This is a genomic window from Blautia luti (assembly GCF_033096465.1).
Taxonomy (GTDB): domain Bacteria; phylum Bacillota; class Clostridia; order Lachnospirales; family Lachnospiraceae; genus Blautia_A; species Blautia_A luti.
Genome location: NZ_AP028156.1, coordinates 482,844 through 682,500 on the forward strand (window position 1 = coordinate 482,844; position 199,657 = coordinate 682,500).

The window sequence follows — 199,657 nt, forward strand, 5'->3', positions numbered from 1 at the left end:
TACACCATTAAGAGGCGCCAAGAACTTCGATCCTACAGACCCGGAAGTATAAAAATAAATAACAACCATTACAAAAGAGGCATTTCGGAAATAAAAGTCCGAAGTGCCTTTTTGCGCCCGGCGGGACAGCGATATGTGAACAGAAACGGAGGAAGAAATGCCCGGATTAAAAGGTTCGGGTTGCATAAGCAATTGCCAGCATGTATAATACTTTTAATAAAATCGTAAAAATTCGCAAAAAAAGAAATCATGTTAACGATTACATGCTCTAAGAAAGGACAGGAAGATGAAGAAAAAGTTTCAGGGGTGGAGAAAGAAAGTCGCAGTTGGTCTTCTGGCTGCAGCTCTGTGTGGATCTCTGTCTGCACAGACGGCAATGGCAACCATGCATTATGACAGAAGACAGACAGTTGCGCAGGAACAGTTCGAATCGTCAGCAGATACTTACAGTGCATCTGCGTCAGCTGTAAGCAAAAAGGCCTGGCGGAAGATCAACGGCAAATGCTACAATGGAAGCGGAAAAGTCATTCCAGGGGCCATCACCAGAGGAATCGATGTGTCCGAATGGCAGGAAACCATCAACTGGGCGAAAGTAAAAAAATCTGATGTGGATTTTGCATTCGTGCGCATTGCTCACGGGATCAAATATCAGGATAAGAATTTCGACTACAATATGAAACAGGCAGAGCTGGCAGGAGTTCCTGTAGGAACTTACGTATACAGTACAGCTACAAATACAGCCGGAGCATTAAAAGAAGCACAGCTTGCCATAAAGAAGATGAAGGGTTATAAAGTATCCTATCCGGTAGCCTATGATCTGGAAGATGAGAAACTGGAGAAACTCTCCCCAAGGACGATATCAAGAATGGCACTGGCGTTCTGTAATGAGATACGTCAGGCGGGATATTATCCGATCATTTACTGTAATACATACTGGTATGATTATCATATAGACTGGAGCATTCTTTCCGGTCTGGATGTGTGGATCGCCAGATATGGAGATACGATCCAGGCACCGGATTCTTCGAAATATTCCTATACAGTCTGGCAGTCCACTTCAGGAGAAGCTGACAGCGGCCTGAATCCTACCAGAAAACTGATCTCAGGAATTCCTGTATGGAATGACGTGGATATGGATTTCGGCTTCGTGGATTATACGAAGGTAATAACCCCAAGGTGGCAGCCACTGGCATCTTACAGTCCTGCAGTAACTGCTGACACAGGGAAATATGGACATCTTCCCATTGGCGTGAAGAACGGCCTGAAAGAAGAAAACGGAGATACCTTCTATTATGTAAACGGTAAAAAGGTTACAGGCTGGACAGAACTGAACAATAAAAAATATTACTTTGCGCCCGAGACAGGTGCTCTTTATAAAGACCGTCTGTTTAAAGTAAACAATCAGCTCTATTATGCAGATAAAAATGGAGTGATAGCTACAGGAAAATGGGTGGAATATAAAGGGAAAACCTATTATTTTAAGGCAAGTGGAGCTGCCTTTAAAGGTATGAAGCGTGTAAACGGCAAATATTACTGGTTCCATACCTCATCTGGCTATATGTTTAAAAACAGAAAAGTGATCAGAAGCACAGGCGATATTTATTATTTCGGCAGCAATGGAGTACGGTATGAAAACGGTATGAAAAAAATAACCGAAAACGGCACAGTTCATACGTACTATTTTCACAAAGATGGAAAAGTACATAAAGGCTGGTTGACATACAAGGGTAAAAAGTATTATTTTTATAAGGGCAAAACAGAGAAGTCAGGACGAAGAGCAGAGAATGTAAGGCTGACAAGTTCCAACGGCATCATTTCGGTGTTTGATAAGTCCGGCGTTTGCATCGATCAGTATAAGAAGGAGTGAGCCGAAAATAAGCAGGATCCTGATGAGGGACTGCATTTGGGCCGCATATTCTTAAAAGAAGGGAAAAGTTATGAAAAAAATATGTAGTTTAGTTTTAGCAGCAACTGTAGCAATTTCAAGTATCGGATCAGGAGTAACTGCCATGGCTGCGACAACAACAGCAACAACATCCAAGTATGTGGTAGTACTGGATCCAGGCCATGGAGGAAACGAAAGCGGAGCCGGCGCTGTACATAATGGCAAAGTTTATAAAGAAGAAGAGATCAACTGGAAAATTGCAAACTATACCATGCAGGCACTGAGCCAGGCATCAGATATCGAAGTTCATCTGACCAAGACCAAGAAGCAGACCGTAAGCCTGATGAAACGGGTTACGACAGCCAAAAATTATGGAGCAGACCTTCTGGTAAGCCAGCATATTAATGACTCCGACAGCAGTTATTCAAGAGGCGCGTGTGTTCTGGTCTCATCAGGAACCTACAGACCATCACTGGCTGCCAAAGAAAAGAAATTCGCCAGCTATGTACTGCAGGAACTTGGAAAACTGGGAATTTCCAAAAGTGGTACAGGTCTGTTATATCGTACAAGTGAAAACGGAAGCACTTATCCCAACGGAAAGATCCGTGATTATTATGGTATTGTAGCCCAGAGTGTGGAGCAGAATATTCCAGGTGTCATCATAGAGCATGCATTTATCAGCAGCCCTTATGACGCAGTTAATTTCCTCAGCACCAATGCGAAACTGAAGAAGATCGGTGAGGCAGATGCCAGAGCCATCATCCGTTACTGTAAGCAGCTTCCGGCGAAGAAACCAACACCTGCACCGACTGTGGCTCCGGATGCATTCACAGGATGGAAAGAGAAGAATGGATATTTCTATTATTATATTAATTCCAAGAGACAGAGAAACCAGATCCTGAATCTGAATGACGGAATCTATTATGTAAATCAGGAAGGCCAGCGCCAGTATGGATGGCACACGGTAAATGGAAAAAAATATTACTTCCAGAAAGACGGCAAGGCACAGCTGGGATGGATGGAAAAGAATGGAAGTTATTATTACTTTGACCAGACGACAGGAACTATGTATAAAGATATCATGATGGTTTCCGCTGACGGAAAGCTGTACATTTTCGGTAAAAATGGAAAGAGATGCAGCAGATGGACAGAATATCAGGGAAAGAAATATTTCATTAATAAATCCGGCTATGCACAGACAGGCTGGCTGAAAGTAAGTGGAAAGTGGTATTACTTCCATAAGAAAAATGCATATATGTACAAAAACCGCACAGCAGTTACTTCCACAGGAAAGAAATATATCTTTAACTCCAAAGGTGTATGTACAAACAGAAAATAATATAATCACACAGAAATTGTAAATAGTAATCAAAAGGTCCTGAGATATATCCAGGACCTTTTGTAGATAAAGCGTACAAAGAGACAGATTAAAGAGGTAAGTATGGATAAAAAAATAGTCATCATCGGAGCCAACGATTTCCAGAAACCGTTGATCCAAAAAGCCGGTGAAATGGGATATGAGACACATGTGTTTGCATGGAGAGACGGAGCGACAGGAGCCAGGTATGCGGATCATTTTTATGATATAAGTATTACAGAACATAAGAAGATTCTGAAGGAATGTGAGAGAATAAAGCCCCAGGCTGTGGCAACCATAGGATCAGATCTGGCAAATATTACCGTGCAGTATCTGGCAGAGAAACTGGGGCTTCCGGGAAACAGCAGGGAATGTATCTGTTGTTCCACCAATAAATATGCCATGCGTCAGGCCATGAAAGCAGCTGGTGTTTCTGTGCCTTATTTCCAGGTAACAGATGGGAAAGAGACGGAGAAGATCACCGTGCCCTCATATCCTGTGATTGTGAAACCAACAGACAGATCCGGAAGCCGTGCCATTACCAGAGTGGCGAGACATGAAGATCTGCAGGAAGCGGTCAGGAATGCCATAGACCAGTCTTTTGAGAAAAAGGCGATCATTGAGGAATATCTGTCAGGGCAGGAATACAGTATGGAAGCCATCAGTTATGAAGGAACCCATACCTGTCTGGCTGTCACGAAGAAATTCACCACAGGGGATCCCCATTATATTGAGATCGGACATCTACAGCCGGCACCTCTGGAACCGGAATTAAAAGAGAAGATCATAAAAGAAATCTTTTGTGCCCTGGATGCACTGAAGATCCGAAACGGCGCGTCCCACAGTGAGTTCCGGGTAGATGAGAAGGGAAAGGTACACATCATAGAAATCGGTTCCCGTATGGGCGGAGACTGCATCGGTTCCCATCTGGTACCTCTTTCCACAGGACAGGATTTCGTGAAAATGGTAGTGCAGACTGCAGCAGGAGAGAAGCCGGAACTGAACTGCAGGCCTTTGCAGAAATGTTCTGCCATACGCTTTATTATGGATCAGAAGGATCTGGAAACATTGAAACACATAGAAGAAAAATACCCTCAGAATGTGGTGGAAAAGGTGTTGGAAGGCCAGCCGGGAACCCATCCGGTAACAGACAGTTCCAGCCGTTTCGGTTTTTATATTTTTCAGACAGATACTATGGAAGAAACAGAACAGATGCAGCTCTGGAAGTAAAGGTTGACAGCCAATACTAATAAGAGATAAGATAAAAGTAATGTCCTGCTGCAGATGGCAGCAGATTTAACCGAATCAAACAAGCAGCGAATGCGGATCATGAACATCCGCCTGACGAGGAGCAGTTTATGAAGAAACTGATGATTCTGGGAGCCAGCTATTCACAGCTCCCTCTGATAAATAAAGCCAGAGAAATGGGGATTTATACCATTGCAGCCAGTACGCCCGGGGACTGGCCGGGATTTGACGCAGCTGATGAGAGCGCTTTTGTGGATATTTCCGACCCGGAAGCGATCCTTGCACAAGCCCGCAGACAGCAGATCCACGGAATTACCACCTGTTGTCTGGACACAGGGGTTCCTGCCATTGGAACAGTGTGTGAGAAAATGGGGCTTCGGGGCCCGTCAGAAAAAGCAGCTCGAACTGCGTCCAATAAATATAAGATGAAGGAAGCATTCAGGGAAGCCGGGGTGCAGACAGCCAGACATATCTGTATCCATAACAGGGAAGAACTGGTTCATGCACTGGATGAGCTGAATTTCCCGGTGGTGGTCAAGGCTGTGGACCTGATGGGAAGCAGGGGGATTTTCCGCTGCAATACCAGACAGGAAGCTCTGGATAATTATGAGAAGACCATGGAAGCTACCAGACAGGAGTATTGCCTGATAGAGGAATTTATAGAAGGAACACTTTTCGGCGCAGAAGCTATGATGAAGGACGGAAAGCTGGTTTACTGCATGATCGATAATACGGAGAGCTTTATCAGTGCAGTGCCGACTCCGGTAGGCCATTCCATTCCATTCGAAGGTGGACAGACACTGGAGCTTCAGGCACAGGAACAGGTTCAGGCAGCCATTGAGGCAGTAGGGCTGGATAATTGTCCTGTAAACTGTGATCTGATCCATAAAGAGGGAAAGGTCTATGTAATTGAGATCACAGGCCGCGCAGGTGCTACCTGCCTTCCGGAACAGATAGGACTTTACTACGGGATTAATTATTATGAAGCAATCATCCGCCTGGCTATGGATATGGAAGTGGAGAGCCTGTTTGCACAACCGCCCTGCACAGCCAGTATTTCCCATACACTGATGTCAGACAGGGACGGAACAGTAAAGGCAATAAACAACTGCAATGAGCAGACAGAGGATATCGTAGACCTGTCCTTTAATGTCGAACCCGGGGAAATGATCCATGCCTACAGAAACGGCAGGGACAGACTGGGCCAGGTGATCGTCAAAGGCAGCAGTCTGCCCGTATGCCGGGCAAGGCTTGCAGAAGTTTTGGCGAAAATAGAGATTGAATTTGAAGAGTAATTATGGGAAAATGAATTATTATGAAAAAATATGCTGAGAAAAAGAATGCAGGGCTTTTTATAGTACTGCATATCAGTCTGCTGTTCAGCTCCCTGAGCGGTGTGTGCTCGAAGATGGCAGCAGCCCAGACTGACTTGAAAGGCTTTGGTATGTGGTATTTCGCAGTACTTCTGATCATGGCAGTTTATGCAGTGATCTGGCAGCAGATCCTGAAGAAACTTCCGCTGACAGTTGCCTATGCAAACAAGCCGGTGAGCCTGATATGGGGAATGGTTTGGGGAACACTGATCTTTAAAGAAACAATAACCTGGAATATGATCCTGGGTGCAGTGATCATTTTCGCAGGAATCTATCTGGTGGTGACTGCTGATGAATAGTTTACAGATTTCCATATGCATCCTGATCCTGTCCGTATTTATCGCGTCTGTATCCCAGATCCTGCTGAAAATATCTGCAAATAAGACTTATTCCTCCAGGATCAGGGAATATCTGAATGTTTACGTAATCTTCGGATACGGACTTTTATTTCTCTCTACACTGCTCACCATGATCGCACTGAAAAGAGTGCCTTTGTCCTGGTCACCTGTAGTGGAATCCAGCAGCTACATTTTTGTATCTGTAATGGGATATCTGGTGCTGAAAGAGAGATTTACGAAAAAGAAAATGACGGGACTGCTGGTGATCCTTATCGGGATTCTGGTATTTTCCCTTTAAGAGATCGTTACAGAGAAGAGGAAAAAAGATGCTATTATCCATAGTGATCCCATGCTACAGATCTGCCCATACTATCAGTAAGGTGGTAGAGATGAGCATGGAAGTGATCGATAAAATAGAAGGGCTGGACTGTGAATTCGTGCTGGTCAATGACTGCTCCCCGGATAACACTTATGAGGCTATCCAGGCACTGGCAGAGAAATATCCCAATGTGAAGGGAATCGACCTGGCGAAGAATTTCGGACAGCACAATGCTATCATGGCGGGAATGCATCAGGCCCAGGGAGATTATATCATGGGAATGGACGATGACATGCAGACCCACCCGTCCCAGATCCCTGCCTTTATTGAGAAAATGAACGAAGGCTATGATGTGGTTTTCGGTATCTATAAGAAGAGAAAATTTGGTTTTCTGAAAAATCTCACAAGCAAGATCGCATCCTTTATCGTGTGGCATATGGTGGAGCGTCCCAAGGGACTGGAAGCCAGCAATTTCTGGTGCTGCAGGAAGTATGTGAGGGATGAGATCGTACAGTATACAGGATATAATCTGTATCTGCAGATTTTGTTTTATCGGACTACACGACATATCGCGAATATTGAGATCGAGCATTTCTCCAGGGAAGAGGGAAGCTCCAATTATAATTTCAAAAAAGCATTCCGGCTGTTTATGTCCTTTATGAATTATACAGTGATCCCTCTTCGGATCGCGGAGGTGATGGGCACACTGTTTTCCATTGCAGGATTTATCGGCGCCATTGCAGTCTTTATACAGAAAATGATCCGGCCGGATATGGCTGTGGGATGGAGTTCCCTGATGTGTGCCATGCTCCTGTTCTTCGGAATTACTTTCCTGATTCTGGGAGTGCTGGGGGAATATGTGGGCAAGCTGATCCTGAACCAGAATAAGACTCCGCAGTTCGTGATCAGGGAAACTGTAAACATAGATAAGAAAGCAAAGGAACAAAAAGAGAATGATTGATTTTAACAGACCTGCGTTCGTAGGTTCAGAACTGGAGTATATTCAGGATGCCATTCACAGAGGAATGCTCTGTGGGGATGGCATTTATACAAAGAAGTGCTCACAGTGGATGGAGAAGGAATTTGACGTCAGCCGGGTTATGCTGACCACATCCTGCACCCATGCGCTGGAGATGGCAGCCTTTCTCTGTGATATTCAGCCGGGTGACGAGGTGATCATGCCCTCCTATACCTTTGTGTCTACTGCAGACGCTTTTGTACTGAGGGGAGCGAAGATCGTATTCGTGGATATCCGCCCGGATACCATGAATCTGGATGAGAAGCTGATCGAACAGGCCATCACGCCGAAGACGAAGGTGATCGTGCCTGTCCACTATGCAGGAGTGGCCTGTGAGATGGATACGATCATGGATATTGCACACAGACACGGCCTGAAAGTTGTGGAAGATGCAGCCCAGGGCGTGGATGCCTGTTATAAAGGCAAAGCACTGGGAACCATCGGAGATTTCGGATGCTACAGCTTCCATGAGACCAAAAATTTCACCATGGGAGAAGGGGGTGCCCTTCTTTTCCAGAAGGAAGAATATCTGGAGAAGGCCGAGATCCTGAGAGAAAAGGGAACAGACAGAAGTAAATTTTTCCGGGGCCAGGTGGACAAATACCGCTGGATGGATTACGGTTCTTCTTATCTTCCCAGCGAGCTGAATGCGGCATATTTGTATGCACAGCTTGAGGCGAAGGATAAGATTCAGAAGAAGCGTATGGAGATTTATGAGTATTATCATCGCAACCTGGCAGATCTGGCAGCAGAGGGCAAGGTAGAACAGCCTTATGTCCCACAGGAGTGTGAACATAATGCGCATATGTATTATCTTAAGGTAAAAGATATGAAAGTCCGTACCAGACTTCTGGCATACCTGCGGGAAAACGGAATCTGCAGTGTGTTCCATTATGTACCTCTTCATTCTGCGCCTGCAGGACAGAAGTTCGGCAGATTTGCAGGGGAAGATGTATACACTACGAAAGAGAGCGAGCGCCTTCTGCGACTTCCTATGTTCTATAACCTGGACATGGAAGATGTAAAAAGGATCGTAGATGTGATTCATAAATTTCAGGAATTCTGATTGATCCTGATGAAAGCAACTTATAATCAGCTCATAATTGAAACAGGAAACTTCCGGACTGCAGTGATCTGCACAGCTTCCGGTAAAAATATATCAAAAGAAAAGAGGAAACGAAAATGGGAAAAATAAAAGTTACAGAATGTGGCGGAATTAAAGGATTAAAAGTAGTAGAGCCAACAGTCTTCGGAGATGCAAGAGGCTACTTTATGGAAACTTATAACTACAATGATTTCAAAGAAGCAGGAATTGATGTGGAATTCGTACAGGATAATCAGTCCAGCTCCCATAAAGGGGTTCTCCGTGGACTTCATTTCCAGATCAATTATCCGCAGGATAAACTGGTACGTGTAGTAAACGGTGAGGTATTTGACGTTGCAGTGGACCTTCGTGAAGGATCTGAGACTTACGGCAAATGGTTCGGAGTTGTTCTCTCCGCAGAGAACAAGAAACAGTTCTTTATTCCTAAGGGATTCGCACATGGATTCCTGGTACTTTCCGAACATGCGGAATTCGTTTACAAATGCTCTGATTTCTATCACCCGAACGATGAGGGCGGACTGATCTGGAATGACCCGGATATCGGAGTAGAATGGCCGATCCCGGAGGGAATGGAATTAAGCTTCTCAGATAAAGATACCAAATGGGGAAGCTTCAAGGATTACCGCAAATAGGAGAACGAGAGATTGAAGACGATTTTTTCTTTACCCATGGACATTTACAAAAACAGACGGCTTGTGGCGAAGCTGGCGAAAAATGACTTCAAAACAAGATATGCAGGTTCGTATCTGGGAATCGTATGGGCATTTATCCAGCCTGTTATCACCATTCTGGTATACTGGTTTGTTTTCTCAGTAGGATTCCGTTCAGGAACCGGTGATCTGGGAGTGCCTTTTGTCCTGTATCTGGTGGCAGGTATTGTACCCTGGTTCTTTTTCCAGGATGCCCTGATCGGCGGAACCAATTCCATGCTGGAATATAATTATCTGGTAAAAAAGGTAGTATTCAACATCAGCGTGCTTCCGGTGGTCAAGATCATCTCTGCCATGTTTGTACATGTATTTTTCGTGCTGTTTACCATTATTCTGTATGCAGCGTATGGAAGAATGCCTGATATTTACTATCTGCAGCTGATCTATTACACAGGATGCGTGTTTATTCTGGTGCTGGGCTTATCCTACGCCACTAGTGCCATTGTAATCTTTTTCAGGGACCTGACACAGATCATCAATATTATACTTCAGGTAGGAGTGTGGCTTACACCGATCATGTGGATTGTGGAAACTTCTCCTCTTCAGGGACATCCGGTGATCATGAAGATCCTGAAACTGAATCCGATGTACTATATTGTTTCCGGATACAGAGATACGTTTCTTATGAAAACCTGGTTCTTCCAGCATGCGGGATGGACTGCTTATTTCTGGGTATTCACCATCCTGTGCTTCCTGTTTGGCAGCTGGGTATTTAAACGTCTGCGCATCCATTTTGCGGATGTATTATAATACGGGTTACGTGTGAACGATAACTGATGAGGAACCACCTGGCTCCTGATATTATAGAAATGTAGTGGAAAGGAAAGAACGTGGAAAACAAGAAAGTAATTCAGGTGAAAAATCTCACCAAAATGTATAAATTATATGATAAGCCTTCAGATCGTCTCAAAGAAGCTCTGGGGCTTACCAAAAAGAAACTTTATAAAGAGCATTATGCACTGCGTGATGTAAACTTCGATATTCAGGAAGGGGAATGCGTGGGTATTATCGGAACCAATGGTTCCGGTAAATCCACGATCCTGAAGATCATCACCGGTGTTCTGACTCCTACCCAGGGAGAAGTGAAGGTAGACGGACGTATCTCTGCCCTGCTGGAGCTGGGAGCCGGATTTAATATGGAATATTCCGGCCTGGAGAATGTATACCTGAATGGTACCATGATCGGATTTTCCAAAGAGGAGATCGATGCCAGACTGGACGATATCCTGGAATTCGCAGACATTGGAGATTTTATCCACCAGCCTGTTAAGACATATTCCAGCGGTATGTTCGTGCGTCTGGCTTTTGCTGTCGCTATCAATATTGATCCGGAGATCCTGGTGGTAGATGAGGCACTGTCTGTAGGAGACGTATTCTTCCAGGCCAAGTGCTACCATAAATTCGAAGAATTTAAGAAGCAGGGAAAGACCATCCTGTTCGTAAGCCATGATCTCAGCAGTGTATCCAAGTACTGCGACAGAGTTATCCTGCTGAACAAAGGTGTGAAGCTGGATGAAGGTTCTCCGAAACAGATGGTAGACCTGTACAAACAGCTTCTGGTAGGACAGGATCCTGTGAAACAGCAGGAGGCAGATAAAGAGAAAAAGGCAGCAGTACAGTCCGAAGGCACAGGCAATTTCCAGGCCAACCCCAACATGCTGGAGTATGGAAACCGCATGGCTGAGATCATTCATTTCGAAGTCCTTGATGACAGGGGAATGCTTTCCAATACCATCGAAAAAGGAACGGAGTTTAAGATCCGCATGAAGGTTCATTTCAATGAGGATATCCAGGAGCCGATCATGGCGTATACCTTTAAGAATATTAAAGGAACGGAGATCACAGGAACCAACACCATGTTTGAGAAGGCACAGGTTGCCAGATCAGGTGCCGGTGATGAATGTACAGTCACTTTCACTCAGAACATGGACCTCCAGGGAGGGGAATATCTGCTGTCCTTTGGCTGTACCGGTTACAAGGACGGGGATTTCACTGTGTTCCACAGACTTTATGATGCCTGCAATATTACAGTAGTATCCAGTAAGAATACAGTAGGCTTTTATGATATGAATTCCAGAATAGAAATTCAGTGTGAGGAATAAATATGGGAGAAAAAATAGGAAAAGTATTCCTGGATGATACCTTATATCCGGGACAGGATTTATACAGCGACGGTGTCATCGAGGATGAGCTGCTGGAGATCGCCAGGGATTATCACCCGGAGGAATTTAACCGCGTGATCCGGGAGAGGGAAAGCTGGCCCATTCTCTATCATTTTTCCCATATCAGGGAAAACATCTTAAGCTGGCTTCCTTTTACAGGGGAAGAAAAGGTGCTGGAGATCGGTTCCGGCTGTGGCGCTGTTACAGGTGCACTCTGCAGGAAGGCGAAAGAAGTGACCTGTATTGAACTTTCCATGAAACGAAGCAGGATCAACGCCTACAGGCACAGAGATCAGGATAACCTGAAGATCCTTGTGGGAAATTTCCAGGAGATCGAAAAAAACCTTACTGAGAAATATGATTATATTACACTGATCGGTGTATTTGAATACGGGGAGGCCTATATTCAGAGCCAGGATCCGTATGTGGATTTCCTGAAGATCATTTCCAGACATCTGAAACCCGATGGAAAGATCGTGCTTGCCATTGAGAACCGCCTGGGACTGAAATACTGGGCAGGATGTACGGAAGATCATTTCGGAACCTTATTCGAAGGGCTGGAAGGATATCCCAGAACCAGCGGTGTAAAGACTTTTACACAGAAGGAATTCAGGGGAATCTTACAGAAAGCAGGGGATTTAAAAGCTGCCTGGTATTATCCATTCCCGGATTACAAGTTCCCAATGACTATCTATTCCGATGAGCATCTGCCTGCCAGAGGTGAGCTGAACCGTACGGAATACAATTTCGACAGATTCCGTCTGCAGCTGTTTCAGGAGTCACCGGTATATGACACTTTGCTGGAAAATGATCTCTATCCGCAGTTCGCCAATTCTTTCTTACTTCTGATCGGGAAAGAACAGCCGGAACTGAAGACTGTTTATGCGAAATTCTCCAATGAGAGAGACCGCAGATTTGCCATCTGCACAGAGATCACCAGGGATGAACAGGGCAGTCTGGGAGTAAAGAAACTTCCGGAAACAAAGGAAGCCACAGAACATATCCGCAGACTTTCCAGAATTTGTACAGAGCTGAAGAAATTATATCAGAGTGCGGGAATCCAGGTAAATGAATGCAGAGACAACAGCAATACGGATGACAGTAAATGTGCGGCAGAGCTTGAATTCCTTAATGGGATCACCCTGGAAGATAAACTGGATACTCTTCTGAAAGAAGGCAGAACCGATGCAGTGGAGGAATTACTGTTTACCTATATTGAGAAAGTAAAACAGATCCATGAGAAAGAAAGTTTCCAGAAAACACCGGAATTTATCCAGGTATTCGGAGATGTGGATCTGAAAGAAGGACTGAAATGTGCCCCTGTTTCCAATATTGATTTCCTTCCTGCCAATATTATTCTGGAGGAAGAGAAGACCACAGTAATCGATTATGAGTGGACGTTCTTTTTCCCGATACCTTCCCAGTTTCTGGTTTACCGTCTCATCCACTATTATCTGGAGAGCGATGGTAAACGTGAGAGCCTGAAAGACCTGGATTTCTATGGAAAAGCAGGGCTCACAGAGAAAGACTGCAGGGTATACGGGGAAATGGAAAAGAATTTCCAGCGCTATATACTGGGAAGCCACACAGCCATGCTCAGCCTCTATGACAGAATTTCCCCGGGCAAAGCAGACGCAGTGCAGTTTTATGAGGAAAAGAAGCTGGAAGCATTACAGAATCTGCAGATCTTCTGGGATGCAGGAAAGGATTTCTGTGAGGCGGATTCCGGGAAATATCCTGTGAGAAACCACAGGGTACAGGTGGAATTAAAGCTTCCTGCCAATACTGCGAAACTTCGTCTGGATCCCGGTGAACTGCGAAGCGGTGTGAAGATCCATAAACTTCTCTGGGATAATAAAGTTCCGGCAGCATTTGCTACAGAAGGGTTCCGCCTGGAGGAAGACACACTTTACTTCGGCGGGGAAGATCCCCAGATCATTATCACAGAGATTCCGGAAGGGACCTCTTCCCTGATGATCGATCTGGAATTCCTGGATGAGAAGAAAACAGGACAGAAATTCTGGAATGCCTACCGCGAGCAGGAAAGACAAAAAGGGCAGCTGATGGAAGAACTGAAGAGAAAAGAGAAGCTGGTCCGTACCGTAGAAAGCAGCAAAATGTGGAAAGCCTACAGACATGTAAAGAAGATCTGAGAGATATAAATGTAAAAGGTACGAACGTACAGGAGTATAAGAAGGGTGTAACTATGGCGAAAATACTTTGGAGTGTGGATGAAAAGAAATATAACGATAAAAATGCACATACTCTGATCCTTACAGGCTGGGCTGCAAGCACAGAGAAGAAACCATGCAGCTTTATCCTGCAGGGGAATGGAAATGTAAATGAAAATATTTCCATTCCTGAGCCTTTCCGTTTCGACAGAGCAGACGTGGCCGGAAATTTCCCGGAACTTGCAGGGATCACAGATGCAGGCTTCACTGTGGAGATCCCCCAGGTGCTGGATCTGGCAGGAGAATACGGAAATCTGGAGTTTTTTGTAACAGACGGAGAAGAACAGGAGAAGATCTGGGGGGCATCTGCGGAAGAAATAAGAAATTTCTGCGCAGACTGCCTGATGGAATACCGGATCGACCGGGAACAGATCCTGGGCAAATCTACACTGATGGTGGATGGCTGGGTGCTGGATCAGAGAGGTACAGATGAGGTACTGGTAGAGGATAAGAATGGTATCCCTGTGAAATGTACCATTACCAGAGGCCGCAGGCCGGACGTGGAAGAAGAACGTAAGATCCAGGCAGAAGGAAACCGTGAGATCGGTTTTTCCATTTCCGTGGATCTGCAGGAAACAGGGAACCGTGACCTGTACATCCGTTTCCAGGGACCGGAGACACAGAAGACGTATGTGGTGGATGTCCGCAGGCTGAAAGCTGAGAAATCTGTGTTACGCCAGAGAATGAATCTGCTGGCCTGGGAGAATAAAGATAAGAATCTGGAATATATCAGGGAAAAAGGCCTGGGAGAGTTTGTCCGTTATGTGGGAACCTATCAGCCGGAAGGTGTTTCCCAGGACTATGAAGAATGGCTGAAGGATCATGCAGCAGGAAAGAAAGAACTGAAAAGACAGAAAGCGGCAGTATTTTCCAGCAGTCCTCTCATCAGTATCGTGATCCCTCTGTATAACACGCCACTGGAATATCTGAAAGAAGTGATCGATTCTGTGATCGCCCAGACTTACAGTAACTGGCAGCTCTGTCTGGCAGACGGCAGTGAGGGCGATGAGATCAGGGAACTCCTGAGAAAGAAATATAAAAAGGAAATCCGAATTTCTTATAAAAAACTCACGGAAAACAAAGGGATTTCAGAGAATACCAATGCAGCCATCAAGCAGGCGATGGGGGATTATATCATGCTCTGCGACCACGATGATGTGGTGGCACCGGATGCTTTGTTTCATATTGTGAAGGCCATCACCGAGCAGAAAGCAGATGTGATCTACACAGATGAAGATAAAGTCAGCATGGACGGAAAGCATTATTTCGAACCTAATTTCAAACCGGATTTCAATCTGTTCAGATTAAGGGAGAACAATTACATCTGCCATATCTTCGTAGTGAAAAGGGAAATCCTGGAGCAGACAGGAACCTTCCGCTCAGAGTATGACGGAGCCCAGGACTTTGACCTGATCCTGCGTTGCTGTGAGAAGGCAGAATGCATCGTTCATGTGCCGAGAGTTCTTTATCACTGGAGAAGCCATATGAATTCCACAGCTGCCAACCCGGAGAGCAAGCGCTATGCATTTGAGGCAGGGAAAAGAGCAGTGGAAGCCCATTATGAAAGAATGGGAATCCCAGCTGAAGTGGAACTGACAGACCGTCCCGGATGGTACAGAAGTCACGTGAAGATAGAGGGAGAGCCTATGATCTCCATCATTATTCCCAATAAAGACCATATGGAAGACCTGGAACTGTGTGTTTCTTCCATCGAAGAAAGATCCACCTGGAAGAATTATGAAATCCTGGTTGTGGAGAATAACAGCGAAAAGAAAGAAACATTTGGATATTATGAGGAACTTCAGAACCGTTATGACAACGTAAGAGTCCTTACCTGGAAAAAAGAATTCAACTATTCTTCCATCAATAATTTCGCAGTAAAAGAGGCAAGAGGCCAATACCTTCTGTTTCTGAACAATGACGTGGAGGTCATCACCCACTCCTGGATGGAGGAAATGCTTCAGATCTGTCAGCAGGAAGGTGTGGGAGCTGTAGGAGCCAAGCTTTATTATCCGGATGACACCATCCAGCATGCAGGTGTGGTCATGGGCCTTGGCGGGATCGCAGGGCATATCATGTGCAAGGCACCGCGGGAAGAGATCGGTTATATGGGGCGTATGGTATGCGTCCAGGAGATCAGTGCAGTCACTGCGGCATGCATGATGGTAAAGACTTCTGTATTTAAGAAAGCAGGGGGCTTTGATGAAGAGCTGAGAGTAGCGTTCAATGATATCGACCTCTGCATGCAGATCAGGCATATAGGAGAGAAGATCGTCTTTACGCCATATGCAGAACTGTATCATTATGAGTCCAAATCCAGAGGACTGGAAGATACACCGGAGAAGCAGCTTCGTTTCTCGAAAGAAGTGAAGTGCTTCCGCAGAAAATGGGACAGAGAGCTGCTGAAGGGAGATCCTTATTACAGCCCGAACCTGTCACTGAAAGAAGGAGACTGCTCCTTGCGAAAAGAAGAAAGAAATGGGGAGTATCATGCCTAAGGAAATATTTGAAGTAACAAGAGAAAGATTTCATCTGTTAGACCGGAATCAGTATATCGTACAGGGAACCTGGCCGAAAGAAGCGAAGATGGAAGCCTGCCTGGATGACCGGAAGCTGAAGACCACAGTGAAAAAGGTGGAGATGGTCAGTGCACTGGAGCGTTTTAAGGATCCTGATCTTATGCGCGGCGAACAGATCACTGCCGTACTGGAAATGCCGGACAGCCTGAAAGAGTTTAAGAAACTGGTGATCTATGCGGACCAGCCGGATAAAAGAACTGTATGGTTTTCCATTTCCGCCAGTGAGCTGGAGAAGAAAAGAGACAAACCCCAGGTGTATTTCGAGGAGGAAAAAGTTCAGCAGGGAATGGTCCGTTTAAGAGGCTGGGCCATTGCTCCGACTTCTGTGGAGATCCGTATCTTCGATGAGAATAAGAAACCTCTGGCAGCAGAGATCCAGAGAACAGACCGTGTGGATGTAGACCAGCTTTATGAAGAGCTGGAAAACCCTGAGAAAACCGGTTTCTTTACAGAGGTGACCAATGTCTCCGGCAAATGTCTGTATGTGGTTTTCAAAGCAGGAGATAAAAAGACAATAAAGATCGTTCCCCTCAGAAAGATCGAAGTCCTTGCGAAAAAAGTAGATAAATATGCGAAAAAAGGAATCCGCTACTGGAAATCCCAGGGCGGTGCTGCATTGGCAGGAAAGATCATCTCCAAGGTAAAGACTGCCTCTACCAGAGAGATTCCTTATCAGAAGTGGATTACCCGCCATCTTCCGGGAAAAGCAGAGCTGGAGAAACAGAGAAGGACGAAACTGAAATACAGTCCGAAGATCTCCATCGTGGTACCTCTTTATAAAACTCCGGAGAAATATCTCAGAAGACTGGTGGAATCGGTACAGGAACAGACCTACTCCAACTGGGAACTGTGTCTGTCTGACGGAAGCGGCGCAGATTCTCCTGTTGCAGGAATCCTGAAACAGCTGGCTGCCTCAGACAAAAGGATCAAAGTGATCCCTCATGACAGTGCCCTTCAGATCTCAGAGAATACAAACAGCGCCATCGAAGCTGCCACTGGTGATTTTATTGCTTTCGCAGATCATGATGACGAGCTTACTCCTCATGCATTGTTTGAATGTGTGAAGGCACTGAACGATCATTCGGGGACACTGGTGGTTTATTCAGATGAAGACAAGATGTCCATGGACGGACATAAATTCTTCCAGCCGCATTTCAAGCCGGACTATAACCCGGATCTTCTTTGCACAGTAAACTATATCTGTCATTTATTTGTAGTGTCACGTAAGGTCATTGACCAGGTGGGAATGCTGCGTAAAGAATTTGACGGAGCCCAGGATTATGATTTCATTTTCCGTTGTGTGGAAGCTGTGAAGGATGAGGAAATCTATCATGTGCCGAAGATCTTGTATCACTGGCGCTGCCACGAAGATTCCACTGCCGAGAACCCGGAGAGCAAGACGTATGCATTTGAGGCAGGAAGAAGAGCAGTGCAGGAGCACTATAACAGAACCGGCATTCAGGCGAAGGTTCTGGACGGAGAATTCCTGGGACTGTACAGAACAGAATTTATCCGTGATCATAATCCGCTGATCTCCATTATCATTCCCAATAAAGATCATATTGACGATCTGAAACGCTGCATGGACTCCATAGACCAGAAGTCCACGTATCAGAATTATGAATATGTGATCGTGGAGAATAACAGTACAGATCCTGCAACTTTTGAATATTATAAAAAGCTGGAAGCAGAGAATGAGAAAGTTCATGTGGTTTACTGGGATGGAGTATTTAACTATTCTGCCATCAATAATTACGGAGCTTCTTTTGCCAGAGGTGAATATTTCCTGCTCCTGAATAATGATACGGAGATCATCAACCCCAACTGTCTGGAGGAACTGCTGGGATACTGCATGCGAAGTGATGTAGGTGCAGTTGGCGCCAGATTATATTACGAAGACGATACTATCCAGCATGCCGGTGTAGTAATCGGCTTCGGCGGAATTGCCGGACACTGTTTCGTACTTCAGCCCAGAGGAACCACAGGCTACTGCCACAGGATCATCTGTGCCCAGGATTACAGCGCAGTCACTGCAGCCTGCATGATGGTGAAACGTACTGCTTTCGAAGAAGTGGGCGGACTTTCCGAGGAACTGCAGGTAGCCTTTAATGACATTGATTTCTGCATGAAATTAAGAAAAGCAGGATATCTGATCGTATACAATCCATATGCGGAACTGTATCATTACGAATCCAAATCCAGAGGTCTGGAAGATACGCCGGAAAAGGTGGCAAGGTTTAACCGTGAGATATCTGTCTTCGAGAAAAGATGGCCGGATATCCTCAGAAACGGTGATCCTTATTACAATCCGAACCTTACATTGAAGAGCCAGGACTTCTCCCTGAAGCGGATTTAGGAGGACGTGCATGAAAAAGGGTATGAAATTAAATAAAGAATCTCAAACAAGGCTGCTGCTTCTGGCAGCTTTGTTTGTCAGCTGCCTTTTTATTTTTCGAAGTTATCTGTTCGGGGATTCGGTGCTGGTGTTTGATGATGTAGGGGGAGATACCTGGCAGCAGTATACCATGCATTATGCTTCTATTGTGAACCATCTGCGGGCGGGGAATTTTTCCCTGTGGGATTTCACCAATGGAATGGGAACCAATATGTTTTCCCTGAGTCTTTTTGACCCGTCCCTGATCCTTCTGTACCTCATCGGCGTGGTGCTGGGACCGGCACATATGCTGTTCTATCTGGTCTGGCTGCAGGTTCTGAAAGTTCTGGCAGCAGGCTGGGTGTTTTATCTGTTCCTGTCTGAGTTTACATACAGCAGACAGGCGAAATTCCTGGCTGCTTTTGCCTATGGCATGAACGGATATCTGATGGTATGGGGACAGCATTACCAGTTTGGAATGGTAACCATCTATCTGCCGCTGATCCTTCTGTTCGAAGAGAAGTTCCTGAGAGGGGAAAAGGGAAAAGGATTTTTCCCTGTAGCTGTATTTTTAAGCGGGATCTACAGTGTGTATTTCTCCTATATGAGCCTGATCGCAGCAGGATTTTACCTGCTGTTTCGGATCGCCATGGAGGAAAAGTTAAGCTGGAAACAGCGTATGGGTAAATTTTTCGGCGGCTGTGGACAGATGCTTCTGGGGATCGGCATGAGTCTGGCTGCGTTTCTGCCTACAGCAGCGACACTGATGAATTCTTCCAGGATCACTTCCGGAGAAAACGGGATCGGTGCCCTGTTGAAGGCATGTTTTTCCCGCTACAGTATCGCTTATTATAAATGTCTGCTGATCCGTCCTTTCTCCACTAATCTGGAAAACCTTCAGACACTTGGAGACGGGAAATATGAGGGACTGGTGAATTATTACGAGGATCCGGTGTTGTTTTGCTCTACCCTGGCTGTGCTGGCGGCAGTGCAGTTCGTCTTTGTATTATGGAGAAGCCAGGAGAAAAAGCGTGTGAAGATTTCTCTTTATGCAGCCTGTGCCCTGACAGTGCTTCTGGTGCTTCTGCCGCTGGGAGGGACTGCGTTTAATGCCTTTACAGATCCTACCAACCGTTACACTTATATCCTGATGGTGCTGCTATTGCTGGTGACTGCCTGGATGTGGGATTATCTCAGGGCAGGAGGCAGGATCAGTATTCTAGCGCTGGCTGTTACAGCGGTTCTGATGATGAGGGCTTATATGACAGGATATGAGCAGAGCATTTTTAAAGAATACAGGATCAACGCGCTGATCCTGGCAGTCACCGGCTGTGTGATGTTACTCTGCATCCTCTGCCTGGGATTTGTGAAAAATCAGTCCCCGCGCAGTCTTAAAGTGAGAAAGGTGGCAACAGGGTTTCTGGCAGCAGCGCTTCTGGTGAATGTGATATCTGAAGGCGGGATCACCTATGTAGATCGTGTGGTTTTGAAAAAGACAGACGCACCTGCAGATCAGATTCCGGAGCAGATGGAGGTTTATGCAGCGGCTGCCCAGGCAGAAGATTCTGAGGAAAAGAGCAGAGCTGTTTTTTATAAGCCGCAGACCTATTTCACAGAGCTGTACAGACAGGATCTTCAGGATGCACTGAATTATCTGAAAGAGACAGATCCGGAATTTTACAGAGTGGAGAAAGATTATTCTTCTGCAACCTATACCATGGATTCCCTGGCACAGGGATACAGAGGAATCAGCACGTATAATTCCGTATTGAACGGGAATCTGAAAGAATTCGTAGATGTATGTTATCCGGAACTTTATTATATGGATCAGAACCGTTATGCGTTCTGGCCCAATGCAGAGGATAACTTCCTGGCGGCATTTACCGGTGTCCGCTACCTGCTTTCCAAGAGCGGGGATCTGGACAGCAGTAAATATGAGCTGATGCAGCAGTTTGGAGGGATTTACCTGTACAGGAATGTGCAGGAGGCGGCCACTGCCAGATTTTATGTAAATACCATTTCTGAGGATTCACTGAAAGAACTCTGTAATGAAGAAAACAGGGAAACACTTCTGGAGAATTCCCTGGCTCTGGAGGATGGCAGGGAGATAGAAGATCTGTCAGATCTGGAGGAAATTTCAGATGCACAGAAGAAGTCCTCCGTGGTGCTGAATGCACCGGAGAAAGATTCCTGCATTACAGGAACGGTATCTGCCCGGGCAGATGGCTATGTACTGTGCATGATCCCTTATGAAAACGGATGGACTGTTTCCGTGGACGGAGAAGAAGTGGAAACAGAGAAGGGGGATCTGGGATTTCTGGCATTCCCTGTTAAAGAGGGAGAACATCAGCTGACTATTACCTTCCATGCACCAGGCCTGAAAGCCGGTGCCGGAGCGAGCATTGTGTGCTGGATCATTTATTTCGGCATGCTTGGATATGGACGCAGAAGAAAGAGAAAGGCAGCGGTAAGCTGAGAGAGAAATTTATAGAGAATGGAATATAAAAACAGCCCGGAATGCAGGGGACGAGTTCAGAGATGCTCCCTGTATTTCAGGCTGTTTTTATGTTAGAAAAATTATGCTGCTGAAGCAATCTGCCACAGGTGGATAAACCTGCAAGCAGGATTTTTTCCTGTGTTACTTATGATTTTATCACCCGGATCATCAGAAACAGGAAGAACAGCAGGAATGCTGCGCCTATAGCTCCGATGATATAGTACGGTGCAGTTGTGTGGGAAACGGAGAAGTTCTGGGCTGCTTCCATATTCTTCTGGCCTGTTGCTGCAGCGTCATCTGTCTGTTGCTCTACATTCTCCAGGATTGCAGTACCTACCGGTGTACCTCCGAAATAGTACTGTCTGGTGATCTGGCCATCTGAAGAACTGTCCTCTGTGGTAAGGGCATCTGCTCCGGTTCCGGCAGGAACGATCACTGTACCGCCGGAAAGACGGTTGAAGTCATCATCCGGAAGTGTCAGAGGAGTGAAATTATCAAATCCGTAATTCAGAAGTGCAATAGCCTCGTCATCTGTCACGCCGGATGCACCGTTTAAGACGACACATACCAGCTTCATGTTGTTCTTGGAAGCTTCACATACCAGAGTACTTCCGGATGCTTCTGTGTAGCCTTCTTTTCCTCCGATACATGGCTCATAGTAGCTGTCACTTGAACTGTTAATCATGGTGAAATTATTGGTCAGTACACGGTCACCGCCGGAAACATTGGTGGCAGGGATGGTATAGGAAGTGGTTTGGGCAATGGTACGGAAAGTATCGTTGGCCATGGCAGCTTCCATGATCAGTGCCATATCGTGTGCGGTAGTATGCTGATTCTCATCTGGAAGACCGGTAGGATTGGTAAAGACTGTATTGGTACACCCAAGCTCCTGGGCACGCGTATTCATGGCTGCTACGAAATCCTCTACAGAACCGCTGATATGCTCGGCTACCTGCAGGGCAATATCATTGGCGGATGCGACCATAATGGCGTAGAGACACTGTTCCATGGTGAATACTTCATCCAGCTGTGCGGAGATATTGGCTCCTCCGTCTGTTACGCCGGATACGCCGGTAGCGGTCATGGTGACCTGGTCATCCAGACTGGAATTCTCCAGAGCCATCAGACAGGTCATAACCTTTACTGCACTGGCAGGATATAAGGCTTGGTCTGCGTTCTTGGAATAGAGAACTGTATTGGTGGAGGTTTCCATTACAATGGCAGCAGTGGAAGAAATGTCCGAAGCCTGAGGCCATCCTTGGATCCCGTTGGTAGTTACGATAGAAGGATCTGCTGTCTGTACTGCTGTGTCGGCAGCTGTATCTGCTGTTTTTTCAGCTGCACGGACCGGGAGCTGGGTGAATAAAGTGGCAGTACCAAGTCCCAGCGCCAGAAGAGCCGCGCTGAATCGTTTCATTTTTTTCATGGTATTAAATACTCCTGTTTTCAGTCAGCCGATGTTAAGATCTCTGCTGACGATAAATATTATCATATATATGTATCATGTATGCAGATGCCGGATAATTGCATTTTTTTTGTCCAGGCATCAGCTTTAACATTATATCATATATTACAGCTTTCTTGCAAAAAATATCATACAATGTTAAAATAAAATATCTTTACATGGAAATTCGAGGTTACAATATGAGTAAACAGCAATCATCAGGGAGAAACATCCAGTGGACCAGAGTGTTAAAGAAGCTTTCTCCCTATACGATCCAGAAAGGATTCCGATATCTGAAACATTACGGACCGAAGGAATTCTGGATCCGGCTTCATGAGCGCTTCGAGCCGGAAGAGGTACCCTATGGCCCATGGTATGACGCCTATGTACCGGATGAGAAAACACTGGAGAAACAACGGACACATCAGTTTGCCTATGCACCCCAGATCAGTGTGGCAGTTCCTGCTTATCAGACCCCTACAGAGTTTCTGAAACAGATGATAGACAGTCTGATGGAACAGACTTATTCCAACTGGGAGCTCTGCATTGCCAATGCAAGCCCGGATAATGAAGAAATGCAGCGCGTCCTCGCAGATTATGCAGCCAGAGATCCCAGAGTGCGTTTCTGCAATCTGAAAGAGAATCTGGGGATCGCGGAGAACACCAACAGAGCATTTGACATGGCGAAAGGGGAATTCCTGGGACTTCTGGATCATGATGACCTTCTGGCACCCAATGCATTGTATGAGATCGTGAATATCCTGCAGGATCATCCTGAGGCGGACGCTGTCTACACAGACGAGGATAAAGTTACCACAGAGCTGGACGAGCATTTCCAGCCTCATCTGAAACCGGACTTTAATCTGGATCTTCTCCGCTCCAACAATTATATCTGCCATTTCTTCGTGGCGCGCAGATCAGTAGTGGAGCAGGTGGGCGGATTCAGAAAAGAATTCGACGGAGCCCAGGATTATGATTTTATTTTCCGCTGTACAGAAGAAGCCAGAGAAGTGGTGCATGTACCGGAGATCCTCTATCACTGGAGAACACATAAGGCATCCACGGCAGATAACCCGGCAAGCAAGATGTACGCCTTCGAAGCAGGGAAAAGAGCCATCGAAGCACATCTGGAGCGTACGAAGACACCGGGAACTGTGAGCCATACCCAGGATCTTGGCTTTTATCGTGTGCAGTATCCGGTGCAGGGTCAGCCCCTTGTTTCTGTGATCATCCCCAATAAAGATGAGAAAGAGACTTTGGAAACCTGCCTGGAATCTTTGAAAAAACATACGAACTATAAGAATTTTGAGATCATCATCGTAGAGAATAACAGCACAACAGATGAGATTTTCCAGTATTATAAAGAGCTGGCGAAGGATCCGCAGATCCACCTTCTCCGCTGGAAAAAAGAATTCAATTATTCTGCCATCAACAATTTCGGAGCAGCCCATGCGCAAGGAGAATACCTGCTGTTTCTGAACAATGATATCAAGGTGATCACACCGGAGTGGATGGATGAGATGCTTGGCGTGTGCCAGCGCCCGGAAGTAGGAGCTGTAGGCGTGAAGCTGATCTATCCGGACAATACCATCCAACATGCCGGTTGTGTAGTGGGAATGGGCGGTATCGCAGGGCATATGTTTGTAGATATGCCTGCAGAGCGCACCGGTTATCTCCACAAGGCATCCCTTCTTCAGGATATGAGTGCTGTAACAGCAGCCTGTATGATGATGAAGAAAGAAGCCTTTGACAGGGCTGGGGGATTTACCCAGGAGCTTGCAGTGGCATTTAATGACGTGGATCTCTGTCTGAAAGTACGGAAAGCAGGCTATCTGATCGTTTATGATCCCTATGCGAAGCTTTACCATATGGAATCCAAGACAAGAGGGGCAGAGGACAGCAAAGAGAAGGTGCGCCGTTTCCAGACGGAGATCGAATATATGCGCTGCCACTGGCTGAACATCCTGAAGAACGGGGATCCATATTATAACAAAAATCTTTCCCTTACCAAGTGGAACTATTCCCTGAAGCCTCTTCCGGGAATGGAGACGAAAGAGAAAAAGACAGCAGGAGGAGACCATGCCTGAAGTATCAGTGATAATTCCTAATTTCAACGGGATGGCATATCTGGACGGAGTTCTTTCCGGCCTGGAATGCCAGACTGTAAAGGACTTCGAGGTGATCCTGGTGGACAATGGTTCCAGGGACGGTAGCTGTGCGTTTGTAGCTGCGTCCTATCCATGGGTACATCTGATCGAACTGCCGGAGAACTTCGGTTTCTGCAGAGCAGTCAATGAGGGGATAAAGGCCTCCCGTTCACCCTATGTTCTGTTATTGAACAATGACATAGAAGTTACAGACAATTTTATAGAAGAGATGACAGCGGCCATCAGCCAGCACACAAATGCGTTTTCCTGTGCAGCCAGAATGATCCAGTTCCATGACAGGGACAAACTGGATGATGCGGGAAATTATTACTGTGCACTGGGATGGGCTTACGCCAGAGGCAAGGGCAAAGATATCCGGACCTATGAGAAAGAGGAGAAGATTTTTGCATCCTGTGCAGGTGCTGCCATATACAGACGTAAGATCTTCGACAAGATCGGTTATTTTGACGAGGAACATTTCGCTTATCTGGAGGATATGGATGTAGGTTACAGAGCCCGGATCAATGGATATGAGAACTGGTATGCACCGAAAGCCATGGTCTATCATGTGGGAAGCGGCACCAGCGGTTCCAGATACAATCAGTTTAAGATTCGCTACTCATCCAGAAACAATATTTACCTGATCTATAAGAACATGCCTCTTGTGCAGATCATCCTGAACCTTCCCTTCCTGATTGTGGGATTCGGGATCAAGATCCTGTTTTTTACCCTGAAAGGATTCGGAAGAGAGTATATTGCAGGGATCAAAAACGGCTTCCAGATCAGCAGACGGGACAGAAAAGTTGTATTTCACTTTAAGAATCTTCCTCATTATTTGAGAATACAGTTAGAACTCTGGGTAAATATGTTCAGACGCCTTAAGGGATAAAACAGAGAATTTCAAACAAATTTTATAAATTTCGGGAAAAAATTTTATTGCTTTTAAAATCCAACTATTATAATATAAAGGCAATGAAAAAAATGAGGTGACAAAAGATTGCTAAAGGACAATGAAAAGAATTTCAGTCGTCTCCATATGATTGTCGATGGAATTGTACTTGTGTTATCTTATTTCCTCGCATGGATGATACGTTTCGTGGGTCCTATGGCAGCTACTGCCGTAAGGACCAGAAGTTTCAGGCAGTATATGCTGATGCTGGTATTTATCGTACCGGTATATCTGCTGCTGTATCAGGCATTTACGCTGTATACTCCTATGCGGATGCAGGGACGCCGGCTTGTTTTGGCTAACATTGTGAAGGCCAATTCGCTGGGGCTCCTCATTCTCATGTTTACATTCTATATGGTGAATGAAGGAGATTATTCCCGTTCTACCTATATTATGTTCTATGTGATCAATATCGTGCTCCAATGGGGGGCGCGGATGCTGATCTTTGGCCTTCTCAAGGATATGCGGGAGAAGGGGATGAACCAGAGACAGCTGATCTGTGTAGGTTACAGCCGTGCTGCAGAGGAATATATTGACCGCGTGCTGGCGAATCCCCAGTGGGGATACGTGATCCGCGGGATACTGGATGACAATGTTCCGGCAGGAACCATGTACAAAGGGATCAAGGTACTTGGCAGGATCGCCAATCTGAATGTGATCCTTCCGGAGAACAAACTGGATGAGATTGCGATCACACTTGGTCTGAGTGAATACTATCGTCTGGAAGAGATCGTGGCACTCTGTGAGAAATCGGGAGTACACACGAAATTTATTCCGGATTATAATAAGATCATTCCCACCAAGCCTTATACAGAGGATATTCTGGGGCTTCCGGTCATCAATATCCGGTATGTACCTCTGAATAATACATTTAATGCAATGATAAAGCGTGCCATGGATATCGTGGGCTCCATATGTGGCATTATTGTAACATCTCCACTGATGCTGCTGATGTGCCTGCTGATCAAGTTGACATCGCCGGGACCGCTGATCTATAAGCAGGAGAGGGTAGGACTTCATAACCGGACTTTCCGCATGTATAAGTTCCGTTCCATGGAAATACAGCCGGAATCCGAAGAGAAGAAGGCATGGACAGTGAAAAATGATCCCAGGGTGACCGGGATCGGTAAATTTATGCGGCATACCAGCATAGACGAACTTCCACAGCTGTTCAATATACTGAAAGGCGATATGAGCCTTGTGGGACCCAGACCGGAACGCCCGTTTTTCGTGGAGAAATTCCGGGAAGAAATTCCAAGATACATGGTGAAGCACCAGGTACGTCCGGGACTGACCGGATGGGCGCAGGTAAATGGCTACCGCGGAGACACATCCATCAGGAAGCGTATCGAGTGTGACCTGTATTATATAGAGAACTGGAGCATTGGATTTGATGTGAAGATCATATTCCTCACATTTTTCAAGGGCTTTATAAACAAAAACGCATATTAAGATAAGGGGAAAAGTATGGCTAGACCAGGAAAAAAGAGAAAAGTACTGTTTGTACTGGAAATCATCGTGCTGTTGCTTTTTATCGGCGGTCTGTACGTATATGGACAGATCTCATCACGACTGGATAAGATCAAACAGCCGGAACTGAAGAAAGAAGAAATCGTTGTAAATCAGGAAGCTCCGAAAATGACAGGCTACAAGACATATGTACTTTTCGGTATTGACAGTCGTGGAGAAGGTTCTAAATTTTCAGCACAGAACAGCGATACCATGATCATAGTCAGTGTAAACAATGACACGAAAGAAGTAAAAATGGCTTCTGTCTACAGAGATACACTGCTGAATATAGGAAATGATACGTATACCAAGGCAAATGCTGCCTACGCATACGGCGGACCGGAACAGGCGATCACCATGCTGAATACGAACCTGGACCTGGATATTTCCGATTATGCCACAGCGGATTTCTCAGCACTGGTAGAAGTGGTAGATGACCTGGGCGGCCTGGAGATTCCGTTATCCTATGCAGAAATCGAGCATATGAACAACTACTGTGTAGAGACTTCAGAACTGACGGGAAAGAGCTACACACCGATCGAGAAACCAGATCCGGCTCCGGAAGATCAGGAGGCAACAGTTGATACTTACCATCTGAACGGTGTACAGGTAACATCCTACTGCCGTATCCGTTATACAGCAAGTCTGGATATGGGACGTACAGAACGTCAGAGACGAGTACTGGGAATGCTCTTTGATAAGGCAAAGACAGCAGGCCTTTCTTCCATCTTCAAGATCATGGATGATGTATTCCCGATGGTACAGACTTCCCTTTCCAAACAGGATATCCTGGGCCTTCTGCCTACACTGATCGGATATAAATTTACAGACAGCACCGGTTTTCCGTCCAAGTTCAAATTCTCCAATATCAAGGGAAGCATTATCGTTCCTACAGATCTGGAGAGTACAGTTATCGAACTTCATAAGTTCTTATACAATGATGAGAATTATACCCCGTCCTCAGAGGTAAAAGCTCGCAGCGCGAAGATTATTGAGATTGTAGGTGGCGAGAGTTCTCTGGACGATGCAGCGAAGACACAGTCTGATGATACCACCAACACGACTGATACATTTGTATGGTCAGCTGACACATCCACAGATGATACAGATTACAGTTATGATAATTCTGGTAGTGATTATGATTATGACTACGATAACAGCGGCAGTGATTACGATTATGATAATGACGGCGGTGGTTATGATGATACTACCGGTGGTGACTATAGTAACGATGACGGTGGTTATGATGATACTACCGGTGGTGACACTACCGGCGGAGATGATACTACAGGTGGTGATGATAACGGCGGCGGTGACGACTACAGTTATGATGATAATACCGGAGAAAGTGATTTCTCAGATGGAGACACAGATTCCGGAATGACTGAATCAGAAGAATAAAGCATAGCAGATATAACAGACAATAAGAAGGACCATCCATCAGAAAGGATGGTCCTTTCACAATATTTATGAAACGTATGGAGGATTAATCATGGAGAAAAAAACAGTAGATGTGATCATTCCTGTGTACCGTCCGGGAAAAGAATTCGGAGAGCTTCTGCGCAGGCTGGAGAAACAGGAGCACAGACCGGAGAAGATCCTGGTTATGAATACAGGCAGGGAGAACTGGAATGAGGAGTGGGAGAAGTGCCCGATCCTGGAAGTCCACCATCTGGAACAGAAGGATTTCGACCATGGCGGAACCAGGAAGACCGGCGCAGTACTTTCTGATGCAGATATTCTGGTATTCATGACTCAGGATGCACTTCCTGCAGATAAGAAACTGATCGGAAATCTGATCCGGCCGCTGGAAGAGGAAAAGACAGGCGCAGCCTATGCCAGACAGCTTCCGAAAGAAGACTGCCGCTTTCTGGAATGCTATACCCGCAGTTTCAATTATCCGTCAGAATCCCATATACGGACTGCTGCGGATATTCCTTCCTGTGGGATCAAGACATACTTCTGTTCCAATGTGTGTGCGGCCTATGACAGGGAAGTGTATGAGAAACTGGGGGGATTTGTGGATCATGCGATCTTTAATGAAGACATGATCTATGCCGGAAATCTGGTCAAAAAGGGATATGCCATTGCCTATGCAGCAGATGCGAAGGTATACCATTCCCACAATTATTCTGCGTTGCAGCAGTTTCACAGAAATTTTGACCTGGGTGTCTCTCAGGCAGAGCATCCGGAGATCTTTGCCAATGTACCATCTGAAGGAGAAGGAATCCGTCTGGTGAAAAAGAGTCTGGCCTATCTGGTAAAGACCGGCCATATCTGGCTGATCCCTCAGCTTGTGATCCAGAGCGGCGCCAAATATGCGGGCTATTTCCTGGGCAAAAGATACTGGAAACTTCCACACAGGCTGGTAATGGCATGCACCATGAGTCCGTGGTACTGGAAGCAGAAATAAACTCTGGAATACGAACGGTTCCTTCACGGCATTTTACGATAGTTGTCACATTTTGAACACAATTAATTGCTATACTGAAGCCATAATTCAGATAAAGAACAGAAGGGAGCCGATTACATGAATGATGAGAGAAACTGGGACGGAGGCCAGGATGATTCCGGACACCAGCCGCCCAGATATGAGCATTATCAGTTCCATGAGGAACATAAAGAAACATTGATCACACCCGGTCCCTCCGAGCATAAAAAGAACCAGAATTCTTTTCAGAAGAAAGTGGGAACGACGGTAGCGCTGGCTGTTATTTTCGGTCTGGTGGCATCTGTCGTATTTCAGGCGCTGAATTTCACAGCGGATAAATATTTGAAGACGAAAACAGGAACTACACAGATTGGAACTACAGAGAGTGTATTTTTGCAGGAGGCGTCATCCCAGGAGAGCGAATCTGACCAGACTGCGGCTGATACTGCCTCCGGGAATGGAACGGTGGTAGCTGTAGCGCAGGCTTCCATGCCGTCTGTAGTAGCGATAACCACTGTAAGCGTCCAGGAGATCCCAAGCTTTTTCGGATATGGATCCAGACAGTATAAGAGTGCTGCCAGCGGTTCCGGTATCATTGTAGGTGATAATGATGATGAGCTGCTGATTGCTACCAATAATCATGTTGTGGAAGGTGCGACTACTTTAAGTGTTTGTTTTATCGGAGATGACGTGGCCAACGCAGAGACAGAGACGGTCAATGCAGGAGACAGCGGGGATTTAAATCTGGAGGATGCAGTAAGTGCGAAGATCAAGGGCACAGATGCAGACAATGACCTGGCTGTTGTGGCAGTCCGGAAGTCTGATATCCCGGAGGATACCCTGAACCAGATTAAGATCGCACAGATCGGAAGTTCAGATGACCTGGTAGTAGGACAGCAGGTGGTTGCCATTGGTAATGCACTTGGGTACGGACAGTCTGTTACTTCTGGATGGGTCAGTGCGCTGAACAGAACCATTTCCACAGAGGATGGAACGAACAGTACAGGACTGATCCAGACAGATGCAGCGATCAATCCTGGAAACAGCGGCGGTGCACTCCTGAATATGAAGGGTGAGCTGATCGGCATTAATTCAGCCAAATATGCGGACAGCTCAGTAGAAGGTATGGGCTATGCGATCCCCATCTCCAAGGCGAAACCGATCCTGGAGGATCTGATGAACCGTGAGACCAGGGAGAAAGTAGATACTAGCGAGAAAGGATATCTGGGAGTTGTACTTTCTAATCTGACGACAGAAGCTATTCAGATGTATAACATCCCGTCAGGAGCCTTCGTCAGGGGCGTAGATCAGGATTCCCCTGCAGAGAATGGAGGAATCTGTAAGGGTGATATCATCGTGAAATTCGACGGTCAGAAAGTCAGTGACGGAGATGATCTGCTGGATAAGCTCCAGTATTATAAATCCGGGGAGACTATTGAAGCAGTGGTTGCCAGGGCGGATAACGGTGAATATAAAGAGAGCACAGTGGAAGTTACTCTTGGCACCAGACCGGATAATAATTAGAAACAGAATAAGAATGAATGATAGAGAGAAGAGACATTGCGAAAACTGCAGTGTCTCTTTTCGAAATTAATAAAACTTTCATTTTGTGATAGACACAGAGTATGGTATAATTCATAGAAAGGCATCCCGTATATATCATATGGGAGGTAAGTATTGAGACAGAAAGGAGTCATTATGAGCGGAATTTATAATGATGATGAAATAATAGAAAAGGATACAGATACAGAGGAGAAGGAAGATAAAGCTGAGAAATTCTGTTTCCTCTGCCGCAGACCGGAGAGCAAGGCAGGCCCTATGATCGAGCTTCCGAATAACATACATATCTGTACAGACTGTATGCAGAAGAGTTTTAATTCCATGAATCAGCAGTTTAATGAAGGGAAATTCAATTATTCTGATCTGCTGAACATGCCCAATGTAAGCATGATCGATCTGAGTAGTTTCCAGAATCCTATGCAGCAGCCGAAGAAAGCGAAGAAGAAAAAGAAAGAAGAGAAGCCGGTTCTGGATCTGAAAAATATTCCGGCACCTCATAAGATCAAAGAGACTCTTGACCAGTATGTGATCGGCCAGGAGAAGGCGAAGAAAGTTATGTCTGTTGCTGTTTATAACCATTATAAACGAGTTGCTACAGATACCATGGATGAGATTGAGATTGAGAAATCCAATATGTTGATGATCGGACCTACAGGATGCGGTAAAACTTATCTGGTGAAAACCCTTGCGAAGCTTCTGGATGTGCCACTTGCCATTGCAGATGCCACATCACTGACAGAAGCCGGTTATATCGGCGATGATATCGAGAGTGTTGTGTCCAAGCTTCTGGCAGCAGCGGATAATGATGTGGAGCGGGCGGAACATGGTATTATTTTCATCGATGAGATTGATAAGATTGCGAAGAAAAAGAACACCAATCAGAGAGATGTCAGCGGTGAGGCTGTACAGCAAGGAATGCTGAAGCTTCTCGAAGGCAGTGAAGTGGAGGTTCCGGTAGGTGCGAACAGCAAGAACGCCATGGTGCCTCTTACTACAGTGAATACGAAGAATATTCTGTTTATCTGCGGAGGTGCTTTCCCGGATCTGGAGAATATCATTAAGGAGAGACTGAATAAACAGGCTTCTATCGGTTTCTATGCAGACCTGAAGGACAAGTATGACAATGATCCCCATCTCCTGGAGAAAGTAACCGTGGAGGATATCCGTAATTTCGGTATGATCCCGGAATTTATCGGACGTCTCCCTATTATCTTTACCCTGGATGGACTGACTGAGGACATGCTTGTGAAGATCCTGCAGGAGCCGAAGAATGCGATTTTGAAACAGTATCAGAAGCTTCTGGCACTGGATGAGGTGAAACTGGAATTCGAAGATGGCGCGCTTCATGCCATTGCTGCGAAGGCACTGAAAAAGGATACAGGTGCCAGAGCATTAAGAGCAATCCTGGAGGAGTACATGCTGGATATCATGTATGAGATTCCGAAGGATGACAGCATTGGCAAGGTTGTGATCACCAGAGAATATATAGAAGGTAACGGCGGACCGAGGATCCTGCTTCGTGGACAGGAACCGGCACTTATAGAAAGGGGATAATCATATGAGTACAGATTTTTTTGACGGACTGGTAAAGACTTTTTCAAAAACAACCAGGGAACTGGGAGCTCGTGCAGAGCAGACCATTGAGACTCAGAAGATCCGTAATAAGATTGCAGGTGAGGAGCGGATCATTGAGAAGATCAAAGTGGATATGGGGGATATTATTTACAGAAGACATGAGGCCGGGGATGGGATTGACAGTGAACTCAGCTCTTTATGTCAGGAGATTGACCAGCATCTGCTGAAGATCAGGGAGTTTAAGGATAATGCTGCGAATCTGAAGGGACAGAAGATATGTCCTTCCTGTGAGAGAGAAGTGGATATGAGTGTAAGTTTCTGTCCATATTGTGGTACTCCTTGTCCGAATCCGGAACCGACTGAGGTTGTGGAGGATGCTGAGGACGATGGGAGTCTGGAGCAGGAGAGTGAAGTTGCAGAGGAAACAGGAGATGCTGCAGAGCCAGAGGGTGTACAGCAGGAAGAAGCTGTGGAGGAGGCAGAAAAGCAGCAGGTGGAAGAAGAGAAGGTAGAAGAATAACAAGAACAGACCGGAAGTCTAAGGCATCCCTCATCATCAGGCGAATAATCTGTCAATGAGGTGATATAGCCATCACAGACTATCCGGTCTGTTTTATAAGACAGGAAATCTTTTGCAAATGTATAAGAAACAAAAAGCATGCCGGAGACATATAATAGAATAAAAAGTATGATATGAGGAAATAGGCTTTTGGAACAGCTTGTAAATTATGTGAAGCCGGAGCTGCTGATTGTGGCTGTGGTGTTGTATTTTATGGGGATCTTTTTGAAAGAGGCACAGCCTGTGAAGGATAAATACATTCCTTTGATACTGGGAGGAATCAGTGTGGTGGTCTGTGCGGTTTATGTGTTTGCTTCTTCGGAGTTTAAGAGTGTGCAGGACGCTGTCATGGGAATTTTTACTGCGTTTACCCAGGGAATTCTCACAGCAGGGCTTTCTACATACATTAATCAGGTGATCAAACAATTAAATAAGGAAGAATAAAATTTTAACTAAACTGCGGAGCAGATTGGAAATATCCGCTTGACTCAGAAGCCAGTGGACTGTGAATGTACAGAAAAGCAAAAGAAGTAATAAGATAAAAACAGCTCTGGAAATCAGTAATAATCTCTCAGAGCTGTTTTAAGGTAAAAAAATAATGCAGAAGATGGGACTTGAACCCACACGATATTGCTACCACAGGCACCTGAAGCCTGCGCGTCTGCCAATTCCGCCACTTCTGCATTTCGTATTTATCAATCGCTCTCTCGCGACTGCTCACTTATAATAACCGATGTATGGATAAAAGTCAATAGGTTTTTTGAATTTTTTTTATTTTTTTTACAGTATGCTCAAAATATACAATTTTGTATTTGAAAAGTACTGAATTGGCAATAGATTAGCAGTTTGTTATAGAACAGGATTGTAACACGATCCTGTCCTGAGAGCTTTTGACATCCTAGCAATATCACAGATTAATTCTTTATAATACAAAAAAGTTTTTAATGCCAACATAATTATTTTTAGCATCGCATAAGGTTGAAAAAAGCACTTCACTGTGATACAATCTTGAAGATTTAGGAAAAAATAAGTGATAGACACAATAAAGATAAGAAAGGGAGATTGTATGAAAGCATTTCTGATATTAGAAGATGGCCATGTGTTCAAAGGTACAAGCATTGGTTCAACGAGAGACGTTATCAGCGAAATCGTCTTTAATACTTCCATGACCGGTTATCTGGAAGTAATGACCGACCCTTCCTATGCAGGACAGGCAGTATGTATGACTTATCCCCTCATTGGGAATTACGGAATCTGTTATGATGACCAGGAGTCATCAAAGCCATGGGTGGACGGCTTTATTGTCCGCGAATTATCCCGTGTCCCAAGTAATTTCAGAAGCGTGGACACGATTCAGCATTTCTTAACAAAGCATGATATTCCAGGTATTGCCGGAATTGATACCAGAGCCTTAACGAAGATCCTTCGTGAGAAAGGTACCATGAACGGTATGATTACTGTCAATGAAAATTACGACTTAGATACAATTATCCCCCAGTTAAAAGCATATACAACAGGCAAGGTAGTAGAGAAAGTAACATGCCGTGAGAAAGAAATCTTAAAAGGTGATGGTCCGAAAGTAGCACTTCTTGACCTTGGTGCAAAGAGAAATATCGCACGTTCCCTCAATAAGAGAGGATGCCAGGTAACGATTTATCCTGCACTTACATCCGCAGAAGAGATTCTGAAGGATAATCCGGACGGCATTATGTTAAGTAACGGCCCTGGAGATCCGAAGGAATGTACTTCTATTATAAAGGAAATAAAAAAATTATATGATTCTGAAGTTCCGATCTTTGCAATCTGTCTTGGACATCAGCTCATGGCACTTGCAACAGGTGGAGATACCCATAAGATGAAATACGGACACAGAGGCGGAAACCATCCGGTCAAAGACCTTGCAACAGGACGTGTATATATTTCCTCACAGAACCATGGCTACGTCGTAGATGCCGAAGGACTTGAGGCAAAGAACATTGCGAAACCTGCATTCATCAATGTCAACGATGGAACAAACGAAGGTATGGCATACGAAGGAAAGAACATTTTCACTGTTCAGTTCCATCCGGAAGCATGCCCGGGACCGCAGGATTCCAGTTACCTGTTTGACAGATTTATGGATATGATGGGAGGAAATAAATAATGCCAAGAAATAAAGACATTAAAAAAGTACTTGTAATTGGTTCCGGCCCGATTATCATCGGCCAGGCAGCAGAGTTTGACTACGCAGGAACACAGGCTTGCCGTTCTCTGAAAGAAGAGGGCATCGAAGTTGTTCTTCTCAACTCCAACCCTGCAACCATCATGACAGATAAAGATATTGCTGACAGAGTTTACATCGAGCCTCTGACAGTAGAAGTAGTAGAGCAGCTGATTCTCAAAGAGAAACCGGACAGTGTCCTCCCTACACTGGGCGGCCAGGCAGGTCTGAACCTTGCCATGGAGCTGGATGAGAAAGGTTTCCTGAAAGAACACAATATAAGACTGATCGGTACTACGGCTCTGACCATCAAGAAGGCAGAGGACCGTCAGGAATTTAAAGATACCATGGAGAAGATCGGTGAGCCGATCGCAGCCTCCAAAGTCGTTACAACAGTAGAAGATGGTCTTGCATTTACAAACACCATCGGATATCCGGTAGTTCTTCGTCCTGCTTATACACTTGGTGGAAGCGGCGGCGGTATCGCACATAATGAATACGAACTTCGTGAGATCCTGGAGAACGGTCTCCGTCTTTCCCGTGTAGGTGAAGTACTGGTAGAGCGCTGCATCGCAGGATGGAAAGAGATTGAATATGAAGTAATGCGTGACAGTTCAGGAAACTGCATCACAGTCTGCAACATGGAGAACATTGACCCGGTTGGTGTCCATACAGGTGACTCCATCGTAGTTGCTCCGTCCCAGACACTTGGAGACAAAGAATACCAGATGCTCCGTACCTCAGCCCTGAACATCATCACAGAGCTTGGAATCACAGGCGGATGTAACGTTCAGTATGCTCTGAAACCGGACAGCTTTGAATACTGCGTGATCGAGGTTAACCCGCGTGTAAGCCGTTCTTCTGCACTTGCAAGTAAGGCAACCGGTTACCCAATCGCAAAAGTTGCTGCAAAGATCGCTCTGGGCTACACACTGGATGAGATCCCGAACGCGATCACAGGAAAAACATATGCAAGTTTCGAGCCAATGCTTGACTACTGCGTAGTTAAGATCCCGAGACTTCCATTCGATAAATTTATCACTGCAAAGAGAACCCTTACTACTCAGATGAAGGCAACAGGTGAGGTTATGAGTATCTGCCATAACTTCGAAGGTGCCCTGATGAAGGCCATCCGTTCTCTTGAGCAGCATGTAGACAGTCTGATGTCCTATGATTTCACACAGCTTACAGACGAGGAGCTTCTTGCAGAGCTGAAAATCGTAGATGACCGCAGAATCTGGAAGATCGCAGAAGCAATTCGCCGCGGTATGCCGCAGTCTATGCTTCACGACATCACACAGATTGACATCTGGTTCATCGACAAGATTGCAATCCTTGTAGGAATGGAAAATGCCCTCAAGACCAGAAAGCTCACAAAAGAACTTCTTCTTGAAGCAAAACGCATGGAATTCCCTGACTATATCGTTGCACGTCTGACAGGCAAAACAGAAGAAGAGATCAAAGCTCTCCGTGAAGAATATCAGATCAAAGCAGCATACAAGATGGTTGATACCTGCGCTGCAGAGTTTGCAGCAGCAACACCATATTACTATTCTGTATATGGCGATGAAGGTACAGAAAACGAAGCAGTAGCAACACCGGATAAGAAGAAAATCCTGGTACTTGGTTCCGGCCCGATCCGTATCGGTCAGGGTATCGAGTTTGACTTCTGTTCCGTACACTGTACATGGGCATTTGCAAAAGAAGGCTATGAGACAATTATCATCAACAACAACCCGGAAACAGTAAGTACAGACTTCGATATCGCAGACAAACTGTATTTCGAGCCTCTGACACCGGAAGATGTTGAGAATGTAGTAAATATCGAGAAACCAGATGGAGCAGTTGTACAGTTCGGTGGACAGACAGCGATTAAACTGACAGAAGCACTTACAAAGATGGGCGTGAAGATTCTTGGAACATCTGCTGAGAACGTAGACGCAGCAGAGGACCGTGAGCTCTTTGACGAGATCCTTGAGCAGTGCCAGATCCCGAGACCAAAGGGACACACTGTATTTACAGCAGAGGAAGCAAAGAAAGCAGCCAATGAACTTGGTTATCCGGTTCTGGTTCGTCCTTCCTACGTACTTGGCGGTCAGGGTATGAGAATCGCTGTAAGTGACGAGGACGTAGAAGAGTACATCGGTGTGATCAACCAGATCGCACAGGAGCACCCGATCCTTGTAGATAAATACCTGATGGGTAAAGAAATCGAAGTCGATGCAGTATGCGACGGCGAAGACATCTTGATCCCTGGTATCATGGAGCATATCGAACGTGCCGGAATCCATTCCGGTGACAGTATCTCCGTATACCCGGCTAAGACTATCAGCGCAAAAGCAAAAGAAACAATCGCAGAATACACCAGACGTCTTGCAAGAGCACTGCATGTGATCGGTATGATCAACATCCAGTTCATCGTTCTTGGAGATGATGTATATGTAATCGAAGTCAACCCACGTTCCAGCCGTACTGTACCGTACATCAGCAAGGTAACCGGAATCCCGATCGTTCCCCTTGCAACCAAAGTAATCCTTGGATACAAACTGAAAGACATGGGTTATGAACCAGGACTTCAGCCGGAAGCAAAACATTATGCGATCAAGATGCCGGTATTCTCTTTCGAGAAGATCCGCGGTGCTGATATCAGCCTTGGACCGGAAATGAAATCCACAGGTGAGTGCCTTGGTATCGCTGAGACATTCAACGAAGCGCTTTACAAAGCATTTATCGGAGCAGGTATCCGTCTTCCGAAATATAAAAACATGATCATCACTGTTAAAGACGAAGACAAACAGGATATCATCCCGATCGCAAGAAGATTCGAAGCACTTGGATACAGAATCTATGCTACACTGGGAACTGCAAAAGTCCTCAAAGAAAACGGAATCAAAGTAATCCGTACCAACAAACTGGAGCAGCCTGCACCGAACCTTATGGATCTTATCCTTGGTCATAAGATTGACGTTGTTATTGATACACCGCCGCAGGGTGTTGAGCATCAGAAAGATGGTTTCGTCATCAGACGTAACGCCATCGAGACAGGTGTCAATGTTCTTACTTCTCTGGATACAGCAGAAGCACTGGCAACCAGCCTTGAGAACACAGATCTGAATAAATTATCTCTGATCGACATTGCGACAATTGCAAGAAGATAATTTACCGGCCGGTAAATAGAAAATAATAAAGACAGCAGCCGTATTTTTCATTATGGAAAAGGCGGCTGCTTTTATCTTAATTTTACGTAGAATTAATATGAAAAATACAAATTACAGTTGTACCGGAGTGATAATGTGTAATATAATCATATAGGTAAAAAAACAGAAAGATGTAATAAGAAAGGAAAGAATATGGACTTTATTGAACTGTTAAAGGTCATTTTTCTTGGTATTGTAGAGGGAATTACAGAATGGCTCCCGATCAGCAGTACCGGACATATGATTCTTGTGGATGAGTTTCTGAAACTAAATGTAACAGAGGATTTTAAGAATCTGTTTTTCGTAGTGATCCAGCTCGGCGCGATCCTTGCGGTGGTTGTCCTCTATTGGAATAAGCTGTGGCCGTTTTACATCAGACCGATCTCAAAGAAGCAGCAGGCGATCCTTAACAGACACGGTGCTGTGTCTAGAGGAATCCTCATTTTTGTAGAGAAGTTCTGTGACAAAGACAAATGGGTACTCTGGTTTAAGATTGTAGTAGCCTGTATCCCGACGATCGTCATAGCTCTTCCATTTAATGATATCATCGAAGAGAAATTCAATAACTATGTAGTCGTTGCCATTGCCCTGATCGTATATGGTATTCTCTTCATTATCATCGAGAATTATAACAAGAGAAGAAGACCAACCTGTACCAATCTGGAAGAACTGTCATTCAAGACTGCATTTATCATCGGTCTGTTCCAGGTACTCTCCGTAATTCCGGGTACTTCCCGTTCCGGTTCCACCATCATCGGCGGTATCCTTGCAGGAACCTCCCGTACAGTAGCAGCAGAATTTACCTTCTTCCTGGGAATTCCGGTTATGTTCGGAGCCAGCCTCCTGAAGATCCTGAAATTCGGTTTCTCCTTTACAGGAACAGAAGTGATCATCCTGATCGTAGGTATGGTAGTCGCTTTCGTAGTTTCCATTATCGCGATCAAGTTCCTGATGGGATACATAAAGAAACATGACTTCAAGGTATTCGGATGGTACAGGATCGTACTTGGTATTCTGGTACTTGGATACTTTATCGGTAAGACATTACTTGCCTGAATCGCTTTATAGGAATAAAAATGCCGCATCCTTTATGGGGAAGCGGCATTTTTTCTTATAAAAAAACTCCACACCATTTATTGTTATTTTTTATAACAACATGTACTAATAAAATTGACAGGCATACAAAAAATTTATACTATAAATATAGTAATACATGCTGTTGCTTCTATTTCTGTTTAGAAGCGGCCGCATTCAGTTAATAACCCAAACAAAATATGAAAGGCGGCAAAAAACATGAGAAAGAAATTTATTGCAGCAATTATGGCAGGTGCATTAAGCGTAGGAATGCTCAGCACAGGAGTTTTTGCAACAGAAACATCTGATTTAAAGGGTGAAGTTAATACATTTATCGCAGCAAGCTTAAGCAATGCAATGGAAGAAATCCAGAAAGACTTCAACGAGACATATCCGGATGTTGAAATCTTTTACAACGCAGACAGCTCAGGTACATTACAGACACAGATCGAAGAAGGCGCACGCTGCGATATCTTCTTCTCAGCAGCTGATAAACAGATGGACGCTCTGGTAGACGAAGATCTGGCTAAGAAAGATACTGTAGAAGATATCCTTGAGAACAAAGTCGTTCTGATCAAACCTAAGGATGGAGAGACAAAAGTTACAGGATTCGAGAACATCACAGATGCAGCAAACATCGCACTTGCAGGTGACAGCGTTCCTGTTGGACAGTATTCCAGAGAAATCTTTGACAATCTTGGAATCACAGATGAAGTAAACAAGATGGAGATCAACGAAGGTAAGAATGTATCTGAAGTTCTTGCAGCAGTAAGTGAAAGAAGTAACGAGATCGGTATCGTTTACGCTACAGATGCAGCTTCCGTTGCTGACAAAGTAGACGTTATCGCAGAAGCTCCGGCAGAAGCACTCAACACACCGGTTCTTTATCCTGTAGGTATGATCGAAGACAAAGAAGCATCTGATGATGACACAGCAGCTGCAGAAGCATTCCTTGAGTATATTAAATCTGATGACGCTATGAAAGTATTCGAGAAATACGGATTTACAGCATACAAAGCAGACGATACTGAAGAAACAAAAGATGATGCTGATGCAACAGAAGAAGCAGACGATACAGAAGCTGATACTGAGACAGAAACAACAGAGGAAGCTAAATAAGAATGAGTGAATTTCTGGCAAAAATAAACTGGAGTCCTTTATGGATTTCGTTAAAGACAGGTTTCACCGCTACGATCATTGCATTCTTTCTTGGAATATTCTTTGCAAGACTGGTAATGAAGATGAAACCTGTTTCCAGAGGCATACTGGATGGTATCCTGACCATGCCTCTGATACTTCCTCCGACAGTGGCCGGTTTCATTCTGCTTCTGATATTCAGTCTGAGACGTCCATTCGGAGTGTTTCTGCTGGATACTTTTGATATTAAGATCGTACAGACCTGGAAGGGGTGTGTTATCGCAGCTTCCGTGATCGCATTTCCACTGATGTATCGAAATGCACGTGCAGCATTTGAGCAGGTGGATGTGAATCTGATCGCAGCAGGCAAGACCCTTGGTATGAGTGACAGAAGAATCTTCTGGACCGTTGTTATGCCGGCAGCAGGACCTGGAATCGCATCCGGTACTGTTCTTGCATTTGCCAGAGCAATCGGAGAGTATGGTGCCACATCCATGCTTGCAGGAAACATCCTTGGAAAGACCAGAACAGTTTCTGTTGCCATTGCAGCAGAGACCGCATCAGGAAACTATGGAATGGCCGGTTTCTGGGTAGTCGTGATCTTGATCATCTCATTTGTGATCGTTGCGGCGATCAATATCGTTTCCGGTAAGGGAATGAAGATGGGCAGGTGGATGTAATGGCAGTCAGTGTAGATATAGAGAAGAAACTTCACGGATTTACCCTGAGAGTGAAGCTGGAGAGCTATGGTTCTCCGATGGGGATCCTTGGAGCATCCGGAAGCGGAAAGAGTATGACTCTGCGCTGTATTGCTGGAATCCAGACACCGGACTCAGGAAGAATTGTCGTAAATGATAAGGTTCTTTTCGATTCAGAGAAGAAGATCAACCTGAAACCCCAGGAGAGAAAGGTTGGCTACCTTTTTCAGAATTATGCACTTTTTCCTACCATGACTGTAGAGAAGAACATTGCATGCGGATACAGAGGGGATAAGAGCCAGCTTCAGGCAAAAGTAGCAGATTACATAGCGAGATATCAGCTGGACGGACTGGAGAAGCGCTATCCGGCACAGCTTTCCGGAGGTCAGCAGCAGCGAGTTGCACTGGCGCGGATGATGATCGGAGAGCCGGAAGTGATTCTTCTGGATGAGCCGTTCTCCGCACTGGATGGATATTTGAAGGATATCATGCAGCGGGATATGCAGAATTTCCTGAAAGAGTATACAGGCGATATGATCCTGGTAACTCACAGCCGTGATGAGGCTTACAAGTTCTGCGGACATCTCACAATCCTGGACAGTGGTCAGGCACTTACGACAGGAGAAACAAAGAAACTCTTTGAGAGACCTGGTATTCTGCAGGCAGCCAGACTGACCGGATGTAAAAACTTTTCGGCTGTACAGAAGATGGGAGAACACAACATTTATGCGGTGGACTGGGATCTGATGCTGCAGACCAAAGATGTGGTACCGGATGACGTGACTCATGTGGGAATCCGCGGTCATTGGATGAAGGGTTCATCCGAGGGCGGTGAGAACCGTATGGAAGTGGAAGTCGTGGAATATATTGAAACAACTTTTGAACATCAGTATTTACTGAAGAATAAGAAAGGCGGAGACTGTCAGCCAGTGTGGTGGATGTGTCCGAAAGAAGACTTTGAGGAAGATCCTCATACGAAGGTTCCGAAATATATTCATTTCCCGGCAGAGCATCTGATGCTGCTGAAAGAAGCGAAATAAATCCATAATAAATGAAAAGCGTTATATTTCCGGCGGAGATTTCTGCTGAAATATAACGCTTTTTATGTCATAAAAATGATTCCGGAAAGTTCTGTTGATACAGAAATCCTTCCGTCAGGATCGCACTGCCGCAAAAAAGCCTGAAGGCAGAGTTTTTCTTGCGGTATTTATGATGGATGGTTCTTGGAATATTTAATATAATCCACAACCATCATCGCCAGTTTGAAAGTCAGTGCGTCTTCAAATGCACGGATATCCAGTCCGAATTTCCGCTGAAGTTTCTCGAAACGGTAAACCAGAGTATTTCTATGTACATAAAGCTGTCTGGAAGTCTCAGAGAGATTCAGGTTATTTTCGAAAAATGTACGGATGGTGATCAGGGTTTCTTCATCAATAGAGTCCAGAGTTTCTTCGTTAAAAATCTCATCAATGAACATTTCGCAGATAGAAACCGGAAGCTGGTAGATCAGTCTGCCGATGCCCAGCTGGTTATAACCGAATACATTCTTCTCTGCATAGAAGATCTTGCCCACTTCAAGGGCTGTATGCGCCTCTTTATACGTATCAGGAAGCCTGGAAATGTCTTCGGCCAGGTTACTGTAAGCAACCCAGGCAGAAGTCATTGCTTCGGTGTTTAACATGTCTACAAGCATACAGGCGATGGAGTTCAGGTCTTCATAGGTTTCTGTGGACTGGAGCTCTCTGACGATAATGATCCCCGAGTCATCAATAGCTGTAATGAAATCTTTCGTTCTGGCGGAAAAAATATTCCGGATAGTGGCGAGAGCATTTTCATCTTTATTTTGTTTGGTTTCTACCAGAAAAACAGCACGCTGCACAGAGGTTGAGATATGGAGCTTTTTGGCCCGGTTGAAAGCATCCACTTCAGAATAGGTTCCCAGGAGGAGATTCTGCATAAAGGTATTTTTGTCGCTTTTTTCGGCATAGGCAGTGAGAAGACTCTGAACCTGGCAGACTGCCAGTTCGCCGATGGTGGAAGTGTTCTCACCTTTTCCCCATACTACCAGGATATAGGAAAGAGTATGGTTCTCCATGATCTTGTAAAGGCAACAGCTGGTATTTGACACACATAGAGCATTACTTTCGCGGAAATCGTTCAGTTTGGATTCAGCGGGAAGTTTTCTGTCGCAGGTGGAAACAAAGCTCCTGTTTTCCGAATCCAGGAGACAGAAATCAAGCTGGCTGATGTTTTTCCAGTCTGACAGGCATTTCTGGAGTATCTGTTGTATTTTCATATAAATAAAATCCTTTCACTCATTGAACAGAGAATGTGTTCAGGATGATTATAACATAAAAGACCCGGGGAAAAAATCCCCGGGCCTCCTGATGTTTAAAATTAGTTTGTGATAACAAGCTCTGTTTCTTTATCGAAGAAGTGAGCTTTTTCCATATCGAATGCGAATTTGATCGGATCGCCGGTCTTAGCTGTTGTACGAGGATCAACTCGTGCTGTAACCTGAGTTCCGTTTACATCGAAGTATAAGAATACTTCAGCACCGAGAAGCTCGTATACTTTAACTACGGAGCTCATTGGAGCGCTTGGAGCAGCTTCGATGAACATCTGAGAGTCATGGATATCTTCTGGACGGATACCAAGAACAACAGTTTTACCTACATAGCCGCCATCTTTAAGAGCTTTTGCTTTAGCAGCCGGAACAGCCAGTTCATGCTCGCCAACTGTAGCAACAACATTGCCGCCTTTTTCAGAGATAACAGCGTCAAGGAAGTTCATCTGCGGTGATCCCATGAATCCTGCAACGAATAAGTTGCCTGGTTTCATATACAGGTTCTGTGGTGTATCTACCTGCTGAACAACACCATCTTTCATAACAACGATTCTGGTACCAAGAGTCATAGCCTCTGTCTGGTCATGTGTTACATAGATGATTGTAGCGCCCAGTCTCTGATGGATCTTGGAGATCTCGATACGCATCTGTACACGAAGTTTAGCATCCAGGTTGGAAAGAGGCTCATCCATAAGGAATACTTTAGGATTACGTACGATAGCACGTCCCATAGCAACACGCTGTCTCTGACCACCGGAAAGAGCTTTCGGTTTACGATCAAGAAGTTTCTCAAGGTCAAGGATTCTTGCAGCTTCACGAACTGCTTTGTCGATCTGGTCTTTCGGAACTTTACGAAGTTTCAGTCCGAATGCCATGTTATCATATACTGTCATATGAGGATACAGAGCGTAGTTCTGGAATACCATTGCGATATCACGATCTTTAGGCTCTACATCGTTCATAACTTTGTCGCCGATTTTTAATGTACCGCCGGAGATTTCTTCCAGACCTGCAATCATACGAAGTGTAGTAGATTTACCACATCCTGAAGGTCCTACGAAAATGATGAATTCTTTATCTTCGATCTCCAGGTTGAAATCTTTAACTGCCTGGAAACCATTTGGGTAAGTTTTGTTAATGTGCTGTAATGATAAGCTTGCCATGATTATTCCTCCAAATTACTTTTATGTTTTTGCTGATTACTTGCTTTTTTCATCTGTAGACAGTATAGCGAAAAGGAGGGGGGTTGGCTAGGGAAGAATCGTACAAAGATTTCGGAGGTTTCTTGTCAATCTGACGAAAAGCCAGAAAAGGAATAGACAGCTTCCGTCAAACTGTCAAAAGACATGGGAAAAGCGCAGGGTAAAATGACGAAATCCTGCCTGCGCTTTTCAGAATTAGAGTCAGAATATGGTTCTTTTTATTATCTGTTACTATCAAGTATATACAAAGTGAGGGCTTAAAATCTTACAACTATTACAGGAGAATCAGAGAGTGGAAAACGTCAGGAAGCATTTTGCGCAAACTCTGTATTGACCAGTTCTGCGTAAGGTGTACGTTCATTCAGTTCTCCGGCACCTTCCAGGATATCCTGCAGCAGTTCAAATCCATCCTGACCGAATATCAGATTCTCTTTCCAGGTATCCTGATCATAATAACGCTTCACAATGGCAGTGACAGTGTCCAGATCTGTCTCCGGGAACTGTGGTTCGATCACTTCGGCAATTTCCTCCGGAGTATGGTTCTGGACGTAATCCATACCTTTCTGGAGAGCGTTGGTGAATTTTTGCATGATATCAGGATTCTTTTCCATATAACTGGTTTTGGCACTGTAAGAGGTGTATGGTACATAGCCGGAGTCAACACCAAGGGATGCAACAACAAACCCTGCCCCCTGTTTCTCGAGAGCAGTTGCAGACGGTTCAAACTCTACTGTGAAATCCGACGAATTATCCCCTGTAAAGGCTGCTGCAGTAGCACCGAAGTCGATACTCTGGTCAATAGACAGATCTTTCTGCGGGTCAAGACCATTCTGTTTCAGAATATACTCGAATACCATTTCAGGCATGCCACCCTTCCGGCCGCCAAGAACCTTTTTGCCCTTCAGATCTTCCCATTTAAAGTCCGGCATCTCTTCCCGTGCAACCAGGAAATTTCCTGCCCGCTGGGTCAGCTGTGCGAAATTCACAACAGGGTCGGTAGCCCCCTCCTGATAAGCATAAATAGAAGCCTCCGCTCCCATAAACCCAATATCCGCCTCACCGGAAATCACTGCAGTCATCGTCTTATCCGCTCCAAATCCGGTAACCAGCGTGAGATCCAGCCCTTCATCTTTAAAATATCCGTTCTCAATTGCCACATACTGTGGCGCATAGAAAATAGAATGAGCCACCTCATTTAAAGTAATCTTTACAAGTTTATCATCCGAAGAGTCCTTTTTCTTCGCAAATACTGTTACCGGCAGAGCTGTTACCGCAAGCACAACTGCAGCTGCCAGCGCAATCCATTTTTTATTTTTCATGCAGATACTCCTTTTGAAGACTTCTGCTGTTAGGATATGCAGAAAGCAGAAAAATCGTTCGCATTTATTATTGCGAGATCAGAAGAAAATTGATATGGAAATTATACATTTTTTCGCATAAAAAAAATCGAATTTTGTTGACAAGCCTGCACACATTTGATAAGATTTGTCAAGTAACTTAATATTCCATGAGGGAGTAGTTAGCGCGAAAGTGTGATTTGTCAACATTCTGATTATATTAGAGAGTATAATCTGGCAAATCTTAAATAATGAGACTCATGTATATCGATTAACAGCTTATGTATGATACATTGGCTTGTAATCGATATACATGGGTCTTTTTTATACCATAGAAAATTACCTCGCAAGGTTCTTGTGATATAAAAAAATCTGTTGGGAATACTCGTAATAGCAGATGTTTCGGCTGACAATCCTGTTATGGAGAAACAAAAGGAGGAAAATATGGAAAGATTTATTAACAATGCCCCATTTGCTCTTGTACTTGTATTTCTTGTAATCGGTTTTATACTGCTTATCAAAGGTGCGGACTTTTTTGTAGAGGGAAGTTCAAGTGTGGCAAAGAGACTGCATGTTCCGTCTATCATTATCGGACTTACCATTGTTGCAATGGGAACATCACTTCCGGAGACAGCAGTCAGCGTATCAGCTTCACTTATCGGCAATAATGAACTTGCAGTAAGTAATGTAGTCGGCTCCAATATATTTAACCTGATGGTTGTTATTGGTGTGTGTGCAATGATTGCTACAGTAGATGTTGCAAAAGAAACAATAAAAAGAGATATCCCATTTTCACTTATCTGTGCAGGACTTTTATTGCTTTTGGGAATTGCAGGATTTGGTGACAAGGCAGGCATGACACTTGGACATCTTGACGGTGTGATATTCATTGGTTTCTTTGCCGGATATATTTTCTATATGATCAAGATTGCATTAAAGGCAAGCAAAGAAGGCAAAAAAGTTGAAATCGAAGGCGGATCAGATGAAGATATCAAGCTGATTTCAGTCCCGCTCAGTATTGTGTTCATAATTGGCGGTGCTGCTGCAATTGCGCTCGGCGGAGACATAACGGTAGATGCTGCATCAAGAATAGCATCTGACCTTGGAATGAGCCAGACACTTATTGGACTTACCATTGTTTCAATAGGAACATCACTTCCGGAACTTGTGACTTCAATAGTTGCTGCCAGAAAGAAAGAAGTCGATATGGCACTTGGTAATGCGATCGGTTCCAATGTATTTAACATTCTTATGGTACTCGGTATTGCATCAACGATCAGTCCAATCAGCATCATTACTGAAAATATCATTGATCTGTGTGTACTTATTGCATTTACGATCTGTGTATGGATCTTTGCAGGAACAAAGAAGAAAATCGGAAAAATCGAAGGATTCGCTATGGTTGTATTTTATGCGGCATATGCAGTTTATATCATCATAAGATAAAGGAGATATCAGAAAAATGTTATTGTTTTTAAAGATATTTTTTACTGAATTCATAGCAGAGATGGGGGACAAAACCCAGCTCATGCTTATTGCTCTTACTCCTAAATATAAGTTAAAAGATATTATGTTCGGAACCGCTGCAGCAATCCTTGTACTTAATGGACTGGCTGTTCTTGCAGGCGGACTTGTCAGCGAATTTATTCCGGACTGGCTCATCAAGACTGCAGCAGCACTTGCATTTCTTTACTTTGCTGCATCAACGATCGCCGGTGATGATGACGATGAAGAGGAAGAGGGCGGTAAATCAAAGATTAAGTTCGCTCCACTCGCAGTTTTCTGTACATTTTTCTTAGCAGAACTTGGAGATAAAACACAGCTTACTGCCATTACATTTGGTGCAAATGAAGGTATGGAATCAGCACTTATTGTATGGATCGGATGTTCACTTGGACTTTTTGCAGCAGATATTCTTGGAATGTTCGTCGGCTATCTTTTAAAGAGCAAGACTCCGGAAGGACTGCTTAATACACTTGCATTTGTGATCTTCTCTGTATTCGGTGTGTACACATTCTATCAGGGACTTAAACTTATCAGCACAGGTGTCTGTCCAATCCCGGTATGGCCGGGACTTATCGTGGTAACTGTTGCGTTTGCTGTTTTATGTGTCTGTCTTTTTGTGAGAAGAGAAAAAAAAGTTAAATAAATTGATAAAATCCCCTTGCCACATACAAAGCAAGGGGATTTTTGATCTCGTTTTATTTTAACGTACATTCTTACGTCCCTTTTGGATTTGATCTTATCTTCATACATATTCAGATCCGCTTCATTTAACTCTAAGACCATTAAATTTCAATATCATATCCCGGATCTTCTGGATCAGTTCCTCAGCTTCTTCTCTGCCGGAGATATTTTCCGCGATCACGATAAATTCATCTCCGCCGAATCGTTCCACAAAATAATTCAGTGGCACAACTTTTCACAGCAGCTTGGCGAAGCTGATGGATATCTGATAGCCTGTATTGGAAATGTTCAAATGGGACAATGACTCGAATTCATTCCTGTATGCGTAATAGGTATCCGGGCTTATGAGAGAACAGGTTGCATTACCCGAAGAAACGGCATCCAGACAATCCTCAATGCTGTCACAAAGTACAAGCTCTGAATCCGGGAAATAACAGGAGGCGATGCAAAGATCAGGATCGCTATGATCAGTAAGATAAACATATTTGTGAGCATTGTCAAAGATGTAATAGTATTGTTATATACTGGTAAGAAAATCTGACAATTATAGAGATATGTGTTATAATAAAAAGCACAATTTATCAGAAAACATATAAAGATCAGGCACAGTGGACTACAGTTCTATTTGTTTGATATTGGTATTGGAGGAAAATGAAATGGCCAAAAATGAGAGATTTAAGAAAGTTTATTCTTAGGGTGCGATGACAGGAACTGAAATCTGGGTTGACAGAGAAACAGGCGTAAATTATGTATTTCATTTCAGTGGGTATGCAGGTGGATTGACACCGTTACTGGATAAGGATGGAAAACCGGTTGTTACTCCGATTGAGGATTAATCTTACCTGATAACTGAATGGCTTTAAGATTTTGCTTTCTGATTTTTAAAGTTTTTAAAGAGAAAAATATTATTAAAATTGGAGGATAGAAGTAGAATGGATATTAAAGAACAAATTCATGGATTAACAGAGGAAATGCTTGCAAACCTTGGCAGACTGGTAGCAATTGACTCCCAGCTTGGAACTCCTGCAGAGGGAATGCCGTTTGGTGAGGGACCTGCCAAAGCATTGGAAGAGGGACTGAAAATTGCCGAAGAACTTGGTTTCAAGACCGTAAATCTGGACAACTACTGCGGTTACGCAGAGATGGGTGAGGGTGAAGAAATCGTAGGTATTGCCGGACATCTTGACATTGTACCTGTAGGCGGCGACTGGAACTATGATCCATTTAAACTGACACGCGACGGTGATTACGTTTATGGACGTGGAACAACTGATGACAAAGGACCAGTTCTGGAGGCTCTTTATGCAATGAAACTTCTCCGTGACTCCGGCGTGAAATTGAACAAGAGAGTCCGTCTGATCATGGGATGCAACGAAGAAACCGGCTCCAAATGCATGGAACATTATAATGAAGTAGCAGAAGAACTATCCTGCGGCTTTACACCGGATGCCAGCTTCCCATGTATCCATGGTGAAAAAGGCCATATGGGAATAATGGCATATTCCAAGAATACAAAGATCATTTCTGCAGACGGTGGTTTCGTATCCAATGCAGTGTGCGATTCCTGCACCATTGTTGTTCCGGCAGAACCAGGACTGAAAGAAAAAATGGAAGCAGCACTTTCTGAAACAAAACTTCAGGAATACAAACTGACAGAAGAGAACGGACAGCTCAGCATCTATGCAAAAGGCGTTCCTGCACATGCCAGCACACCGACTCTCGGCGTGAATGCAGCAGGCGTTACTTTTGAATGCCTGGAGAAAGCAGGATTCGAAGATGATTTCGTGAAATTCTACAATACACATATCGGCACATCCTGCGATGGTTCAGAAATCGGACTGAAATTTGCAGATGAGTACGGAGATCTTACCTTATGTAACGGAATCATCAAGACTGAAAACGGCGTTGTTTCCTGTACCATCGATATCCGTGTTCCTGTCACATTAAAAGCAGGCGAAGTCCGCAAAATGTGTGCAGACAGACTGGAAGACGAAAACGGCCGTATGGAAATCCTGGAGATCGGTGATCCGTTATTCTTCCCAAGAGAATCCCCACTTGTAAATGCTTTATACAAAGCATATACAGATGTAACAGGCGATACTGAGAACAAACCAATGGTAATCGGCGGCGGAACTTACGCAAAATCCCTCAAGAACATCATCGCATTCGGACCTGAGAAAATGGGAATCGACTACAGAATCCACAGCGCGGATGAATATATTCTTGTATCTGGAATGGAAGAAGCAGTTCTGATTTATATGGAGGCTATTAAGAATCTTCTGGCTATCTGATAAATGTGAAGTTGACTATAAAAATAGTGGAGCAGCATATCAAGAGGGATGTGCTGCCCCTTGTTATTTTGGGGTGAATAATTTGATTGAATCAAGTAAGCGTTGAAACTGGATGCGAATATTTACTTGGTTGTAGGAAAAAAATAGAAAAGGAGAGTATGCACAGGCAGAAAAACATAACCTTAAATGCCGCCAGGTTCTGTATACACCTCTGAAATATACATACGATTTTAAACATGATGATGCAATTGTTTTTATCGGAACATCAGATCCGTGGAGCGTAGTTTCGGAAGTAGAGGAACTTTCCCAAAAACAGAAAGTACCAATGTATGTTTACGAAAATACAAATCACTCATTGGAAACAGAGGATACATTGGAAAATCTGAAAATTCTTCAGGATGTGATGATAAAGACAAGGGAATATTTAATTAAAAGGTGAATAAACATGGACTTACGAGTATTACGCTACTTCCTGACAGTAGCAAAAGAGCAAAGCTTTACAAAAGCCGCCGAACAACTTCATATTACCCAACCAACCCTTTCCCGTCAGCTTGCAGCCCTTGAAGAGGAACTGGAAACACCACTCTTTAAGCGCGGCGGCCATCATATCACACTCACGGACGAGGGCATTCTGCTGAAACGCAGAGCACTGGAAATCATAGACCTGGAAGAGCGTCTGATAGATGAGTTCAAAGGAAACAAGGAACTCATCGAGGGTACGATTACCATCGGATGTGGAGAATTCGCAGCAGTAGAGACTCTGGCGAAGATATGCAAACAGTTCAGACAAAAATATCCCATGATACAGATTGCGCTTCACACAGCAACTGCCGACATCGTCAGCGAAATGATGAACAAGGGTCTGGTAGACATTGGAATGTTTCTGGAACCGGTAGATACAGAGGGCTTCGATTACGTCAGGATTAAAAGCAGCGACCACTGGGTAGTAGGAATGTGCCCCGACGATCCTCTTGCTGAAAAAGAATATATTACAAAAGAAGACCTGCTTGAAAAACCTCTGATTTTGCCGGAGCGTGTCAACATCCAGAGCGAACTTGCCAATTGGTTTGGAAAAGACTTCAAAAAACTCAATATCGCATTTACAAGCAACCTCGGAACCAATGCAGGAGTCATGGCAATGTATGGACTTGGCTATCCTGTTTCCATAGAGGGAGCACCAAAGTACTGGAGAGAGGATCTGCTTGTCCAGCGGAAACTTTCCCCGGAAATTAAAACAAGCACCGTGATTGCATGGCGGAGACACATTCCGCATTCCCGTGCAGTAAATAAATTTATCGATGAAGTTAATGCTTTTGAGGCATAAAAAATAATTTAATATAAGTATTAGACATAATGATATTTACAGATTAAAATAGTGTGCAGGATATGAAGAAAGTATCCTGCACATTTTTTATAACTTTGAATCAGAAAAAATCCTGCTTTTATTTATTGAGATAGAAGTCAGGTGAACAATAGAAACTAATTTATTTTATCAAGGAGGAATTTTATCATGGCAAAAAAATTAGTAGCATATTTCAGTGCAAACGGAACAACAAAGAGAGTAGCAGAAATGGTTGCCGAAGCAGCAGACGCAGACCTGTATGAAATCGAACCAACCGTACCATACACAAAAGCAGATTTAAACTGGATGGACAAGAATTCCAGAAGCAGCATAGAAATGAAAGACAAAACATCCAGACCGGAAATCAAACCAACAGATGCAAAAGTAGCAGACTACGATGAAATCCTCATCGGTTTTCCAATCTGGTGGTATGTAGCTCCGACCATCATCAACACATTCCTGGAAGCTTATGATTTCTCAGGAAAGAAGATCACACTCTTCGCAACATCCGGTGGAAGCGGATTCGGAAAAACAGTTCAGGAATTACAGCCATCCGCACCAGGCGCAGAAATCCGTGAGGGCAAACTCCTTAACGGTGGAAGCAAACAGGAAATTGAGACTTGGGTTAAATCTTTATAATAAAAAATGAGGATTAGATTCTCGTGACAGAATTCCAGATTTTAATGAGTAAATAATAGTTTATATTTAGCTATTAAACATGAAATTTACAAACTGAAAATTAATAATTGCGAATGAAATAATCAGCAGAAATCACAACTCATAGCAGGAGAAAATTATTATGGCAAAGATTGTACAGACAGCAGGCAGAAATGCACTGGGAGAATTTGCTCCGGAATTTGCACATTTCAACGATGATGTACTCTTCGGAGAAAACTGGAATAACCAGGACATTGACGTAAAAACAAGAAGCATCATCACAGTAGTAGCATTAATGGCATCAGGAATCACAGATTCTTCCCTGAAATTCCATTTACAGAATGCAAAAGACCACGGCGTAACACAGAAAGAAATCGCAGCAATCATCACACACGTAGCATTCTACACAGGATGGCCCAAAGGATGGGCAGTATTTAACCTTGCAAAAGAAATCTGGCAGAACGGCGAGGGAGATCTTCCATACGAAGATGAAGCCATGAGAGCACATGCAAAATCCATGGTATTTCCGATTGGTGCACCAAACGATGCATTCGCTCAGTATTTCATCGGAAAGAGCTATCTGGCACCTGTATCCACAAGCCAGGTTGGAATCTTCAATGTAACATTTGAGCCTGGATGCCGAAATAACTGGCATATTCACCATGCAAAGAACGGCGGAGGACAGATCCTCGTATGTGTTGCAGGACGTGGATACTATCAGGAAGAGGGAAAAGAAGCCATCGAGCTGAAACCAGGTGACTGCATCAACATTCCTGCAGAAGTAAAACACTGGCACGGCGCAGCACCGGACAGCTGGTTCTCCCACCTTGCAGTTGAAGTTCCGGGAGAAGAAAGCTCCAATGAATGGTGCGAAGCAGTTTCAGATGAAGAATATGGTAAATTAAAATAAATATTTGACAGAATCAGGCAAGTTAACCGTTTCGATAGCAGAGAGCCACCTGATTCTATTAAAACAGGTAGCGGTACAAAGAATTTTATCTACCTGATATTAAGTAAATCCCCCTTAGATATCATTGTGAAAACAATCATTTATAAAGGGGGATTTTATTCTGTTTTATCAATGGATTCACAGGAGGCTTCGGTATCTGTCTCGGACAGAAATGCGGGGCGAAAGATGAAAAAGGAATGCGCAAGAGTGTTGCAGTTTCGACACTGTTGAGTATTGCATTTACAGTAGTTCTGACACTGATCTGCTGTCTGCTTGCACATCAGATCCTGCGCTGGATGCAGATTCCATCTGACATTTCCGGCGAAGCATATGACTATATGTTTGTAGTTTTATTCGGTACAGGTGCTACTGTTTTCTATAACATGATTTCCAACATGCTTCGTGCACTGGGAGACAGCAAGACACCATTGTATTTCCTGGTATTTTCATCAGTTTTGAACATTTTCCTTGATATTCTGTTTATTGTACCGTTACATATGGGCGTAGCAGGTGCTGCATGGGCAACTATCCTTTCTCAGTTCCTCTCAGCAGTTCTGAGCCTGATAGTAGGATTAAAAAATTTCCCGATCCTGCATCTGCGTAGAGAAGATTTTACAGATTTAAAAGATGCAGTAATCCTGCATTTAAAGACCGGATTTCCAATGGGATTTCAGATGTCAGTTATGTGCATCGGACAGCTTGCCATGCAGACAGTTGTAAACTCACTGGGTACTGCAGCAGTCGCAGGATACACCGCCGCATCCAAGGCAGACCAGCTTTCTGTACTGGTAAATAATGCAATGATGACAGCAATCTCCAACTATGTAGCCCAGAACTTTGGAGCCGGCAGAACGGACGAGCACCGTTTGCTGCATGTATGATCGAACTTATAATGCGAATTGCTGCAACAGTAGGACTTTCTGGAGTGATTGGTTACACATCCGTATGTATTACCAGCCCAATGGCATGGATCGGAGCCTGCTCACTGCTGATCCCGGTTTATTATAAGATGATGAAAACATCAAAAATGTCGGGTGCATCTGCAAAGGAAACTGCCTGAAAAATATTAAAAAACAGAAGCTATTGTACTGTGCAAAACTGTACATAACTTCTGTTTTTTGATGTCAAAATAAATCAGTGTAAAAAAGAAACATGATAGAAAAAGAAAGATGTCTGCTGTATAATATTCCCGGAGGCGAATTATGGAATTATTATTACTAGGAATATTTGCTGCAGTTCTTTTAGTATGCGTATTTACCGGAATTTCCATTATATATGCTATGATCCTGGGACTGGTGCTGTTTTTTACATATGGTCTGATAAAAAAGAAAACCTGGAAACAGATGCTGATTTTTTCCTGGCAGGGAGTGAAGGCTGCGAAGAATATTCTGCTGACTTTTATTCTGATCGGAATTATGACCGCAGTGTGGAGAGCGAGTGGTTCCATTGCATTTATTGTCTATTATGCAGCGGGAATATGCGCACCGTCGATCATGCTGCTGGCATCATTTCTTTTATGTTCTCTGGTATCTTTTCTGACAGGAACTGCATTTGGAACAGCAGCTACCATGGGTGTGATCTGCATGACAATGGCGAAAAGCATGAATGTTTCAGATGTCCTGGCAGGAGGTGCAATTCTTGCGGGAATTTATTTTGGCGACAGATGTTCGCCGGTTTCTACCAGTGCACTGCTCGTAAGCGAACTGACGAAAACAGATTTATACGAAAACCTGAAAGGCATGGCGAAGGCTGCAATAGTGCCATTTGTTATTTCCTGTACGGTTTACTGGACTTTGGGACTGCGGACACATATAGGAACTGCAGATGGAGAAATCAGAACAGTACTGGGAGAATTCTATCATCTGTCAGCATGGACATTACTTCCTGTTGCAGTTGTGCTTGTTTTTTCTGCAATGCGTGTCAATGTAAAAAGAACTCTGGCAGCCAGTGCATTATGCGGAATTTTTGTCGCAGTCCTGATACAGAAATATCCGGTTCCCAAACTTCCTGCATTATGTGTTTCGGGATTTCAGCCGGATGATATGCAGATTAATCGACTGATGGGCGGAGGCGGAATCCTTTCCAATATGAAAGTCATTGCTATCGTAGGTATTTCTTCCTGCTATTCCGGCATTTTCAAAGGAACAGATTTCCTTCACGGAATCAAAGATTTGATTAGAAAATTAAACAGCAAAATCACACCATTTGGAACAACCCTGCTGACCTCTGTTGTAACAGCAGCCGTATCCTGCAATCAGACCTTATCCATCATGCTGACCAATCAGCTCTGCGGAGAAAACAACCCAGATAAAAAAGAGTTTGCGCTTTCGTTGGAAAATTCGGCAGTTGTAGTGGCGCCTCTACTTCCCTGGTCAATTGCGTCAGCGGTACCGCTGGCGTTTATCGGTGCACCGACAATGAGTGTGTGCGCGGCAATTTATCTGTATCTGCTTCCGATATGGTATTTTATTTCTGTTAATTTTCGGAGAAAAAAGAAATAGAGGACACTTTACTTTACTAAAGGATTATACTATAATATGCGAAAAGCAGAGACAAATAAAAAGTTATCTGATGCAGGAATTTACACTCTGAGGTGCCGGACTGCATACAGTACTTTCTGAAATTACTATAAAAGTAGATACGAGAGGAGTTAAGCTTATGAAAATCGGATTTATCGGATGTGGAAATATGGGTTCCGCAATGATCAGCGGTATGTTGAAAAAAGGACTCTATAAGAAAGACGAGATCATTGTTTCCAATCTTACAGAAGAGGGAAGTAAACGAAGCAAAGAGAAATTGGGTGTTGTGACAACTCTGGATAACTGTGAAGTAGTAAAAAATACAAAGCTGGTTTTCCTGGCAGTGAAGCCACAGTTCTATGAAGAAGTACTGAACGAAGTAAAAGACGAACTGACACCGGAACACACAGTTGTAGGCATTGCACCGGGGAAAACTCTTGCGTGGTTAGAGGAGAAATGTGGACAACCTCTGAAAGTAGTAAGAATGATGCCAAACACTCCTGCCCAGGTTGGCGAGGGTATGACAGGTGTATGCGCTAATGAAAAAGTATCAGCAGAAGAACTTGATCAGATCTGCGAGATCACGAACAGCTTCGGTCGTACAGAAGTAGTTCCGGAACGTCTGATGGACGCAGTAGGTGCTGTAAGCGGCTGCTCTCCGGCTTATGTATTCATGTTCGTGGAAGCGATGGCAGACGCAGCAGTAGCCCAGGGAATGCCAAGAAAACAGGCGTATCAGTTTGCTGCACAGTCTGTACTGGGAAGTGCGAAAATGGTACTGGAAACAGGGATGCATCCAGGCGAATTAAAAGATATGGTATGCTCTCCGGCAGGAACTACCATTGAAGGAGTACGAATCCTTGAACAGAACGGATTCAGAAGTGCTGTTTTTGAAGCTTTGAATGGAGCGGCTGAAAAAGGGAAAAAGATGTAATCTTGTTTGGATAAGAGGGACGCTCCGAAATATTGTTCTGTTGATATGTGGTTTCGGAATCTAGTAACTCTAAGATTCTGAAAATCCGCTAAAACCATAAAAAATCCGCCCAAACTCGCCTATGTGGCTCAGACAGTGGGTGGATTTTTTATAACGCGAATTTCCAGAACCTAAGAGTTATTACGATCCCTGCAAATGCATATCAACAGAACAATATTTCGGAGCTGTTTTTTCCAATAATTAATGTTATAAATTCTTTTGGTTATATTGTTTTGGGAAATGAGTTATAGATTTCCCTGACTCAGACGGCTGTTATGGTATTTACCGGAGTTGGTAACGTCTTCTCCGAACCATGCAGGTGGATTATAGCTGAGTGCCTGTTCTTCGGAAGAAAATTCTACTTCTGCGAGGTAAAGTCCTTCATATGGGACATCAAATACATCCAGTTCGATGGTAAGTCCGCCTTTTTCCGGAATAAGATAGCGTGTTTTGGAAATGAGGATTCCATCGGCTTTGGGACGCATGTGTTTGTAGGATTCTTTGGTAAGTGGAAGATTGTATTCTTCACGGGTCATAAGGCCTTTGGATTTATAAGTGAGGTAGTAGTTATCATCCTCTTTGCGGATGCGGACTACAGGGGAGGTGGATAAGTAGCCCTGCTCTAGTTTGTGGTGTGGATAAGAATCCAGATTGGATGGCAGGTTTTCTTTGGATATTAAAAATTTACGTTCTATTTCCATGTGAGACTCCTTTACAATGTGTAATGTTTCAGACTGATATGGTAATGGATTTATAATAGCATTTTCATGAGAGAAAATCCAGTTCCTGTACAGGGGAATTGTTGTAAAAAGTGGGCATGGATGCTATAATCAGACCAGAAAAAGCAGACGCTGGGCATAATGCTGACAGCGGCAGATTACGGGAGGTAGTTGTTTTGAGTAAAAAAGTTTATATTTTTCTTGCAGATGGTTTTGAGGACATTGAAGGACTGACAGTGGTAGATCTGCTGAGACGTGCACAGATTGATATTAAAACTGTTTCCATTAAAGATACGAAAGAGGTACAGACTGCTCATGGAATTTCACTTTTGACAGACCTTCTCTTTGATGAGGTGGATTTTACAGACGCAGATATGCTGGTCCTTCCGGGAGGAATGCCGGGAACGAAGTATCTGGCAGGATCCAAACCGCTGACAGATCTGCTGACAGATTTCTATAATAAAGGAAAGAAAATTGCTGCGATCTGTGCAGCACCCAGTGTTTTCTCAGGACTTGGTTTCCTGAAGGGAAGAAAGGCAACTTCTTATCCATCCTTTATGGAAGTGATCGCTGGAGACGGTGCTGTGACAAGTGAGGACAGCGTGGTTGTGGACGGCAATGTGACTACAAGCAGAGGCCTTGGTACTGCAGTAGATTTTGCACTTTCTCTCATCACCCAGCTGGAGAATCAGGAAAAAGCAGAAGAAATCGCAGAATCTGTGGTATACAGACACTAAAAAATATGCCAAAAGCCTTATTTTATGCGAAAAAACACTGGCACTTTTCAATTTTTTGTGCTATACTGCTACAATGACTGTAAATATATATATAGAAAAAACGTCAAAATATAAAAATGATATAACCTGAAATTAAGGAGGAACACGAAACATGAGTTTACAGGTGGAGAAAATGGAAAAAAACATGGCGAAACTTACCATCGAAGTTTCCGCTGAGGATTTAGAGAAAGCTATGCAGAATGCATACCAGAAAGCAAAAGGCAGAATCACAATCCCAGGATTCCGTAAAGGAAAAGCTCCTAGAAAAATGATCGAGCAGATGTACGGAAAAGGAATCTTCCTTGAAGATGCTGTAAACGCTCTTATTCCGGAACACTACAGCAAAGCTATGGGAGAATCCGAACTTGAGATCGTTTCCCAGCCTAAGATCGACCTGGTACAGGCTGAGCCTGGTAAAGAACTGATCTTCACTGCAGAAGTTGCTGTGAAACCGGAAGTAACTTTAGGTGAGTATAAAGGTGTAGAAGTTCCGAAGTCTGACGTAACAGTAACAGACGAGGATGTTGATGCAGAAGTTAAGAAAGAGCAGGAGAAAAACTCCAGAACAATCACTGTAGAAGATCGTGCTGCTCAGTTAAACGATACAGTAACAATCGACTTCGAGGGTTCCGTAGATGGTGTTGCATTTGATGGCGGCACAGCTACAGAATATCCTCTGACACTTGGTTCCAACACATTTATCCCGGGATTCGAGGAGCAGCTTGTTGGTGCCAACACAGGTGATGATGTAGAAGTCAAAGTTACATTCCCAGAAGAATATCAGGCAAAAGAACTTGCTGGCAAAGAAGCAATCTTCAAATGTGCAGTTAAGAAGATTGAAGCAAAAGAACTTCCGGAACTGGATGATGATTTTGCAAAAGATGTTTCTGAGTTCGATACTCTTGCTGAGTACAAAGAACACGTTAAGACAAACCTTGAAGAAAGAAAAGTAAACGAAGCAAAACGTGCAAAAGAAGATGCAGCAGTAGATAAAGCAATCGAGAATGCACAGATGGATCTTCCGGATGCAATGGTTGAAACACAGTGCCAGCAGATGCTTGATGACTTCAGCAGAAGAATGCAGTCCCAGGGATTATCCATGGATCAGTACTTCCAGTTCACAGGCATGACAGCTGAGAAGATGATGGAAGACATGAAACCACAGGCAGTTAAGAGAATTCAGACAAGACTTGTTCTCGAGAAGATTGCAGAAGTTGAGAATATCCAGCCTACAGAAGAGGAAGTAAATGAAGAAATTTCCAAGATGGCTGAAACATATAAAATGGAAGCTGACAAGTTAAAAGAATTACTTGGAGAGCGTGAAATCGAGCAGATCAAGAAAGACATGGCTGTACAGAAAGCAGTTTCTCTTGTTGCAGACGCTGCAAAAGAAGTTTAATTTAACCAAATCAAGGAATTCCCGCTTGATTTTAAAAAGTCAGCCGAAAAGAAAAATGGAGGCGTTTATATGAGTTTAGTACCTTATGTCATTGAACAGACAAGCAGAGGGGAGAGAAGCTACGACATCTATTCAAGGCTTCTGAAAGACAGAATCATTTTTCTTGGCGAAGAAGTTAATGATGTGAGTGCAGGACTGATCGTATCACAGCTTCTTTTCCTGGAGGCAGAAGATCCTGGTAAAGATATCCAGCTGTATATCAACAGCCCGGGCGGCTCCGTAACAGCCGGCATGGCGATTTACGATACCATGCAGTATATCAAGTGTGATGTTTCTACAATCTGTCTGGGAATGGCTGCCAGTATGGGAGCATTTCTCCTTGCAGGCGGTGCAAAAGGTAAGAGATTTGCTCTTCCTCATTCCACCATCATGATCCATCAGCCGTCAGGCGGTGCACAGGGTCAGGCAACAGAGATTCAGATCGTAGCAGATCACATTGCACAGACGAAGAGAACTTTAAATGAATTATTGGCTGCAAATACCGGTCAGCCGATAGAAGTTGTTGAGCGTGATACAGACCGGGACAACTATATGACTGCTGAAGAAGCAAAGGCATATGGACTGATTGACGGTGTAGTCATGCATAAATAGTGCTGAAGATAAGACTCCTGTGGATCGTCACAGGAGTCTTCTTATCTTAAATGAAAGGCAGGTATGCATCAGCGTACCTGAATAGTTGAGATTAGAAAGGATAGACAAGATTCATGGCAGAAAAGATAAGAGAAGGAAAAGTCAGATGCTCATTTTGCCAGAAGACAGAAGATCAGGTGAGAAAATTGATCGCAGGTCCGGATGGTAAGACATTTATCTGTGATGAATGTATTGGAATTTGTTCAGAGATCATGGAAGAAGAATTGAATTCCTATGACGACGATATGATAGATTCTGATATTAACCTGCTGAAACCGGAGGAAATCCATGCAGTTCTGGACGATTATGTGATCGGACAGGATGAGGCCAAAAAGGCACTGGCTGTAGCTGTTTACAACCATTATAAGAGAATCCTGGCATCCCGTTCCTCTGATGTAGAGCTACAGAAAAGTAATATTCTCATGCTTGGCCCGACAGGTTCCGGTAAGACTCTGCTTGCTCAGACTCTCGCCAGAATGCTGAATGTACCTTTTGCCATTGCGGATGCTACCACATTGACAGAAGCAGGCTACGTAGGAGAAGATGTTGAAAATATTCTTCTGAAAATTATCCAGGCAGCAGATTACGATATCGAGCGTGCCCAGTATGGAATCATATATATAGATGAGATCGACAAGATCACAAGAAAGTCTGAAAATGCATCCATTACCCGTGATGTTTCCGGTGAGGGTGTACAGCAGGCATTATTAAAGATCCTGGAGGGAACAGTTGCAAGCGTACCGCCTCAGGGAGGCCGTAAACATCCACACCAGGAATTCATTCAGATTGATACTACGAATATTCTATTCATCTGTGGTGGTGCTTTCGAAGGTATCGAGAAACTGATCGAAGCCAGAAAGGATACGAAATCCATTGGATTCGGTGCAGAAGTGGCAGTGAAGGAAGAACGGAATGTAGGAGAAGTTCTGAAAGAGGTTATGCCAGAGGACTTTATTAAATTCGGACTGATCCCTGAGTTTATCGGACGTGTGCCGGTAGTGGTAACTCTGGATGCACTGGATGAGAAAGCTCTCATCAGCATTCTGAAAGAGCCTAAGAATTCTCTGACCAAACAGTATCATAAACTGTTTGAACTGGACGGAGTAGAACTTGATTTCAATGATGATGCACTGGAACTGGTAGCGAAGAAATCTCTGGAACGTAAGACAGGAGCCAGAGGACTTCGTGCGATCATGGAAGGATCACTTATGGATCTTATGTATAAGATTCCATCAGATGATACCATCCGCAAGTGTACTATCACCAAAGATGTAGTGGAAGGCACCGGTGAGCCGGAAATTGTCAGGGGAGAAGCTCCTGCATCTGCAAAAACAGCAGGAACCAGACGGAAATCCCGCAGCCACAAAAAGGGAACATCGGAAACAGCCTGATGAAAGGGACTGAATAATCAATGACAAATCAAAATATTGTGCTGCCATCTATTGCGCTGCGTGGAACTACCATTCTTCCGGGAATGATCGTTCATTTCGATGTGAGCAGAGAACGTTCCATCAAGGCAATTGAGGCTGCCATGCTTCATGATCAGAAGATCTTTCTGGTCACACAGAAGGATCCGGAAGTAGAAACTCCGGATGCTTCCGGCGTTTATCAGGTGGGAACGATCGCTTATATTAAACAGGTAGTGAAGCTCCCACAGAATCTTCTGCGCGTACTTGTAGAAGGTATCGGCAGAGGACTTTTGGTAAAGTTTGAACAGGAATTTCCGTTTCTGAGAAGTGAGATCACACCGGTAGATGAAGAAAGTATTCAGATGCCGGAAGCTTTGATGGAAGCTATGCACAGAAGTCTGAAAGAACTGTTCCACCGTTACTGTATGGAAAATGGCAAGATCAGCAAAGAGCTGGTAACACAGATTTTAAATATAGAACAGATTGAGGAACTGGTTGAGCAGATTGCTGTAAATATTCCTCTGTCTTACCAGAATAAACAGAAGATCTTGGAAGCACTTACCCTGGAGGAACGCTATGAAGTTCTGGGTGCGATCTTAAGCAATGAGATCGAGATCATGCAGATTGGCAGGGATCTCCAGAAGAAAGTGAAAGCCAGAGTTGACAAAAACCAGAGGGAATACATTCTCAGAGAGCAGCTGAAACTGATCCGTGAGGAACTGGGGGAGGACAATACTGCAGATGAAGCAGATGAGTTTAAGAAGAAGCTTAAGGAGCTTCAGGCCAGCGACGAAGTAAAAGAGAAGATCAGCAAAGAGATTGAGAGATTTAAGAATACCAACAGCAATGTATCTGAGAATGCGGTACTCCGCGGTTATATCGAGACTATGCTGGCACTTCCGTGGGATAAGAGATCCACAGATTCTGATGATCTGAAAGAGGCATGGAAAGTGCTTCAGGAAGGTCATTATGGACTGAAAGATGTGAAAGAGCGCGTGATGGAATTCCTTTCTGTCCGTAAACTGACACACAAAGGCAAGAGCCCGATCCTTTGTCTGGTGGGACCTCCTGGAACAGGTAAAACATCTATCGCCAAGTCCATTGCAGAAGCTATGCACAAGAAATATGTGCGCATCTGTCTGGGCGGTGTGAGAGATGAAGCGGAGATCCGAGGCCACAGAAAGACTTATGTAGGAGCAATGCCTGGCAGAATTACTGCAGCATTACAGCAGGCAGGCGTATGCAACCCGCTGATGCTTCTGGATGAGATCGATAAGACCAGCAGTGACTATAAGGGTGATACTTCCGCAGCGCTTCTGGAGGTACTTGATCCGGAGCAGAACAGCAAATTTATGGATCATTATATAGAAGTACCGCAGGATCTTTCCGAAGTACTGTTTATTGCAACTGCAAACGATGTTCAGGGCATTCCGAGACCTCTTCTAGACCGTATGGAACTGATCGAGATCGCAGGCTACACAGAGAATGAGAAAGAGCACATTGCAAAGGAACACCTGATTCCGAAGCAGATGGAAGAGAACGGGATCGAGAAAGGCAAACTGACTATTCAGTCTGCAGCACTTAAGAAGATTATCAATAATTATACAAAAGAGGCCGGTGTTCGAAATCTGGAGAGAACCATCGGACAGATCTGCAGAAAAACTGCACGTCTGATCATGGAAGAAGATAAGAAGAAAGTTACCGTAACTTCCAAGAATCTGTCAGATTTTCTTGGAAAAGAACATTTCAACTATCTTATGGCAAATAAGAAAGATGAGATCGGTATTTCCCGTGGCCTTGCATGGACACAGGTTGGCGGTGACACCTTGCAGATCGAAGTCAATGTAATGCCTGGAAAAGGTGAGCTGATGCTTACCGGACAGCTTGGAGATGTGATGAAAGAGTCTGCACAGGCAGGTATTACTTATATTCGTTCCATTGCTGCTGACTATAAAGTTGGACCGGAATTTTTCCAGGAGAACGATATTCATGTGCATATTCCGGAGGGAGCAGTACCAAAAGACGGACCGTCCGCAGGTATTACCATGGCAACTGCGATTCTTTCCGCAATTATTAAGAAGCCGGTAAGAGCAGATCTTGCAATGACCGGTGAGATCACACTGAGAGGAAGAGTCCTTCCGATCGGCGGTTTAAAAGAGAAACTTCTAGCAGCAAAATATGCGAAGATCAAAGAAGTATTAGTACCGGCAGAGAATAAACCGGATATTCAGGAATTAGACAAGGAAATCACAGACGGACTTACGGTCACATTTGTAAGTTCTATGAAAGAAGTACTGAATAAAGCACTTGTATCATAAAAAATGGTTACTGTTTATTCCATTCTCAGTAACATGGTTTACGATGTACAGGATTGATATTATGTTTATCGGAGTTTTACCAGGATGCAGTGTGACAGTAACAGAAAAGAATAAAGAGTCAGTCTGGATCTGGATTGACTCTTTGTTGTGAAAAAGAGAGGAAATCAATGGTTATCAAAAATGTATCATTAGATATCGTATGCGGTATCACCAGCAAACTCCCGGATACCAACAGACCGGAGGTTGCATTTGCAGGAAAATCAAATGTAGGAAAATCATCTCTGATCAACGGGCTGATGAACCGGAAATCTCTTGCCAGAACAAGTGCACAGCCGGGAAAAACACAGACTATTAATTTTTACAATATCAATGAAGCCATGTATCTGGTAGACCTCCCGGGCTATGGATACGCAAAGGTTTCACAGTCTGAGAAGGAAAAATGGGGCAAGATGATCGAGAGATATCTCCATACATCCCAAAACCTTAAGGCAGTTTTTCTTCTTATTGACATCCGTCATGATCCATCTGCAAATGATAAGATGATGTATGACTGGATCCTGAACAATGGTTATGAGCCGATCATCATAGCAACCAAGCTCGACAAGCTCAAACGAAGCCAGGTTCAGAAGAATATCAAAGCAATCAAAGAAGGGCTGAAGCTGAGCAAAAATGGTGTCATCATTCCTTTCTCCGCTGAGACGAAGCAGGGAAGAGATGAGATCTGGGCTCTGATCGATGAGTTGACCGGACTGGCAGCTACTGAAGAAGCCTGAGAAAATATACGAGGACAAAAATATTATGGGAATTATCAAGGCATTCAAGCTGGGATTTGACTATCTCAAGTATGATGAAGACGGCAACGTGCAGGATATGCAGCGTGCCGTCAATGATGTAAACCTGGACATTGAAGCCGGACAATTCGTGGCTGTTCTGGGACATAATGGTTCCGGAAAATCTACTCTTGCAAAACATTTGAATGCACTTTTGCTTCCGACAGAAGGTACATTATGGGTAGATGGGATTGACACGTCTAAAGAGCCGGAACTATGGAAAGTCCGCCAGAAAGCGGGCATGGTTTTTCAGAATCCTGACAATCAGATCATAGGAACTGTAGTAGAAGAAGACGTAGGTTTCGGACCGGAGAACATGGGCGTGCCTACAGAGAAAATCTGGGAACGTGTAGATGAGAGCCTGAAGAAAACAGGCATGACCTCCTACCGTTATCATTCTCCGAATAAACTTTCCGGCGGACAGAAGCAGAGGGTTGCCATTGCCGGTGTCATGGCAATGCGCCCGAAGTGCATCATCCTGGATGAGCCAACTGCCATGCTGGATCCGAATGGACGAAAGGAAGTTCTCGAGGCAGTCAGTGACCTTAACAAACAGGAGGGAGTAACAGTCATTCTGATTACACATTATATGGAAGAGGTTGTCCGTGCAGACAAGGTTTATGTCATGGACAGCGGAGAAGTGGTGATGCAGGGAACACCAAGGGAGATATTTTCCCAGGTGGAAACTCTGAAAGAATACAGACTGGATGTGCCGCAGGTAACACTTCTGGCACACGAACTTCATAAAGCCGGAGTGGATATTCCGGAGGGAATACTGACTACAGAGGAGCTGGTGAATGCCTTATGTCTATAGAATTAAAGAACGTAACCTATACCTACAGTCCGGGAACTGCCTATGAGATCCATGCGCTGAAAGATGTAAATCTCACTATTCCGGACGGACAGTTTATCGGAATCATCGGGCATACAGGAAGTGGAAAATCCACATTGATCCAGCATTTTAATGCGCTGATCCGACCGACTTCCGGTACCATTACCTATAACGGAGAGGATATCTGGGGTGAGAAATATGACCGCCGTGCTTTGCGAAGCGAGGTAGGTCTGGTGTTCCAGTATCCGGAGCATCAGCTTTTCGAGAATGATGTGCTCTCTGATGTCTGCTTTGGACCGATGAATCAGGGATTATCCAGAGAAGAGGCAGAAGTGGAAGCGAAGAAAGCGCTGGAGCATGTAGGTTTTAAAGAGGAGAATTACAGCAAATCTCCTTTTGAACTTTCCGGAGGACAGAAGAAACGAGTTGCCATTGCAGGAGTTCTGGCAATGAACCCGAAAATTCTCATCCTTGATGAACCGACAGCAGGTCTGGATCCGAAAGGACGTGATGACATCCTTGACCAGATCGCAGAGCTTCATAAAGTAAGAGGAATTACCATTATCCTTGTATCTCACAGCATGGAAGATATCGCGAAATATGCAGAGAGACTGATCGTAGTCAATGATGGAGAGATTGCATACGATGACGTTCCGAAGGCGGTATTTGCCCATTACAGAGAACTGGAAGCCATGGGACTTGCAGCACCACAGATTACCTATATCATGCATGCACTGAAAGAAAAAGGGCTGGATGTGGATGTAACTGCGACTACGGTGGAGGAAGCGAAAGCGAATATTCTGGAAGTGTTGAGAAAAACAGCACCAGAGAAAATTAAGGGAGGACAGGAAGCATGATCCGAGATATTACATTAGGACAGTATTATCCTGCCAATTCCATTCTTCACAAGATGGACCCAAGAGCAAAACTGGTAGGCACAATGGTATTTATTATCTCCGTATTTGTATTCCATACATTTCCGGGATATGCAGTAGCAACGTTATTCCTGGCAGGTATGATCATAATTTCAAAAGTTCCGCCGAAATTCATGTTCAAGGGACTGAAGGCGATCGTAATGCTGCTTATGATCACAGTGATCTTTAATATTCTGCTGACTCCTGGAAAAGTTCTCTGGCAGTGGGGAATCCTGCATGTAACAGAAGAGGGCCTGAAACTGGCAGGAAGAATGGCAATCCGCCTGACTTATCTTGTGATCGGTTCCTCAATCATGACGCTGACAACAACACCAAATCAGCTCACAGACGGCCTGGAACGACTTCTCAGACCGCTGAATAAGCTTCATGTACCAATCCATGAGATTGCCATGATGATGTCCATTGCATTAAGATTCATCCCGATCCTGCTGGAAGAAACTGACAAGATCATGAAAGCACAGATCGCCCGCGGTGCAGATTTCGAAAACGGAAACCTGATCCAGAAGGCCAAGAATATGATCCCGCTTCTGGTGCCGCTGTTTATTTCAGCATTCCGAAGAGCCAACGATCTGGCAATGGCAATGGAGGCAAGATGCTACCACGGTGGCGATAACAGAACACAGATGAAGCCACTCCATTATGAATCCAGAGATTATATTGCATATGTGGTGATGTTTGCTTATCTGGCGATTGCGATTATATTCAGAATCGCAGGAATTTGATGAGATACGGAATAGTTACTGATTTATAATGATATTTTATATGCTGTAATCCGGTAAAAATGGGTTACAGCATATTTCTATTTATGAACAGAAAAAGGCATATTTTTATCTGTTATAAAGGTTCTATAATAAACATTAATCGAAAGATTTAAAAAGAAGCCTTTGGCAGGATAACCAAAGTAACCCGAGTTCTGATTGAGACAGCTTAGAAAAAGTTATATTTAATAAATCTTCTATTTTTTTTATCCGATAAATAACAGTATGACGATGTATAAATAAATTAGAAGCTGTTGCCGATAAATTCAGACCGGAAGAAATATATTGTTCAAGGCAGATGAGTAAATCCTGTCGGTATTCTTTTTTTATGTTTTGAAAATTTTTCATAGATGGAAACATCAATCCATCTGCTTCATTTGATGTAAATAATGTTTTTACAAGATATTCTGGCAAAATTTCCAGAAAAGATATCCCTGGTTCTTTTTTTCTTTGACTTAAAGCTATCTGAGACTGCATAAATGCAGTATGCAACTCCGTAATGTTTTCAAAGCACATACTTTGACCAAAATACATATGACATTGATTTAGAAAATTAGTCATTTTTTTGTAAAATGTTAAGTTGTGATAGTGTTCAAGATTTTGGTCGACTGCAACAATTTGATCAGAATAATTATATATCATCTCAAGATTCAGGAGATATGAAATATTAGGAATGAAATTTTTTATAGATGGTCCATCTGCTGAGTCTTTTTGAAAAGTCCAGACAAAATATTTCTTTTCTTTAATAAATCCATTACGCGCAAGATTGAAAAAAAGTACTTCCTGATTAATTTCTTTCCCTCTTATAAGCTGTTCAATGTACCATGGCATATGTTTACTTGAAAAAGCAAATTCAGTGGTATGTTGAATTGCCTGTTCAATAAATGTCTGAATCTGTACGACATTCAGATATTCTCCAGGTGTAAATTCTGCAGAAACATCACTTAATGCCAATGTACCAAATATTGATTCATTTCGATAGAGTGGTGCAATGAGTCGCTTTATTTTGTGGAAGCGATTATCTGACTGGAAGAAAAAAGGTTTACGTCCATTATTTAAAAGTGAATTAAGACTCGGACTGATTTCTGATTCGTCAGGCGAACGGCCATGAGACAGAACATAATTCCAAAGTTCTCCTTTGGTGGAAATATCTGGAACATGGCCGGCCGTCATTAAAAGATTTTGTTGCATGTCAAAAATAGCGATAGGATTTTTGAGCATTTTTGTACATATTTGTAAAATATTTTTTAATGATGAATTTTTTAAAATACATTGAAGAATCTGACATTCCCAATTTTGATATTCTGCAATGATATCAGATATAGTATACAGTAGCGAATCTATAGAAATATCTGTTGTAGTGAGAACGCTGCAGGAGAGAAAAACAGAGGGAACAGATTCGGGATATTGATTAATAAAAAGCATATGTGCTGGAAAGGAAAAATCTGGTGGGAAAGAATACAACGAATCAATCAGATAAAGAGTATCAGAGTCAATAACTGTTGTTTCAGGTAAAAATTTCCGTACGCGGGTAATTGTGCAGGAATTTTGATTTTGTTCTTTTATTACAAAAATATCTGCTGAAATTTGTTCAAAAATCTGATGAATATTGAGTTTCATAGGAACCCTCCTGTAATATGGACATTTATGTATAAAAATAGTATCTGTTTTTTTGATTATACAGACGATGAATATAAAAAACAAGTGTATTATACTTGGGTTTAGAAAGTGTACAAAAATATATAAAAAGAAAGGGGAAAATTATGAACGAATCAAGAAATCCACTAATGGAAGGTGCCAGTTTACTATATCAGGTTGCACCGGGAGCATTGCTTCCATATGAATATCGAGGAGTAAGACCGGAGATTAAAGCATACCAGACAAGTGCATGGATTGGAACTGCACTGATGATTTCACCAATTTACGATGTGTATGGACCGGATGTGATCAAGTTTTTTAATTCTATCTGTACAAATGATTTTTCTAAACTCGGGATGAAAGGGCTTCGTCATGCAGTAATCTGCAATGAAAAAGGACAGATTATGACAGATGGTGTTGCAATTAAGGTTGCTGAGGACAGAATCCGAACATATTGGTTAAATCCACCTCTTGCGTATCTTGTAGAATCATCTGAAATGGATGTACATGGGGAAGATATGTCAGGAAAAGAATATATTATTCAAATTGATGGAGAAAAATCTCTTGAAATTCTGGAAGATGCTTTTCAAGCGGATTTACATGATATTAAATTTGCACGTCATAGATGTCAGGATGTAGATGGAAAGACAGTACGTATTATTCGCCTTGGGATGTCTGGCAACCTTGCTTATGAAATTCATGGGGATATTTCAGAGTTTGTATATATTTATGATAAGGTTTGGGAAAGCGGGAAAAAATTTGGTGCTCAGAAATTAGGACTTCATGCCTATAATCTTTTTAATCATACGGAAGCAGGATTTCCAAACATCAATCTCCATTATCCGCTTCCATGGTTTGAATCGGGAGAAGGACTGGCCAATTATCTGTATCAGCATCCGGAGACTGCTTTTTATAATATTAAACGTTATCTGCTTGGCAGTGTGGGAGATGATCTTGAAAGTCGTTTTATGACGCCATTTGATGTTGGATGGGATTTCCTTGTGAAATTTAATCATGATTTTACCGGAAAAGATGCTCTTTTGAAACTTGCTGAAGAAAAACGCAGAACAGCAGTAACTCTTGAATGGAATGGAGAGGATGTAGGAAAAATTTTTACTACGAAACTGATTCCGGGAGAGGAACCTTGTGAAGATATTTCCGTACAGAGTGATGTATTCTGGAATGAACAGCCGGAAGAACCAGGATTCACTTATAGAGCAGATAAGGTATTTGCCGGAGAAAACCAGATTGGCATTTCATCTGGAAGAATAATTTCCTATAATTACAATAGTATGATTTCTCTTGGATTTATTAATCCTAAATATGCAAAAGAAGGAACGAAACTGGAAATTTTGTGGGGGACTCCTGGTACGCGTCAGATGAAAGTACGTGCAACAGTAAAAAAACTTCCTTATAATAGCGAGTTTATCCGCAATGAAAACAAAGATGTAGAAGAAATTCCTCATTTATTCTAAGGTTTAACAGGGGGCGGCTGTTTTACGACAGCCGCTTTTCATATATTGTTTGGAAGGAGATACATATTGAATAAAAAACAGAAATATACATTTATAAGTCTTATGCTGGCATCTACTGTTGCTGCTTATGCTCAATATCAGATGAATGTGTTTTCGATTGATCTGATAACAGCGTATCAAATATCTGCTTCTCGTTTTGCGTTTTTATTTACTGCACCAATGCTTCCGGCAATTTTTCTGAGCATTCCATTGGGAAAATTGTCTGATAAAATTGGCTATAGAAATGCAATACAGTTGGGACTTGCTTTTACTATATTAGGACTTACAGGTCGTATTTTTGCAGAAAGTTATTCTACACTATGGATTTGTATGGCATTTAGTGGCGCATCTTCTATTACACTGTTTGTTAATAGCGCAAGAGTATTGGAAGAAGTAGTTCCTGCAGAAAAATCAGTTTTATTTATGGGAATATATACTACGGCCAGTATGCTTGCGCAGACTTTTGCAACTGCAACATCTGCAGTTTTGTATTCAACATTACAAAAAGCTTATGTTGGAGCATTAGTATACGCAGTTGTAATTACTGTTATATGGGCAGGGAACTATTGTATAGAGAAAGAAAATGCTGAAAATACAGAATTCAGAAATGCAGATAGATCTTCAGAGCAAAAAGGAAAATTTTCGGAAGTTCTGAGCTGCAAAGGTATCTGGTTTACTGCAATCAGTTTATTCTGTATTCTGGGAGCGACTATTACATTAAATACATTTCTTCCAGCAGCACTTATGGAAATTCATGGATTTTCTAAATCGCAGGCAGGTACTGTTGCATCTATGATATCATTTGGAAATATGTTTGGTGCAGTTATAGGGCCCGTTTTGTATCGAAAGTTAAAGAAATTTTCAAGACTTATCTTTTTATTTGGAGGAATTTCTATTATAGGATGTATTGAGGGATGGATGCTTCATGAACAAATCCTTATGATAATTATATATTTTATTACAGGGATTGCTATTGGAGGTGCAATGCCAATTTATTTTACAATGCCGATTAGATTAAGAGAAATTTCATCTGATAATATTTCTACAGCAGGAGGGTTGATTACAACATTTCAGTTAGGTGGAGCGGTAATAGTTCCATCTTATATGATTGCTCCAATTGCAGGAAATAATTATTCAGAAATTTTTATCCTGACTGCAGTTGTGATTGCAATTGCTGTTGGATTGGGTGTATTGCTTGAAAAAGAACTGGTTAAATTGTAGTAGAAAGGAAGTACTGATTATGAAAAAAATATTGCTTAATGGTGTTGATGGAAATTTCGGAGGAAAATCTGCCGGAATACTTCTGGAAAAATATCCTCATGAGGATTTGATTTTTACTGCACCAAGAGAAAAAGCACTTAAAAAGTACAAAGAAATGGGAATTGAAACAAGGGTGGCTGATTTTAATAATGCAGAAACTCTTGTGGAAACATTTAAAGGAGCAGATACTGTTGTATTGATTTCCATGCCTTTTGTAGGATCTAAAAGAAGAGCTGCACATAAAACTGCAATTGATGCAGCCGTACGTGCCGGTGTCAAAAAGCTGGTGTATACTTCTATTGTAGGAGCTGGTGAAAAAGATATTAATACATATGAGGTAAATGATCATGTCTGGACAGAAAATTATATCAAAGAACAACCGATACATTATCTGATTCTTCGTGATTCGCAGTATGCCGAGGCAATGGTTTCTTCTTTTGTAGAAGCATATGAGAGAACTAATGGAGTTCTGGCAAATAATATGGGTGAAGGAAAGATGGCGTTTATATCTCGTGACGATTGCGCAACAGCTGCAGCATATGCGGCAATGTCTGAAGATATTGATAAAGTTTTGAATATTAATGGAGCAGAGCTGTTAACAATTGCTGATTTTCTCGAAATTGCCTCAGAAGTAACAGGGAAGAAAGTGGTATATAAATATATTACGGATGATGAGATGTATGCATATTTTGATTCAATCGGAGTGCCCAGAACAACAGAAGAAATGTGGGCTGATACGGCAAAGAATTTTCCGTTTTGTTCTGATGGAATGGTTACTTTCGGGAAAGCAATCCGTCAAAATCAGATGAGTGTTTATACGAATGATTTTGAAAAACTGACAGGCAGAAAACCATTGTTTGTTAGACAGATTTTTGAAGATTTTTCGAATCATCTTATCGGTAACAGGACTTCAACAGATAATTAATGGAAAGTATAAGAAGCCTTTATTATTGTGCATGAAATAGACAGGAATATCTTTTTTTAATAAAGAATTTTCACCACTTTACAACTTTTTCTGTTCCGACAGCAGATACCTTATTTCTGCTGATATTATCCATACTGACCTTAGAATCCGCACATTCCATCCGGTTTCTGTATCAGCATTTTTTATCCGGAATAACGGAGAAATCACTGAATGTATTTTATTATGCATGTTCCTATGCAAAGGTTGATTATTCCAGATTTATGAATACCACTGTCAGGATTACTTTGAAGTTGATACCAGATTCATTGCAGACGCAGCATGTATTTCTGTGCGTGGATGATACGATGGTATCTAAATTTGGCACAAAATTTGAAAATGTTTCAAAACTGTTTGACCATGCTGCACAGACCGGTCGTCGGGGACGTCCTGCCAAACATGGAAAATATCTTTCTGCTGAAACAGATTTTACGTTTTCCAATGAAAAGAGCGGGGATTATTATACCGGTGTCCGCCGGGTTCTCGCTAAAATCTTTGGCAATAGGGAAGTCCTTGCCTATGTCACTGCCACAGAAAAAGAACATGGTACAAAACGACTGTTTTTCAGTACCATTTTCCCGGAAGATCTGCAGATTTTCTGTGCATGGCAGGAAAAAGCACCATTGGACCAGACCGGAAGTGACCGTGTGAAATAGCTTTACCCTAAAATAGATTTATGATATTATTTAACAAATACATTAAAATGAAATGTTAAACTGAATTGCGAGGCAGTTATTGGTTATGAATCAGTAAACAACGAAGCAGATGATTTTTTGCTTGGGTAAGATATTATAGATTTATTTTATGGAGGAAAACAGATGAAAAGAATTGGCCTTGTAGTTGCATATGACGGCACAAACTACTGCGGCTGGCAGACACAGCCAAACGGAATTACCGTGCAGGGGGTATTAAATGATACATTGTCCGAGCTTCTGGGAGAGAAAATAGAAACTATCGGTGCAAGCCGTACAGATGCAGGTGTTCATGCCATGGGAAATGTGGCAGTATTTGACACTGACACACGCATCCCGGGAGAAAAGATTTCTTATGCACTGAACCAGCGGCTTCCGGAAGATATCCGTATTCAGCTCTCCGAAGAAGTAGAACCGGATTTCCATCCCCGCTACTGCGACAGCGAAAAAACATATGAATACCGCATCCTGAACCGCAAATTCCCGGTTCCGACAGAGCGCTTATACACCTATTTCTATCACTATAAACTGGATGTAGATAAGATGAAAGCTGCAACCTCATACCTGATTGGACAGCATGATTTTGCTTCTTTTTGCGGTGCAAAAGCGCAGGTAAAAACAACCATTCGTACAGTAACAGGAATTGATGTATGGCGTGACGGAGACATCGTAACTATCCGTGTAACAGGAACAGGATTCCTTTACAATATGGTTCGTATTATCGCAGGAACGTTGATAGAAGTAGGAAACGGTCAATATCCACCGGAGAGAGTAAAGACAATCCTGGAAGCTTGCAACCGCGAAACGGCAGGCCCGACAGCTCCGGCACAGGGATTAACATTGATGGGAATTGAATTTTTTGACTGATCTATAAAATGTAAAAATTATTGCATGCTACATTTTTTCAGACTGAATGACTGAAATGTAGCATGCAATTTTTTTATAACAATGAGTATGGAAAACAAAAAATGGGGGAGTAACGAAAAAAGTTGAAAAAACGACACAAAACCTATTGACAGAACAGGGCCCTTATAATATAATAACCCAATGTGACGTAGTGCGAAATGCTTAAGCCAATAGCCCAGGCGAAAGTATTTATCAGCGGTTTCGGACATTTCCGCGTTTCTTAGCACCGGCGTTTCCAATAACTTATATTCGCGGGAAATTCCGCGGTTAATTAAACTATCGTTGATAAATAACAGGAGGTAAAACCATGCAGACTTATATGGCTAATCCAGATAAAATCGAAAGAAAATGGTATGTAGTTGACGCTGATGGATGTACTCTTGGCCGTCTGGCTTCCGGAGTAGCAAGCGTTTTAAGAGGAAAAAATAAACCACAGTTTACACCACACGTAGACACAGGTGATTATGTAATCATCGTAAACGCTGACAAGATTAAAGTTACAGGTAAGAAATTAAACCAGAAAATCTACTACAATCACTCCGATTATGTAGGTGGAATGAGAGAAACCACATTAAAAGAAATGTTAGCAAAGAAACCTGAGAGAGTTATCGAGCTCGCAGTTAAAGGTATGCTTCCAAAAGGACCTTTAGGAAGAAGCATGTACAAGAAACTTTTCGTATATGCAGGACCGGAACACAAACATGAAGCTCAGAAACCAGAAGCTTTAACATTTTAATTAGGAGGTAGAAAACATTGGCTAGCGCAAAATTCTACGGAACAGGAAGAAGAAAAAAATCAATCGCAAGAGTTTATCTTGTACCTGGAACCGGTAAGATCACAATCAATAAAAGAGATATCGATGAATATTTTGGATTAGATACACTGAAAGTTATCGTTCGTCAGCCTTTAACTGCAACAGAAACAGAAGGCAAATTTGACGTATTAGTTAACGTTCATGGTGGTGGATACACAGGACAGGCTGGTGCCATCAGACATGGTGTTGCAAGAGCCCTTCTTCAGGCAGACAACGATTACAGACCAGTTCTGAAGGCTGCTGGATTCTTAACACGTGACCCACGTATGAAAGAACGTAAGAAATACGGTCTCAAAGCAGCTCGTCGCGCTCCGCAGTTCAGCAAGCGATAATCGACTGCTCAGACTATATCAAAATGGTTCAAAAAGCCCGGAAAATCAAGGCTTTCCGGGCTTTTGCTATATCTAAACGGGCTGATATGATTTGACCAAATTTGGCAAAACGAGAGCCGATTTCATCCAATTTTTAGTGGTCCGCAAGTGGTTAACTGGCTAAAAAGAGGGCAAAAAGAGGGGGAAGTGGTTCCCAAAGTGGTTAACCGAGAGCCGATTTTTGGGGTGCTTTTCAGCCCTCCTTCCCCTCGTTTTTTGGCTGTGGCAGTTTGGCATAGTTTGAGCTAATTTGAACAATTGAATATGAATTTGATGTAGCACACAGTATAAATGCTGGGTGCTTTTTTCATTTCAGGAACTCGTATTCCGGCGATAGAAAGAGCCGTCACTTCACTGTTAATTTTGAAGTGGCGGCTTTTTCTATTTCCAGAAACAACAGCAACAATCAGAAATGAGGTGAAGTCATGAACACACAAATCATCGCCATCGCCAACCAGAAAGGCGGCGTTGGCAAAACAACAACCTGTGCCAACTTGGGAATCGGGCTGGCGCAGGCCGGAAAGAAAGTCCTGCTGATCGACGGAGACCCGCAAGGCAGCCTGACGATCAGCTTGGGCAATCCGCAACCAGACAAGCTGCCATTTACACTGTCGGATGCAATGGGCAAAATTCTGATGGATCAGCCTATACGCCCCGGAGAAGGTATTCTGCATCATGTAGAAGGCGTTGACCTGATGCCTGCGGATATTCAGCTTTCCGGTATGGAGGTTTCTCTGGTAAACGCCATGAGCCGTGAAACGATTTTACGGCAATACCTGGACACACTGAAGGGACAATATTCCCATATCCTGATTGACTGTCAGCCTTCGTTGGGGATGCTTACGGTCAATGCGCTGGCGGCTGCGAATAGGATCATCATTCCCGTTCAGGCAGAGTATCTGCCCGCTAAAGGGCTGGAACAGCTGCTCTCCACGGTAAACAAGGTAAAGAGGCAAATCAACCCCAAGCTCCAGATTGACGGTATCCTGCTGACGATGGTGGACAGCCGAACCAACTTTGCCAAAGAGATTTCCGCGCTCCTGCGGGAGACCTATGGCAGCAAGATCAAAGTATTCGGCACAGAGATCCCCCATTCTGTCCGTGCAAAGGAAATCAGCGCAGAGGGAAAAAGTATTTTCGCCCATGACCCTGGCGGCAAGGTGGCAGAGGGGTATCGAAATCTGACGAAGGAGGTGTTGAAACTTGAAAAGCAGCGCGAAAAAAATAGAGCTGGCCTCGGTAGATGATCTGTTCTCCACCGAAGAAGGCCGTCAGGATGCAAAGCTGGAAAAGATTCAGGAGATTCCGCTGTCTGAACTGCATCCCTTTAAGAACCACCCATTCAAAGTCAAGGATGACGAAGCAATGATGGAAACCGCAGACAGTATCAAACAGTATGGTGTACTGGTTCCTGCGATTGCCCGCCCTGACCCGGAGGGTGGTTATGAACTGGTGGCCGGACACAGGCGGCACAGAGCCAGTGAGCTGGCAGAAAAGGAGACCATGCCGGTCATTGTTCGGGATTTAGATGATGATGCCGCCACGATCATTATGGTTGACAGCAATCTGCAACGCGAAAGTCTCCTCCCAAGTGAAAGAGCCTTTGCTTACAAGATGAAACTGGATGCCATGAAAAGACAGGCTGGCAGACCGAGTAAAGAAAATGTGTCCCAAGTTGGGACACAAAAGCGATCAGACCAGTTGCTTGCTGAACAGGTGGGGCAAAGTCGAAATCAAATTCAGCGCTATATCCGTCTGACAGAGCTGATTCCTGAATTGATGGACATGGTGGATGAAAAGAAAATTGCCTTAAATCCTGCTTATGAGCTGTCCTTTCTCAAAAAGGAGGAACAGGTAGACCTGTTGGACGCGATGGACAGCGAACAGGCTACCCCTTCTCTTTCTCAAGCCCAGCGGCTTAAAAAATACAGTCAGGAGGGGCATCTGACCCTCGATATGATGCGTGTCATCATGGGTGAGGAAAAGAAAAGCGATCTGGACCGAGTGACATTTACCTCTGACACCTTGCGGAAGTATTTTCCTAAAAGCTATACGCCCCAGCGGATGCAGGAGACCATTATCAAGCTATTGGAACAATGGCAGCGTAAACGTCAGAGAGACCAGGAGCGATGAAAGGAGCCGCCTATGAAAGATATTTCAGCCCGTGAGCTGAAAGGACACAACATTCTCGCCGTAGAGAGGTTTTGGGATAACACCCGCTGGATGATTGAGTTTTCCGTCCTGCGTCCCAGCACAGCTTACGGCAGCCCCGGAGAGGAAATGCGGCTGTTTTTGACTGCGGACGGGTATCAGGCCGCCCTGCAAAGCCAGCAGCGCCGGGAGATCAAGATCAAGCGTTACGCTCGTGTGATTGAGGGACATATCCTCGATTTCAAACCGGGAAAACGCCGCCGCTCATAAACCCATACAACGAAAGGAAAGGAATGACTATGTGTACGGTAAAGGAAATTCAAGAAGCAATCCGGGAAGATTGCAAATCTCAGCATGACATGGAATCAACGGATATTGACCGAGTGATGCAAACACTTCCTTTCGCCCAGGAGGAGCCATTTACAGAGGCGCGTCCTCGAAAGCCGCTGTTTTGGTTCTATGCAAGAAAATTTGAAAAGTGTTGAACACCGCAATTCTTTGGAATGAGGATTGCGGTTTTTTTGTACCCAAAATTCGGAAGGAGTGAGGTCGATGGCCGTTTTTCGCATTGAACGGACCCGTGATTATACCGTGATGAGCAATCATCATTTACGAAATGCAAACCTGTCGTTAAAAGCCAAGGGACTGCTTTCCATGATGTTATCTTTGCCAGAGGACTGGAATTACACCACCCGTGGTCTTGCAAAGATCTGTAAGGAGGGCGTGGATGCCATAGGCGCTGCGTTGCGGGAATTGGAGGCTGCCGGTTACATTGTGCGGCACAAGCTGCGTGACCGGCAGGGACGCATCAGCGATACAGAGTATGTCATATACGAGCAGCCACAGCTTAGAAAACCGGATACGGATTCACCAGATACGGAAAACCCGTATATGGATAAACCGGATACGGAAAAGCCCGCAGAATTAAATATAGAGAAATCAAATACTCAAAAACAAAATATTTATGGATCAAGTACCGATTCCATTCCCTTCCGGGATTGTGCGGCAGATTGTCTGCCGGAACGGAAAGGAAGGGATGCGATGTCACTCACAGAGATAGAGAGTTATCGGGAATTGATTCAGGAGAATATCGGGTATGAATACCTGTGTCAGCAGTATGAAACTCATCGGGAGGATTTGGACGAAATTGTGGAGTTGATCGTGGAAACGGTCTGTGCAAAGCGAAAGACCACCCGTATTGCAGGAAGCGATTTTCCGCATGAAATCGTTCGTTCCAGGTTCTTGAAGTTGGATAACTCGCACATTGAGTTTGTCATGGACTGTTTACAGAAGAACACCACGGAAATTCGTAACATGAAGCAGTATCTTCTGACCGTTCTGTTCAATGCACCGACCACGATAAGCAATCATTACACCTCACAAGTAAATCACGATCTGTATGGCGGCTGGTAAATGGTCGCTTTTTTATTGCCCGGAACTGCCGGGAGAAAGGAGCAAGCATGATGTCTGAGGGAAAGACCATAGGGCAGCTGATGGAAGAAATGCGGGCAAAGGCAGGAGCGCAGAATTATCACGGTCATGGATATATGGATCTCCAGCGTTTTGCGGAGGACACCCGGCACATGATTATTTTTGATGTGCTGACGAACGATTCCCCTGTTGGCTGGAAAGGCGAACGAACCCGCCTGTTCCTGTCGGATACCGGTTATGAAAAAGCACTGGACAGTCAGGAAAAGGGGCAGATTAAGATTTTGAGCCACGCAAAGGTACGTCAGGGCAATCTGCACTATGACCGTTCTGACCAGTTACGCTAAGGAGGGCGGTATGAAGCGTTATCTTCTGCGGCGGCTGGTGGTTCCGCCTTAGCAAAAAATGAGATTCCCTGCAAACTTCGTGGAAAGGAGGCGAGAAAATGCAGGAAGAAGTGGAAAACAGAACTTTGACGCTGGTTGTCAGTGGAACAAAGTTTACCGGCAGAATGTTTAAGGCTGCCATAAGCAAGTACATGGCACATCGCAAGGAAAAGAAGCTGGAAAAACAGAGAAGCCGTGATGCGCCGGTTGTTCCGCATGGAAAACAGACTGTGAAGCAGCTTGTCGGGCAGAATCAGGGAATATCCAACATTGAGATCACAGACCCCTCTATCAAGGAGTTTGAGAAAATCGCCCGGAAATATGGTGTGGATTATGCGGTGAAAAAGGACCGCAGCAGTTCTCCGCCAAAGTACCTGATTTTTTTCAAAGGCCGTGATGCAGATGCTCTGACAGCAGCTTTTACAGAGTACACCAACAAAAAGGTCAAAAAGGCAACGAAAACAGAGCGCCCGTCCGTACTGGCAAAACTTAACCAGTTCAAAGAGATGGTTAAAAATGCTGTGGTGGATCGCACCAAGCGAAAGGAGCTGGAACGATGAAAAAGACATTGGACATCAAAAAGCTCATTTTGCTGAATATGCCGTATATCCTGATGGGACTGTTTGCTACCAATTTTGGAGAGGCATGGCGAATGGCACAAGGGGCGGATGCTTCAGAAAAGTTTCTTTCGCTGATTGCGGTTCTGCCTGAGGCGCTGGAAAGTTTCTGGCCAAGCCTGCATCCATTGGACTTGTTGGTAGGGCTGTGTTGTGGAGGCAGTCTGAGGCTGGCGGTGTATCTTAAAAGCAAGAACGCCAAGAAATATCGACATGGTTTGGAATATGGTTCGGCCCGCTGGGGAACCCGTGAGGATATTGCACCTTACGTTGATCCTGTATTTCAGAACAATGTGATTCTGACGAAAACGGAGAGCTTGACCATGAACAGCCGCCCAAAGGACCCCAAGACTGCCAGAAACAAAAATGTACTGGTGATTGGCGGCTCCGGTTCCGGTAAGACCCGCTTCTGGCTCAAACCGAATCTGATGCAGATGCACAGCAGCTACGTCGTGACTGACCCGAAGGGAACCATTTTGGTGGAGTGCGGAAAAATGCTCCAAAGGGGCGCACCCAAGCCGGGGAAAGACGGAAAGCCCATGAAGGATAAGCACGGCAAGGTCATTTATGAGCCGTACCGAATCAAGGTCCTAAATACAATCAACTTCAAGAAGTCCATGCACTATAACCCTTTCGCCTATATCCATAGCGAAAAGGACATCTTGAAGCTGGTAACAACGCTGATCGCCAATACCAAAGGCGAAGGCAAGGCCGGAGACGATTTCTGGGTCAGTGCGACACGTTCGCAGGCGGTAAAAAGTCTGCGCACAGTGTTGGTTTATTAAATCATAACCAGTCTGTGAACTGGTAATCCGATAGGTGGAATGATGGGGTAACGCCCTGAAACGTCTATCCTTGACGGACTTGCGTCAGCTGTAATGGTTGGGGTGAGAAGCTCCGTGACAACGACCGAGAGTAGTCGTAGGAATCTGCCAAAAGATTCTCGAAAACGCCCCAGAGGTGGGGTGCGCTACCTATAGGTCTAGGATCTATAAAATATCTATGATTAGAATGTTTACTTTGGCGAGTAAACTGACGAAAACTGCGAATGTACGGTTCTAAAAGAAGACCATATAGAAATGTATGGGTGCGTTAAAGCGCAGTCAGTGTGGTTCAGTAGAAATTCGCCCTACGAACGACCATGTTGTGTTACAGGCACATCTAAGCTGACAGGACTATAGCAGAGATCTAAGGATATATGTACAGATAGGATTATCGGAACGTGGAAAGGCACCAGATTCCATTAGAGGATAGCCTGACGAAGAAAATAAGCAGGTGAACTGGTGCTGAAAAGCCGTGATCGAACTTATGATGAGTTCTGCGAAAAAGAGGAACTCGGAGGAATGGTCACAAGTCGGTTGAAATAAACAGGCATTATTCAGTCTAATGATAAGGATTACGAGTAAGACCAAAAGGGTCACTTTCGAGAGGAGGTGATGCCTTATGCCAAAGAAAAGTAAAACATTATGTGTAGATGACCTGCGTCATGCGGAGTACTACGGAATGCAAGGTACTTTTGATGAACTATATCAAAAAAGTCAGAACGGTGAAGTATTTGAGAATCTTATGGATTTGATACTGAGCAGGGATAACATTTTACTTGCGTACCGAAACATCAAAGCGAACAAAGGCAGCTACACGGCAGGAACAGACAAAAAGAACATCACAGATATTGGGAGTCAAACTCCTGATGATGTGGTAAAAAGAGTGAGATTTATTGTTACGGGAAGCGAACACGGCTACAGACCAAAGCCTGTAAGACGGAAAGATATCCCGAAACCAAACGGAAAAACACGTCCGCTGGGAATCCCATGCATATGGGATAGGTTGATACAGCAATGTATCAAGCAGATCATGGAACCAATCTGCGAAGCAAAGTTCTGCAATAATAGTTATGGATTTCGTCCGAATAGATCCGTTGAACATGCCATTAACAGAACCTACACCATGCTTCAAATGATGAATCTTCATTATGTTATTGAGTTTGATATTAAAGGATTTTTCGATAACGTAAATCATAGCAAGTTAATCAGACAGATATGGTCGCTGGGTATCCATGATAAAACGCTGATTTTTATTATCAAGCGAATACTAACAGCTCCAATTAAAATGCCCGATAATACAACGGTACTGCCCAACAAGGGTACACCACAGGGAGGAATTATCTCACCACTACTGGCAAACATCGTTCTAAATGAATTGGATTGGTGGATAGCTAGTCAATGGGAGGAAAATCCGATTGCTATAAGCAGAGGGCGAGAAAGAATAATCGGAAAAACTAAAGTTTTTGATAAAAGCCATGGTTATAGGATTATGAAAAACACAGAAATGAAAGAAATGCATATCATTCGGTATGCGGATGATTTTAGGATTTTCTGTAGAACGAAAGAGGACGCAGTCAGGACAAAAGAAGCGGTTACGGCGTGGATTGAAGAGAGGTTGAAATTAGAGGTGTCCCCTGAGAAAACAAGGATTGTGAACACCAGAAAACGGTGGTCAGAGTTTCTTGGATTCAAAATAAGGGTAAGGCTGAAGCATCATAAATATGTGGTGCAGTCGGCAATCTGTGACAAAAAGGTTGAAATTGAAAGAGCAAAGCTAGTGGAACAAGCGAAAAACATCGCAAAACCCAGAGAGAAAAAAAGTTGTTTATCAGAAATTCAGCTATATAACTCTATGGTGTTAGGCATACAGAATTACTATCAGCTTGCCACCTGTATCAGTATTGATTGCAGAGAACTCCATAGGCGAGTAATGACAGTTTTGACGAACAGGTTAAATACAGAAACAGGAAGTATGCTAAAACATGAGGGTGGAACTATCACCCAAGCAGAAAAGGAAAGATTCGGACAGTCAAAAATGATTCGATATGTTTCAGGAATTGACCAGATGATCTATCCGATTGCATTCATCAAAAATAAAATACCGATGGCGAAGCGATCAATCGTTTGTAGTTATACAAAAGAAGGTCGTGCTCCGATTCATACAGAACTTAACCTTAATCAGTATGTTCTGAAAGGACTGAGAGAAAAAATATCCGTTGGTCATAGCACAGAATACCATGACAGTAAAATATCTTTATTTTCTGCTCAAAAGGGAAAATGTGCAATCAGTGGAGAAGAATTCGCAGATGCGGAACATGTAGCTGTATGGCTCAAAGTACCAAGAGCACTTGGTGGATTTGAAAGATATAAAAACATGGTTCTGATTCACAAAAAATATCTGATTCTGTTACAAGAACTGCCCCAAGCAGTAATAAAAGACCTGATAAAAACACTCAATATCACAAAAAAGATGCTCGTGAAAATCAATAGTCTGCGAGAGCAGGCGAACCTGTCAGCAATAATATAAAACTTAAATTTGGTGACTGATTAAATGTCTCGTGAAGACAATCGATGGAGCGCCGGATGCGGTGAAAGTCGCATGTCCGGTGTGAAGTGGGGGAAAAGGTGGAGATAATATCAAAACCTTACCTATCACTATAGGCGGAAACATTGCTGTATTGCGCGTTGATTGGATATATCCACTATGAAGCTCCGGTGGAGGAGCAAAACTTCTCCACCCTCATTGAGTTCATCAACGCCATGGAAGTCCGGGAGGATGACGAGGAGTTCAAAAATCCCGTAGACCTGATGTTTGATGCACTGGAATCGGAAAAGCCAAACCACTTCGCAGTGCGGCAGTATAAGAAATATAAGCTGGCAGCCGGCAAAACCGCTAAGTCGATTTTGATTTCCTGCGGTGCGCGTCTTGCCGTATTTGATATTGCGGAGCTGCGCGAGGTTACATCCTACGATGAGTTGGAACTGGATACGCTGGGAGACAGAAAAACGGCTCTGTTCCTCATTATGAGTGATACGGATGACAGTTTTAACTTTCTCATTTCCATGTGCTACACCCAGTTATTCAACCTGCTTTGTGAAAAGGCCGATGATGTGTATGGTGGCAGGCTTCCGGTTCATGTGCGCTGTTTGATTGATGAGTGTGCTAACATCGGGCAGATTCCGAAGCTGGAAAAGCTGGTGGCCACGATCCGAAGCCGTGAAATCTCTGCCTGTCTGGTGTTGCAGGCACAGAGCCAGCTCAAGGCAATTTACAAAGATAATGCCGATACCATCATCGGCAATATGGATACTTCCATCTTCCTGGGTGGCAAAGAGCCAACAACGCTGAAAGAGCTGGCGGCTGTTCTGGGAAAGGAGACCATAGACACTTACAACACCGGAGAGAGCCGGGGACGGGAGACCTCCCACTCGCTCAACTATCAGAAATTGGGAAAAGAGCTGATGAGCCAGGACGAGCTGGCAGTTATGGATGGCGGCAAGTGCATCTTGCAGTTGCGCGGTGTGCGTCCGTTTCTTTCAGACAAGTATGACATTACCAGACACCCTAATTTCAAATACACAGCTGATGCAGACAAGCGAAATACCTTTGATATTGAAGCATTTTTGTCTGCCAGACTAAAACTCAAGCCTGATGAGGTCTGCGATGTATATGAAGTAGACACGGAGGGCGTGTAATACGGTTCCGCTGAGAAAGGAGTGATCGTATCTATTTGCCGCAACTGCCTCTGTTGAGGCCATTGGCGTACAAAGCGGGCAATCATCAACAAAATAATGAAAAAGGAGGACAGCCGGAATCATGCCCCCGGAAACCGGGCGGCAGATTGTTCCGGCTTTTGTATGCCTATGAAACATGACAAACCTATTTTTTAATCAGATTCCGGCTAACAAACTATATGGCATTTTTTGAACAGGCAATTACCGTTCTTCAGACTCTCGTTATCGCTCTGGGCGCTGGTCTTGGTATCTGGGGTGTCATCAACCTGTTGGAAGGTTACGGCAACGACAACCCTGGCGCCAAATCTCAGGGCATGAAGCAGCTCATGGCCGGCGCTGGTGTAGCCGTAGTCGGCATGGTCCTTGTACCTCTGCTCTCCGGGCTGTTCTCTGTCTAAGCGTTCCTGCATGAAATCCTTGCCGCTCCCGCAGCTTTGCGGGGGCGGCGGAAAGGAGGTTGACACCGTATGGATTTCTTACTTGAAGCCCTGACAAATTGGCTGAAAGAAATGCTGGTGGGCGGTATTATGAGCAACCTTTCGGGGATGTTTGACAGTGTAAATCAGCAGGTCGCGGATATATCCGTACAGGTAGGCCAGACCCCACAGGGATGGAATGGCAGTATTTTCAGCATGATTGAGAATCTGTCCAACTCCATCATGGTGCCGATTGCAGGTGTGATTCTGGCTATCGTGATGACCGTAGACCTGATCCAGATGATTGCAGACAAGAACAACCTGCATGATGTGGATACCTGGATGATTTTCAAGTGGGTGTTCAAATCAGCTGCCGCCATCCTCATTGTCACAAACACATGGAATATCGTGATGGGCGTCTTTGATATGGCGCAGAGCGTAGTGGCGCAGGCGGCAGGGATTATCAATTCGGATGCGTCCATTGACATTTCCTCAGTTATGACCGATCTGGAACCGAGGCTGATGGAAATGGATCTGGGACCGCTGTTCGGACTGTGGTTCCAATCCCTCTTTATTGGCATTACTATGTGGGCGTTATATATCTGTATCTTTATCGTTATTTATGGCCGTATGATCGAAATCTACCTTGTGACTTCGGTGGCTCCCGTTCCAATGGCTGCAATGATGGGTAAAGAATGGGGCGGTATGGGACAGAATTACCTCCGATCCCTGCTGGCGCTGGGCTTTCAGGCGTTTCTCATTATCGTCTGCGTGGCAATTTATGCTGTGCTGGTGCAGAACATCGCTCTGGAAGATGACATCATCATGGCAATCTGGAGCTGCGTGGGCTACACCGTACTGCTATGTTTTACGCTGTTCAAAACCGGCAGTCTCGCCAAATCAGTCTTTCAGGCGCACTAAAATGGAAGGAGGTTTCTACATTGGCTTATGTACCCGTACCCAAGGACTTAACAAAAGTCAAAACAAAGGTCATGTTCAATCTGACCAAGCGGCAGCTTATCTGCTTTACGGGCGGAGCGCTTATTGGCGTACCGCTTTTCTTTTTGCTCAGAAAACCTACCGGAAACAGTGTAGCGGCTATGTGTATGATGCTGGTTATGCTGCCCTTCTTTATGCTGGCTATGTACGAAAAGCATGGACAGCCCCTGGAAAAGATCGTGGGCAACATTCTCAAAGTAGCTGTGATCCGTCCCAAGCAGCGTCCCTACCAGACCAATAACTTTTATGCCGTATTAAAGCGGCAGGAAATGCTCGATAAGGAGGTGTATGACATTGTTCACCGCAATAAAAAAATGGCTGCATCGGATGTTCGGAAAAACCGAGGAAAAAACTGTGCAGCCGGTAAAGACAAAGAAAAAGCTGTCTCGCGCCGATAAGAAGCAGATCGAAGCGGCCATTGCCCGCGCTAACCGCACGGACAAAAAAGGAAAATCTGCGCAGGACAGTATCCCTTATGAACGGATGTGGCCGGACGGGATCTGCCGCATATCGGACAGCCACTACACAAAGACCATTCAGTTTCAAGACATCAACTATCAGCTCTCCCAAAACGAAGATAAGACGGCAATCTTCGAGGGTTGGTGTGATTTCCTCAATTATTTTGACAGCTCAATTCATTTCCAGCTGTCTTTTTTGAACCTTGCGGCATCGGAGGAGACCTTTGCTAACTCCATTTCCATCCCGCCCCAGAGGGATGCCTTTGACAGTATCCGCGAGGAATACACCACAATGCTGCAAAATCAGCTGGCCAGAGGCAACAACGGTCTCATCAAGACCAAATACCTGACCTTTGGTATCGACGCAGACAGCATCAAAGCCGCCAAGCCCCGTCTGGAGCGTATTGAGACCGATATACTTAATAACTTCAAGCGTCTTGGTGTAGCTGCCAGAACGATGGACGGTAAAGAAAGGCTTTCTCAGCTTCATGCGGTATTCCACATGGATGAACAGCTCCCGTTTCAGTTTGAATGGGACTGGCTGGCTCCTTCCGGTCTGTCCACAAAGGATTTTATTGCACCAAGCTCCTTTGAGTTCCGCACCGGCAAGCAGTTCCGTATGGGCAAGAAATACGGGGCTGTTTCTTTTTTGCAGATTCTCGCACCGGAGCTGAATGATCGTCTGCTGGCTGATTTTCTGGATATGGAAAGCTCGCTCATTGTGAGTATGCACATTCAGTCGGTGGATCAGGTGAAAGCCATCAAAACGATAAAGCGCAAGATTACCGACCTGGACCGCAGTAAGATCGAGGAACAGAAAAAAGCAGTCCGCGCCGGATACGACATGGACATCATTCCATCTGACCTTGCTACTTACGGCAGTGAAGCGAAAAAACTTTTGCAGGATTTGCAGAGCCGCAACGAGAGAATGTTCCTTTTGACCTTTCTGGTGCTGAACACAGCGGACAATCCCCGTCAGCTTGGCAACAACATTTTCCAGGCAGGCTCCATTGCCCAGAAGTATAACTGTCAGCTGACCAGGTTGGACTTTCAGCAGGAAGAAGGGCTGATGAGCTGTCTGCCCCTGGGACTCAATCAGATCGAGATCCAGCGAGGACTGACCACCAGTTCTACGGCTATCTTTGTACCGTTCACCACACAGGAATTATTCCAGAACGGCAAAGAGGCTCTGTACTACGGCATCAACGCCCTGTCCAACAACCTCATCATGGTGGATCGAAAGCTGCTGAAAAACCCCAACGGCTTGATTCTGGGTACGCCGGGTTCCGGTAAGTCCTTCAGCGCAAAACGAGAAATCGCCAACTGCTTTTTGCTTACCAGTGATGATGTCATTATCTGTGACCCGGAAGCGGAGTACGCACCTCTTGTTGAACGTCTGCATGGGCAGGTCATCAAGATCTCGCCTACCTCCACCAACTACATCAATCCGATGGACCTGAACCTGGACTACTCGGATGATGAAAGCCCGCTGTCCCTCAAGTCTGATTTTATTCTCAGCTTATGTGAGCTGATTGTGGGCGGTAAGGAGGGCTTGCAGCCGGTGCAGAAAACCATCATCGACCGCTGTGTGCGTCTGGTCTATCAGACTTACCTCAATGACCCGCGCCCGGAGAATATGCCCATACTGGAGGACCTATATAACTTGCTTCGGGAACAGGAGGAAAAGGAAGCCCAGTATATCGCTACGGCCCTTGAAATCTATGTAACCGGCTCCCTCAATGTGTTCAACCACCAGAGCAATGTGGACATCAACAACCGCATTGTCTGCTATGACATCAAGGAACTGGGCAAGCAGCTCAAGAAAATCGGTATGCTGGTGGTACAGGATCAGGTGTGGAACCGCGTTACCATTAACCGCGCTGCCCACAAGTCCACCCGTTACTACATCGACGAGATGCACCTGCTTTTGAAGGAGGAGCAGACCGCTGCCTATACAGTGGAAATCTGGAAGCGATTCCGAAAATGGGGCGGAATCCCGACAGGTATCACCCAGAATGTCAAAGACCTTTTGAGCAGCCGCGAGGTAGAGAACATCTTTGAAAACTCCGACTTCGTGTATATGCTCAACCAGGCAGGCGGAGACCGTCAGATACTTGCCAAGCAGCTGGGCATTTCCACGCACCAGCTTAGCTATGTGACCCACTCCGGTGAGGGCGAGGGCCTGCTGTTCTATGGCTCCACAATTCTGCCTTTCGTGGACCACTTCCCGAAGAATACCGAGCTGTACCGCATTATGACCACCAAACCCCAGGAACTGAAAAAGAAGGAGGATGAATGATGATGAACCCCAACATTTTGAATCAAAACCCGTTGATGTTTTTTGACAGGGCGGTAAATGCCCAGCGCAGCCAGCTGCTTACGGTCATGGCCGATGCGGTAAGTGAGTGCCGCACGGCGGCAGATCAGGCAGCCGAACTGAATGAGACCGGTCAGGTGGGGCTGCTCCGTCTGGCAGAGGTCTGGAGCACCATCCGTGCCAAGGAAGGTATGGGTGGTCTGGTTCTGGAAGGAACCGAAGCGAAAATCCTGTCCGATGTGGTGGCACAGTTTTATGCCTACCTGTCCGGCTGTATGTTCAACGATCCTGTGGGAATGGCCATTTATGCAGAGCTGCACTACATGATGTCCTCCCTCATGCTGGGAGAATGGTTTGAATAAAGAGCCGCGCCTGCGCTTTACTGATGAGGAACGGTCTGATCCTGCACTGGAAAAGCCGATCCGTAAAGCGGAGAAAGCTGCGGCCAGAGCAGATAAGGCGCAGGCCAATATCCCAAAGAAAAAGGTCAGGCAGACGGTCATCGACCCGGATACCGGAAAAAAGACCTCGAAGCTGACCTTTGAGGACAAGAAAAAGCCACCCTCCAAACTTTCTCAAGGGGTCAAGGAAGCTCCCGTCCATCTGGTTGCGGGCAAGCTCCACAAAGAGATCCGGGAAACAGAACAGGACAATGTGGGCGTGGAAAGCGCCCACAAGTCCGAGGAAGCGGTGGAGACCGGCGCTTATCTGGTGCGGGAGGGCTATCGCAGCCACAAGCTGAAGCCGTACCGCAAAGCAGCACAGGCAGAGCGCCAACTGGAAAAGGCAAATGTAAATGTTCTGTACCAGAAATCTTTGCAGGAAAATCCCCAGTTTGCCAGCAATCCACTTTCCCGCTGGCAGCAAAAGCAGGCCATCAAAAGGCAGTATGCCGCCGCCAAACACGCCGGTCAGACTGCCGGAAATACCGCCCAGGCTGCGTCCAAAACCGGAAAAGCCGCAAGGACGGTAAAAGAAAAGGCACAGCAGGTAGGGGCGTTCGTCATGCGCCACAAGAAGGGTTTCCTGATGGCAGGGGTTTTGTTCCTCATTACCTGTATGCTGATGAATACCATGTCCTCCTGCTCCATGATGGCGCAGAGCATCGGTTCCGTTCTCTCCGGCACCACTTATCCGTCGGATGACCCGGAAATGCTGGCAGTGGAGGCAGATTATGCAGCCAGAGAAGTCCAGTTGCAGGAGGAAATCGACAACATTGAAAGCAGCCACCCAGGGTATGACGAGTATCGCTATGACCTTGGTATGATCGGCCATGACCCTCATGAGCTGGCAGCATTTCTGTCTGCCGTCTTGCAAGGTTACACCCAGCAGAGCGCTCAGGCAGAGCTGGCGCGTGTGTTTGCAGCACAGTATCAGCTGACGCTTACTGAGGAAGTGGAGATTCGCTACCGCACGGAGACCTCCACCGACCCGGAGACCGGCGAGACCACCTCAGAAGAAGTCCCCTATGAGTATTACATTTTGAATGTGAAACTCACCAGCAAGCCCATTTCCGCTGTGGCGTCGGAGTTACTGACCCCGGAGCAGATGGAAATGTATCAGGTTTACCGGCAGACCATGGGCAATAAGCCGCTGTTGTTTGGCGGTGGTTCCCCTGACATGGGCAATTCCGAGGACTTGACCGGTGTACAGTTTGTAAATGGAACCCGTCCCGGAAATCCGCAGTTGGTGGAGCTGGCCAAGCGTCAGGTCGGCAATGTGGGCGGCTATCCTTATTGGAGCTGGTATGGCTTTGACAGCCGCGTGGAGTGGTGCGCCTGCTTTGTATCCTGGTGTTATAACCAGGCTGGAAAAAGTGAGCCGCGCTTTGCAGGCTGTGAGTGGCAGGGCGTTCCGTGGTTCCAGTCTCATGGACAATGGGGTGCAAGAGGCTATAACAATCTGGCTCCCGGAGATGCAATTTTCTTTGATTGGGATTTAGATGGGACAGCAGACCATGTGGGTATCGTGATCGGTACGGATGGCAGCCGTGTTTATACGGTGGAGGGAAATTCCGGCGATGCCTGCAAGATCAAAAGTTATGACCTGAACTATCAAAGTATTAAGGGCTACGGCCTGATGAACTGGTAACAGACTTTGTGGAAAGGAGTGAACGGTTATGGCAAAAAACAAAATTGAACGTATCGACCAGGAAATTGAGAAAACCCGTGAGAAGATTGCGGAATATCAGGAAAAGCTCAAGACCCTGGAAGCACAGAAAACGGAGGCAGAGAATCTGGAAATCGTTCAGATGGTTCGTGCGTTACGCATGACTCCAGCACAGCTGAACGCTATGCTTTCCGGTGGAATGAACCACGGCAGAGATACAGCACTGTCGGAATCAAATAATCAGGAGGTTACCGCTTATGAAGAATAAACGAATTTGCAAAACACTTTCCGCCCTTTGCCTGACAATGGTTGTGGCATTTGGCTTTACGATCCCTGCTTTCGCACAGGGGTCAGAACAGGCTCCGGCGGCACCGGTAGAGGATTCTACCAATGACAGCAATGTGATTGTGGAAGAAACAGAACCGGCACCGGCACTTACACCGGAGGGGAATGCGGCATTGGTGGATGATTTTGGAGGCAATAAGCAGCTTATTACTGTTACGACCAAAGCTGGAAATTACTTTTACATCTTGATTGATAGGGCGAATGAGGACAAGGAGACTGCTGTTCACTTTCTGAATCAGGTGGACGATGCAGACCTTGCGGCGCTGATGGAAGATGGAAAAACCAAAGAGGAGATGCCTGCGGTATGCAGCTGTTCAACAAAATGTGAAGCAGGGGCAGTCAATACGGCCTGCCCGGTCTGCGCAACTGATAAGAGTAAATGTACGGGCAAAGCACCGGAACCTCCGGCAGAAACATCGGAGCCGGAAAAAGAGAAGCCTGCCGGATTGAACCCGGCTGCGCTGGCCCTTTTGCTGGCTCTGCTTGGTGGCGGTGGCGTATTTGCCTACTTGAAGCTCGTTAAGAATAAGCCTAAGACCAAGGGCAATGACAGTCTGGACGATTATGATTATGGAGAGGAAGATTCCGAGGAATGGGAAACAGAGGATGAGGAGTCGGAAGAACCGGATGCTGACGGGGGCAGCACAGAAGAAGATGATGAGGACAGTGTGAAATGACCCGTTTCACAGACAGTCCCTATGAACGCATGATGACACGCAGGCCGGAGGGCGGGAAGGAAACTTCCCGTCCTCCTTCTTTACCCCACAGCCACCCCTGCTATGGTTGCGGGAATTATGGAAGACCCTGCGTAGGTATCTGTCACCGGGAAATGTCCCGATGGCTCAAAGAGAGGAGGAACCATCATGGCTCAACATAAATTGGTAATTGCCGAAAAACCATCAGTTGCCCAGAGTTTGGCGGCGGTGATCGGCGCAACCGTCCGTAAGGACGGGTATCTGGAGGGTAACGGCTGGCGTGTCAGCTGGTGCGTGGGCCATCTGGCCGGTCTTGCAGATGCAAACAGTTATGATCCCAAGTATGCCAAGTGGCGATATGATGACCTGCCTATTCTGCCGGAGCATTGGCAGATGGTAGTGGGAAAGGATAAGAAAAAGCAGTTTGATATTCTCAAAAAGCTGATGAACGCCCCGGATGTGATGGAAGTGGTAAATGCCTGTGATGCCGGACGCGAGGGTGAGCTGATCTTCCGCAGCGTCTATGAGCTGGCAGGCTGCCAAAAGCCGATGAAAAGGCTCTGGATTTCTTCGATGGAGGACTCCGCCATAAGGGAGGGCTTTGCAAACCTGCGCCCAGGTGTAGATTATGATGGACTTCGGGATGCTGCTCTCTGCCGTGCCAAGGCCGACTGGCTGGTGGGGATCAATGCCACAAGGCTTTTTTCCGTGCTGTACCACCGCACCCTCAACATCGGGCGCGTTATGTCCCCAACGCTGGCGCTCATTGTCCAACGAGAAGCTGAGATCGACACCTTTAAGCCGGTTCCCTTTTATACCGTGGCGCTGGAGCTGCCTGGTCTTACCGTATCCGGGGAGCGTATGAGTGACCGAGCAAGCGCAGAGCAGCTGAAAGAAGCCTGTCAGGGTGCAGCTGTCACAACCAAAAAAGTGGAGTGCAAGGAAAAGTCCGAAAAGCCGCCTGCCCTCTATGACCTGACTACTCTGCAAAGAGATGCCAACCGCTTGCTTGGATTTACAGCCCAGCAGACCCTGGACTATCTGCAAAGCCTGTATGAAAAGAAGCTCTGCACCTATCCCCGTACTGACAGCCGCTATCTGACCGGTGATATGGCAGACAGCCTGCCGGTGCTGGTGAACCTGGTTGCCAATGCTATGCCGTTTTGCAAAGGGATCGCCGTTACCTGTGATCCGCAGACGGTCATCAACGATAAGAAAGTAACCGACCACCATGCAGTAATCCCTACCAGAAATCTCAAGGATGCAGACCTTTCTGCCCTTCCTGCGGGAGAAAAAGCGGTGCTGGAGCTGGTGGCCCTGCGTCTGCTGTGTGCCGTGGCCCAGCCCCATATCTATTCGGAAACCGTTGTGATTGCAGCGTGTGCCGGTAGGGAGTTTACCGCCAAAGGAAAAACGGTGAAGCACCCCGGATGGAAAGCACTGGAGGACGCCTACCGTGCCAAAATGAAGGATGCAGAGCCGAAAAAAGAGGGCGCAGAGAAAGCCCTGCCGGAGCTGACCGAAGGACAGACACTTTCGGTTTCTGCGGCAATCGTCAAAGAAGGCAAAAGCAGTCCGCTTCAGCACTTTACGGAGGATACCCTATTGTCCGCAATGGAGACTGCCGGGAAAGATGATATGCCAGAGGATGCTGAGAGAAAAGGTCTGGGGACACCGGCCACCCGTGCCGGTATTTTGGAAAAGCTGGTATCTGCCGGTTTTCTGGAGCGAAAAAAGAACAGAAAAACGGTGCAGCTTCTTCCTTCCCACGATGCAGTATCCCTTATCACGGTGCTGCCGGAACAACTGCAATCGCCGCTTCTGACTGCCGAGTGGGAGTACCGACTGGGCGAGATCGAGCGCGGGCAGCTTGCCCCGGAGGAGTTTTTGGACGGGATCAGCACCATGCTGAAAGATCTGGTAGGGACTTATCAGGTCATCAAGGGAACTGAGTGCCTGTTCACTCCGCCCCGTGAGGTGGTGGGCAAATGCCCTCGCTGCGGCGGTGAAGTTGCAGAACTGCAAAAAGGCTTCTTCTGTCAGAATGATTCTTGCAAATTTGCAATCTGGAAAAACAACAAATGGTGGGCTGCCAAGAAAAAACAGCCGACCAAGGCTGTGGTGTCTGCACTGCTTAACGATGGCCGTGTCCGTGTGACGGGCCTATATTCGGAGAAAACCGGAAAGACCTACGATGCCGCTGTGGTTTTGGAGGATGATGGACAGTACGCCAACTTCAAGCTGGAATTTGACCAGCGGAAAGGAGGCAGCCGATGAAGCTCTCTTTAGTGGAACGGGAAACCATTCTCCTCTATAACCAGGCAGAACCAATGGCTGAAATCTATACTCATGATCCCCGTCTGATGGAGAAGCTGGATCTGCTGGCAAAAAAGCACCCCGACCAGATCACCCGAAAGGACGCCCATAACTTTACCGTCCCCAAGCGGTGTGTATCAGTCCGGGAGCCATATAGCGCAGAACGCCGCAAAGCCGCCAGTGAGCGTGCGAAAGCCGCCGGATACCAGCCTCCTGTGAAAAAGTCCGGCAGTTAAAGGCACATGACAGAGAATGTATTTGAAGCAGTCAAGCAGTCGGTCAGCACCAGAGATGCGGCAGCGTTTTATGGGATCGAGGTCAAACGAAATGGCATGGCCTGCTGTCCCTTTCACGATGATAAGAACCCAAGCATGAAGGTAGACCAGCGGTTCCACTGCTTTGGCTGCGGTGCAGATGGGGATGTGATCGACTTTACCGCAAAGCTCTTTGACCTCTCCTCAAAAGAAGCGGCGGAGAAACTGACACAGGACTTTGGCCTGATCTATGACAGTCAGGCCCCTCCCCGCAGGAGATATGTCCGGCAGAAAACCGAGGCACAAAAGTTTCGGGAGGACCGGCAGCGGTGTTATCGCGTACTGTCCGATTATTACCATCTGCTGAAAAAATGGGAGGCCGACCATTCTCCCCGGACACCGGAGGAAGAACCGCACCCCCGCTTTGTGGAAGCAATCCAGAAGAAAACCTATGTAGAGTACCTGTTGGACCTTTTTCTTTATGAAAGTGAAGAAGAACAAAGGGCATGGGTTGCAGAACACACAGCAGAAATCATACACTTGGAAAGGAGATTGAAAATCATGGCTGAGAACAAACCCACCAACCGAGAGCGGCTAAGGGAAATCACAGATGGCATCGAGCAGGGGATCAAGGAACTGTTTGAGAGTGAAAAGTATATGCGCTATCTGTCCGTCATGTCCCGCTTCCACCGCTATTCGGTAAACAACACCATGCTCATCTATATGCAGAAGCCGGACGCTACATTGGTAGCCGGATACAATAAGTGGAAAGACCAGTTTGAGCGTCATGTAAAAAAGGGCGAGCATGGCATTACCATCATCGCCCCCACACCGTATAAGAAGAAAATCGAGGAGCAGAAGCTGGACCCGGATACCAAGGCTCCGATTCTGGATAAAGACGGAAAGATCGTCACAGAGGAAAAAGAAATCGAAATCCCCATGTTTCGTCCGGTCAAGGTCTTTGATGTAAGCCAGACCGACGGGAAACCTTTGCCGGAGCTTGCTTCCTCCCTTTCCGGCAATGTGCCAAATTATGAGGCATTCATGGAGGCCCTGCGCCGCAGCGCACCGGTACCGATTACTTTTGAAGCAATGGCTGCTGATACGGACGGCTATTTTTCTGCCGATCATCAGAAAATCGCCATTCGTCAGGGCATGAGTGAGGTGCAGACAGTTTCGGCCACGGTTCATGAGATTGCCCACAGCAAGCTTCATGACCCTAAAAAATATGAAATGCTACCGTCATGGAAGGTTGTGCTGGAGAGTGAAGGTGGAACCAAGCATGATTTCAAGTTGGATTTTGCCACAGAAAAAGAAGCCGAACAGTTTGCTTCTGATATGGATTGGCGCTATGTGGACGAAAATCAGTTTGAATGGCGTCTTGCAGTTGAGGAAGATCCAACCGCAGAAAAACAGGCAATCAAAAATCGTCACACGGAGGAAGTAGAGGCTGAAAGCATCTCCTATGCGGTCTGCAAATATTTTGGCATCGAGACCGGAGAAAACAGCTTCGGCTATATTGCAAGCTGGAGTCAGGGCAAGGAACTGAAAGAGCTGAGAGCCAGTTTGGAGACCATCAATAAGACCTCCGGCACTTTGATCTCTGACATTGAGCGCCACTATAAGGAAATATGCAAAGAGCGTGGAATCGACCCTCATGCAAAGGTAGAGCCGGAACCCGCCCCGATAGAGCAGCCAGAAGATGCCGCTAAGGTATCTGATAGACAGCAGACCGGCGATCTGACCTACTATGTAGCAGAGTGCATGGAATTTCCAAACCTCGGAGAATATCACGATAACCTGTCTTTGGAGGAGGCGGTCCGCATCTATCAGGAAATTCCGGCAGAGCGAATGAACGGGGTCAAAGGGATTGGCTTTGAGCTGAAAGACGGAAGCGACTATGAAGGACCGTTTCCGATTTTGACCGGGCAGACCATTGACCTGGACACTATTCAGGCAATCGACTATTACCGTGACAATCCGCTGGTACAGAAAGCGGTAAAGGAACTGGCTGCGGCCATGCCGGAAATGGAGGTACTGGGGGCGGATGCCAACCAGCAGGAGGCTTTGTTTCTGATCAACGATACTACCTATCTTCATATCCAACCTTGTGACAGCGGATGGGACTACACTCTTTACGATGCTGCGTCCATGAAAGAGCTGGATGGTGGTCAGCTGGATATGCCGGAGATTTCCCGCATGAAGGCAGTTCTCCAGATTTGTGATGACAACGATTTGGGCAGAGACTCGGTAAAATACGCACCGTTGTCCATGATTGAGACCTTGCAGGACGCTGCCTATCAGCAGATGCAAGCAGAGGTCGGTCAGATAACTGCTTCTTCTCAGCTGCCGGAAGCACAGGAGCAGGCACTGGATGAATACCCCATGCCTGATGAGCAGGTCTCCACACCGGATATGCAGGAATACGGCTACTCCTATGATGGGATGCTCCCTGTTACCAGAGAACGGGCGCTGGAACTGGATGCCGCCGGTTTGACCGTCTATGTGCTGCATGAGGACAATACGGAGAGCATGGTGTTTGACCCGCAGGAAATCATGGATCATGGTGGTCTTTTTGGCGTGGACCGTGAGGAATGGGAGAAAAGCCCTCAGTTCCACGAAAAGGTCATGGAGCGTCTGGAACATCAGCAGGAACGGGAACAGGCATTTCTCTCCCAGAACAGAAACTGCTTTGCCATCTACCAGGTGAGCCGTGACGATCCGCAGAATGTGCGCTTTATGAATCTGGACTGGCTAAAGGCCCATGACATTTCCATAGACCGCAACAATTATGACCTCATTTACACAGCTCCTCTGAGGGAGTCTGGCACTGTGCCGGAGCAGCTGGAAAAACTCTATCAGCAATTCAATCTGGAAAAGCCCGTGGACTTTCACAGTCCTTCCATGAGCGTCAGCGACATCGTTGCGGTCAGGCAGGACGGTAAGGTATCCTGTCATTACTGTGACAGTGTTGGCTTTACCCAGATCCCCGGATTCCTGCCGGAAAATCCGCTGAAAAATGCGGAGATGGCCGTGGAGGACGATTACGGCATGATCGACGGTATCATCAACAATGGCGCAAAAGAGCCTACGGTGGCAGAGCTGGAACAGCAGGCCCGAAGCGGTCAGCCCATTTCCCTGATGGAGTTGGCAGCCGCCACCCATCGGGAGGAACGGGAAAAGAAAAAGTCCGTCATGGAGCAGCTGAAAGGCCAGCCCAAGACAGAACACAAAAAGACAGCACCCAAAAAGAGTGCGGAAAGGGAGATTTGATATGGGAAACTTTACTTTTGAGGAAATGAACCTGATGTGCATTTACAATACCGGCAGCCGCACCGGGCTGATTGACAGTTTGCGTGAGATGCGCGGCGAGCTTTCGCCGGAGGAAACGGAGCTGAGAGAGTTGACCGACAGCGCCCTTACGAAGCTCTGTGTGATGACCGATGAGAAGTTTGCCGAACTGGAGCTGTACCCGGATTTTGACCAGTAAACAACATAACCGCAGGGATGGGGTGGCGATCTGCCACCCCGCCTTTTTACCCCAAAATTGAAAGGAGGACAGAACACTATGCCAACCAAAGCTGAACTATATGCACAGATGGCGGACAAGGTGGCAACACAGCTCACGGGGAGCTGGCAGGAATGGGCAGGGTTTCTCACTACTGCTTCCCGCCTTTACAAGTACCCGTTCCATGAGCAGCTGATGATCTATGCCCAGCGACCGGACGCCACCGCCTGTGCGGAGTACGATTTGTGGAATGAAAAGATGGGCCGTTATGTAAGGCGCGGTTCCAAGGGAATCGCTCTGGTGGATGATTCCGGGGACAGACCTCGCCTGCGTTATGTCTTTGACATTTCCGACACCGGAACCCGTGAACATTCCCGCACTCCCTGGCTGTGGCAGTTGGAGGAGCGCCATCTGGATTCCGTGCAGGCCATGCTGGAGCGCACCTATGATGTTTCCGGTAATGACCTTGCCGGACAGCTCACCGAGGTAGCCGGAAAACTGGCTGAGGAATACTGGACGGAGCATCAGCAGGACTTCTTCTATATCGTTGACGGTTCTTTTTTGGAGGAATATGATGAGTATAACATCGGAGTGCAGTTCAAGGCAGCCGCCACCGTCAGCATCACTTACGCTTTGATGTCCCGCTGCGGACTGGAGCCGGAACGCTACTTCGACCACGAAGATTTCATGGCGATCTTTGATTTCAACACCCCGTCCACCATCGGGGCGCTGGGAACAGCGGTCAGCCAGATCAACCAGCAGGTGCTGCGGCAGATCGGCGTCACCGTCCGAAATGCAGAGCGCGAATCCAACCAAGAAAGGAGCAAACAAGATGAACAATCCCATGACCTATATCCAGAACGGAGACTATCTGATTCCCGACCTGAAGCTGAGCCAGCAGCCGGAGAAACCCCTGGGCAAGTACGGCAGGATGAGGAAAACCTACCTGAAGGAACATCGTCCCATCCTCTACAACCAGATGTTGCTGAGCGAGAAGCTGTACCCGCACCTTCTGGAGATCGACGAGACCGCCCAGAGCAGACTGGAGCAGATGATGCCCCAGCTGGCGAAGGAAGCGGGAGCCACCGAGGAACTGAAAGCCAGCGATCCCATGAAGTGGGTGGGGCTGATGAACACCTGCAAAGCTCAGGCCGAGGAAATCCTGATGGCGGAGCTTATCAACAGCTGACCCTAAACCTGTTCCTCTCCGAAGCGGAACAGATCCAATCCATAGATGAAGCAGAGAATGTAGCGCATACATCCTCTGCTTTTTCTTTTGCCCAAAATGACATCGACCATGTGCTGCGTTTGGGCGGCAATACAGACCGTCAAAGGGAGCGTGTGGTTGCAGCCTTTGAAAAGCAGAAAACCACCGCTGAGATTGCCGAGATACTGAAAACGCTGTACCACGGCGGCAATGGCCTTGGCAGTGTGAGCGCATGGTATGCCGAGGATGGTATCCATCTTTCCCATGGGAAGTCTGTCCGTTATGACAGGTCTGCCCAGGTCATTTCCTGGGAGAGCGCCGCAGAGCGTATCGGGGAGCTTTTGGAGAGCGGCCAGTTTGCCTCCAATGTGGAGCTTGCAGAAGCGGCAGGCTATGAACGCTCCCTCCTTTCAGAAAAGCTCTGGCATCTGTATCACGATCTCAGTGAGGGTGCCAGAGAAGCCGGATATTTGTCCTGCCTGTCAGAGATCAAAGGCAATGGTTTCCCGGAGGAGACTCGCCGCCTGACGGAGCAGCTGAGTGACCCGGCTTTCCGCCAGACCCTCAAGGAAGAATACGCCGCCTTCTGGACTGCCTATCAGCAGGACCGTGACCTGTTGCGTTTTCACTATCACAGACCAAGGGAGATCTGGGAGAACCTGAAGGACTTTGACCTGCCACGCAGGACCTTTTCTTCAGACCTTTCCCAAGTGCCAACCGTTCAGCACTTCATTACCGAGGATGAGATCGACGCCGCTATGACCGGCGGCAGCAGTTTCGCCGGAGGAAAAGGCCGTATCTATGCGTTCTTCATGGCAAACCATACGGATAAGGAGAAAGTGAGATTCCTCAAAGACGAGTATGGCATTGGCGGACGCTCTCATGCCCTGTCCGGCGCAACACACAGCGGCGAAGATCACGATGGGAAAGGACTGCACTATAAAAAGCAGGACTGCCCGGATGTTCACTTGAACTGGGAAAAGGTTGCCAAGCGCATTACCTCACTTGTCCAGAAAGACTGCTATCTTACCGAACAGGAACAGGCACAGTATGACAAGATCCAGTCTGAACAGGAACTGGCCGAAGAAGATGCTATTCAAGCCCAGCAGCCGGAGATGGAGAAAGAAACACCAAAGCCTACCCTTGGGGAGCAGTTTGAGCAGTATAAGCCTGTGGTGACTGCCGCCATTTACGAGGATACCGCATATCGCAATGCCTGCGGTCATTCTGACCGTGAAAATGCTGTCATCGAGGGTAATGCCGCTGTGCGCCGTGCAGTCCTTGGTTCTAAGAATATGGAGCTGATCCGACTCTATTCGGATGTGACGGAGTTCCGCCAGCGTTTACACCGGGAAGTGATCGACGAGACCTATCCAAAGCTCCATGAGCTTCTGCGCCCTCTTTCTCAGGAAGATATTGATACTGCCCTTTGTGCATGGAACGGCAATATCGAGAGTAAACACGCTGTTATCCGCTATATGAAAGACCATGCAAGAGAAAAAGATACCGCCGCATGGCTGGCTCAGGAATACGGCGGCAGTAACAGCAACAGCCTGTTCGTTGTTCGTGCCGGCAGCCCGGAGGAAACGCAGCTGCCCTGGCCGAAGGTACAGCGCAGGCTTGCCCAGCTCATTCAGGAGGACCGGTTCTATACCGAAGAAGAACAGGAACGTTTTGACGACATCGACCCAATCGCCATCCGGGAAGCCCTGGAGGAAAGAGGGATTGTCAACGGACAGGTGGCAGACCCGGAAAAACTGGACAATGACCCATTTATCCAACAGGTGGTGTCGGATGTAGAGCAGATCGCAGCTGCCGAGACAGAGCAGCCTTCCGAAGTTGCTATTTCCGATGAGGAATATGATGCAGTTCGCCGCCCAACTCCGCAAAGAACATCCTATGACCCTGCTGCCCCGGTCTATGCCGTGGGCGATACCGTGTATATCGAGGATGACGCTTATCAGATCACCGAGCTGCGGGATGATACCGTGCAGCTTCTGCCCATCGGGATGGTATATCCCATCTACCGGGCAGAGCGCAAAGAACAGTTCGAGCAGCTGCTTCGGGCAGACCGCCGCAATGCTTACTATACCGAGTTTCTTCCTACTGACCCGGACAAGGCAGATCAGGACTTGCGGGATGTATTGGCCCATGGACTGATGGATGAAGCGGATAAAAAGCAGATTTCCACGCTGCTGCAATCCGGCAGGAGCAACAGCGAGATCGCCTACTGGCTGAGCAGAGCCTATTCCGGTGAGATCGAGACACTGAATCTGGAGACCGGCGATATTGCCGATTACCGTACCACGGCACAGGGCATAGAACTGGAAGTCATGGATGCAGAGGAAAAGCGTCTGGCTGTGCTGTATTTCCGCTGGGATGAGGTTGCGCCTTTGCTGCGCGGGATGTATGCCCGTCAGCAGGACGGTTTTGGACAGGAACAGCCCCAACCGGCTGCCGAATCCCCGGCCTTCCATTCCGAGACCGTGGCCGTCTATCCGGGCGATAAGAACAATCTGCCTTATGATGTGGTGGTGGAACGACTGCATATCGAGGAGCCGGAGCCACCAGCGCCTGTGACAGAGCCGGAGAAAACCTTTGAGGAAGTGTTGGATGAACACCCGGTTTCCATTCAGGTCAATGGCCAGTGGCAGACCTTTCCCAATGCCAAAGCTGCCGAGGAAGCATCTTATGAGGAATACAAGGCTAACCTGCGCCGCAATGCAAAAAACTTCCGCATTACCGATGAGCATTTGGGTGAAGGCGGTCCGAAAGCCAAGTTCCAGGCAAATGTTAATGCCATTCGTTTGCTGAAAGAGCTGGAAACTGCCGGACAGCAGGCAAGCCCCGAACAGCAGGAGGTTCTTTCTCGATATGTGGGCTGGGGCGGTCTCTCTGATGCGTTTGACCCGGAGAAACCGGCATGGGCTTTAGAGTATGCCCAGCTAAAAGAACTGCTGACCCCGGAGGAATATGCAGCCGCCAGAAGCTCCACCCTCAATGCCCATTACACCAGCCCTACGGTCATCAAAGCGATTTACGATGCTGTGGGCCGTATGGGATTTGAAACCGGAAATATTTTGGAGCCATCTATGGGCGTGGGTAACTTCTTCGGTATGCTGCCGGAGGAAATGAGAAACAGCCGTCTATACGGTGTGGAGCTGGACCCGGTTTCCGGGCGTATCGCAAAGCAGCTCTATCCAAAGGCGGACATCACAGTAGGCGGCTTTGAGACCACTGACAGGCGTGACTTCTTTGACCTTGCCGTCGGCAATGTGCCTTTCGGTCAGTATCAGGTCAATGACAAAGCCTATAACAAGCTGAATTTCAACATTCATAATTACTTTTTCGCAAAAGCGTTAGATCAGGTGCGTCCCGGCGGTGTGGTGGCTTTTGTGACCTCCCGCTATACCATGGACGCCAAGGATTCCACCGTGCGCCGCTATCTTGCCCAGCGTGCTGAGCTGCTGGGAGCGATCCGTCTGCCGAATGACGCGTTCAAAAAGAATGCCGGTGCCGAGGTGGTATCGGACATCATCTTCCTCCAAAAGCGGGACCGCCCGCTGGACATCGTGCCGGAATGGACCCAGATCGGACAGACGGAGGACGGATTTGCCATCAACCGGTATTTTATCGACCACCCGGAAATGGTGCTGGGCAGACAGGAGCCGGTAAGCACTGCACATGGTATGGACTACACCGTGAACCCTATCGCGGGACTGGAGCTTTCCGACCAGCTGCATGATGCGGTGAAGTATATTCATGGCACTTATCAGGAGGCAGAGCTGCCGGAACTGGGCGAAGGCGAAGCTATTGACACCTCCATTCCTGCCGACCCCAATGTGAAGAACTATTCCTATGCCATTGTAGACGGGCAGGCGTACTACCGGGAAAACAGCCGTATGGTGCGCCCTGACCTCAACGCCACCGCCGAAGCCCGCGTGAAAGGTCTTGTGGGACTGCGTGATTGTGTGCAGGAACTGATCGATCTTCAGATGGATGCAGCGGTTCCAGACAGCACCATTACCCAAAAACAGGCGGAACTGAACCGGCTCTATGATAGCTTTTCTGCCAGATACGGTCTCATCAATGACCGTGCAAACCGTCTGGCCTATGCAGACGATTCTTCCTATTACCTGCTCTGTGCGCTGGAAGTTATCGACGAGGACGGAAAGCTGGAGCGCAAGGCGGATATGTTCACCAAACGGACCATCAAGCCCCATCAGGCAGTGGTTACTGTGGATACGGCAAGCGAAGCACTGGCGGTGTCCATCTCGGAAAAAGCCTGCGTGGATATGGACTATATGAGTCGGCTTACCGGAAAAACAAAAGAAGAACTGGCCGGAGAGCTGCAAGGCGTGATCTTCCGTGTACCGGGACAGCTGGAGAAAGACGGCACACCCCATTTTGTGACTGCTGATGAATACCTTTCCGGCAATGTACGCCGCAAACTGCGTCAGGCGCAGCGGGCGGCGCAGCAGGACCCTTCTTTTGCAGTCAATGTGGAAGCTCTTACCGCCGCCCAGCCCAAAGACCTGGATGCGTCGGAGATCGAGGTGCGCCTTGGTGCCACCTGGATCGACAAGGAATATATCCAGCAGTTTATGTACGAGACCTTCAACACCCCGTTTTATCTCCAGCGCAGCATCGAGGTCAACTATTCCTCCTTTACTGCTGAATGGCAGATCAAGGGGAAATCTTCCGTATCCTACAACGATGTGGCAGCTTATACCACCTATGGAACCAGCCGTGCCAATGCTTATAAGATTTTGGAGGACAGCCTGAACCTGCGGGATGTCCGTATCTATGACACCATAGAGGACGCAGACGGAAAAGAGCGCCGCGTACTAAACGCCAAGGAGACCACTCTGGCTGCCCAAAAACAGCAGGCTATCCGGGAAGCCTTTAGGGACTGGATCTGGAGAGACCCGGAGCGCCGCCAGACTTTGGTGCGCCAGTATAACGAAGAAATGAACTCTACCCGTCCCCGCGAGTATGATGGCAGCCATATCACTTTTGGCGGCATGAACCCGGCCATTACCCTGCGGGAACACCAGAAAAGTGCCATCGCCCATGTGCTGTATGGCGGAAATACCCTGCTGGCACACGAAGTAGGCGCGGGCAAAACCTTTGAGATGGTGGCCGCTGCGATGGAAGCCAAACGCCTGGGCTTGTGCCAGAAATCTCTCTTTGTGGTTCCCAACCACCTGACTGAGCAGTGGGCATCGGAGTTTCTGCGCCTCTATCCTTCCGCCAACATCTTAGTCACCACCAAAAAGGATTTTGAGACCCATAACCGCAAGAAGTTCTGCGCCCGTATTGCGACCGGTGACTACGACGCCATCATCATGGGACACAGTCAGTTTGAGCGTATCCCCATCAGCCGGGAGCGTCAGGAAAGGCTTCTCTATGAGCAGATCGACGAGATCACCGAGGGCATCGCAGAGGTGCAGGCCAGCGGCGGCGAGCGTTTTACCGTCAAGCAACTGGAGCGTACCAGAAAGTCTCTGGAAGCCAGACTGGAAAAGCTGCAAGCCGAGGGGCGAAAAGATGATGTGGTAACTTTTGAGCAGCTGGGTGTGGACCGGCTGTTTGTGGACGAGGCCCACAACTACAAGAACCTGTTTTTATACACAAAAATGCGGAATGTGGCTGGTCTTTCCACATCGGACGCGCAGAAATCCTCCGATATGTTTGCCAAGTGCCGCTATATGGATGAGATCACCGGAAACCGTGGCGTGATCTTTGCCACCGGCACACCGGTCAGCAACTCCATGACCGAGCTTTACACCATGCAGCGTTATCTTCAATATGAACGCCTGCAAGAACTGAACATGACCCACTTCGACTGCTGGGCTTCCCGATTTGGGGAGACCGTCACAGCATTGGAGCTGGCACCGGAAGGCACCGGCTACCGGGCAAGAACGAGATTCAGCAAGTTCTTTAATCTGCCGGAGCTGATGAACCTGTTCAAAGAAGTGGCGGACATCAAGACCGCCGACCAACTGAATCTGCCTACCCCGGAGGTGGAATACCACAATGTTGTGGCGCAGCCCACCGAACATCAGCAGGAAATGGTCAAGGCTCTTTCGGAGCGTGCATCGCTGGTACACAGCGGAACCGTTGACCCGTCTCAGGACAATATGCTCAAGATTACCTCGGATGGCCGCAAGCTGGGGCTTGACCAGAGAATCGTCAACCAGATGCTGCCGGATGAACCTGGCACAAAGGTCAATCAGTGCGTGGACAACATCATGCAGATCTGGCGGGACGGCAAAGCTGACAAGCTGACCCAGCTGGTGTTCTGCGACATTTCTACACCGCAGGCAAAAGCTCCTGCAAGCAAGGCGGCGAAAACGCTGGATAATCCACTGCTTCATGCACTGGAAGATGCTGTGTCTCTGCCAGAGCAGGAACCTGTCTTTACGGTATATGACGATATTCGTCAGAAACTCATTGCTCAGGGAATGCCTGCCGACCAGATCGTTTTTATCCATGAAGCCAACACCGAAGTGCGGAAAAAGGAGTTGTTCTCTAAAGTCCGTACCGGTCAGGTGCGTGTCCTTTTGGGCAGCACCGTCAAGATGGGCGCAGGCACCAATGTGCAGGACCGTCTGGTGGCACTTCATGACCTAGACTGTCCGTGGAGACCGGGAGACCTTGCCCAGCGCAAGGGCCGTATCGAGCGCCAGGGTAACCAGAATCCTCTTGTCCATGTGTACCGCTATGTGACCGAAGGAACCTTTGACGCATACCTCTGGCAGACGGTGGAGAATAAGCAAAAATTTATCAGTCAGATCATGACTTCTAAATCACCGGTGCGTTCCTGCGATGATGTGGACGAAACGGCGCTTTCCTTTGCCGAGATCAAAGCCCTGTGTGCCGGAGACCCCCGTATCAAGGAGCGCATGGATTTGGATGTGGAAGTTGCCAAGCTGAAGCTGATGAAAGCCGACCACCAGAGCAAGCAATATCGTCTGGAGGACCAGCTGCTCAAATACTTCCCAGAGGAGATTGAAAAGCACAAAGGCTTTATCAAGGGCTTTGAATCCGATCTGGAGGTTTTGGCAGCGCACCCGCACCCGGAGGACGGCTTTGCCGGTATGGAGATTCGTGGAGACCTGCTGACCGATAAGGAGAACGCCGGCGCAGCCCTTTTGGATGCCTGCAAGGAGGTCAAAACCTCCGATCCGGTGCAGATCGGCAGCTACCGGGGCTATGCCATATCCGTGGAATTTTCCGCTTGGAAACAGGAGTATACGCTCCTGCTGAAAGGACAGATGACCCACCGGGCAACCCTTGGTACAGACCCTCGCGGAAATCTTACCCGTATCGACAATGCCCTCGCCCAGATGCCACAGCGTCTGGAGGCGGCAAAGGCCCAGCTGGATAACCTCTATCAGCAGCAGGCTGCCGCAAAGGAGGAAGTCGGAAAGCCATTCCTTTATGAAGAAGAACTGCGAAGCAAAAATGCCCGTCTGGTGGAGCTGGATACTTTGCTGAACATCGACGGAAAGGGACAGGCACACGCCGAGGCTGTTGTTGCCAAAAGCACACGGACTTCGGTGCTGGACAGCCTGAAACGCCCGGTGCAACCCCGCAGTACAGACAAGAAACCAAAACAGCATGAGGAGGTGCGATAACATGAATACTAACGATCTGAATACAGCCCTTTATGAAAAGATGGCTGTCGAACAGGACAAGTTCCGGGAATGGCTGAAAAGCCAGCCCCCGGAAGAAGTCTTAAACCATGCCTATGAGTACACCATCCGGGAGGACATCGTGATGGCAATGGAGGAATTGGAGTTGACCGACACCCAGGCACAGGCACTTTTGGAATCTCCCTCTCCGTTGGCGGATGTGTACCGCTATTTTGAAAAGCTGGAAACCGGCTACATGGATGCGATCAGGGACAGCATTGAGAACCGTGCCGATGATGTGTGCAGAGCCAAAGAGGAACTGCGAACAACACCGGTCTATCCATATTCTGCTGCCTATGCGTCCGAGCATGGGGAAATGGCACAGTACAACCTCTCATATCAGGCGAACAGCGCCTGTAAAGAAGCCATTGAGCAGACCATCAGCGCCCACTATGCAGAGAATCGGCTGGATACGGAGGCGGCGGTCAAAGATGTGCTGGAAAAGTTCGGGATGGAACGGGTACAGTTTATTCTTGCCAACACCATCCAGCGCAAGAACTATGACGGGCGTATCTCTCAGGACAATAAAGCATGGGCAAAAACCATTCCTATGCTGGAGGACAGCGGCGCTTCCCGCCACTGTGCCTATCTGGTGGTAGATCAGGTCAATCCCGGTTTGACCGACCTGTTCACCAGACAGTTCCGAAAAGTTGCTCAAGAACAGCAGAAAAGTTCTGTCCTGCAAAAGCTCAAACAGGAGCTGCCCGCCCATAAGTCTGCCGCCCCGAAAAAACGGGAGCCGGAGCGATAACCATGGCAAAGCGCAAGAGGGATGTTCCGGTTTTGTTTTGGGTGTCCGCAGAAGAACTGGAGCTGATCCATCAAAAGATGCAGCAATACGGGACAGAGAATTTGAGCGCTTATCTGCGGAAAATGGCACTGGATGGGTATGTGGTCAAACTGGATCTGCCGGAGCTGAAGGAGTTGGTTTCCCTGATGCGCCGAAGCAGCAACAACTTGAATCAGCTGACCCGCAAAGTACATGAGACCGGGCGGATTTATGATGCTGACTTGGAGGATATATCCCAACGGCAGGAACAACTGTGGGAGGGTGTGAAGGAAATCCTTACCCAACTCTCCAAACTTTCATAACAGGGATAGATACTCCATTTGCGGAGGGAGGAACGGCGTTTCTTCGCCGCACCTTCCTCCGCTTTTTCTTTTTGTCTGTATCCTTGTCTTTTGCCTGTCCGTACCGGATAATATGAGTAGAATAAGAAGCGTAGCAAAGGAGTGAAAACAGATGCTGACCTTTGAAAAGGTGCTGGAGATTTTTGCGGATTACCTGACCGCAGACGAGACCATAGAAGTTTATATCAGCCGCCATGGATGTGTAAGAGTTGAATTTGACCAAGATTTTCACTATTGCTCTGGCGAGGTGTGCCATACTCCCAAGGAACTGTTCGACCTCTTAGCCGATGATTACCGGACTTATCTGGAGATTGAACTGACCAAAGGAAAACGGGAAGTGACGGAAGATGATGAGAGAGAAGCGGATACCCTGTGCAAACGGCATCTGGAGCGTTGGAGGGAGGAACTGGAATGAAGATTTTGAAATGCCTGCTGATGATTGTAACTGCACCGGCCATCTTGGTGTTGACGATTTTTGTCTGGCTCTGCACGGGGCTAATCTATATATCCAGTCTGGTGCTTGGTCTGCTCAGCACGGTAATTGCTCTGCTTGGCGTGGCTGTGCTTATTACCTATTCCCCGCAGAATGGTGCAATTTTGCTGGTTATGGCATTTTTGATTAGCCCGATGGGGCTGCCGCTGGCTGCAATCTGGCTGCTGGGAAAGGTGCAGAGTCTGAAATTTGCGATACAGGATTGGGTGTATGGGTAAATGATGTGAATATAATTTGGAATGAAAAAGAAGCAGGACAATGGGAGATGAGACCCAATGCCCTGCTTCTTGGTTATTTGGAATGAACGGTAGTGTATTTCTGATTTTTGCTTTTGGGTTTGTCTGGAAACATCATTTCAAGTTTACCAGAAGATAATAAAGGCTTGAGGTAATATTTGCTGAAGTGAGAACGGCTGGAAACATCAATATATGCTTGCATTTCATCTCGACTTTTAGGGTCTGCACAAAATTCCAATAGCAAGTTTTGCTTGCTGATCACAGATGTATCATGTGCGGCATCATGTGCTGTATCATGTGCGGCATCATGTACGGAAGCACCGCACATGTTGTAGTTTACATTTTTCAAGATGACTCTGAAATCTGTCGCTGTTGAGGAAAATTCGGGCTTATATGCCTCTGTGTATCCAGGCAGCTTTTCGGTTTCACTGACGATTTTGCGTAGGCCACTTCCACGGCGTTCCATATACTTCATGCGGTGGAACAGGTCAGCAATCACAGGGTTTCGTCGCATGGAACGGATACTGTAAATATCGTATTCCTGAATTGAGCCGCCGCCAAACATACCGCCCGGAGATGTGATTTCCACCCGATCATCAAACATATCAATATGGATTTCACTGCCAAGCACAATATAATCACGATGGATAAGCGCATTAACAAGAGCCTCTGTCACAGCTCGTTCAGCATAATCCGGCTTGTCTACACGATACTGTGCCTTTTTGACAAAACGGACTTTGGAATTATTGCGAATAAATTCACTGCCGCTGTTCAGTAGATAAATCAGATTCCCTTCATATTCTTTATCGTCCAGCGCATCATCAAAGATAGAGCCTTTTTCCAAGCCATTCCACCGGGTACAGAACATACGGGAGTTATAAACCGTGTGCTGATCGGTCATGAGTTTTCCGGCATTGGTCAGGAGTCCATTTTTATCAGTCAAACCAAAGGAAACATAATCGGATGGCTCAAAGCGGAGACCGGTTCGTTCCAGATAGGTTGCTTCCAGAAGTGTAAAGCTGTAATCCTTTTTTACCGCGTCTGTTGTTAGGGTATCAAAGGACTGATTGGTTCCCTTTAAGATCAATTCATTCACAATGTAATCCGGGGCAATTACGCTTTCATTTCCAACACGGATATATGCTTCCATCACGCCGTCTGCCTTGTAATAATATGGGGTGCTGCGGCCAGGAGAAACCTCCAGAGCCAACAGGTTTTTACCATCTTCCTGCAATGGCTTTAAGATAAACTGCGGTAATGGTGTGATACGTTCTTTGATTAAGCGGCTGATCGCTTCAGCATCCTTTTGAACATCGGACAAGCCGATAGGCTCCCGGTCATCGGAGACTCCGAAAAACAGAGTGCCGCCGATTCCATTGGAAAAGGCACTGACACTTTTTAACCAGCTTTTTGGCTTTTTTGTTTCGAGAGCAACTTTGAAATCACATTCGGTTGCTTCAGCAATGAGCTGTTCTATCATAGAAATCCCTCCTTTGAGGTTGTAGAATATTCTTTTTTATTATACCCAGCGGAGAAAGTTATTGCAACGATAGAAGCAAAGAGTTCAGCGAAAACAAAAATATTTATGAGAGGAGGACCTTCTATTATGGCAACTACAAGAATCATGCCGCTTCATGTCGGCAAAGGCCGCACAGAGAGTCGGGCGATCAGTGACATCATCGACTATGTGGCCAATCCAAAGAAAACAGATAACGGCAGGCTCATTACCGGCTATGCGTGTGACAGCCGGACTGTGGATGCGGAGTTCCTTCTGGCAAAGCGGCAGTACATTGCCGCTACCGGACGAGTGCGTGGTACAGATGATGTGATTGCCTATCATGTGCGTCAGTCCTTCTGCCCTGGTGAGATTACCCAGGAAGAAGCAAACCGGCTGGGCGTAGAATTTGCAAAGCGTTTTACTAAAGGCAATCATGCCTTTGTGGTCTGCACTCACATAGACAAGTCGCACATTCATAATCACATTATCTGGTCATCGGTCAGCTTAGAATATGACCGGAAGTTCCGAAACTTTTGGGGCAGCACCAAGGCGGTTCGTCGGCTAAGTGACACCATCTGTATTGAGAATGGACTGTCCATTGTAGAGAATCCGAAACTTCACGGAAAGAGCTATAACAAATGGCTGGGCGATCAGGCCAAGCCCTCCCATCGGGAACAGCTGCGTGTGATGATTGACAACGCATTATCACAAAGTCCTGCTGACTTTGAAGAACTGCTGAAGCTGTTGCAAGAGTATGGTTGTGAAGTCTCAAAGCGCGGAAAATCGTATCGACTGAAGCTCTCTGGTTGGGAGAAAGCCGCCCGCATGGACAGTCTGGGCGAAGGATATGGATTGGAAGATTTGCGGGCAGTTCTCTTAGGGAAGAAAGCACATACCCCGCGAAAGAAAACCGTCACACAGGCAGAGCCGCCGAAGGTCAATCTGCTGGTGGACATTCAGGCAAAATTGCAGGCTGGAAAAGGTGCTGGCTATGCTCGATGGGCTAAAGTTTTTAATCTGAAACAAATGGCGCAGACCATGAATTACCTGTCAGAGAACAATCTGCTGGAGTATGCGGTTTTGGAAGAAAAGGCTGCGGCTGCCACGGCACATCACAATGATCTTTCGGCGCAGATCAAAGCGGCTGAAAAGCGCATGGCAGAGATCGCTGTTCTGCGTACTCACATCGTAAATTATGCCAAGACCCGTGAGGTCTATGTGGCATACCGCAAGGCGGGTTACTCTAAGAAATTCCGGGAAGAACATGAGGAAGAAATTCTGCTCCACCAGGCTGCTAAGAATGCCTTTGATGAGATGGGAGTCAAGAAGCTTCCCAAGGTCAAAGAGTTGCAGACGGAGTACGCGAAATTGCTGGAAGAAAAGAAAAAGACCTATGCCGAGTACCGGCGTTCCCGTGAGGAAATGCGGGAGCTTTTAACGGCAAAGGCAAATGTAGATCGAGTGCTGAAAATGGAGGTAGAACAGGATGTTGAAAAAGAAAAAGACCACGGCCAGCGGTAAGCTGGTCCTGGTCAAAAGTGTTCGCAGAACGCGCAGCCACAGAATGAAATTCTGTGTTCAAAGGGGCTTGGGGGCGCTGCCCTCAACAAGCAAGCGGAGAGGAAAATCACGGAGGGATTTTCTTCTCTGCGGGCCTGTGTGTATTAACACAGGCATTGCTTGCCTCTTTTCTCCGAAATTGAAAAGAACCAGTGAGAGAATCGTTAAATTTCACTCACTGGCTCAATTTGTTTCAAATTTCTCGGACAACTCTGTCAGTTCCTTCACTGTTTCCTGTGTGTGATGTAACAGGGTGTCACGCATTTCTGGCGGACAGCTGGAATAAAGCATTTTCATCTGATTGACACCTTCATCTTCCAGAGAAATATCTGGATTTATAAGCGTATCTAAAGAGATGTGCAGGACCTTTGCCAATGCTCTTAAAATCAAATAAGAAGGATTCATTTTCCCCTTTTCGATATTGGCGATTTGCTTTACAGAAACATGGCTCAGATCAGAAAGCTCCTGCTGCGTCAGATCTTTATTCTTTCGGGCTTCCCGCGTTTTCTGCCCTAAAGCAGTTAAATCATCAATCGGCATAATCATTCACCTCAAATATATTTTATCGTTCCGGTTTATATGATGGAATGACCTTATTATGCCTGACAATCAGTATGATTATGCCGATTTTATAGAGCTGCGATTGGTGATAAACTTGTATTGTTCGAGACAAAGAACTATAATGTACTCTGTGGAGGTGCAGAATGGATTATATGACACTAAAAGAGGCCGCCGAAAAATGGGGCGTGACACCTCGTAGAGTAAATTACTATTGTGCCGCCGGGCGCATATCTGGAGCTGTAAAGATGGCAACTATCTGGCTAATTCCAAAGGATGCGGAAAAGCCGATTGATGGTCGAACAAAACAAGGAAAGGCAGAAAAGTATGAGTAATATATTACTTCTTGAAGATGATCTAAGCCTGATTAACGGGCTTTCTTTTGCTTTCAAAAAGCAGGGATTTGAATTAAATATCGCCAGAACGCTCAAAGAAGCGGAGGAATTGTGGACAGACGGAAAATATGATTTGTTGGTGTTGGACGTATCTCTGCCAGATGGGTCTGGCTTTGAATTTTGCAAAAGAGTTCGACTTACATCAAAGGTGCCAATTATTTTTCTGACGGCTTCGGATGAGGAAACAAGTATTATTATGGGGCTGGATATTGGAGGTGATGACTATATCACAAAACCGTTCAAACTGGGGGTTCTCGTTTCAAGGATTAACGCCTTACTTCGACGTGCAAATTCTTTTCAAGCAGCAGACACAGAATTGCAGTCGAATGGCATCAAAGTTCTTTTGCTTCAAGGACAGGTTTTCAAAAATGGGGAACTGTTGGATTTGACTGCCGCGGAATACAAGCTACTGTGCTTGTTTATGAGAAACCCAAGCATGGTGCTGACAAAGGGACAAATTTTAGATAAGCTATGGGATTGCGACGGGAATTATATCGACAGTAGTACCCTTACGGTCTATATGCGTCGGCTTCGTATGAAGATCGAGGATAATCCAAGCGAACCGCAAATGCTCCTGACAGTTCGTGGTATGGGCTACAAATGGAATGTAATCAAGTGAGGTGGCCTATGAAAATATTTGCAAACAAGGAAATAAAAAAATTGTTTCTTGCTGTATCCGTTATTTGGGTAGTCTCCCTTCTGCTGACACAAGGTTTTTTATGGTTGTTCTATCAGCAGTTTTCGCTGTTTTTATTGCTTGTTTCCTTATTGGCTGGAACGTCCATGTTGGCAGTATGCTGTTCCTATTTCAGAAAACAAAATAAGATCATGGAGCAGGCAGTATCGCAGATCAATGCGTATCTTGATGGGAATCTTGACGCTCGTATTGAATGTGATTACGAGGGTGAACTATATCGGCTATTTCATGCTGTCAATTCTCTGGCGGCTGTCTTAAACGCTCATGCAGATAATGAACTCCGGGAAAAGGAATTTTTGAAAAATACGATCTCTGATATTTCCCATCAACTGAAAACACCGCTGGCAGCACTCAATATTTATAACGGACTCCTTCAAGACGAGGATATAGAAGTGTCCTCCGTGAAAGAATTTGCGGGTTTGTCTGAGCAGGAACTTGACCGTATCGAAACACTGGTGCAAAGTCTGCTCAAGATTACAAGATTGGATGCCGGAGCCATTGCCTTGGAAAAGAACACAGAAAATGTTGCAGATATGATGCGGGATATTGAACTGCATTTTGCATATAGAGCCAGACAGGAAAAGAAAGAAATCATTCTGTCTGGCTCGGATCATCTTTCTCTTTTTTGTGATCGTGATTGGTTGAATGAGGCAATCGACAATATTGTGAAAAATGCGTTTGACCATACAGAAAGTGGTGCAACAATTCGTGTTGCGTGGAAGGAGTTGCCGTCTGGTGTCCAAATTGTGATAACGGATAATGGATGCGGCATCCACCCAGAAGATATACATCACATCTTCAAGCGGTTTTATCGCAGTCGTTTTTCTAAGGACAAGCAAGGGATTGGACTGGGATTACCTTTGGCAAAGGCAATCGTTGAAGCACATAACGGCACCATTGAGGTTGACAGCGAATTAGGTATCGGGACAACTTTCACAATGAATTTTCTGATTCCTACAAAATTGTAGGCTGGCTGTAGGCTTACAGTAAGATTCAGGTGCTATTCTCTCAAACATAGGCAGGACAAACAAAGACAGCCTGCCTATATCGCAAAATCATTCAGAAAGAGGTGTTTACACTATGAACTTATTAGAAGTCAAAAATATCAGTAAGACCTATGGCAACGGAGAAACCGCTGTCAAGGCATTAAAGGATGTCAGCTTTTCTGTTCCAAAGGGCGAGTATGTAGCAATCGTCGGGGAATCCGGTTCTGGTAAAAGTACACTGCTGAATATGATCGGTGCTTTGGACACGCCAACATCTGGCAAGGTTCTGATTGACGGCAAGGACATTTTTTCCATGAACGATCGAAAGCTGACCGTTTTCCGCCGGAGGAATATCGGCTTTATCTTTCAGGCGTTTAACCTTATCCCGGAGTTGACGGTGGAACAAAATATTATTTTTCCGCTGTTGTTGGATTATCAAAAGCCGGATAAGAGATATTTGGAGGAACTGCTGACGGTTTTGAATTTGAAAGATCGTCGTAATCATTTACCCAGTCAGCTTTCCGGCGGTCAACAGCAGAGAGTGGCGATTGGCCGCGCATTGATTACCCGTCCTTCTCTGATTCTGGCAGACGAGCCAACAGGAAATTTGGACTCACAAAACAGCAGTGAGGTCATAGCATTGCTCAAAGAAACATCGAAAAAATACGAGCAGACCATCATTATGATTACCCACAACCGCAGTATTGCGCAAACGGCAGACCGGGTATTACAGGTATCGGATGGTACTTTGACTGATTTTGGGAGGTGCCGTGAATGAAAAGCTATCTTAGTCTTATTCCCATCTCCGCTAAAGTTCACCGCCGACAAAATCGTATGACGCTGCTTTGCATTGTATTTGCTGTGTTTATGGTAACAGCAATATTCAGTATGGCAGAAATGGGTTTTCGGATGGAACAGGCCCGATTGGTTGGTAAGCATGGAAGTTTCTCTATTGGAGACTTACTCGGCAGTTCCATGGGGCAAACCCTTCTTCCTGTTGCGGTTGTTCTATTCCTGCTGATTTTGATTGCAGGCGTTTTGATGATTTCCAGCAGCATGAACAGCAGCGTTGCACAGAGAACCCGATTTTTCGGAATGATGCGCTGCATTGGTATGAGTAAGCAGCAGATTATTCGGTTTGTTCGTCTGGAGGCATTGAACTGGTGCAAAACGGCTGTACCCATCGGTCTTATTTTAGGGGTTGTTACAACATGGGGGCTATGTGCGGTACTACGCTTTGTAGTTAGAGAAGAATTTTCTGATATTCCCCTCTTTGGTATCAGTATTTTTGGCATTGTCTGCGGTATCTTTGTTGGACTGATTACTGTGCTGATCGCCGCAAATGCTCCGGCGAAACATGCCGCGAAAGTATCTCCTATCACAGCGGTGTCTGGAAATGCAGACCACGGAAAAACAATACATCATTGCCAGTATACAGGATTCGGAAAGATTGAAGCGCTTCTCGGTATCGACCATGCGGTCTCCGGGAAGAAAAATTTATTCCTGATGACAGGTTCTTTTGCACTTAGTATCATCTTATTTTTGAGCTTTTCCGTTATGATCGATTTTGTGGATTATTTGATACCTCAGTCAGCTGCCACATCAGATATTGATATTGCAAGTGCTGACGGTAATACGATTCCTTGGGAACTGCTTACAACCATCCGCGAAATGGATGGAGTGAAGGAAGTTTACGGACGTCGTAGTGTGTTTGATGTTTCTGCCAAACTAAACGGCGACACCAACTTTTCTGGTACAGTCGATTTGATTTCTTATGACGATTTTGATTTACAATGTCTAAAAAAAGACAGTGCTTTGAAAAGGGGGAGTGATCTGTTCAAAGTTTTTGGGGACAGCAATTTTGTTTTGGCAACATCCGATCAGGACAGCACATGGAAAATCGGTGACACTGTTCAGATTGGGGATGAAACCCTTACCATAGCTGGACTGTTAAAAAACGACCCATTTAGTGAGAATGGATTGACAAATGGAAAGCTCACATTGATTACCTCTGATGAAACATTTGTCCGTTTGACAGGAGAGGAAGGTTATTCTCTTGTGCTGATACAAACAACGGGAGATGTTACGGACGAAAATGTTCAGGCAATCCAGAATTCCGTAGATCAAACATATAGCTTTCGAGATAAACGCGACGAGCGCACTACGGGAACTTATATGGCTTTTATTTTCTGTGTTTATGCGTTTTTGGCAATTATTGCACTGGTAACGGTAATGAACATTGTCAATAGCATTTCCATGAGTGTGTCTGCCAGAATGAAGCAATATGGAGCTATGCGGGCAGTAGGAATGGATGAACGGCAAATGACGAAAATGATTGCTTGTGAAGCATTCACCTATGCTGTTTTGGGGTGCGTTGTTGGTTGTGCTATTGGCTTGCCGCTTAGCAAATCGCTGTATGATTTCCTTATTGCAGGGCATTTTCCATCTGCTGTGTGGCAGTTCCCAATTATCTCTTTGGGCATTATTCTTCTGTTTGTCTCGATTGCGGCAATCGCAGCTGTATATGCTCCGGCAAAACGAATTCGCAATATGTCGATTACTGCAACCATCAATGAATTATAGTTTCATATGTTAATCTGCCGCGCGACGGAAAAAGAAAAAAAGCCGTCGCAGAGCAGACACATTTTCACGCGCCTATGAAACGGCGGCTTTGATTTTCAGAGCCGCCGTTTCTTTGCGTTTGCACAAACCTATGACGACTTGCAGGGACACGGTAGCCGATTGGAGGTTAATTTACCGTGTCCCATTTGCTTTTTCAAAGCTCACATGATCTACATCAGTTAAAAAAAGCATTGCTCCTCCTCCGGGCAAGTATAACATTGCATCGGCATTATCGTTCCATGTAATTCAGTATAATAATGGCTGCTCTTGGCGCGCCAGTTTTCCCTCACGGAAATCTGGCGTTTTTTGTTGCCATTTTTTCGGAGATGACCCGGTTGTCTGCCGGTGTCGGTCTCCGCCTCCATTCGATTCACCCGTCAATCACCCGTGAATCGAAATGGAGGTACATAATGAAGAAAATTAACCTTCGGGAACTTTATCCTAATGTTTATACAACAGACTTTTTTGTAGATGTGACAGAGGAAGTAATGGAGACTATTCGAGCAGCTGAACGTGCGGAGGCTGCGTATGAGCGAAAGATGTATCGCTACAAGGCCCAGTATTCTCTGGATTGCGAGAATGGCATTGAAAATGCAGTGCTGTTGAAGCCGCAAACGCCGGAAATGCTTCTGGAGGAAAAACAGCTTCAGGAGCAGGTCTATGCTGCTGTGATGAGGCTGCCGGAGAAACAGGCAAAGAGGATTTATGCCCGATACTATCTGGGAATGACGGTAAATGAAATTGCCGAAGTAGAAGGTGTAGATCCAAGCCGTGTCCGTGACAGTATCCGGCGTGGTCTGAAGCAGCTGGCAAAGTATTTTTAGGGTAGAATAACAGAGGGCGCAAGGTCTCAAAGTGCTTCTGCATAAGACCTTGCGCCCTACCTATTGTAGTAGCCTTAGAGGTGTATTTTGTAAAGCTATCTTTGAGTGAAGAAACATGATCTTTATCAAGAAAATTTGTCGGCTCATCTAATAGCAATACATCTGGTTTTTCAAGCAGTAGCTTTGCCAAAATCACTTTTCCTCATTCATATATAAAAGACCAGCGCCACTCAAAGTTGCTGGTCTTTCCGAATAATGATTTATTGTTGATTCTTTTTTAATGAAGCAATCCATGCTTGGATTGCTTCCACCAGTACATACTGCTGACGCAAAACAGCCATACCTGTTGCGGGAATACTGGGCTCATTTTCTTTTTTCTGTATATTATGTTCCAGATAGGATTTTAAAGTACTAATATTTTCTTCAATTTCTGCTATGCACGATTTTTGTTTTTCAGGTGGCAAGGAATCCAAATTCACAATAACAGCGTTGAAGTCCAGAAAAATGTTAATAGGTTTTCCAGAAATCTCAAACATGAGCCGTTCAAATTCCGCTTCTCCCGCTTCCGTCAGGGAATAAATCGCTTTTTCTGGCATCTTCCCTTCCTTTACGATTTCGCCTCGGATTAGCCCCTTTTCTTCTAACTGAATGGCTTTTTTATAAATGGATGGAGTGCTGATTTTTACCCATTTGGATATGTTTCTATATTCTACTAACTTTTGAATATCGTAGGCGCTCATTGGCTCCTTTTTCAATATTCCCAACACGATTAAATCTATGGTTGCCATGTGGAATCACACCCTTTCACTATGCTTTCTGCATGAAAGAATACTGTCAAAGTTACTATAAATTATAGTATTAGATTTTATACTCTTTGTCAAGATAAAACGCCTGACTTCTCTTGACATATACTATAAATTATAGTAATATGATTTATACGGTAGTATACTATAATCTATACTACTATAAATTACACTCAAAGAAGCGAAAGGAGTATTAACAATGAATGAACGCAACAACAAACTTGAGCTTTTGGGCAGTGCGCCTATCCCAAAAGCGCTGATGGCTCTCGGCATACCGATTATGATTGGGATGTTGATCAATGCACTCTATAATCTGGTGGATGCCTATTTTGTGAGTGGCTTGGGCAAAAGTCAAATGGGTGCTATTTCTGTCGTATTTCCGTTGGGACAAGTCGTGGTTGGTTTAGGCCTTATGTTCGGTAACGGAGCCGCATCTTATCTGTCAAGACTATTGGGACGCGGAGATAAAGATACCGCCGATAAAGTGGCAAGCACCGCATTGTATAGCAGTATTCTGATTGGTGCTATTATCATCCTACTTTCTGCGATTTTCCTTAAACCAATTTTGGTAATGTTGGGCGCGACGGAAACAATTATGCCGTATGCCTTGACATACGCAAGAATTTATGTGCTGTCCTGTGTTTTCAATGTATTTAATGTAACAATGAACAATATTGTAAGTAGCGAGGGTGCAGCAAAAACGACCATGTGTGCCTTGCTATTGGGAGCCGTATTGAACATCGGATTAGACCCTCTTTTCATTTATACTTTGGACATGGGAGTAGAAGGTGCAGCAATCGCCACAGCAATTTCGCAAATGGTATCCACGCTTGTTTATCTTACCTATGTTCTGCGCAAAAAAAGCGTATTTTCCTTCAGCATAAAAGAGTTTTCTCCTACGAGGCAAATGATAACGGAAATTTTGAAAATTGGAGTTCCCACTTTGGTGTTCCAACTGCTAACAAGTCTTTCGATTGCGCTAATTAACCGCGCATCCAGCAATTATGGCGATTCGGTCATTGCAGGCATGGGGGCGGTTACGCGAGTTACTTCTATGGGAACTCTTGTTGTCTTTGGATTTCTGAAAGGGTTCCAGCCTATTGCTGGATTCAGCTATGGGGCAAAGAAGTTTGATCGCCTGCGCGAAGCAATCAAAACCTCAATCATTTGGTCTACAAGTTTCTGCTTAGTCGTAGGCTTGGTGATGGCCGTTTTTTCTACGCAGATTATCTCTCAATTTACTGAGGGAGATAATCAAATGATTTTAGTGGGTCAAAAATCACTGTTTGCAAATGGGATCACATTCATTCTTTTTGGTTTCTACACGGTTTACTCCTCTTTGTTCCTTGCCTTGGGTAAAGGTGCGGCAGGTTTCTTTTTGGGAGCATGTAGACAAGGTGTCTGCTTTGTTCCTGTCATTTTGCTGCTGCCTATGGTATGGGGAATGAACGGAATCCTATATGCCCAACCCATCGCAGATGTAATTTCCGTAGTAATCACTGTATTTATGGCGTTACACCTTCATCGGGAATTGTCTATGGCTGAAAAACAGGCTATGTCCAATTCGGAAATATAAGATACTTCTCCTTGACTTTTACTATCAACAATAGTACTATTGATAATAGTAAAAGTTGGAGGTGTAGTTATGTCGTCAATCGATTTAGTCATACTTGGTATTGTATTGGAAAAACCGCAAAGCGCCTATGACATTCAAAAGGATGTGGAGTACCACCATTTTTCCCGCTGGACAAAAATAAGCGTACCTTCTATTTATCGCAAGGTTCTCCAGTTGAGCGAAAAGGGTTATCTGCAAAGCGATATTGTCAAGGGCGATAAGTTTGCGGATAAAGCCATTTATTCTATTACCGATCAGGGCAGAGCGTATTTCAAGGAGCTGATGGCCTCTTATGTCGCTGGCCCAGTACCCTTGCTATTCGATTTCAATGTGGTCATTACCAATTTGAACAAGATGGACAAGGTCGAAGCGTTGGAGCTGGTTTCGGCTTTGCGCCAGAGCATACAGTCCTCGGCTGAATCCAACGAGGGCTATGCGCGGGAATTTACAGACATTCCTTTGGTTGGGAGAACGATTTTTGAGCAGCAGCAGCTTCTCTATCGAGCCCTTCTGGAATGGCTGGATCACTTTGAAGGGCAGTTCTTAGAAGAATGAGTACAGGCCCCCAAAGCAGTTTGACCATCCTGTTCGAAGCTCCGTTTTGGATCGGTCTATATGAAAGAACGGATAACGGTAAGTACGAGGTATGCAAAATCACTTTTGGCTCAGAGCCCAAAGATTACGAGGTCTATGAGTTTCTGCTGAAGAATTGGCACAAGTTGAAATTTAGTCCCCCAATCCAGGCCGAAGTAGCCATGGAGCGAAAAATCAATCCCAAACGTATGCAGCGCGAAATTCAAAGCCAACTGCAGGATAAAGGCATTGGCACAAAGGCACAGCAGGCGTTGAAACTCCAGCATGAGCAATGTAAGCTGGAACGGAAAACCAAGAGCCGTGAGCAGAAAGAGGCTGAGAAAGACCGTCAGTTTGCCATACGGCAGGAAAAGAAGAAAGCCAAGCACAGAGGAAGATAACATGAAGATAGAATGGATTTTATGCCCCTTTTGCGGCAGCAAAACGCGATTGAAAATCCGCGGTGATACAGTACTGGAAAACTTTCCGTTATATTGTCCTAAATGCAAACATGAAACCCTGATTACGGTAAGAAAACTAAATTTATCCATCGTTCAAGAGCCAGACGCACAGACGCAGAGCCGATAATACACAAGGTAAATTCACTTGTGGTTATCGGTCCTTTTTTATTTCAATATACGACGAGAGCCTGCCCCGCCCAATGGGGAAAGAAAAAAACCGTAGCTGGGCAGGTTGATTTTGTGCGCTTACTCTACTTACTTTGGCGGCGGTTTTGAGAAATCAGAGCCGCCGTTTCTTTGCGTTTACACAAACCTATAACGACTTGCAGGGACACGGTAGCCGATTGGAGGTTATTTTGCCGTGTCTCGTTTGCTTTTTCAAAGCTCACATGATCTACATCAGTTAAAAAAAGCATTGCTCCTCCTCCGGGCAAGTATAACATTGCATCGGCATTATCGTTCCATGTAATTCAGTATAATAATGGCTGTTCTTGGCGCGCCAGTTTTCCCTCACGGAAATCTGGCGTTTTTTGTTGCCATTTTTTCGGAGATGACCCGGTTGTCTGCCGGTGTCGGTCTCCGCCTCCATTCGATTCACCCGTCAATCACCCGTGAATCGAAATGGAGGTACATAATGAAGAAAATTAACCTTCGGGAACTTTATCCTAATGTTTATACAACAGACTTTTTTGTAGATGTGACAGAGGAAGTAATGGAGACTATTCGAGCAGCTGAACGTGCGGAAGCTGCTTATGACCGGAGGATGTATCGCTATAAGGCGTACTACTCCCTGGACTGCGACAACGGCATTGAAAATGCGATTCTGATGAAGCCCCAGACACCGGAGATGCTTCTGGAGGAAAAACAGTTTCAGGAGCAGGTCTATGCCGCTGTGATGAAGCTGCCGGAGAAACAGGCAAAGCGAATTTATGCCCGATACTATCTGAGAATGACGGTAAATGAAATTGCCGAAGTAGAAGGTGTAGACCCAAGCCGTGTCCGAGACAGTATCCGCCGTGGATTAAAGCAGCTTGTAAAATATTTTTGATAAAATTTCATTTGATGCGCCTGTTTTTTGCCTTTTTTGTCAGTGTTAATAAGAAGGACAAGTTTTCCTCCTTCATCAGTACATTGACAATCGAATAGACAGCACAACAGGTACATAACCCATGTACGAGCGAATATGAAACGCCGCGAAGATGGAGCAGTCAGGGAGGTGATGAAAGAACTGCTTCGGAGCGATCTACGATTTCATAAAACGGATTGTGGCAGATTCGGCGCGATGACTGCATGGGGGCTTAAAGATACTTCCTCACGGCCCGCCAAAGACTTGGGGGGAACCCTGCGGCACACGATACGAACGGTGCTGCGGAGTTATGACAGCCGCGCCAGCGGAGACTTGTTGTGTTCCCATCGTCAGGGGGCGTGGCAAATGTGATGAAAGCTGAGTTATATAAATAGGAAGCGTTTGCAGCTTCCTGTTCAAAATCAGATACCATGCGCTGGCAGTTTCGGCTGCCAGCGTATTCATGTGGCTTTGAACAAACACGATGACAAACTTGACAGATTGGAGGAAATATGCTTTATGGAAAAACTTATTACACGAAAAGAAGCAGCAGAAATTTTAGGTATCAGCATTGCAACGCTGGACGCGGCCCGTAACAATGGTCTTATTTCTTATGTGCAATATGTGCAGAATGGCTGTGTGTACTTTACTTCAGCGGGCCTTCAGGAGTATATCGCAAAATGCACCCACAGAGCAAAGCCAACAGAAAAGAACGCAACTTATCGTAAACCTCGCAGAGCTGGAGTGTGAGCCGGTCCGTATCCTTGTCGAAATCATAATGGTCTGATAAAACATAGATACAGCGCTGGAGTCTATTCTTAGGAGGTGACGGAATTGGCCAAACGGCAAACAATAATTCCTCAATATGGCACAGTTATGAAAAGAGGTGTCCTATATTATAGGACCAGAATCAAAGACGCGAATGGTAAGCTCGTAGCTATCTACGCAAAAACACCTGAAGAACTATACAACAAAGAAACGCTTGCGTTGGAACAGATTGAGAATGCCACTTTTCATCGGAAAACGCCCACAGTTGCAGAGTATTGTGAAAAGTGGCTGCTGATGCAGTCGGTTCATGTACGAGCTACTACTTTGACGGATTACACCTCAAAGGTCAGGCGGCATATTATAGCGGAATTGGGAGATAAACGGATGGGTGAGGTTAGCCTGGATGATATTCAGCTTGCCCTTGTTCCGGTTTCCAAAAAATCTGCATCGGTTTATAAATCTGTGGTAATCCTTTACAAATCTATCTTTCGCGCAGCGATGGAAAGCAGGATTATTGACCACAACCCAACGATTTATCTGACAACAAAAGGTGGCGGTGTTCCACAAGAGGATCGTCAGGCTTTGACAGATGAACAGGTGGAGCGCCTTTTGGATGCTATCCGAGATTTGCCGCCTTATGTCTTTGTCATGATTGGTTTATATGCAGGGCTACGCCGGGAAGAAATTCTTGCTCTGCAATGGGATTCAGTATATCTGGATACAGATACTCCATATCTGACGGTAAGACGGGCATGGCACACCGAACATAACAGACCGGTGATTTCGGATGAATTGAAAACCAAGGCTGCGGAGAGAAATATCCCCCTTCCTGTTTGCTTGGCTGAGTGTTTGAAAGCAGCAAAGGAAACTTCGACTTCGGAGTATGTGGTTTCAAACCGGGATGGCGAACCGCTGTCCTACACGCAGTTTAAGCGACTTTGGCAGTATATTGTTACGAGGACGGTCAAGGAGCGGAGCTATTATCGGTATGAAGATGGAAAAAGAGTAAAGCATACTGTCACACCTGTCTTGGGAGAAAAGGCTGCTCATAACGGAAAAGTGGTTTACAGTCTGGACTTTGAAGTAACACCCCATCAGCTGCGGCATACTTACATTACCAATCTCATTCATGCATCGGTAGATCCCAAAACGGTTCAATACCTGGCAGGCCATGAAAGCAGCAAGATTACCATGGACATTTATGCAAAGGTTAAGTACAACAGACCAAATGAGTTGGTCAGATCAATGAACTGTGCGTTTGCAAGCTGGGATGCAGCACAGTAATAACAAATAGGAAATGAAGCAGGAGCGAGGCAAGGATGTCTCGCTCTTTGTTTTACCTCAGCCGTATCTTTGATTAAATCGAGGCTTTCTGATAAAAAGAGAGTGTAGATACGGAGACTACACATTATCAAGAAAGGACGATCAAAGATGGCAAAAAAGAAAACACAGATCCCGAAGTACGGGACCATTACATTGAAAGGAATCCAGTATTACAGAACCAGGATTACGGATGCAGATGGAAAAGAGTTGAGTTTGTATGCCGCAACTTGTGAAGAATTGTATGAGAAGCAGTTAGAGGCCCGGAAGCAGGTGGAAGAAATTATCTTTCACCGGCAGCACCCGACAGTAGCCGAGTATGGAGAGAAGTGGCTGCTGATGCAGTCGGCAAAGGTGTCTGCGTCTACACTCAGAGGTTATACGAGGGATATGACAAACTATATCATAAAACCTCTGGGAGAGATGTATATGGAAGAAGTGACCGCTGACGATATTCGGCTGGCGCTTGTTCCATTGTCAAAGAAATCGGAAGGCTTATACAATAAGGTCAATATGCTACTCAAGTGCATTTTTTATGCGGCAGAGAGAAACCAAATTCTTGAACACAATCCCTGTGTGGGAATATCGGGCAAGGGCGGAAAACCATCAAAAAAGAGAGAGGCATTGACAGATCAGCAGGTAGCCGTGCTTCTGGATACAGTCAAGGGGCTTCCTCCATATTTGTTTATTATGCTCGGTTTATATTCCGGTCTGCGTCGGGAAGAAATTCTTGCACTGCAATGGGATTGTGTATTTCTGGACGAGGATACACCTTATCTATCGGTGAGGCGGGCATGGCGTACAGAGCATAACAGACCCGTGATTTCTACGGTGCTAAAGACTCCGGCGGCAAAAAGGGATATTCCGATACCGAAGTGTTTGGTGGATTGTCTGAGAGAAACGAAAGAAAATTCCATATCAGATTATGTGATTGCTGACAGTAAAGGGGAGCCGCTGGCTGCTTCGCAGTTTCAAAGAGTGTGGCAGTATGTCGTTGTCCGCTCCACTAAGCCCCGGAACTATTATAAGTATGTGAATGGGCAGAGCATCAAATACGCGGTTACCCCAACGCTGGGCATGACCCAGAAAAATCAACCCAAAATCAGATATACGCTGGACTTTGATGTAACCCCGCATCAGCTACGGCACACTTACATTACCAATCTTCTCTATGCTGGTGTTGATCCAAAGACCGTCCAATACCTTGCCGGACACGAAAACAGCAAAACAACTATGGACATCTATGCAAAAGTGAAGTACAATAAACCAGAGGAGCTGTTTGGGGTAGTAAATGGTGCGTTTCATCAGGCTATTGCTGAATGAAAAAAGGCCGTTTTTTATGGTCCGCACACCGGATAACTGAGAGGCAGAAAGCCGGAAAAGCCCGGAGTATCAAGGAAAAACAGCTCAAAAACTCGCGCAATACGGTCTCAAAGCAGCTCGTAGAGCACCTCAGTTCAGCAAGCGATAATCTACAGCTTAAAAATGCTAAAAAAGCCCGGAAATACGCCATTTCCGGGCTTTTTCTATGCCTAAAATCACCTGATTCCGATGGTGAAATTTGAGGAAATTTGACTTCAAATTAGCCCATTTTGGAGGGGAAATTAGCCCCATATCCTTGACAGATTTTCGCCCGAAATCCGGCGAGACAAATTTGAGTAGGAGGTAACAGGTATGACGGATTTCAATCAGAAGACCCATGACACCGATGTGGGCATTCATGGCGGACAGTCGAGGCAGGCAACGCGAATTATTCAGAAGAGGATAATCCGATTGCCCTGAAAGCAGATTTCATCCTGTCCCTGTGCGAGTTGATCGTGGGCGGTAAGCATCTAATCAATTATGCTAAGACAAAAGATGTTTTTGCTGCGTATAAAGCATCCGGCTACAATCGGGAGTTCTATGAAGCCCATCGGGATACGCTGGTCTTACGCAGCGCAGCGAAAAAGGCGTTTGATGCCTATAAGAAAGAGAACGGTTCTGACAAAAAGCTCCCGCGCATCAGCGAGCTGAACGTAGAGTATGCGATGCTTCTGGAACGAAAGAAAAGCTTCTATGCAGAGTACCGCAAGACCAAATCGGAAATGCAGGATTGGTTTGTGGCGCAGAAGATTGTGCAGGAAATCCATTACGCTGGATAAAATTCTTGCCGATTATCACGATAAACAGCAGAAGAGTCAATGAAATATTTTTTTGAAACCGGGGTGGGGAGCATCCCGGTTTTTCTATGGCAGGAACTGCCGTTAAAGCATCCGGAACGGATGCGCAGCCCGATGCCGCAGGCAGCGTTTTATGGGGATTGGGGAGTTTCCCCAACAAGCAGAAAATCGCTTTCGTGTCACGAAAGCCCTGCTTGCAGAAGAGTGGGTTCTAAAAAAATCGTTCAAAATTTGGAAGGACTTTCGATTGATTTTGTTCGTTTCTTGGAGTAGAATATAAATGAGAAATTTTAACTTGTTGCGAGTGACTTTAGACATCGAAAAAGAGGTTCCGTATGGATTTCATGACGATTAAGCAGGCTTCTGAAAAATGGGGCATCTGCATAAGGAGAGTACAGACATTATGCACGGAAGGGCGAATTGATGGTGCCGAGCGTTTAGGCCATTAGTGGGTCATTCCTATTAACGCCGAAAAGCCGAAGGATGCCAGAATCAAAAGCGGCAGATATATTAAAACAAAATCCGGAAATGGAGAGAACGAAGATGGAAAGAAAACCGTATAGTGCTGGAGCAGTGAAATTTTCGTTCTGATTCATGGAATTTTGGAAAACCGTGCAGCTTTTGAGCGAGGGTAAGAGTTTTGCAGACATTAAAAAGTTGAATGAAGAGACAAACATCTATGGCGCGCCGACAAAACTACGAGCGCAGCAGATTTATTCTATGTGCGAGATAACTATTTTAGAAGCTACCATTTGTCAGGAATCGTTATTGACAGCTTCGTTTATCAAGCAATAGGAAATTGGAGATGGCTTTCCTCTGGAGAAAGTTCAACTTCAGTAGCAGGTACATACGAGAGGATTCTTTTAGATTATTATAATCAGCATTTTATGTGGGGAGCGATGCCTCTTAGCGCACCAGGAAGTAATCAACAGGTGTCTGCGGATAACAGCAGAGACTGCCTGGGTAAAGTTCTTAGATATATTGCTGGTTAAATATAGCAAGGGATAATGACAAAAATTAGTAGGAGGAATATATGATGTTTGATTGTGGTTTACAGAATATTTTCCGGCTGAAAAACGGGCAGTCCCGTTCCATCAACTGGGAAAACCGGAACGGAGAAAAAGGAAAAGGCGGCATGGCATCCAGCGATCTTGGTCCGTCCAGAAAAGGTTCCCCGTGTATCCCGAAAATAGAAGCAGGAGAGACTGTAACACTTGGTGAAATCCAGGGAGAAGGCATGATTCAGCACATCTGGATCACCGTTACAGACCGTACCAGTGAACGTAACCGTTATGTTCTGCGGGATCTTGTTCTGCGCATGTACTGGGACGATGAAGAATTCCCATCCGTTGAATGCCCGCTTGGCGATTTCTTCTGCTGCGGCTTCGGTGTTTCCTACCAGGTAAACTCAGTCCCGATTGCTGTCAATCCGACCCGTGGTTTCAACAGCTATTTCCCGATGCCGTTCCGTAAAAACGCCCGTATTACCATTGAAAATCAGTGTGATGAGCCGATTCCGGCCTTCTTTTATCAGATCGACTATTGCCTGACAACGGTTCCGGAGGATGCTGCCTATTTCCATGCCCAGTGGCGTCGTCAGCGCATAACGGAAAAGGCAAAAGACTACGTTGTCCTCGACAACATCAAAGGGAAAGGCCAGTACGTTGGAACTTATCTTGCGCTTACCAGCCTCGAACGCTACTGGTACGGAGAAGGTGAGATGAAATTCTACATCGATGGAGACAAGGATTATCCAACCATTTGCGGAACCGGAACAGAAGATTACTTCGGCGGTGCCTGGAGCTTTGCAACACAGCAAAATGGCCAAACCGTTGAAAATCAGTACTGTACTCCGTATCTTGGCTATCCTTACTACTCTAGCCACGATACCTTCCTTCATAATGATTACCACAATGATGATCAGATGCCACAACGCAGCTTCTATCGCTGGCACCTTCTTGATCCTATCCTTTTTGAGAAGGACCTTAAGGTAACTCTGCAGCAGATTGGTGTCAGTCACGGAGGTCTTTTTGAACGTCAGGATGATGTCGCTACCACAGCTTACTGGTACCAGACGCATCCTCATGTACCATTCGCGCCACTAATGTCCAGAAAAGAGCGCTGGCCAAGATGATTTTTGACGCTTTTCCTATTTTATATGTTTCATGACTTTGCATATCGGCTACAAGAGTCCGTTCCGAACAAATCTGCTTCCAACGAATTTGTCCGGAAACGGGCTCTTTCTTTTTTTATATGGTATTCAAAAAGCGATCTGGATTACAGAGATCTGTCTTTTCACAAACCTTTCACATTTTCCGTCCATTCTTTAAGGTTCCTTTAAAGTTCCCTCATTATACTAAAAAATGTAAAAAACATTTCCGGAAGTAAATCACACGAAAGTAGCAATTGTGTGAATGTCAATGAATATTTGAGCCACGTGACAGCCAATATTTGAGCCACTTTTGCTAACGAATACTTGAAGCCCAACAGGAGCGGACTGATCCGTTGTATTTTTCATAATGACAAATCACCCAGTATGAAAGTTGACCGGAGGTATTACTGCTTCAGTTGTGGCTGTACGGGAGATGCGATTGATTTTACAGCACAACTGTTTGGCATTGGACTGAAAGATGCTGCTATGAAGCTGGCAGATGATTTTAGGATTCCTTATTCAGGCAAGGACAGGGAATCACAGCAGAACAAGAGACGTGTTCCAATAAAAAAGCCGAAGCCGACACCGGAAGAACTCTGGCAGAAAAAATATCTAAGATGCATGAGAACATATCTGGATTACCGTAGCCTGCTTCTGGAATGGAAATAGCAATCTACTTTGGAGATTGGATAAAGACAAGAACACCGATTAATCTGCTATTTCTCTTATTATTCGTGCAACTGGTATATGTTGCAATCAGGTGGTATATGAAAGGCTGGCGGGATACAAGGAGTTATTATTAAAATTGCAAACAGATAGATAAAATATATAAATCTATCCATTTGCATATAGAATACTTTTATCTTTTGAACATTCTAAATATGATGCATAAATAGTATATTGTCAGCATAATTGATACAGATAATAAAACGAAAAACAACATCATCTCCAAATATTGTATGGTTACAGAAAGTAGAAATTAAGAAATTTCCTCTGTTTTCTTCTTTCTGTATTCATTTGGACTCATATGATAATATTGTCTAAACTTCCGGCAGAAATAGCCGGAACTTGTAAATCCGGTTTCTTCTGCAATGGAAGAAACCGATTTTTGAGTGATATAAAGTTGTTCAGCAGCCTGTGCTAGTCTGTATTGAATTAGATATGCTACCGGAGAACAGTGGATGCCAGTTTGAAAAATGTGTAAAGCTCCACTTTTGCTGATAGATGCCGATGCCGCAATCGTCTCCAATGTAATCTCTTCCATGTAGTGATCATGAATATACTGCATCATAGCTTGTAATCTTGCTTGTTTGTGATTTAATCGATGAATACTGTTAGAATCAGAAGTCCAGTCCATATTTTTTTGCAATATGTTCCAAAGCTGAAATAAAAGTTGTATAGTACATAATTCATTATCCGGCTTAGTTTCCTGAATAGTACAAATTTGCGACAAAAGTTGTAGCACCTGTTTTCCAAATGTGTTGGATGGACTGAAAACTTGATATGAAACAGACGAGCTTATCACAGGAAGAATATATTTTTCGTAAATGAGGCTGTTTTCGGGTGCTAATAGGGTTGGCGAAAAAACAATATTAGGTGCAAATGTACTGCTTTGTGCTTCAAAACGATGCAGGACACCGCTATTGATAAATATGCCGCAACCTTTATGTAGTTCTATTTTACTTGTACCTATAAGGCAGAACGCAGTACCTTCAGCAGTATAAAGAAATTCTAATTCATGATGCCAATGCCAGTCAATGCGATGGAAGTCAAATTTCCAAATATTATCAGGATAGTATGCAAATGGATAACGATTGTTGCCATGCTGGATGGTTTCTCGTAGTGTTTCATCTGTAGTTATCTTAAAAGTCTCCATGCTATATTTCCTCATAAATAATAAAATTTGTTATATTGTACCATAAATATATGATTTTATACAATGACTAGATATAAAGTTTACGATATAATCACATTTATTAGAGGAGGACAAAATGAAAAGCCAATATAATAAGACAATTACAGCCTGTTTTGTAGGTTATATTGTACAAGCTATCGTTAATAATTTTACACCACTGCTTTTTTTGTTTTTTCAGAAATGCTATCATATTCCAATTTCCCAAATTACATTGTTAGTGACTTTTAATTTTGGGATACAACTACTGGTTGATTTTCTTTCTGTCAGATTTGTTGATAAAATAGGATATCGGATATCAATGATTATAGCTCATGTTCTAGCAGCGGCAGGATTATTCCTTCTTACAGTTTTACCAGAGATTTTACCAGTTTCCTTTATTGGAATTTTGATTGCTGTAATGATCTATGCGGTAGGTGGTGGACTTTTGGAAGTCCTAGTCAGTCCAGTTGTTGAGGCTTGTCCATCCGACAATAAGGAAAAAGCAATGAGCCTGTTGCATTCTTTTTATTGCTGGGGACACGCCGGAGTTGTACTCATATCAACAGTGTTCTTTTATGTAGTCGGTATAGATAACTGGAAAATATTAGCCATTATTTGGGCGGTTATTCCAATTGGAAATGCTTTTGTTTTTTCAAAGGTTCCCATTGCACCATTGCTTGAGGATGGAGATACCGGACTTGGATTAAAGGAATTGTTTCGGATGAAAATTTTTTGGATTTTGTTGATTATGATGATATGTGCAGGAGCAAGTGAGCAAGCAGTAAGTCAATGGGCCTCTGCTTTTGCAGAAAAAGGTCTTGGAATTTCAAAGGCAGCCGGCGACTTAGCAGGGCCGATGGCATTTGCGGTTCTAATGGGAATATCAAGATTGTTTTATGGTAAGTATGGTGACCGTATCAATTTGGAACACTTTATGATTTATAGTAGTTTTTTATGTATTTTATCCTATTTAGGGATTTCATTATTCTCGATTCCGCTATTAAATCTGATTGCCTGCGCTGTCTGTGGGCTTTCAGTGGGAATCATGTGGCCTGGAACTTTCAGCAAGGCATCAGCAGCTTTGCCCAAAGGGGGAACAGCCATGTTTGCATTGCTGGCATTAGGTGGAGATATAGGTTGTTCAGGAGGTCCTACATTGGTTGGAATGGTATCAGGAGCTTTTGGGGATAACCTAAAGATGGGAATTTTGGCAGGAATTATTTTTCCAGTGTTGCTACTTATAGGAGTCATTCTTTGCAGAAGACAAAAGAAAATTACTAATTATAATACAGTGAAAAGTAGGCACTAAATATAGCTGCTTATTAAAATAAAAAAGAAAGTGAGAAAAAAGATGGAATTTTTGAAAAACAATCCTAAATGGATACGTCAACCAAAGCAGGTACAAATTAGTGAGGATAAAGTTGTAATTCTTACAGAAAGGGGTACCGACTTATGGGCACGCACTTATTATGGTTTTCAAAATGATAATGCTCCAGTATTTCAAGTTGAAACAACGGACAAGTACTTTTCTTTTATTGTTAAAACAGAATTCGAGAGTACCTGTCGTTTTGACCAGTGTGGTGTGGCTATGTATTTAAATAGTGATAATTGGTTTAAGGCATCTATAGAATATGAGAATGAAAAAATACAGCGATTGGGAAGCGTTGTAACCAATCATGGATATTCTGACTGGGCAACAACAGACATATCCTCTGATATTAAAAGTATGTGGTATCGTTTTTCACGAAGGGACAGTGACTACTGTATTGAATGCAGTGAGGATGGCATAAATTTCAGACAAATGCGTATTTTCCATATGTGGGAAGGTGCAGAAAAAATTACTTATGGAATATATGCATGCAGCCCGACAGAAGGCTCATATAAGGCAACATTTTCAAATATGCAGATTACGGAATGTAAATGGGAATCAGATGCAGACTGGTGTGATTGATGATATGATTTCTAAAGATAAATCTCATATGAGAATCATTATCAGTTAAATTGAATAATAAATATAATCCAAAAATAATCCCCGAAAAATTTTAGAATTTTTGGGGATTATTTAACATTATAAATAAAGAGTGTCCTCTGCATCCACCCATATTTGCATCGTTCCATCAAGATATAATTTTGCATATTCAAGTGGTTCATCAATGACAAGTGCGTTTAATGAACAGACTGATCCGGGTGTGGGTTATAAATCCTTCTCAGCTTCCCAACAGTCAATACGGAGCATATAGCCAGCACTGGTATACACATCAATGCTGTTGCGTTGTGGATTGTATTCTGCAAATATTGTTCTCATCGTATCATATCTCCTTATCGTCCAATCAATCATTCGTTACAAAAATTAGAAGCATTTCAATCAGTTCACCATGTCGTTTTCATTTTATGTTATACTGTTTTAGAGGATTATCTTTCCCTTGTTTTTGCCCTTATCAGAGTTCGTAAATACTCATGGGACAATATAATACAAGGGAAACAATAAGGGAAAGCTCACCTGCGATAAACTTAGTGTTTTCAAGGGCTTGAGAGATATTTGGTAATAAAATATAACAATTATTAAATCCCTTGGAATATATGAAATCTCAATTCAAGTTTGTAGAATTCAAAAATTTAATATGAAATGTGAGATAGAGCGTATGGAAATTAACTATACGTTCTATTTTTTTCCTTTTTTGAAAAAGTGATTAAAAAACTATTGACATTTTGTTACTGGCAAGACCTTAAAGTCGGTTCTGGTGAGCTGCGGCGCACGTCTGGCTCCCTTCGATATTGAGGAAGTCCGTGATATCACCATGTACGATGAGCTGTTGCTGGATACGGTGGGAGATAAGAAAACGGCTCTGTTCCTTATTATGAGCGATACAAACCCGACTTTTAATTTCCTAATTTCCATGATCTACACACAGCTGTTTAACCTGCTGTGCGAAAAAGCGGATGATATTTACGGCGACAGATTGCCGGTGCATGTGCGCTGCCTGATTGATGAGTGTGCGAACAGTGGTCAGATTCCGAATCTGGAAAAGCTGGTAGCCACCATCCGATCAAGAGAAATCTCGGCATGTCTGGTACTTCAGGCGCAGAGCCAGTTGAAGGCTATCTACAAGGACAATGCTGATACCATCATCGGCAATATGGATTCCCGTATTTTCCTTGGCAGTTCGGAGTCGACTACGCTAAAAGAGCTGAATCAGGCACTGGGTGCCGGTCTTGGCATCTGGGAAGCTATCAACCTGCTGGAAGGCTACGGCAACGACAACCCTGGCGCAAAGTCTCAGGGTATGAAGCAGTTCATGGCTAATTAAAGGGAACAAAAAGAAAGGGAATGCACAATCCAGACGGTATCAGCGGCAGGCTACAAGAATAAATTGTGATTTCACAAGATTGGTGTTATAATAAGAGAAAAGTTCCTGCCGGGGCAACCGCCCCGGTGGTATGGATAGAAAGGCAGGAAAACAATATGCACATCAGCTATAAACCACTCTGGCACACACTGTTAGAGCGTGATATGAGAAAAGAGGATTTAAGGCTTGCTGCTGGTATGACAACAAATATGATTGCCAACATGAGCAAAGAGGGAAAGCACATCAGCATGGATACATTAGCCCGTATCTGTGAAACTCTGAATTGTGAGATTACTGATGTGATTGAGTTAGTACCAGACGAGCCTGCTTCCACAGGAGGTAAGGAACATGAGCGAATTGAAACCAAGAATAACGGAAAACGGAATTGATTATATCCTTGTCGGAGATTACTACATTCCAGGCTTGAAACTGCCGGAGGAACACCGCCCTATCGGAAAGTACGGACGAATGCACCGGGAATATTTAAGAGAAGTCCACCCAGCCAGATTGAATACATTGATACTGACCGGAGAATTGTTGACATATCTTGCAGACCTGAATGAACAGGCACAAAAACGGTTAGACACTATCATGGAGCAGATGAAAGCTACCGAGGGCGTGACAGAGGAATTGAAGTGTACCCGACAAATGGAATGGGTGCAGCGTTGCAATAACATTCACAACAGGGCAGAAGAAATTGTTTTGTATGAGATGATTTATTCATAACGGGAGCAATTAAATCGGAGGTATATAAGATGATTGAAATTGTATTTGGTGAAAGTGCCTGTGGAAGTTTGAAAATTGCCCAAACTTACGGCAAGGGAAAGTATAGAGGAAGTGCTGTTTCAATATTTATGAGGCACGAAGACGGGAGTGTTCCATCTTCAGATGAAATGAAAAAGGCACAGCTTCAAGCACAGGAACAAGAACGCATTGCTTGGGAGAATGCTATTCCATTGGGAGGCAAGAGCAGTGATGTTTATTGTTTTGATATGGCTCTTAGTGTGGGAGATATTTCTGATAATGGAATTGGCGAACAGCGGAAAAATATTTTCAAGAAAATGCTGTCTGTCTGCTTTGTAGAGGATTTAGATTATCAGGTTGAAGAAAAAATACAGAAAATTAAAACTACATTGACCTCAGTGATTGAACGATATGTAGCTGGGGAAGAAATTCGCATTTGGTATAGCTATAATCCAGATGAGCTTTGTGGTATGTATTGGCTTATGAAACAACTTCAACCATTAAACTGCCAGACAACAATTTATTTGGTTAAGTTACCTACATGGGAATATGGAAAAGAAAATACTATGACATCCAAAATAGCATGGGGCGAGGTCTCTCCTGGCGAATGGGGAAACTATATAACTCTACAAGAGAAAGCTAATCCTGTATTTCTTTCAGCTTGTACTATGAAATGGAATCAACTTCAAAATGAAAATGCACCTTTGCGTGCAATGTTAAATGGTAAATTGCAAAGCGTTTCAGAAGATATATATGATAGTTTCATTCTTCGTGAAATTGCGGAACAGCCAGAGCAATTCAAAATGGCTATTGTCATAGGTAATGTTTTAGGAAAATATCAACTTGGAATTAGTGATGTATGGATTTCCAATCGCATTGATAAAATGCTTGAAGATGGTGTGTTGGAAATTATACAGGACGCACCAAAGGGAGAAACAAATTATCGCCGAATATTAAGAAAACGAATGAAATAATAACCACAGCACAAACCGCTGCTACATGGAATCCAACAAACCATGCAACAGCGGTTTTCCTTTACCGTTTTTTCCTCTGGCTGATAGGCGTTCCCATTTTCTTTGATTTTTTGAGAATACGAATGAACCAGCGAAATTCTTCTTCTGACAGGTTTTTATAGTTGATACCAAGCTGCTTGCAGTAAAGGATAACCAGTTTTTCATCTCGACTGCCCTTGAAATTTTCGACCGCTTCCAGATTTTATTTCAGTTCATCGGCAACGGTAGTTTGGGGCGCACTCTCGCTGTCCTTTTTGTGGAATTCCCGAATATCCCGGATAATCAGGTTGAGGTCATCCAGAACCATGTGACTGAAATACTCATCATCACTGATATGTGCGGCTTGCAGCACCTTCAAATGCGGGTCATCTTCGCCGGGGCGATACCGTTCAATAATTTCATGCCGGACGGTATCAACAAGGGAGTTGAGATTTTGGATTTGCATGGTGGCAATCCCGTCCACATAAATCTCAATGTCCGCAAGAAACTTGATAAAGTCCTTATGGGTGGCAAGTTCGCAGAGCAGACGGTTGTTAATCCGACCGCTTTTCAGCAGTGCCACCATCTCATCGTTCAAATGCAGCTCCGTCAGTGGCGTGTTGATCTGCTCCCTGTTCTCTGTCCGGCACAGCAGATAATCGACGGAAACCCCATAGAAGTCTGCCAGCGTGATAAGGTTGCCATGATTGATTTCCTTATAATCCTCTTTTTCATAACTGCCAAGGGCTGATTTAGAAATGCCCGTCAGCTTTGATAGTTCTTCCAGATTTAAGCCTTTGTCTTTGCGGAGTTCCCAAAGGCGTTCCTGTATGCTTGTTGCAACTTTCATGGGCGCACGCTCCTTTCCGGTGGTTTTATTTCTGCCGTTTAACTGGATTATATCACACTTTCCGCAATCGTGGAAATTTCTGATTTTCCCCCTGATTCCTACTTTGTGGATATACGGCACAGGGCACAAAAATGTTCTATGATACAGGTAGTTCATCGATGGATTATTCCAATCGAATGACCAGCCTGTGTGGGATATGCTTCCCCGGCGATGTAGCGCCATGACTTTTGGCAGGGATATGGAGGAACCCTGACCGAAACGAGCGTACCAAAGGGAGCGATACGCCGCTGTGAGATTCAGGGGAGGAACGACACCGGGGAGAACTGGCGAACTGACACCGAAATGATACCGAAACACGACAATTTGATAGGGAGATAGTCTACCCTATCGCTGAGACTTCGGGAGATTTTAAGCGGCTCTATGGCTGTAATTTTGCCGAAAATCGCCCCGAAACCATACACGAAAACGGGAGGAAACGTAACATGCCGAGAATGAGCAAAAAGCGGAAGCATGAGCTTTCCTTTTACCTCAATGACCGGGGGCGTGTCACTTACAACGAATTATGCCGGAAATGCCAGCATGGGTGCAAGCAGAGCTTCCGGGCGGTTGTGATTGACTGCCCCCGTTATTTATCCAAACGAGCAAAGAAAAAGGAGGAACACACCGAATGAATTTTGAATTTATGACGATAGACACACCATTGCCGCCCTGTATGCCATTTCCCAGAGCGTTGACAGGATTTCCAGTCAGCAGCACCGCAAAGGTCATGTACTGCCGGATGTTGGACGCTATGCTTTTCAGAGGGCAGGCGGACGAGAACGGGATTCTTTTTGTCTGCTTCCCTATCACAGCCATTGCCGCAGTCCTGTCCCGCAGCCTCATGACGGTCAAGCGTTCTTTGAATGAACTGGAAACCGCCGGACTTATCATGCGGGTGCGTCAGGGCGTGGGAGAACCGAACAGGATTTATGTGCTGATACCGGGAAAGGAGGGCGCTACCCTTGCCTGATACCTCAAAGCTGGGAAAGCTCAACCGGGAGTTGGAGAAAAGCGAAAAGAAACTGCGGAAAGCCATCAATGATGAAAAGGCATTGCAGCACCAGTTGAAGCAGCTTACCCGAAAGGAACGGACGCACCGGCTCTGTACTCGTGGCGGTATGCTGGAAAGTTTTCTGCAAGAGCCGGAACGCCTGACGGACGATGATGTCATGCTGTTGCTGAAACTCATTTTTCACAGGCAGGACACGCAAGATATATTGAAAAAACTGCTGGAACGGGAGAAGCCGGAAACCCCTTAGTTTACTAAGGGCGCAATTATACACCACCCAGAGGTTGGTGCATTGCGTTCTCCGAAGGCTCCTCGCCGGAGGGCTGTGATTTTCCGCAGTCATGGTCTGCTCCAAATCATACAGGGGACGCTACACTTCCCCTGCGCTGGCTGCAGCCAGCTACCCTTTTGTGGACTTGCCATCTGGGGACACTTTGCGTTGCAAGTTGTTCCCAGCCGACAAGTTTCATAAAATACGCTATCTTTTCGATAGGCGATGAAGTATAATGAAGATGACAACAAATCGGAATTTGGCAAGGAGTTTTGATAGCATGAAAAAGAGATTTCTTAAAATTGTGATAGGGATTGTTTTAGTTTGCATTTTATTCGTTGGATTTCTTTATGCAAACAATAACATCGGTATGACTTCGACCAATTTGGAAACGGATATTCGTTCATCGCAGAAGATTAAAGATGATTGGACGCTCGATGGAAGCGTTTCTAACACGATGGCTGCTTATATTTCTTATTCTCAAGACATGAGCGACCACACTTTTTCCGTCTATGTCAATCGTCCAGGACTTTCCTTCGGATATTTTTTCCGTGGAGGTGGAACTCTTTCGGGGATTCAAAGAGGAATTGTGGAGTTTACTGTAGAGGGATATAATGAACGAGCATTTATTTCTATGAATCAACAGCAGGTGCAACAACTTGAAATAGATGATGGCAACACAATTCAAGTGGTTGATATTGACCGCAATAAACCTTTTGCGATTGTCTTGCCTATAAATGCGGGTAATATTACTTTTTATGATGTAAATAGAAATACTGTGGAATATTGGAATAATCCTCTTTGACAAATTCAAGTTTGGAGAATTGAGAAAATCGGAATTGACCGAGCTCTTTGAGCGAGGGATACTTCTTGTCCGAAGGGCAAGAAGGTGGGCGTAAAAAAGATTAGAACAATCGGGATTTGAGGAGGTGTTCATATGAAGAGAGCATTGCTTTTTATTTTCATGACGGTTTGTGTATTAGGAATGTCCGCCTGCAGCAGCAAAGACGCCATGCCAGAAACATCAGATTCTGCCAGCAATCCGGTTCAGAATACAGATATCAGTAATCTGAATGGAGGAAAAATCTGGTCTGAACAAGATATTGTGTCGATGTTCTCTCTTGTGCAAGAAACAGATTGGGAATACATAGACTGTGTTTTAATTCCAGATCATGCTAGTGACCGTGTTGGTGCAGTACTCTTCCGGAACGATAAGGAGCAAACAAGCAATGTTGCGTTCTTTGATGCAGACGGATACTTTCAACAGTATGGCACATATGCAAGAATGTCTGACGAACCTGATTTTCAGTATCTCGGAGGTGGTGCGGTAACATTTAGGCTGGAAACAGAAGATGGTATAATCTATAACTACACGATCACAATCTCGATCGATGACAGTAATGTGAATTTTAAAGCGGAAGATGATTTGCCAAAATAAATTCAAGTTTGTCAGCTTCACATCGGGTCAACTTGCCCCGAACTTTTACAATTAAATACCCGCCGCCCACATAGCGGCACACCGAGCAGGAAATCTGAAAAAGGTCTCCTGCTTTTTTCTGCCCAAAATGAGGTGGTAAAACGCCACCCCGTCCACCAATTAGCGAAAGGAGGGACACGAAATGCCCTGTCCACACAACGAAATCACGATTGTTCAGCGCAGCCAGCGGCAGTCTGCGGTTGCCGCCGCTGCTTACCAGAGTGGCGAAAAACTGTTCTGTGAATATGACCAGCAAGTGAAGCACTACCCGGAAAAGCGTGGTATCGTCCACAATGAAATCCTGCTCCCACCTAATGCCCCACAGGAATATGCAGACCGCAATACTTTGTGGAACGCCGCCGAAGCGGTGGAAAAACAATGGAACTCCCAGCTTGCAAGGCGGTGGGTGCTTACCATCCCCAGAGAGATACCGCCCGACCAGTATGCTGTCCTTGTCCGGGAGTTTTGCCAGAAGCAGTTTGTTTCCAAAGGCATGATTGCTGACTTTGCCATCCATGACCCCCATCCGCCGGGACACAATCCCCACGCCCATGTCCTGCTGACTATGAGGGCAATGGACGAACATGGGAAATGGCTTCCCAAGAGCCGCAAGGTTTATGACCTTGACGAGAATGGGGAACGGATAAAGCTGCCATCTGGCAGGTGGAAAAGCCACAAGGAGGATACGGTGGACTGGAACGACCAGAAATATTGTGAAATCTGGCGGCATGAATGGGAGGTCATCCAGAACCGCTATCTGGAAGCCAATGACCGCCCGGAGCGTGTGGACTTGCGTTCCTATGCCAGACAGGGGTTTGATATAGTCCCCACTGTCCATGAGGGAGCGGCTGTCCGGCAGATGGAAAAGCGTGGTATCCAGACGAATATCGGAAACCTGAACCGGGAAATCAGAGCCGCCAACCGCCTGATGAAGTCCATCCGGCAGCTTATCCACAACCTCAAAGGCTGGATTGCCGAGCTGGGAGAAAAACGGAAGGAGTTGCTTGCACAAAAAGCGGCGGAGGAAGCGACACTTCTTCCCAATCTGCTGATGAAGTATATGGAGATACGAAAGGAAGAACGGAAGGACTGGACAAGGGCTGGACAGAACCGGGGGACTTCACAGGACTTAAAGGCAGTCAGCGAAGCCCTGTCCTATCTCCGGCAAAAGGGGCTTTCCACTGTGGAGGACTTAGAAGCATTTCTGGAATCTTCCGGGAAATCAGCCGCAGATTACCGCAATCAGATGAAGCCAAAGGAAGCCCGCAGCAAAGTGATTGACGGGATTCTTGCCAGCCGGACAGACTGCAAGGAATGTAAGCCTGTCTATGAGAAGTACCAGAAGATATTTTTTAAGAAAACAAAGGAGAAATTCAAACAGGAACACCCGGAGGTTGCCCGGTATGCGAAAGCCGCCGCCTACCTTGCCAAGCACCCGGACGATAAGGACAGTACCCAAAAGGAGCTGCAAGAGGAGCAGGAAACGCTTCTGGAAGAAATTGCAGCCCTGAAAATACCGCTGACCGAGGTACAGGAGGATTTGAAGAAGCTGCGGGACATTCGCTACTGGGTACGGAAAGCCACACCCGGCACAGAGGAAAGCAAAGAGCCGCCCAAGAAGCAGCCCATCAAGGAAGTCTTGCAGGATAAGGCAGACGAGAAAAAAGCACAAAGAACCGCCCCGGCACAGGCGAAACACAGACGACAGGATATGGAACTTTAACAGGCACTTGCCATTTTCAATCAGAGAATGTCAGGTGTTTTTTTCTTTTTTCAAGGAGGGATAGATTTGAATGTATTTGAAGCTGTGAAGCAGTCCGTCACAACCAGACAGGCTGCGGAGCATTATGGAATCCATGTAGGGCGGAACGGGATGGCTTGCTGCCCGTTCCATCATGATAAAACCCCAAGCATGAAGCTGGATCGGCGTTACCACTGCTTCGGCTGCGGTGCGGATGGGGATGTGATTGATTTTGCCGCCGCCCTGTATGGGCTGGGAAAGAAAGAAGCCGCCGTACAGCTGGCACAGGACTTCGGGCTTTCCTATGAGGACTGGAAACCGCCGGGAAAAGCAAAAAAGCCCAAGCCCCGGCAGAAATCCCCGGAGGAACAGTTTCAGGAAGCAAAAAACCGCTGCTTCCGTATTCTTGCCGATTATCTTCACTTGCTTCGGGCATGGAGAAAGGATTATGCCCCGCACTCCCCGGAGGAAGCCTTTCATCCACGGTTTGTGGAAGCCTTACAGAAGCAAGACCAAGTGGAATATCTGCTGGATGTGCTGCTCTTTGGGGAGACAGAGGAAAAAGCGGCTTTGATTACGGACTACGGAAAGGATGTGATACAGCTTGAACAACGAATGGCAGAGCTTGCCGCCGCAAACGCAGCAAGAACTAAAAAACACCATGAACGCCATGCAGCCGCCCCAGAGCCTTGAGGAAATCAAGGCGGGGCTGGAAACTACCGAGAAAGGCGGTGTCCGTCAGAGCATACGGAACTGCCTGACCGTATTCCAGCGTGACCCGCTGCTTTCCGGGGCTATCGCATACAACATCCTGACCGACCGCAAGGACATCATAAAGCCCATCGGCTTCCACAGGGAAAGCACCGCCCTGAACGATACGGACATGAAGTATCTGCTTCTCTATCTGGAAGAAACCTATGGGCTTACCAATGAGAAAAAGATTGATAATGCCATCGGGATTGTGGCGAATGAAAACAAGTACCACCCCATCCGGGACTATCTCAATACCCTGGTGTGGGACGGGACAGAACGAATCCGCTTCTGTCTGCGGCACTTTCTGGGGGCTGACGCAGACGATTACACCTATGAAGCGTTGAAGCTGTTCCTGCTGGGTGCAATCTCACGAGCCTTTCAGCCGGGATGCAAATTTGAAATCATGCTCTGTCTGGTAGGCGGTCAGGGGGCTGGCAAGTCCACCTTCTTCCGTCTGCTGGCAGTCCGGGACGAGTGGTTCTCCGATGATTTGCGGAAGCTGGACGATGACAATGTGTACCGCAAGCTGCAAGGTCACTGGATTATCGAAATGTCGGAAATGATGGCAACCGCCAACGCCAAGAGCATTGAGGAAATCAAGTCATTTTTAAGCCGACAGAAAGAGGTTTACAAGATACCCTATGAAACCCACCCAGCAGACCGCCCCCGTCAGTGCGTGTTTGGCGGCACTTCCAATGCCCTTGACTTCCTGCCCCTTGACCGTTCCGGCAACCGCCGCTTTATCCCCGTCATGGTGTACCCGGAGCAAGCCGAGGTTCACATTTTGGAGGACGAAGCCGCTTCCAGAGCCTATATCGAGCAGATGTGGGCAGAAGCGATGGAAATTTACAGAAGCGGCAGGTTCAAGCTGGCTTTCAGCCCTGCCATGCAGCGGTATCTCAAAGAACACCAGCGGGATTTTATGCCGGAGGACACCAAAGCCGGGATGATACAGGCGTATCTTGATAAGTACACCGGGAGCATGGTCTGCTCCAAGCAGCTCTACAAGGAAGCTTTGAACCATGCCTTTGACGAGCCGAAGCAATGGGAAATACGGGAAATCAATGAGATTATGAACCAATGCATTGACCGCTGGCGGTACTTTCCGAATCCAAGAATGTTTTCCGAATACGGCAGACAAAAGGGCTGGGAGCGTGAAAACCCGGCAACGGACTCCGGCAACCCGTCTGAAAAAACGATGGACGGTTTTGTGGAGGTCACAGAACAGATGGAGCTTCCGTTCTGAAAATGGCAGCCCGTTGCACCCCCTGTTGCTATCCCGTTGCCGAGCCGGTTGCCGGGGAAAATCCCGAAACTATCGGCTTTTCTCCCCTATGACAACCAAAACAACAGAAAAATAAAAGAAAAGTATAAATAGTAACCATCGCCAGATTGAGATTGTTTGCAAGGTCTTTTGAAGCCCGTTGCCGGACTTCGTTGCCGACACCCTCTGTCTGGCTATTTTCATGTATGGAGGATAACTGCCTATGGCAAAAAACAAAACAGAAATTCATGTGACTACTGTATTTGACGGGGAGCTGGACGCCACCGATGTGTTCGTCAGCCTGATTTCCCAGAAATACAGCAAGACGAATACAAAAGAATATCTTGCTAAAAAGAAAGATATGAAGTATAATGAAGATGAGGTTCAAAAGAGCCAGATACCGTCTGGATTGTGTGGGTAAATGGCTATGATGAACGAAATGGAATACAGAACAATCGGTTCGGCACTTGCCGGGGGCTATCGTGCAGCGGTCTATTGCAGACTGTCAAAGGACGATGACCTGCAAGGCGAAAGTGCCAGTATCGCAAACCAGCGTGATATGCTGGAAAAATACTGCGAAAAGCAGGGATGGGAGGTTGTGGCAGTCTATCAGGACGATGGCTTCACAGGTCTTAATATGGAGCGTCCTGATTTACAGAGAATGTTGAGAGCCATTGAGCGCAGGCAAATCAACCTTGTCATCACGAAAGACCTCAGCCGACTGGGGCGTAACTATCTGCAAACCGGGCATTTGATTGAGGACTTTTTCCCAAGAAATGGTGTCCGCTATATCGCCATGAATGACGGTATCGACACCCTGCGGGATAACAACGATATTGCCCCGTTCAAGAATATCCTGAACGAGATGTACAGCAAGGATATTTCCAAGAAAGTCCATTCCTCTTATCTTCTGAAAGCGCAGAAAGGACAGTTTACCGGGTGTCTTGCCCCGTTCGGGTATCGGAAAGACCCGGAGGACAAAAACCATCTGCTCATTGACGAGGAAACCGCCCCGATTGTGCGGCTGATTTTCGGATATGCCCTAAACGGTCATGGTCCGAACTATATCCGCAGACGGCTGGAGGAAGAAAAAATCCCCTGCCCCACATGGTAGAACCGGGAACGGGGGCTTCGCAATACCCGCACCAAATGGGAAAAGAAAGACCCGGAAAACGGGCGGTATATGTGGGACTTCTCCGTTATCAAAGACCTTTTGATGAATCCCGTCTACACCGGGGCGATTGCTTCCCAGAAAAAGGACTACCGTTTCAAAATCGGCACGATTGGGGAAAAGAAGCCGGAGGACTGGATTGTGGTGGAGGGACAGCATGAACCGCTGATTGACCGCATGAGCTTTGACATTGTGCAGAACAAGCTGAAATCCCGCCAGCGTCCGGGGCAGACCAATGAAATCAGCCTGTTTGCCGGACTGATAAAATGCGGTGAGTGTGGGAAGTCACTGACGATACGCTACACAAACGCAAAACATCCCCAGCAGATTTACTCCTGCAAAACCTACAATGCCTTTGGAAAGAACCACTGCACCCAGCACCGGATTGATTATGACACCCTTTACAGCCATGTGCTGCGGAAAATCCGGGAATGTGCCAGAGCCGCCCTGATGGACGGGGAAGCGGTTGCCGACCGCTTGACCAATACCTGTGAAGCCGAGCAGCGGGAACAGCGGGAAGCAATGGAACGCTCCCTCACAAGGGACGAGGAACGGATTGAGGTTCTGGACAAAATGGTAATGCGGCTTTATGAGGATATGATTGCAGGGCGTATCAGTGAACAGAATTTCAACACCATGCTGGAAAAGACACAGACCGAGCAAGCGGAGCTTAAAGCAAAAGTGTCCGAGGGCAGAAAGCGGCTGTCCGATGAAGTCCAGCTTGCCAATGACGCAAAACAATGGGTGGAAGCCATTCAGGAATACGCCAATATCACAGAGCTGGACGCAGCCACCCTCAACCGCTTAATCAAAGAAATCGTCGTGCATGAGCGCATTGACGAAGATAAAACAAGACACATTTCTATCGAAATTCATTTTAATCTCAAACCCATCCCAGAGGTGGAACAGGTCACTGCCTGACCTGTCCCGCCGGGACGGTTCTCTTAAAAACACCATATAGATTTTTTGTACGCCGCCGCCCGCCATCGAGCAGAGTTTTACACCTAATTGGGGATAAAACAGCTGATGGCTGGCGGCGGCGTGGCACTGATCGGCACAAAAGAGCAGATCTTGCCAAATGTGCAAAGAGAAAAGATTTTGGGCTGGGATTTTATTTAACAACCGTAGCAAGAATTCCCTAACCTCTATAGGTGATGGGATGAATTGCACATTCGAGCATGTCTGCTCAAATTTATAAAAAATCACAAAAACACTTGTTCTGACACAATAAATATATTATAATAGAAAAAAGAACAATATGCTCTTGAAATTTGGAACTTGAAATTTGGACGGTCGAAATAAGCAATAAGTGAGTGTACATAATGAGTTTAGATAATAATTCTCATTCAGTGTTTTTGTTTGATTCTGGTTATGAAATATGGCAGAAAGATGCTGGACGATAAGATGTCAGAGAGAACAAAAGAAATCTTTGAAATATAGCACCTGTTGAAACAATCCATCAGTATATAGAGAGTCAGGGTGAGAAAGATAAACCGGGCAGTAAAAATAAGGATCTATCCAAATAAAAAACAGATAACCCAGATAGAGAAGACGATCGGCTGCAGTCGTTTTCTCTATAACCGGATGCTTGCGGATAAGATCCGTCATTATCAGGAAGAAAAAAAGATGCTGAAAAATACGCCGGTCGGATATAAAAAAGAATATCCATGGCTGAAAGAGGTAGATTCTCTTGCGCTGGCGAATGTACAGTTAAATCTGGAAGGGGCTTTCCGGAAATTTTTCCGGGAACCGGGAGTGGGATTTCCGCATTATAAATCAAAAAAACATTCGCGGAAATCCTATACAACGAATATGGTAAATGGGAATATCTGTCTGCAGGACAGGTTCCTGAAACTGCCAAAGATGCAGCTGGTAAAAATAAAACTCCACCGTATGATCCCGGAGGGATGGAAGCTGAAATCAGTGACTGTGAGCAGGGAACCGTCCGGAAAATATTTTGCCAGCCTGCTGTTCGACTGTGAAAACCAAACAGCGGAGAAAAGACAGGCGGAAAAATTCCTGGGGATGGATTTTGCCATGCATGGGATGTGTGTATTTTCTACCGGTGAAAGAGCCGGATATCCTATGTTTTACCGAAATGCAGAGAAAAAACTTGCCCGGGAACAGAGAAAACTTTCCAGATGTGAAAAGGGCAGCCGTAACTATCAGAAACAGAAGAAAAAGGTTGCTTTATATCACGAAAAGATAAAGAACCAGAGGAAGGATTTCCAGCATAAGCTCAGCCACAGCCTTGCAGAAGACTATGACGCAGTATGTGTGGAGGATCTGAACCTGAAGGGGATAGCCGGAGGCCTGCATTTCGGAAAAGGGATACAGGATAACGGATACGGTCAGTTCCTTTCCATGCTTAGATATAAGCTGGAAGAACGTGGAAAATATCTGATAAAAGTAGACAGATATTTTGCATCCAGTAAGATATGCAGCGTATGCGGAAATAAGAAGAAAGAGCTGGCATTATCAGAACGGATATACCTATGCGAATGTGGAAACCGGATGGACCGGGATGTGAATGCGGCGGTCAATATTCTGAAAGAAGGAAAAAGAATATATAAAAAATGTGCATAATAGCACAGAAAAGATCCGTAACCGGATAAAAAAGAACCGCGGGACACGCGAGGATAGCCTGTTTTAGCTTTGCCCTGAAGGGCAATTGAGCAGGAAGCTCCCACTTCAAAATCTGTAAGATTTAAGTGGCGAGAGCATGTCACATGAAGAATGAGAGGCAGAACCGAGATATTAATCTTTGACATTCCCCTATCTTTTTGATACTATAGAATCAGTAAAAAATCTGCAGACCTCCCATGGGAGAAATCCTATGGGAGGTTTTTGTAACGGAGTGAGGTGTACAATGAAAAAAGAAAACAATTCCACACGTAACCATAACAGGGGGAGCTTTTCAGGCAGGATTGGTTATGTACTGGCGGTAGCGGGATCAGCAGTAGGACTGGGAAATATCTGGAGATTTCCGTATCTTGCGGCGAAGTATGGCGGGGGTATTTTCCTGCTGATCTACATTCTATTGACGGCATCATTTGGTTATGTACTGATCATGTCAGAGACAGCACTGGGACGAATGACCAGAAAGAGTCCGGTAGGTGCATTTGCACATTTTGGGGAAACGAAGCCGTTTAAAATCGGCGGATGGCTGAATGCAGTCATTCCAATGTTGATCGTGCCTTATTACAGCACCATTGGTGGCTGGGTAATTAAGTACCTTGTAGAATATTTCAAAGGTAATGTTCAGGCAGTAGCGGAAGATGGATACTTTGGAAGCTTTATCGCAGATTCCTGGCAGGTAGAACTCTGGTTTCTGGTGTTTGCGGCACTTGTATTTATCATTATTCTCGGCGGCGTACAGAACGGTGTAGAGCGAATGTCAAAGATTATGATGCCGGTTCTGGTTGTTCTGGCGATCGTGGTTACCATTTATTCTGTTACCCGTCCGGGTGCAATCGAGGGTGTAAAATATTTTCTGATTCCGAATGTGAAGAATTTCTCCTGGATGACAGTCGTAGCAGCGATGGGACAGATGTTCTATTCTCTGTCTATCGCAATGGGAATCCTGTATACCTATGGCTCTTATGTGCATAAAGACATGGATATCGAGAGATCCACAACCCAGGTTGAGATCTTCGATACAGGCATCGCAATCCTTGCAGGTCTGATGATTATTCCGGCAGTATTTGCATTTTCCGGTGGAAATCCTGAGACACTTCAGGCAGGTCCGTCCCTGATGTTTATTACGCTGCCAAAAGTATTCGCAAGCATGGGATTTGGTACTGCAACAGGAAGCGTATTCTTTGTGCTTGTATTACTTGCAGCCCTGACCAGCGCTGTTTCCCTGATGGAAACCAGTGTTTCCACATTTATGGACGAGCTTCACTGGAGCCGTAAGAAATGCTGCGGTTTGATGGTTGTGATCATGTTTGCATTCGGAACAGCATCTTCCATGGGATATGGACTTCTGGATTTCATCCGTATCTTCGGAATGAACTTCCTTGATTTCTTTGATTTTATGACAAACTCAGTAATGATGCCATTGGCAGCACTTGCGACTTGTATTCTTGTGCTCAAAGTGGTTGGAATTGATGGAATGACAAAGGAAATCGAACAGTCTTCTCCATTCCGCAGAAAGAAACTGTACAGAGTATTTATTAAATACTTTGCTTCAATTTGTCTGATCATTATCCTGTTGAGCTCTATTGCGAACGTGCTGGGAATTATCAGTATGTAAAGAATATTTTAGAAATATCAAATGCCTCTTGTGGGACTGAAAAAGTCCTGCCAGAGGCTTTTCTTTTACAGTTTATGAAGTACAGTGAAACAATTCGTGAAATGACATTTTTGGGGGAGCTGTATTGAGTTATGCTAGAATAATAAGAAAAAGTTACAGTCATCCTGAATACACATCCGGAAATGGAATTCGTACAGCTTCAGATTAATTATGCAGACTGGGAAAACCCGGCAATTCAGTCCAGAGGGTGTTATGAAGTAGCACGTAAGCACGGCAAACCGGTTGTAATTATGGAGCCTGTAAAAGGTGGAATGCTTGCAACTCCTCCAAAGAGCGTAGAAGAGATTCTGAAGGGAGCAGAGCCGGAATCTTCCGCAGCATCCTGGGCAGTTCGCTTCACTGCAAACCTGGAAGGCGTGATTACAGTTCTGTCCGGTATGAGCAATGTAGAGCAGATGCAGGACAATCTTTCTTATATGAAAGACTTCAACGGTCTGACAGAGAAAGAGCAGGAAACCCTGAACAAAGCACATCAAGATCAGAGATGAGCTGGAGAAAGTTGCTACAGAACTTCTTGGAAAATAACATATAATTATGAGTTGTATGAAGCCTCTTGGACGAATTTCAGGGGGCTTTTAAAATAGGGGGATGGGGCAGTTGGTGAATACATGTTTGACATTTTTCGTCAAGGTGTTAAAATATTTCTAAATAATTTGACTCTCAAATGAAATCAATAAGAGTTACAATTGACTGTCAAAGATAAATATTTAACCGAATCAAGTAAGTCCCCTGCTTCAATTACGAAAAGCAATAAGCAGTGAGTGGGGACTTGCTTGTATCAGGAGGAGTGCAAACTCCTTCTGATAAACTGCGGAGCAGTTATTCGGTTATGAGCAAGTAGCGAAGCGGATTGCGAATATCCGCTTGATCCAAGTTAAGTAAGCCCTCTGTCTCAATTGCCAAAAGTAATAAATGGTGGACAGGGACAGGAAACTATATTAAGACATTAAGAAAAAGACGAAAGTGAGAAAAGCTATGGAAAATAACAAAAAGAAAGGATTCGGCATGGTCCTCGAAGGCGGTGGCATGCGCGGCCTGTACACAGCCGGAGTTCTGGATGAGCTGATGGAGCAGGGAATTTACGCAGATTCTACAGTAGGCGTTTCCGCAGGTGCAGTTTTCGGATGCAACTACAAGTCCCGCCAGATCGGACGAACTTTGCGCTACAACACCAGATTCTGCAAAGATGAAAGATACATGGGCTTAAAATGCTGGCTCAAAACCGGTGACGTATACAGCAGAGATTTCGCATACGGAGAGGTACCGTGGAAACTGGATGTTTTTGACACGGAAACCTACGCGAAATCACCGATGAAGTTCACCGTCGTATGCACAGATCTCGAAAACGGCAAACCTGTATACCATGAATGCCGCAAAGGTGACAAAGCGGATGTAGAATGGATGCGTGCTTCCGCATCGATTCCGCTGGCAGCCGTACCGGTAAAACTGGATGGGAAATTATATCTGGACGGCGGTATCTCAGACTCCATCCCAGTAAACTGGATGCTCGCACAGGGCTACGAGAAAAACGTAGTAATCTGCACCCGTCATCTGGGATACAGAAAAGAGCACAATAAAATGATGCCTCTGATCCGCCTGAAATTCCGCGACTATCCGGCGCTTGTAAAAACCATGGATGAACGCCATATTCAGTACAACCGAATGCTGGATAAGATCGCATATCTGGAAAAGGAAGGCAGGATCCATGTCATCCGCCCGGACAGGGATATCAGTGCAAAAGTCATCGAACGTGATCCGGCTGAACTGAAAAAGATTTATGATGTTGGCCGAAAAGTGATGAAAGCAGATATGGAGAAACTGAAAGCATATCTGGAAAAATAAACAGATATCTTGCCGAAACGCATTGCATTCATCTACATTTTCCTTTATAATGTAACGTATCATTGTATTAATAAACTAAAGGGGAAAAGGAGTAGAGAAATGAAGAAATTTTGGGAAAAATGGACCGGGATCGCTCTTGTGAAGCGAATTCTGGTAGGCCTTATTCTGGGTGCGATCCTGGGTGTGGCCGTTCCACAGGCTACGGGCATCTCCATTCTGGGTGATGTATTTGTAAGCGCCTTGAAGGCGATCGCGCCGTTACTGGTATTCTTTCTGGTTATAAGTTCACTATGTAATGCAGGGAAATCACATGGAGGAGTTATTAAGACGGTCATTATCCTGTATATGTTCAGTACAGTACTGGCAGCAGTGATCGCAGTATTCGCCAGCATGATTTTCCCGGTAGAGATGACACTGGCAAATGCCGTAACAGACACTACAGCACCTCAGGGAATTGCAGAGGTACTTAATAACCTTCTGCTGAACGTAGTTGCCAACCCAGTATCTTCTTTGGTAAATGCCAACTATGTGGGAATCCTTATGTGGGCAGTTCTGCTTGGACTTGGTTTCCGTGCAGCAGATAAGATGACGAAAAAAGTTCTGGCTGATGTTGCAGACGGTATTTCCACAGTAGTAACATGGATCATTAACCTGGCACCTGTAGGAATCTTTGGCTTGGTATTTAATACAGTATCTACCAATGGCCTGGACATCTTTACTACATATGGAAAACTTCTTGTTTTACTGGTAGGCTGTATGCTGTTCATCTATTTTGTGACCAACCCGCTTCTGGTTTACTGGTGTATCCGCCAGAATCCATATCCGCTGATCTTCCACTGCCTGAAGAAAAGTGCGATCACAGCTTTCTTCACCAGAAGTTCAGCTGCGAATATTCCTGTAAATATGAAAGTCTGTGAAGAGATGGGACTGGATAGAGATACTTATTCTGTAACCATTCCTCTGGGTGCAACTATTAATATGGACGGCGCAGCTATCACGATCACAGTTATGACTATGGCTACAGCATTTACACTTGGTATCCACGTAGATATTCCTACAGCGATCATCCTCAGCCTTCTGGCTGCATTGTCTGCATGCGGAGCTTCCGGTGTGGCAGGTGGATCACTTCTGCTGATCCCGATGGCATGTTCTCTGTTTGGTATTTCTGATGATATTTCCATGCAGGTTGTTGCTGTTGGATTTATTATCGGAGTAATTCAGGACTCTGTAGAGACTGCATTAAACTCTTCTTCAGACCTTCTGTTATCTGCATCTGCTGAGTTCAGACAGTGGAGACTGGAAGGAAAGGAAATTAAACTCAAATAAAATATCCTCAGACGGCTGCCTGTTTTCGGGCAGCTGTTTCTTATGTTATAGAAAATTATTTCGTAATATTCCTATGATATAAGAAAGTCTTCCGGGCAGGATTGCACTGCTGTGGAGAGGATTATGTCGCTGAAGCGACCCGACGCAGGCGAAGAATCCTGCAAGGGTGTAATGGAAGGTAAAAACTATAGATTTTTTGCAACAATATGTGTATAATGAATCGAACTGTATAAAAATAAAGGGAAAAGAGAGGAAGAAGAGAGTGGAAAAAAGAATCATTCAGGTAGAAGAAAAAGTACCTGCCAAACTGTTGGTTCCGCTTAGTATCCAGCATATGTTTGCCATGTTCGGCGCGTCTGTTCTGGTTCCGTTTATGTTCGGGATCAATCCGGCCATCGTACTGCTGATGAACGGTGTGGGAACTTTATTGTTTATTTTTATTACGAAAGGAAAGGCACCGGCTTACCTTGGCTCAAGTTTCGCGTTTTTGTCACCTGGAATCCTGGTTATGACGAAATTCGGATATCAGTATGCACTGGGCGGATTTGTAATTCTTGGTATTGCAGGTATGATCCTGGCTCTGATCATTGGAAAATGTGGAACGAAATGGATTGATATCGTGCTTCCTACAGCAGCAATGGGACCTGTAGTTGCACTGATCGGTCTGGAACTGGCCGGAAGTGCTGCAAGTACAGCTGGTCTTCTGGACGATAAGATAGATATGAAGAATGTGATCGTATTTCTGGTAACGCTGGGAGTTGCTGTATTTGGTCAGATTTTGTTCCGTGGATTTTTATCAGTAATTCCGATCCTGATCGCCATCATTGCAGGATATGTGGCAGCAGTTCTCTGCGGTATTCTGGATTTCACTGCTGTAAAAGAGGCAGCATTTTTTGCACTGCCGAATTTCCAGCATCCGAAATTCAATCTGGAAGCGATCCTGACTATTTTTCCGGCACTTCTGCTGGTTACTTCCGAACATATCGGACATCAGATCGTAACCAGTAAGATCGTAGGAAAAGACCTGCTGAAAGATCCGGGATTACATCGATCTCTGTTTGCAGATTTCTTCTCTACAACACTGTCTGCATGTATGGGTTCCGTTCCGACCACCACTTATGGCGAAAATATCGGTGTTATGGCTATGACAAAGGTATACAGTGTGCAGGTAATCGGAGGCGCGGCAGTTCTTTCTATCTGTTGTTCTTTCCTTGGAAAGCTGGCAGCACTGATCAATACTATTCCGGGACCTGTGATTGGAGGAATTTCATTCCTGCTTTATGGAATGATCGGTACATCAGGACTTCGTATGCTGGTAGACAACAAAGTAGATTACAGCAAATCCAGAAATCTTACGCTGACATCTGTTGTGTTTATCGTAGGTCTTTCCGGAATCGCCCTGAACCTGGGAAATGTAAAACTGACAGGTATGGTTCTGGCATGTGTAGTTGGTATGGCATTGAGCCTGGTATTCTATATCCTGGACAAACTTCATTTGACAAATGATCAGTGATGATCAGGTGGACTTTGCAGTTGAGCTAAAAATCAATAAAAAGCTGTTATGCCGTAACAAGGCATCGGTTGGATGAAAAGAGGAAACCTTCGGGCGAAATGCCTGGAGGTTTTTTTGAACCAATTTTTATGTATAACAGTATAAAACAGTTGACAACAGTTATATACTGTTATATACTGTTATACAGATGGAGGAGACACATATGCATATAATTATCAATAATTCATCCATGGTACCTATTTATGAACAGATTATGGATCAGATAAAAACTGCCATTATAAAGGGAGAGCTACATCCAGACACCGTGTTACCGTCTGTCCGCAGTCTGTCAAAGGAGCTGAAGATCAGTGCTCTGACAGTCAAGAAAGCCTATGATAATCTGGAAGAAGAGGGATTTACCGTAACTGTTCATGGAAAAGGAACCTACGTTGCAGCTACAAATAGAGACCTGATGAGAGAAGAACAGCTTAAGGAAGTGGAGAGTGACCTGGAACAGGCAGTTTCAAAGGGAAGAAGATTTGGGCTGAACGATAAGGAAATCAGAGATCTTTTTGAAATGATCATGGAGGACTAAGACATGTTGAAAATCAGTCATTTGCAGAAACATTACAGAGGTTTTTCGCTGGACTGTTCTATGGAAGTACAGCCTGGGATGATTACAGGACTTATTGGAAGAAATGGTTCCGGGAAATCCACAACATTTAAAGCTTTGCTCGGCTTGATTCATCCGGATGGCGGAGAGATAGAGGTCTTTGGGAAAAAGGCAGAAGAGCTTAAGCCGGAGGATAAGCAGAAACTGGGAGTTGTTTTTGCAGATTCAGGCTTCAGTATGTATCTGACAGCAGCGGGCGTGGCCAATATTATGAAAAGCATATATCCGGATTTTGACAGAGAGAAATTCCTGCAGCAGTGCAGAAGATTCAATCTGCCCACAGACAAGAAAATCAAAGAATTTTCCACTGGTATGAAAGCAAAGTTTAAAGTACTGGCAGCATTAAGCCATAAGGCAGAACTGCTGATTCTGGATGAGCCCACAGTTGGTCTGGATGTGATCGCCAGGGATGAGGTGCTGAACATGCTGAGAGAATATATGGAAGAAAATGAAAGCAGTTCTATTCTGATCAGTTCCCATATTTCATCAGATCTGGAGAGTCTTTGTGACGATTTTTATATGATCCATGCCGGAAAAATTATTCTTCATGAGGATACAGATGTACTGCTGTCAGATTATGCAGTTCTTAAAGTTTCAGAAGAAGAGTACGAAAAACTGGATCAGCAATACCTTATTAAGATCCGGAAAGAGGCTTATGGATACAGGTGTCTGACAAACCAGAAACAATTTTATATGGAAAATTATCCGGATGTTGTAATTGAGAATGGAAAGATTGATGATCTGGTAGTGATGATGGAGGAACAGGTATGAAGGGATTATTTGTAAAGGATATAGAACTGATGAAACAGCAGAAACAGTTTTTTATCCTGGTTGTTGTAATGGAAGTCATCCTGAATCTGGCAGGAAGCGGGAGTGTCAGTTTTGCTACAGGATATTTTACGTTTGTCACAGCAATTTTTGCCATTACGACTATAAGTTATGATGAGTTTGATAATGGTCTTGCATTTCTTATGACCTTGCCGGTTACCAGAAAACAATATGTGGCAGAGAAATATCTGCTGGGAGCAGGGCTTACGGCTGCAGCGTGGGGAATTACAACGATAACGGGAGTGATCTGCAAAGGCGTGGCAGAGCTTCAGGGGGACCTGAGTGAGACTATCATCGACAGCCTGATATACATTCCACTGGCACTTCTTATGTTGACGGCATCACTCCCGCTTGTAATACATTTTGGAGCGGAAAAAGGACGTTATATTGCAATGGTCATGTGGGCTATTATAATTGCCGTAGTTTATAGTCTGATAAAAACAATTGGACTTTCAGCAGACGCAGTCGATGCATGGCTGAATGGACTGAACCGGGGAATGGTATTGGCCGGAGCTGTATTGTTTACAGTAATTGTATATATGGGATCTTATTGGGGTAGTGTACGGCTTATGGAGAAGAAAGAATTTTGATGTGTCTCGAATATAGTTGTAATTATAAATGCAGTGTGCTAAAATTATATCAGCGTAATTGAATAGCTGTTAAGTGAACATTATCATATGCAGATTCTGTGTATGATAATGTGAGAGGGAATCAGGTGAAATGCCTGAACGGTTGCGGCCACTGTATACAGAAAAAAGCGGGATTGTAATATGTCATTGCATAAATATGTGAGAAGGCGGAATCCGGCTGCCAGAGAGTATCTGGAAATATTTCTGATACAACATTCATGAACTGCTGAAGCATGGATGTTGTATCAGTTTTTATTTTGTGGAAACTTTCTGTGATCTGTGAGTCAGGAAACCTGCCTGACAGTGTAAAGAAGGAGCTTCCGTAAAAAGTATCCGTTATTTTTATCACTTCTATTTTACTTTTTCTGAAGTTCCATCTTTTCGGTTACACGAACAAGTAAACGACATATACGAAAAGAGAGGAAGTCAAATGAAAAACAGGTATTTATCTACAAGAATTATGGCAATTATGATGGCAGCAGCTATGGTAGTTTCCGCAGCTCCGGCAGCTTTTGCAGCAGAGAGAGCAGACTCTGAGACGATCAAAGAGGACAACCAGCCGGCAGCAGATGCAGATGCAGACGCACAGGATTCAGCAGATGCAGATAAAACAGCAGACGCAGAAGGTACAAAGACAGAATATCCTCTGACCATCACAACCTATGATTATGATGGAAATGAAATTGAAACAACCTATGAAAAGGCACCGGAGAAAGTTCTTGCTGTATATCAGGGAAGCATTGAAACTATGCTGAAACTTGGACTGGAAGACCGCCTTGTAGCTACAGCGGGTCTTGATAATGAAGTTCCGGATGATCTCAAAGAAGCATTCTCTAAAACAAATTATCTTGATGAATTTACCCCATCCCTTGAGACTGTAACGATGTTGGAGCCAGACATGATCTTATCCTGGAGTTCCCTGTTCTCTGATAAAAACCTCGGAAATGTAACAGACTGGATCGACAAAGGCTGCAACGCCTATTACAACACAAACACACGCCCTGACGGAGACAGAACTCTGGAAAATGAATTTACAGATATTTTAAACCTTGGAAAGATTTTTGATGTACAGGACAAAGCACAGGCAATCGTAGATGATGCAAAGGCAGTGATCGATAAAACTCTTACAGCAACAGCAGATGTAGAAGAGAAACCAAGCGTAATGGTTTTGGAACCTCTTGGAGAAGATATCACAAACTATGGTGCAAAGAGCCTTGGTGGAGATATGGTAACACAGTTAGGTGCGACTCTGGCAAACCCGGATGCTTCTACAGTTGGAAAAGAAGATATTATTGCAGCAAATCCTGACGTAATTTTCGTAGTATATATGCCATATGCAGGAGATGATCCGGAAACAGTTAAGAATGACCAGCTTGCAGTTATTCAGGATGACGAAGCACTTCAGAGTCTTGACGCTGTAAAGAACGGTCGTGTTTATCCGATCATGCTCAGCGAGATGTATGCAAGTGCAACACGTACACAGGATGGAATCGAAACATTTGCAAAAGGATTATACCCGGACGTTAATCTTGACTGATTGAGGAAAATACAGTGAAAGAACAGGTTTCACAGACAAAAAAAGGCAGTGTGCTCAGAACATCCATGTATGTGGCAGTCCTCATCGGACTTGCAGGATTTCTTATTTTTTCCATACTTGCGGCGATTACTTTTGGTAATGCTGATCTGTCGCTGAAGGATGTGTACAGTGTCATTGTTTATAAATTATTTCATATAAAAAGTCTGTCTGCCTATGCAGAAGGTGCAATTCACGATGTTGTATGGCTGATCCGACTGCCCAGAGTCCTGTTGGCTCTGGCAGTTGGAATGGCTCTTTCTGTATGTGGCGTAGTAATGCAGGCGATCGTGCAGAACCCGCTGGCAGATCCTTATGTACTGGGTATTTCATCTGGTGCATCCCTTGGTGCAACGCTGGCAATCATGCTCGGAATCGGAAGCTTTCTTGGCGGGAACTCTGTCGGAGTTACTGCTTTTATTGGCGCGATGATCACCTCCTTTGCAGTTATTGCTATTGCAAATATGGGAGGAAAGGCAACATCAGCTAAGCTGATCCTTGCCGGAATGGCGGTCAGTGCGGTATGCTCTGCTTTTTCAAATTTTGTTATTTACATTACAAATGACAAAAATGCAGCTACGGAAGTTATGAAATGGAGCATGGGAAGTCTTGCAGGGGCAAGCTGGGCCAGAGTAGGTGTGATGCTTCCGGTTACTCTGATATGTGTGGTCATCTTCTGGACACAGTATCGAAATCTGAATCTGATGCTTTTGGGAGATGAAGTTTCTATCACACTTGGAACAGATTTACACAGATTGAGAACATTTTACCTGATTGTTGCTTCTGTAATGATTGGATTTGCCGTATATTGTGCTGGCGTGATCGGATTTGTAGGACTTGTGATTCCTCATGTAGTCAGGATTCTGTTTGGAACTGACCACAGAAGATTACTTCCACTGAGCGCACTTCTTGGCGCGTCTTTTCTGATCTGGTGTGATGTGGCATGTCGTGTGATCCTGAAGAATTCTGAGATGCCGATTGGTGTGCTGGTATCAATTATCGGTGCTCCATGCTTTATTTATCTGCTTGTGCGGAAATCCTATGGATTTGGAGGTAGCAAGTAATGAAGATCACTACAAAAGATATTCAGGTTGGATTTCACGCCCGACAGATATTAAAAGGCATTTCCATAGAGTCACAGGACAAAGAACTGGTAGGAATCATCGGGCCAAATGGAAGCGGAAAGTCGACGTTGTTAAAATGTATCTACCGTATTCTGAAGCCAGATGCAGGTGCTGTTTATCTGGATGGAGAGGAACTTCATTCTATGAGTGTCAAGAGTTCTGCAAGGAAAATGGCGGTTGTGGCACAGCATAATTACTACAATTTTGATTTCACAGTGCGAGAGGTTGTCCTTATGGGACGTGCACCACATAAAAAAACACTGGAACGAGATAATGCGAAAGATTATCAGATTGTGGATGAAGCATTGAGAACGGTGCAGATGGAGACGTTTGCAGACCGCACATTCTCGACTCTTTCAGGTGGAGAACAGCAGAGAGTAATTCTGGCAAGGGCACTGGCACAGCAGACACCTGCACTGATTCTTGACGAGCCGACGAACCATCTGGACATTACACATCAGATCATGCTGATGGAACTGGTAAAGAAGCTTAACGTAACTGTAATATCAGCTATCCATGATCTGAATATTGCGGCGGCATACTGCGATAAGATTTATGTATTGAAAGATGGTGTGCTGGAAGGATATGGAACTCCACAGGAAGTACTCACTCCGGAGCTGATCAAAAGGATTTACCAGGTAGATTCGGAAGTGGTAAATGACAGCCGCGGGAAGATGCATATTTTATTTTTATAATATGAGAATTGACAGGCCAGAGTCAGGAATGTTTTGACTCTGGCCTGCTGTATATGGGGGAATAAAGATGAATAAGATAGGAATTTTAACGTGTATTCATACTAATAATGTATGCGCCAGAGTTGGATGCCTGGCAGCATTTCAGAACAGAACCGATTTCTTTCAGGATTATCCGGAAGATACCTGTCTGGCAGCAATGATGACCTGCAATGGATGCAAAGACGCCAACCCGACAGACCCCATAGAAGACAAAGGAATCCTGGAAAAGATAGACAGACTGGTCAGCGAAAAGATCAGTGCCATCCACGTAGGTGTCTGTCGTCTCCCGGATGGAAAGCATGAATGTCCAAGGATGACACAGATCTGCAATATGATAGAAAAACGTGGAATCAAAGTGATCAGAGGAACACATAAAGAATAAAAAAGTTTCTATACAATTTATAAAATAAAAAGAATATAAAATGCCTTGAATATGGAGCTTAAAATTAATTGTGATATGAAATAAATGAACGTATAATAGCAGAACTCTATTGGATTTCTCTATATCAGTATGTTAAAATAATTAACTGATAAAGCTGACAGATAGAACGTTAAAAAATATATACTGATTATTCATAAGAAAAAAGGAGTTCTAAATATACTATGGAGAAACTTGTTGTAGGTATCCTTGCCCACGTAGATGCAGGTAAGACTACGTTGTCGGAGGGAATTTTATATTTAACGGGAAAAATCCGTAAGCTGGGGCGTGTGGATCATAAGGATGCGTATCTGGACACTTATAACCTGGAGAGGGAGCGTGGAATTACGATTTTTTCCAAGCAGGCGGAGTTTGAACTGGGGAACAGGGGGATAACTTTGCTGGATACGCCGGGGCATGTGGATTTCTCGGCGGAAATGGAGAGGACACTGCAGGTTCTGGATTATGCCATTCTTGTGATAAATGGAGCGGATGGTGTGCAGGGGCATACCATGACCTTATGGAGACTTCTGGCAAGATACCAGATCCCTACATTTCTGTTTATCAATAAAATGGACCAGGATGGAACAGATAAAGAGAAAATTCTGGCAGAATTAAAGAAGCGATTAAGTGATAATTGCGTTGATTTCACCTGGGAAAAATCAGATCTGCAGTCTCAGTTTCTGGAAGATATTTCTGTCTGTGATGAAGAACTGCTTGAAAAATATCTGGAAATAGAGGAAATATCAACATCAGATATCCGAAAAGTAATCAAAGAGCGAAAACTTTTCCCATGTTTCTTCGGTTCTGCTCTGAAAATGACAGGGGTAGAAGAATTCCTTCATGGGCTGGAAAAATACTGTGAGACACCAGAATATCCTTCAGAGTTTGGTGCAAAAGTATTCAAGATTGCCAGAGACGATCAGGGCAATCGTTTAAGCTATATGAAAATCACCGGAGGAACATTGAAGGTAAAGGAACTTCTCACAGATACAGAGAAGGCAGATCAGATCCGTATCTATTCCGGTGCGAAATTTGAACTGGCAAAAGAAGCTCCGGCAGGAACTATCTGCGCAGTAACCGGCCTGTCCCAGACACATCCGGGACAGGGATTTGGAATTGAACGGGAATCTGAGATGCCAGTTCTGGAACCTGTATTAAATTACAGAATTCTGCTTCCTGAGGACTGTGATGTTCACCAGATGCTTAAGAAACTCAAAGAGCTGGAAGAGGAGGAACCGGAACTTCACATTGTATGGAACGAACAGCTTGGAGAAATCCATGCCATGCTGATGGGTGAGGTTCAGATCGAGATATTAAAGCATCTGATCTGGGAGCGTTTCCATGTAGCAGTAGAATTTGGCACAGGAAATATCGTATATAAAGAAACTATTGCAGAACCAGTAGAAGGTGTGGGACATTTTGAACCGCTGCGCCATTACGCAGAAGTCCACCTGCTTCTGGAACCGGGAGAACCTGGAAGTGGATTGCAGTTCTTTACTGCATGCAGTGAAGACGTGCTGGACCGTAACTGGCAGCGCCTGATCCTGACTCATCTGGAAGAACGGGAACATCCGGGAGTATTAACTGGCTCTCCGATCACAGATATGCAGATTACCCTGATCACAGGACGTGCCCATCTGAAACATACAGAAGGCGGCGATTTCCGGCAGGCGACATACAGGGCAGTGCGTCAGGGATTAAAAAAAGCAAAGAGTGTTTTACTTGAGCCATATTATGAGTTCCGACTTGAAATCCCGGGAGATATGATCGGACGTGCTATGACTGACATCCAGAAAATGAACGGAACTTTCCAGCAGCCGGAAGCATATGAAGATGACATGATGGTGTTGAGAGGAAGTGCACCGGTATCCACGATGCGCGATTACCAGACACAGGTAACCTCCTATACCAAAGGCCGGGGCAGATTATTCTGTTCTCTGAAAGGTTATGCACCATGTCAGAATCAGGATGAGATTGTCGATGAGATTGGATATGACTCCGAACGTGACCTGGACAATCCGACAGGTTCTGTATTCTGTGCTCATGGAGCCGGATTCGTGGTGCCGTGGTATGAAGTAGAAGATTATATGCACTTAGAAGGTGTGGATGAATCTGAACTGAGTGGAAGTATAGCTGAGGAAGAATATGGAACAGGAAATGCAGGAACTGCAACTGGCGGTGAATTTTCAAGTGTTTCCAGGACAGAAGGACAGGGAAGAAACAGGAATAGTCCCGATCAGGCAGATTCTGGATATCGTCCACCTAAGAATGCGGGGGTAGGAAGTTACGAGGATGAAGAAGAGCTGAAAGCAATCTTTGAGCGCACCTTCGGACCGGTCAAACGTTATAAAGAGCCGCAGTTTAAACGAACATTTTCTTCTAGAACTGACAGCAGCTATTACCGCAACAGTTCATCTGCAAAGAAGAAAGAGAAAGAGTATCTTCTTGTAGACGGTTACAATATCATCTATGCATGGGAAGATTTAAAGGAACTGGCGGATGCGAATCTCCATGCAGCTCAGACAAAACTGATGGATATCCTGAGCAACTATCAGGGATTTAAGAAATGTACGTTAATTCTTGTATTTGATGCTTACAAGGTAGAAGGTCATGTAGAAGAAGTAATCACCTATCATAACATCCATGTAGTCTACACGAAAGAAGCTGAAACCGCAGACCAGTACATTGAGAAAACGGTCCATAAGATCGGCCGTGAAAACCAGGTAACAGTAGCCACATCCGATGGTCTGGAGCAGATCATCATCATGGGTCAGGGCGCTCACCGTATGTCTGCCCGAGGTCTGCGTGATGAAATAAAAGCCACAGAAAACCAGATTCGTCAGCAATGGCACGAAAAACGCCAAAGCAGCAAGAACTATCTGATCGATAATGTTTCTGATGAAATGGCGCAGTATATGAATGAAAAACGTCTGAAAGAAGATTGATTATTGTTTATGGATAACATTATGTGAAATTTGACAAAATGTTATCCGTCTGCTATGGTTAAGCCAATGAAAGCCGGGCAATGACAGTGACAATATTTCCGAGAGAAAAGGGAGATGCAGCAATGAAAGAAAAGCTTACACAGAAAGATGTTGAGAAAATTCAGGAAGAGATCGACCACCGCAAGCTGGTTGTACGAAAAGAAGCAATCGAAGCTGTAAAGGAAGCCAGAGCGCAGGGAGACCTGAGTGAGAACTTTGAATATTATGCGGCAAAGAAACACAAAAATCAGAACGAGAGCCGTATCCGTTACCTTGAGAATATGCTGAAAACAGCAACGATCGTATCAGATGAATCCAAGGACGATGAAGTTGGAATGGATGATATCGTAGAGGTATATTTCGAAGAGGACGATGAGATTGAGAAATACAAGCTGGTAACTTCCATCAGAGGAAATTCCATGGAGAACCGTATCAGCATCGAGTCTCCGATCGGTATGGCATTAAAAGGCCACAAAGTTGGCGACAGAGTGGAAGTAAAAGTAAATGACAATTACAGTTATTTCCTGGAAATCCGATCCATTGATAAGACGGGATCTGAGGATGAAGAAATCCGCGGATTCTAATAAAAAGAATGCCTTTATTTACTTTATTAAGATTAAAAATATAGCCAGAGAAGAATAATCTGGAAACAGAAGAACTATTGTAGAGAAAAAACAATAGTTCTTTTTATTTTTCCGCGGTTTTATGTGAAAAATTTTACATGGATTTAACATTCCCATGGGGATGATTTTACAAAGCATGGTTATGATGGAAAACAAGTCAGGAGTACATAAGCTTCTGAAAGTTCCTACATACTCGAAAAAGAAAAAGGAGAATAACCATGGATTTTTTTAGTATATTAACATTAATCGGAGGTCTGGCACTGTTTTTGTATGGAATGAATGCAATGGGCGATGGCCTTGCGAAAGTTTCCGGCGGTAAGCTGGAGAAAATTCTTGAAAATCTTACATCAAGTCCAATTAAAGCAGTATTGCTGGGAGCGGGAGTGACTGCTGTTATACAGTCGTCATCGGCTACAACAGTTATGGTAGTTGGTTTCGTAAACTCCGGAATTATGAAACTGTCCCAGGCAGTAGGCGTGATCATGGGTGCAAATATCGGTACTACGGTCACATCCTGGATCTTAAGTCTGACAGGTATCCAGAGTGATAACTTTATCATCCGTATGTTTAAACCAACTTCATTTTCACCAATCCTTGCGATCATTGGTGTCATATTTATCCTGTTTATCAATGATTCAAAGAAGAAAGACGTTGGAACGATTTTCATTGGTTTTGCCATTCTGATGTACGGCATGGACATGATGAGTTCTGCTGTAAAGCCACTTGCAGAAGTTCCGGAATTTACAAACCTGTTACTTAAGTTTTCCAACCCGTTACTTGGTGTTCTGGCAGGTGCACTTCTCACTGCAGTGATCCAGTCATCTTCTGCATCCGTCGGTATTCTGCAGGCACTCTGTCTCACCGGTGCAGTGCCGTTCAGTGCAGCAATCCCGATCATCATGGGACAGAACATCGGTACCTGTATCACAGCGATCCTTTCTGCAATCGGTGCGAAAAAGAATGCCAAACGTGCAGCAGCAGTACATCTTTACTTTAACCTGATCGGTACCGTGATCTTTATGACTGTTTTCTATATTATAAATGCAATCGTCGGATTTTCATTCTTCCATCAGTCAGCAACACCTGCAGGAATTGCGATCATCCACAGTGTATTTAACATCACTGCAACGATCATCCTGCTTCCTTTTGCAAAAGGACTGGAGAAACTTGCCTGTCTCACTATCAGAGACAAAAAAGAAGATGTTGCTGTTTCCGCAGAGGACAAGGAGTTTATGATCCTGGAGCCACGTTTTCTTGAAAAACCGGCATTTGCAGTAGAGCAGAGCCGGAATGCAGCCAGAAAAATGGCAGAAGAATCCCACAATGCATTGTTTACAGCGCTGAAACTTGTGGATAAATACAGTGAAGATGATGTAGAACGTGTGCAGAATATGGAAGCCAAGGTAGACCGTTATGAAGATGAACTGGGAACTTATCTGGTAAAATTAAGTCACAAAGATATTTCAGAGGCAGACAGCCACAGTCTTTCCATTATGCTCCATTGCATCGGAGACTTTGAACGAATTTCCGATCATGCGGTAAATATTAAGGAATCTGCACAGGAACTCCACAAAAAAGGTCTGAAATTCTCTGCAAGTGCAAAGAAAGACTTGGAGATACTTGGCGAAGCAGTAGAAGATATTGTGAATACTGCCTATGAAGTTTTTGACAAACAGGATATGAAACTTGCGGAAAAGATCGAACCGCTGGAAGAAGTGATCGATGAACTTTCAAAAGAGATGAAACGCCGCCATGTACAGAGACTGCGAAGCGGAGAATGTACCATTGAGATGGGCTTTATCCTTTCAGATATTACAACCTGCCTGGAACGTGTGGCAGATCATTGTTCAAACATTGGTGTGTGCGTAACACAGGTAAATGAGGATCTGTATGATACTCACAGCCATCTGAACACTGTCAAGAGCCATCCGGACGAAACATTTTATCGCGAACTGGAAGATGCACGAATCAAATATCAACTTTCATAAGAGTAGAAAATCCGGGCACTTTGGAGTATCTAAGAGAGATATTTCAAAGAAAATGGCCGGATTTTCCGCTTTATAAAAGAGAGGTGTATACAAGTCAGGTACTTGTATAAGCGGGAAAAAATAAGTATACTGAATTTATATGTTTAACTGGATCAGGCTCGGCTTGATCAGAACAAAGGGGAAAGGTGAAACAATGATCTATTGTGTAGAAGATGAACGTAATATCAGGGAACTTCTTATTTATACATTGGAAACAACCGGATTTAAAGCAAGAGGATTCGGGAACGGTGCAGAGCTGATGCAGGCACTGAAAGAAGAAATCCCGGAACTGATCCTGCTGGATATCATGCTTCCGGGAGATGATGGATATACCATTCTGAAACAGCTGAAAGGCATGCCCTCTGTAAAAAATGTTCCGGTGATCATGGTTACTGCCAAGGAAGCGGAATTTGATAAGGTAAGAGGACTGGAAGGCGGCGCAGACGACTATATTACCAAACCTTTTGGCATGATGGAGTTTGTGGCAAGGGTGAAAGCAGTCCTGAGACGGAGTGCACGTCAGAATGAAGATAGGGAACTTCATTTCGGAGAGCTTTATCTGAATGTGGGACGTCATGAGGTGCGCTGGAAAGAAGAAAAGATCGACCTTACCAGAAAAGAATTCGAGCTTCTTCAGTATCTGATGGAAAATAAAGGCCTGGTCATGACCAGAAACCAGATCCTCTGCCATGTGTGGGGATATGATTTTGACGGAGAGACCAGAACTGTGGATGTGCATGTGAGAACCCTTCGCCAGAAACTTGGAGATGCCGGAAATCTGATAGAGACTGTCCGGGGTGTGGGATACAGGATAGGAGCATAATATGAAGCAGAGAATATTCAGCCATACCAGTTTTCTTATTATTTTGTCGGTGATACTTACTTTCCTGGCAGCAGGAACAGTCATGTACAACAGATATGATCTTTATATGAAACAGGGAGTGCGGGATGAGGTTGCATATATCCGGACAGGACTGGAAGAGGATGGAGAAGGTTTTCTTACCAGCAAAGTCGGGGATGCGACCAGCAGCAGGATCACACTTCTGGGAAAAGACGGCAGTGTGCTGTTTGACAGCATTGAGGATCCCTCTGAGATGGAAAATCACAGCAACAGACCGGAATTTATTGAGGCTGAGAAAAACGGATTCAGTGAAATGGTGCGATATTCGGATACCCTTTCCAAGCAGACTTTCTACTATGCAGTCAGATTGGATGACGGACAGATCCTCAGGGTGGCCAAGACCACAGACAGTCTGCTTATGACAATGGTATCCAGTTTCCTGCTTCTGGGAGGACTGGTATGTGTGATCCTTATGATCGAAATCTTTCTGGTGCAGAAACAGACCAGGAAGCTGATCGAGCCTATTAATCAGATCGATCTGGAACAACCTCTGAATGATGTCTGCTATGAGGAACTGCGGCCTCTGCTTTTTCGTCTGGATCAGCAGAACAGACAGATCCAGAAGCAGCTGGAAGATCTGAAAAACGCGGAGAGTGTGCGCAAGGAATTCACTGCCAATGTTTCCCATGAACTGAAGACTCCGCTTATGTCTATTTCCGGATATGCAGAGCTTATGATGAATGGAATGGTTCCGTCGGATAAGGTGCAGGATTTTTCCGGAAGGATCTATCACGAATCTGAGAGATTATCCAATCTGGTGGCAGATATCATACAGCTTTCCAGATTGGATGAGAAGAACGGGGAAACCATGTTTGAACCGGTGGATATCGGAGAACTGGGACAGGATGTGATCAATAATCTGCAGAATTGTGCAGGGAAGAAACAGATTGAGCTGAAATACAGCGGCGGCAGTGCCAAGGTAGAGGGAGTGCGTCATGTGCTTTATGAAATGCTCTATAATATTACGGATAATGCCATCCGGTATACACCGGAAGGAGGAGAAGTAAAGGTATTTGTGGGAAAACTTAACGGGAAACCTTATTTCCGTGTGGAAGATAACGGAATTGGCATTCCGGAGAGTGAACAGCAGAGGATTTTTGAACGTTTTTACAGAGTGGATAAAAGCCATTCCAGGGAGACCGGAGGTACAGGTCTTGGTCTGTCCATCGTGAAACATGGAGCAGTCCTGCATCATGCCAAAATTCTCCTGGACAGTGAGCCGGGCAGAGGAACGAAGATGGAGATCCTGTTTAACCAAATCAAGTAAGTTTCCTGCTTCAATTGCGAATATCTGCTTGACAAATTAAGGGCTGCGTGCTCCATTTCAGACAGAGTGATAATTTAGGGGATTGACACACAGGGAATTATTAGAGAAAATAAACTCATAACAGGAGGGTATTTTCGGTATGAAAAAATGGAGAAGTATTGCAGCAGGAGCGGGATGTTTTTCCCTGTTGTTCACAGCGGGGACAGTTCCTGTATCAGCCTCAGATGAGATCACAGAGATCCCCGAGCAGAGTATCGTGTACTGGTCCATGTGGGAAGATGATGAACCCCAGGCAGATGTGATCAGGGAAGCCGCAGAGGCCTATGAGGAAGCCACGGGAATTTCTGTGGAAATAGAATGGAAGGGGAGAAAAATCTCCGACCTTATCGGACCTGCGCTGGATGCAGGGGAGGAAATAGACCTTTTTGACGATGATTACCAGAGAATGATCCAGGATCACAGCAGATATCTTACAGAGCTGGATAAGATGGCAGAGACCATGAATTATCAGACGCACATTATGCCGATACTCAGGGAACAGATGAAAAAGTGGAATAAAGAACAGCTTCTGACCATGCCTTACCAGCCCTATATTACAGGAGTATGGTATGACAGAGAACTGTGGGAAGAGGCAGGTTTTACAGAGGATGATATTCCGGAAACTTGGGAAGGACTTCTGAAGGTATGCAGAAAGATAAAAAACAGTGACAGTGGCCTGAATGCCATGACCTGTGACGAGAATGCAGTAGACCTGCTCTATGGTTATCAGCTTGCCAGATATATTGGACAGGATGCCGTACTCAGAGTGATCCGCAATGGAACCTGGGATCAGGTTCCGGAGGCTCTCCAGGCTGCGAAGGATATCAGAACTCTTTTTTTCGCAGGATATATGAGCAAAGAAGCGCCTGCCCCTGAACATGAAGGACAGAATGAGATTGGAAACGGAGAATCTGTTATGGTGTTGCAGGGATCCTGGGCACCGGATGAGATCATGAAGGAAACAGATTCTCAGATCCAGTGGGGATTTTTTCCGTGGCCTGCCCCGGCAGAGGGAAAAGACGGAACAGAAGGTGTGATGATTGGCGCACAGGGCTTCGGGATCACAGAGAGTTCTGAGAAAAAGCAGGAGAGTTTTGATTTCGCGTACTCTTTGTGCACCGGAGAATATGATATGAAAATGACAGAAACCGTAAATTCCATTCCGGCAGATTCGGATTTTACCCAGTGGCCGGAAGCGATCGCAGATGCCAGAACTTATCTGGAAAACATGACTACCCCTTATATGTGGGCTGCAGGTCTGGAGAGAAGTGAAGGTTATAAAGAGGAAATCCGCGAGGAACTTCTGAGATTGGTCAGACTTACGGAGACACCGGAGGAATTCATCGCTCATCTCAGTGAAATCACAGGATAAGGGAGAAATTTTGCTCAATAAGAGAAAAAATACCCCAAGAACTCCAAAATGTGGTAATATAAAACAGAATTAAAAAGAAAAAGGGGATTGTTATTATGAAACAACCAGTATTAGTAGTAATGGCTGCTGGCATGGGAAGCCGTTATGGTGGTCTGAAGCAGATCGATCCTGTAGATAAAGAAGGGCATATCATCATGGACTTTTCTGTTTATGATGCAGTAAAAGCCGGATTCAAAAAAGTAATCTTTATTATCAAGAAAGAAAACGAAGCTGATTTTAAAGCTGCGATCGGAGACAGGCTGAGAAAACATCTGGATGTGACTTATGTATTTCAGGATCTTAAGAACCTTCCAGAGGGCTATGAGGTTCCTGAAGGAAGAGTCAAACCCTGGGGAACAGGTCATGCGGTATTAAGCTGTATTGATGAGATCGACGAACCATTTGCCGTGATCAATGCAGATGATTATTACGGAGCAAATGCTTTCAGGATGGCGTATGATTTCCTGACACAGAATCAGGATGAGGATGGCATCTACAGATATATGATGGTAGGATATAAGCTTGAGAATACTCTGACAGAGAATGGTCATGTGGCCAGAGGCGTTTGCGTGACAGATGAAGAAGGACATTTGCAGAAGATTCATGAGCGTACTCATATCGAAAGACATGAGGGTAATGTTGCCTATACAGAAGATGAGGGCAAAACATGGACCGCTTTACCGCAGGATAGTACGGTTTCCATGAACATGTGGGGATTTTCAGAAAGCATTCTGAAGGAATTAAAAGCAAGATTCCCGAAATTCCTGGAGGAAAATCTTCCGGTAAATCCTATGAAATGTGAATATTTTCTGCCGTTTGTAGTAGATGAGCTTCTGGGCGAAAACAAGGCAACTGTAAAGGTTCTTAAATCCATGGATAAGTGGTATGGAGTCACCTATAAAGAGGATAAGCCGGTAGTTGTGGCTGCAATCCAGAGAATGAAAGATGAAGGATTATATCCGCAGGATTTTTAAGATTCCGCTCAGAATTTTCAAGGATATTACAGATACTGTGAACTAGTATAATGATTGTAATAAAGAGCTGGTATATCGTTATTTACGAAACGATGTACTGGAAATGAACTTACAGAAAACAAAGGCTGTTACTGCCCAGAACATGGGCAACAGACAGCAGACTGATTAGGAGGAGATTATTATGGCAATTTTAGTTACAGGTGGAGCAGGTTATATCGGCAGCCATACAGTTGTGGAACTGCAGAATGCCGGATATGATGTAGTGGTTCTGGATAACTTAAGCAATGCAAGCGAGAAATCTCTGGAAAGAGTATCCAAACTTACAGGAAAACCAGTGAAGTTCTATAAAGCGGATATTCTGGATCGTAATGCTTTAAATGAAATTTTTGATAAAGAAGATATTGATTCCTGCATCCATTTCGCAGGACTGAAGGCTGTAGGAGAATCCGTTGTAAAGCCGTGGGAATACTATGAGAATAATATTTCCGGTACTTTAACACTGGTAGATGTGATGAGAAAACATAATGTAAAGAACATTATCTTCTCTTCCTCTGCAACTGTATATGGAGATCCGGCTATCATCCCGATCACAGAGGAGTGCCCGAAAGGACAGTGTACAAACCCATACGGATGGACCAAATCCATGCTGGAGCAGATCCTGACAGACATCCAGAAAGCAGATCCGGAATGGAACGTAGTTCTGCTTCGTTACTTCAACCCGATCGGTGCTCACAAGAGCGGAACCATCGGAGAGAATCCAAACGGTATCCCGAATAACCTGATGCCATACATCACACAGGTTGCAGTAGGCAAACTGAAAGAACTTGGTGTATTCGGAAACGATTACGATACTCCGGACGGAACAGGTGTAAGAGATTATATCCATGTAGTTGATCTTGCCAAGGGACATGTAAAAGCCCTCAAGAAGATCGAAGACAACTCCGGATTAAGCATCTATAACCTTGGTACAGGAAAAGGCTACAGTGTTCTTGATATCGTAAAGAATTTCGAAGCTGCTACAGGCGTTAAGATCCCATATGTGATCAAACCGCGCCGTGCAGGTGACATCGCAACATGCTATTCCGATGCTTCCAAAGCAGAGAGAGAACTTGGCTGGAAAGCAGAGAACGGAATTAAGGAAATGTGCGCAGATTCCTGGAGATGGCAGTCCAATAACCCGAACGGATACGAAGACTGATCAGGACAGAATTCATAAAAAAGTAAAAGCAGACCTTACCGTAGCAGAATATGCAGTTGGTGAGGGCTGCTTTTTTTGTATTCCATACAGGAATAGGTTGCTCCTGTTTTTGAATTGCAGGCCATGCCTGGAAAGTGGTATTTTATGTATTGAAAAATGATGCATAACAAGTTACATAATAAATAAATTTCAGGCAGATGTCAGAAATACGGCGTCTGTCTGAAATCAGGTAAAGGAGAGAGAAAAAAGTTATGCCTATTGGAGTAATCATCAACGCATTATCTGTAGTGATCGGAACGGGAATCTATGGTTCGATCGTGGCAGGAATGAGCCGGGAAGAAAGGATGGATGTTTAGATGAAAATAAAAACAGCTGCGATCCAGATGCATACGGTACCGGATAAAATGGAAAATATACGGACAGCAGGTGCATATATAGAAAAAGTGAGTGCACAGAAACCGGATTTTGTGATACTGCCGGAAATGTTCTGTTGTCCCTATCAGACGGAAAATTTTCCGGTATATGCAGAGGAAGAGGGAGGACCGGCGTGGCAGGCAATGTCCGGACTGGCTGAGAAATACCAGATTTATCTTATTGCAGGTTCCATGCCTGAAAGGGATGCGGACGGAAATATTTTTAACACTTCCTATATATTTGACAGACAGGGAAAACAGATCGGGAAACATCGGAAAGCCCATCTTTTCGATATCAATGTAAAAGGCGGCCAGTACTTCAGGGAATCAGATACTTTGACTCCGGGGGATCATGCTACAGTATTTGATACGGAATTCGGGAAAATGGGCGTTATGATCTGTTATGATATCCGTTTCCCTGAATTTGCCCGAACAATGGTACTGGACGGTGCGAAAATGATCTTCGTTCCGGCAGCGTTTAACATGACTACAGGCCCTGCGCATTGGGAACTTAGTTTCCGTGCAAGAGCCCTTGATAACCAGATTTATATGCTTGGATGTGCTCCTGCCAGAGACACACAGGCAGGATATATTTCCTGGGGACATTCCATTGTGTCTGATCCCTGGGGACAGGTCAGGAAACAGCTGGATGAGAAAGAAGGCATCTTAATAGAAGAAATAGATCTGGATCGGGAAGACCAGATCAGAGAACAGCTTCCATTATTGAAACACCGCAAATGTGAGATGTATCATTTATAAGAAAGATAAGAGGACACATTTTTTTCGTAAACTGACCATAGATCAAACACATTTATTAGATATAGTAATACCACCAACAAAAACAAAAGAACTAAAAAAATAAGAATTATAAAAGTATAAAGCGAGGTATCACTATGAAGCATAAACATCTGGCAATGATTATGGGAGTTATGATCACAGCAACATCTGTAGGATCTGCAGCAACAGTATTTGCAGCAGACAGCAAGACAGAGAGCACTCAGGATGCAGGCGACACCACAGAAGATACAGCAGAGGCATCAGATACAGAAGAATCAAATGAAATCCTTGGAGAAGTAAAATCTGTAGAAGATGGGAAAATTACTATCGCAGTAGGAACCAGAAAAGAAATGGACCAGCATGGCGAACAGCCACAGGGCGGAGAGAATGGAGAAGCTCCGGAGAAACCGGACGAAGATGATGCGAAGGAAGGCGGCGATGCCAAAGATACAGAATCAACGGGCGAGACACCTGATGATAAAACTGACAAAGGTGAAGCACCAGACGGAGAAGCACCATCTATGCTAGATCTGACAGGCGAAGAACAGGAAGTCACAGTTACAGACAATACAGTAATCACAAAACAGTCCATGGGCGGAGGTCAGGAAACACCTGGCGGAGAGGTTCCTGAGAAGTCGGATGGAGATAATGCAGATGCAAAATCTGATGATACTAAGGAAACAGACGATTCAGAAAAAACAGATGAAGCATCCGATGACACAGAAAGCAGCGATTCAGAAGATAAATCCGAAACATCCGACAGTGAAAAGACAGAAGAAAAGAGCGAAGCTCCGGACGGCAACGGCCAGGCACCAGACAGCACAGGTCAGACCGAAGAGATCACATTAGACGACATCAAAGAAGGCGACGTAGTAGCAATCACATTAGACGATGACGGAAATGCAGCAACCATCATAGTTCAGTCCATGGAAATGGGCGGCGGCCAGGGAGGTCCTGGTGGTCAGGCTTCCGGTGTGGACAGCTATGATGCAGCCAACGAATACAGCTCAGACGAAACTGTTTCCGACACATCCCTGGAATCCACAGGAACAGACGAGAACGCAGCACTTGTTTCCAATGGTGCAGAAGTTACATTTAACAATGATGCAATTTCCAGAACCTCTTCCGACAGCCAGGGCGGTGATAACTCCAGCTTCTATGGTGTAGGAGCAGCAGTCCTTGCCACAGATGGAAACGCATATGTCAAAGACAGCACAGTAAGCACAGACAGCAAAGGAGGCGCAGGACTCTTCGCATACGGCGATGGAACGGTATACGCAGCAGATACCAATATTACCACACAGCAGGATACCTCAGGCGGAATCCACGCAGCAGGCGGCGGAACACTTTATGCATGGAATCTGAACGTTGAGACTAACGGCGAATCCTCTGCAGCGATCCGCAGTGATAGAGGCGGCGGAAAAATGGTAGTGGACGGCGGTACTTACACATCCAACGGTGTAGGCTCCCCGGCAGTTTACTGTACCGCAGATATTGCAGTCAACAACGCAGAACTGACAGCAAACGGTTCAGAAGCAGTATGCATCGAGGGCTTAAACTCCCTGAGACTTTACAACAGCAACCTGACCGGAAACATGAGCGATGATGACCAGAACGACACAACCTGGACAGTGATCCTCTACCAGAGCATGTCCGGTGACTCTGAGGTAGGTAACAGTACCTTCCAGATGGACGGCGGTACCATCACATCCCAGAATGGCGGCTTATTTTACACAACCAACACAGAATGCACCATCGCATTAAAAGACGTAGATATCACATACAATGACGACAGCGAATTCTTCCTGCAGTGCACAGGAAACAACAACCAGCGGGGATGGGGTCAGAGCGGTGCCAATGGATCTGACTGCAGCTTTACAGCAGACAGCCAGGATATGAAAGGCAATGTAATCTGGGATTCCATCAGTGACCTTGACTTCTACATGACTAACGGCAGCACACTGGAAGGCGCATTTGTCAATGACGAAACTTATGCAGGAAACGGAGGAGATGGCTACTGCAACGTAGTGATCGACAAAGAATCCACCTGGACAGTAACAGGTGACAGCACCATCACATCCATGTCAAATGCAGGAACCATCACAGATGCAGACGGCAAAACAGTCTCCATCGTAGGCACAGACGGAACAACTTATGTAGAAGGTGACAGTGATTATACTATCACAGTAGGTTCCTATCAGGACAGCGCAGATACTTCAAGTGCCACATCCGTGGATGACTGGTCTAACTATGAAACAGAAAAACCGGAGAACCTGTAAAAATAAAACTCCATATAGAAATGTAAAAAATTAGAAATGTAAAAAAATCACGGCGAACAACCGTGATTTTTTTATGTGCATTTAACAATTATTTGACGTAAACAAGATTGTTGGGGAAGTCAGAAAGTTTTTATAATAATGCCAGTGGTCAAAAGCAGGCAGCCCTAAAACAGACAGAGTCAGGCAGAGAAAATATCTGCTTCGCTACCTGCTGATACTCTAAACATAAATCAGAAACAGGAGATAAAAATTAATATGCAGCATGACCTTGCATCAATGATAAAAGAAAAAAAGCTGTTCCTCCTGGATATCGACGGAACCGTTGCTCTGGGAAGTGAACTTCTCCCGGGTGCGGCAGACTTTCTTTATACAGTAAAGGAAAATGGCGGAATTTTCCGCTTTCTTACCAACAATTCATCCAAAGTAGCCAGAGATTATGTAGAGCAGTTTCATGACTGGGGCATTGAAACTACAGAAGAGGAATTTATCACTGCCGGAACTTATGCCAGAGATTTCCTGAAGAAATATTACGGAAATGAAAAAATCCTGGTAGCAGCTACAGAAACCTATTGCAATGAACTGAGAAAAGCAGGTCTGAACATTACAGATCAGGCAGAGGATGATGTAGACTGCGTACTCTGCGCTTACGACACAGAACTGACCTACGAGAAACTGGTTCAGGTCTGCAAGCAGCTTACTGAGACAAAGGTTCCCTGGTTTGCGACAAATCCGGATCTGCGCTGTCCCATCGATTTCGGAATGGTTCCGGACTGCGGTTCCATCTGCCGGATGATCACAGCGTCCGTTGGCAGAGAACCGGAATACATCGGCAAACCGGCACCCGGAATGGTATATGCCTGTCTGGAAGAAACAGGATGTACTCCGAAACAGACCTTGCTCATTGGTGACAGAATCTACACAGATATGGAATGCGGCAAACGTGCAGGAGTTGACAGCTGTCTGGTACTGACAGGCGAAGCCAGTGCAGAGGAATGGAAAAACGGCTTCCGGTGTCAGTCACTGGGAAAACTTGTCGGATATTTTTCATAGAGATGTCTGCGAAACCATTGCGTTGTTAAAGCAGCCCACCACAGGATATCTGATGAAAAATATTGATTATAAAAGTTGTAAAAGCAGGAGAGGAAAGGAAATTAAATGTCAGAAATCATATTAAGAGACATCTGCAAAAGCTACGAAAACGGCTTTCAGGCAGTAAAGAATTTTAATCTGGAAATAGAAAAAGGTGAGCTGGTAGTATTTGTCGGACCGTCCGGATGCGGAAAATCAACCACACTCCGAATGATCGCCGGACTGGAAGACATCAGCGATGGTGAATTATGGATTGGAGACAAACTGGTTAACTATCTGGAGCCAAAAGAGCGCGACCTGGCAATGGTTTTCCAGAGCTACGCCCTTTATCCACAGATGAACATTTATGATAATATTGCTTTTTCTTTACAGGTAAGAAAAGTACCGAAGAAAGAAATCGACCGCAGAGTACATCAGGTAGCAGAGCTTCTGGGGCTGGAAAATCTGCTGAAACAGCGGCCAAAGAATCTTTCCGGCGGACAACGTCAGAGAGTGGCTATCGGAAACGCCATCATCCGTGAACCCAAAGTACTTCTTATGGATGAACCATTATCCAATCTGGATGCAAAACTCCGTACCCAGATGCGTGTAGAACTGGCAAACATTCACAAAGTTCTTGGAAACACTATCATCTACGTTACCCATGATCAGACAGAAGCAATAACTCTGGGAGACAGGATCATAGTAATGAATCAGGGCGTGGTACAGCAGGCAGACACCCCGCAGAACCTGTACGATTACCCGGTAAACCGTTTCGTGGCAGGTTTCATTGGATCTCCATCCATGAACTTCATCAAGGGTCTGGTAATGGAAAAAGTAGGAGTTCCTACTTTCTGCACAGAGAACGACGGAAACATTCCAATCCCGGATTGCTTGTGGAAAATTCTGAAACGACAGGGCTATGTTGGCAGAAACATCGAACTTGGAATCCGCCCGGAATATTTCCTGGAAAAACCTGCGCAGGCAGATACCAGAGGCGAGTGGAAACTGGAAGTAACAGTTACAGCCAGAGAACTTCTGGGAGCAGAAGTAATCCTCCACTTCAATCACAATGGCCAGGACTGCTGTGCAAAAGTTTCCGGTGACAGCCTGATTGATAAAGGTGATAAAGTAACACTCTGGATCAATATGGCATATATTTCCGCGTTTGATCTGGAAACGCAGGAGAATATTACGCTGAGAAGAGGGGCGTTTTCGTAAGAAAAATAAGATCGTTCAGGAGTTTCATATAACTCATGAAAATATAAAAAAGGAAAGGTGTTCAACACATGAAGAAGTTAAAAAACACAGGCGCCTACGCATACCTGCTTCCAAGCTTCCTGATCTTCGGAATCTTCTTATTCTATCCGTTTTTTAAGACTCTGTATTTAAGTCTCTTCAAAACAAACAAGATGGGACAGGCAAAATTATTCGTAGGACTTGGCAATTACAAAGATTTATTCCAGTCATCCTCATTCTGGAACAGTCTGGCAGTAACCCTGATCTTTGTTGTGATTGTGGTAGCAGTCAGCATGATCCTGGGACTTACCACAGCAATCCTATGTAACAAAACATTCCCGGGAATCCGTTTTTTCAGTACCGCTTATGCGCTGCCAATGGCGATCGCATCCAGTTCAGCAGCTATGGTCTTCAAGATCATGCTTCATCCGTCCGTGGGAATCATCAACAAGATTTTCCATCTGGACATCAACTGGGTCAGTGATCCGAAATACGCGCTGATCTGCGTGGCAGTTCTTACTGCATGGCTCAACAGTGGAATCAACTTCCTGTATTTTTCCGCTGGTTTAAGCAACATCGACGAAACTATTTACGAACGTGCTTCTGTAGACGGCGCAAGTTCCTTTCAGAAATTTTACCGCCTGACACTTCCGGGGCTGGCACCAATGATGTTCTACACATTAGTAGTAAATATCATCCAGGCATTTCAGTCATTCGGACAGGTCAAGATCCTGACAGAGGGCGGCCCTGGAGAATCCACAAACCTGATCGTGTATTCCATTTACAGAGATGCATTCTTTAACTACCGTTTCGGAAGCGCAGCAGCCCAGTCAGTGGTACTTTTCCTGATCGTGCTGGTACTTACCCTGGCAATGTTCAAAATCGAGAAAAAAGGAGTGAAATATTAATGTCACAGATAGGCAGCATCACTGCTGAAAAAGAAAAACAGATGGCTCTGGAACGCCAGAAGTTTCAGGAAGCAAAAGCCAAAATGCTGGCGCAGCAAAAATATAAAAGAGCAGCCAGAACCATCGGACATATCGCATTAAATATCGTTGTGGCACTGATCGTTCTTCTGCCTCTTTTATATGCAATAAGCATCGCATTTATGCCATCCAGCGAACTTTTTACTCTGGATCTGAACATCCTGCCGAAACATCCGACCCTGGAAAATTTCCGTCAGGCATTACAGAAAGTTCCGCTTGTACGATTCGTTGTTAACTCATTCCTGGTAGCCGGACTGATCACGATCGGACAGATCATTTCCTGTTCCCTGGCAGCATTTTCATTTTCCTTTCTGGATTTCAAAGGAAAAAATGTGCTGTTTATGCTGGTAATGGCAACCATGATGATCCCTGGAGAGGCAACGATCATTTCCAATTACCTGACAGTCAGCAGCTGGAACTGGTTAGACTCTTATCAGGTACTGATCGTGCCGTATCTGACATCTGCAATGGGAATCTTCCTGTTCAGACAGTTTTATCTTACATTCCCAATCTCCCTGTATGAATCAGCGAAGATCGACGGATGCTCCAATCTGCGATTCATCTGGCAGATCCTGATGCCGCTGACAAAATCAGCAATGGGAGCTATGGCAGTTTACACCTTTATCAACGCATGGAATATGTACATGTGGCCGTTGCTTGTAACTGGTTCAGACAAGATGCGTACCGTACAGATCGGTATCGGAATGCTGGACAGCGTGGATTCTCAGTCCATCACCCTGATGATCGCAGGTGTTGTACTGATCATCCTGCCATCCATTTCCATCTTCATCGCAGGCCAGAAGCAGCTGATCCGAGGCATGTTCTCAGGCGCTGTAAAAGGTTGATAAATGGATAAACTAAAAAATAAGCATAAGAAAAGAAAGAGGTAAAGTATGAAACGCAAACTCGCAGTTTTATTAACAGCAGCAACAGTATTCAGTGCAGTTCTTCCAACAACCTGCATGGCAGCAGAAAACAAAGCAGATATCCCGGAGGGAACAACTATCACATTCTGGCACGCAATGGGCGGTGTCAACGGCGAAGCACTGGACTATCTGGTAAATAAATTCAATGAAGAAAACGAATACGGAATCACCGTAGACTCCCAGTACCAGGGATCTTACGACGATGCCATCAACAAACTGAAAAGCGCTCAGCTGGGAAACATGGGGGCAGATCTGGTACAGGTTTATGATATCGGAACCCGTTTCATGATCGATTCCGGATGGGTCATCCCAATGCAGGATATGATCGACAGCGAGGGATATGATGTATCTGACCTGGAAGAAAACATCACTGCTTACTACACAGTAAATGATGAATTATATTCCATGCCATTCAATTCATCCACACCGATCCTCTACTACAATAAGGATATGTTTGATAAAGCAGGTATCACTGACGTTCCTACAAGTCTGGAGGGAATCGCAAATATCGCAGATGACCTTGTAAACAAGGGTGGCGCAGGAGAAGCATTATCCATGGGAATTTACGGATGGTTTTTCGAAGAATTCATGTGCAAACAGGGTCTTGATTATGTAGATAATGGAAACGGACGTGAGGCAGCAGCAGAAAAAGTTGTATTCGACGAAAACGGCGGTGCTCTGAACATCCTCAATGAGTGGAAAAAACTCTATGATGCAGGCTATGCACCAAACGTAGGAAGAGGTGGAGATTCCGGACTTGCTGACTTCTCATCTGGAAAAGCTGCTATCACATTAGGTTCCACAGCATCTCTGAAACAGATTCTGCAGGATGTAAACGGTTCCTTTGAAGTAGGAACTGCATACTTCCCGTCCATCACAGATGATGACAAAGGCGGTGTATCCATCGGTGGTGCTTCCCTCTGGATGCTCGACAACCAGGATGATGCGAAGAAAGCAGCAACATGGGAATTCGTAAAATATCTTGTATCCGCAGAATCCCAGGCATACTGGAATGCACAGACAGGATACTTCCCTGTAACAACAGCAGCACATGACGAACAGGTATTCAAAGACAACATCGCAGAATACCCACAGTTCCAGACAGCTATCGACCAGCTTCACGATTCCGCACCGGAATATGCAGGTGCACTCCTCAGCGTATTCCCGGAAGCGCGTGCAATCGTAGAGACAGAAGTAGAAAACATGCTCAACGGAAAAGAATCAGCAGAAGACGCTGTCAGCAAAATGGCTTCTGATATGAACAAATCTATCGAAGATTATAACTTACTGAATGAGTAAATTTTTACAAAGAAAATAAACCTGAAAGTGATATAATAAGAACAGGGAACTGCGCAGGCGGTTCCCTGTTTGTAAAAGTTTAAGTAAATTTCAAATAAGAGAGGGCATATAAGGAAATGACAGAAACAGCAAAGAGAACAACAAAAGTATGGGCACACAGAGGCGCCAGCGGATACAGACCGGAGAATACTCTGGATGCATTTGAACTTGCTATCAGACAGGGCGCAGACGGAATCGAACTGGATGTACATACCTCCGCAGACGGCGAACTCATCGTTATACACGATGAAACTGTAGACCGTGTCACAGACGGAACCGGACTGATCAAAGACATGACACTGGCTCAGTTAAAAGAATTAAAAGTAAGTACTTCTGCAGAACCAACCGGAATCTACCGTGTCCCAACTTTAACAGAAGTGTTGGATCTCATGCGAACCACAGACATGATGGTAAACATCGAATTAAAAAACAGTATCTGCTTTTATCCGGGAATGGAAGAGAAGATCCTGAAACTGGTAAAAGAAATGAACATGGAAGACCAGCTGATCTATTCCTCTTTTAACCATTACAGCCTGTTACAGTTAAAACAACTGGACGATCATGTACAGACCGGAATCCTTTTCAGTGACGGATGGGTAAACCCAGCCATGTACGCCAAAAATCTCGGAATTAACGCCGTACATCCTGCAGTCTACCACCTGAAATACCCACAGTTCATGGAAGAAGTCAAACGCGCCGGACTGAAAATGCATGTATGGACCGCCAATAAACCAGAACACATCCAGCTTGTAAAAGCTGTCGGCGCAGAAGCAGTTATCACTAATTATCCGGATAGAGCAATTGAGATTATAGAAAAATAAAGAGTGAAAGCAGGGATTATATAAATGATCTGATTGTAACTAGATATACAGATCAATTAAAAACAGATACATCTGCTAATAAAAAAGGTATCCTCCCATGAATATGAATACTCATATATCAGGCAGGATACCTTTTAGATTCATATGCTATTGTTTTTAGTGTTTGTAGATACTATCACAGAAATTAACTTTAAAATTATTTCTGCAGCTTCTTAGCATGCTCAGATTTCGGCTCGCATGTAAGCTCTACACCCAGCTTACGGAACTCCAGAATATCCACCTGGGACAGCAGCACAGAAGTATGAACCTGGCAGCCCTTTAATTTCGGGATCTGCTGCAGTGCAAGCTTCGCATCTTCATTATCAGCAGCACTGATAGAAAGGGCGATCAGAGTCTCATCAGAATGCAGTCTCGGGTTCTTGCTTCCAAGATACTGAGTCTTCAGAGTCTGGATCGGTCTTAAAGCTTCCGGAGAGATTACGTGTTTACTATGGTCAATTCCTGCCAGCTCTTTCAGTGCATTCAGGATCAGGGCAGAGGAAGCGCCAAGCAGATCGGAAGTCTTTCCTGTAATGATACGTCCGTCATTAAGCTCCATGGCAGCAGCAGGTGCACCGGTTTCTTCCTCATGCTGCAGTGCAACTGGAACAACTTTGCGGTCTTCCAATGTAACATGAGCCTGTTTCAGCAGAAGTTCGATCTTGAAAACTTCTTCTTCACGTCCGGTTCCGCGAACCAGAGATTCCATGCTCTTATAATATCTGCGGATAATCTCCTGACGTGCAGCTTCTTTGCAGGCTTCATCATCAACAATGCAGTTACCGGCCATATTGACGCCCATGTCTGTCGGAGATTTGTAAGGGCACTCGCCCATGATCTTCTCAAACATAGCCTGAAGAACAGGGAAAACTTCAACGTCACGGTTGTAGTTAATAGTAGTCTTACCGTATGCTTCCAGATGGAACGGGTCAATCATGTTGACATCATTTAAGTCAGCAGTAGCTGCCTCATATGCCAGGTTTACCGGATGTTTCAGCGGGATATTCCAGATCGGGAAAGTTTCAAATTTCGCATATCCGGCTTTGACACCACGTTTGTATTCATGATAAAGCTGGGAAAGGCAGGTAGCCATTTTTCCGCTTCCAGGTCCAGGAGCAGTGATGACAACCAGCGGTCTTGTTGTTTCGATATAATCATTCTTGCCGTATCCCTCATCACTGACGATCAGAGATGTGTTGTTCGGATAACCCGGGATCAGATAAAGTACATAAACCTTAATTCCAAGTTTCTCCAGACGTTTCTTGAACGCATCTGCGCTTTCCTGGCCAGCATACTGAGTAATGCAGACACTTCCAACATAAAGGCCGCGCTCTGTAAACACTTCCATAAGACGAAGCACGTCTTCATCATAAGTGATGCCAAGGTCGCCTCTGACTTTGTTCTTGTCAATATCAGCAGCGCTGATTACGATGACGATCTCTGCCTGATCAGAAAGCTGCATCAGCATGCGCAGTTTACTGTCCGGCTCAAATCCCGGAAGAACTCTGGAAGCATGGTAGTCATCAAAAAGCTTGCCGCCAAATTCCAGATAAAGTTTGTTTCCAAACTTGCTGATACGTTCCCGAATATGTTCGGACTGCATTTTCAGATACTTGTCGTTGTCAAATCCTATCTTCATTTGTTCAAATCCACTCCTTTTTCATCTCATCACATGTTTAAAATCACTTTGCCAATAGTATACTACAAAAAGAGACGTTTGTAACGGTGAAATTTTACAAAAATCGAAGTAATTTCGCAATAACGCAGTTGATTTATAAGAAAATTCTCTTTATAATAAAAAAGATAACAAGAGGAGGAAAAAAATGGATAATCATATGGACAATAATCCGAATGGCAATCGTCCTGATAAAAACAAGAGTCCGGGCAATCAGGATCCCAATAAGAATCATCAATCGATCTTTGCGTTTCTGGTATGCCTCCTGATTACTTTGGTATGTTTTGCCATGTTTACCAATATGCTCAAGGATAATTCCAGTGAGATCACCTACGATAAATTTATCGAGATGGTAGAAGAGGGAAATGTAAAAGAAGTTACACTTCAGTCAGATACATTGACCATTAAACCGAAGCATCAGGATTCTGCATTTTCGGAAAAAGAATATTATACACGCCAGATGGAATCAGCAGATCAGCTGACAGAGAGACTGGAAGGGACCGGAATTGAGTTCCATTCTGAAGCACCGGATGCGGTGAGTGAGATCGTAGCCATGCTGGTGAGCGTGCTTCTGCCGACCATCGTACTCTTTGTACTTCTGATGGTGTTCATGCGCCGTATGAATAAAGGCGGCGGAATGATGGGTGTCGGCAAGAGCCGTGCGAAAGCCTATATTCAGAAAGACACAGGAATTACTTTCAAGGATGTGGCAGGACAGGATGAAGCGAAAGAATCACTTCAGGAAGTTGTTGATTTCCTGCACAATCCTGGAAAATACACGACCATCGGAGCCAAGCTCCCGAAAGGTGCCCTGCTTGTAGGTCCTCCGGGAACCGGTAAAACACTTCTGGCAAAAGCAGTAGCAGGAGAGGCACAAGTGCCGTTCTTCTCCCTGTCAGGTTCTGAGTTTGTGGAAATGTTTGTCGGCGTAGGTGCATCCCGTGTCCGTGACCTGTTTGAGGAAGCGAAGAAGAATGCGCCGTGTATCATCTTTATCGATGAGATCGATGCCATCGGTAAGAGCCGTGACTCCCATTATGGCGGCGGCAATGACGAGCGTGAGCAGACATTGAACCAGTTACTTGCTGAGATGGATGGTTTTGATACTTCCAAGGGACTTCTGATCCTGGCAGCTACCAACCGTCCGGAAGTTCTTGACCCTGCACTTCTCCGTCCGGGACGTTTTGACAGACGGGTGATCGTTGACCGCCCGGATCTGAAAGGAAGAATCGAGATCCTGAAAGTACATGCCAGAAATGTACATCTGGATGAAACGGTTGACTTTGACAACATTGCACTTGCAACTTCCGGAGCAGTGGGATCTGATCTGGCAAATATGATCAACGAGGCCGCAATCCTTGCAGTTAAGAGCGGTCGTACTGCTGTATCCCAGAAAGATCTGCTGGAAGCAGTAGAGGTGGTTCTGGTAGGTAAAGAAAAGAAAGACAGAATCCTCAGTGAGCAGGAACGCAGGATCGTATCCTACCACGAGGTTGGACATGCACTGGTAAGCGCCCTGCAGAAAGACGCAGAGCCTGTACAGAAGATCACCATCGTGCCGAGAACCATGGGCGCACTTGGCTATGTCATGCAGGTACCGGAAGAGGAGAAATACCTCAACACCAAGAAAGAACTGGAAGCGATGCTGGTGGGATACCTTGGGGGACGTGCCGCAGAGGAACTGGTATTTGACACAGTAACCACAGGTGCCGCAAATGATATTGAACAGGCTACCAAGGTAGCACGTGCAATGATCACACAATACGGTATGTCCGAGAAGTTCGGACTGATGGGACTGGCAACACAGGAGAGCCAGTATCTCAGCGGCAGAGCAGTATTAAACTGCGGCGATGACACGGCTACAGAAGTTGACCATGAAGTTATGGTACTTCTTCACAATTCCTACGAAGAAGCCAAGAGACTCATCGGAAGTCACAGAGAAGCGCTGGACAAGATTGCGGGCTATCTGATCCGCAGAGAGACTATTACAGGTAAGGAATTCATGAAGATCTTCCGTGCAGTAGAGCGCGGAATGGAGATTCCCGAAAATCTGGACGATCTGATAATCCCGGAGAAAACAGATAACAAGCAGGAAGAACAGGCAGAGAATTTAACAGTGAAAATGACAGCAGAACAAACTGCAGAAGCTGCAAATGAACAGACAGAAGAACTGTCTGTGAAAACAGTGGAGACAGTTGCGGAAATCACAGAAAAACAGCCGGATGAGTCAAACGCAGATCAGGCCAAAGAAACAGATTCAGATGAAAAAGAGAATACAGTAACGCTGGATAAGATAGAGATTCAGTGATACAATAACAGAGCCGGGAAGCATCCCGGCTCTTGTTAGTATAGGATCATAAAATGGAGGAAATTTTATGTTTCAGATAGAAGAAGAACTGAAAAAACTTCCCGGGAAACCAGGGGTTTATATCATGCATGGAGAGAAAGATGAAATCATTTATGTGGGAAAAGCTGTCAGTCTGAAAAACAGAGTGCGGCAGTATTTTCAGAGCAGCAGGAATAAAGGTGCGAAGATTGAGCAGATGGTAACTCACATTAGAAGGTTTGAGTACATTATCACGGACTCTGAACTGGAAGCACTTGTTCTGGAGTGTAATCTGATCAAGGAACACAGACCGAAATATAATACCATGCTCAAGGATGACAAGAGTTATCCATTTATCAAAGTAACAGTCAATGAGAAATATCCAAGAGTTCTTTTTGCCAGAAGAATGAAGAAAGACAAGGCAAAGTATTTCGGACCATATACAAGTGCGGGGGCAGTGAAAGACGTGATCGAACTGGTCCGTAAGCTCTATAAGGTGCGTTCCTGCAACCGTGTACTTCCCCGTGACTGTGGGAAAGACCGCCCCTGTCTGTATTACCATATGAAACAGTGCACAGCACCCTGTCAGGGATATGTGAGTTCAGAAGAGTACAAGAAAAATATCACAGAACTTCTGAAATTTCTCAACGGGGATTTCCAGGATACCATTGATATACTGACGGATAAAATGATGGCAGCATCAGAGGAAATGCGTTTCGAGGATGCCATGGAATACCGCGATCTGATCCGCAGTATTCAGAAGATCGGAGAGCGTCAGAAGATCACCAGCTACGGAGAAGAAGATAAGGATATCATTGCGGTGGCAATGGACGAAAGCCTTGACCTGCGTGAGCAGGATGCGGTTGTGCAGGTATTTTTTGTCCGCGACGGCAAGCTGATCGGCAGAGAGCATTTCTATCTGCGTGTGGCGCGGGGAGATACGAAGGCTCAGGTACTGTCCAGTTTTATGAAACAGTTTTATGCGGGTACGCCTTTTATTCCACGGGAGATCATGCTGCAGAAAGAAATTGAGGATGCGCAGATCATAGAGGAATGGCTTACTGCACGACGAAAGCAGCGTGTTTATATCCGTGTGCCGAAGAAAGGTACCAAGGAAAAGCTTGTGGAGCTGGCAGAAGAGAATGCGAAGATGGTTCTGGATAAGGACAGAGAGCGGATCAAGCGCGAAGAGGGCAGAACTATCGGCGCTGTCCATGAGGTGGAAGACTGGCTTGGATTGTCCGGAATTCGACGGATGGAGGCATATGATATTTCCAATATCAGCGGTTTCGAATCTGTAGGTTCCATGGTTGTCTATGAAAAAGGCAAGCCGAAACGCAGTGACTATCGTAAATTCAAGATCAAATGGGTACAGGGACCCAACGATTACGCAAGTATGGAGGAGGTACTTACCAGACGATTTACCCATGAGGGAAAAGACGAGTATGACAGCTTTTCCCTCATGCCGGACTTGATCCTGATGGATGGAGGCCGGGGCCAGGTAAATATTGCGCTGAAAGTTCTGGGAGATTTGGGACTTGATATTCCTGTCTGTGGTATGGTTAAAGATAATCACCATAGAACACGTGGATTGTATTACAATAACCTGGAAATCCCTATCGACACCAGCAGTGAGGGCTTCCGGTTGATCACCAGGATTCAGGATGAGGCACATCGTTTTGCCATTGAATTCCACCGTTCTCTGCGAAGTAAAGATCAGGTACATTCTCTCCTGGATGACATCCCGGGAATCGGAGACACCAGAAGAAAAGCACTGATGAGAAAGTTCAAATCCATCGAAAATATCCGGGATGCATCCCTGGAAGAACTGGCGCAGACAGAAAGTATGAATGCAGGAAGTGCGCAGAAAGTATATGAATTCTTTCATGTGCCTGTTGAGAACAAATAGCTAAAGATTCATCCTGCAAGATTGTTTCAAGAATCAACTTGTTGGCACGTTAGTTATCTGATGTGGAAAAACAGACAGTAATTTATGAAATATGTAGAAACATTCTCTTAATCTTCTACATGTTCCCCAACTATTATCTGCTATTTGCAATTGATGTTGCGCATAGTGATGTGATATAATAAAAATAACGTAAAATTTTGAACTGAAAAGGAGAAACAAATGAAAGGTGTACAGTTGACAAAATTAGTTCAGGAATTGGGACTTCACAATCTGACTCCTGAAATTGACCTGCCTGAGATAGTGATCAAGACAGCCGAGATCAACAGACCGGCGCTGCAGCTTACAGGATATCTGGAACACTTTGCCAATGAGCGTGTACAGATCATCGGATATGTAGAATATACGTATCTGATGCAGCTCAGTGATGAAGAACGGAAATTCAAATATGAGAGATTCATTTCAAGTAAGATCCCATGTGTAATCTTCAGTACAATGACGAGACCATCACAGGATATGATCGATCTGGCCATAAAATATAATGTTCCGACCTTTGTAACAGAGAGAACAACTTCCAGCTTCATGGCTGAGATCATCAGATGGCTGGGAGTACAGCTGGCGCCATGTATCTCTATCCACGGAGTTCTGGTAGATGTATACGGTGAAGGTGTCCTGATCACAGGAGAGAGCGGTATCGGTAAAAGCGAAGCTGCCCTGGAGCTGATCAAGAGAGGGCATCGACTGGTCAGTGATGATGTAGTAGAACTTCGTAAAGTAAGTGACGTAACTCTGGTAGGTTCTGCACCGGACATTACGAGACATTTTATCGAGCTTCGCGGCATCGGTATCATTGATGTAAAGACCCTTTTCGGTGTAGAAAGTGTCAAGGATACTCAGTCTGTAGACCTTGTGATCAAACTGGAAGAATGGGACAGAGACAAGGAGTATGATCGTCTTGGTCTTCATGAGGAATATACAGAGTACCTTGGAAACAAGATCGTATGCCATTCTCTTCCGATCCGTCCGGGCCGTAACCTGGCGATCATTGTAGAGTCTGCAGCTGTTAATCACAGACAGAAGAAGATGGGATATAATGCAGCGGAAGAGCTGTATAAGCGTGTACAGGCAAACATTGCCAAGAGACGCGAGGATAAAGAATAAAAGACGCAGTGGCACCTGTGAAAATGGAGGAAATTATGGGAAATTATTGTTTTGGAATTGATGTTGGCGGTACATCCGTAAAATGTGGTCTGTTTCAGACAGACGGAACTCTGGTTGAGAAATGGGAGATTCCTACACGCAAGGAGAATAACGGAGAGAAGATCATTCCGGATATCGCGAAAACAATTCTGGATAAAATTGAAGAGCGTAAGCTGGATAAATCTGATATAGACGGTGTTGGAATCGGTGTTCCGGGACCTGTTAATGATAAAGGAGAAGTTCTCTGCGCAGTAAACCTTTTCTGGGGATTTAAAGAAGTTACTAGAGAGCTGACAGAACTGACAGGACTTCCGTCCAAAGCAGGAAATGATGCGAATGTAGCTGCACTTGGAGAAGCATGGAAAGGTGCGGCAGCAGGTGCGAAGAATGTAATCCTGGTTACTCTGGGAACCGGAGTAGGCGGCGGTATCATTCTGGACGGCAAGATTGTAGCAGGTGTTCACGGTGCAGGCGGAGAGATCGGCCATGCCAATATTGACCATGCAGAAGAAGAGAAATGTAACTGCGGTAACAGTGGATGCCTGGAGCAGTACACTTCCGCTACAGGTATCGTACGTGTGGCTAAAAGGACTCTGGCTGCAACAGAAGAGAAAACAGTTCTCAGAGACTTCCCGAATCTTTCTGCCAAGAATGTACTGGATGCTTACAAAGACGGTGATAAAGTTGCAACGGACGTGATGAACCAGGTAGGTGATAAACTGGGCGGTGCCCTGTCCGTGTTTGCCTGTGTGACAGATCCGGAAGCGATCGTAATCGGCGGCGGCGTATCAAAGGCAGGACAGTCTCTGATCGACTGTATCCAGAAATATTATAAGAAGTATGCATTTTCAGCATGCAAAGAGACACCGATCATTCTGGCTACTCTGGGAAATGATGCCGGTATTTATGGCTCTGCCCGTATGGTGATCAAAGAAGCATAATCAAAATATTATTAAAGATATCATTAAAGGCGTAAAAAAATCCTCTGGGAACTTGTCCCAGAGGATTTTTTGTTACAATATTACGTTGCCGAAAGCAATCTGACTCAGGCGAAGGATCAATAATAATCAATCTGGTAAGAGGAATCATCCTCTCCGCCGCTGTCACCGCCATCATCGTTATCACCAGTGTTATCGCCATCACCGCCGCCATTATCATCGCCGCCGGTATTATCTGTATTATCACTGCCGCCATCACCGTTATCAGTATTATCACCGTTGCCGGTGTCATCGGTTCCGGTATTGTCGGTGCTGTCACTGTCTGCATCTGTTGTCTGAGATGCATCATCGGTGTTTTCTGTATCAGTGTTGCTGTAATCACTGTCATAATCGTAGTCATAACTGTCATAATAATGCTCTTCGCAGTATTCAGTAGGCATGGTACCTACATCGAAGTATTCTGTGATCACAGGGCAGCCGGCTCTTGGCAGAAGACCTGTTTCAGAGCATACGCTTAATTTCTCCACACTTGCAGGTTTGGTGAAATCTTTTTCAGGTAATCCTTCATGGATTCTTGTCATGACCTTTTTCCACAGAGTCTTATGGAAGTTACGGGCATAATCCGGAAGTTTCTCATTGTTATCATAACCGGACCATACTGCACAGGTATAATATGGAGTATATCCTACGAACCAGAGGTCATTATAGGCTTCAGTAGTACCTGTTTTGCCGGCAACAGCCATGTTGTCAAGCTGGCAGGCGGTACCTGTACCTTTCTTTACAACATCTTCCATGGCGCTTGTGAGCAGGTATGCTGTACTTTCTTTGATCACGGAACGTCCGGCGGAAGTATTCTCGATCAGTACGTTTCCGCTATGATCCAGGATCTTTGTGTAGTAGATCGGTTTGATGTAGGTGCCGCCGTTAGCGATAGCTGCGTAGGAAGCACACAGTTCTATGTTTGTGACACCTCTGGTGATACCGCCAAGTGCAGTAGCAAGGTTCGCGTCACTCCATACATTGCCGTTGGCATCTGTATCTGCTTCTGTACCGTGGGCAAGTGTAGTGAATCCGAAGTTATCCAGATACTGAAGACCAAGTTCAGGAGTTACCTGCTCCAGACATTTTACTGCCACTACGTTGATGGAGTTCTGGATCGCTGTACGAATAGTAGTAGTTCCATTGTAAGAACGGGTTGCGTTGTTTACAGGAGAACCGTCCGGATATTCATAGGGTTCATCTTCGAAGGTAGTTGCTAGGCTCATACCCTTTTCATTCAGGGCAGGTGCATAGGTGGAAACGATCTTGAAGGTGGAACCAGGCTGACGTGTTGTGTCAGTAGCACGGTTCAGGGTCAGGCTGGCTGTTTTCTCCCCACGGCCGCCGATAAGAGCTTTCACATAACCGGTCTGCTGATCAATGACACTCATGGAAGACTGAGGCTGTGGTGCGAAGTTTACACGTTCTGCAACAACCTTGCTTCCGTTTGCCAGAATGTTCTCTTTATATCTGTCCACATAAGTCTGGCCCTCTTCCGGTGAATCGAAGAGCAGATCGAAAGACGGATCTTCATTCTGGAAATACAGCTGAAGCATTTCCTTACTGTAGTTTACTTGATTGCCGTCAGGATCTGTGACAGTCAGCGCATAGTCAAGTTCGTACTGGACTTCGTCCGGGTAATTGGACGGATCGGCATATTCTTCATCCAGGATAGTCTGGATATTGGAATCCTGTGTGGTATATACTTTAAGTCCGCCGCTGTAGAGAAGGTTGGTAGCCTGAGTCTTGGTATAACCTTTGATATTCATAAGGTCGTTGATGATCTGATCTGTCAGTTCATCTTCGAAATAGGTGTAGACCGTGTTCTCTGTGCTGGAATTTTTTTCCTGAGCTGCCTGGATACGGGAATATATATCATCAGCCAGAGCTGCTTTGTACTGTTTCTTCGTGATGTAATTCTGATCCAGCATATGCTGGAGAACTTCTTTTCTACGTTTCTGGTTGTTCTCCGGGTTTACGATAGGATTAAAACGGGTAGGGTTCTGGGTGATTCCAGCCAGTGTTGCACACTCGGAAAGATTTAGATCCCATACATCTTTATCGAAATACTGTCTTGCAGCAGCCTGTACACCGTATGCACCTGCACCCAGGTTGATGGTGTTCAGGTAGTTCTCAAGGATGGTATTTTTGTCCGTCTTTTTCTCTACCTGCACTGCCAGATACTGTTCCTGGAATTTACGTGTGAATTTCTCAAGCCATGTAGACTCGCTGGTCCAGTTGGTAAATACGTTATTCTTAAGAAGCTGCTGGGTAATGGTACTGGCACCCTCGGAAAAATCTCCGGTTGTGATGGCTTTCACACCTGCACGGAGAATACCTTTTACGTCAATACCGTTATGTTCATAGAAACGTTCATCCTCGATGGCTACAACCGCATGCTGCAGATCCTCGGGGATCTGATCCAGTGTGACAGGCAGACGGTTGGAATTGGGTGCTGCCAGTTTACGGATCTGATTGCCCTGGTCATCATACAGAAATGTGGCATAACCCAGGGGCATAATATCAATATCATTAACATCAGGAGCATTATCAATCACACCTCTGAAGGAACCAATTCCCAGACAGGTTACTCCGATGCAGAGAGCGATCAGTGACACGAATAAAACTCTGATAAAAGAAACCCTCGCACGTTTCCCCATCATGGAGGAACGGGAGATCAGGGAATTTCGCTTCCTGGCCGTCGATTTTTTACCGTAGTTCATGTTAGACCTCCTTTATAATCCGTTCTATTATATCAAATATAAATAGGTAAATAAAGCAAAAAAATAAAAATTCATAATTGATTATGCTGTTTTGTGTAATATAGTATACACAGTGCTGGTGTATTTCTGTAATTCATGGTAAACTGTAGCTGTGACAGCAGGGCCGGAAAGGTTCAGAGAATGGTACCTGCGGACGTGAGATCAGGCTGGAGGCATGAAAAATGTTAGAGAAATATAAGACAGTTTACGAAGGCGGTGAAGGCGAGATGGTGGAGAAAAAGTCCAGGTTTATCGCTACAGTGCGCCCCGTATCTACCGAAGAAGAGGCACTTGCTTTTATAGAAGAAATGAAGAAGAAATACTGGGATGCCAGACATAACTGCTATGTATATTCTGTGGGAAAGAACCGGGAATACACCAGATGCAGTGATGACGGAGAACCATCCGGAACAGCAGGCAGACCAATGCTGGATGTGATCCTGGGAGAAGATATTTACAATGTGGCAGCAGTAGTCACCAGGTATTTCGGAGGGGTTCTTCTGGGGACCGGCGGACTGGTGCGGGCATATTCCGGAAGCCTGCAGGAAGGATTGAAAGATAGTACTGTTATCGAGAAAATACATGGAATTTCCATGGAGATCATCACAGATTATACCGGAATTGGTAAGATCCAGTATATAGCGGGGGAAAAGGGACTTCCCATTTTAAGCAGTGAGTATACAGACAGAGTGACCCTGCAGCTTCTGATACCGGCAGACCAGGTTCAGGCTGTGGAGAAAGCTGTCACAGAAGGCACCAGCGGCCGGGCGAAAATGAAAAAAGAGAAAGACCTGTATTATGCTGTGATTGATGGAGAAGTAAAAGTTTTCGACGATTAAGAGACGATAAGCCAGAATATAAAAAAGACTTCGGAGTTTCACAGAATCCGAGGTCTTTTTTATGTCAGCAGAAACTACCGTCGGCAGCTACTGCTGAGTTTTTATGAAATGATGTCAGTGATAATATCAGTGATCTGAAAAGGATCAGCATTTCTCCGGTTCCGGATAATCAACTCCGAAAGTATCCACTGTCATGGATTTGATCTTCTGCTCATCCAGAGGACGGTCACTGTAGTCTGTATCCTCTTCTGCAATACGGTTTACCACATCCATACCTTCTGTGATCTTACCGAAAGCTGCATAAGCACCATCAAGATGTGGAGCATCTTTGTGCATGATAAAGAACTGGCTTCCTGCAGAGTTTGGATGCATGGCTCTGGCCATGGAAAGAACACCTGCTGTATGCTTTAAGTCATTTTTAAATCTGTTCTGGGTGAATTCACCCTTAATGCTGTATCCCGGGCCGCCCATTCCGGTTCCGTCCGGGCATCCACCCTGGATCATGAAGCCGTTGATGACACGGTGGAAGATCAGTCCGTTGTAGAAGCCTTTTTTTACAAGGCTGATGAAATTATTTACTGTATTCGGTGCAATCTCAGGATATAATTCAGCCTTCATCACATCGCCGTTTTCCATGGTAATTGTTACTACCGGATTTGCCATAGTTAGATTCTCCTTTTCAAAAAGTATTGTATTTCCCTGTTCGCTCTATTATAATATGCAAAGAACAATTCTGCAAGAAAAAGGTGGAAAAGATGATTATAGAGACAAATACCCCTCAGGAAACTTTTGCTGTGGGAAAAAAGATTGGAGAGAATGCCAGACCAGGGCAGATCTATACGCTGACCGGTGACCTGGGAGTGGGGAAAACAGTTTTTACCCAGGGTGTGGCAGCAGGACTTGGCATTGATGAACCGATAAACAGCCCGACCTTCACCATTATCCAGGAATACGAGAGAGGACGTCTGCCACTGTATCATTTCGATGTTTACCGCATCGGAGATATTGAGGAGATGGAAGAGATAGGTTATGATGATTATTTCTTCGGACAGGGGATCTGCCTGATCGAATGGGCGAATCTTATAGAGGAAATACTGCCGGATGATCTGATCCGTATAACCATCGAGAAGGATCTGGAGAAAGGCTTTGACTACCGCAGGATCACTGTGGAAGGTCTGGATATATAACAGGAGGTAGAGGATAAGATGAAAATTTTGGCACTGGACAGTTCAGGAATCGTGGCATCTGTGGCAGTTGTGGAAGATGACACATTACTGGCAGAATATACAGTTAATTACAAGAAAACACATTCCCAGACACTTCTTCCCATGCTGGATGAGATTGTGAAAATGACAGAACTTGATCTGGAGAGCGTGGATGCTATTGCAGTGGCAGCAGGACCGGGATCATTCACAGGACTCCGTATCGGTTCCGCTACAGCCAAGGGACTTGGTCTTGCACTGAAGAAACCGTTGGTAGCAGTACCTACTGTAGATGCACTGGCATATAATTTATACGATGCACAGGGACTGGTATGCCCTGTCATGGATGCCAGAAGGAAACAGGTATATACAGGAATTTATAAATTCGAGAACCATCAGCTGGTAACTGTAAAAGAACAGTGGGCAGCTCCCATGGAGGAACTGATCGAAGAGCTGAATGAGCGTGGAGAGACTGTGATCTTTCTCGGAGACGGAGTTCCGGTATTTCGTGAGATGATCCAGGAGAAGCTGAAAGTGCCGTATTCCTTTGCACCGGCTCATCTCAATAAACAGCGCGCAGCAGCAGTGGCAGCATTGGGAATGATCCATTATAAAGAGGGCAGAACAGAAACTGCCGAAGAGCATACACCGGAATATCTTCGTCTTTCCCAGGCAGAACGGGAACGTGCAGAAAGAGAAAAGGCGCAGAAAACAGAGAAATAAAAGAGAAACAAAGAATAAAGGAAGAACTATGATCTTAAGAGAAATGCTCGTAGATGATCTGGATCAGGTGATGGAGATCGAAACAGATCTGTTCCATGTTCCCTGGACCAAAGAAGGATTTTTTACCTTCCTGACCAGGGAGGATGCCATGTTTCTGGTAGTAGAAGAAAAGGGGAAGATCCTTGGATACTGCGGTCTGCTCATGGTATTGGACGAAGGGGATATCACCAATGTGGCAGTACGAAGAGACAGGCAGAGAGAAGGAATCGGCAATTTCCTGATGGAAAGCCTGATCCGTCTGGCTGACCAGCAGGGAGTGACTACCATCCATCTGGAAGTCCGGGTTGGAAACGCTACAGCCATCCGGCTGTATGAACGGATGGGATTTACCAGGGATGGGATCCGTAAAGGATATTACAGTGACCCTGTGGAGGATGCTCTTCTTATGACCAGACATCCACAGAACAACAGATAAATAAGTGCCAGCAGGCTGATCACACAGCCGGCGGTTTTACCGGGTGCATGAAATTTAACAGTGATTTCATGCGCCCCCTTTTTTATGGGAAATCCCAGAAAGGATTTGTTCACACATTCGGGAGTAACTTTTTCCCCATCAACGAAGGCTGTATAACCATCAGCCCAGACAAAGGAAGTAACGAAATAACCGTCCTGATCCATATTCAGGGAACCTTTCAGAAGTACATTTCCCGCTGAGTCTCCCAGGTCAGAAGAATGGAAAGGAACCACTCCGGGATTGTGGATCGCGGAAACCGGAAGCAGATATGCCCGGATATTTGAGAGCTTATAATCTCCTGCGGAATATTTGATGCGGAGTGTATCAAAAGCTTCCGGAGAGGAAAGCAGGTAGGTAAATTCTGCATTTCCGTTGGGATAAGGGGCGTCTGCTCCGGAGAGACAGTTTCGGATACCGTTGATTGTGATGGAAACATCCTGGGCTCCCTGGTGTTCCACATGGAAAAAAAGAAGCAGAACCTGATCTTTGACAGTGAACGGAAGCTTCTTTTTATCTGTCTTTTCTGTGGAAGGGGCGTTTTGCCTGAAAAGATCAGAAGGGAGAGTACAGGACTTCATCTGTGAAGTATAGGCAGTCTCTTTTTCAGGATTGGATACAATGGTGCGGCTGACAATAGTATCCAAGTTTTCCGGGTAGGAGAGCTGGTCAAAAGATTCTTCGCTTATGAGTGCAGTACTTCCGTAAGCAAGAGGGAGAACCTGATCATTTTCAGCCAGGACCTGCTCGTTTTTTTCTGCCAGTATGCGGTAGCCGGTGGGGATTTTGCCGGTATTTGTCTGGATATACCGCACGCCCATCAGATACTCCTGAAAAGGGTTGGCGTCTGCATTTAAGGCAACACGGTTCCGGATGCTCACCGGCATTTTCAGAATGTCATAAAACAGCTGAGAATAACGGTAATTGGATACTGATGAATAAACAGAACTTTTTTTCTGTGTACCTGTGTAAACGTAGTTGGTGCTGGTCATAGGTCTGGACAGGATGTCCATGCGGGAATCTGAGTCCGGACAGAGGGTATTTATCTCAGTGGCAGTAAAAGAACCGGAGTCCTTCAGGGAAGGAAACTGTTCTGTCTGAGAAGTGGAAAGATATAACAGCCCCGGGGTGATGAACAAAACCATGGAGCAGAGCAGGGCGGACAGCGGCTTACATTTATCTGCCAGATAAAGTTCCTGTAATACAAACAGGAGCAGGAAGAGGGCATCCAGAAACATAAATGGCCAGTAGCCGGGCTTTTTTACCAGACACTGGATCAGTACAGGAACCAGACAGACCAGGGCGAGGGGAAGGCTGTGCTGTATCTGTTTCGAAAGGATCTCTTCAATAGTTAGGGCAGTCATCCACAGGATCAGAGGCAGAAAAGGAATGAGACATTTGGGCCGCACGTACAAAGTCCCGTTCAGGATCCAGTAACAGATGTCAAAAAGCAGCAGGCACAGCAGGATCAGAGAAAATGGCCGTGTCTTACGTCTGCGGATACTCAGAAACAGGCAGTACAGACAGATTAGGGAAAGCCCGCAGCCATAAGGACTGTACAGGATACTGTCCATGGTAAGGTTGGGCGCCAGGATCTCCAGAAATGTGGCAGCGCGGACACTTTTGCGGGTTTCCAGAACGGCCAGTGCAGTAGGAAACAGCAGAACCATGGAAAGAAGGAGCGAAAGAGCCACGGAAAAGAGATATTTTTTCCAGAGGAGATACTTCTCTGACCGCGTGTGTGTTTTCAGCTGAAAATATAAATACAGACTGACAGATACAAAGCATGCGGGAAAGAAATAAAAACTGTGGATAAGTATCATAAAAAAACCTGCTGTCAGCCCGAAATGTGGAAGCCATTTCCGCCTGTTCGCACTCTTGCAGAGATTATCTGCTGCAAAAAATGTAAGGAGCAGAAAAGGCAGAAAATTTACAAACATGATCTGTCTGTGGGCCTGAAACATACAGCCGGAACATCCGTACAGGAAGGAGGCGGCAAAACAGCAAAAAGCCCGGATGTGTTTCCGGCGGAGCCAGAAATACAGAAGCCAGGTGCCGGCCAGGATTTCTGCTATGGCATAGATCTGCAGAATGACTGCTGTGGATATATGAGGCAGAAAACAGGAGAGCAGTACATCCGGCCGGAGAAATCCATAATAGGAAATATTAAAAAAGCTGCCGCCTCCACCCAGATGCATATAATCCGGTACAAGGCTGCCAGATGAGAGAAATTGTTTACGCATATAATCTGCGATGGCCACATGCTGGCACAGCCAGTCTACTTCTGAGCCGAACATGCTGCCGGAAGGAACGGAAAGAAAGATCAGTCCCAGGATGCAGACTGTAAGGAACAGTGGAAAAAACAGATCAGATCTGAATGATCTGGAAAATTTTAATTTACGGGTATTCATGGAAATATCCTTTCTGTCAGGTGCTGATAAATAAATAAGGAAAATGCTGAAGGAATCCGAAAGGACCCCGCTACAGATTCCTATATTGTATAACGAAACATATCCGGGATTCAATTCATTTTATTCACACTTGTTTTGAAATGGCAATTGTGATAAACTTTGCCACAGGAGAAAATCAGGAGGAAATTTATGTTAGATGTATGTTTGGTTGGAACCGGAGGAATGATGCCTTTGCCCAGAAGATGGCTGACTGCTCTTATGACAAGATATAATGGAAGCAGCCTTCTTATCGACTGCGGTGAGGGAACTCAGGTGGCAATTAAAGAAAAAGGATGGAGTTTCAAGCCTATTGATGTGATCTGTTTTACCCATTACCACGGGGATCATATCAGCGGACTTCCGGGACTGCTTCTTACCATGGGAAATGCAGACCGTACAGAACCGCTGACTCTGGTAGGACCCAGAGGCCTGGAACGGGTGGTTAATGCTCTCCGCGTGATCGCTCCGGAGCTCCCTTTTGAGATTAAATTTATAGAGATCACACAGCCGGAACAGGTGATCGAACTGAACGGATACCGTATTACGGCTTTTAAAGTGAATCATAATGTACTTTGCTATGGATACACGCTGGAGATCCTCAGACAGGGGAAATTTTCTGCAGAGAGAGCGAAAGAACAGGAGATCCCGCTGAAATACTGGAATCCCCTTCAGAAAGGACAGACCATCGAGGCAGATGGGATCACCTATACGCCTAATATGGTTCTTGGCCCGGCCAGAAAAGGGATCAAGCTTACTTATACTACAGACACCAGACCTACAGAATCCATACTGCGCAATGCAACAGGTTCAGATCTTTTCATCTGTGAGGGAATGTACGGCGAGGATGATAAGGCAGATAAAGCAAGAGGTTATAAGCATATGACATTCCGGGAGGCAGCAGTTCTTGCCCGCGATGCCGGAGTAGAGGAAATGTGGCTGACCCATTACAGCCCGTCACTGGTAAGACCGGATGAGTTTATGGATAAAGTAAGAGAAATTTTTCCTAATGCATATCCTGGAAAAGATGGAAAGAGCATAGAACTGAACTTCGAAGAAGAGTAACGTAATGAAGATCCGATAAGGATCAGTATATAAATAGAGGAATAAAAGATGAAAGATACATTAATTCTTGCGATCGAGAGTTCCTGTGATGAAACAGCAGCTTCTGTTGTAAAAAACGGCAGGACAATTTTATCCAATGTGATCTCTTCACAGATCGCTCTTCATACTTTATACGGTGGGGTAGTTCCGGAAATTGCCTCACGTAAACATATTGAAAAGATCAACCAGGTTATTGAGCAGGCCCTTGCAGATGCAGAGGTGACTTTGGACGATCTGGATGCCATTGGCGTAACTTACGGACCGGGACTGGTAGGTGCCCTTCTTGTAGGAGTAGCAGAAGCGAAAGCCATCGCCTACGCTAAGAAACTTCCACTGGTGGGAGTGCATCATATAGAAGGACATGTTTCAGCCAACTATATTGAGCATCCGGATCTGGAACCGCCATTTTTGTGCCTGATCGTATCAGGAGGACACACACATCTGGTGATCGTGAAAGATTACGGTGAGTTCGAAATTCTCGG

The 199,657-nt window shown here is 45.1% G+C and carries 175 protein-coding genes, 1 tRNA gene, 7 pseudogenes and 1 riboswitch (2 of these 184 only partly in view); of the genes and pseudogenes, 164 read left to right on the plus strand and 19 right to left on the minus strand.

All coding sequences use genetic code 11. The features are described from left to right. The 16 genes from R8695_RS02255 to R8695_RS02330 all read left to right on the plus strand — a co-directional run. Positions 1-52, plus strand: partial view of a L,D-transpeptidase family protein gene (locus R8695_RS02255; RefSeq protein ID WP_167829763.1) — the 3' portion only. It extends 2,663 nt beyond the left edge of the window; 52 of the gene's 2,715 nt are visible here — the last part of the coding sequence; the start codon falls outside the window, past its left edge; the stop codon is at positions 50-52. Between the two features lie 234 nt (positions 53-286). Next, positions 287-1,867 (plus strand): glycoside hydrolase family 25 protein, encoded by a 1,581-nt coding sequence (locus R8695_RS02260; protein ID WP_154780407.1) that lies wholly within the window; start codon positions 287-289, stop codon positions 1,865-1,867. Positions 1,868-1,937: 70 nt separating this feature from the next. Next, complete coding sequence (locus tag R8695_RS02265) at positions 1,938-3,224, plus strand: N-acetylmuramoyl-L-alanine amidase (RefSeq protein ID WP_118510539.1); 1,287 nt, start codon at positions 1,938-1,940, stop codon at positions 3,222-3,224. A 102-nt stretch (positions 3,225-3,326) separates the two neighbouring features. Continuing rightward, entirely contained in the window at positions 3,327-4,472 is a 1,146-nt protein-coding gene (locus tag R8695_RS02270) for an ATP-grasp domain-containing protein (protein ID WP_154780406.1), read from the plus strand. Positions 4,473-4,600: 128 nt separating this feature from the next. Continuing rightward, the gene (locus tag R8695_RS02275) at positions 4,601-5,785 is read left to right on the plus strand and encodes an ATP-grasp domain-containing protein (protein ID WP_154780405.1); all 1,185 of its coding nucleotides are present in this window, start codon (positions 4,601-4,603) and stop codon (positions 5,783-5,785) included. A gap of 20 nt (positions 5,786-5,805) precedes the next feature. Continuing rightward, positions 5,806-6,162 carry an EamA family transporter gene (locus tag R8695_RS02280; RefSeq protein ID WP_118510533.1) on the plus strand — a complete coding sequence of 119 codons (357 nt, stop codon included), beginning with the start codon at positions 5,806-5,808 and terminating at the stop codon, positions 6,160-6,162. Further along, a complete protein-coding gene (locus R8695_RS02285; RefSeq protein ID WP_243139532.1) occupies positions 6,155-6,499 on the plus strand; it encodes an EamA family transporter in 345 nt (114 codons plus the stop codon). Before R8695_RS02280 ends, R8695_RS02285 begins: the two co-directional genes overlap by 8 nt. Positions 6,500-6,527: 28 nt before the next feature. Next, a complete protein-coding gene (locus R8695_RS02290; RefSeq protein WP_154780404.1) occupies positions 6,528-7,481 on the plus strand; it encodes a glycosyltransferase family 2 protein in 954 nt (317 codons plus the stop codon). Continuing rightward, positions 7,474-8,604, plus strand: coding sequence for a dTDP-4-amino-4,6-dideoxygalactose transaminase (gene rffA / locus R8695_RS02295; protein WP_118510527.1), 1,131 nt, complete (start codon positions 7,474-7,476; stop codon positions 8,602-8,604). Before R8695_RS02290 ends, rffA begins: the two co-directional genes overlap by 8 nt. Before the next feature lie 116 nt (positions 8,605-8,720). Further along, positions 8,721-9,275 carry a dTDP-4-dehydrorhamnose 3,5-epimerase gene (rfbC, locus tag R8695_RS02300; RefSeq protein WP_118510525.1) on the plus strand — a complete coding sequence of 185 codons (555 nt, stop codon included), beginning with the start codon at positions 8,721-8,723 and terminating at the stop codon, positions 9,273-9,275. Positions 9,276-9,287: 12 nt separating this feature from the next. After that, the gene (locus R8695_RS02305) at positions 9,288-10,103 is read left to right on the plus strand and encodes an ABC transporter permease (protein WP_118510523.1); all 816 of its coding nucleotides are present in this window, start codon (positions 9,288-9,290) and stop codon (positions 10,101-10,103) included. Positions 10,104-10,183: 80 nt separating this feature from the next. After that, on the plus strand, positions 10,184-11,455 hold the full coding sequence (locus tag R8695_RS02310; protein WP_330585149.1) for an ABC transporter ATP-binding protein: 1,272 nt from the start codon (positions 10,184-10,186) through the stop codon (positions 11,453-11,455). 2 nt (positions 11,456-11,457) lie between these two features. Next, on the plus strand, positions 11,458-13,668 hold the full coding sequence (locus tag R8695_RS02315) for a class I SAM-dependent methyltransferase (RefSeq protein WP_154780403.1): 2,211 nt from the start codon (positions 11,458-11,460) through the stop codon (positions 13,666-13,668). A 53-nt stretch (positions 13,669-13,721) separates the two neighbouring features. Further along, positions 13,722-16,244: a glycosyltransferase family 2 protein gene (locus R8695_RS02320; protein ID WP_205730801.1), complete on the plus strand. Its 2,523-nt coding sequence runs from the start codon at positions 13,722-13,724 to the stop codon at positions 16,242-16,244. Continuing rightward, the gene (locus tag R8695_RS02325; RefSeq protein ID WP_154780402.1) at positions 16,237-18,681 is read left to right on the plus strand and encodes a glycosyltransferase family 2 protein; all 2,445 of its coding nucleotides are present in this window, start codon (positions 16,237-16,239) and stop codon (positions 18,679-18,681) included. The genes R8695_RS02320 and R8695_RS02325 overlap by 8 nt, the downstream gene beginning before the upstream one ends. 10 nt (positions 18,682-18,691) lie before the next feature. Continuing rightward, complete coding sequence (locus R8695_RS02330; protein ID WP_154780401.1) at positions 18,692-21,175, plus strand: YfhO family protein; 2,484 nt, start codon at positions 18,692-18,694, stop codon at positions 21,173-21,175. Between the two features lie 166 nt (positions 21,176-21,341). Here R8695_RS02330 and R8695_RS02335 read toward each other — a convergent pair whose 3' ends face one another. Continuing rightward, positions 21,342-22,622: a D-alanyl-D-alanine carboxypeptidase family protein gene (locus R8695_RS02335; RefSeq protein WP_154780400.1), complete on the minus strand. Its 1,281-nt coding sequence runs from the start codon at positions 22,620-22,622 to the stop codon at positions 21,342-21,344. A 218-nt stretch (positions 22,623-22,840) separates the two neighbouring features. Here R8695_RS02335 and R8695_RS02340 point away from each other — a divergent pair, with 218 nt between their 5' ends. The 9 genes from R8695_RS02340 to R8695_RS02380 all read left to right on the plus strand — a co-directional run bounded on the left by R8695_RS02340 (position 22,841) and on the right by R8695_RS02380 (position 33,814). Next, positions 22,841-24,727: a glycosyltransferase family 2 protein gene (locus R8695_RS02340; protein ID WP_154780399.1), complete on the plus strand. Its 1,887-nt coding sequence runs from the start codon at positions 22,841-22,843 to the stop codon at positions 24,725-24,727. Then, complete coding sequence (locus R8695_RS02345; protein ID WP_154780398.1) at positions 24,720-25,676, plus strand: glycosyltransferase family 2 protein; 957 nt, start codon at positions 24,720-24,722, stop codon at positions 25,674-25,676. Before R8695_RS02340 ends, R8695_RS02345 begins: the two co-directional genes overlap by 8 nt. Positions 25,677-25,784: 108 nt before the next feature. Then, positions 25,785-27,188, plus strand: coding sequence for an undecaprenyl-phosphate glucose phosphotransferase (locus R8695_RS02350; RefSeq protein ID WP_154780397.1), 1,404 nt, complete (start codon positions 25,785-25,787; stop codon positions 27,186-27,188). A gap of 15 nt (positions 27,189-27,203) precedes the next feature. Further along, a complete protein-coding gene (locus R8695_RS02355; protein WP_154780396.1) occupies positions 27,204-28,646 on the plus strand; it encodes an LCP family protein in 1,443 nt (480 codons plus the stop codon). A 91-nt stretch (positions 28,647-28,737) separates the two neighbouring features. Next, the gene (locus tag R8695_RS02360; RefSeq protein ID WP_154780395.1) at positions 28,738-29,658 is read left to right on the plus strand and encodes a glycosyltransferase family 2 protein; all 921 of its coding nucleotides are present in this window, start codon (positions 28,738-28,740) and stop codon (positions 29,656-29,658) included. A 117-nt stretch (positions 29,659-29,775) separates the two neighbouring features. Continuing rightward, positions 29,776-31,200, plus strand: coding sequence for a S1C family serine protease (locus R8695_RS02365; protein ID WP_118510505.1), 1,425 nt, complete (start codon positions 29,776-29,778; stop codon positions 31,198-31,200). A 174-nt stretch (positions 31,201-31,374) separates the two neighbouring features. Continuing rightward, a complete protein-coding gene (gene clpX / locus R8695_RS02370) occupies positions 31,375-32,790 on the plus strand; it encodes an ATP-dependent Clp protease ATP-binding subunit ClpX (RefSeq protein ID WP_118510645.1) in 1,416 nt (471 codons plus the stop codon). Positions 32,791-32,794: 4 nt separating this feature from the next. Continuing rightward, a complete protein-coding gene (locus tag R8695_RS02375; RefSeq protein WP_118510503.1) occupies positions 32,795-33,331 on the plus strand; it encodes a DUF7575 domain-containing protein in 537 nt (178 codons plus the stop codon). 189 nt (positions 33,332-33,520) lie between these two features. Beyond that, positions 33,521-33,814: a phage holin family protein gene (locus tag R8695_RS02380; protein WP_118510501.1), complete on the plus strand. Its 294-nt coding sequence runs from the start codon at positions 33,521-33,523 to the stop codon at positions 33,812-33,814. Between the two features lie 155 nt (positions 33,815-33,969). Here the strand turns inward: R8695_RS02380 and R8695_RS02385 are convergent. Continuing rightward, positions 33,970-34,053 (minus strand) — tRNA-Leu (locus R8695_RS02385). A gap of 383 nt (positions 34,054-34,436) precedes the next feature. Between R8695_RS02385 and R8695_RS02390 the strand changes: the two genes are divergently transcribed. From R8695_RS02390 to R8695_RS02415, 6 genes are all read left to right on the plus strand, one after another. Beyond that, complete coding sequence (locus R8695_RS02390; RefSeq protein ID WP_118510499.1) at positions 34,437-35,513, plus strand: carbamoyl phosphate synthase small subunit; 1,077 nt, start codon at positions 34,437-34,439, stop codon at positions 35,511-35,513. After that, entirely contained in the window at positions 35,513-38,728 is a 3,216-nt protein-coding gene (gene carB, locus R8695_RS02395) for a carbamoyl-phosphate synthase large subunit (RefSeq protein WP_154780394.1), read from the plus strand. Before R8695_RS02390 ends, carB begins: the two co-directional genes overlap by 1 nt. Before the next feature lie 192 nt (positions 38,729-38,920). Continuing rightward, on the plus strand, positions 38,921-39,823 hold the full coding sequence (locus R8695_RS02400; protein WP_118510495.1) for an undecaprenyl-diphosphate phosphatase: 903 nt from the start codon (positions 38,921-38,923) through the stop codon (positions 39,821-39,823). Between the two features lie 237 nt (positions 39,824-40,060). Then, positions 40,061-40,960, plus strand: a complete 900-nt coding sequence (gene modA, locus R8695_RS02405) for a molybdate ABC transporter substrate-binding protein (RefSeq protein WP_154780393.1) — start codon at positions 40,061-40,063, stop codon at positions 40,958-40,960. 2 nt (positions 40,961-40,962) lie between these two features. After that, positions 40,963-41,658, plus strand: coding sequence for a molybdate ABC transporter permease subunit (gene modB / locus R8695_RS02410; RefSeq protein WP_154780392.1), 696 nt, complete (start codon positions 40,963-40,965; stop codon positions 41,656-41,658). Continuing rightward, positions 41,658-42,716, plus strand: coding sequence for a sulfate/molybdate ABC transporter ATP-binding protein (locus R8695_RS02415; protein ID WP_154780391.1), 1,059 nt, complete (start codon positions 41,658-41,660; stop codon positions 42,714-42,716). The genes modB and R8695_RS02415 overlap by 1 nt, the downstream gene beginning before the upstream one ends. A 167-nt stretch (positions 42,717-42,883) precedes the next feature. Here the strand turns inward: R8695_RS02415 and R8695_RS02420 are convergent, their stop codons facing one another. The 3 genes from R8695_RS02420 to R8695_RS02430 form a co-directional block, all read right to left on the minus strand. Beyond that, positions 42,884-43,972 (minus strand): PucR family transcriptional regulator, encoded by a 1,089-nt coding sequence (locus tag R8695_RS02420; protein ID WP_154780390.1) that lies wholly within the window; start codon positions 43,970-43,972, stop codon positions 42,884-42,886. A 101-nt stretch (positions 43,973-44,073) separates the two neighbouring features. Next, entirely contained in the window at positions 44,074-45,186 is a 1,113-nt protein-coding gene (locus tag R8695_RS02425; protein WP_154780389.1) for an ABC transporter ATP-binding protein, read from the minus strand. Between the two features lie 341 nt (positions 45,187-45,527). Continuing rightward, entirely contained in the window at positions 45,528-46,544 is a 1,017-nt protein-coding gene (locus R8695_RS02430) for an ABC transporter substrate-binding protein (RefSeq protein WP_154780388.1), read from the minus strand. Positions 46,545-47,006: 462 nt separating this feature from the next. Between R8695_RS02430 and R8695_RS02435 the strand changes: the two genes are divergently transcribed. Continuing rightward, positions 47,007-48,008, plus strand: a complete 1,002-nt coding sequence (locus R8695_RS02435; protein WP_154780387.1) for a calcium/sodium antiporter — start codon at positions 47,007-47,009, stop codon at positions 48,006-48,008. Between the two features lie 16 nt (positions 48,009-48,024). Continuing rightward, on the plus strand, positions 48,025-48,711 hold the full coding sequence (locus R8695_RS02440; RefSeq protein ID WP_154780386.1) for a TMEM165/GDT1 family protein: 687 nt from the start codon (positions 48,025-48,027) through the stop codon (positions 48,709-48,711). Positions 48,712-48,831: 120 nt separating this feature from the next. Here the strand turns inward: R8695_RS02440 and R8695_RS02445 are convergent, their stop codons facing one another. Beyond that, positions 48,832-48,978 (minus strand): hypothetical protein, encoded by a 147-nt coding sequence (locus R8695_RS02445; protein ID WP_154780385.1) that lies wholly within the window; start codon positions 48,976-48,978, stop codon positions 48,832-48,834. 472 nt (positions 48,979-49,450) lie between these two features. On the opposite strand from R8695_RS02445, the gene R8695_RS02450 reads away from it, so the two are divergent. The 9 genes from R8695_RS02450 to proC all read left to right on the plus strand — a co-directional run bounded on the left by R8695_RS02450 (position 49,451) and on the right by proC (position 57,441). Then, entirely contained in the window at positions 49,451-49,585 is a 135-nt protein-coding gene (locus tag R8695_RS02450) for a DUF6440 family protein (protein ID WP_243139531.1), read from the plus strand. Positions 49,586-49,681: 96 nt separating this feature from the next. After that, positions 49,682-51,040 carry a M20 family metallopeptidase gene (locus R8695_RS02455; protein WP_154780384.1) on the plus strand — a complete coding sequence of 453 codons (1,359 nt, stop codon included), beginning with the start codon at positions 49,682-49,684 and terminating at the stop codon, positions 51,038-51,040. Between the two features lie 445 nt (positions 51,041-51,485). Continuing rightward, positions 51,486-52,364, plus strand: coding sequence for a LysR family transcriptional regulator (locus R8695_RS02460; RefSeq protein WP_154780383.1), 879 nt, complete (start codon positions 51,486-51,488; stop codon positions 52,362-52,364). Positions 52,365-52,550: 186 nt separating this feature from the next. Beyond that, positions 52,551-53,021: a flavodoxin gene (locus R8695_RS02465; RefSeq protein WP_118510471.1), complete on the plus strand. Its 471-nt coding sequence runs from the start codon at positions 52,551-52,553 to the stop codon at positions 53,019-53,021. Between the two features lie 160 nt (positions 53,022-53,181). Beyond that, positions 53,182-53,949, plus strand: coding sequence for a carboxymuconolactone decarboxylase family protein (locus R8695_RS02470; RefSeq protein ID WP_154780382.1), 768 nt, complete (start codon positions 53,182-53,184; stop codon positions 53,947-53,949). A gap of 194 nt (positions 53,950-54,143) precedes the next feature. After that, positions 54,144-54,869: an MATE family efflux transporter gene (locus R8695_RS02475; RefSeq protein ID WP_317676268.1), complete on the plus strand. Its 726-nt coding sequence runs from the start codon at positions 54,144-54,146 to the stop codon at positions 54,867-54,869. Next, positions 54,866-55,048: a hypothetical protein gene (locus tag R8695_RS02480; protein ID WP_243139530.1), complete on the plus strand. Its 183-nt coding sequence runs from the start codon at positions 54,866-54,868 to the stop codon at positions 55,046-55,048. Before R8695_RS02475 ends, R8695_RS02480 begins: the two co-directional genes overlap by 4 nt. Positions 55,049-55,190: 142 nt before the next feature. Further along, complete coding sequence (locus R8695_RS02485; protein ID WP_118510968.1) at positions 55,191-56,489, plus strand: Na+/H+ antiporter NhaC family protein; 1,299 nt, start codon at positions 55,191-55,193, stop codon at positions 56,487-56,489. Between the two features lie 157 nt (positions 56,490-56,646). Next, positions 56,647-57,441: a pyrroline-5-carboxylate reductase gene (proC, locus tag R8695_RS02490; RefSeq protein WP_118510966.1), complete on the plus strand. Its 795-nt coding sequence runs from the start codon at positions 56,647-56,649 to the stop codon at positions 57,439-57,441. Between the two features lie 284 nt (positions 57,442-57,725). Here the strand turns inward: proC and R8695_RS02495 are convergent, their stop codons facing one another. After that, positions 57,726-58,181 (minus strand): CYTH domain-containing protein, encoded by a 456-nt coding sequence (locus R8695_RS02495; RefSeq protein WP_118510964.1) that lies wholly within the window; start codon positions 58,179-58,181, stop codon positions 57,726-57,728. Between the two features lie 194 nt (positions 58,182-58,375). On the opposite strand from R8695_RS02495, the gene R8695_RS02500 reads away from it, so the two are divergent. The 9 genes from R8695_RS02500 (at position 58,376) to R8695_RS02540 (ending at position 68,110) form a co-directional block, all read left to right on the plus strand. Continuing rightward, a complete protein-coding gene (locus R8695_RS02500) occupies positions 58,376-58,936 on the plus strand; it encodes a DJ-1 family glyoxalase III (protein ID WP_118510988.1) in 561 nt (186 codons plus the stop codon). 151 nt (positions 58,937-59,087) lie between these two features. Further along, the gene (tig, locus tag R8695_RS02505) at positions 59,088-60,374 is read left to right on the plus strand and encodes a trigger factor (RefSeq protein WP_118510962.1); all 1,287 of its coding nucleotides are present in this window, start codon (positions 59,088-59,090) and stop codon (positions 60,372-60,374) included. Between the two features lie 69 nt (positions 60,375-60,443). Then, the gene (clpP, locus tag R8695_RS02510) at positions 60,444-61,025 is read left to right on the plus strand and encodes an ATP-dependent Clp endopeptidase proteolytic subunit ClpP (protein WP_008705991.1); all 582 of its coding nucleotides are present in this window, start codon (positions 60,444-60,446) and stop codon (positions 61,023-61,025) included. Between the two features lie 113 nt (positions 61,026-61,138). Beyond that, complete coding sequence (gene clpX, locus R8695_RS02515) at positions 61,139-62,455, plus strand: ATP-dependent Clp protease ATP-binding subunit ClpX (protein WP_118510960.1); 1,317 nt, start codon at positions 61,139-61,141, stop codon at positions 62,453-62,455. 20 nt (positions 62,456-62,475) lie between these two features. Next, positions 62,476-64,791: an endopeptidase La gene (gene lon / locus R8695_RS02520; RefSeq protein WP_118510958.1), complete on the plus strand. Its 2,316-nt coding sequence runs from the start codon at positions 62,476-62,478 to the stop codon at positions 64,789-64,791. Positions 64,792-64,958: 167 nt separating this feature from the next. Next, positions 64,959-65,564, plus strand: a complete 606-nt coding sequence (gene yihA / locus R8695_RS02525; RefSeq protein ID WP_118510956.1) for a ribosome biogenesis GTP-binding protein YihA/YsxC — start codon at positions 64,959-64,961, stop codon at positions 65,562-65,564. A 25-nt stretch (positions 65,565-65,589) separates the two neighbouring features. Next, on the plus strand, positions 65,590-66,435 hold the full coding sequence (locus tag R8695_RS02530; RefSeq protein ID WP_118510954.1) for an energy-coupling factor transporter ATPase: 846 nt from the start codon (positions 65,590-65,592) through the stop codon (positions 66,433-66,435). Next, positions 66,426-67,310, plus strand: coding sequence for an energy-coupling factor transporter ATPase (locus tag R8695_RS02535; protein ID WP_118510952.1), 885 nt, complete (start codon positions 66,426-66,428; stop codon positions 67,308-67,310). The genes R8695_RS02530 and R8695_RS02535 overlap by 10 nt, the downstream gene beginning before the upstream one ends. After that, positions 67,307-68,110 (plus strand): energy-coupling factor transporter transmembrane component T family protein, encoded by an 804-nt coding sequence (locus R8695_RS02540; RefSeq protein ID WP_154780381.1) that lies wholly within the window; start codon positions 67,307-67,309, stop codon positions 68,108-68,110. Before R8695_RS02535 ends, R8695_RS02540 begins: the two co-directional genes overlap by 4 nt. Before the next feature lie 135 nt (positions 68,111-68,245). Here the strand turns inward: R8695_RS02540 and R8695_RS02545 are convergent, their stop codons facing one another. Next, the gene (locus tag R8695_RS02545; protein ID WP_154780380.1) at positions 68,246-69,766 is read right to left on the minus strand and encodes a PucR family transcriptional regulator; all 1,521 of its coding nucleotides are present in this window, start codon (positions 69,764-69,766) and stop codon (positions 68,246-68,248) included. Between the two features lie 143 nt (positions 69,767-69,909). Here R8695_RS02545 and R8695_RS02550 point away from each other — a divergent pair, with 143 nt between their 5' ends. The 30 genes and pseudogenes from R8695_RS02550 to R8695_RS02695 all read left to right on the plus strand — a co-directional run bounded on the left by R8695_RS02550 (position 69,910) and on the right by R8695_RS02695 (position 98,842). Next, positions 69,910-71,259 (plus strand): aminomethyl transferase family protein, encoded by a 1,350-nt coding sequence (locus R8695_RS02550; RefSeq protein ID WP_243103836.1) that lies wholly within the window; start codon positions 69,910-69,912, stop codon positions 71,257-71,259. Between the two features lie 66 nt (positions 71,260-71,325). Continuing rightward, a complete protein-coding gene (locus tag R8695_RS02555) occupies positions 71,326-72,519 on the plus strand; it encodes an MFS transporter (protein WP_154780379.1) in 1,194 nt (397 codons plus the stop codon). A gap of 19 nt (positions 72,520-72,538) precedes the next feature. Beyond that, on the plus strand, positions 72,539-73,483 hold the full coding sequence (locus tag R8695_RS02560; RefSeq protein WP_154780378.1) for an NmrA family NAD(P)-binding protein: 945 nt from the start codon (positions 72,539-72,541) through the stop codon (positions 73,481-73,483). A 344-nt stretch (positions 73,484-73,827) separates the two neighbouring features. Next, positions 73,828-74,175, plus strand: a complete 348-nt coding sequence (locus R8695_RS02565) for a hypothetical protein (protein ID WP_330585144.1) — start codon at positions 73,828-73,830, stop codon at positions 74,173-74,175. Positions 74,176-74,337: 162 nt separating this feature from the next. Next, entirely contained in the window at positions 74,338-75,078 is a 741-nt protein-coding gene (gene truA / locus R8695_RS02570) for a tRNA pseudouridine(38-40) synthase TruA (RefSeq protein WP_019160800.1), read from the plus strand. Between the two features lie 346 nt (positions 75,079-75,424). Beyond that, complete coding sequence (gene rplM, locus R8695_RS02575; RefSeq protein ID WP_118510948.1) at positions 75,425-75,853, plus strand: 50S ribosomal protein L13; 429 nt, start codon at positions 75,425-75,427, stop codon at positions 75,851-75,853. 17 nt (positions 75,854-75,870) lie between these two features. Further along, positions 75,871-76,263: a 30S ribosomal protein S9 gene (rpsI, locus tag R8695_RS02580; protein ID WP_117677245.1), complete on the plus strand. Its 393-nt coding sequence runs from the start codon at positions 75,871-75,873 to the stop codon at positions 76,261-76,263. Between the two features lie 464 nt (positions 76,264-76,727). After that, positions 76,728-77,549, plus strand: a complete 822-nt coding sequence (locus R8695_RS02585; protein WP_154780376.1) for a ParA family protein — start codon at positions 76,728-76,730, stop codon at positions 77,547-77,549. Further along, positions 77,506-78,435, plus strand: a complete 930-nt coding sequence (locus R8695_RS02590) for a ParB/RepB/Spo0J family partition protein (protein WP_009322019.1) — start codon at positions 77,506-77,508, stop codon at positions 78,433-78,435. The genes R8695_RS02585 and R8695_RS02590 overlap by 44 nt, the downstream gene beginning before the upstream one ends. Before the next feature lie 12 nt (positions 78,436-78,447). Continuing rightward, positions 78,448-78,723, plus strand: coding sequence for a DUF5720 family protein (locus R8695_RS02595; RefSeq protein ID WP_154780375.1), 276 nt, complete (start codon positions 78,448-78,450; stop codon positions 78,721-78,723). A 23-nt stretch (positions 78,724-78,746) separates the two neighbouring features. Then, entirely contained in the window at positions 78,747-78,938 is a 192-nt protein-coding gene (locus tag R8695_RS02600; protein ID WP_007886609.1) for a hypothetical protein, read from the plus strand. 67 nt (positions 78,939-79,005) lie between these two features. Beyond that, complete coding sequence (locus tag R8695_RS02605) at positions 79,006-79,866, plus strand: DUF6017 domain-containing protein (protein WP_154780374.1); 861 nt, start codon at positions 79,006-79,008, stop codon at positions 79,864-79,866. Between the two features lie 50 nt (positions 79,867-79,916). Continuing rightward, positions 79,917-80,228 carry a DUF5720 family protein gene (locus R8695_RS02610; RefSeq protein WP_008728385.1) on the plus strand — a complete coding sequence of 104 codons (312 nt, stop codon included), beginning with the start codon at positions 79,917-79,919 and terminating at the stop codon, positions 80,226-80,228. A 98-nt stretch (positions 80,229-80,326) separates the two neighbouring features. Then, a complete protein-coding gene (locus R8695_RS02615) occupies positions 80,327-80,827 on the plus strand; it encodes a PcfB family protein (RefSeq protein ID WP_007886614.1) in 501 nt (166 codons plus the stop codon). Continuing rightward, a pseudogene (locus R8695_RS02620) lies at positions 80,824-81,621 on the plus strand (type IV secretory system conjugative DNA transfer family protein); the annotation flags it as partial. The gene R8695_RS02615 and the pseudogene R8695_RS02620, both read left to right, overlap by 4 nt. A 706-nt stretch (positions 81,622-82,327) precedes the next feature. Next, positions 82,328-84,235, plus strand: a complete 1,908-nt coding sequence (gene ltrA, locus R8695_RS02625; protein ID WP_154781075.1) for a group II intron reverse transcriptase/maturase — start codon at positions 82,328-82,330, stop codon at positions 84,233-84,235. A 134-nt stretch (positions 84,236-84,369) separates the two neighbouring features. Next, positions 84,370-85,404 (plus strand): annotated as a pseudogene (locus R8695_RS02630) (VirD4-like conjugal transfer protein, CD1115 family); the annotation flags it as partial. Positions 85,405-85,622: 218 nt separating this feature from the next. Beyond that, complete coding sequence (locus tag R8695_RS02635; protein ID WP_003525154.1) at positions 85,623-85,841, plus strand: Maff2 family mobile element protein; 219 nt, start codon at positions 85,623-85,625, stop codon at positions 85,839-85,841. 69 nt (positions 85,842-85,910) lie between these two features. After that, the gene (locus tag R8695_RS02640) at positions 85,911-86,780 is read left to right on the plus strand and encodes a VirB6/TrbL-like conjugal transfer protein, CD1112 family (protein WP_004797480.1); all 870 of its coding nucleotides are present in this window, start codon (positions 85,911-85,913) and stop codon (positions 86,778-86,780) included. A 20-nt stretch (positions 86,781-86,800) separates the two neighbouring features. After that, positions 86,801-87,256 (plus strand): PrgI family protein, encoded by a 456-nt coding sequence (locus R8695_RS02645; RefSeq protein ID WP_117920647.1) that lies wholly within the window; start codon positions 86,801-86,803, stop codon positions 87,254-87,256. Further along, on the plus strand, positions 87,213-89,615 hold the full coding sequence (locus R8695_RS02650) for a VirB4-like conjugal transfer ATPase, CD1110 family (RefSeq protein WP_167829789.1): 2,403 nt from the start codon (positions 87,213-87,215) through the stop codon (positions 89,613-89,615). The genes R8695_RS02645 and R8695_RS02650 overlap by 44 nt, the downstream gene beginning before the upstream one ends. Next, a complete protein-coding gene (locus R8695_RS02655; protein ID WP_429835015.1) occupies positions 89,615-89,995 on the plus strand; it encodes a DUF3851 domain-containing protein in 381 nt (126 codons plus the stop codon). Before R8695_RS02650 ends, R8695_RS02655 begins: the two co-directional genes overlap by 1 nt. After that, on the plus strand, positions 89,988-91,724 hold the full coding sequence (locus R8695_RS02660; protein ID WP_154781023.1) for a C40 family peptidase: 1,737 nt from the start codon (positions 89,988-89,990) through the stop codon (positions 91,722-91,724). The genes R8695_RS02655 and R8695_RS02660 overlap by 8 nt, the downstream gene beginning before the upstream one ends. 28 nt (positions 91,725-91,752) lie before the next feature. Further along, entirely contained in the window at positions 91,753-92,010 is a 258-nt protein-coding gene (locus R8695_RS02665) for a DUF4315 family protein (RefSeq protein ID WP_009003366.1), read from the plus strand. Further along, positions 92,000-92,764: a DUF4366 domain-containing protein gene (locus tag R8695_RS02670; protein WP_154781024.1), complete on the plus strand. Its 765-nt coding sequence runs from the start codon at positions 92,000-92,002 to the stop codon at positions 92,762-92,764. Before R8695_RS02665 ends, R8695_RS02670 begins: the two co-directional genes overlap by 11 nt. Further along, complete coding sequence (locus R8695_RS02675) at positions 92,761-92,964, plus strand: hypothetical protein (protein WP_009003368.1); 204 nt, start codon at positions 92,761-92,763, stop codon at positions 92,962-92,964. The genes R8695_RS02670 and R8695_RS02675 overlap by 4 nt, the downstream gene beginning before the upstream one ends. Beyond that, positions 92,951-95,059: a type IA DNA topoisomerase gene (locus R8695_RS02680; RefSeq protein ID WP_154781025.1), complete on the plus strand. Its 2,109-nt coding sequence runs from the start codon at positions 92,951-92,953 to the stop codon at positions 95,057-95,059. Before R8695_RS02675 ends, R8695_RS02680 begins: the two co-directional genes overlap by 14 nt. Further along, positions 95,056-95,334 carry an immunoglobulin gene (locus tag R8695_RS02685; protein ID WP_154781026.1) on the plus strand — a complete coding sequence of 93 codons (279 nt, stop codon included), beginning with the start codon at positions 95,056-95,058 and terminating at the stop codon, positions 95,332-95,334. The genes R8695_RS02680 and R8695_RS02685 overlap by 4 nt, the downstream gene beginning before the upstream one ends. 6 nt (positions 95,335-95,340) lie before the next feature. Next, the gene (locus R8695_RS02690; protein ID WP_154781027.1) at positions 95,341-98,625 is read left to right on the plus strand and encodes a YodL domain-containing protein; all 3,285 of its coding nucleotides are present in this window, start codon (positions 95,341-95,343) and stop codon (positions 98,623-98,625) included. 1 nt (position 98,626) lies between these two features. Beyond that, the gene (locus tag R8695_RS02695) at positions 98,627-98,842 is read left to right on the plus strand and encodes a transposon-transfer assisting family protein (protein WP_154781028.1); all 216 of its coding nucleotides are present in this window, start codon (positions 98,627-98,629) and stop codon (positions 98,840-98,842) included. A 96-nt stretch (positions 98,843-98,938) separates the two neighbouring features. Here R8695_RS02695 and R8695_RS02700 read toward each other — a convergent pair whose 3' ends face one another. Next, positions 98,939-99,706 (minus strand): hypothetical protein, encoded by a 768-nt coding sequence (locus R8695_RS02700; RefSeq protein ID WP_243139601.1) that lies wholly within the window; start codon positions 99,704-99,706, stop codon positions 98,939-98,941. On the opposite strand from R8695_RS02700, the gene R8695_RS02705 reads away from it, so the two are divergent. From R8695_RS02705 to R8695_RS02730, 6 genes are all read left to right on the plus strand, one after another. Continuing rightward, positions 99,705-100,049 carry a TnpV protein gene (locus R8695_RS02705; protein WP_014078560.1) on the plus strand — a complete coding sequence of 115 codons (345 nt, stop codon included), beginning with the start codon at positions 99,705-99,707 and terminating at the stop codon, positions 100,047-100,049. The two genes, R8695_RS02700 and R8695_RS02705, sit on opposite strands and share 2 nt — an antisense overlap. 1,496 nt (positions 100,050-101,545) lie before the next feature. Next, the gene (locus tag R8695_RS02710; RefSeq protein WP_465220657.1) at positions 101,546-107,710 is read left to right on the plus strand and encodes an SNF2-related protein; all 6,165 of its coding nucleotides are present in this window, start codon (positions 101,546-101,548) and stop codon (positions 107,708-107,710) included. Between the two features lies 1 nt (position 107,711). Beyond that, positions 107,712-108,518, plus strand: a complete 807-nt coding sequence (locus tag R8695_RS02715) for a DUF3848 domain-containing protein (protein ID WP_154781030.1) — start codon at positions 107,712-107,714, stop codon at positions 108,516-108,518. Between the two features lie 2 nt (positions 108,519-108,520). Then, positions 108,521-108,859 (plus strand): plasmid mobilization protein, encoded by a 339-nt coding sequence (locus R8695_RS02720; protein WP_117453440.1) that lies wholly within the window; start codon positions 108,521-108,523, stop codon positions 108,857-108,859. A gap of 151 nt (positions 108,860-109,010) precedes the next feature. Continuing rightward, positions 109,011-109,313 (plus strand): hypothetical protein, encoded by a 303-nt coding sequence (locus tag R8695_RS02725; RefSeq protein WP_154781031.1) that lies wholly within the window; start codon positions 109,011-109,013, stop codon positions 109,311-109,313. Continuing rightward, the gene (locus R8695_RS02730; RefSeq protein ID WP_119224070.1) at positions 109,310-109,609 is read left to right on the plus strand and encodes a CD1845 family protein; all 300 of its coding nucleotides are present in this window, start codon (positions 109,310-109,312) and stop codon (positions 109,607-109,609) included. The genes R8695_RS02725 and R8695_RS02730 overlap by 4 nt, the downstream gene beginning before the upstream one ends. Positions 109,610-109,682: 73 nt before the next feature. Here the strand turns inward: R8695_RS02730 and R8695_RS02735 are convergent, their stop codons facing one another. Next, complete coding sequence (locus tag R8695_RS02735; protein WP_154781032.1) at positions 109,683-111,107, minus strand: ATP-binding protein; 1,425 nt, start codon at positions 111,105-111,107, stop codon at positions 109,683-109,685. Between the two features lie 126 nt (positions 111,108-111,233). Here R8695_RS02735 and R8695_RS02740 point away from each other — a divergent pair, with 126 nt between their 5' ends. Then, the gene (locus R8695_RS02740) at positions 111,234-112,646 is read left to right on the plus strand and encodes a relaxase/mobilization nuclease domain-containing protein (protein WP_154781033.1); all 1,413 of its coding nucleotides are present in this window, start codon (positions 111,234-111,236) and stop codon (positions 112,644-112,646) included. Between the two features lie 222 nt (positions 112,647-112,868). Here the strand turns inward: R8695_RS02740 and R8695_RS02745 are convergent, their stop codons facing one another. Then, positions 112,869-113,225 carry a helix-turn-helix domain-containing protein gene (locus R8695_RS02745; protein WP_118037221.1) on the minus strand — a complete coding sequence of 119 codons (357 nt, stop codon included), beginning with the start codon at positions 113,223-113,225 and terminating at the stop codon, positions 112,869-112,871. 164 nt (positions 113,226-113,389) lie between these two features. Between R8695_RS02745 and R8695_RS02750 the strand changes: the two genes are divergently transcribed. The 6 genes from R8695_RS02750 to R8695_RS02775 all read left to right on the plus strand — a co-directional run bounded on the left by R8695_RS02750 (position 113,390) and on the right by R8695_RS02775 (position 118,767). Further along, complete coding sequence (locus tag R8695_RS02750) at positions 113,390-113,578, plus strand: MerR family transcriptional regulator (RefSeq protein WP_025581218.1); 189 nt, start codon at positions 113,390-113,392, stop codon at positions 113,576-113,578. After that, a complete protein-coding gene (locus R8695_RS02755; protein ID WP_118037220.1) occupies positions 113,571-114,257 on the plus strand; it encodes a response regulator transcription factor in 687 nt (228 codons plus the stop codon). Before R8695_RS02750 ends, R8695_RS02755 begins: the two co-directional genes overlap by 8 nt. An 8-nt stretch (positions 114,258-114,265) precedes the next feature. Next, positions 114,266-115,303 (plus strand): HAMP domain-containing sensor histidine kinase, encoded by a 1,038-nt coding sequence (locus R8695_RS02760; protein ID WP_118037219.1) that lies wholly within the window; start codon positions 114,266-114,268, stop codon positions 115,301-115,303. Between the two features lie 112 nt (positions 115,304-115,415). Further along, entirely contained in the window at positions 115,416-116,099 is a 684-nt protein-coding gene (locus R8695_RS02765; protein ID WP_118037218.1) for an ABC transporter ATP-binding protein, read from the plus strand. Next, positions 116,096-117,904 (plus strand): ABC transporter permease, encoded by a 1,809-nt coding sequence (locus R8695_RS02770; RefSeq protein WP_154781034.1) that lies wholly within the window; start codon positions 116,096-116,098, stop codon positions 117,902-117,904. The genes R8695_RS02765 and R8695_RS02770 overlap by 4 nt, the downstream gene beginning before the upstream one ends. 449 nt (positions 117,905-118,353) lie before the next feature. After that, positions 118,354-118,767: a sigma-70 family RNA polymerase sigma factor gene (locus R8695_RS02775; RefSeq protein WP_154781035.1), complete on the plus strand. Its 414-nt coding sequence runs from the start codon at positions 118,354-118,356 to the stop codon at positions 118,765-118,767. Between the two features lie 260 nt (positions 118,768-119,027). Here R8695_RS02775 and R8695_RS02780 read toward each other — a convergent pair whose 3' ends face one another. After that, positions 119,028-119,555, minus strand: coding sequence for a PadR family transcriptional regulator (locus tag R8695_RS02780; RefSeq protein ID WP_055201207.1), 528 nt, complete (start codon positions 119,553-119,555; stop codon positions 119,028-119,030). 214 nt (positions 119,556-119,769) lie between these two features. On the opposite strand from R8695_RS02780, the gene R8695_RS02785 reads away from it, so the two are divergent. The 14 genes and pseudogenes from R8695_RS02785 to R8695_RS02855 all read left to right on the plus strand — a co-directional run bounded on the left by R8695_RS02785 (position 119,770) and on the right by R8695_RS02855 (position 130,487). Continuing rightward, the gene (locus R8695_RS02785; RefSeq protein ID WP_117529597.1) at positions 119,770-121,146 is read left to right on the plus strand and encodes an MATE family efflux transporter; all 1,377 of its coding nucleotides are present in this window, start codon (positions 119,770-119,772) and stop codon (positions 121,144-121,146) included. A gap of 69 nt (positions 121,147-121,215) precedes the next feature. Beyond that, positions 121,216-121,740, plus strand: a complete 525-nt coding sequence (locus R8695_RS02790) for a PadR family transcriptional regulator (protein WP_119224691.1) — start codon at positions 121,216-121,218, stop codon at positions 121,738-121,740. Beyond that, on the plus strand, positions 121,737-122,159 hold the full coding sequence (locus R8695_RS02795; protein ID WP_119224690.1) for a YjdF family protein: 423 nt from the start codon (positions 121,737-121,739) through the stop codon (positions 122,157-122,159). Before R8695_RS02790 ends, R8695_RS02795 begins: the two co-directional genes overlap by 4 nt. Before the next feature lies 1 nt (position 122,160). Beyond that, positions 122,161-122,346 carry a cysteine-rich KTR domain-containing protein gene (locus R8695_RS02800; RefSeq protein ID WP_117441390.1) on the plus strand — a complete coding sequence of 62 codons (186 nt, stop codon included), beginning with the start codon at positions 122,161-122,163 and terminating at the stop codon, positions 122,344-122,346. 507 nt (positions 122,347-122,853) lie between these two features. Continuing rightward, positions 122,854-123,267 (plus strand): sigma-70 family RNA polymerase sigma factor, encoded by a 414-nt coding sequence (locus R8695_RS02805; RefSeq protein ID WP_154780954.1) that lies wholly within the window; start codon positions 122,854-122,856, stop codon positions 123,265-123,267. A 537-nt stretch (positions 123,268-123,804) separates the two neighbouring features. Beyond that, positions 123,805-124,035, plus strand: a complete 231-nt coding sequence (locus R8695_RS02810; RefSeq protein ID WP_040015730.1) for a helix-turn-helix domain-containing protein — start codon at positions 123,805-123,807, stop codon at positions 124,033-124,035. A 126-nt stretch (positions 124,036-124,161) separates the two neighbouring features. Next, positions 124,162-125,337: a tyrosine-type recombinase/integrase gene (locus R8695_RS02815; RefSeq protein WP_007045815.1), complete on the plus strand. Its 1,176-nt coding sequence runs from the start codon at positions 124,162-124,164 to the stop codon at positions 125,335-125,337. A 147-nt stretch (positions 125,338-125,484) separates the two neighbouring features. After that, the gene (locus R8695_RS02820) at positions 125,485-126,696 is read left to right on the plus strand and encodes a tyrosine-type recombinase/integrase (RefSeq protein ID WP_007045816.1); all 1,212 of its coding nucleotides are present in this window, start codon (positions 125,485-125,487) and stop codon (positions 126,694-126,696) included. A 494-nt stretch (positions 126,697-127,190) separates the two neighbouring features. Then, positions 127,191-127,514 carry a hypothetical protein gene (locus R8695_RS02825; protein ID WP_243139595.1) on the plus strand — a complete coding sequence of 108 codons (324 nt, stop codon included), beginning with the start codon at positions 127,191-127,193 and terminating at the stop codon, positions 127,512-127,514. A gap of 39 nt (positions 127,515-127,553) precedes the next feature. After that, the gene (locus R8695_RS02830) at positions 127,554-127,805 is read left to right on the plus strand and encodes a hypothetical protein (protein ID WP_154780953.1); all 252 of its coding nucleotides are present in this window, start codon (positions 127,554-127,556) and stop codon (positions 127,803-127,805) included. 270 nt (positions 127,806-128,075) lie between these two features. Beyond that, positions 128,076-128,252: pseudogene (locus tag R8695_RS17630) on the plus strand (BrxA family protein); the annotation flags it as partial. Positions 128,253-128,568: 316 nt separating this feature from the next. Continuing rightward, positions 128,569-129,666, plus strand: a complete 1,098-nt coding sequence (locus R8695_RS02845; protein WP_035394420.1) for a glycoside hydrolase family 172 protein — start codon at positions 128,569-128,571, stop codon at positions 129,664-129,666. Between the two features lie 342 nt (positions 129,667-130,008). After that, positions 130,009-130,353 (plus strand): CHC2 zinc finger domain-containing protein, encoded by a 345-nt coding sequence (locus R8695_RS02850; RefSeq protein WP_279238220.1) that lies wholly within the window; start codon positions 130,009-130,011, stop codon positions 130,351-130,353. Beyond that, the gene (locus R8695_RS02855) at positions 130,344-130,487 is read left to right on the plus strand and encodes a DUF6040 family protein (RefSeq protein ID WP_154780951.1); all 144 of its coding nucleotides are present in this window, start codon (positions 130,344-130,346) and stop codon (positions 130,485-130,487) included. Before R8695_RS02850 ends, R8695_RS02855 begins: the two co-directional genes overlap by 10 nt. 176 nt (positions 130,488-130,663) lie before the next feature. Here the strand turns inward: R8695_RS02855 and R8695_RS02860 are convergent, their stop codons facing one another. Further along, positions 130,664-131,560 (minus strand): AraC family transcriptional regulator, encoded by an 897-nt coding sequence (locus R8695_RS02860; protein ID WP_243139594.1) that lies wholly within the window; start codon positions 131,558-131,560, stop codon positions 130,664-130,666. 115 nt (positions 131,561-131,675) lie between these two features. Between R8695_RS02860 and R8695_RS02865 the strand changes: the two genes are divergently transcribed. Together R8695_RS02865 and R8695_RS02870 are read left to right on the plus strand one after the other, a co-directional pair. After that, the gene (locus R8695_RS02865; RefSeq protein ID WP_055194675.1) at positions 131,676-132,887 is read left to right on the plus strand and encodes an MFS transporter; all 1,212 of its coding nucleotides are present in this window, start codon (positions 131,676-131,678) and stop codon (positions 132,885-132,887) included. A 42-nt stretch (positions 132,888-132,929) separates the two neighbouring features. Continuing rightward, positions 132,930-133,529, plus strand: a complete 600-nt coding sequence (locus R8695_RS02870; protein ID WP_118510932.1) for a DUF1349 domain-containing protein — start codon at positions 132,930-132,932, stop codon at positions 133,527-133,529. A gap of 117 nt (positions 133,530-133,646) precedes the next feature. Here R8695_RS02870 and R8695_RS02875 read toward each other — a convergent pair. Then, a pseudogene (locus tag R8695_RS02875) lies at positions 133,647-133,883 on the minus strand (DUF6061 family protein). A gap of 412 nt (positions 133,884-134,295) precedes the next feature. Here R8695_RS02875 and R8695_RS02880 point away from each other — a divergent pair. From R8695_RS02880 to R8695_RS02900, 5 genes and pseudogenes are all read left to right on the plus strand, one after another. Further along, positions 134,296-134,784: pseudogene (locus R8695_RS02880) on the plus strand (type IV secretory system conjugative DNA transfer family protein); the annotation flags it as partial. Positions 134,785-134,808: 24 nt separating this feature from the next. After that, positions 134,809-134,886 (plus strand): Maff2 family mobile element protein, encoded by a 78-nt coding sequence (locus tag R8695_RS17635; protein ID WP_317676269.1) that lies wholly within the window; start codon positions 134,809-134,811, stop codon positions 134,884-134,886. A 155-nt stretch (positions 134,887-135,041) separates the two neighbouring features. Further along, positions 135,042-135,314, plus strand: coding sequence for a helix-turn-helix domain-containing protein (locus R8695_RS02890; protein WP_002593556.1), 273 nt, complete (start codon positions 135,042-135,044; stop codon positions 135,312-135,314). Continuing rightward, entirely contained in the window at positions 135,274-135,651 is a 378-nt protein-coding gene (locus R8695_RS02895) for a TnpV protein (RefSeq protein ID WP_005335912.1), read from the plus strand. Before R8695_RS02890 ends, R8695_RS02895 begins: the two co-directional genes overlap by 41 nt. A 29-nt stretch (positions 135,652-135,680) precedes the next feature. Beyond that, a complete protein-coding gene (locus R8695_RS02900; RefSeq protein WP_005335911.1) occupies positions 135,681-136,643 on the plus strand; it encodes a DUF3658 domain-containing protein in 963 nt (320 codons plus the stop codon). 61 nt (positions 136,644-136,704) lie between these two features. Here R8695_RS02900 and R8695_RS02905 read toward each other — a convergent pair. Beyond that, positions 136,705-137,511: pseudogene (locus R8695_RS02905) on the minus strand (helix-turn-helix domain-containing protein). A gap of 482 nt (positions 137,512-137,993) precedes the next feature. Here R8695_RS02905 and R8695_RS02910 point away from each other — a divergent pair. The 39 genes and pseudogenes from R8695_RS02910 (at position 137,994) to R8695_RS03100 (ending at position 181,464) form a co-directional block, all read left to right on the plus strand. Next, the gene (locus tag R8695_RS02910) at positions 137,994-138,182 is read left to right on the plus strand and encodes a hypothetical protein (protein WP_002304353.1); all 189 of its coding nucleotides are present in this window, start codon (positions 137,994-137,996) and stop codon (positions 138,180-138,182) included. After that, positions 138,179-138,520: a DeoR family transcriptional regulator gene (locus R8695_RS02915; protein ID WP_005335900.1), complete on the plus strand. Its 342-nt coding sequence runs from the start codon at positions 138,179-138,181 to the stop codon at positions 138,518-138,520. The genes R8695_RS02910 and R8695_RS02915 overlap by 4 nt, the downstream gene beginning before the upstream one ends. After that, positions 138,513-138,809 (plus strand): DUF3847 domain-containing protein, encoded by a 297-nt coding sequence (locus tag R8695_RS02920; protein ID WP_005335898.1) that lies wholly within the window; start codon positions 138,513-138,515, stop codon positions 138,807-138,809. The genes R8695_RS02915 and R8695_RS02920 overlap by 8 nt, the downstream gene beginning before the upstream one ends. 301 nt (positions 138,810-139,110) lie before the next feature. Continuing rightward, the gene (locus R8695_RS02925; protein WP_009256571.1) at positions 139,111-139,635 is read left to right on the plus strand and encodes a hypothetical protein; all 525 of its coding nucleotides are present in this window, start codon (positions 139,111-139,113) and stop codon (positions 139,633-139,635) included. Between the two features lie 132 nt (positions 139,636-139,767). Next, the gene (locus tag R8695_RS02930) at positions 139,768-140,268 is read left to right on the plus strand and encodes a hypothetical protein (RefSeq protein ID WP_004798083.1); all 501 of its coding nucleotides are present in this window, start codon (positions 139,768-139,770) and stop codon (positions 140,266-140,268) included. 181 nt (positions 140,269-140,449) lie between these two features. Further along, positions 140,450-142,030: a MobQ family relaxase gene (mobQ, locus tag R8695_RS02935; protein WP_154780948.1), complete on the plus strand. Its 1,581-nt coding sequence runs from the start codon at positions 140,450-140,452 to the stop codon at positions 142,028-142,030. Between the two features lie 66 nt (positions 142,031-142,096). Beyond that, positions 142,097-142,741, plus strand: coding sequence for a CHC2 zinc finger domain-containing protein (locus tag R8695_RS02940; RefSeq protein ID WP_154780947.1), 645 nt, complete (start codon positions 142,097-142,099; stop codon positions 142,739-142,741). After that, positions 142,710-144,047 carry a virulence-associated E family protein gene (locus tag R8695_RS02945; RefSeq protein ID WP_154780958.1) on the plus strand — a complete coding sequence of 446 codons (1,338 nt, stop codon included), beginning with the start codon at positions 142,710-142,712 and terminating at the stop codon, positions 144,045-144,047. Before R8695_RS02940 ends, R8695_RS02945 begins: the two co-directional genes overlap by 32 nt. Positions 144,048-144,288: 241 nt before the next feature. Beyond that, the gene (locus R8695_RS02950) at positions 144,289-144,486 is read left to right on the plus strand and encodes a hypothetical protein (RefSeq protein ID WP_009256568.1); all 198 of its coding nucleotides are present in this window, start codon (positions 144,289-144,291) and stop codon (positions 144,484-144,486) included. Then, positions 144,487-146,157: pseudogene (locus R8695_RS02955) on the plus strand (recombinase family protein). Between the two features lie 558 nt (positions 146,158-146,715). Beyond that, positions 146,716-147,822 (plus strand): RNA-guided endonuclease TnpB family protein, encoded by a 1,107-nt coding sequence (locus R8695_RS02960; RefSeq protein WP_331669655.1) that lies wholly within the window; start codon positions 146,716-146,718, stop codon positions 147,820-147,822. Positions 147,823-148,105: 283 nt separating this feature from the next. After that, positions 148,106-149,491: a sodium-dependent transporter gene (locus R8695_RS02965; RefSeq protein WP_118510984.1), complete on the plus strand. Its 1,386-nt coding sequence runs from the start codon at positions 148,106-148,108 to the stop codon at positions 149,489-149,491. A gap of 164 nt (positions 149,492-149,655) precedes the next feature. Further along, complete coding sequence (locus tag R8695_RS02970) at positions 149,656-150,039, plus strand: aldo/keto reductase (RefSeq protein WP_331669669.1); 384 nt, start codon at positions 149,656-149,658, stop codon at positions 150,037-150,039. A gap of 487 nt (positions 150,040-150,526) precedes the next feature. Then, entirely contained in the window at positions 150,527-151,393 is an 867-nt protein-coding gene (locus R8695_RS02975; RefSeq protein WP_205730807.1) for a patatin-like phospholipase family protein, read from the plus strand. A gap of 99 nt (positions 151,394-151,492) precedes the next feature. Further along, positions 151,493-152,719 (plus strand): serine/threonine transporter SstT, encoded by a 1,227-nt coding sequence (gene sstT, locus R8695_RS02980; protein WP_118510922.1) that lies wholly within the window; start codon positions 151,493-151,495, stop codon positions 152,717-152,719. Between the two features lie 262 nt (positions 152,720-152,981). Next, entirely contained in the window at positions 152,982-154,232 is a 1,251-nt protein-coding gene (gene uraA / locus R8695_RS02985) for a uracil permease (protein WP_167829783.1), read from the plus strand. A gap of 202 nt (positions 154,233-154,434) precedes the next feature. Then, positions 154,435-154,806 (plus strand): GntR family transcriptional regulator, encoded by a 372-nt coding sequence (locus R8695_RS02990; RefSeq protein ID WP_118510919.1) that lies wholly within the window; start codon positions 154,435-154,437, stop codon positions 154,804-154,806. 3 nt (positions 154,807-154,809) lie between these two features. Continuing rightward, a complete protein-coding gene (locus tag R8695_RS02995; RefSeq protein ID WP_008705926.1) occupies positions 154,810-155,655 on the plus strand; it encodes an ABC transporter ATP-binding protein in 846 nt (281 codons plus the stop codon). Further along, positions 155,652-156,302 carry an ABC-2 transporter permease gene (locus R8695_RS03000; protein ID WP_154780946.1) on the plus strand — a complete coding sequence of 217 codons (651 nt, stop codon included), beginning with the start codon at positions 155,652-155,654 and terminating at the stop codon, positions 156,300-156,302. The genes R8695_RS02995 and R8695_RS03000 overlap by 4 nt, the downstream gene beginning before the upstream one ends. An 80-nt stretch (positions 156,303-156,382) precedes the next feature. Further along, positions 156,383-156,656, plus strand: a riboswitch (cobalamin riboswitch). Positions 156,657-156,771: 115 nt separating this feature from the next. Then, positions 156,772-157,878 (plus strand): ABC transporter substrate-binding protein, encoded by a 1,107-nt coding sequence (locus R8695_RS03005; protein WP_167515500.1) that lies wholly within the window; start codon positions 156,772-156,774, stop codon positions 157,876-157,878. A gap of 14 nt (positions 157,879-157,892) precedes the next feature. Beyond that, positions 157,893-158,978 (plus strand): FecCD family ABC transporter permease, encoded by a 1,086-nt coding sequence (locus R8695_RS03010; protein WP_226839738.1) that lies wholly within the window; start codon positions 157,893-157,895, stop codon positions 158,976-158,978. After that, entirely contained in the window at positions 158,978-159,733 is a 756-nt protein-coding gene (locus R8695_RS03015; protein WP_154780945.1) for an ABC transporter ATP-binding protein, read from the plus strand. The genes R8695_RS03010 and R8695_RS03015 overlap by 1 nt, the downstream gene beginning before the upstream one ends. A gap of 67 nt (positions 159,734-159,800) precedes the next feature. After that, positions 159,801-160,154 carry a CGGC domain-containing protein gene (locus tag R8695_RS03020; RefSeq protein WP_154780944.1) on the plus strand — a complete coding sequence of 118 codons (354 nt, stop codon included), beginning with the start codon at positions 159,801-159,803 and terminating at the stop codon, positions 160,152-160,154. 221 nt (positions 160,155-160,375) lie between these two features. Next, the gene (locus tag R8695_RS03025) at positions 160,376-163,138 is read left to right on the plus strand and encodes a translation factor GTPase family protein (protein ID WP_154780943.1); all 2,763 of its coding nucleotides are present in this window, start codon (positions 160,376-160,378) and stop codon (positions 163,136-163,138) included. Between the two features lie 122 nt (positions 163,139-163,260). After that, positions 163,261-163,761, plus strand: a complete 501-nt coding sequence (gene greA / locus R8695_RS03030) for a transcription elongation factor GreA (RefSeq protein WP_118510978.1) — start codon at positions 163,261-163,263, stop codon at positions 163,759-163,761. Between the two features lie 257 nt (positions 163,762-164,018). After that, positions 164,019-165,788 carry a Na/Pi cotransporter family protein gene (locus R8695_RS03035; RefSeq protein WP_118510909.1) on the plus strand — a complete coding sequence of 590 codons (1,770 nt, stop codon included), beginning with the start codon at positions 164,019-164,021 and terminating at the stop codon, positions 165,786-165,788. A 193-nt stretch (positions 165,789-165,981) separates the two neighbouring features. Continuing rightward, a complete protein-coding gene (locus tag R8695_RS03040; protein ID WP_118510976.1) occupies positions 165,982-166,650 on the plus strand; it encodes a response regulator transcription factor in 669 nt (222 codons plus the stop codon). A 1-nt stretch (position 166,651) separates the two neighbouring features. After that, positions 166,652-167,995: a sensor histidine kinase gene (locus R8695_RS03045; protein WP_154780942.1), complete on the plus strand. Its 1,344-nt coding sequence runs from the start codon at positions 166,652-166,654 to the stop codon at positions 167,993-167,995. 139 nt (positions 167,996-168,134) lie between these two features. Then, entirely contained in the window at positions 168,135-169,406 is a 1,272-nt protein-coding gene (locus R8695_RS03050) for an ABC transporter substrate-binding protein (RefSeq protein ID WP_154780941.1), read from the plus strand. Positions 169,407-169,501: 95 nt separating this feature from the next. Further along, the gene (locus tag R8695_RS03055) at positions 169,502-170,419 is read left to right on the plus strand and encodes a sugar phosphate nucleotidyltransferase (protein WP_154780940.1); all 918 of its coding nucleotides are present in this window, start codon (positions 169,502-169,504) and stop codon (positions 170,417-170,419) included. Between the two features lie 181 nt (positions 170,420-170,600). Continuing rightward, positions 170,601-171,617 (plus strand): UDP-glucose 4-epimerase GalE, encoded by a 1,017-nt coding sequence (gene galE / locus R8695_RS03060; RefSeq protein ID WP_118510901.1) that lies wholly within the window; start codon positions 170,601-170,603, stop codon positions 171,615-171,617. Positions 171,618-171,973: 356 nt separating this feature from the next. Further along, the gene (locus R8695_RS03065) at positions 171,974-172,789 is read left to right on the plus strand and encodes a carbon-nitrogen hydrolase family protein (RefSeq protein ID WP_154780939.1); all 816 of its coding nucleotides are present in this window, start codon (positions 171,974-171,976) and stop codon (positions 172,787-172,789) included. Between the two features lie 134 nt (positions 172,790-172,923). Further along, positions 172,924-175,086, plus strand: coding sequence for a hypothetical protein (locus tag R8695_RS03070; RefSeq protein WP_205730806.1), 2,163 nt, complete (start codon positions 172,924-172,926; stop codon positions 175,084-175,086). A 255-nt stretch (positions 175,087-175,341) separates the two neighbouring features. Next, complete coding sequence (locus R8695_RS03075; RefSeq protein WP_154780938.1) at positions 175,342-176,136, plus strand: HAD-IIA family hydrolase; 795 nt, start codon at positions 175,342-175,344, stop codon at positions 176,134-176,136. Between the two features lie 105 nt (positions 176,137-176,241). Further along, the gene (locus R8695_RS03080) at positions 176,242-177,375 is read left to right on the plus strand and encodes an ABC transporter ATP-binding protein (RefSeq protein ID WP_154780937.1); all 1,134 of its coding nucleotides are present in this window, start codon (positions 176,242-176,244) and stop codon (positions 177,373-177,375) included. Positions 177,376-177,443: 68 nt separating this feature from the next. Further along, positions 177,444-178,301 carry a carbohydrate ABC transporter permease gene (locus R8695_RS03085; RefSeq protein WP_118510893.1) on the plus strand — a complete coding sequence of 286 codons (858 nt, stop codon included), beginning with the start codon at positions 177,444-177,446 and terminating at the stop codon, positions 178,299-178,301. An 83-nt stretch (positions 178,302-178,384) separates the two neighbouring features. Next, the gene (locus R8695_RS03090) at positions 178,385-179,224 is read left to right on the plus strand and encodes a carbohydrate ABC transporter permease (RefSeq protein WP_243139596.1); all 840 of its coding nucleotides are present in this window, start codon (positions 178,385-178,387) and stop codon (positions 179,222-179,224) included. 48 nt (positions 179,225-179,272) lie between these two features. Continuing rightward, positions 179,273-180,604, plus strand: coding sequence for an ABC transporter substrate-binding protein (locus R8695_RS03095; protein ID WP_118510889.1), 1,332 nt, complete (start codon positions 179,273-179,275; stop codon positions 180,602-180,604). A gap of 116 nt (positions 180,605-180,720) precedes the next feature. Beyond that, a complete protein-coding gene (locus tag R8695_RS03100; protein WP_118510887.1) occupies positions 180,721-181,464 on the plus strand; it encodes a glycerophosphodiester phosphodiesterase in 744 nt (247 codons plus the stop codon). Positions 181,465-181,660: 196 nt separating this feature from the next. Here R8695_RS03100 and R8695_RS03105 read toward each other — a convergent pair whose 3' ends face one another. Next, complete coding sequence (locus tag R8695_RS03105; protein WP_118510885.1) at positions 181,661-183,142, minus strand: DUF1846 domain-containing protein; 1,482 nt, start codon at positions 183,140-183,142, stop codon at positions 181,661-181,663. A gap of 184 nt (positions 183,143-183,326) precedes the next feature. On the opposite strand from R8695_RS03105, the gene ftsH reads away from it, so the two are divergent. The 4 genes from ftsH (at position 183,327) to R8695_RS03125 (ending at position 189,551) form a co-directional block, all read left to right on the plus strand. Continuing rightward, the gene (gene ftsH, locus R8695_RS03110; RefSeq protein WP_154780936.1) at positions 183,327-185,486 is read left to right on the plus strand and encodes an ATP-dependent zinc metalloprotease FtsH; all 2,160 of its coding nucleotides are present in this window, start codon (positions 183,327-183,329) and stop codon (positions 185,484-185,486) included. Positions 185,487-185,553: 67 nt separating this feature from the next. Continuing rightward, positions 185,554-187,413 (plus strand): excinuclease ABC subunit UvrC, encoded by a 1,860-nt coding sequence (uvrC, locus tag R8695_RS03115; RefSeq protein ID WP_118510883.1) that lies wholly within the window; start codon positions 185,554-185,556, stop codon positions 187,411-187,413. Positions 187,414-187,632: 219 nt separating this feature from the next. Then, the gene (hprK, locus tag R8695_RS03120) at positions 187,633-188,571 is read left to right on the plus strand and encodes an HPr(Ser) kinase/phosphatase (protein WP_118510881.1); all 939 of its coding nucleotides are present in this window, start codon (positions 187,633-187,635) and stop codon (positions 188,569-188,571) included. Between the two features lie 35 nt (positions 188,572-188,606). Further along, positions 188,607-189,551 (plus strand): ROK family glucokinase, encoded by a 945-nt coding sequence (locus R8695_RS03125; RefSeq protein WP_118510879.1) that lies wholly within the window; start codon positions 188,607-188,609, stop codon positions 189,549-189,551. A gap of 116 nt (positions 189,552-189,667) precedes the next feature. Here the strand turns inward: R8695_RS03125 and R8695_RS03130 are convergent, their stop codons facing one another. After that, positions 189,668-192,310, minus strand: a complete 2,643-nt coding sequence (locus tag R8695_RS03130) for a transglycosylase domain-containing protein (RefSeq protein WP_118510877.1) — start codon at positions 192,308-192,310, stop codon at positions 189,668-189,670. A gap of 221 nt (positions 192,311-192,531) precedes the next feature. On the opposite strand from R8695_RS03130, the gene R8695_RS03135 reads away from it, so the two are divergent. Beyond that, positions 192,532-193,188 (plus strand): YigZ family protein, encoded by a 657-nt coding sequence (locus tag R8695_RS03135; protein WP_154780935.1) that lies wholly within the window; start codon positions 192,532-192,534, stop codon positions 193,186-193,188. A gap of 144 nt (positions 193,189-193,332) precedes the next feature. Here the strand turns inward: R8695_RS03135 and R8695_RS03140 are convergent, their stop codons facing one another. Next, a complete protein-coding gene (locus tag R8695_RS03140; RefSeq protein WP_118510873.1) occupies positions 193,333-193,851 on the minus strand; it encodes a peptidylprolyl isomerase in 519 nt (172 codons plus the stop codon). Positions 193,852-193,943: 92 nt separating this feature from the next. On the opposite strand from R8695_RS03140, the gene tsaE reads away from it, so the two are divergent. From tsaE to rimI, 3 genes are read left to right on the plus strand one after another with little or no spacing between them, the layout of a single operon-like run. Continuing rightward, on the plus strand, positions 193,944-194,375 hold the full coding sequence (tsaE, locus tag R8695_RS03145; RefSeq protein ID WP_154780934.1) for a tRNA (adenosine(37)-N6)-threonylcarbamoyltransferase complex ATPase subunit type 1 TsaE: 432 nt from the start codon (positions 193,944-193,946) through the stop codon (positions 194,373-194,375). A gap of 18 nt (positions 194,376-194,393) precedes the next feature. Then, positions 194,394-195,113 carry a tRNA (adenosine(37)-N6)-threonylcarbamoyltransferase complex dimerization subunit type 1 TsaB gene (gene tsaB, locus R8695_RS03150; protein WP_118510869.1) on the plus strand — a complete coding sequence of 240 codons (720 nt, stop codon included), beginning with the start codon at positions 194,394-194,396 and terminating at the stop codon, positions 195,111-195,113. A gap of 28 nt (positions 195,114-195,141) precedes the next feature. After that, positions 195,142-195,588, plus strand: coding sequence for a ribosomal protein S18-alanine N-acetyltransferase (gene rimI / locus R8695_RS03155; protein WP_118510972.1), 447 nt, complete (start codon positions 195,142-195,144; stop codon positions 195,586-195,588). Here rimI and R8695_RS03160 read toward each other — a convergent pair. Further along, positions 195,528-198,035, minus strand: a complete 2,508-nt coding sequence (locus tag R8695_RS03160; RefSeq protein ID WP_154780933.1) for a YfhO family protein — start codon at positions 198,033-198,035, stop codon at positions 195,528-195,530. The two genes, rimI and R8695_RS03160, sit on opposite strands and share 61 nt — an antisense overlap. Positions 198,036-198,224: 189 nt before the next feature. Here R8695_RS03160 and R8695_RS03165 point away from each other — a divergent pair, with 189 nt between their 5' ends. Together R8695_RS03165 and tsaD are read left to right on the plus strand one after the other, a co-directional pair. Further along, entirely contained in the window at positions 198,225-199,136 is a 912-nt protein-coding gene (locus tag R8695_RS03165; RefSeq protein WP_118510865.1) for a ribonuclease Z, read from the plus strand. Between the two features lie 48 nt (positions 199,137-199,184). Further along, positions 199,185-199,657, plus strand: the 5' portion of a protein-coding gene (tsaD, locus tag R8695_RS03170) for a tRNA (adenosine(37)-N6)-threonylcarbamoyltransferase complex transferase subunit TsaD (RefSeq protein WP_118510863.1). The gene runs 547 nt beyond the window's last position; the window shows 473 of its 1,020 coding nt (coding positions 1-473); its start codon is at positions 199,185-199,187; its stop codon lies off the right edge, out of view.

What these genes read in the sequence shown, in the direction of transcription:
- R8695_RS02735 (WP_154781032.1), bottom strand. Translation starts at nt 111,107, where the DNA reads ATGATAGAACAGCTCATTGCTGAAGCAACCGAATGTGATTTCAAAGTT.
- R8695_RS03000 (WP_154780946.1), top strand. Translation starts at nt 155,652, where the DNA reads ATGAAGGGATTATTTGTAAAGGATATAGAACTGATGAAACAGCAGAAA.
- ltrA (WP_154781075.1), top strand. Translation starts at nt 82,328, where the DNA reads ATGCCAAAGAAAAGTAAAACATTATGTGTAGATGACCTGCGTCATGCG.
- R8695_RS03015 (WP_154780945.1), top strand. Translation starts at nt 158,978, where the DNA reads ATGAAGATCACTACAAAAGATATTCAGGTTGGATTTCACGCCCGACAG.
- R8695_RS02545 (WP_154780380.1), bottom strand. Translation starts at nt 69,766, where the DNA reads ATGAAACTCAATATTCATCAGATTTTTGAACAAATTTCAGCAGATATT.
- R8695_RS02770 (WP_154781034.1), top strand. Translation starts at nt 116,096, where the DNA reads ATGAAAAGCTATCTTAGTCTTATTCCCATCTCCGCTAAAGTTCACCGC.
- R8695_RS03055 (WP_154780940.1), top strand. Translation starts at nt 169,502, where the DNA reads ATGAAACAACCAGTATTAGTAGTAATGGCTGCTGGCATGGGAAGCCGT.
- sstT (WP_118510922.1), top strand. Translation starts at nt 151,493, where the DNA reads ATGAAGAAATTTTGGGAAAAATGGACCGGGATCGCTCTTGTGAAGCGA.
- R8695_RS02690 (WP_154781027.1), top strand. Translation starts at nt 95,341, where the DNA reads ATGACAGAGAATGTATTTGAAGCAGTCAAGCAGTCGGTCAGCACCAGA.
- R8695_RS02640 (WP_004797480.1), top strand. Translation starts at nt 85,911, where the DNA reads ATGGATTTCTTACTTGAAGCCCTGACAAATTGGCTGAAAGAAATGCTG.
- R8695_RS03100 (WP_118510887.1), top strand. Translation starts at nt 180,721, where the DNA reads ATGACAGAAACAGCAAAGAGAACAACAAAAGTATGGGCACACAGAGGC.
- tig (WP_118510962.1), top strand. Translation starts at nt 59,088, where the DNA reads ATGAGTTTACAGGTGGAGAAAATGGAAAAAAACATGGCGAAACTTACC.
- R8695_RS02965 (WP_118510984.1), top strand. Translation starts at nt 148,106, where the DNA reads ATGAAAAAAGAAAACAATTCCACACGTAACCATAACAGGGGGAGCTTT.
- R8695_RS02950 (WP_009256568.1), top strand. Translation starts at nt 144,289, where the DNA reads ATGGCAAAAAACAAAACAGAAATTCATGTGACTACTGTATTTGACGGG.
- R8695_RS02540 (WP_154780381.1), top strand. Translation starts at nt 67,307, where the DNA reads ATGATCCGAGATATTACATTAGGACAGTATTATCCTGCCAATTCCATT.
- R8695_RS02460 (WP_154780383.1), top strand. Translation starts at nt 51,486, where the DNA reads ATGGACTTACGAGTATTACGCTACTTCCTGACAGTAGCAAAAGAGCAA.
- lon (WP_118510958.1), top strand. Translation starts at nt 62,476, where the DNA reads ATGACAAATCAAAATATTGTGCTGCCATCTATTGCGCTGCGTGGAACT.
- mobQ (WP_154780948.1), top strand. Translation starts at nt 140,450, where the DNA reads ATGCCCTGTCCACACAACGAAATCACGATTGTTCAGCGCAGCCAGCGG.
- R8695_RS02785 (WP_117529597.1), top strand. Translation starts at nt 119,770, where the DNA reads ATGAATGAACGCAACAACAAACTTGAGCTTTTGGGCAGTGCGCCTATC.
- galE (WP_118510901.1), top strand. Translation starts at nt 170,601, where the DNA reads ATGGCAATTTTAGTTACAGGTGGAGCAGGTTATATCGGCAGCCATACA.
- R8695_RS02685 (WP_154781026.1), top strand. Translation starts at nt 95,056, where the DNA reads ATGAAGCTCTCTTTAGTGGAACGGGAAACCATTCTCCTCTATAACCAG.
- R8695_RS02995 (WP_008705926.1), top strand. Translation starts at nt 154,810, where the DNA reads ATGTTGAAAATCAGTCATTTGCAGAAACATTACAGAGGTTTTTCGCTG.
- R8695_RS02270 (WP_154780406.1), top strand. Translation starts at nt 3,327, where the DNA reads ATGGATAAAAAAATAGTCATCATCGGAGCCAACGATTTCCAGAAACCG.
- R8695_RS02600 (WP_007886609.1), top strand. Translation starts at nt 78,747, where the DNA reads ATGACTATGTGTACGGTAAAGGAAATTCAAGAAGCAATCCGGGAAGAT.
- R8695_RS02815 (WP_007045815.1), top strand. Translation starts at nt 124,162, where the DNA reads ATGAAAAGAGGTGTCCTATATTATAGGACCAGAATCAAAGACGCGAAT.
- modA (WP_154780393.1), top strand. Translation starts at nt 40,061, where the DNA reads ATGAGAAAGAAATTTATTGCAGCAATTATGGCAGGTGCATTAAGCGTA.
- R8695_RS02615 (WP_007886614.1), top strand. Translation starts at nt 80,327, where the DNA reads ATGCAGGAAGAAGTGGAAAACAGAACTTTGACGCTGGTTGTCAGTGGA.
- R8695_RS02610 (WP_008728385.1), top strand. Translation starts at nt 79,917, where the DNA reads ATGTCTGAGGGAAAGACCATAGGGCAGCTGATGGAAGAAATGCGGGCA.
- R8695_RS02565 (WP_330585144.1), top strand. Translation starts at nt 73,828, where the DNA reads ATGGTATCTAAATTTGGCACAAAATTTGAAAATGTTTCAAAACTGTTT.
- R8695_RS02745 (WP_118037221.1), bottom strand. Translation starts at nt 113,225, where the DNA reads ATGCCGATTGATGATTTAACTGCTTTAGGGCAGAAAACGCGGGAAGCC.
- R8695_RS02340 (WP_154780399.1), top strand. Translation starts at nt 22,841, where the DNA reads ATGAGTAAACAGCAATCATCAGGGAGAAACATCCAGTGGACCAGAGTG.
- R8695_RS02320 (WP_205730801.1), top strand. Translation starts at nt 13,722, where the DNA reads ATGGCGAAAATACTTTGGAGTGTGGATGAAAAGAAATATAACGATAAA.
- R8695_RS02895 (WP_005335912.1), top strand. Translation starts at nt 135,274, where the DNA reads ATGAGCGAATTGAAACCAAGAATAACGGAAAACGGAATTGATTATATC.
- R8695_RS02265 (WP_118510539.1), top strand. Translation starts at nt 1,938, where the DNA reads ATGAAAAAAATATGTAGTTTAGTTTTAGCAGCAACTGTAGCAATTTCA.
- hprK (WP_118510881.1), top strand. Translation starts at nt 187,633, where the DNA reads ATGAAAGGTGTACAGTTGACAAAATTAGTTCAGGAATTGGGACTTCAC.
- R8695_RS02560 (WP_154780378.1), top strand. Translation starts at nt 72,539, where the DNA reads ATGAAAAAAATATTGCTTAATGGTGTTGATGGAAATTTCGGAGGAAAA.
- R8695_RS02585 (WP_154780376.1), top strand. Translation starts at nt 76,728, where the DNA reads ATGAACACACAAATCATCGCCATCGCCAACCAGAAAGGCGGCGTTGGC.
- tsaE (WP_154780934.1), top strand. Translation starts at nt 193,944, where the DNA reads ATGATTATAGAGACAAATACCCCTCAGGAAACTTTTGCTGTGGGAAAA.
- R8695_RS02390 (WP_118510499.1), top strand. Translation starts at nt 34,437, where the DNA reads ATGAAAGCATTTCTGATATTAGAAGATGGCCATGTGTTCAAAGGTACA.
- R8695_RS02775 (WP_154781035.1), top strand. Translation starts at nt 118,354, where the DNA reads ATGAAGAAAATTAACCTTCGGGAACTTTATCCTAATGTTTATACAACA.
- R8695_RS02430 (WP_154780388.1), bottom strand. Translation starts at nt 46,544, where the DNA reads ATGAAAAATAAAAAATGGATTGCGCTGGCAGCTGCAGTTGTGCTTGCG.
- R8695_RS02435 (WP_154780387.1), top strand. Translation starts at nt 47,007, where the DNA reads ATGGAAAGATTTATTAACAATGCCCCATTTGCTCTTGTACTTGTATTT.
- R8695_RS03105 (WP_118510885.1), bottom strand. Translation starts at nt 183,142, where the DNA reads ATGAAGATAGGATTTGACAACGACAAGTATCTGAAAATGCAGTCCGAA.
- R8695_RS02400 (WP_118510495.1), top strand. Translation starts at nt 38,921, where the DNA reads ATGGACTTTATTGAACTGTTAAAGGTCATTTTTCTTGGTATTGTAGAG.
- R8695_RS02710 (WP_465220657.1), top strand. Translation starts at nt 101,546, where the DNA reads ATGAAAGACCATGCAAGAGAAAAAGATACCGCCGCATGGCTGGCTCAG.
- R8695_RS02595 (WP_154780375.1), top strand. Translation starts at nt 78,448, where the DNA reads ATGAAAGATATTTCAGCCCGTGAGCTGAAAGGACACAACATTCTCGCC.
- R8695_RS02335 (WP_154780400.1), bottom strand. Translation starts at nt 22,622, where the DNA reads ATGAAAAAAATGAAACGATTCAGCGCGGCTCTTCTGGCGCTGGGACTT.
- R8695_RS02605 (WP_154780374.1), top strand. Translation starts at nt 79,006, where the DNA reads ATGGCCGTTTTTCGCATTGAACGGACCCGTGATTATACCGTGATGAGC.
- R8695_RS02655 (WP_429835015.1), top strand. Translation starts at nt 89,615, where the DNA reads ATGATGAACCCCAACATTTTGAATCAAAACCCGTTGATGTTTTTTGAC.
- rfbC (WP_118510525.1), top strand. Translation starts at nt 8,721, where the DNA reads ATGGGAAAAATAAAAGTTACAGAATGTGGCGGAATTAAAGGATTAAAA.
- R8695_RS02870 (WP_118510932.1), top strand. Translation starts at nt 132,930, where the DNA reads ATGGAATTTTTGAAAAACAATCCTAAATGGATACGTCAACCAAAGCAG.
- R8695_RS02530 (WP_118510954.1), top strand. Translation starts at nt 65,590, where the DNA reads ATGGGAATTATCAAGGCATTCAAGCTGGGATTTGACTATCTCAAGTAT.
- R8695_RS03070 (WP_205730806.1), top strand. Translation starts at nt 172,924, where the DNA reads ATGAAGCATAAACATCTGGCAATGATTATGGGAGTTATGATCACAGCA.
- R8695_RS02285 (WP_243139532.1), top strand. Translation starts at nt 6,155, where the DNA reads ATGAATAGTTTACAGATTTCCATATGCATCCTGATCCTGTCCGTATTT.
- R8695_RS03095 (WP_118510889.1), top strand. Translation starts at nt 179,273, where the DNA reads ATGAAACGCAAACTCGCAGTTTTATTAACAGCAGCAACAGTATTCAGT.
- R8695_RS03125 (WP_118510879.1), top strand. Translation starts at nt 188,607, where the DNA reads ATGGGAAATTATTGTTTTGGAATTGATGTTGGCGGTACATCCGTAAAA.
- R8695_RS02900 (WP_005335911.1), top strand. Translation starts at nt 135,681, where the DNA reads ATGATTGAAATTGTATTTGGTGAAAGTGCCTGTGGAAGTTTGAAAATT.
- R8695_RS02780 (WP_055201207.1), bottom strand. Translation starts at nt 119,555, where the DNA reads ATGGCAACCATAGATTTAATCGTGTTGGGAATATTGAAAAAGGAGCCA.
- R8695_RS02330 (WP_154780401.1), top strand. Translation starts at nt 18,692, where the DNA reads ATGAAAAAGGGTATGAAATTAAATAAAGAATCTCAAACAAGGCTGCTG.
- R8695_RS02415 (WP_154780391.1), top strand. Translation starts at nt 41,658, where the DNA reads ATGGCAGTCAGTGTAGATATAGAGAAGAAACTTCACGGATTTACCCTG.
- R8695_RS02805 (WP_154780954.1), top strand. Translation starts at nt 122,854, where the DNA reads ATGAAGAAAATTAACCTTCGGGAACTTTATCCTAATGTTTATACAACA.
- R8695_RS02440 (WP_154780386.1), top strand. Translation starts at nt 48,025, where the DNA reads ATGTTATTGTTTTTAAAGATATTTTTTACTGAATTCATAGCAGAGATG.
- R8695_RS02720 (WP_117453440.1), top strand. Translation starts at nt 108,521, where the DNA reads ATGGCAAAGCGCAAGAGGGATGTTCCGGTTTTGTTTTGGGTGTCCGCA.
- yihA (WP_118510956.1), top strand. Translation starts at nt 64,959, where the DNA reads ATGGTTATCAAAAATGTATCATTAGATATCGTATGCGGTATCACCAGC.
- R8695_RS03050 (WP_154780941.1), top strand. Translation starts at nt 168,135, where the DNA reads ATGAAAAAATGGAGAAGTATTGCAGCAGGAGCGGGATGTTTTTCCCTG.
- R8695_RS02990 (WP_118510919.1), top strand. Translation starts at nt 154,435, where the DNA reads ATGCATATAATTATCAATAATTCATCCATGGTACCTATTTATGAACAG.
- R8695_RS02715 (WP_154781030.1), top strand. Translation starts at nt 107,712, where the DNA reads ATGAATACTAACGATCTGAATACAGCCCTTTATGAAAAGATGGCTGTC.
- R8695_RS03040 (WP_118510976.1), top strand. Translation starts at nt 165,982, where the DNA reads ATGATCTATTGTGTAGAAGATGAACGTAATATCAGGGAACTTCTTATT.
- R8695_RS03165 (WP_118510865.1), top strand. Translation starts at nt 198,225, where the DNA reads ATGTTAGATGTATGTTTGGTTGGAACCGGAGGAATGATGCCTTTGCCC.
- R8695_RS03160 (WP_154780933.1), bottom strand. Translation starts at nt 198,035, where the DNA reads ATGAATACCCGTAAATTAAAATTTTCCAGATCATTCAGATCTGATCTG.
- R8695_RS02755 (WP_118037220.1), top strand. Translation starts at nt 113,571, where the DNA reads ATGAGTAATATATTACTTCTTGAAGATGATCTAAGCCTGATTAACGGG.
- R8695_RS02675 (WP_009003368.1), top strand. Translation starts at nt 92,761, where the DNA reads ATGACCCGTTTCACAGACAGTCCCTATGAACGCATGATGACACGCAGG.
- R8695_RS02890 (WP_002593556.1), top strand. Translation starts at nt 135,042, where the DNA reads ATGCACATCAGCTATAAACCACTCTGGCACACACTGTTAGAGCGTGAT.
- R8695_RS02820 (WP_007045816.1), top strand. Translation starts at nt 125,485, where the DNA reads ATGGCAAAAAAGAAAACACAGATCCCGAAGTACGGGACCATTACATTG.
- rffA (WP_118510527.1), top strand. Translation starts at nt 7,474, where the DNA reads ATGATTGATTTTAACAGACCTGCGTTCGTAGGTTCAGAACTGGAGTAT.
- R8695_RS02365 (WP_118510505.1), top strand. Translation starts at nt 29,776, where the DNA reads ATGAATGATGAGAGAAACTGGGACGGAGGCCAGGATGATTCCGGACAC.
- R8695_RS02945 (WP_154780958.1), top strand. Translation starts at nt 142,710, where the DNA reads ATGAACGCCATGCAGCCGCCCCAGAGCCTTGAGGAAATCAAGGCGGGG.
- R8695_RS02830 (WP_154780953.1), top strand. Translation starts at nt 127,554, where the DNA reads ATGAAATATTTTTTTGAAACCGGGGTGGGGAGCATCCCGGTTTTTCTA.
- R8695_RS02290 (WP_154780404.1), top strand. Translation starts at nt 6,528, where the DNA reads ATGCTATTATCCATAGTGATCCCATGCTACAGATCTGCCCATACTATC.
- R8695_RS03135 (WP_154780935.1), top strand. Translation starts at nt 192,532, where the DNA reads ATGTTAGAGAAATATAAGACAGTTTACGAAGGCGGTGAAGGCGAGATG.
- R8695_RS02750 (WP_025581218.1), top strand. Translation starts at nt 113,390, where the DNA reads ATGGATTATATGACACTAAAAGAGGCCGCCGAAAAATGGGGCGTGACA.
- R8695_RS03085 (WP_118510893.1), top strand. Translation starts at nt 177,444, where the DNA reads ATGAAGAAGTTAAAAAACACAGGCGCCTACGCATACCTGCTTCCAAGC.
- R8695_RS02700 (WP_243139601.1), bottom strand. Translation starts at nt 99,706, where the DNA reads ATGGGATTGTTCATCTTGTTTGCTCCTTTCTTGGTTGGATTCGCGCTC.
- R8695_RS02800 (WP_117441390.1), top strand. Translation starts at nt 122,161, where the DNA reads ATGAAGATAGAATGGATTTTATGCCCCTTTTGCGGCAGCAAAACGCGA.
- R8695_RS02765 (WP_118037218.1), top strand. Translation starts at nt 115,416, where the DNA reads ATGAACTTATTAGAAGTCAAAAATATCAGTAAGACCTATGGCAACGGA.
- R8695_RS02465 (WP_118510471.1), top strand. Translation starts at nt 52,551, where the DNA reads ATGGCAAAAAAATTAGTAGCATATTTCAGTGCAAACGGAACAACAAAG.
- R8695_RS02730 (WP_119224070.1), top strand. Translation starts at nt 109,310, where the DNA reads ATGAAGATTTTGAAATGCCTGCTGATGATTGTAACTGCACCGGCCATC.
- R8695_RS02260 (WP_154780407.1), top strand. Translation starts at nt 287, where the DNA reads ATGAAGAAAAAGTTTCAGGGGTGGAGAAAGAAAGTCGCAGTTGGTCTT.
- R8695_RS03140 (WP_118510873.1), bottom strand. Translation starts at nt 193,851, where the DNA reads ATGGCAAATCCGGTAGTAACAATTACCATGGAAAACGGCGATGTGATG.
- R8695_RS02705 (WP_014078560.1), top strand. Translation starts at nt 99,705, where the DNA reads ATGACCTATATCCAGAACGGAGACTATCTGATTCCCGACCTGAAGCTG.
- R8695_RS02425 (WP_154780389.1), bottom strand. Translation starts at nt 45,186, where the DNA reads ATGGCAAGCTTATCATTACAGCACATTAACAAAACTTACCCAAATGGT.
- R8695_RS02810 (WP_040015730.1), top strand. Translation starts at nt 123,805, where the DNA reads ATGGAAAAACTTATTACACGAAAAGAAGCAGCAGAAATTTTAGGTATC.
- rimI (WP_118510972.1), top strand. Translation starts at nt 195,142, where the DNA reads ATGATCTTAAGAGAAATGCTCGTAGATGATCTGGATCAGGTGATGGAG.
- rplM (WP_118510948.1), top strand. Translation starts at nt 75,425, where the DNA reads ATGCAGACTTATATGGCTAATCCAGATAAAATCGAAAGAAAATGGTAT.
- R8695_RS02480 (WP_243139530.1), top strand. Translation starts at nt 54,866, where the DNA reads ATGATCGAACTTATAATGCGAATTGCTGCAACAGTAGGACTTTCTGGA.
- R8695_RS02550 (WP_243103836.1), top strand. Translation starts at nt 69,910, where the DNA reads ATGAACGAATCAAGAAATCCACTAATGGAAGGTGCCAGTTTACTATAT.
- R8695_RS03035 (WP_118510909.1), top strand. Translation starts at nt 164,019, where the DNA reads ATGGATTTTTTTAGTATATTAACATTAATCGGAGGTCTGGCACTGTTT.
- R8695_RS02315 (WP_154780403.1), top strand. Translation starts at nt 11,458, where the DNA reads ATGGGAGAAAAAATAGGAAAAGTATTCCTGGATGATACCTTATATCCG.
- R8695_RS02910 (WP_002304353.1), top strand. Translation starts at nt 137,994, where the DNA reads ATGCCGAGAATGAGCAAAAAGCGGAAGCATGAGCTTTCCTTTTACCTC.
- R8695_RS02760 (WP_118037219.1), top strand. Translation starts at nt 114,266, where the DNA reads ATGAAAATATTTGCAAACAAGGAAATAAAAAAATTGTTTCTTGCTGTA.
- R8695_RS02665 (WP_009003366.1), top strand. Translation starts at nt 91,753, where the DNA reads ATGGCAAAAAACAAAATTGAACGTATCGACCAGGAAATTGAGAAAACC.
- R8695_RS02360 (WP_154780395.1), top strand. Translation starts at nt 28,738, where the DNA reads ATGGAGAAAAAAACAGTAGATGTGATCATTCCTGTGTACCGTCCGGGA.
- R8695_RS03025 (WP_154780943.1), top strand. Translation starts at nt 160,376, where the DNA reads ATGGAGAAACTTGTTGTAGGTATCCTTGCCCACGTAGATGCAGGTAAG.
- R8695_RS02695 (WP_154781028.1), top strand. Translation starts at nt 98,627, where the DNA reads ATGGGAAACTTTACTTTTGAGGAAATGAACCTGATGTGCATTTACAAT.
- R8695_RS02725 (WP_154781031.1), top strand. Translation starts at nt 109,011, where the DNA reads ATGCTGACCTTTGAAAAGGTGCTGGAGATTTTTGCGGATTACCTGACC.
- clpX (WP_118510645.1), top strand. Translation starts at nt 31,375, where the DNA reads ATGAGCGGAATTTATAATGATGATGAAATAATAGAAAAGGATACAGAT.
- truA (WP_019160800.1), top strand. Translation starts at nt 74,338, where the DNA reads ATGAAAAGAATTGGCCTTGTAGTTGCATATGACGGCACAAACTACTGC.
- R8695_RS03020 (WP_154780944.1), top strand. Translation starts at nt 159,801, where the DNA reads ATGAATAAGATAGGAATTTTAACGTGTATTCATACTAATAATGTATGC.
- R8695_RS02635 (WP_003525154.1), top strand. Translation starts at nt 85,623, where the DNA reads ATGGCATTTTTTGAACAGGCAATTACCGTTCTTCAGACTCTCGTTATC.
- R8695_RS02470 (WP_154780382.1), top strand. Translation starts at nt 53,182, where the DNA reads ATGGCAAAGATTGTACAGACAGCAGGCAGAAATGCACTGGGAGAATTT.
- R8695_RS03090 (WP_243139596.1), top strand. Translation starts at nt 178,385, where the DNA reads ATGCTGGCGCAGCAAAAATATAAAAGAGCAGCCAGAACCATCGGACAT.
- ftsH (WP_154780936.1), top strand. Translation starts at nt 183,327, where the DNA reads ATGGATAATCATATGGACAATAATCCGAATGGCAATCGTCCTGATAAA.
- uvrC (WP_118510883.1), top strand. Translation starts at nt 185,554, where the DNA reads ATGTTTCAGATAGAAGAAGAACTGAAAAAACTTCCCGGGAAACCAGGG.
- R8695_RS02790 (WP_119224691.1), top strand. Translation starts at nt 121,216, where the DNA reads ATGTCGTCAATCGATTTAGTCATACTTGGTATTGTATTGGAAAAACCG.
- R8695_RS03005 (WP_167515500.1), top strand. Translation starts at nt 156,772, where the DNA reads ATGAAAAACAGGTATTTATCTACAAGAATTATGGCAATTATGATGGCA.
- clpX (WP_118510960.1), top strand. Translation starts at nt 61,139, where the DNA reads ATGGCAGAAAAGATAAGAGAAGGAAAAGTCAGATGCTCATTTTGCCAG.
- modB (WP_154780392.1), top strand. Translation starts at nt 40,963, where the DNA reads ATGAGTGAATTTCTGGCAAAAATAAACTGGAGTCCTTTATGGATTTCG.
- R8695_RS02485 (WP_118510968.1), top strand. Translation starts at nt 55,191, where the DNA reads ATGGAATTATTATTACTAGGAATATTTGCTGCAGTTCTTTTAGTATGC.
- R8695_RS02325 (WP_154780402.1), top strand. Translation starts at nt 16,237, where the DNA reads ATGCCTAAGGAAATATTTGAAGTAACAAGAGAAAGATTTCATCTGTTA.
- R8695_RS02740 (WP_154781033.1), top strand. Translation starts at nt 111,234, where the DNA reads ATGGCAACTACAAGAATCATGCCGCTTCATGTCGGCAAAGGCCGCACA.
- R8695_RS02930 (WP_004798083.1), top strand. Translation starts at nt 139,768, where the DNA reads ATGAAGAGAGCATTGCTTTTTATTTTCATGACGGTTTGTGTATTAGGA.
- R8695_RS02915 (WP_005335900.1), top strand. Translation starts at nt 138,179, where the DNA reads ATGAATTTTGAATTTATGACGATAGACACACCATTGCCGCCCTGTATG.
- R8695_RS03075 (WP_154780938.1), top strand. Translation starts at nt 175,342, where the DNA reads ATGCAGCATGACCTTGCATCAATGATAAAAGAAAAAAAGCTGTTCCTC.
- R8695_RS03130 (WP_118510877.1), bottom strand. Translation starts at nt 192,310, where the DNA reads ATGAACTACGGTAAAAAATCGACGGCCAGGAAGCGAAATTCCCTGATC.
- R8695_RS02420 (WP_154780390.1), bottom strand. Translation starts at nt 43,972, where the DNA reads ATGAAAATACAACAGATACTCCAGAAATGCCTGTCAGACTGGAAAAAC.
- clpP (WP_008705991.1), top strand. Translation starts at nt 60,444, where the DNA reads ATGAGTTTAGTACCTTATGTCATTGAACAGACAAGCAGAGGGGAGAGA.
- R8695_RS02865 (WP_055194675.1), top strand. Translation starts at nt 131,676, where the DNA reads ATGAAAAGCCAATATAATAAGACAATTACAGCCTGTTTTGTAGGTTAT.
- R8695_RS02795 (WP_119224690.1), top strand. Translation starts at nt 121,737, where the DNA reads ATGAGTACAGGCCCCCAAAGCAGTTTGACCATCCTGTTCGAAGCTCCG.
- R8695_RS03065 (WP_154780939.1), top strand. Translation starts at nt 171,974, where the DNA reads ATGAAAATAAAAACAGCTGCGATCCAGATGCATACGGTACCGGATAAA.
- greA (WP_118510978.1), top strand. Translation starts at nt 163,261, where the DNA reads ATGAAAGAAAAGCTTACACAGAAAGATGTTGAGAAAATTCAGGAAGAG.
- R8695_RS02355 (WP_154780396.1), top strand. Translation starts at nt 27,204, where the DNA reads ATGGCTAGACCAGGAAAAAAGAGAAAAGTACTGTTTGTACTGGAAATC.
- R8695_RS02925 (WP_009256571.1), top strand. Translation starts at nt 139,111, where the DNA reads ATGAAAAAGAGATTTCTTAAAATTGTGATAGGGATTGTTTTAGTTTGC.
- R8695_RS03080 (WP_154780937.1), top strand. Translation starts at nt 176,242, where the DNA reads ATGTCAGAAATCATATTAAGAGACATCTGCAAAAGCTACGAAAACGGC.
- R8695_RS02975 (WP_205730807.1), top strand. Translation starts at nt 150,527, where the DNA reads ATGGAAAATAACAAAAAGAAAGGATTCGGCATGGTCCTCGAAGGCGGT.
- tsaB (WP_118510869.1), top strand. Translation starts at nt 194,394, where the DNA reads ATGAAAATTTTGGCACTGGACAGTTCAGGAATCGTGGCATCTGTGGCA.
- R8695_RS02455 (WP_154780384.1), top strand. Translation starts at nt 49,682, where the DNA reads ATGGATATTAAAGAACAAATTCATGGATTAACAGAGGAAATGCTTGCA.
- R8695_RS02855 (WP_154780951.1), top strand. Translation starts at nt 130,344, where the DNA reads ATGGAAATAGCAATCTACTTTGGAGATTGGATAAAGACAAGAACACCG.
- R8695_RS02345 (WP_154780398.1), top strand. Translation starts at nt 24,720, where the DNA reads ATGCCTGAAGTATCAGTGATAATTCCTAATTTCAACGGGATGGCATAT.
- proC (WP_118510966.1), top strand. Translation starts at nt 56,647, where the DNA reads ATGAAAATCGGATTTATCGGATGTGGAAATATGGGTTCCGCAATGATC.
- R8695_RS02280 (WP_118510533.1), top strand. Translation starts at nt 5,806, where the DNA reads ATGAAAAAATATGCTGAGAAAAAGAATGCAGGGCTTTTTATAGTACTG.
- R8695_RS02275 (WP_154780405.1), top strand. Translation starts at nt 4,601, where the DNA reads ATGAAGAAACTGATGATTCTGGGAGCCAGCTATTCACAGCTCCCTCTG.
- R8695_RS02845 (WP_035394420.1), top strand. Translation starts at nt 128,569, where the DNA reads ATGTTTGATTGTGGTTTACAGAATATTTTCCGGCTGAAAAACGGGCAG.
- R8695_RS02375 (WP_118510503.1), top strand. Translation starts at nt 32,795, where the DNA reads ATGAGTACAGATTTTTTTGACGGACTGGTAAAGACTTTTTCAAAAACA.
- R8695_RS02450 (WP_243139531.1), top strand. Translation starts at nt 49,451, where the DNA reads ATGACAGGAACTGAAATCTGGGTTGACAGAGAAACAGGCGTAAATTAT.
- R8695_RS02535 (WP_118510952.1), top strand. Translation starts at nt 66,426, where the DNA reads ATGTCTATAGAATTAAAGAACGTAACCTATACCTACAGTCCGGGAACT.
- R8695_RS02670 (WP_154781024.1), top strand. Translation starts at nt 92,000, where the DNA reads ATGAAGAATAAACGAATTTGCAAAACACTTTCCGCCCTTTGCCTGACA.
- R8695_RS02860 (WP_243139594.1), bottom strand. Translation starts at nt 131,560, where the DNA reads ATGGAGACTTTTAAGATAACTACAGATGAAACACTACGAGAAACCATC.
- R8695_RS02495 (WP_118510964.1), bottom strand. Translation starts at nt 58,181, where the DNA reads ATGGAAATAGAACGTAAATTTTTAATATCCAAAGAAAACCTGCCATCC.
- R8695_RS03045 (WP_154780942.1), top strand. Translation starts at nt 166,652, where the DNA reads ATGAAGCAGAGAATATTCAGCCATACCAGTTTTCTTATTATTTTGTCG.
- R8695_RS02680 (WP_154781025.1), top strand. Translation starts at nt 92,951, where the DNA reads ATGGCTCAACATAAATTGGTAATTGCCGAAAAACCATCAGTTGCCCAG.
- carB (WP_154780394.1), top strand. Translation starts at nt 35,513, where the DNA reads ATGCCAAGAAATAAAGACATTAAAAAAGTACTTGTAATTGGTTCCGGC.